Source organism: Streptomyces sp. NPDC026538 (genome assembly GCF_055567535.1).
The window spans coordinates 115344-335849 of the sequence record NZ_JBVHQG010000012.1; the positions used below are offsets into that span (position 1 = coordinate 115344).

Consider the following 220506-nt stretch of genomic DNA (forward strand, 5'->3'; position numbering starts at 1 on the left):
ACCGACACCTCCTGGCTGTGGGACGTGGACTACACCCGCCTCACCGGCCACCCGATCTTCGTGCTCGGCGACCGCAAGCTGGACCTCGCGGTGCGTCTCGAGGTCGCGAACCAGCACTTCCAGGTCTGCGACTCCCTCGACCAGGCCGTGCAGACGGCCCCGCCCGGCCGGATCGAGGTCATCGCGAACTACACCGCCTTCCAGGACCTGCGCCGCCGCGTCGGCAACTGACTGACCCCGAAGGACGATCATTGATGAGCGACAACCAACTGCGGCTGGTGTGGATCTACCCGGACCTGCTCAGCACCTACGGCGACCAGGGCAACGCGCTCGTCGTGGAGCGCCGGGCGCGGCAGCGCGGTCTCGACGTGGCCCGGCTGGACGTGCGCAGCGACCAGCCGATCCCGACCTCCGGCGACATCTACCTGATCGGCGGCGGCGAGGACCGTCCGCAGCGGCTCGCCGCCGAGCGGCTGCGCCGCGACGGGCACCTGTACCGGGCCGTGGAGAACGGCGCGATCGTGTTCTCGGTGTGCGCCGGCTACCAGATCCTCGGGCACGAGTTCATCAACGACCTGGGCCAGCGCGAGCCGGGCCTCGGCCTGCTCGACGTGACGACCGTGCGCGGTACCGGGGAGCGGTGCGTCGGGGACGTCCTCGCCGACATCGACCCGCGCCTGGGACTGCCCCAGCTCACCGGGTTCGAGAACCACCAGGGCGTCACCCAGCTCGGCCCCACCGCCCGTCCCCTCGCCCGCGTCCAGCTGGGCCGGGGCAACGGCACCGGGGACGGCACGGAGGGCGCGTACAACGACACCGTCTTCGGCACGTACATGCACGGGCCGGTCCTCGCCCGCAACCCGCTCATCGCCGACCTGCTGCTGAAGCTCGCACTCGACGTGAACGCGCTGCCGCCGATCGACGACCGGTGGTACGAGGCCCTGCGCAGCGAGCGGATCGCGTCGGCGCAGCAGCCCGCCTGACCGGACCGGAGTGGTCGATCCCGGGCCCGCCTGACAGGGTGTCCGCTCACATGTGCGGGCGCGTCCAGCAGGCGGACGCCCGGTACGGCCAGACCCCCTCCCGCCGGTAGGGTGACGGCGATGTCAGCCGGACAGCGTGGTCCGGTCTTCGGCCCACGTGGAGAAGGTTGTTTCGGGCTATGCGCATTGGTGTCCTCACGTCCGGCGGCGACTGCCCCGGCCTGAACGCCGTCATCCGGTCCGTCGTGCACCGTGCCGTCGCCGACCACGGCGACGAGGTCATCGGCTTCCGGGACGGCTGGAAGGGCCTCCTGGAATGCGACTATCTCAAGCTCGACCTCGACGCCGTGGCCGGCATCCTGGCCCGTGGCGGCACGATCCTCGGCTCCTCCCGGGTCCAGCCCTCGCACCTGCGGGACGGCGTGGAGCGGGCCAGGGGCCATGTGGCCGAGCTCGGCCTCGACGCGATCATCCCGATCGGCGGTGAGGGCACGCTGAAGGCGGCCCGGCTGATGTCCGACGCCGGCCTGCCGATCGTCGGCGTGCCGAAGACCATCGACAACGACATCGCTGTCACCGACGTCACCTTCGGCTTCGACACGGCCGTGGGTGTGGCCACCGAGGCCCTCGACCGGCTGAAGACCACCGCCGAGTCCCACCAGCGGGTCCTCGTCGTCGAGGTCATGGGCCGGCACACCGGCTGGATCGCCCTGCACTCCGGCATGGCGGCCGGCGCCCACGCCGTCGTCGTACCGGAACGGCCCTTCGACATCGAGGAGTTGGCCCGGCGGGTCGGCGAGCGGTTCGAGGCCGGGAAGCGGTTCGCGATCGTCGTCGCGGCGGAGGGGGCCAAGCCGAAGGCGGGCACGATGGCCTTCGACGAGGGCGGCAAGGACATCTACGGCCACGAGCGGTTCGCCGGTATCGCCCGGCAGCTCTCCATCGAGCTGGAGCAGCGGCTCGGCAAGGAGGCGCGGCCGGTCATCCTCGGGCATGTGCAGCGGGGTGGCACGCCGACGGCGTACGACCGCGTCCTGGCGACGCGGTTCGGGTGGCATGCGGTGGAGGCCGCGCATCGCGGGGAGTTCGGTCACATGACTGCGTTGCGGGGCACGGACATCGTGATGGTGCCGCTCGCCGAGGCGGTGGAGACGTTGAAGACGGTTCCCGCGGAGCGGTACGAGGAAGCGGAGACCGTGCTGTAAGGGGTCTCCGCCGCAGGAGGTTCTGATCCGTTGCCGAGTGCGGGTCGTGTGTGGTTGCTCGCGCAGTTCCCCGCGCCCCTGAGGGGGCGCTCCAGTGCCCCCGGTCGCAGCGGCGCCCGGGGACAGCTCTACTCTGGGGACCGAAGAAACCGCACAACCCCCCACGAATCAGGAGCCGCCGGATGGATCACAGCGGGCACGGCATGACCATGGACTTGCCGCCGTTCACGCTGGGGCGGGGGCTGGAGTGGTCGGCGGATCCCTTCTTTCTCGTGGCCTGCGTCGCGGGGCTCGCGCTGTACGGGTGGGGTGTGGTGCGGCTGCGGCGGCGCGGGGACGCGTGGTCCGTCGGACGCACGGTGTCGTTCGTCATCGGTGTCCTCACCATCATGCTGGTGATGTGCACCAGGCTGAACGACTACGGGATGGTCATGTTCAGCGTGCACATGGTGCAGCACATGGTCATCAGCATGCTGTCGCCCATCTTCATCCTGCTGGGCGCCCCGGTCACGCTCGCGCTGCGTGCGCTGCCCGTCGCCGGGAAGGGCCGCAAGGGCCCCCGCGAGCTGTTGCTGGCCCTGCTGCACAGCCGGTACATGCGGATCATCACCCATCCCGCCTTCACGATCCCGCTGTTCATCGCGAGCCTCTACGCGCTCTACTTCACCCCGCTGTTCGACTTCCTGATGGGGTCGAAGGCCGGGCACGTCGCGATGATGGTGCACTTCCTGGCCGTCGGTGTCGTCTTCTTCTGGCCGATCATCGGTGTCGATCCGGGACCCCACCGGCCGGGGTACCTGATGCGGATGCTGGAGCTGTTCGCGGGCATGCCGTTCCACGCGTTCTTCGGTATCGCGTTGATGATGGCGTCGGAGCCGATGGTCGAGACGTTCAAGAACCCGCCCGCCTCGCTCGGCATCGACGCGCTCTCCGACCAGACCGCGGCCGGTGGTATCGCCTGGGCGTTCAGCGAAGTCCCCTCCGTGCTGGTGCTGATCGCCCTGCTGTTCCAGTGGTACGGCTCCGAGCAGCGGCAGGCCCGGCGCACGGACCGGGCCGCGGACCGGGACGGCGACAAGGAGCTCGAGGCGTACAACGCCTATCTGGCCTCACTGAACGCACGCAAGGGCTGAAGGGCCTTCCTGTCGGCAGCAGCCGTCCGGGGAACCGTCGCGCCGGCTCCCGTGGTACACGCGCCGCGTACGGGCGCGAGCCCGGGCGGCCGCCCGGTCACCGCCGGCCGCCTCTCCCCCGGCGGTACGGATTCGATCCTTTTGGCTACCGGGCGGCCTCCTGGGCCGGTGAGGGGATGTGGAAGACAGGGGCTCATTTCGTCGTGTGCGCCGTACGGAGGCAGAACGGGGGCACCATGGAGGGAGTCGGACCATGAGGAGGGTGTCGCGATGCCCGGTTCTACGAACGGTTCCACCAAGGCGATGGGGGTCCTCACCGTAGGCGGACTCGTGGTGGTGACGGCCTACACGGTGGCACTCGGCAGCAACGGCTGGCTCTGGTTCGGGTGGGTGGTGCTGGGGCTGCTGACCCTCGCGATGGTGGTCACCCAGAGCAACTGACACACCGGCCGCGCACACCGCCCCAAAGGGGGCGCGGGGCTGTATTGAATGTGCGGGTGCCGCCGCGTGGGCGCGAACAGCCACAACGGCGCCGCAGCCGACCACGGCACACCGCCGACGGCTAGTGCACCCCGGGCTGGTACTTGGGCAGCCGGGCGGTGATCTTCATGCCCGCGCCGGGGGCGGTCTCGATGACGAGGCCGTGGTCGTCGCCGTAGACCTGGCGGAGCCGGTCGTCGACGTTGGACAGCCCGATGCCACCGGACGGGCTGGTCTCGCCGGCGAGGATGCGGCGCAGCAGGCCGGGGTCCATGCCGGTGCCGTCGTCCTCGATGACGACCAGGGCCTCGGCACCCTCGTCCTGCGCGGTGATCTGGATGTGACAGGTGCCGGTCTTGCCCTCCAGGCCGTGCTTCACGGCGTTCTCGACCAGGGGCTGGAGGCAGAGGAAGGGCAGGGTGACCGGCAGCACCTCCGGGGCTATCTGGAGGGTGACCGTGAGGCGGTCGCCGAAGCGGGCCCGGACGAGCGCCAGGTAGTGGTCGATGGCGTGCAGCTCGTCCGCGAGGGTGGTGAAGTCACCGTGCCTGCGGAACGAGTAGCGGGTGAAGTCGGCGAACTCCAGGAGGAGTTCACGGGCCCGCTCGGGATCGGTGCGCACGAAGGAGGCGATCACCGCGAGCGAGTTGAAGATGAAGTGCGGGGAGATCTGGGCGCGCAGGGCACGGATCTCGGCCTCGATGAGCCGGGTGCGGGAGCGGTCCAGGTCGGCCAGTTCCAGCTGGACGCTCACCCAGCGGGCGACCTCGCCGGCCGCCCGGACCAGGACGGCGGACTCGCGCGGGGCGCAGGCGACTAGGGTGCCGTGGACGCGGTCGTCGACGGTGAGCGGCGCGACCACCGCCCAGCGGACCGGACAGTCGGGATGCTCGCAGTGCAGGCGGAAGGCCTCGCCGCGGCCGGACTCCAGGGGTCCGGCGAGGCGCTCCATGATCTCGGTGCGGTGGTGGTCGCCGACGCCGTCCCAGACCAGCAGGTTCTCGTGGTCGGTGAGGCAGAGGGCGTCGGTGCCGAGCAGGGTGCGCAGCCGGCGGGCCGACCGGCGGGCGGTCTCCTCGGTCAGGCCCGCGCGCAGCGGGGGTGCGGCGAGGGAGGCGGTGTGCAGGGTCTCGAAGGTGGCGTGTTCGACGGCGGTGCCGAGACCGCCGAGGCTCTCGGGGCGTGCGGTGCGGCGGCCCAGCCAGAAGCCGGCGGCCAGCAGTGGGAGTACCGCCACCAGGAGACCGGCCAGGAATCCGGTCACGCCTTCACCTCCGCGCGCAGCTCCTCGGGGAGGTGGAAGCGGGCCAGGATCGCGGCCGTGCCCGGCGGAACCCGGCCCGGCGTCGCCAGGGACACCAGGATCATGGTGAGGAAGCCCAGCGGCACCGACCAGAGGGCGGGCCAGGCGAGCAGGGCGTGCAGGTTCCCGGTGCCCGGGAAGTCGGCCATCGTCGCGGCCACCGCGCAGAACGCCGAGCCGCCCCCGACCAGCATCCCGGCGGCCGCGCCGGGCGGGGTCAGCCGGCGCCACCAGATACCGAGGACCAGCAGCGGGCAGAAGGAGGAGGCGGACACCGCGAAGGCGAGCCCCACGGCGTCCGCGGCCGGCAGCCCGCCGACGAGCACGCTGGCGACCAGCGGTACGGCCATGGCCAGTACGGTCCCCAGTCTGAAGTGCCGTACCCCGCGTGCCGGGAGGACGTCCTGGGTGAGGACGCCGGCGACCGCCATGGTCAGTCCGGAGGCGGTGGAGAGGAACGCGGCGAAGGCGCCGCCCGCCACCAGGGCGCCGAGGAGATCGCCGCCGAGGCCGCCGATGACCCGGTCGGGCAGCAGCAGGACGGCCGCGTCCGCGTTGCCGGTGAGGGTGAGTTCGGGGGTGTAGAGCCGGCCGAGGGCGCCGTAGACGGGCGGCAGCAGGTAGAAGAGGCCGATCAGGGCGAGGACGGCGACCGTGGTGCGGCGGGCGGCGACGCCGTGCGGGCTGGTGTAGAAGCGGACGACGACGTGCGGCAGGCCCATGGTGCCGAGGAAGGTGGCGAGGATCAGCCCGTACGTGGCGTACAGCGGGCGTTCCTCGCGGCTCTCGGCGAGCGAGGTGGACATGCCGCCGTTGGTGCCCCGGTCGGTGGCGGGCACCCGGGTGCCCTTGGCGAAGGTCAGACGGGTGCCGGCGGTGATGCGGTGGATTCCCTCGGGGAGGGTGACCCTGGCGTCCTGGTGCGGGCGGCCGTCGACGGTACCGGTGACGGTGACCGTGAGGGGGCGGTCCAGCCTGAGGTCGAGGGTGTCCTGGACGGCGACGGTGCGCTGCTCGCGGAAGGCAGCCGGTTCGTCGAAGGCGTGGGTGGGGGCGCCGGCGCCCTGCCAGGCGAGGATCAGGAAGAGGGCGGGGACCAGCAGGGCGGTGAGTTTCAGCCAGTACTGGAAGGCCTGTACGAAGGTGATGCTGCGCATGCCGCCGGCGGCGACGGTGGCCACCACGACCACGGCCACGATCAGCCCGCCCAGTGCGTCCGGGGCGCCGGTGAGCACCGCCAAGGTCAGTCCGGCGCCCTGGAGCTGGGGCAGCAGGTAGAGCCAGCCGACGCCGACGACGAACGCCCCGGCCAGCCGTCGTACCGGCTGCGAGGCGAGCCGGGCCTCGGCGAAGTCGGGCAGGGTGTAGGCGCCGGACCGGCGCAGCGGAGCGGCGACGAAGAGCAGCAGGACCAGATAGCCGGCGGTGTAGCCGACCGGGTACCAGAGCATGTCCGGGCCCTGCACCAGGACCAGTCCGGCGATGCCCAGGAAGGAGGCGGCGGAGAGGTACTCGCCGCTGATCGCGGCCGCGTTGAGGCGCGGGCCCACGGTGCGCGAGGCGACGTAGAAGTCGGACGTGGTCCGGGAGATGCGCAGGCCGAAGGCGCCGACCAGGACGGTCGCGACGACCACGAGGGCGACGGCCGGGACGGCGTAACCGGAGTTCATCCGACCTCGTCCCGACGGGGGTTCATCGGTCCTCGACGAGTCGGACGAAGTCCTGCTCGTTGCGTTCGGCGCGGCGCACGTACCAGCGGGCCAGCAGGATCAGCGGGGCGTACAGGCAGAAGCCGAGCACCAGCCACTCCAGGCGGCGGGCCTGCGGGGCGGCCGCGAACACCAGCGGGAGCGGGCCGACGAGCAGCACGAGCACGGCGAACACGACGATGGCGACGCGGAGTTGGGAGCGCATGAGGGAGCGGACGTAGGTGTGGCCGAGGGTGGTCTGCTCGTCGATCTCGGTGCGCGGCCGGTAGTAGCCGGAGCCACGGCGGCTGCGGCGGGGCGGGCCGGTGACGGTGACCCGGCGTTCGGCGGGGTCGGTGGGCACCGTCAGACCCTCCTCATCAGCAGGTCCCGCAGCTCGCGCGCGTGGCGTCGGCTGACCTGGAGTTCCTCGCCGCCGACCAGGACGCTCACCGTGCCCGCGTCCAGGCGGAGTTCGCCGATGTGGCGGAGGGCGACCAGGTGGCGGCGGTGGATGCGGACGAAGCCGCGGGAACGCCAGCGGTCCTCCAGGGTGGAGAGCGGGATGCGCACGAGGTGGCTGCCGCGCTCGGTGTGCAGGCGGGCGTAGTCGCCCTGGGCCTCCACATGGGTGATGTCCTCGACGGCCACGAACCGTGTGACACCGCCGAGTTCGACCGGCAGGTGGTCCGGGTCGGGTTCGTGCACGGGTATGTGCGGTGCGGTGCCGCGCAGTTCGGCGACCCGTCGTACCGCCTCCGCCAGGCGCTCCTTGCGTACCGGCTTGAGGACGTAGTCGACCGCCTTGAGATCGAAGGCCCTTACGGCGAAGTCCTCGTGGGCGGTGACGAACACGACCAGCGGGGGCCGGGCGAAGCCGGTGAGCAGCCGGGCCATCTCCAGTCCGTCCAGGCCGGGCATCTGGACGTCCAGGAAGACGACGTCGACGGCCTCGGGGCCCAGGGGTCCGGACTCCAGGGCGCGGGTGATGCGGCGCAGCGCCTCGGTGGCGTCCCCGGCGCCCTCGACGCTGCCGATGCGCGGATCGGCGTTCAGCAGGTAGAGGAGCTCCTCCAGCGAGGGGCGTTCGTCGTCGACGGCGAGGGCGCGCAGCATGAACGGAGTGTAGGCGGCGGACCGGGGCGCTGGACATGTACCGGACGCGGACGTTCGCGCCGGACGAACCGTGTGAAGTGGCGTGGCCTGAAGTGTCTTTCCCCGTGGATACAGTGCGGACATGAACAGCGGCACCGCCCCCTTCGACGATCTCGACCGGAAGATCACCACCGCCCTGATGGCGAACGCGCGGACCAGTTTCGCCGAGATCGGCGCGGCCGTCGGGCTCTCCGCGACGGCCGTGAAGCGGCGGGTCGACCGGTTGCGCGAGACCGGGGTGATCACCGGGTTCACGGCCACCGTGAAGCCGTCGGCCCTCGGCTGGCGCACCGAGGCGTATGTCGAGGTGTACTGCGAGGGCGCGGCCCCGCCCAGGCGGCTCGCGGAGGTGGTCCGCAACCATCCGGAGATCACCGCGGCCATGACGGTGACCGGCGGCGCGGACGCCCTGCTGCACGTCCGCGCCCGGGACGTGGACCACTTCGAGGAGGTGCTGGAACGGATCCGGGTGGAGCCCTTCATCCGGAAGACGATCAGCGTGATGGTGCTGTCGCATCTGCTGCCGGAGAGCCCGGAGGCCGGCGCGACACACCCGGCACCGCAGTAGAGGAGGGGCAGGCAGGGAGTAAACGCACAGATGCTGCGTTTGTGTGATCGGAGACGCAGCAATCCTGCGCAGACACGCAACATCCGTTGCTTGTCGCCCGTATCCGACGCTTTCTACCTTGGTGTAACCCTCGTCGACACCGCAGGAAAGCGGAGGAACACCTCTGTGCCCGAAAGCCGTGTGCCGCGTGTCCGGCGCTTCCTCGTCTGCGAACCCAGACACTTCGCCGTGCAGTACGCGATCAATCCCTGGATGAACCCCGACACCAGGGTCGACGTCGACCTGGCCCATGAGCAGTGGACCGCGCTCATCAGCGCCTACCGTGCCCACGGCCACAGCGTCGACCACCTGGAGCCGGTCCCCGGCCTGCCCGACATGGTCTTCGCCGCGAACTCGGCCGTCGTCGTCGGCGGCCGTGTCTTCGGCTCCCTGTTCCACGCGCCGGAGCGGCGCCCCGAGTCCTCCCACTACGACCTCTGGTTCAAGACCGCCGGCTACGACGTGTACCGCCCCGGCTCGGTGGTCGAGGGCGAGGGCGATCTGGTCTGGACGGGCCGGTACCTGCTCGCCGGCACCGGCTTCCGCACCACCCGGGAGGCGCACCGGGAGGCACAGGAGTTCTTCGGCCATCCGGTGATCAGCCTGACCCTGGTGGACCCGTACTTCTACCACCTGGACACCGCCCTGTTCGTCCTCGACGACGAGAACATCGTGTACTACCCGGAGGCCTTCTCCAGCGGCAGCCGCGAGGTGCTGCGCCGCCTGTACCCGGAGGCGGTGCTCGCCACCCGCGACGACGCCATGGCATGGGGGCTGAACTCCGTCTCCGACGGCCGCCGGGTCTTCATCGCGCCGCAGGCCGAGGCGCTCGCCGCCCGGCTCGCCGACCAGGGCTACGAACCGGTCCCCGTCGACCTGTCGGAGTTCCACAAGGCCGGCGGCGGCATCAAGTGCTGCACCCAGGAAATCCGCTGAGGTCCGAGGAGAGTCATCGATGACCGCACCCGCGCACACCCGTACCTCCGCCGAGCTGATCGAGGCCGAGGAGCCGGTCCTCGCGCACAACTACCATCCGCTGCCCGTGGTCGTCGCCGGTGCCGAGGGCGCCTGGGTGGAGGACGTCGAGGGCCGCCGCTATCTCGACATGCTGGCCGGCTACTCGGCCCTCAACTTCGGCCACCGCCACCCGGCCCTGATCGAGGCCGCACACCGCCAGCTGGACCGGCTGACCCTCACCTCCCGGGCCTTCCACAACGACCGGCTCGCCGAGTTCGCCGAACGGCTGGCCGCGCTGACCGGCCTGGACATGGTGCTGCCGATGAACACCGGCGCCGAGGCGGTGGAGAGCGGCATCAAGGTGGCCCGCAAGTGGGCCTACGACGTGAAGGGCGTCCCCGCCGACCGGGCCACGATCGTCGTCGCGGCGGACAACTTCCACGGCCGTACGACCACGATCGTCAGCTTCTCCACGGACGAGACCGCCCGCGCGGGCTTCGGACCGTTCACGCCGGGCTTCCGGATCGTGCCGTACAACGACCTGGCGGCGCTGGAGGCGGCGGTCGACGAGACGACGGCGGCCGTGCTGATCGAGCCGATCCAGGGCGAGGCCGGGGTCATGATCCCCGACGACGGCTACCTGACCGGGGTCCGCGAACTGACCCGGCGCAAGGGCTGCCTCTTCGTGGCCGACGAGATCCAGTCCGGCCTCGGCCGCACCGGGCGTACCCTCGCCGTCGACCACGAGGACGTCGTCCCGGACGTGCTGCTGCTCGGCAAGGCGCTGGGCGGCGGGATCGTGCCGGTGTCGGCGGTGGTGGCCCGGCGCGAGGTGATGAGTGTGCTGCGGCCGGGCGAGCACGGCTCGACGTTCGGCGGCAACCCGCTCGCCGCCGCGGTCGGCACGGCCGTGGTCGAGCTGCTGGAGAGCGGCGAGTTCCAGCGCCGGGCGGCCGAGTTGGGCGTGGTCCTGCGGGACGGTCTGGCGGAGCTGGTCGGCAGGGGCGTGGTCGGCTTCCGCGCGCGCGGGCTGTGGGCGGGCGTCGACGTGGACCCGGCGATCGGCACCGGGCGCGAGATCAGCGAACGCCTGATGCGCGAGGGCATCCTCGTCAAGGACACGCACGGCTCGACGATCCGGCTGGCCCCGCCGCTGACCGTCACGGCGGAGGAACTGCGGTCGGCGCTGGGGGCGTTGGAGAAGGTGCTGGCGGCCTGAGCGAGGAGGCGGCCGCGCCCACCGGGCGCGGCCGCCCCTCCCCCGGTCAGCCCTTGCCGAGGAGCTGCCTCATCTCCTTGATCTCGGCGTTCTGGGCGGTGACGATGTCACCGGCCAGGCCGGTGGCCGGGGCGTAGGCGCCCTGGGACCGCTCGGTGGTGGCCATCTCGACGGCGCCCCGGTGGTGTTCGACCATCATGGTCAGGAACATCGTGTCGAAGTCCGTCCCCTCGGCCTTCTTCAGCGCGGTCATGTCCGTGTCGTCCATCATCCCGGCCATGCCGCTGTGGCCGCTGTGGTCCATGCCCGCCATGGGCACGTCCTCGCCCCAGGCCTTGAGCCACCCGGACATGGTCTTGATCTCCGGGTCCTGGGCCTTCTCGATCCGGGCGGCGAGGTCCTTCACCCGGGCCGAGGAGGCCCGGCCGGCGGCGAGCTCCGCCATCTCCAGGGCCTGCCGGTGGTGGGGGATCATGCGCTGCGCGAAGGTTACGTCCTGCGCGTTGTGCGCGCCGGCGGCCATGCCCGACGCGGACGCTCCGGCGTGTGCGGTGGCGGGTGTGCCGCTGTGGGCGGTGCTGTCGCCGCCGCCGCACGCGGTGAGGGCGAGGGCGGCGGTCGCGGTCAGCGCGACGAGGACGGCACGGGTACGGGTACGGGTGGTGCTCATGCTGGATCTCCTGCGGTGGATGTGAGAGGGGCACGCGGGAGCACGACCGCGGCGCGGTACGCGCACGGCCGGCTCGGGTGCCTCTAGATCCGCAGGAGCTGGAGTTCGGCCAGGTCGGGGGGTGCGCGGGCGCCGTCCGGTGGGACGGCCGTGCGGGAGCCGGCCAGGAGGGCGGCCGCGGGGACGGGTACCGGGTCCGGCACCAGGGCCGGCAGCGCCGGTCCGCCGCTCACCGCACCCGAGGCGCAGGTCGCGTCGGCGTGGTGCGCGTGGTTGCCGCCGCAGTGGCCGTCGTCGCCGGAGCAGCCGTCGTACGCGGTGACCATGGCGGTCATGGCGGTCATGGGCGCGACCCGGTCATGACCGCGGTGCCCGCCGGATCCCAGGGCACCGCCGGGTGCCAGCGCGTGCATGGCGAGCAGTCCGGCCAGCAGGCCCAGCACGAGCAGGGCTCGCCATCGCCGGTGCGGCGGGGGCGGGGTGGGCTGCTCGGTGGGGCGCATCGGGGTCATCCTATGCCCGTCCTGAGCGCGGACCGGGACGGACACGTCCCCGACCGCCGCTCACGCGAACAGGGCTGTGATCAAGGCGACGTCGTCGTCCTAGGTCTGCCCGCAACGAGCGAGCAGCACCACTCGGCGCCCATCAGCCGGGCGGCGACGATGGTCTTGAGCAGATGCTGGGCGACCTGGGTGTCCACAACGGGAACCCAGGTCAGCCCTCCAGTGCTTCGCGCACCGTCGGGCGGCAGGGGATGAGGGCGTCGATGCCGACGAGTTCCAGTACCCGCTGGACGGTCGGTTGCGCACCGGCCACCCGCAGCCAGCCCTGGGCGTCCGCGGCCGCGCGGTGAGCGGCGATGAGCGCGTTGATGCCGGCCGAGTCCATGAAGGTCAGCCGGGTGAGATCGACGACGGTCCGCGGGAAGGCGTCGGTGACGGGCGGGTTCAGCGCCTGCCCGGCGAGGTCGCGTGTGGTGTGGTCCAGCTCGCCGCGCAGGGCGACGACCCTGACGCCGTCGAGGACGGCTTCGCTGACTGTCAGTTGGCCACGCTGGTCCGGCTGGGCGTCTGTCACCGAGTCCTCGACTGCGTTCGCTGGAGCGGCTGGGCCGCCAACTCCTGTGCGAGGAGTCATCGCTGATACTACGGGGAACAGCGCTCGTAGGAGTGGGCACTTGGAGTAAGAAGAAACAGGAGGCGCAGCGCACGGGTCAGGTGCCGACGGACGACGGGAACGAAGGTGACGAAGCGTGGAGTCTGCCGGCAGTGAAGGCGAAGGAGAGCCGAGTCCTCGTCCGATAGCCACCGCCGCCCCGTTGGACGGCGACGATGCCTGTATAGGCGAAGCTCGCCATCTCGCCGCGGACTTCCTCGGCCGCGCCCGGACGGACCACGGTGTGGCCGTGTCGGCGCGGGCCGTGGACCTCACCCGCCTGGTGGTCAGCGAACTGGTCACCAACGCCCGCAAGTACGCCCCCGGGCCGCTGTGGATGGAACTGCGCATCGCGGACGAGGCAGTGGAGGTGACCGTACGGGACAGTGCGCGCGCACAGCCCGCCGCCCGGCGGGGAGATCCCGGAAGGGTCGGTCAGCACGGGCTGGAGATCGTCATGGCCGTCGTCCAGGCCTTCCACGTCCGCCTGGAACCCTCCGGCAAGAGTGTCACCGCTCGGATCGCTCTGGCCGACGGCCCGGTCGGCGGTGCCCGCCGGGCCGACTCGCCGTCAGGCCCCCGCTGAGCGCCGCGGGCTCGTTCCCGGACGTCATGACGCCGTCCACACCCCCGGATCGGGAACCGGTACGGCCGTGACCCGGATGAGACGTTTGTTCGGGCGCGATCGGTGCACACGATGAGCTGACACAACCTTTATCCGAGGAAGCGGAGACGCACCATGGGCATCATCGCGTGGATCATCATCGGCCTGCTCGCCGGCGCCATCGCCAAGGCCCTGATGCCGGGCAAGGACCCCGGCGGCATCATCGTCACCATGCTCATCGGCATCGTCGGCGGTCTGCTGGGCGGCTGGCTCGGCAAGGTGATCTTCGGCGTCGACTCCATCGACGGGTTCTTCGACCTGTCCACCTGGATCGCCGCGATCGTCGGCTCCCTCATCCTGCTCCTCCTCTACCGCCTCGTCACCGGAAACCGGCGCTCGCACCGGCACGCGTGACCCGCTGAAGCCACCCGCCCGCACCACCCGAACGGCTCCCTCCCTGGTTTCCGGGACGGGAGCCGTCGGCGTCAGGACCGGCAGGTGCGGCGGACGCGAACGGCCGGGACGCCGTGTTCGTGGAGGGGACCGACCTGCCAGCCGCGCGCCTGGCAGGCGTCGAGGATGCGGGGCAGCGCTCCGAGGGTGGTGCGCCAGGAGCCGGTGGCGGAGGTGCAGTCGGAGTCGTGCAGCAGGATGGTGCCGCCGCCGCGCAGGTCGCGCAGGACGGTGTCCTGGACGGACCGCGGGCTGGCCCGCCTGCGCCAGTCCTCGCCCCAGCAGGTCCACAGGACCGGGGTCAGACCGAGGCGGCGGCAGGCCAGATGGGTGGCCGTGGTCATCACCCCGTACGGCGGCCGGAAGAGCGTCGGCGGCTTTCCGGTGAGGTCGCCCACGGCATCGCGGGCCCGGGCGAGGTCGTCGTAGGTGGTACGGGGACCGCGGAGCAGCAGGGGGCGGTGGTGCCAGCCGTGCACGGCGATCTCGTGCCCGGCGGCGGCCATTTCCTTCGCCAACCCGGGTGAGCGGACCAGCATCGAGCCGAGCAGGAAGAAGGTGGCCCGCACCCCGTGCGCGTCGAGGAGACCGAGAAAGTGCGGGGTGGAGAGGTGGTCGGGGCCGTCGTCGAAGGTGAGGGCCACGTGGTCGGGCCGGCCCTGACCGGCCAGGCGGGGCATGGCCGCGTTCCGCAGCGGGCCGAGCGTGGAGATCCCGGGCGCGGCGTTCAGGGCGGCGAGCGCGGGCAGTGCCACGGCCGAGGCGAGCGCGGTGGCACGGGCCAGGCCGGCCGGGGTCATCGTCCGTCTCCGTCCAGGTAGTGGGCGACGGCGTTGAAGCGGGCGGGCGTTTCGTTGTAGGCATAGGCGAGTGAGGCGGCCACGCCCAGGAAGGCCGTGGCCGTCACGGTGACGGCTGTCAGGGCGATCCGTCGCCTCGCGGGGAAACGCTGCGGTGAGGTCGGGGTGCCCGGCGTGGACCGCGGCCCGGTTCTGGCGGTGATGGCGGATATCGGCCCGAGGGCTGAGCGGTGCAGTGCAAGTCCTGCCGCGCGCTGGTCCTCGCCGCGCGGTCCGTGCAGGAGTGCGGCCAGCATCGGGCCGAGGGCTGCCGGATCGCGGATCCAGGCCGCCAGGCCCGCCTCGTCGAGGGCTGCGGCATTGGTGTGGCCGTGACCGGGGATGCAGCGGTAGCTGACCACCGGCAGCCCGGCGGCGAACGCCTCCAGTGACGTCAGCCCGCCGGCGTTCTGGACCAGGACGTCGCAGGCGTGCATCAGGCCCGGCATGTCGTCCACCCAGCCGAAGGCGTGCTCGATGCCGTCCCGGCGCAACTGGTCCGCGAGGGCCTGATTGCGCCCGCACACCACCACGGGTACCGCGACTCCGGTCTCCTGTATCTCGGCGGCGGCACGTCGCACCGGGCCCACGCCCCACGATCCGGCGACGAGCAGGGCGAGGGGCCCGTGCCCGGGCAGGGCGAACCGGTCGCGGGCGGCGGCCCGTTGTCCGGCGGTGGCGGGGGTGAAGCGCCGATCGGTGACGGGGCCGGCGACGGTGACGGCGGCCGCGCCCCGCGCATGGGCCTGGGCCGCCGGGACGGGGTGTACGGCGAGATGGGCGTCGATGCCGGAGGCCACCCACAGGGCGTGGACGGAGAAGTCGGTCAGGTAGGTGAAGGCCGGAACGGTCAGCAGGCCGCGCCGGCGGAGCGCGCCGAGGACCTGGCTGGCTCCCGGGTAGGTGGAGACGACCGCGCGGGTATCCGGCGCGAGCGCCCGCAGTGTGCGCCGCTCGGCGGCACGGAACAGGGCCCGCCACACCGCACCGGGGCGTGCGGCCCGGTCGGTGGCCGCGTACAGGCGCTGATAGCCCTCCGGCATCAAGGTCAGCATCCGGTGGTAGGTACCGCACAGCAGGCGGCCGGCCTGAGCGGGCAGCAGGTCGAGGAAGTCGTGCCGGTCCACCCGGAATCCGTGCTCGGTGAGCCTCTGGGCCAGCCCCGCGGCCGCGCCGTCGTGTCCCGCGCCGACGCCGGCGGAGATGATCGCGATCCGCCCGGTGCCCGAGTTCTGCGGCGGTGCGGCGGACGGCGAAGGCGCCGGCTCCGGCACCAGGTCGTCGCGGTAGGGCACGGTCGATCAGCCTCCTGACGGGATACGGGGCGCGGCCGGGCCTGCTCCGGCCCGGACGGCACCGCGGGCAGGCCGAGGCCGCGCCTGCGCGCGGACCAGGGCCACGACTCGATCGCGGTGGCACCCGGCACCGAAACTACTACATGATGTAGAACTTAGGGAACGGCCACCGGGCGCGAGACCTTCGAGCGCCCCGGGCCAGGCACCCTCGGGCGAGCGCAAGTGAACCTACTACAAGACGTAGAGGATGATGCTCGAGCGGCTCCGCACTCGTCGCACCGACGGGACGACGACCGTGTCCGGCCGCGGCACCCACGCGGTGGAGGCTCGAACCCGGTCCGCATCGGGCCCCGGACGCGCGAGGCGCCGCCGACCGGCGGACTCCGGCCGGCCCGCGGACACTTCCGCCGCCCGACGGACCGGCACGCGCGACCCGCCTCGACCAGTCGGCCGCCTACAAGATGTAGTAGTTTTACCGGGCAGCCATCTTCGCATCAGTGCAATGTCACCCAGGCGCCATCGCGCAGGCGGGAGCCGTTCGGCTGCGCGGCCCCGAGCCACGTCGTCTCGTGCTCGTCCCGTCCTCTGTCGGCGTACTCATACGGAGGGACGTCCCGTTATGGCCGCGGCCACCACCGCGCAGCTGGCGTTCGACGGATCCGGCATCGACGGATCGCTGTTCGCCTCGGTCACCGACCTCGCCCGCGCCACGACGTGGCTCAACACGCCGATGGAAGTGTGGACCAACTTCGGACTGGGCGTCTTCGCGGTCCTCATGATCGCGGGCTGGTGGACCGCCCGGCGCCGCGGCGCACAGGCGATGACCCTCGCGCTGGCCGCGCCGGTGGCCGTCGTGATCGCCTTCGCCGCCGCCGAGATCGTCAAGAGGATCGTGGCCGAGGTGCGGCCCTGCCGGTCGATGCCGCACGCCTATCTCGTCGACACCTGTCCCGCGCCCTCGGACTACGCCTTCCCCAGCGGGCACAGCACAGTGGCCGCCGCCTCGGTCGCCGCACTGTTCCTGCTGGACCGCCGGCTGAGCGCGATCGCCGCCGTGTTCGCCGTGGTGGAGGGCTTCAGCCGGGTCTACGTCGGTGCCCACTACCCCCACGACGTCCTCGGTTCCGCGGTCCTGGCGCTGCCCGTCGCCTTCCTCATCAGCCTGGCGTCGCGCCGCTGGGCCACCCCGCTGATCGACTCCCTGAGCCATGGGGCGCTACGCCCGTTCCTGACGGCCACACCGGCCCTCGGCACCCGGTCCGCCCTGTGACTTCGACGGGCGGCCCGTGCCGGCCACGCCGGTGACATCGCCGCTGCCCGCCCGGGGCGGGCGGGTACGGCCCGGACTTCCGTGACCGCGGCGTGGTGCGGCGGCCCGATGCGCCGGTGACGCGGCGGGACCAGCAGGACGCAAGGGTCCAGCGGCAACCGGTCGCGGTCGGCGACGGCCAGGTGGTCCGCAGGGCGGTGATCTCCGACAGCGTGCACGGACCCGGGCAGCGCGTCGGCGGCCTGGGCCAGGCGGCACAGGGCAGGTTCACCCTGCTGCTCCCGGTTGGCCCCCGATGACCGCGAGGTCATTACTCCGTCGGGCTGGTGAGGGCACGTTGCGAACCGTTCGGAAACGTCATTCCCCGTGCTCCGCACGGTCGGGGCCGTCACAACAGGCGTCCGGCCGATGCCCGTGGTCCGAAGGCGCCGTGGCGACGTCACCGCCGGGTTTCGCACCGGCCGTGGCGACGCTCCCGCCCGCCTTCCCGCACAGTGCCCACTGTGCGCCGTCGAGCATCCGGTCGCTGTCGGACGCGGCGTTGGCCAGGCTCGCGCAGCAGACGGCCAGGAGCAGTCCGCCGGCCAGCAGGGGAAGGCTGCGGCGAGCGGGCGGCGGGGCCAGCAGAGCCCGCACCCGCTGCGGCACCACCCCGCCGGTCACGGCCAGCGCCGCGGGACGGGACACACCGGCGGAAGCCAGGGCGGCCCGCCCGACAGCGTGGGCGACGACCCTGCGGTCACCGACGCGCTCAGCGGCCTCCTCGTCGGCCCAGCGCTCCAGGACGAACTCACCCGCGACGGTCACCGGCCGCAGCAGCGGATTCAGCGCGGCCGTGAGCCGCCACAGGCTCTGGAAGACATGGTGGCGCCCCCGCAGATGTGCCCGTTCGTGCGCGAGCAGCGCCTCACGCTCGTCGTCGCCGAGGCAGCACAGCATCCCCCGTGAGACCACGATCCGCCCCGGCGCCCCGGGCAGCGCGAAGGCCAGCGGGACGTCGTCGTCGATCACCGCCAGTTCCGTCCGCCCCGGCAGCTGGGCGCACTCCCGCCGCGCCCGGACCAGGTGGCGCGCCTGTCGTACGGCGGCCACGACCAGCGAGACCACGCAGGTGACCAGCACCAGGGCGCTGCCGGCCGCGACGACCAGGTACACCGGGTCCTCGGCGCGCAGCGCCGCCACCGACCAACGGCCCTCCTCGGCGATCTCCGGGACCTGCGCCACGCCGGAGAAGGCCAGCAGAGCGAGCGATCCCGCCCAGCCGACCGCCGTCACCAGCGCGGCGCAGGCCAGGGCCCAGGCCGCCCGGCGCGGAGGAAGCCGACGTGCCACGGGGGCGGCGAGGACCGCGAGAGCGGCGGTGACGAGGAACGGGATGTAGACGCTGATCAGCACCGGTTCACCGCTTCCCGCGGGGGCGCTTGCTCTCGGCGGGTGGGGTGCCGTTCCCGGACAGGATCTGGTGCAGCAGGTGCTCGTCCTGCTCGGACAATTCCGAGACGAAGCGGGCCAGCACCGCCTCACGGTCGGAACCGCCCGCCAGCAGGGAGTGCATGCGCTGGGCGGTGTGGGACGCCTCGTCGCGGGCCGGTTCGTAGGCGTAGCCGCGGCCCTCGCGGTGCCGCACGAGCATGCCCTTTTCGTACAACCGGGACAGGATGGTCAGGACGGTCGTGTAGGCGAGATCGCCAGGCAGCCGTTCGCGGACCTCCCGCGCGGTCTGCGGACCCGCGGCGGCCCAGAGCGCGGCGAGCACATTGCTCTCCAACTCGCCTCGCGCCCGCCTGCCGGATCCTTCGCGGGCTTCCTCGTCGTCTCGATCCGCCACCGTTCGCCTTCCCTCACCGTCGTGCGCCCAGCGTACCCGGACACCCCTACGAGTTGTAGGAGGTGCGTTCCGGGCAGTGACGTCACACCTCGCGAGGCCACGCCGCGCCGAGCGGCCGCCGACGGCGGCGGTCCGGGAGACGTGAAGGGGCGCTTGCCGGAGCCGCTGCCGCTCCTCGCCGCGGCCTTCACCTGGGCGTCGGCGCATCTCAGGCCGCCGTCGCGCCGGATGTGTCCCGGCGGGAGACGGCGAGGTAGCCGACGAAGCAGACGATGGCGGCGGTCCAGGCGAGGGTGACCGGTGCCAGCCCGAGCCCCAGGCCGCCCCGCGTGTGCCCGAGCGCCATCCAGTCGGCGAGGGAGGCGCCGAGGGGTCGGGTGATGACGTACGCCGTCCAGAACGCGGGGACGGCGTTCAGGGCGCCGAAGCGGTGGGCAAGCCCGGGAAGACAGATCGCTACGGCGAAGAGTACGACCGAGCCGAGATAGCCGAATCCGATGGTCGCGGTGAGATCGCCGGCGGCCGTGCCGAGGGCGAAGGTGGCCAGGACGGTTGCCCAGTAGAAGAACTCGCGGCTTCGGGTGTCGATGCCGTGGATGGACAGGGTGCGCTCGACGGCGTACCAGAGGACGAAGATCGCGGCCAGTGTGATGAGGAAGAGCGGTGTCGAGACGGTGTAGGGCACACCAAGACCGACGTGCAGCACGTCGGCGGCCATCGTGCCGAACACGCTGACCATGACGACCGCGGTCCAGTACACCCAGGCGATGTACCGGCGGACCGCGAACTGCACGGTCAGGGAGACCGCCAGGGCGAGGGCCCCGAGCCCGACCGCCGGCACCGGTCCCAGCACCCGGGCCAGCAGGTCGGACGCGGTCTCGCCCATCCCGGTGGTGAGCACCTTGATGATCCAGAAGTAGACGGTCACTTCCGGCACCTTGTTCGCCATGGTGCGCAGGGGGTTGAGGCGGCGGTCGTCGAGGAGACGCTCTGTGGTCATGGCCCGCACGATGGCACGATCAACTCCTGGTGCCACAGATGCCTTTGCCATTGTTTTGAGGCTTCTGGTGCATGAGTTTCACAACGCCACCGCCAACCTGACAGCAACCTGAACGCCTCGGCAGAGCCCCTGGTCAGGATGGCCTGAGCGATGATAAGAGGGCGCTTTCGCCTGCTCGGTGAGGGCGTGTCGCCGTCCGCCCGTTCACCGAGCCGAGGGCGCGTCCGCCGGCACCCGGGCTGTCGTGATCGTCATGGGGGTGCCGGTGACCGCGACGGGACAGGTCCGTGGGGTCGGCCGGCCTTTCGGCTCCGCCGGCTACGGGGTGGCAGCCCTGCGCTCCTGGACCTGCGCGTAGGTCATGAGGCCGAGCAGAACGGCCAGCAGGACGGCCGAGGAGCCGGCGGTACCGAGGTTCAGACCGCCCTTGGCGACCGGCTTGGTCAGGAGATCGCCCGCGGTCGCGCCGAGCGGGCGGGTGAGGACGAACGCGATCCAGAACAGCAGGACGTTCGGCACCGCCGGCACCTTCATCAGTACGGCCAGTAGGGCGAGGGCCCCGGTCACCAGCAGCGCGCCACCGGCGTAGCCGAGCCCGGAACTGTCGGACAGGAAGTCGCCCATGGAGGTGCCGAGGGTGTTGGAGACGAGGATCGCCGACCAGAACAGGGCCTCCCCGCGGAAGGTGACGATGTCTCGGATCTGGAAGGTCATCCCGCTCAGCCGCCACACCGCGAAGATGACCAGCAGGATCGAGATGAGGATCGCCGCGCCGACCGGGTAGCCGAGGCCGAGGCCCTGCGGTCCCCAGCCGAGTGAAGTGACACCGTCGGAGAGGTACTTGGTGCTGGCGTCGCGGTTCATGAAGTCGGACATGGTGGTGCCGGCCATGCTGGTCGACAGGATGACCGTCCAGTAGAAGAACGGGTTGTACCGGTGGGAGCGGAGCTGGACGACGAGCGTCACCACGAAGATCAGGAACAGCGCGATCGTGGTGAGGAAGTAACCGAGCTTCAGGGTCTGCGCGAAGAGGTCCCCGGCGGTCTCGCCCAGCGTCGTCGCCGCGATCTTCATGATCCAGAAGGCGAGGGTTACTTCGGGCAGTTTCTTCATCACCGATTTCGTCGTGCTCGCGACGTCGAGGTCGGTGAGGGCTTCCGGCTGCTGCAAGGTGGGGGGCTCCTTGTGTGGTCGGACGGCGGCAGGCGCACCTCGCGATGGGGGCGAGCGCCCTGCCGGACGGGCGACCGCGACGGCGCGATCGCAACCACCGACCCTGACAGCGTCGGCCTGAACACTTCCTGAACACCCGTCACATGCCTGGTCAGACCGCGTGGCGTGCCGTCTGCTGAGGCTGCGCCACGTCCTTGCGGGTCACCGCCAGGTACACCACCAGGCCGAGGATGACCGCGAGGAAGAGGGCGCTGGTGACAACGGTTCCCAGGCCCAGGCCGCCGTCGCCGGTGGGCTGGGAGAGGTAGTCACCGATGGAGGCTCCGAGCGGGCGGGTGAGGACGTAGGCGATCCAGAAGCTCCACACGGCGTCGAGCCCGAGCGCGAAGTGGGCCAGCGCGACGGCGGCGATGGCCAGGGCGAACAGGACCGCGGTGAGCCAGTAGCCGAGGTTCATCCGCTCGGAGACCAGGTCGCCGGCGGCGGTGCCGAGGGCGAAGGTGAACAGTACGGCGAGCCAGTAATAGGACTCGCGGCCGGTTGTGTCGATGTGATGGATGGACAGCGTCCGCTCGCGCCGGTACCAGACCACGAAGACCACCGCGAGGACGATCGCGAAGACGGTGGTGCTGGTCTCCAGCGGGACGCCCATGTCGTCGGTCAGGTTGTCGCTGATCAGTGTGCCCACGATGCTGATCAGAGCGACGGCCGGCCAGTACACGCCCGCCCGGTAGGCACTGGTACGGAACTGGACCACCAGGACGACCGCCAGCAGGACGCTCATCAGCACCGACACACCGGTCAGGCCGAGCCCTGCCTTCTCGTTGAGCAGGTCGGCCGCGGTCTCCCCGACCGTCGTGCAGAGCACCTTGATGATCCAGAAATAGACGGTGACCTCGGGCACCTTGTTCCAGTGCGACCGGCGGCCCGCGCCCGCCTCGGCGCAGGCTGCCGAGGGCACCGGGGCATGTGACGTCTCGTGTGTCATGGGGCCCGACCGTGCCACGGACTACCTGAACGCATCCTGACCGCCGTACCGCGTCGGCCGAGCGCCGGGTGGACGGCGAACCGGACTCTCGACGGTACTCCTGGGCGCATGTCCCAGGTAGATTGAAGATCCCTCGGACAGGCCCGCACCCGATGGCGGGCACGGACGACGACAGCCGTCGCCAGAGCCCCGCCCACTGCCCAGCCACGCCGCAAGGATGAGGGAGCCATGTGCACCACGAGGCGGAGCGGCGGCCTGCCGACCTGCGCCACACTGACCAGGTGCCTGACCAACCGTCAGGTGAGCCGGCGAAGGGTCGGCATGAGACCGACTGGGCATCGCACCGGATGACCACGGGCGCACCTGGGCCGACTGCCGTGTAACACATACTGACCTGGGGTAACACCAGCTCGCAGGGGAGCTGGCAAAGTGAGGGGCGAGCCGTGTTCTACTACCTGCTCAAGTACGTGCTGCTGGGGCCGCTGCTGCGGCTGGCGTTCCGGCCCCGGATCGAAGGCCTGGAACATGTGCCCGCCTCGGGCCCGGCCATCGTGGCCGGCAACCATCTCTCCTTCGCCGACCACTTCCTGATGCCGGCCGTCCTCAGGCGGCGGATCACCTTCCTCGCCAAGGCCGAGTACTTCACGGGGCCGGGCGTACGGGGCCGGCTGACCGCGTTCTTCTTCCGCAGCGCCGGACAGATCCCGGTGGACCGCTCCGGCAAGGAGGCGGGCCAGGCCGCGATCCGGGAGGGGCTCGGGGTGCTGAGCAGGGGCGAACTGCTGGGCATCTATCCGGAGGGCACCCGCTCGCACGACGGTCGGCTCTACAAGGGCAAGGTCGGCGTGGCCGTGATGGCGCTGCGGGCCGGTGTCCCGGTGATCCCCTGCGCGATGATCGGCACGTTCGAGGCGCAGCCGCCGGGCAAGGTCATCCCGAACATCCACCCCGTGGTGATCCGCTTCGGCAAGCCCCTCGAATTCTCCCGCTACGCCGGGATGGAGAACGAGAAGGCCGTCCTACGGGCGATCACCGACGAGATCATGTACGCCATCCTGACCCTCTCCGAGCAGGAGTACGTCGACGAGTACGCGGCCGTCGTCAAGGCCGGCCAGGCGGCGACGAAGGGCACCAGGGAGCGCAAGTTTCCCCGGCCACCGTTGAGTTGACCACGCGCAACGAGGGGCGGCGGAGTGGTTCCCGCCGCCCCTCGGCGCCGTTCCGGACGGATTACGGCTGCGGTGTCGCGTGCGGCGTGCAGGTGACGTCCGCGCCGTCCAGCTTCCCGGTGAGCAGGTAGGTGTCGACACGGCTGTTGATGCACGGGTTGACCAGGCCGGTCACTCCGTGCGAGCCGGCGCCCTGTTCGGTGATGAGGCGGGAGCCCTTGAAGCGCTTGTGCAGGTCGACGGCGCCCGGGTACGGGGTGGCGGCGTCACGGGTGGACTGCACGATCAGCACCGGCGGCAGGCCCTTGTGAGTGGTGACGTGCACCGGGGTCTGCTGCTTGACCGGCCAGGTGGCGCAGGGCAGGTTCATCCATGCGTTGGCCCAGGTCATGAAGGGGTACTGCTTGTTGAGCTCGGTGTTGTCGCGGTCCCACTTCTGCCAGCTGGTGGGCCACTTGGCGTCGGTGCACTCGACGGCGGTGTAGACGGCGTTGCCGTTCTCCGAGGTGATGTTGCCGGCGGTGTCGGTGGGGTCCGGGGCGGCCGCGTCGACCAGGGCCTGGGTGTCACCGGCGAAGTACTTGCCGAACACCGTGGCGACCGGGACCCACGAGGAGTCGTAGTACGGCGCGCTCTGGAAGAAGCCGATCAGCTCGGCCGGACCGACGACCCCGCCGATCGGGTTCGCCTTGGCGGTGGCGCGCAGCTGGAGCCACTTGGCCTGGACGGCGTCCCGCGTGGTCCCCAGGTGGAAGGCGGAGTCGTGCGCGGCGACCCAGTCCTCCCAGTCCTTCCAGCGGCCCTCGAAGGCGACGTCCTGGCCCAGGTTGGCCTGGTACCAGATGTTCTTCCGCGACGGGTCGACGACGCTGTCGACGATCATCCGGCGGACGTGTCCCGGGAACAGCGTCCCGTACACGGCACCGAGGTAGGTGCCGTAGGAGACACCGAGGTAGTTGAGCTTCTTCTCACCGAGCGCGGCCCGGATGACGTCCAGGTCGCGGGCGGTGTTGGCGGTGGTCATCTGCTGGAGCATCGCCCGGCCGGTGCGCTCGGCACAGCCCTTCGCGTACTCCTTGGCGAGCTTGCGCTGCGCGGTCTTGTCCGCCTCGGTGTCCGGCACCGGGTCGGCCTTGGGAGCCTTCACGAACTCCTGCGGGTCCCCGCAGGAGATGGGCGCCGAGTGGCCGACACCGCGCGGGTCGAAGCCCACGAAGTCGTACGCCTTCGAGGTGTTGGCCCACAGGGGGTTCTTGGTGGTGACCCGAAGCGGGAAGCGCATTCCCGAGCCGCCCGGGCCGCCGGGGTTGTAGACGAGCGCGCCCTGGCGCTCCGCCTTCGTCCCCGTGTTGCCTATGCGGTCGACGGCGAGCCTGATCTGCTTGCCGTACGGCTTCGCGTAGTCCAGCGGCACGCTGACCCAGCCGCACTGGACGGGCTTCGTCAGGGCCCAGTCGGCCGGGCAGTCGGCCCAGTCGATCCCGGCCTTGGCGGCATGCGCGGCGGCCACGGCCGCCCCCCACTGCTCACGGTCCTGCCCGTGCCGGGCCTCGGCACCGGACGCGGGAGCCGCGAGCGCACCGGTGATCAGGCTCGCGGTGACGAGCGCCCCGGCCGTACCGAACGCGAGTACCCGGCTCCTCGATCTGAAGTTGTCCCTCAAGTGGGCCCCTCCCCGTACGTGGTCACGAATAGTCAGGGGGGATCCTTCCGGCTGTGAACCTCCTGAGAACAGGGTGTGACAGCCGTCTTTACCAATCCGATAACCGGACGATCACGTCCCGCTGAGCGGTTCAGCCACCGAGGTGCTCCAACGCTTCGTCCAACACCCGCCGGAGCAGCAGCGCATCGGCCGCCACCGCACTCACGAGCACGGCGGGCCCGGCGAGCGGAGTGAGCGCCGCGCACTCCCCCAGCATCCGGGCCACCACCGGCTTCTCCGCGAACTCGGGTCGGACGACGACGAGTTGCCCCACCGCGCGCCGTCCCGCCAGTACCGCCGGCCCGTCCCAGCCGCCGGGTGCCCCGGGTCCGCAGGCCAACTCCTGGTCGAGGAGCGCTCTTCCGGCGACGCGCACCGTGAGCCGGCTGGTGAGCCGCCCCGGCTCCTCCCCCGCCCGCCCGAGCACCTGCTCCTCCCGCAGCACCAGCCGGCCGTACGCCCCGATGTCGACACGGGTGGAGACGTACAGGTCGCTCCCTTTCGCTGAGATCAACTGCTCGGGCAGCCAGCGCAGTTCACCACCGTCGGCGACATCGAGCCGCACGTCGTACCGGGCCTCGCCCTTCAGCTGCCCCGGCAGCGCGATGGTCGCCGCGGCCGAGCCCACACGCAGCCGGGCCCCGTCCTCCACCCGGGCCTCGATCCCGAACCGGTCTCCGCCGAGCGGCCCGCTCATCGCACCGACGACCATCACCCGGGCCTCGGCCCCGCTCCCCCGGGTGCGCCGCAGCGCGAGCGGCCCCTCCCCCTCCAGCACGGGAAGCGCGGTACCGCCCCGGCCGTCGCCCCGGGCGACGATCCGCGCGTCGGCACGCACCCCGGTGACGGTCATGCCGTCCACGCGCCGAGCCGCTCCCGCACCCACCGGGCCACGTCCGCGACACCGGTGTCGCCGCGCAACGACTGGAACACGACGGGCAGTTCGGCCCGCTGTGCCTTCGCGTCGGCGGCCATCCGGGCGAGGTCGGAACCCACGTAGGGAGCGAGGTCGGTCTTGTTGACGATGAGCAGGTCGGCGGTGGTGACACCGGGGCCGCCCTTCCGCGGGATGTCGTCGCCACCGGCCACGTCGATCACGAAGATCTGCGCGTCCACGAGTCCCTTGGAGAAGGTGGCCGTGAGGTTGTCCCCGCCCGACTCGACGAGGATGAGATCCAGTGGCCCGACCTCGTCCTCCAGGTCCTCCACGGCTTCGAGGTTGGCCGAGATGTCGTCCCGGATCGCGGTGTGCGGACAGGCTCCGGTCTCGACGGCGGTGATCCGCTCGGGCGGCAGCACGGCCTCGCGCAGCAGGAACTCCGCGTCCTCACGGGTGTAGATGTCGTTGGTGACGACGGCGAGGGACAACTCGTCGCGCAGGGCCCGGCACAGAGCGGCGACGGTGGCCGTCTTGCCGGATCCGACGGGCCCACCGAGCCCGATACGAAGGGCACGCCGTGATCCGTCGGGACGCCGGGCGTCGGCGCTGACGGCGGCAGGACCGTGGTGGTGGTCGTGGTCGAGATGCATGTACGGCTCCTTCATCGGATTGGCCCACTTCGCAGCCCGTCCGGCGGTTGCGGACGAGGCGGATGCGTTCAGGCAGAGGCGGGGGTCTGGGGACGGCGGGGTTCCGGGGATGGCAGCGTTTCGGGGATGGCAGCGTTCCGGGCACGGCGGGGTTCCGGGCACGGCGGGGGCACGTGCCGGCTAGGACGCGAACAGCCGCACCGCCCACCCGGCATGCCACTCCGCCCCGATCTCCAGCAACGGCGCGGAGCTCGCGGGCAGTTCGTCCACCCCGCCCCCCGCGGCCCCCCGCCGCGCCGCCCCCACCGCCCGGTCCACCACCCGGTCCACCTCGGCCGCCAACCGAGCCAGCACGCCCGTCGCCTCGAAGGGGTCCAGACTCAGCAACCGCACGACCGCGGTGGCCGGCCCGCTCACGCACTCGTACGCGGCGCAGTAGGCCGCGTCCTCGGCCGAGAGCCCCGCCGCCCGGGCCACCACTCCCAACACCACCGGCTGATGAGCACCCTTGGGGAACTCCTGTGCCAGGTCGTCGAGTTCGGCCGCCGGCCAGGTGGCCCGCGCGGCCCGCAGCAGCTGCCGTCCGAGCCTGCGAGCCGTGCTCCGGAGCGCGGGGGACGGCGTCCGTGCGTCCGCCGCCGCGTCCAACTCCCGGACCCCGACACCGAGTACCGCGGCCGCGGCGAGCGCACCCGCCACCAGTCCCGCCGTGTGCAACCGCCCCCGGCAGAACTCCTCCAGACCCGCCGCCCCGGTGATCCGCCCGGCCTTGACGGCCGCCTCCGCCCCGCCGGAGTGCGCATGCCCTCCGGCGGGAAAGCGGCCGTCGGCCAGTACCAGCAACGCTGCCCGAGACATCACAGACACCGGCTCTCAGAACAGGAAGTAGCGCTGGGCCATGGGCAGTTCGGCGGCCGGCGTCGCCTCGACCAGCTCCCCGTCGATGTACACGGCGAAGCTGTCGGGGTCGACCCGCACCGTCGGACGCGCGTCGTTCTCGCGCATGTCCGCCTTGGTCACCCCACGGGTCGACTCGATGGCGACGAACCGCTTCCCGAGCTGCAACCGCTCCGGCAACCCGTCCTCGATGGCCAGCGGGGCGACGAAGTTGAAGGAGTTGGCGGCCGGCGCCCGCCCGATCGCCCCGTACATGGGGCGCGGCAGAATCGGCTGGGGGGTGGGGATCGACGCGTTGGCGTCGCCCATCTGCGCATAGGCGATCTGGCCGCCCTTGAGGACGAGGTGCGGCTTGACCCCGAAGAACGCGGGCTCCCACAGCACGAGGTCGGCGAGCTTGCCGCTCTCGACGGACCCGATCTCGCGGGCGAGCCCCTGGGCGAGCGCCGGGTTGATCGTGTACTTGGCGACATAGCGCCGTACCCGGTGGTTGTCGGCCCGTCCGTCGCCCGGCAGTGCGCCGCGCCGCCGCTTCATCACATGGGCGGTCTGCCAGGTCCGCAGTATCACCTCGCCCACGCGCCCCATGGCCTGCGCGTCCGAGGAGATGATGGAGATCGCCCCCAGGTCGTGCAGGATGTCCTCCGCCCCGATGGTCGAGGGCCGGATCCGTGACTCGGCGAAGGCCAGGTCCTCCGGCACCGCCGGGTTCAGGTGGTGGCACACCATCAGCATGTCGAGGTGTTCCTCGGCGGTGTTCACCGTGTACGGCCGCGTCGGATTCGTCGAACTCGGCAGTACGTGCGGCTCGGAGACGACCGTCATGATGTCCGGCGCGTGCCCGCCGCCCGCACCCTCGGTGTGGTAGGCGTGGATGCCGCGGCCGCCGATCGCCGCGAGGGTGTCGCCGACGAACCCGGCCTCGTTCAACGTGTCCGTGTGGATGGCCACCTGGATGCCGGTGCGGTCGGCGACGGTGAGGGCCGCGTCGATGACCGCCGGGGTGGACCCCCAGTCCTCGTGCAGCTTCAGCCCGAGTGCCCCGCCCCGGATCTGCGAGACCATCGCCTCGTGCGAGACGGTGTTGCCCTTGCCGAGGAAGCCGATGTTGAGCGGGTACTGCTCCATCGCCTCCAGCATCCGGGCGAGGTGCCACGGACCCGGGGTCACGGTGGTGGCCTTGGAGCCCTCGGCCGGTCCCGTACCCCCGCCCACCAGCGTGGTGATCCCCGCGGCCAGTGCCTCGTCGGCGATCTGCGGGCAGATGAAGTGGACGTGCGCGTCGACACCGCCGGCGGTCAGGATCCGCCCGTTGCCGGCGACGACCTCGGTCTCGGGCCCTATCACCAGCTCCGGGTGGACCCCGTCCATGGTGTCGGGGTTGCCCGCCTTGCCGATGCCGGTGATCCGGCCGTCGCGGATGCCGACGTCGGCTTTGACGATGCCCCAGTGGTCGATGATCACGGCGCCGGTGATGATCGTGTCGGGGGTGCCTTCTGCGCGCGTGGCACGCGACTGGCCCATGGATTCACGGATGACCTTGCCCCCGCCGAAGACGGCCTCGTCCCCGGCGAGCCCGGGGCCGCCGGAACGGTCCTCCTCGATCTCCACGATCAGGTCGGTGTCGGCGAGCCGGATCCGGTCGCCGGTCGTCGGTCCGAACAGGTCGGCGTAGGCGGCGCGGGAGATCTCAGGCATCGAGGGCACCTCCGGTCTCCCCGCGCAGCCCGGGGACGACACGGGCCCCGGCCAGGGGGACGAGTTCGACGTCGACGGGGATGCCGGGCTCGAAGCGGACGGCGGTGCCGGCGGCGACGTTCAGCCGCTTTCCGTGTGCGGCACCCCGGTCGAACTCCAGTCCGGGGTTGGCCTCGGCGAAGTGGTAGTGGGAGCCGACCTGGACGGGCCGGTCGGCGGCGTTGAGGACGGTCATCCGGGTGACGTCGCGGCCCTCGTTGTACACGATGGGCTCGTCGGCGAAGAGGATCTCTCCGGGAATCATCGGCGGCCTCCTCAGACGATCGGGTCGTGGACGGTGACGAGCTTGGTGCCGTCCGGGAAGGTCGCCTCCACCTGGACGTCGTGGATCATCTCGGGGATGCCCTCCATGACGTCGTCCCTGGTGAGGAGCTTGCGCCCGGAGGCCATGAGTTCGGCGACGGTACGGCCGTCACGAGCGCCTTCGAGGATGTGCGACGTGATGAGAGCGATCGCCTCGGGGTGGTTCAGCCGCAGTCCGCGGGCCCGGCGCTTCTCGGCCACGTCGGCCGCCACGTGGATCAGCAGCCTCTCTTGCTCGTGCGGGGTCAGTTGCACGTCCCACCTCACAGTCCTCGCTCCGGACCGTGCGGGGCCCGGTTTCCGCAGCCACCGCGACAGATCGGGCTCAGGAACCCGATCCGGATACGAAAACCCCTGGTGGCGTGGATCGGCAGGCTAGTTCGCCGGAGTTTCGACGACGTTAACCGGACCTTGATCATCTGATGACCGGTGCACGGGGGGCGCGTCCCGGCGCACGGCGCGCACCACCCGCGCCGGCGGCTGCCACTCCACCGCCGCCCTCACGCCCGTACGGGTGAACACCGGGTCGCCGGGGGCCGTCGGCACACGCGTCGGCCCTCCCCCGACGCCCGGGGGAGGGCCGATGTCACGACAGGGGGAGGGTCAGGAGCCCGCGGCGCCCCGGTGTTCGGCCGTGATGCCGAAGCGGCCGCGCTCCGGGCGTACGGCGGCGGTCTCGCGGACCGTGGAGACCGCGCTGACCACCTGGCCCTCGGCGGCTTCAGAGAGCGCATCGAGGCGCTCGAGGTCGGCGGCGGAGACGAGGGCGACGAGAGGCTTGCCGTGCCGCGTCACGACAACGCGCTCACCGCCGTACACCACCCGGTTGATCAGTTCGGCGAGCTCAGCCCTGGCTTGCGTCACCGGAATCTCGTAGGCCATGCCCCCAGCTTACGGGGCACCTCGGACAACACATCTTGTTCGGCGACAGCGGAATCCCCGCAGCGCACCCTCCCGAGGTTCTGTACGTCCTGTACATTTCTGACGGAGAGTCCGGCCGCTGAGACAGCTCAGCCGCGAGGAGGGGTACGCCATGACCCGACCGTCCGCCCGCTATGTCCTGCCCGAGTTCACCGAACGCACCGGCTCCGGGCAGCGCACCCTGGACCCGTACTCGAAGCTGCTGGAGGAGCGGATCGTCTTCCTCGGCGCGCCCGTCGACGAGACCTCGGCCAACGATGTGATGGCCCAGTTCATGTACCTGGAGCACGCGGCGCCGGAGCGGGACATCTCGCTGTACATCAACTCTCCGGGCGGCTCGTTCAGCGCGATGGCCGCGATCTACGACACCGTCCGGTACGTCACCTGTGACGTGGAGACGATCTGCCTGGGGCAGGCCGGGGCGTCGGCCGCGGTGCTGCTCGCGGCGGGCACCCCGGGCAAGCGTTCCGTGCTGCCGGGTGCGCGCGTCGTGCTCCAGCAGCCGTCGCTGCCGGAACCGGTACAGGGCCAGCCGAGTGATCTGGCCATCCGGGCGGCGGAGTTGGACCGGACCCGCGCGCTGCTGGAAGAGATGCTCGTCCGGCACACCGGGCGCACACCGGCCCAGGTACACCAGGACCTGGAGCGCGATCTGGTGCTGGACGCGCCCGCGGCGCTGGCGTACGGACTGGTGGACCGGATCGTGCCGGGCCGGCGGACCTCGCTCGGTCTTCCGGACGCGGGGTGAGCGCGATGCTGCCACCGGAGCTGCCGCCGCTGCCCGCGCTGACCCGCGCCGAGGGCGAGTTGATCGACCGTTATCTGGACGTGGTCGACCTGCTGGGCCGAATCAACCCGGCGCAGAACGAGGACACCTATCGTGGGCTGCGCGCCGCGCAGGCGCTGGTGCGCGCGGCGGCCGAGTTGCGCGACGCCCTCGCCCTGATGCATCGCCGGGGCGAGACGGAGCTTCACGGGGACACGCTGGCACGCGCGTTGCGGGTGCTCGACGGCGAGCGCCGGACCGCGCGCGTCGCACTCCCGCCCGACTGCGTACCGTGACGCCGGGGGAAGTCCGGAGCGACGCGTCCACCGGCCGACCGGGCCCGAGTTGAAACGACCCAAAGGGGTTACCGCCGTTCGGCGGAGGATGGCACGGTTTTACCTGAGCGACGGACCCGCTCAAGGTGCGTGCTCCAAGGTGTCCGCGGAGGGCTTCGGTGCAGGTCCGGAGCTACGTCGGGCAGTTGACGACTAATCGAACACAGTGCTGTCCACCCGAACGGGTGGGTGGTGAGTAACACCACAAATCCACGGTTCCGTTGGGATTTTCGGACACGGGTGCGTGAAGATCCCTGTCTGACGACAAGCCCCCGCCACAGCGGCGGGGCGATCCGGGCGGACGCCGAATCCTGCCGCCGTCCGGATGCCCGGTCGACGGAAGTGCATCGGCAGGAGTGGAGGACCCAAGCACGACGGGTCGCCGGAACGGTCGCACCATGACCGGTCCGCGCAGCCCTTGGGGTGAAGCCGTGGCAACACGGCCGGGCAACTTCGCCAGCCCGAATCCGACAGGTCATCCTTCACAGGCGGCTGACGAAGGGTTGCGCATGACTGCGCTCAATCGTGTCCCGTCGCTGATGGCGCGGGCCGGAACGGCCTCGGCGCTCACCATCGCCGCCGTGGGCGGCTCCATCGTGATCCCGGGGGTCGCCTCCGACGCCTCGGCCGCCACGATAGGGACGAAAGCACTTCAGATCGCGGCCTCGAAGAAGGGCTCGCCCTACAGGTGGGGTGCCACCGGACCGAACCGGTTCGACTGCTCCGGGCTCACGCTGTACTCGTTCAAGAAGGCGGGCAAGAAGCTCCCGCGAACGGCGGCCCAGCAGTACAACAAGACCCGTCACATCTCGGCCGGCAACCGCAAGGCCGGGGACCTGGTCTTCTTCCACTCGGGTTCCAGCGTGTACCACGTCGGCATCTACGCCGGGAAGGGAAGGATCTGGCACGCCCCTAGGACCGGGGACGTGGTGAAGCTCCAGAAGATCTGGACGCGAAGCGTCTGGTACGGCCGGGTCAGCTGACCCACCCAGCGGCCGGCCGGCGGGAACTCGGGGCTACGGTTCCTGCTGGCCGGCGGCGGTGACCGTACCGGCCGGGACTGCCCAGGGCAGTTCGATGAAGACGGTCTTGCCGCCCTCCCGGGTGGGGCGCACCCGGAGCTTGCCGCCGCACTCCGCGGTGAGCCAGCGGATGATGACCATGCCGCGCCCGTTGTCCTGCTGGACCGCGGCTGGGAGTCTCTTGGGGAACCGCGGATGGCTGTCCGTGACACCGATGCGCAGCTGTTCGTCACGGTCCAGGACGAGGGCCACCGTGAAGGTGGGTGACTGCCCGAAGGTGTGCTGCACCGCGTTGGTGGCGAGTTCGGAGACGATGAGGCGGATGGTGTCCGCGGCCTCCGTCTCCGGTGGCAGCCCCCATTCCGCGAGGGTGCTCAGCACGTAGGAGCGGGCCGCGTAGACCGAGGCGGGATCGCTCGGCAGAGTGACGGATGCTTCCAGGTGGTCTGCCATGGCGACGTCGTCCCTTTCCCACGGGACCGGAGTCCGACACGGTGCGTGTGGTTCGAGTACGGTCCCGGACTGGTGCTTCTTCGTCAGACTGCCATTACCAGGGCGGTCAGGGGAGCGATCCACCAAGATATGCATATATCTGTCGCTCGATGCGGTGAACTCTGCTACCCCAGAGCGTATTTGGGCGGCTCGGAAGGAGTAAGGAGTAGCCCATGCAGAACGGTCCCGCGGTACGCCGCCGCAAACTGGGCGCCGAACTGCGCACCCTGCGCACCGGCGCCGGCCTCACGAGCGGTGAAGCCGCCCGTCTGGTGGGCTGGCATCAGTCGAAAGTGAGCCGGATCGAGACCGGCGCCAGCGGTGTGAAACCGGCCGATGTGCGGTTACTCCTGGACGCCTACGGCGTGGTCCAGGGGCAACTGCGCGAGTTACTGCTGGTGTTGGCGGGGTCGGAGGACACGGCCGGGCGGCACCACTGGTGGCACGCCTATCGTGGGGTGCTGCCGCCCACCTACCGGGATTTCATCAGCCTGGAGTCGCAGGCCAGTGCGATGCGCACGCTGGAGACCTCGGTCGTACCGGGACTGCTGCAGACCCCCGAGTACGCGCGTGCCGTGACCCGGGTGGCCGCCGACGGGCTCGACGACGATGCGCTGGACGCTCTCGTGCAGGTACGTATGGCCAGGCAGGACGTACTGCGCAACCGTCCGCCGCTGGAGCTGAGCGCGGTGCTGGACGAGGCGGTGCTGCGCCGGGAGGTCGGCGGTCCGGGCGTGATGGCCAGACAGCTGGAGCGGCTGGTGGAGTCGGCCCGGCTGCCCCAGGTACGGCTCCAGGTGCTGCCGTTCTCGGCCGGAGCGCATATCGGCATCACCGGGCCTTTCGTAATCTTCTCATTTCCGAGCACTTCTGATCTGGACGTGGTTGTTCTCGACCAGTTGACGAGTAGCCTCTACCTCGAGCGGAAAGAAGACCTCCAGGCCTACACGGAGGCCTTCAACACCCTTCAGATTCACGCCCTTTCGCCCGAGGACTCGTTGGATTACATCGCCGGGATAGGTGACGGCGCGTAAGGAGGCACCATGACTGCACTGCCTCGGAACGTTCCTTCAAGTGCTGATCTGCACGGACTGCGGTGGCTGCGCAGCAGCTACAGCACCGGAGCGAACAACTGTGTGGAGACGGCACGGCCGCGCTCCGGTCGGCTGGCCGGACTGCTCGCCGTGCGCGACTCCAAGGATCCGGCCGGACCCGCGCTGCTCTTCTCCCCCGGGAGCTGGGCGGGTTTCGTGTCGGCGCTCACCGGCTGATCAGACCGTAACCGACTCCGTATCCGCATTCGGTCAGGACCCGGCCCTGTCACGCCGACTCATGGTCGTGTCCCACCGATCACCTGTACAGCGCGTTCGATCTCGGCCCCGGAGAGGTCCGCACGGGCGGTGAGCCTGAGCCGTGAGATGCCGTCCGGCACGGACGGCGGACGGAAACAGCCCACGGCCAGGCCTGCCGTACGGCAGTCGGCCGCCCACCGCACGGCCCCCTCCGGGGACGGGGCCCGCACGGAGACCACGGCGGCGTCCGGACGCACCGCTTCCAGACCCGCGGCGGTCAGCCGTGCGTGCAGTTCCGCGGCGACCTCACGGGCCCGCTCCGCGCGTTCGGGCTCACGGCGCAGCAGCCGTAGCGCCGCCAGGGCCGCCCCCGCCGCGGCGGGGGCCAGGCCGGTGTCGAAGATGAAGGTCCGGGCCGCGTTCACCAGATGGTCGATGACCCGGGCCGGGCCGAGCACGGCCCCGCCCTGACTGCCCAGCGACTTGGACAGGGTCGCCGTGACCACCACGTCGTCGGCACCGGAGAGCCCGGCCGCGTAGGGCGCGCCCCGCCCGCCGTCCCCGAGCACCCCGAGCCCGTGGGCGTCGTCCACGAGCAGCCCGGCGCCGCGCTCCCGGCAGGCCCCGGCCAGGGCGGCCAGCGGTGCCGCGTCGCCGTCCACCGAGAACACCGTGTCGGAGACGACGACCGCGGGCCCCTCATGGGTACCGAGCGCCTTGCGTACGGCGTCCGGGTCGGCGTGTCCGACGACCTGGGTGGTGCCCCGGGCCAGCCGGCAGCCGTCGATCAGCGAGGCGTGGTTGAGGGCGTCGGAGACGATCAGGGAGCCGTGCGGGCCGAGGGTGGTGACGGCGGCGAGGTTGGCGGCGTAGCCGGAGGAGAAGACCAGGGCCGCCTCGAACCCGCAGAATTCGGCCAGCTCGCGCTCCAGCTCGGTGTGGAGCTCGGTGGTGCCGGTGACCAGCCGGGAGCCCGTGGAGCCGCCGCCCCAGGTCCGGGCCGCCCCGGCCGCGCCCTCGGCGACCTCCGGGTGGTGGGCGAGGCCCAGGTAGTCGTTGCTCGCCAGGTCCAGCAGCGGGGAGTCGGCGGCGCGGGGGCGCAGGGTCCGTACCAGTCCGGCGCGGCGGCGGAGTTCCGCCTGTTCGTCGATCCAGCCGAACGCCATGGCTCCTCCGGTGAATTTGTAGGCAGTGAACAGACCCTAGCGGGACCACCAGCCACCCACTGTGTGGCAATACCCACACGTCGAACTGACAGGGTTGTGCAAACTCTCCTTGGCCCGGAGCAGCCTCGTAGTAGAGGATCGGCTCTCATGGACCTGCTGAACACGCTGGTGGACAAGGGGCTTCGGCGCGAGCTGCCGACCCGCGAGGAAGCGCTCGCCGTACTGGCGACCTCCGACGACGACGTGCTCGATGTGGTGGCCGCGGCCGGCAAGGTGCGCCGGCACTGGTTCGGCCGGCGCGTGAAACTCAACTACCTGGTCAACCTCAAGTCGGGCCTGTGTCCTGAGGACTGCTCCTACTGCTCGCAGCGCCTCGGCTCCTCGACGGGGATCCTCAAGTACAGCTGGCTGAAACCCGACGAGGCCTCGAAGGCGGCCGCCGCCGGTCTGGCCGGGGGTGCCAAGCGGGTCTGCCTGGTGGCGAGCGGGCGCGGCCCGACCGACCGGGACGTCGACCGGGTGGCCGGCACCATCAAGGCGATCAAGGAGCAGAACGAGGGCGTCGAGGTGTGCGCCTGCCTCGGTCTGCTCTCCGACGGCCAGGCCGAGCGGCTGCGCGAGGCGGGCGCGGACGCCTACAACCACAACCTCAACACGTCCGAGGGGACGTACGGGGACATCACGACCACGCACACGTACGCCGACCGGGTGGACACCGTCAACAAGGCGCACGCGGCCGGCCTGTCCGCCTGCTCCGGTCTGATCGCCGGCATGGGCGAGACCGACGAGGACCTGGTCGACGTGGTCTTCTCGCTGCGCGAGCTGGACCCGGACTCGGTGCCGGTCAACTTCCTGATCCCGGTCGAGGGCACCCCGCTGGCCAAGGAGTGGAACCTCACCCCGCAGCGCTGTCTGCGGATCCTGGCCATGGTGCGGTTCGTCTGCCCGGACGTCGAGGTCCGTATCGCGGGCGGCCGCGAGGTCCATCTGCGCACCATGCAGCCGCTCGCGCTGCACCTCGCCAACTCGATCTTCCTCGGCGACTACCTCACCACGGAGGGCCAGGCCGGCCAGGCCGACCTGGAGATGATCGCGGACGCCGGGTTCGTGGTCGAGGGCGCCGGCGAGGTGACCCTGCCGCAGCACCGGGCGGAGGTCGCGGCCGGCGGCTGCGGGTCGCACGCCGAGGCCGGGTGCGGGTCGCACGCCGAGGCCGGGAGCGGGTCGGGCTGTGGCGGGCACGACGGCGCCGACCTCTGCGGTACGGCCGCCGCCCAGGCAGGCGAGCCGCGCACCGATCTGGTCGCCGTCCGCCGCCGGGGCGCCGGAACGGATCTCGCGCCCAATGCCTGACCTGGGCGTCCCCGAACTGCTGGAGCTGGACCGGCGGCACGTCTGGCATCCGTACGGACCGATGCCGGGCCGGGCCGAACCGCTCGTCGTGGAGTCGGCGAGCGGGGTCCGGCTGCGGCTCGCGGACGGCTCGGGGGAACTGATCGACGGGATGTCGTCCTGGTGGTCGGCGATCCACGGCTACAACCACCCGGTGCTCAACGAGGCCGCGCGTGACCAGCTCGGCCGGATGAGCCATGTGATGTTCGGCGGGCTCACCCACGAGCCCGCGGTGCGTCTGGCGAAGCTCCTTGTCGACATGTCGCCGGCCGGTCTCGAGCATGTCTTCCTCGCCGACTCCGGCTCGGTCTCGGTCGAGGTCGCGGTCAAGATGTGCCTGCAGTACTGGCGTTCCCTCGGCCGCCCCGCGAAACAGCGCCTGCTGACCTGGCGGGGCGGCTATCACGGCGACACCTGGCAGCCGATGTCGGTGTGCGACCCCGAGGGCGGGATGCACGAGCTGTGGTCCGGGGTGCTGCCCCGCCAGGTCTTCGCGGACGCGCCGCCGGCCGAGTACGAGGAGTCGTACGCCGACCGGCTGCGCTCGCTGATCGAGCGGCACGCGCACGAACTGGCCGCGGTGATCGTGGAGCCGGTGGTGCAGGGCGCGGGCGGGATGCGGTTCCACTCCCCCGGCTATCTGCGGGTCCTGCGCGAGGCCTGCGACGCGCACGACGTGCTGTTGGTGTTCGACGAGATCGCGACCGGCTTCGGCCGTACGGGTGCGCTGTTCGCGGCGGACCACGCGGCCGTCACCCCCGATGTGATGTGCGTGGGCAAGGCGCTGACCGGCGGCTATCTGACGATGGCGGCGACCCTGTGCACGCCCCGGGTGGCCGAGGGCATCTCGCGGGGCGAGGTGCCGGTGCTGGCGCACGGACCGACGTTCATGGGCAACCCGCTGGCGGCCTCCGTGGCCTGTGCCTCGCTCGGGCTGCTGCTGGGCCAGGACTGGCAGGCGGAGGTCAAGCGGATCGAGACGGGACTGCGGGACGGCCTGGCGCCGGCCCGGGAGATCCCCGGCGTACGGGACGTCCGGGTGCTCGGCGCCATCGGGGTCGTACAACTCGACCACGAGGTGGACATGAAGGCCGCCACCGCGGCCGCCGTACGCGAGGGTGTGTGGCTGCGGCCGTTCCGCGACCTGGTCTACACGATGCCCCCGTACGTCACGGGCGACGCGGACGTGGCACGGATCGCGCGCGCGGTGTGTGCCGCCGCGCGGGAGGGATGAACATGCCGATCCTGATCATCACGGGGACGGGCACCGAGGTCGGCAAGACGGTCACCACGGCCGCGGTCGCCGCCGCGGCACTCGCGGCGGGCCGCTCGGTGGCGGTCCTCAAGGCCGCGCAGACCGGGGTACGGCCGGACGAGCGCGGGGACGCCGACGAGGTCGCGCGGCTCGCCGGTCCGGTGACGACGGCCGAACTCGCCCGTTTCCCCGAGCCGCTGGCGCCCGGCACGGCGTCCCGGCGGGCCGGGATGACCCCCGTGCGTCCGCACGAGGTGGCGGAGGCCGCCGCCAAGCTGGCCACCGAGCACGAACTGGTGCTGGTCGAGGGCGCGGGCGGGCTGCTCGTACGGTTCGACGCGGCGGGCGGCACACTGGCGGACGCGGCCCGGCTGCTGAACGCCCCGGTGCTGGTGGTGGCGTCGGCCGGACTCGGCACCCTCAACACCACCGAGCTGACGGCCCGTGAACTGCGGGCCCGTGAGCTGGAGTTGCTGGGCGTGGTGATCGGCAGCTGGCCCAGGTCCCCGGATCTGGCGTCACGTTGCAATGTGGCCGATCTTCCGGAGGTGGCCGGGGCGCCGCTGCTCGGCGCACTGCCGGCGGGGGCCGGAGCGCTGGCGCCCGCCGACTTCCGTGCGGCGGCGCCGGGTTGGCTCTCCGCGCGGCTGGACGGCGGCTGGGACGCGGAGGCGTTCCGGGTGCGGGAAGCGCCTGAGGACTGGTAACCAAGTGAGTTTGTGGCCGGGGGCGGGAGTGACGACGTGTCAGTTCTCGTTGATGCTGCCCCGGGGGAAGGGGGTGGTATCGCCGCCATCCTGCCCGCGTGAGCCGGTCGAACTTCTCTTCCCGCCGCCGAGGCTCCGTCGCCGGTTTCCCGCAGGCGTCCCTGCGCAGTGACCGGGCGTCGGTGCGGCCGGGTACCGTGCCGCACTCCCGCGGGCTGAAGTGACAGTTCGGCAGGACGGCGTTTCGGCCGCCTTCCGATCCTGTCCGACGTCTAGGCTCGGCCCGTGGGACAGCCTGAGGAGCGCGCCGAGGGCGCGGGACCGTTCACCACCCGGCTCACCTGGCACCTTCCCGGCGGCGGCACCGCCGTGTGGGAGTCCCGGCTCGCGCGGCGGCGCGGAGTACTCGCCATCGGTCCCCCCGGTGCGGTGGCCACTCGGCACACCCGTGCGGACGCCGTTGCCCTCACCCGGCTGCGCCGACTCAACGCCATCGCCGCGATCGCCTTCGTCATCGGCGGGGCCCTCTTCGCGGTCGGCGGGGCCGTCGCCCAGTTCGGCTCCGGCGACGCCACCGAGTGCGCCTCGATCTACTTCGCGGGCGGCCTGTTCTTCAACACCGGCGGGTACGTCTCGCTGCTCCAGGTGATCAACGCGCCCCGCCACGTCGGCGGCGGCGAAGGCCGGCTGGTCACTCGCCGCTGGCGGTGGTGGAGTTACGAGCCGATGCGGGTGGACTGGCTGGGCGCGTTCGCCCTCTTCGCGGGCACCCTCGTCTTCGCCGTCAACCTGCTGGACTCCTTCCTGCACGGCCTGAACGTCCGGCAGGTCAACCGGCTGATCTGGGCGCCCGACGTGATCGGCTGCGTCCTCTTCCTGGTCTCCGGCCACCTGGGCTTCGTCGAGGTGTGCCACGGCCGGCCCTGCGCCCGCCCGCACAACCTCGGCTGGTGGATCGTCGTCGTCAACCAGCTCGGCTCCGTCCTGTTCATGGTCTCCGCGCTCGCCGCCTTCACCCGCCCCGCCACCGGCAGCCTGGTGAATGCCGACATCGCCAACTGGGGCACCCTCACCGGCGCCCTGTGCTTCTCCGTCGCCGGCCTCCTCCAACTCGGTGAACATCCATAGGCAGGCGCGGCTTCTTCCGGGACGATCGGGTCCAGGCGAGGAAGGCGGCGGGCGTCAGGGCTGAGCTGCACTAGAGGGATGGTCGGGCGCCGCCGTCGGCGCGCTGGTCGTCGCGGTACTGATCTGGCCGGTGCTGCTGACCTCGGTGGTGCGGCACTGGCGGCGGCGCTGTCGCCGACGCCACGGCCGTCGGCCGGTTTACGGACGCCGGGTCAGGTACTGCTCTGGATCGCCGTCGTCGCCTGGGTGATCACGCTGGTCGGGCTGGTCCGCACTTGACGCGTAGACCGAATCCGCGATCACGACTCCGACCTGTTGCTTAGAGTCTCAAGAGGTGGCTCCTGCGGCTTACTCCACCGTCCATCCACCGGAACGCGGGCTTTCGTGCGGCTGGTGGGCGTCCTCAACCATTCGGGAAGGTAGGCCGTTCGCGTGCATCCCGAGCCGCATCCACAGGTCCTCGGAATGGCTCCCACTCCGGACGTGGTTGAGTCGCCGGTATGACCAAGAGTGACGCCGCGGCTCTGTTCGGCAACCGTTTCCTGACCGCGCCTGCTCCCTCGGAGGAATTCCCCGAGGAGGGCATGACGGCGACGGACGCCATGAGACTGCTGGATGCGGACCTCGCCATGGAGGGCGACCCGCAGCGCAACCTCGCCACGTTCGTCACCACCTGGATGGAGCCGGAGGCGCAACGGATCATCGCGGAGAACCTCCACCGCAACTTCATCGACCACGCGGAGTACCCCATCTCCGCCGAGATCGAGCAGCGCTGCGTGCGCATGCTCGCCGACCTCTTCCACGCACCGGGCAGGACCACCGGATGCCGGACCCAGGGCTCGTCAGAGGCGATCATGCTCGGCGCGCTGTCGCTGAGGTGGAAGTGGCGGGAGCGCCGCCAGGCGGCCAACCTCTCGGTCGACCGGCCCAACCTGGTCTTCGGCGGCGACGTCCACGTCGTGTGGGAGAAGTTCTGCCGCTACTTCGACGTGGAGCCGCGGATCGTGCCGCTCGCGGAGGACAAGTACACGATCGGCCCGGAGGACGTGGAGCCTCACCTCGACGAGAACACGATCGGTGTCGTCGCCGTCCTCGGCACCACGTTCACCGGCCACAAGGACGATGTCGTCGGGATCGACAAGCTCCTGCGGGAGGTCCGCAAGAAGCGGGACCTCGACATCCCGATCCACGTCGACGGCGCCAGCGGCGGCTTCGTGTGGCCCTTCCTCTACCCGGACTCGAAATGGGACTTCCGGCTTGAGCAGGTCCGCTCGATCAACGTATCGGGACACAAGTACGGCCTGGTCTACCCCGGTATCGGCTGGCTGGTCTTCCGCGAGGAGTCCGACCTGGCCAAGGACCTCGTGTTCCACGAGAACTACCTGGGCAAGACCGACGCGACGTTCACACTGAACTTCTCGACCGGAGCGGCGATGGTGCTCGCCCAGTACTACAACTTCGTGCGGCTGGGTCGCCAGGGCTACACCTACGTCATGGAGACGATGCAGAAGAACGCCCACGCGTTGGCGGACAACCTGCGGAGCAGCGGCCGCTTCGAAGTGATCGGCAGCGGCCTCGAGCAGCTGCCGCTGGTCGCCTTCCGCCTTGCCGGCAAGCACACCTACGACGAGTCCGACGTCGCCTGGCAGCTCTCGGCCGAGCGCGGCTGGATGGTGCCGGCGTACACGCTCCCGCCCAACGCGGAGCGGGTGAAGATCCTGCGTGCACTGGTCAAGGAGACCCTGAGCCGCGAGCAGATCGAGCGTCTGACCCAGGACATGGCCGACGCGTGCAGCACCTTGGACCACAAGGGTGCGACCACCGACATCGAGCGGGCCCAGGTCAAGCGCGGCACCGGCTACTGACGCCCGCACCCCCCGGCAGGGGACGGGCGACGAAGTCGCGGCCAAGAACGTGGACCTACGGGTCATCCGACTGCGTGACGCTCTTGTGAGGGCGGCCGTGCGAGGCAGCAAGCGCAGTTCTCCGCGCCCCTTCAGGGGCGCGGGTGGAACGCCCCTCTAGGGGCGCGGGGAACTGCGCGACCAGCCACGATGGCGCCGCACCCGACCGGCGGACCTAGGGCGACTCGCCGAGCAGCCGTACCAGTTCGATCCGGGATCGGATCCCCAACCGGCTGAAGACCCCCCGCAGATGGTGGTCGATGGTGCGTGGGCTCAGATTGAGGCGGTCGGCTATCTCGCGGTTGGTGGCGCCCTCGGCGGCCATCCGGGCGACCATGAGCTGCTGGGCGGTGAGGACGGCGGCCGGGTCGGGCGCCCCGGTGGTGGCAGGTGTCAACGCCGTGCCCAGTGCGCGTAGTTCGGCACGGGCCTGGGCGGCGCAGTGCGGGGCGCCGAAGGACTCGAAGGCGGCCAGCGCGCTGTGCAGCCGGTCGCGGGCCTCGGGGCGCTGCCGCAGCCGGCGCAGGGCCCCGGCGAAGAGCAGCTCGGTACGGGCGCGTTCGAAGTCCCGAGTGCCCCGGGCGTGCAGGTCGAGGGCGGCGCGGTAGTGCTGGACGGCTTCGGCGCCGGGGGCGAGCAGGGCCCGGCAGCGGGCGCTGAGCGCGAGGTCGTCGGTGCTGCGGACGGCGGTGGCCCAGCGGTGGTAGTCGGCGTACGCGGCACGGGCGACCCGGGTGTCCCCGGTGCGCACGGCGGCCTCGACGTAGTGCGGGGTGGCCAGGTGCCGGATGGCCCGGTGGCCGTGTCCGGGGCCGAACCCGGCGAGGGCGCGCAGCCGGGCGGCCGCAGCGGGGAAGCGGCCCCCCGCCAGGTCGAGAAAGGCGAGCGCCCACTGGGCGAGGGCGGCGGGCAGGCCGAGCCCGTGCGCCAGGGCGTAGGCGCGGGCGGCGGCGGCGCGCTCGCGACAGGCCTCCTCGTCGCCCCGGACCGCGGCGAACATGGCGAGCGCGGCCTGGAGATGACAGGCCCCGTTGTCCTGCCCGGTGGCGTGGGCCTGGTCCAGGGCCTCCTGGACGGCGGCCTCGGCGGCCCGGGTACGGCCGGTCCAGAAGTCGGCGTAGGCCCGGAACTCCATGGCCTGAGCGGCCGTCGCCGGGGTGCCGAGGGCGCGGGCCGACGCGGCGGCCCGGAGGGTGGCGGTGGCGGCGCGGGTGTGGTCGCCGAGCATCAGCGCCGCCATGCCGGAGTGGATCAGCAGACCGGGGTCGCCGCCGGGCCCGCAGCGGCCGACGGGGCCCTTGAGGAGGATCCGGGCGTCGTCGTAGCGGCCCTCGACGGCGGCGGCGAGTCCGGCGAGGATGCCGGGCGGGGAGACGCCCAGCCACCGGGCGATGTCCCGGGCCTCGCGGCAGCGTCCGAGGTCGCCGGTGTAGACGGCGGCCTCGGTGGCGAGGGCGAGGAGTTCGGCGGAGTCGACGGAACGTTCCTGCCGGACGGCGGCGGTGAGCAGGGCGTCGAAGGCCTCCGAGGCGTTGCCGGCTCTGAGGGCGAGCACGCCGTCGAGGGCGGAGTCGTCTGTACGGGCGGCGAGCCGTCTCGCCCGGTCGGGCTCTCCGGAGCGCCAGGCATCGGCGGCGGCCAGGGCGAGCAGCCGGGCCTCCGCGACCGGGTCCGGGCAGAGGTCGGCGGCGCGTTCGGCGAGGGCGCGGGCGAGCGCGGGTCTGCCCTCGGCGCGGGCGCGGTCGGCGGCGACCCGGAGTTCCGACGCGAGCCGGGCGCTGGGGCCGAGCGCGGCGGCGCCGCGGTGCCAGGAGCGGCGGGCCGTCTCGTCCTTGCCGCCCAGCACCCGGGCGAGCAGTTGGTGGGCTTCGCGCCGGTCGGCCGGTGAGGCGGTGCCGTAGGCGGCGATCCGGGTCCAGGCGTCCCGGAAGAACACCCCGCCGGCACCGGCGTGGGCGACCCCGGCGGTCTCGGCGGCGTCCAGCGGACGGGTGTCGAGCCGGCCGGCCGTGACCGCGCGCAGGAAGGCGTGGGTGGCGACCGGGTACTGGTCGGCCGCGGCCAGGAGCAGCAGCCGACGGGTGTCGTCGGGCAGGGCACGGATCTCCCGGCGCAGGGCATGGAGCAACCGTGGGGCGAGTTCGGCCGGTTCGGCCGGCAGCGGGTCGAGTCCCGCCGTCTGCCGTGCGGTGAGGCGCGGCACGAGTTCGGCCACGGCGCGCTGATCTTCGTATACGACGCGTCGCACCCGGGCGCGTACGCCCTCGGGGAGCGCCGAAGCCGGGCATGGCCCCGCTTCGGACGTCTGCGGTGGCGAAGTGCGGTCAAGAGGTGGGGGATTCACCGGTATCACCACGCGAAAGACGTTACTGGCGAGTTAGTTGACTCGTAAAGACTGGCGACTTCACCGATGCGGCGCGCGTAGACCCGTCCCGACACTCCTGAACAACCCCACCCGTTTCAGGAGGCATCATGGGACGCGCCAAGCGTCGCATCGCAACCGCTCTGACGGCGATAGCCGGTTCGCTCCTTCTGTCACTCCCCCTGGCCACCACTCCCGCGCAGGCGGCGAGCCACGACCCGGTCGTCTTCGTGCACGGTCTCAGCAGCGACTCCAGCAGCTGGGACAGCTGGATCGCGGACTTCAAGGCCGACGGGTACACCTCGTCGGAGCTGTGGGCCTGGTCGTACGACTGGACGAAGTCGAACGTCACCACCGCGTCGCAGCTGTCGAGCTACATCCAGACCGTGCTCTCGCGGACCGGCGCCTCGAAGGTGGACCTGGTGGTCCACTCCATGGGCGCGCTGAACAGCCGCTACTACCTCAAGAACCTCGGCGGGACCGCGTACGTGGACGACTTCGTGTCGGTCGCCGGGGTGAACCACGGGACGAGCGTCGCCTCGCTGTGCGGATGGCTGTACACGTCCTGCAAGGAGATGACGACCGGCAGCTCCTTCCTGACCGCCCTGAACTCCGGTGACGAGACGCCCGGCAGCGTCTCGTACGCGGCGTACTGGTCGAACTGCGACGCGGCGATCGACCCGGACTCCTCGGCGCTGCTGAGCGGGGCGACCGACGTCGGTGTCGGCTGCATCTCGCACACCGACATGAACGACGACTACGGCGTGTACCAGCAGGTGCGGGACTTCATCGGCTGATCCGGCGGCGGAGGGTGCGACGGGCCTTCGCGGGGGACAATCACCGTAGACCCGCTCCCGTCGGGAGGTATCGTCATGCGGCTGATGTCCACCACTGCCGGGAAACCGGTGCGCGATCCCGTCCACCACCCGCTGTTCGCCCGCTACTACGCCCGCATCAGCGTGACCGCCGAGACCAGGCTCGGGATGGCCGCCGTCCGGGAGCGGCTGCTCTCCGGACTGTCCGGGCGCGTGATCGAGATCGGCGCGGGCAACGGTCTCAATTTCGCGCGGTACCCCAGGGCGGTGGCGGAGGTCGTCGCGATCGAACCGGAGCGCACCCTGCGGCAGTTGGCGGCTCAGGCCGCGGTCCGCGCCGAGGTCCCGGTGGACGTGGTGCCGGGCGCGGCGGAGGCGCTGCCGGTGAAGAGCGAGGCGTACGACGCGGCGGTGCTCTCCCTGGTGCTGTGCAGTGTGCGGGATGTGCCACGGGCGCTCGCGGAGGTACGGCGGGTGCTGCGGCCGGGCGGTGAGCTGCGGTTCTTCGAGCACGGGCGGGGCGGTGGCCCGGCGATGCGGTTCACCCAGCGGGCGCTGGACCGGACGGTGTGGCCGCTGCTGAGCGGCGGCTGCCGGCTGTCCCGGGACCCGATCGCCGAGTTGCGCGCGGCCGGGTTCGAACTCGGCCCGTACCGGCGGGTGTTCCTGCCGGAGAACGGCCTGCGGCTGCCGACCTCGTACTGTGTGCTGGGCGTCGCGCGCAAACCCCCGGGGTCCTGAGCGGCACCCGGTTCACAGGCTCCAGCGGCGCAGTTCCTCCGCGATGTCGGACACGCTCGCCTCTCCGGTCTTCACCAGCCGGGCCAGATCACGGACCTGTTCGGGCGAGGTGGCGACCTTGAGGCCGCTGGCGACCAGGTAGGCGTAGGCGACCGAGGACGCGAAGAGGGCGTTCGAGCGCTCGAGTGCCGGGACGTGGATGAGGAGTTGGAGCAGGGCGGCGGCGCGGGCCTGCGGGGTGTCGTAGACGGGGACGTCGAATATCTCGGCCTGGTGCCTGGCGACGGCGGCGATCAGCGCACCCCAGTCGGTGACCTGGGGGTCACCCGGGGTCTTCTGTTCGGCGAGCATGAGGAGCCAGGCGAGATCGATGGTCAGGTCGTTCAAGGGATCAGTGACGGCCTTCGGTCTTGTCAGACGTATCGGGACCCTGCGCTTCGCCGAATTCCTCCGCGAAGACGGACTCGTACTGCTTCATGAAGTCGGCGGCGGCCTCGACGAACGTACGGCCCGCTTCACCTGTGTCCTGCATGACCAGTTCCTCTATGTAGCGGTTGACGCTCATGCCGCGCGCGAGGGCACGCTCACGGGCCGCCTTGGCGGTGCCCTCGTCCACGCGCACGTTCAGCTGGGTCTTCGCCATACCTAAAAGCTAGCGCGATGACGCTAGCACCGGCAAGCGCGCATCGGAACCGAAAAGTGATACCGCCTGTGGGACGCGTCACACTACGCTCGACCCGGACAAAGAGGCCGCGCGAGCTAGGAGGCAGTCTTGGCCACACCTGCTGCGGAGGCGCCCGCCGCCGAGGGGACAGCAGCCCGGGCACGGGGGCTGACCAAGGCGTACGGCGCGGGCGAGACAGCCGTGCTCGCACTCGACTCGGTGGACGTGGACATCGCACGCGGCCGCTTCACCGCGGTCATGGGCCCGTCGGGCTCCGGCAAGTCCACGCTGATGCACTGTCTGGCGGGACTGGACACCGTGTCGGCCGGCCAGGTCTGGCTCGGCGGCACCGAGATAACGGGGCTGCGGGAGCGCGAGCTGACGCGGCTGCGCCGGGACCGGATCGGGTTCATGTTCCAGTCGTTCAACCTGATCCCGACGTTGAACGCGGTCGAGAACATCACCCTGCCCATGGACATCGCGGGCAAGAAGCCCGACGGGAAGTGGCTGGACCAGGTCGTCGACACGCTGGGGCTGCGGGACCGGCTCAAGCACCGGCCGGCCCAGCTGTCCGGCGGCCAGCAGCAGCGGGTGGCCTGCGCGCGGGCGCTGGCCTCCCGGCCGGAGCTGATCTTCGCCGACGAGCCGACCGGCAACCTGGACTCGCGGGCCGGTCTGGAGGTGCTGGGCTTTCTGCGGGACGCGGTCGACCAGCTCGGTCAGACGGTCGTCATGGTGACACACGACCCGGGCGCTGCCGCCCACTCCGACCTGGTCCTCTTCCTCGCTGACGGCCGGGTGGTGGACCGGATGGAAGGTCCGACGGCGAACGCCGTACTGGAACGCATGCGCCTTTTCCCCGGGGGCCCTGACACGAGCGGTTCCGCCGCGCGGCCAAAGACCCCCGGATCCGACGTGGGACGCGGGCCCGCGGGGCCCGAGGAGGACTGACCCGGTGCTCAAGGCAACCCTGCGGAGCTTCCTGGCCCACAAGGGACGGCTGTTGCTGTCCGCGCTGGCCATCGTCCTGTCCGTGGCGTTCGTCGCGGGCAGCCTGATCTTCTCCGACACCGTCACCCGTACCTTCGACCGGCTGTTCGCCTCCACCTCCGCCGACGTGACGGTTCAACCGAAGGAGGACCTCAAGTCGTCGGTGCCGACCGGCGCCGTGCAGACCGTGCCGGCCGCGTTGAAGGACCAGGTCGCCAAGGTCGACGGGGTCGCGGGCAGCCACGCGGACGTGTCCGTGCAGAACATCGTGGTGGTCGACAGCCACAACAAGTCGGTCGGCCCGACCACCGGCGCCCCGACCATCGCCACCGACTGGTACCTCACCCGTCGCAGCCCCGTGAAGCTCACCTCGGGGCACGCCCCGCAGGGCGCGGGCCAGGCGCTGCTCGACGCCGACACCGCCGACAAGAAGCACGTGCGCATCGGCGACACCCTGACCGTGCAGGCGCAGCCCGGCACCTTCGCGGTGGAGATCGTCGGCATCGCCACCTTCACCACCACCAACCCCGGCGCGGCCCTGGTCTTCCTCGACCCTTCGGTGGCCGCGAAGGAACTGCTGGGCTCCGCCGACCGGGCGACCAGCATCTCGGTGGACGCGGCGCGGGGCGTCCCGGACGCCGAGCTGAAGCGCCGGGTCGGCGAGGCGATCGGCACCGGGACGTACGACGTGAAGACCGCCGACGAGCAGGCCAAGTCCTCGGCCGCGGACCTGGGCGGATTCCTCGACGTCATCAAGTACGTGATGCTCGGGTTCGCCGGCATCGCGACGCTCGTGGGCGTCTTCCTGATCGTCAACACCTTCTCCATGCTGATCGCCCAACGCACCCGTGAGCTGGGCCTGTTGCGCGCGCTGGGCGCCGACCGGCGTCAGGTTCGGCGGTCCGTGCTCACCGAGGCGGTGCTGCTCGGGCTGGTCGGCTCGACGCTGGGACTGGGCGCCGGCATCGGGCTGGCGCTCGGGCTGATCAAGCTGATGACCGCGTTCGGGATGAACCTCAAGACCACCGAGATGGTCATCGGCTGGGGCACCCCCGTCGCCGCCTACGTCGTGGGCGTCGGCGTCACCTTCGTCGCCGCCTACCTGCCCGCCCGGCGTGCCGCCACGGTGTCGCCGATGGCGGCGCTCGCGGACGCCGAGATCGCCGGGGTGGGCAAGCCGCTGAAGACGCGGGCGATCGTCGGCGCCGTCGTCGGGGCACTCGGGGCGGCGGCCCTCGCGGGCTGTGCGACGGCCACGAAGACCGCCTCGGCCGCCACACTGCTGGGCCTCGGGGTGGTGCTGACACTGCTCGCGACCGTCATCGCGGGCCCGCTGCTGGTACGTCCGGTGATCCGTGTCCTCGGCGCGGCCTTCCCCGCCCTGTTCGGCTCGGTCGGCCGGATGAGCCAGCGCAACGCCCTGCGCAACCCGCGCCGCACCGGCGCCACCGCCGCAGCGCTCATGGTGGGGCTCGCCCTGGTCGGCGGGATGTCGGTGGCGAGCGCCTCCATGTCCAAGTCCTTCGACCAGCAGATCGACAAGACGCTGGGCGCCGACTTCGTCATCCAGAACGGCAACTTCCTGCCGTTCACCCGGGCGGTCACCGACAAGGTGCGCGGCACCGAGGGCGTCGGTCTCGTCGTACGGCAGCGGTTCGCGCCGGTGGCGGTACGGCTGCCGGACGGCAAGCGGGTCACCACGACCGCCGCCGGGTACGACCCACAGGTCGACGAGGTCGCCCATGTCTCCTACAAGGGCGGGAACACCGCGGCCGCGCTGGCCGACGGCGGCATCGGCATGGACGCCACCTTCGCCGCGGACCACAAGGTGCGCCTCGGCAGCGTGCTCCCGGTCGAGTTCCAGGGCGGCAAGAGCGCCGAGATGAAGGTGGGCGCCCTCACCGACCAGGACAGCGGCAGTGGCTTCGGCACCCAGGGCGGGCTGTTCTTCGGCATCGCGACCGTGGAGAAGTACGTCCCCGGCGGCCAGGACTCGTCGTTGTACGTCAACCACGCCTCGGGCACCGGCGTGGACCGGCTCCGCGCGAACCTGGAGCGGACCCTGGCCCCGTATCCGCAGGTGCAGGTCCGCGACCAGGCCGACTACAAGAAGCTGGTCCACGACCAGATCGCCGTGCTGCTCTACCTGGTGTACGCGCTGCTGGGCCTGGCGATCGTGATCGCCGTGCTCGGCGTCGTCAACACCCTTGCCCTGTCGGTCGTGGAGCGCACCCGCGAGATCGGGCTGCTGCGCGCGATCGGGCTGGGCCAGCGGCAGCTGCGCCGGATGATCCGGCTGGAGTCGGTGGTGATCGCGGTGTTCGGCGCGGTGCTGGGGCTCGCGCTCGGCCTGGTGTGGGGCGTGTGCACCCAGCAGGTGCTGGCCCTCCAGGGCATGAAGGCGCTGGCGATCCCCTGGGGCACGATCGTCGCGGTGGTGATCGGTTCGGCGGTCGTGGGCATCGTGGCGGCGCTGCTGCCGGCGTTGCGTGCGTCGCGCATGAACGTGCTGGCGGCCATCGCGCACGAGTGATGACATCGTGACGCCCAAGTCGCCTATCGCTGAGGAGAGTTCATGCCGCGTCCGTTCCGCTTCGGGGTCAACCTGCTCACGCCCGCGTCGGCCGACGAGTGGCGCGCGAAGTGCCGGCGCGCCGAGGAGTTCGGGTACGACGTACTCCTCGTCCCCGATCACCTGGGGATGCCGGCGCCCTTCCCGGCACTGGTCGCGGCGGCCGGGGCGACCGAACGGCCACGCCTGGGCACCTTCGTCCTCAACGCGGGTTTCTTCAATCCGGTGCTGCTGGCCCGCGAGGTGGCGACGACCGCCGCGCTGACCGGCGGCCGTCTCGAACTCGGTCTCGGTACCGGCTATGTGCAGGCGGAGCACGAGCAGGCCGGGCTGCCGTTCGGCTCGCCGCGCGAGCGGGTGGACCATCTGCGGCGCACGGTCGAGGAGTTGCTGAAGTCGGACGGCTGCCGGGTGCCGTTGCTGATCGGCGGCAACGGCGACCGGATGCTGCGGTTGACCGCCGAGCACGCCGACATCGCGGCCTTCGCCGGGGCCCGTCTGGCGCCGGGCAGTACGGAGGGCCGCCTGGAGCCGGTCCCGGCGGAGGAGCTCGACGAACGGGTCGCCCGTTACGCGAAGTTGGCGGCGGGCCGCACGGAACCGGCTGAACGGAACCTGCTCATCCAGATCGTCGCGATCACCGACGACCCACGGTCCGCACTCGGCCCACTGCTGGCGCGACGGCCCGAACTGACCCTGGCCCGGGCCCTCGCCCTGCCCACGGTCCTGGTCGGCACCCTGGAGGAGGTCGTCGGCCGGGTGCGGGGGCTGCGCGAGCGGTACGGGTTCTCGTATCTGACCGTCCTGGAGCCGTACATGGAGGTCTTCGCGCCGGTGCTGGCGGAGCTGTCCGCGTAGCGGAACACGGCGACCGCGCCCTACGGGCCCAGGGCGATCGCGCCGGCGCCGATCCGGATCACCCGCCGGCCCCGCCGGTCTTGAGCAGCGACGCGCTCCCGGAGTCCGGCATGGGCTGCGCCTTCGATGCCCAACGCGACCGGGCACGGGCGCTACAGCCGTGCGGCGAGGTCACTCTGCCGGGAAGGTCCTCGTCTCACTGGCGGAGGGCTGCGCGCTGTCGTGACGGCCTTCGTCGATGTCCAGGGCCGCAAGCAGGCGAAGCCGGTCTTCGCTGTCGCTGCCGGGGCGGGCATGGTAGGTGACGATGGTCTGGCCTGGAGCACTCGGGACCAGGAGTTTCTCGTAGTGCAGTTCGAGAGGGCCGACCTGGGGATGGCGCATCAGGCTGGTGCCGGTCGACTTGTGCCTGACGTCCTGGCGGGCCCAGAGCCGACGGAATCGCTCGCTGCGCAGGGACAGCTCGCCGATGATCTCTATCAGGCGCGGTTCCTGGATGTCGGCACCGGCCACCGAGCGCAGATAGGGGACGATCCTGGCGGTCATGGCTTCCCAGTCCTGGTGCAGTTCGCGCAGCTCCGGACTGAGGAAGGCGTCGAGGATGCCGTTGTGGCCCGGTGTGTTGGCCGGTGACAGCGCGGTCGCCAGGCGGTTGGCGGCGAGAACGTCCATGTACCGGCCGTGCACGTAGGCGGGGGTGAGTGGCCACGCGTCGATGAGCGTGCGGACGGAGTCGCTGACCTTCTCGGGGCGGGACGCGCGGGCCCGGCGGGGGCGCTGGGGTGCGGCGGCCAGTTGGAGCATGTAGGCGGTGGACTCCTCGTCCAGCTGGAGGGCGCGGGCGATGCTGAGCAGCACCTGCTCGGAGGGGCGTCGGTCGCGTCCCTGCTCCAGACGGACGTAGTAGTCGGAGCTCACGCCGGCGAGGAAGGCGACCTCCTCCCGGCGCAGCCCGGCCACCCGACGGTTTCCCGCATCGGGAATGCCCGCGTCCTGGGGAGTGACGAGCTCTCTGCGGGCGCGCAGGTAGGCGGCCAGAGCACCCGGATCACCGGAATTTGCCATACCGCCAGGTTAGGTCGCCCGCACGCCGTCTGGGTGGCCCTGCCGGTCCCGGTCTCCAGGGGGCCTGGCCGCCCTCTCTTCGCAGCCGCACAGTGGCGACCAGGTTCCCGTGCAGTGGTCCGGCCGGCGCCCCGTCGAAGGCCGTGCGCCGCCGTCACACCACTCGTTCCCGGACCGCGCCCACCACTGCGCGGACCCAATGGAGGAGACATCCATGTCCGATCTGTTTCACAGTCGGTTCGATCGCCGTTCGACTGCCGACGAGGTGATCGAGGGAGTCGACCTGGCCGGCAAGCGCGCCGTCGTGACCGGCGCCGGATCCGGCATCGGGGTCGAGACCGCCCGGGCCCTGGCGGCAGCCGGCGCCGAGGTGACCCTCGCCGTGCGCCGCCTTCGCGCAGGTGAGCAGGTCGCCGCCGGCCTGCGCGAGGCGACCGGCAACCAGGCGATCCGCGCCTGGCACCTCGACATCGCCGATCTGGCGTCCGTCGCCGCCTTCACCGACAGGTGGCAGGGCCCTCTCCACATCCTGGTCAACAACGCCGGGATCATGATGCTCCCGGAACTCGAGCGCGGTACCGCCGGGCACGAGCAGCAGTTCGCCACGAACTACCTGGGCCACTTCGCACTCACCCTGGGACTGCATCACGCGCTGGCCGCCGCCGGCGGCGCCCGCGTCGTCACCGTTTCCTCCAGCGGGCATCTCTTCTCGCCGGTCGTCTTCGACGACCTCGCCTTCCGCTTCCGCCCCTACGACCCGCTGGCCGCCTACGGCCAGTCCAAGACCGCCGAAGTCCTCATGGCCGTGGAAGCCGACCGCCGCTGGGCCGGTGCGGGCATCAGGGCCAACGCCCTGCACCCCGGCGCGATCGCGACCAACCTGCAGCGGCACACCGGCGGCCTGAAGACCCCTGAGCCCTACCGCAAGACGGTGGAGCAGGGCGCCGCGACGTCGGTGTTCCTGGCCGCGTCCCCGTTGGCGGAGGGCTTGGGCGGACGCTACTTCGAGGACGTGAACGAAGCCCCGCGCGTCTCCCAGCGGCCCGCTGAGCTCGGCGTACCCGGTGTGGCTCCCTATGCCCTGGACCCGGCGCATGCCGAACGCCTGTGGACCGCGGCGGCCGGCCTCCTGCGCTGATCCGCTCTCGAACGCGGGCGCCGCCACCGCGGGTTGGGCACGCCGAAGCCGACCACCGCTCGATGGCCCCGTGGCTCGGATTTGTCCGGCGCGAGTTCAGGCGTGGGGCGCGACCGGAGGCCGCACGCCGAACCACTGCTCGGCGCCGTACGCCTCGAAGCGCTCCACCTCGGTGAACCCCAGCTTCGCCGCGAGGCGCATCGAACGGACGTTGGCGGTCTGGGTGTAGAGCACCACCGGCTCACCGGGCAGCGCGCCGGCGAACCAGTCGAGGGCCGCCGCGCACGCCTCGGTGGCATAGCCGTGCCCCCACGCCTCCGGCAGGAACAAGTAGCCGAGATCGGTCCCCCCGGCCTCCCGGCGGTGCTTGCTGCCCGGCAGCTCGGGGGCGTGCGGTTTGAGCTGGATCGTGCCGATCATCGCTCCGTCGAGCTCGACCACGAACCAGCCAGGGCGCCGCCCGGGCACCTCGGGCACCGTGCGTTCGAGCTCGGCACGCGGTCGAGGGCCACCGAGGTAGGTGCTCACCTCCGGCGAGGCGTCCAGCTCGATGACCACCGCACGGTCCCGTGCCTCGGACTCGCGGAGCACGAGGCGCTCGGTCTTGATCGGGGCAGGCGGCCAGACGAGGGCTCTGGAGTCGGTCATGCCGGCCAACCTAGCCAGCGGACTCGGAGGCGATCAAGACCCGCCGACCACGGGACGGCACGTGGTGGGACGCCGAAGGGGCCACCCCACAAGTCCGGCACCGTCGCAAACCGGCCAGGCTCTCCTTCCCCCCCAACATCCCCATGGGTAACCCGAGTTGCAGCTGTTACTTTCCCTTTCAAGATCCCTGGATCTCCCGCCGCATCTCCCCCACTCACACACCTGCGCCGAGGCCCCCATGCCGAACTCCTCGTCCGTCGACCGCTCGGGCGGACGCCACCGCAAGAGCAGAGCGATCAATCCGGCGCTCCGCCGCTGGGCGTAGGGCGGCACAGCGCCCCGACCGGCTTTGCGACGTGGTGGTACGTGGAGGCGGCGGCGGGGGGACGGGGTGCCTGTGCACACCGGGCGGTCACCCCGACGGGTCATGGGTCACATGGTTCCCATCCCGCCTCCGCCTGATTCCCCGGTATGGATAACTCGTTCGCCAGACAGGCGAGCGCCCTGCTTGGCTCGGCTCATGAGCGATCTTCGCATCCGCTGCGCCACCTTCTCGGACATCGACACCGTGCTGCGGTTCTGGCGCGACGCCGCGGAAGGAACGAGCATCAGCGACGACCACGACGGCGTGGCCCGACTCATCGCACGAGACCCCGAAGCGCTGCTCCTCGCGACGCGGGACGACCTTCTCGCCGGGACCCTCATAGCCGGCTTCGACGGCTGGCGATGCTCCGCCTACCGGCTCGCCGTACACCCCGACCACCGCCGCCAGGGCATCGCCACCGCCCTGCTGCAGGCCGCGGAACAGCGCTTCGCCGCCCTGGGCGGCCGCCGCGTCGACGCGATGGTCCTGGAGGCCAACGAACAGGCCCACCACACGTGGGCCGCCGCCGGCTACCGCCGCGAGGACCACTGGCGACGCTGGGTCAAACCGCTGTAGCCGACGCCAGCGAGCCGACATCGGCGAGGCGTCATCGGCGAAGCGCCATCGGCGAGGTGACATCGGCGGGCAAGCAGGCCTCGGCGGCCGACGCCACCGGCGGCCGCCGAGGAATCGGTCACGGAGGCCGCCGGTAGCTCCCTTTGCCGATCCTTTACCATTGAGGGATCGTCCCCGTTCCTCGATGAAAGGTGTGTGAGCGTCCGCCCATGGGCGAGCCTCCCGGTCCTCGGTTCCGGCAATACCGCGCGGTCCCGTCCGCCCTGTCCGATCATGGGACGGAGGTGACCCGATGACCGAAGTGCTCCTCCTGCTGGTGGCGATCCTGCTCTCGCTCGCCTGCGGTGCCTTCGTCGCGGCCGAGTTCTCGCTGACCACGGTGGGTCGCGGCGAACTCGAGCGCGCCGTGGAGCGCGGCGAGCGCGGGGCGGCGGGCGCCCTCAAGGCCGTACGGCACCTGACCTTCCAGCTCTCGGGGGCGCAGCTCGGCATCACGGTCACCAATCTGGTGGTCGGCATGCTCGCCGAGCCGTCGATCGCCAAGCTGCTGGCCGGTCCGCTGGAGGCGATGGGCATCGCGCGGTCGGCGGCGAGCTCGCTCGCCCTGGTGATCGGCACCGTGCTGTCCACGGTGTTCCTGATGGTCGTCGGCGAGCTGGTGCCCAAGAACTGGGCGATCTCCTCGCCGTTGGCCGTGGCCAAGCGGGTGGGCAACGCCCAGCGCTGGTTCAGCGCGGCCTTCCGGCCCTTCATCACGCACCTGAACAACACCGCGAACCGGGTGGTACGACGGTTCGGCGTGGAGCCCGCCGAGGAGCTGGCCTCCGCCCGCGGGCCCCAGGAGCTGGCCGCGCTGGCCCGGCACTCCGCCAAGGAGGGCGCGCTGGAGGCGGACACCGCCGAGCTGTTCGTGCGCACCCTGAACCTCGCCGACCTCACCGCGGAGAACGTGATGACCCCGCGCGTCCAGGTCGTCGCCCTGGAGGTCAGGGCGACCTGCGAGGACGTGGCGAACGCGACCCGGGCGACCGGGCTGTCCCGCTTCCCGGTCTACCGCGAAAGCCTGGACTCGGTCGTCGGCACCGCCCACATCAAGGACATCGTGGCCCTGCCCGTGGCGGAGCGGGCGCGCGTCCGGGTGGCCCAGGTGATGCGCGAGCCGCTGCTGGTCCCCGAGTCCCTCACCGTCGACCGCCTCCTGGACCGCCTCGGCGGCCGGCGCACCATGGCCGTCGTCATCGACGAGTACGGCGGTACGGCCGGGGTCGCCACCCTGGAGGACATCGTCGAGGAGGTCGTCGGCGAGGTCCGTGACGAGCACGACCCGCACGAGACGCCCGACCTCGCCCCCGCGGGCGCCGACGAGGAGGGCCGCGCGCTCTACTCGGCGGACGGCGCGGCCCGTATGGACCAGCTCGCGCGCGTCGGTCTGAGGGCCCCCGAGGGGCCGTACGAGACGCTGGCCGGGCTGGTCGCGGCCGAGCTGGGGCGGATACCCGAGACCGGGGACAGCGTCGAGGTCGCCGGGTGGCGGCTGGACGTGGTGGACGCGTCGGGACGGCGGGCGGCCCGGGTGCTGCTGCACGCGCCGCTCGCCGACGAGCAGGAGCGGAAGCAGGAGGGGCGTCGGTGACCGCCGTACAGCTGCTGATCGGTTTCGCGACGCTGGTCGTCAACGCCTTCTTCGTGGGCGCGGAGTTCGCGCTGATCTCCGTGCGCCGCTCCCAGATCGAGCCGCACGCCGAGGCGGGCGACCGGCGGGCCAAGATCGTGCTGTGGGGGTTGGAGCACGTGTCGGCGCTGCTGGCCGCCGCCCAGCTCGGCATCACTCTGTGCACGCTGGTGCTGGGTGTGGTCGCCGAGCCGGCCATCGCGCATCTGCTGGAGCCGGTGTTCCACGCGGTCGGCGTGCCCAAGAGCGCCGGCCATGCCGTGTCCTTCGTGATCGCGCTGGCTCTGGCGACCTACCTGCACATGCTGCTCGGCGAGATGGTGCCGAAGAACGTGGCGCTCGCCGAGCCCGTGCGCAGCGCGCTGCTGCTCGGGCCGCCCCTGGTGGCGCTGTCCCGGGCGCTGCGTCCGGTGATCTTCACGGTGAACGCCTTCGCGAACGGCCTGCTCAAGCTGTTGCGGGTGGAGACCAGGGACGAGGTCGCGGCGACCTTCACGGACACCGAGCTGGCCGAGATCGTCAAGGACGCCACTGAGGCGGGTCTGATCGACGACCGGGCGCAGGAACGGCTGCACGACGCCCTGGAGCTGGGCCGGCGCCCGGTGCGCGACGTGGTGGTTCCGCTGGAACGTGTCGTCTACGCGCGCGTGGGCGTCACCCCGGAGGAGCTGGAGCGGCTGTCGGCGGAGTCCGGTTTCTCGCGGTTCCCCGTGGTCGACGAGGGGCGGCGGATCGTCGGCTACCTGCACGTCAAGGACGCGCTGGACGCCTCGCCCAGGGACGAGGCGTTCCGGCTGCGGGACATGCGGCCCATCGCGCGAGTGCGGGAGAGCACCCCGCTGGACGACGTTCTCACCGCGATGCGCGGCAGCCGCACCCATCTGGCGGGCGTGCTCGGCGACGACGGACGGCTGGGGGGGCTGGTGACGATGGAGGACGTGCTGCGGGAGCTGTTCGGGCAGCACGCGTAGGCCACCTCCGAGGAGGGACCGACCGACGGGTATGCGCCTCGGGATACCATCTCTGTCGCCATGCAGAAGAACCCTGTGCACCCCGCGCTTCCCACCCACTCCAGCCTGGTCGCGGTCGGCGACTCCTTCACCGAGGGCATGTCGGACCTGCAACCCGACGGCTCGTACCGGGGCTGGGCCGATGTCCTCGCCGCCCGGATGGCCGCCCGCACCCCCGGTTTCCGCTACGCCAACCTCGCGGTGCGCGGCAAGCTGATCGGGCAGATCGTCGAGGAGCAGGTGGACGTGGCGGTGGCGATGCGGCCCGACGTGATCACCCTGGTCGGCGGCCTCAACGACACCCTGCGTCCCAAGTGCGACATGGTCCGGGTCCGGGACCTGCTGACCGAGGCGGTGGAGCGGCTGGCGCCGGCCTGCGAGCAGCTGGTGCTGATGCGCAGCCCCGGCCGCCAGGGCCCGGTGCTGGAGCGGTTCCGCCCGCGCATGGAGGAGCTGTTCGACTGCGTCGAGGAGCTCGCCGGAAAGCACGGCGCCGTCGTGGTCGACCTGTACGGCGCCCGCTCGCTCTCCGACCCCCGGATGTGGGACGTGGACCGGCTGCACCTGACGGCCGAGGGGCACCGCCGGGTCGCCGAGGCGGTCTGGCAGACCCTCGGGTACGACGCCGAGGACAGCGAGTGGCACACGCCGATGCCGGCCACACCGCCGCCCGGCTGGGCCGCGCGGCGGGTCGCGGACGCCCGCTTCGCCAGGCAGCACCTGCTGCCGTGGATAGGCCGCCGCCTGACCGGCCGCTCCTCGGGCGACGGCCGCGCGCCGAAGCGGCCGGAACTGCTGCCGTTCGAGGCATAGCCGGGGCATACCCTGGATGCCGTGGCCACGCGGGTGATCAATGTCAGGGGCCGGATCCACGAGTTCGGCCCCCGGCTGGAACATGCTCCCGAGGACGTCGTCTACGTCGGCCGCCGCTGGACCATGGGCGGCTGGGACCTGCCCCGCCACCCGCTCCGCAACCCCTTCGCCTACGACACCCCGAGGAAGAAGCGGGACGGCACCCGGGCCGAGGTGATGGCCATGTACCGGGCGTATCTGCTGGAACACCCCGAGCTGCTGGAGCTGGTGGCCGAGCTGCGGGGGAGGACCCTGGCGTGCTGGTGCGCGCCCGAGCCGTGCCACGCGGACGTTCTGGCGGAGCTGGCCGAGGCCTCCTGACGCCCGTGCGCCGGACCGGGCCGATCCGCCCCACCACCGCACGGCTCTCGTAGCTTCGCACGAGCGGACCTGCGGCGCTGGACTGCAGAAACCGCCAGTAGAATCCGTACACGTGACTTCTGCCGCCCCCGCCAAGCCCCGCATCCCGAACGTCCTCGCCGGACGTTACGCCTCCGCCGAGCTCGCCACGCTCTGGTCGCCCGAGCAGAAGGTGAAGCTGGAGCGGCAGCTCTGGCTCGCCGTGCTGCGGGCCCAGAAGGACCTCGGTATCGAGGTGCCGGACGCGGTGATCGCCGACTACGAGCGGGTCCTCGACACCGTCGACCTGGCCTCCATCGCCGAGCGCGAGAAGGTCACGCGGCACGACGTGAAGGCGCGGATCGAGGAGTTCAACGACCTCGCCGGGCATGAGCACGTGCACAAGGGCATGACCTCCCGTGACCTGACGGAGAACGTCGAGCAGCTTCAGATCCGGCTCTCGCTGGAGCTGGTGCGTGACCGTACGGTGGCCGTCCTGGCGCGCCTGGGCAAGCTGGCCGGCGAGTACGCGGAGCTGGTCATGGCCGGCCGCTCGCACAACGTGGCCGCACAGGCCACCACCCTCGGCAAGCGCTTCGCGACCGCCGCCGACGAGCTGCTGGTGGCCCACGGCCGGGTCGAGGAACTACTCGGCCGCTACCCGCTGCGTGGCATCAAGGGCCCGGTCGGCACGGCCCAGGACATGCTGGACCTGCTGGGCGGGGACGCGGCGAAGCTGGCCGACCTGGAGAACCGGATCGCGCGGCACCTGGGCTTCTCGCAGGCGTTCACGTCGGTCGGCCAGGTGTACCCGCGCTCCCTGGACTACGAGGTCGTGACCGCGCTGGTGCAGCTGGCGGCCGCGCCGTCGTCGCTGGCCAAGACGATCCGGCTGATGGCCGGGCACGAGCTGGTCACCGAGGGCTTCAAGCCGGGCCAGGTGGGCTCCTCGGCCATGCCGCACAAGATGAACACGCGGTCCTGCGAGCGCGTCAACGGCCTCATGGTGATCCTGCGCGGCTACGCCTCGATGACCGGTGAGCTGGCGGGCGACCAGTGGAACGAGGGCGACGTGTCCTGCTCGGTGGTGCGCCGGGTGGCCCTGCCCGACGCGTTCTTCGCGCTGGACGGTCTGCTGGAGACCTTCCTGACCGTGCTCGACGAGTTCGGCGCCTTCCCCGCCGTCGTCGCCCGCGAGCTGGACCGCTACCTGCCGTTCCTCGCCACCACCAAGGTGCTGATGGGCGCGGTGCGCGCGGGCGTCGGCCGTGAGGTCGCGCACGAGGCGATCAAGGAGAACGCCGTCGCCACCGCGCTCGCGATGCGTGAGCAGGGCGCCGAGCGCAACGACCTGCTCGACAAGCTCGCCGCCGACGAGCGGCTGCCGCTCGACCGTGCGCAGCTCACCGCCCTGATGGCCGACAAGCTGTCCTTCACGGGCGCGGCCGCCGACCAGGTCGCGGCTGTGGTCGGCCGGATCGAGGAGATCCTCAAGCAGCACCCCGAAGCCGCCGCCTACGCCCCCGGAGCGATCCTCTGAGCCGCCCTGCCGGCTCGCCCCCGTCACCCCGCTTCACCCAGGCGGAGCTGGAGGCCGCCCGCGACCGTCTCGTCCCGGACGTGATCGCGGACGGCCTGCACGTCCTGTTCTGTGGCATCAACCCCGGTCTGATGACGGCGGCCACGGGCCATCACTTCGCCCGTCCGGGCAACCGCTTCTGGCCGGTGCTGCACCTGTCCGGGTTCACCCCGAGGCTGCTGAAGCCCGCGGAACAGGGCGAGTTGCTGTCCTACGGGCTCGGCATCACGAACGTGGTGGCGCGGGCGACCGCGCGCGCCGACGAGCTGACGGCCGCGGAGTACACCGAGGGCGGGCGGCTGCTGACGGCGAAGGTGACCCGGACGCGGCCGAGATGGCTGGCGGTGGTGGGCGTCACGGCCTACCGGGCCGCCTTCGCCGACCGCACGGCCCGGGTGGGGCCGCAGGAGCGGTCGATCGGGGACACCCGGGTGTGGGTGCTGCCGAACCCGAGCGGACTGAACGCGCACTGGACGACGGCGACGATGGCGCAGGAGTTCGGACGGCTGCGGGAGGCGGCGGGCTAGCCGCTCGCCGATGGGAGGCGTGCGGGCCGTCAGGCGTCCCGTCGGCGCACGCTGCGGGCTCCGGCGAGCAGCGCGCCCGCCGTCCACAGCGCGGCCACCGCCAGCCCGGTCCACGGGCCCAGGGCCCCGTCCCAGGCGCTGTGCAGGACGACTTGACCGGCCCGGTCGGGCAACACGTCCGCCAGGCCGGCGTCCAGGTCGCCGACCACGAAGGACACGATCAGCAGGACTCCATCGGGCACGCCCTGACGGTGGCGGAGGTGCGCAATCCGCTCACCGCGGCGATACCCGGGCCCGGGCGGGGCAGCGGGCTGCGGGCTGCGGGCTGCGGGCTGCGGGCTGCGGGCTGCGGGCTGCGGGCTGCGGGCTGCGGGCTGCGCGGGATACGCGAGCGCGTGGCCCTCCTCGGGGGCGGCGCGCGCACCGGACCGGACCGGGGCGACTGGCAGGTGCACGCCGAGCTGCCGGCGCGCTGATCTACCCTGGCCGGATGCCGGTCACCGTTCTCCTCGTCGACGACGAACCGTACGCAGGCGGTGATCGCGGCGTACGAGTCCGGGTTCGTCGTGCCCCACTGATCGCGGATCTTCGGCAGGTCGGGGGCGCCGGACTCTCGCCGGGGTCGTCCGTACCGAAGTACGATCCGGCCAACACGCAGGGCTAGCTGGGAGGACGGACGTTGGCGGGGCTGACCGGCGGTGATCCGTCGCTGCTGCGGAGGATCAACTCCGCGGTGGTGCTGCACGCGTTGCGTGCCACGGACTGCGCGACCCTGACCGAGATCACCCGGGTGACCGGACTGTCCCGGCCGACCGTCGAGGGGGTCGTCGAGGGGCTCATCGAGGCCGGTCTGGTCGTCGAGAAGGCGGCCGAGGAGGGCGCCACCCGGCGGCAGGGGCGGCCCGCACGGCGGTTCCGGTTCCGGGCCGAGGCCGGGCATCTGCTGGGCCTGGAGATCGGGCCGCACCGCGTCGCCGCGCTGCTGGCCGATCTGGACGGCCGGGTGCTGGGGGCGCAGGCCAAGGACGTGGACGAGACGGCCGACGCGGACGAGCGGCTGGAGCGGCTGCGCATCGCGGTCGCCGAGCTGCTGCGCCGGGCCGGGGTGCCGCGCAGTTCGCTGCGGGCCGTCGGGGTCGGCACGCCGGGCATCGTCGAGGCGGACGGCCGGGTGCGGCTGGGCACCGCGCTCCCCCAGTGGACGGGACTGCGGCTGGGCGAGCGGCTCAGCCGTTCCTTCAAGTGCCCGGTGCTGGTGGAGAACGACGCCAACGCGGCGGCCGTCGCCGAGCACTGGAAGGGCGCCGCCACCGAGTCCGACGACGTGGTGATGGTGATGGCCGGGCTCAGTCCGGGCGCCGGTTCGCTGATCGGCGGACGGCTGCACCGGGGCTACGGCGGGGCGGCCGGGGAGATCGGCGCGCTGCATCTGCTGGGCCGCGAGGTGACCCCGGAGACGCTGCTGTCCACCACCGACGAACCGCTGCATCCGCTGGACGAGCAGGCGGTCGCCGAGGTGTTCGCGCTGGCCCGGAAGGGGGACACACGGGCGCGGGCCGCGGTCGACCGGTTCATCCAGCGGCTGGTCCACGACGTGGCCGCGCTGGCGCTGGCCCTCGACCCCGAGCTGGTGGTGATCGGCGGCTGGGCGGCGGGGCTCGACGGCGTCCTGGAGCCGCTGCGCCGCGAACTCGCCCGCTACTGTCTGCGGCCGCCGAGGGTGACCCTCTCCCTCCTCGGCGAGGCCGCGGTGGCGACCGGCGCGCTGCGGCTCGCCCTCGACCATGTGGAGGAGCAGCTGTTCGCGGTGGAGGGAACGGTCACCGCACGCCGCTGAGCAGCTGCCCGGCTGTCGTGACGACGCGACGCGCCCCGGAGGAGTTCCGGGGCGCGTCCTGTTCGGCACGGCGGCTGCTCGGGCCTGCGGCTGCTTCGGATCGACGGCCGCTTGGGGCGGTGGCCGCCCAGCTCGACGGCCGCTTGGGTCGGTGGCTGCTTCGGGCCTGCGACTGCTTCGGCTCAGCCGCTGCTTCGGGCCTGCGACTGCTTCGGCTCAGCCGCTGCTTCGGGCCTGCGACTGCTTCGGATCGGCCGCTGCCTCGGCCGTGCGGTTACGAGGCCTGCCGCTCGGGTCCGTGGTGGATCTCCACGCCGCCGGAGTCGCCGAAGGTCAGCCGGCAGGTGTCCGCACGGTACGTGGCGACGGAGAGCGCGGCGGTGCGGCCGGCGGCCAGGAAGCGGGTGGTGACGACGAGGACCGGGGCGCCCGGGAGGCGGTCCAGCTCCTTGGCGTCGTCGGCGCGGGCCGAGCCCAGCTCCACGGCGCGGTCCTGCCCCTCCAGCTCCAGGCGCTGCAGCTCGCGCAGTACCGCACGCGCGCGTGCCGACCCGGACGGCGCGTCGATCGCCGTCAGGTCCGGGACCGAGGACGCCGGGATGTAGAGCAGCTCGGCGGCGACGGGCTGGCCGTGGAAGACGCGGGAGCGGCGCACCATGTGCACCGGCTCCTCCGCGCCGGTCTCCAGGGCGGTCGCCACGGCGGCGGGCGGCACCGCGAGGGTGCACTCGACCGGCTGCCAGGCGTCGCCGGGGGCGCCCGGCCAGGCGTCCTCGTCGGTACCGACGGCCACGCCCACGCGCGGGGGCGCCACCGTCGTACCGACCCCGCGGCGGCGCTGGAGGCGACCCTCCAGTTCGAGTTGCTCGAGGGCCTGACGGAGGGTGGCGCGGGCCACGCCGAAGCGGGCGGCGAGGTCGCGCTCGTTGGGCAGGATCTCGCCGACCGAGAACTCCGAGTCGAGTGCCTCACTGAGCACGGTCTTGAGATGCCAGTACTTCGGTTCCGGCACCGATTCCAGCTGCGTGGTCCCCACCCTGTCCTCCGCAATCGCCGTGGTCCGGCGGCGTTTTAGCGCCCTTGTTTATTAAAGGTTGTTTTACTTATCTGCGACGATAGGGCGGCGCGCACCCTTGGTCAAGACCAATCCTCGATCCCGTGGGCAGCACAGAGAAAGCGGTGCCACGCAGCGTTCATGAGGCGTTCGCACGGGGGCGTTTTCGTGACATGACGGTAAAGCTCCCGTCGCACGACGGAAGACGTGGGGCGAGTGGGGCCGGAGGGCGACGAGGGGCACCCGTTGCCGGTATTACGGATGATATGGACGGTGCGGGCGGGACCGCGGGGACGCCGACCGGACCCTCCCCAGCCCGACACGTTCCTGCGCGTCCCGGCGGAATCGCCCCCTCCCGCGCACGCCCGGCCCAGAATGATCCCGGACCGTCGGCGACCGGCCGCTCCGCGGGCCGCGGAACCGCGGCCGACACTCCGGCGGCGCCCCCCGCGCCCCGTCTCCAACCTGGAGCCACCCAGGGCGTGTTGCGCAGGTCCGTCCGCCGCGGCACGACACACCGCCCCGGGGACTACCCGCCAGTAGCAATTGCTGACAAGCTGTCTACCGCGTCAGCCGATGTCACAGACGAGGAGCCCCCATGTCCGCCACCGTCTCCGTCAGAGTCCCGGCCGCGCACGGCCGGCAGGACGTGACCGTCTCCTACGCGCGCGTGGGCCGAGGCGAGCCGCTGGTCCTGATCCACGGCATAGGGCATCACCGGCAGGCCTGGGACCCGGTGGTGGACATCCTCGCGACCGAGCGGGACGTGATCGCCGTGGACCTGCCCGGCTTCGGCGCCTCCCCCGGCCTTCCGGCGGGCCTCGCCTACGACCTGCCCACGACCAACACCGTGCTCGCCGCCCTGTTCGAGGCGCTCGAGCTGGACCGGCCGCATGTGGCCGGCAACTCGCTCGGCGGGCTGCTGGCCCTGGAGCTGGGCCGCGAGAAGCTCGTACGGACCGTCACCGCCCTCTCCCCCGCCGGATTCTGGACGCAGGCCGAGCGGCGCTACGCCTTCGGTGTGCTCATCGCCATGCGGCGGATCGCGGAACGGCTGCCGCTCCCGCTGGTCGAGCGGCTGTCCCGGACTGCCGCCGGGCGGACGGCCCTGACCAGCACCATCTACGCCCGTCCGGCGCGCCGTTCACCCGAGGCCGTGGTCGCCGAGACGCTCGCGCTCGCGCGGGCCACCGGGTTCGCCGAGACCCTGCGGGCGGGCTCCGCCGTCCAGTTCACGGACGACGTCCCCGGCATCCCGGTCACGGTGGGCTGGGGCACCCGGGACATGCTGCTGGTACGCCGTCAGGGGGTGCGGGCCAAGCAGATCATCCCCAAGGCCCGCCTGGTCCGGCTGCCCGGCTGCGGCCACTGCCCGATGAACGACGACCCGGCCCTGGTCGCACGGGTCATCCTGGACGGCAGCCGCTGAGCCGCGCCGGGCGCGGGGTGCGGCGGCGGTCCCCGGCCGCCGGCTCGCACCGGGCCTGGCCGCGGCGGCCGCCGCCCGCCGACCGATGCGGGGCAGGGCACCGGAGCCCAGGGCGACCCCCGCGCCCACCAGAACGCCGCCGACGGCCTGGGCGGGGCCGTAGGCACCCGTTCCGACGAGCGGGGCGGTGGCGACGGCGGTGAGGGGGACGAGGCCCGTGAGGAGCGTCGCGCGCTCCGTGCCGATCCGCTGCACGCCCATGTACCAGCACACGAAACCGACGACGGTGACGACCGCCGCCTGCCACAGCAGCGCGGCCGTCTCCGTGGCGTCGGGCCGGCGCAGCCACGCCCCGCCGTCGAGCACGACCCCGGCCACCGCCGCCTCGGCCGCGGCGAGGGCGCACACCGTGGCGGTCAGCAGCCGCGGCCCGAGCGCCCGCAGCACCGGCCCCGCGAGCACCGCGAACCCGACCTCACCGGCCAGCGCGCACACCGAGAAGGCGATCCCGCTCGCGTCGGTACGTCCCCAGCCCTGGACGGCGAAGGCGCCGACGGCGACCAGCGACGCCCCCTGAAGGACCCGGCGTTGCGGCCCGCGCCCGTCGAGGAGCGGGACCAGGACCGCGACGACCACCGGAGCGCAGCCCACGAAGACACCGGGAACCGCCGGTTCCGCGGTGCGTTCGGCAGCGAGGATCACCAGATTGAAGCCGACCATCCCGACGGCGGCGAGCAGGGCCAGCCGCAGCCACGCGCGCGCCCCGAGCCCGCGCAGCCGTTCCACCGCGCCCGAGCCGACGAAGGGCACGAGCAGCAGACAGGCCACCCCGTAGCGCAGGAACTGGCCGCCCGCGTAGGGGTAGTGGCCCAGCACGCTGTTGGCGGTGAAGGAGGCCCCGACGAGCGTATAGGCGAACGCCGTCAGGAGGGCGCCGCGGGTGGTGGTCGCGTTCATGAGGACGACGCTAGGAACCTGGGCGGCCCGGATTAAGGTCCACTTCCATGACGTCATCGGGGACCAATCCGGGCGGCCTGCCGGGATCCGCCGCCTGGGAGCTGTTGCTGCCGGCCGCGTCGGCACCGGCACGCGCGCGTGGCCGTTCCCTCCAGGCGGCCCTGCGCGAGGCGATCCGTACCGGACGGCTCGCGCCCGGCACCCGGCTGCCGTCGAGCCGGGAGCTGGCCAAGGACCTCGGTGTGTCGCGCGGGCTGGTCACCGAGGCGTACGAGCAGCTGACGGCGGAGGGCTATCTGCGCAGCGGACGGGGTGCGGGGACCTGGGTGGGCGGCGCGGTACGGGCGGCGTCGGCACGCGCGCGTGATCTGGCGCCGCGCTCGCCGGGCGTGCGGGTGGACTTCGTGCCGGGGTCACCGGATCTGGCGCTGTTCCCGCGCGCCGCCTGGGCCGCCGCGCAGCGCGAGGTGCTGGCGGAGCTCCCGCACCGCGACCTCGGCTACCCGGACCCGCGCGGGCTGCCCCGGCTGCGCTCGGCCCTCGCCGAACTGCTGGCCCGGCGCCGGGGCGTGGTCGCCGACCCGGAGCGGATCGTGGTCGTGTCCGGGGTGGCACAGGCGACGACGCTGCTCGGATCCGTGCTGCACGCGCGCGGGCTGCGCGAGATCGGTGTGGAGGACCCCGGCAGCCCCCAGCACGACGGCCTGTACAGGGCGGCCGGACTGCGCACCGTGCCGCTGCCCCTGGACGCCGAGGGCCTGGCTTTGGGCCCGCTCCGCGACTCGGGGGTACGCGCGACGATGACGACGCCCGCCCACCAGTACCCGACCGGGATCGCCTACTCCGCGGGGCGCCGGACCCGGCTGCTGGACTGGGCCCGTGCGGTGGACGGTCTGCTGCTGGAGGACGACTACGACGGCGACTTCCGCTACGACCGCGCCCCGGTCGGCGCGCTCCAGGGTCTCGACCCGGAACGCGTGGCGTACATGGGATCGGTCAGCAAGTCCCTCGCCCCCGGGCTGCGGCTGGGCTGGCTGCTGGTGCCGGAGTACTTGGCGTACGACGTCGTCGAGCGGAAGCGGACCATGGACCTGGGGCATCCCTCCCTCGACCAGGCGGTGTTCGCCCGGTTCCTGGAACGCGGCGACTACGACCGGCAGCTGCGCCGCTGCCAGCGCGCCTACCGGGAACGCCGGGACGTTTTGGTGGCCTCGCTGGCCGAACACTTCCCGCACGCGCGCGTGTCGGGGATCGCGGCGGGGCTGCACGCGATCGCGGAACTGCCCCGGTCCTGCGGGCCGGAGAGCCGTTTCGTGGCGCGGGTGACGGCGGCCGGGGTCGCGGTGCGTCCGCTGGGCGCGTGTACGCACGCACCGGCCGACGACTCCGTCGTACGGCTGGTGCTGGGGTACGCGCAGCTGCCGCCGGCGCGGATCCGGGAAGGGGTGCGGGTGATGGCGGAGGCGCTCGACGGGTGACCGCGCGGGGCCGGTCAGTTGTTCACTTGTGGTTTCCGTGAGCGCTGCGGCGCACCAGTAGTTGTGGCTGTGCACAACTGGCCGGATCTCGCCCTGGAGGCCCTTCATGTCCCTTTCGTTCCCAGGCCGCCGCAGCGTGCTGCGCGGCTCCCTCGCCGCGTCGGCGGCCCTGACCCTGCCCACGGCGCTCAGTGCGGCTCCGGCGTTCGCGCTCTCCGGGCGGCCCCGGGCCGACTGGGGTGTGCAGGCGGGCGACGTGACCGCCGACTCCGGCCTGGTGTGGGTCCGTTCGGACCGGCCGGCCCGGATGATCGTGGAGACCTCGGCCACCGAGTCGTTCCGCGACCCGCGCAGATGGCGGGGACCGCTGCTCGGCGCGGACAGCGACTTCACCGGCACCACACGGCTGCACGGGCTGCCGGCCGGCGAGCAGATCCACTACCGCGTGCTGCTCGCCGACCCCGACGACCCGCGCCGCACCGGCGAGCCGGTCACCGGCACCTTCCGCACCGCGTCCACCCGCCGGCGCCAGGGCGTGAAGTTCCTGTGGTCCGGCGACCTGGCCGGGCAGGGCTGGGGCATCAACGAGTCCATCGGCGGCTACCGCATCTTCGACGCGATGGCGAAGCTGGACCCTGACTTCTTCCTGTGCAGCGGTGACAACATCTACGCCGACGGCGTGATCTCGGCGACGCAGGCACTGCCCGACGGCAGCCTGTACCGCAATGTCACCAGCGAGGCGAAGTCGCACGTCGCGGTCACCCTGGACGACTTCCGCGGCAACTTCCGCTACAACCTCCTGGACGAGGCGCTGCGCCGGTTCAACGCCCAGGTGCCGAACGTCATCCAGTGGGACGACCACGAGGTCCGCAACAACTGGTACCCGGGCGAGGTCATCGGCGCCGGCACCCCCTACCCGGCCGGCACCCGGCTCGACGACATGGCGGTGCGCTCCCGGCGGGCGTTCTCCGAGTACTTCCCCATCTCCACCGTCAGCGGCCGCCCGGACGGCCGGATCTACCGCGTCCACCACCACGGCCCGCTCCTCGACGTCTTCGTCCTGGACATGCGGACCTACCGGAACGCGAACTCGCCCGACGACCAGACCACCGACCCGCAGGGCATCCTCGGCGCCGAGCAGTTGGAGTGGCTCAAGCGCGAGCTGTCCCGGTCGCGCGCGGTGTGGAAGGTCATCGCCGCGGACATGCCGCTCGGTCTGGTGGTGCCCGACCCGGTCGAGGGCCTGGCGAACTTCGAGGCCGTCGCCCAGGGCGACCCGGGCGCGCCGCTCGGCCGTGAGCTGCAGATCGCGGAGCTGCTGCGCTACATCAAGCACCGCGGGATCACCGGCACGGTGTGGCTGACGGCCGACGTCCACCACACCTCGGCCCAGCACTACGACCCGTCGCGGGCCGCGTTCAAGGACTTCGCACCCTTCTGGGAGTTCGTCTCGGGACCGCTCAACGCCGGCGCCTTCCCGGCCAGCGCGCTGGACGGCACGTTCGGACCCGACCGGGTGTTCGTCAAGGCACCGACCGCCTCGAACGTGTCGCCCGCGGCGGGCTACCAGTTCTTCGGCGAGGTCGACATCGACGGCGACAGCGGTGAGCTGACGGTCCGTCTGCGCGAGTACGACGGCACGGTGCTGTTCACCCAGACCCTGCAGCCGGGCCGGGTCGGCCAGTAACTCCCGTACGCTTTTCCCAGGGCCGCGCACCGGCGTCATCCCCCGGTGCGCGGCCCTGTCTCACGTCCGGCACGAAGCCCGCCCCACGTCCGGCACGAAGCCCGCCCCACGTCCGGCACGAAGCCCGCCGCACACCCGGCACGACGCCCGCCGCACACCCGGCACGACGCCCGCCGCACACCCGGCACGAAGCCCGCCGCACACCCGGTACAGGTCCCGAAACAGGCCCGCGCAGGTCCCGCCGCATCCCTCGGCACGGATCCTGCCGCATCCCTCGGCACGGATCCCACCGCATCTCCCTTCGCTGGCCCCACCGCATCCCCGAACTCCCCCGCCAACAGGGCGTTTTCGCAGGTCAGGGCCGATTGTCAGTGGTCGCCTCTACGGTTTTTCCATGACGCGATCTTCACAGGCCGTGGCCTATCGCCAACCCTCCGTGCTGCGCTCCGCCGCCGATGGACGCCAGCTAGGGCTGGAGACCTCCCGGGGTGCGACGCCCACCGGGATCGAGGACCATCCGCGGTTCTTCGCGGGCTTCCTGACCTCGCCTCAGGTGGCTGCCGCCGGGCTGCTCGCGGTAGCCGACGTGGCGGCCGCGCGGTACTACCAGCCGCTGCTGCGCGCCTCGCTCGACCCGGTGGTGACGGGCAACGGCGACCGGCTGCGCTTCGAGTCCTTCTCCGGCTGCGGAGGGGTGTACGCCCGGCTGGACGTGCTCGGCCCGGGCCTGGACGGCGGCGAGGTGGGCCACGGCAGGACGAACGTCGACGTCAACAACCCGCTGCGGGAGGCCCTTTCGCGGATCGGCACTGACGATCCGCTCCATCTGCGCGTCGGTCCGGAGGAGTTGGCGGTGACCACGCTCGACGGGCCCGTGGTGGAGAAGAAGGTCCCGCTGCCGGACCGCTGGCTGCGCGGCTTCGCGGAGGCGCAGGTCATGGCGGCCGGGTTCGATCTGCGGGCGGAGCTGCCGGCGGACGAGGCGGTGCGGTTCCTGCGCTCGCTCCCCCGCGGCGGCACGGCCCGCCGGGGCTCGGCCGGGCCCCGCTGGGTGGTGCCCGCGGGCCGGGGGCTGCGCCCGACGACCCGCCCGGTGCCGGGCGCGGTGTGCCTGCCGGGACCGGAGCGGCTGGCCGCGCTCCAGCGGGTGCTGCGCCATGCGACGGCGCTGCGGGTCTACGGTCCGCAGGGCGCCCTCTCGGTCTCCGGTACGGCCGCCGCCTGGGAGGTCGTGCTGCCGGGCATGCGGCTGACACTGACCCTGTCACCCGACGCGGCCCGCGGGTTCTCCGGCGAGGGCGGCGTGCTGGACGCGCTCGCCACCGACGCGGCCGCCGAGGACGCGGAGCTGATCGCGGTGCTGCTGGCCTGGGAGCCCCGGGTCGACGTCGCCGACCTGGCCGCCTCCGCCGGGCTCACCCCGGAGCGGGTGCGCGCGGCCCTGGTCCGCCTCGGCACCTCGGGACGCGTCGGTTACGACACGGCGGAGGCCGCCTACTTCCACCGTGAACTGCCGTACGACGCGGGCCGCGTCGAGCGGCACAACCCCCGGCTGCGCTCGGCGCGGGCGCTGGTGGCCGCGGGCGCGGTGACCGTGGCCGGCACCGTCGGCACGGTGACGGCCGAGGACGGTCATGTGCACCGGGTGCGGGATGCGGCGGGGGTGTTGAGCTGCAGTTGTCTGTGGTGGGCGAAGTACCGGGGTGGGCGCGGGCCGTGCAAGCACGCGCTGGCGGTGCGGATGGTGCGGCGCGGTGGAGCGATGGAGCAGGACATGGCGGAGATCGACGGGGGTACGCGATGAGTGCGGTGCTGGAAGCGGTGCGGATGGGGCGCGCGGGCGAGACCGAGCTCCTGCTGAGGAACATGCCGGACACCGAACGGCGGGTGCTGTTGCCGGAGTTGAAGAGGCTGCGCAAGGAGGTGCGGGCACTGCCGTGGGAGCAGCGGAACGGGCTTGAGCGCATGTATCCGGCGCTGCAGGTGGCCGGGGCGATGTGCCACTCGGGGGCCGCGGCGGCCGCGACCTGGATCGCCGGGGCGGACATGCGCTGGCGGCAGGCGCCGACGGAGACGCTGTTGCGGGCGCTGGCAGGCCGGGACACCGGCTGGCAGGCCGATGTGGCCCGGCGCCTCGCCGGCCGGCCGGTCTCCGCGGACGTGCCCTTCCCGTTGATGGCCGGGCTGGTGCGCCGCTCGGGATGCGAGGTCCCGGTGACGGACGCCTATGTGGTCGGCTGGGTCCGGCACATCGGTCACGGCTGGGGGCGCGTGCCCCTGATCGACCGGCTGCGGGCCGAGCCGGACCTGGCGCCGCTGGTGAACGGCCTGTTCGAGTTCTCCGAGGTGAGCGAGGTGCGCTGGCTGTTCGGTGACGGTCCCGGTTCCTGGCAGAGCGCGATCGCGGAGCTGACCCGGACGGGCGAACTGGACCGCGGGGCCGTGGCCGACGCCTGTGTCGCCCGTCTGCTGCGCGGCGGCGGCCCGACCGACCACCGGATCTTCCTGCCGCTGCTGGTCCAGCTCGCTCTCACCCGGGAGGAGGAGCGGTCCCGCGTCGCCGACTGGACGGCCCTCGCCCGGGACGCCGTCTCCCCCGTCGCCGCCCACGCCCAGGCGATACTCGCCGCCCTGGCACTCGACGGCGAACTGTCCGCACGGCAGCTGGCGGAGGCCTCCGAAGGGCTGTTGTTCCGCACTGAGAAGAAGCTGGTGCGCGCCCAGCTGGTGCTGCTCGGCAAGGTGCTCGCCGGTGAGCCGGCCTCGGTGGCGGAGCTGCTGCCGGCCGTGGCCCAGGCGTTCGGGCACGAGGACACCCAGGTGCAGGAGCGCGCGCTCAAGCTGGTGGAGCGGCACGCGAAGAGGCTGCACGACCCGGCGGTCCGGTCCGGCATCGCCGGGGCGGCCGAGCAGCTGAGTCCCGTCCTGCGGAACCGGGCGGCCGACGCCCTGGGGATCCCGGCGGTACCGGCGGCCGAGGGGTACGCGGAGATGCTGCCGCCGGTTCCGGAGCCGTTCCGGCCGGCACCGGCGCCGGAGTCCGCCGTGGAGCTCGCCGAGGAGGTCGGCGCCCTGCTGGCGTCCGACGGGGACGTGGCGGCGTTCGAGCGGGTGCTGGACGGGCTGGCCCGCCACGCCCACCGGGACCGGGACGCACTGCGGGCGGCGCTCGAACCGGTGGCCGCCACCCGCTGGTGGAAGCAGCCCGACGCACGCCGCTGGTGGCACACCGACGAGTACTTCGGCAACACCCGCTACGGCCTCCTGGGTGCCCAGGACGGCCTGGAGCTGCTGCTGGCCACGCTGTTCGGAGCCGTCGGCACGGACACCCTGTTCGCCGCCCAGCAGCGCGGGCCGGCCGATCACGAGTGCGCGCACACCGGGTTCTCCCGGGTGTTCGACGGCCGGCTGCGCGAACTGGCCTACCGGATACGGACGGACCCGCAGCCGCTGCTGCTGGCCACACCGTCATGGAGCACCGGGCTCCTGGAACCGGACGAACTGGTCGACCGGCTCGCGGTCTACGGTCGGCTGGGTGCCCGGGTCGGTGCCGCCGACTTCGCGCAGGCGCTGCTGCGGGTGCGCCGCGAGGACCGGGCGGCGGCCCTGGCGGCGGCCGAGCGGGCGACGGCGCTCGGCACACCGGAGGGCCGGCGGCTGGCACACCGGCTGTCCACCGGGGGACCCGCCCTGCCCACGTCCCGGCGCCGGACCTCGGGGGCGCGGATCCTGGTCGAGTCGGGTGAGGTCCTGGAACTCCAGGCGGACTTCCCCGAGGCGTTCCGGCGGCTGGGCCGGCCGGTCACGGCCGACGAGGAGCGACGGTACTGCCACCACTGGGGCCGGGAGAACCACCGGCACTGGCTGGCCACGCTCCCGGAACAGCGCGAGCTGGTCGCCGTGCGGCTGGTGCATGATCTGTCCCAGGCCGCCGTGGACGACCAGCGGGGCATGGCCGCCGCTCTTCCGCTGCTCGCCGAGTCCGGCGGCGCCGCAGGCGAGGGCACCCATCTGTGTGTCGCCTACGGGCTGGGCGCCCGGCATCCGGAGGACCGGCTCGCCGCGGTGGACGCGCTGCTGGTGCTCGCCGCCCGTGGGCAGCTCGACGCGGAGCGGCTGGGCGCCGACCTGGGCCAGCTGGTCCGGCGTGGCGCGGTGAAGCCGTCGCGGCTGGCCGAGTCGGCTCGGACGGCGGCGGCCACCGGGGCCAACACGACGATATGGGAGATGCTCCGGCACACCCTTCCCGTGCTGCTCGCCGACCTCGCGACGGCGGGGGCGGGCACACCGGGTTCGGTCCGTGGGCTCGGGGAGCTGCTCTCGGTCGCGGCCGAGTGCGCCGAGCGGTCCGGGGCCCGTGGTGCGCTGCCGCACCTGTCACAGACGGCGGCCCGGCGTGGCTCGTCCCGGCTGGTGGTGCAGGCCCGTCGGCTGCGGGACGCGCTGGGTGTGGAGGTGGCCGCTTGACCGGGGGCCAGAACCAGTCATTTCCGAGACCTCGGCAATGGTAAAAACCATCACAAAAACAACATAAGCACGCTTTACCCGTCGGTCACAGCGCGTTCGTGATCACGCAACACCCTTCCTTCACAGTGGATGCATGAATCGAGACATGTCTGATGTGAGGCGCACACGAAACGGACGCCCCGTGCACCACTGGCGACGGGACGTCGTCGAACTCGCCGCCCTGTTCACGGCCGTCGCCGTGGCGGACGCGGTGGCGAACCTGATCGGGCACGGGCCCGGCGGCCCGGCGCTGCTGGTGACCTCGGCCGTGGTGCTGGCGGCGACGGCCGGCTTCCACGTGTGGTGGGCCAGGCGCCCAGGTCACGCACCTCCGGTGACCGATACCGATACCGGCGCCCGGCCGGCCGTCACCGAGACGCGGCAGGCCGGGCCCGGTCCAAAGGCCCCGGCGGCCGATGGCGCGCACAGCACACTGTGGCGACTGCGCACGACCGTGCGGGACGAGCCCGGTTCGCTGGCCGCGCTGTGCACCGCGCTCGCCGGGCACGCGGTCGACATCCTGAACCTGCAGACGCATCCGCTGGCCGACGGCACGGTCGACGAGTTCCTGCTGCGGGCCCCGGGCCTGCTGACGGCCGGTGAGATCACCCGGGCGGTCGCGCTGGCCGGGGGCACGGAGACCTGGATCGAGCGGGCCGACGCGCACGATCTGGTGGACGCTCCGACCCGGGTGCTCGGTCTGGCGACCCGAACCGCGCTGGACGCGGCGGAACTTCCGCTGGCCCTCCGGCAGTTGTTGGGGAGGTGCACGATCCGCTCGCTCCCCGCCCATCCGGTCGGCGGGGCCCGGAGCCCCGAGACGGTTCCCGTCGAAGGGGTGCTGGAGGACACCGTGATGCGGCTGCGCGCACCGGAGGGTGGAGTGATCACCGTGGAGCGGCCGTATCTGCCGTTCACGCCGACCGAGTTCGCGCGGGCGCGCGCGCTGGTGGAACTGGACGCCCGGCTCGGGCCGCGTATCCCGCACAGTCAGGACGTGCTCACCCTGTCCGAGGGCAGGGAGATCACCGTACGCCGGGCCGACACCGGTGACGTGGAGGCCGCGAAGGCCATGCACGAGCGCTGCTCGGCACGGACCCTCGGGTTGCGCTATCACGGGCCGGTCGGGGACGCGGACCGCTATCTGAACCACCTGCTCAGCCCTCGCTTCGGCCGGACGCTGGCCGTGCAGACCGCGTCGGGCCGGATCGTCGCGCTCGGGCATCTGCTGTGGGACGGGGACGAGACGGAGGTCGCGCTGCTCGTCGAGGACGACTGGCAGCGGCGCGGAATCGGCAGCGAGTTGCTGGGCCGGCTGGTGGGCATGGCCGTCGAGGCGGGCTGCGAGAGCGTGTACGCGGTGACGCAGGCGTCCAACACCGCGATGGTGGCGGCGATGCGGGGGCTGGAGTTGCCGTTGGACTATCAGATCGAGGAGGGGACGCTGGTCATCACGGCCCGGCTGGCGGCGGTTCCGGCGGAGCCGGGGGATGCCGTGCCTGCCATGGGGTGGCTTTCCGGTGCGGGTGAGGCTGGGAAGGCCGAAGCGCCGTAGGGCTCAGGGGCGTCTCACGACTGCGGGTGCGTGGGAGCTGGTTGCGCAGTTCCCCGCGCCCCTTTCGGGGCGCTCAGATGTCCCCCAGTGCCCGGTCCAGGTCCGCCCACAGGTCGTCCACGTCCTCCAGGCCCACCGACAGCCGCAGCAGTCGGTCGCTCACCCCGGCGCCCCGGCGGTCCTCGGCGTCGACCACGCGGTGGCTGATGGAGGCCGGGTGCTGGATGAGGGAGTCGACGCTGCCGAGGCTGACGGCCGGGGTGACCAGCCGTACCCGGGAGACGACCTCGTGCGGGTCGCCGTGCACCTCGAAGGCGATCATCGCGCCGCCCAGGCGCGGGTAGTGGGTACGGGCGATGCGCGGGTCGGCGGTGAGACGGCGGGCGAGTTCGGCGGCGGTGGCGGAGGCGGCCCGGACCCGGACCGGGAGGGTCGACAGGCCGCGCAGCAGCAGGTAGCCGGCCAGCGGGTGCAGGACGCCCCCGGTCGCGAAACGTATCTTCCTGAGCTGCCCGGCGAACTCCTCGTCGCAGGCGACCACCCCGGCCAGCACGTCGCCGTGGCCGCCGAGGTACTTGGTGGCGCTGTGCAGCACCAGCCGGGCGCCGTGTTCGGCGGGCCGCTGGAGGACGGGGGTGGCGAAGGTGTTGTCGGCGAGCAACGGGACCGTGCCGCAGGCGTGGGCGACGGCCCGCAGGTCGAGTTCGGCGAGGGTCGGGTTGGCCGGGGACTCGACCAGCACCAGGCCGGTGTCGGGGCGCAGCGCGTCGGTGATGCCCGCCGGGTCGGTCCAGGTGACCTCGGTGCCCAGGAGACCGGCGGTGAGCAGGTGGTCGCTGCACCCGTACAAAGGCCGTACGGCGACGACATGGCGCAGGCCGGTCGCCGCGCGGGCGAGCAGCACGGCGCTCAGGGCGGCCATGCCGCTGGCGAAGGCGACGGCCGACTCGGTGCCCTCCAGACGGGCCAGGGCGGTCTCGAAGCGGGCGACCGTCGGATTGCCGAGCCGCCCGTAGACCGGCGGTCCGGTCGGGTCCGCGCCGTCGGTGGCGAAGGCGTCAATGCGGGCGGCCTCGGCACGGCTGTCGTAGGACGGGTAGGTGGTGGACAGGTCGATCGGCGGGGCGTGCAGGCCCTGGCGGGCGAGGTCGTCGCGGCCGGCGTGCACGGCCTCGGTGGCCAGGGCGCGCGAGGCGCCGGACAGTCGCGTCGCGCCGGCGCGGAGGTTCACCGAGTCGTCGTAGGCGCGCACTGAATCGTCATAGGTGCTCGTCGAGTCCATGCCCGAAGGGTGAACATCGAGCGGGGTACGGGAAGCGAACACCGTGTTACGTTCGCCGTGTGGCCGAATCTGTCGTACTGGATCCGGTCGATCTGCATCTGCTTCGGCTGCTGCAGAACGACGCCCGGACCACCTACCGCGATCTCGCCGCCCGGGTGGGCGTGGCGCCGTCGACCTGTCTGGACCGGGTGACCCGGCTGCGGCGCTCGGGAGTGATCCTCGGGCATCGGCTGGAGCTCGATCCGGCCAAGCTCGGGCGTGGCCTGGAGGCGTTGCTCTCGGTGCAGGTGAGGCCGCACCGGCGGGAGTTGGTGGGGCCGTTCGTGGAGCGGATCAGGGCGCTGCCGGAATCGCGGACGGTGTTCCATCTGACCGGTCCCGACGACTACCTCGTGCATGTGGCGGTGGCCGACATGACGGACCTGCAGCGGCTGGTCCTGGACGAGTTCACGTCCCAGCGCGAAGTGGCCCGGGTGGAGACCCGGTTGATCTTCCAGCAGTGGGAGTGCGGACCGCTGCTCCCGCCTACGCCGTCAGCTCAATCCCAGTGACGTGCGGCGGCCCGCCGTACGAGGATGGACCGCATGTCACAGACCAACAGCCCGCTGCCCCGCCAGGTCGCCGACACCTTCGTCGACGAGCTCATTGCCCTCGATCCGATCACCGGTACGTTCCTCGGCGTCAAAGAGAGTTCGAGCCGTCTGCCGGACACCTCGCCGGCCGGCGCCGAGGCGCTCGCCCGGCTCCAGCGTGACACGCTCGCCAAGCTCGACGAGGCCGAACGGCAGCCCGGCGCGGACAGTGACATCGAGCGTCGCTGCGCGCGTCTGCTGCGCGAGCGGCTCACCGCCTCCCTCGCCGTGCACGAGGCGGACGAGAGCCTGCGTTCCGTGAGCAACCTGAGCTCGGCCGCGCACGCGGTGCGTCAGGTGTTCACCGTGACGCCCACGGCCACCGAGGAGGACTGGGCGGCCGTCGCCGAGCGGCTGCGCGCCGTGCCGGCCGCGCTGGAGGGCTACCGGCAGTCCCTGGAACTCGGTCTGGAGCGGAAGCTGCACGCGGGGCCGCGCGCCACCGCCACCTTCGTCGGACAGCTCGGCGAATGGACCGACACGGGCGACGGCCGGGGCTGGTTCGAGCAGTTCGCCGCCTCCGGGCCCGAGGCGCTGCGCGCCGAGCTGGACGAGGCCGCCCGCGCCGCCACCCAGGGTGTCGCGGCGCTGCGCGCGTGGATGCGGGACGTGTACGCGCCGGCCATCGAGGGTGCCCCGGACGTGGTGGGCCGCGAGCGTTACGCCCGCTGGGTCCGCTACTACAACGGCACCGACCTCGACCTGGACGAGGCGTACGCGTACGGCTGGGCCGAGTACCACCGGCTGCTCGGCGAGATGAGGACCGAGGCCGAGAAGATCCTGCCCGGCGCGGCCACGCCGTGGGTGGCGCTGGCGCACCTGGACGAGCACGGCAGTCACATCGAGGGCGTCGACGAGGTCCAGCGCTGGCTGCAGTCCGTGATGGACGAGGCCATCGAAGAGCTGGACGGCACCCACTTCGACCTGGCCGAGCGGGTCCGCCGCGTGGAGTCCCGGATCGCTCCCCCCGGCAGCGCGGCGGCGCCGTACTACACACCGCCGTCGGACGACTTCTCGCGCCCCGGCTGCACCTGGCTGCCGACCATGGGCCAGGCCCGGTTCCCGGTCTACGACCTGGTCTCGACCTGGTACCACGAGGGTGTACCCGGCCACCACCTCCAGCTGGCGCAGTGGAAGCACATCGCCGACAACCTCTCCCGCTACCAGGCCAGCGTGGGCATGGTCAGCGCCAACGCCGAGGGCTGGGCGCTGTACGCGGAGCGGCTGATGGACGAGCTGGGCTTCCTGACCGACCCGGAGCGCCGGCTCGGTTACCTGGACGCGCAGATGATGCGCGCCGCGCGGGTCATCATCGACATCGGCATGCACCTGGAGCTGACGATCCCTGACGACTCCCCCTTCCACCCCGGGGAGCGCTGGACGCCGGAGCTGGCGCAGGAGTTCTTCGGCGCGCACAGCAGCCGCCCGGCGGACTTCGTGGAGAGCGAGCTGACCCGCTATCTGTCCATGCCGGGGCAGGCCATCGGCTACAAGCTGGGCGAGCGGGCCTGGCTGCTGGGCCGGGAGCAGGCCCGCGAGCGGCGCGGCGACGCCTTCGACCTCAAGGCCTGGCACATGGCGGCCCTGTCCCAGGGGTCACTGGGTCTGGACGACCTGGTGGACGAACTGTCGCAGCTCTGACGGCACGTCCGTGGCGGTGGCCGCCTCGGAGCCGACGACCTGCCCGGTGACCCGGCGTGCCTCGTGCGACGAGCCGCGCCGAGTCGTCGGGGCCGGCCCCGGTGTCCGGCCGGGAACCGTGCGGCCACGGCCGCGCCGAACTGGCCGGACCCGCGCCCGGCAACGCACCGCGGACGGCGGCCGGGAGGGCGCCGTCTGCCGTTCGGGTGTGCTCCGGTGGCGGTGGACGGGCGCAGGCGGCTTGCTGGTGCGGGGGGCCATCGCACAGGAAGCGAGCCGCGCATGCAGACCTCCACGCCCCGGCGGCAGTCGCTGGAGGCCCCCCGTGCCGCCGGTGTGGCCGGCATCGTCTTCGCTCTGCTGCTGGCCGCCGCGATCGTGCTGATCCGGCTGGGTGTCCCGCAGGGCGCGGACGCGGTCAACGCCCAGGCACCGGACCCCGCTCAGCGCAGCGCCGTCCACGCGGCCCTCCTGCTGGTGCCGTTCGCCGGCATCTTCTTCCTCTGGTTCGCCGGCGCGGTGCGCGCCCATGTCGGCGACAACGAGGACCGGTTCATCGCCACCGTGTTCCTCGGCAGCGGGCTGGTCTTCACGGCCACGATGTTCGGCGCCGCCGCGGCGGCCGCGGCCCTGCTGGACACCGCGCACCCGGCGGGTACCTCGCCCTCCCGGCCCACCTGGGACTTCGGCCAGCACTTCGCGTACACGCTGATGACCGGCTACGCCATGCGGATGGCGGCCGTCTTCGTCTGTTCCACCTCGGTGATCGGGCACCGACTGGGCATCCTGCCGCGCTGGCTCACGGTGCTGGGTTTCCTCTGCACCCTGGTCCTGCTGTTCGTGTCGTCGGTCGTGCCGTGGGCCGAGCTGGTGTTCCCGGCCTGGTCGCTGCTGCTCAGCTCCTACATCGTCGTGGCGGGTTTCCGGCGTTCCGCCCCGGCCCCGGCGTCCTGAGGACTCACCCGATCGGAAGTCCCCGGCGCGCGGTGGCACACGCGGGCGCCCATGCTGACGTGCGGGGAGTTCTCGGCGGTCCGAGACTGAAGCCACGGACTGGCGGTACGCACGACACCTGGCCACCGGAAGGGCGGAGCCATGATGCGCCTTGTCGTCGATCTCAACAGATGTCAGGGATACGCGCAGTGCGCGTTCCTCGCCCCTGACGTCTTCGCCATGCACGGCGAGGAGTCGCTCGTCTACAGCCCACACGCCGAGGAGGAGCAGCGGGAGCGGCTGGCCCGTGCCGTCGCCGCCTGCCCGGTGCAGGCGATCACCGCCGACGGCCTGGACGGGGCTGTGGGAGGGACGTCCGATGGCGCCCGCTGACTATCTCGACTGGCTCCGGCGGGAGGGCCGGATCGTGATCGTGGGTGCCTCGCTGGCCGGGCTTCGGGGCGCCGAGACGCTGCGCGCCGAGGGCTTCACCGGGGAACTCACCATGATCGGCGACGAGCCCTACGAGCCGTACGACCGGCCGCCGCTGTCCAAGGGGGTGCTGCTCGGCAAGGCGTCCCCGAACCACACCGAACTGCCCCGCCGCCGGGAGATCGACGCGAAGTGGCGGCTGGGGGTCGCGGCGACCGGTCTCGACATCGAGGCCAGGCGGGTCCGGCTGGCCGACGGCGACGAGGTCGAGTACGACCGTCTGCTGATCGCGACCGGAGTGAGCGCCCGGCCCTGGCCAAGGGAGGACGAGGCCCGGCTGGAGGGCGTGTTCACCCTGCGCACCCGGGACGACGCGGCCGCGCTGCTGCGGCGGCTGAAGGCCGGCCCGCGCCGGGTGTTCGTGATCGGCGCCGGGTTCACCGGTTCGGAGATCGCCTCGGCCTGCCGGGAGCACGGGATCGAGGTCACCGTGGCGGAACGCGCGGGCGCGCCGCTGGTGGGCGCCCTGGGCGGGGTGATCGGCGCGGTCGCGGCCGACATGCACCGCGAGAACGGGGTGGACCTGCGCACCGGGGTCATGGTCACCGCGCTGGAGGGCGACTCGGCCGGCCGGGTGCGCGCCGTCCATCTGTCCGACGAGAGCATCGTCGAGGCGGACGTCGTGATCGTGTCGCTCGGCGCGATCCGCAACACCGGCTGGCTCGCCGGATCCGGTCTCGGCGCGGGCCCCCGGGGCATCGCCTGCGACGCGGGCTGCCGTGCCTTCGACTTCCGGGGCATCGTCACCGACGACATCTTCGTCGCCGGCGATGTCGCCCGGTCCCCGCACGCCCTGTTCGGCTATCAGTTCCTCTCCCTGGAGCACTGGGGCAACGCGGTCGCGCAGGCCGAGATCGCCGCGCACAACATGATCAGCCCGAGCGCGGAGCGCAGGCCGCATCTGTGGGTGCCGGCGTTCTGGTCGTCCCAGTTCGGCGTGAACATCAAGTCCGTCGGGGTGCCGCCGATGGGCGAGCAGATCATGATCACGCAGGGCTCGCTGGCCGAACGCCGGTTCGTCGGGGTGTACGGCTACAAGGGCCGGACGATCGCCGCGGTGAGCTTCGACAACACCCGGTGGCTGGAGTTCTACCAGCGGCAGATCGAGAAGGGCGCGCCGTTCCCGGTGGAGTTCCCGACGGTGGACCGCCGTCCCGAGGGCCGGGTGCCGGTCGACGCCGACTTCCCGGACCCCGCGCTGCCTACGCACGGTCCCATGGTGACCCTCAGCGGCTACTCGCCGACCGACCAGCAGCTGGTCTTCCACCCCGCCCGCCACTGACCGCGCCCCGGCCCCGACGCTCGAAGGACCTGTCATGACGACGCAGACCTCGATGTTGCGCCAGATCACCGACTTCGCGAACCGCGCCAACCCGTACCCGGTGTACGAGGAACTCCGCAAGACGCCGGTGCTCCACGAGGAGGACGACGGTCCCTACATCATCAGCTCCTACCACGACATCGAGGCCCTGCTGCACGATCCGCGGATCAGCTCCGACGAGTCGAACGTGACCGCCGGCGGCCACGACGACCTGTCCGGTCCGGAGGCGACGGGACTGCCGCCGAGCTTCATCCGGCTCGACCCGCCGGAGCACGACCGGCTGCGCAGGATCGCCAACAGCTCCTTCGGGCCACCGCACCGGCCGCGCCGGATCGACGACATGCGGGGCCAGCTGGAGGAGATCATCACCGGTCTCGTCGACGGCCTCGGAGACGCCCGGGAGTTCGACCTCGTCGACCAGGTCGCGTACCCCTTCCCGGTCACCGCGATCTGCCGGCTGCTCGGTGTGCCGCGCGAGGACGAGCCCCGTTTCCGGGCCTGGGTCGACCCGATCGTCGCAGGCCTGGACCCCGACAGCCGTACGGCGGCCGACTCCCAGCGCACCGCGCAGGAGGCCCGGCTGCAGCTCGGCATGTACCTGAACGGGCTGGTGGAGCAGCGAACCAGGGAACCCCGTGACGACATGCTGTCCGACCTGGTGCACAGCAGTGGTCCGGACGGCTCCATGACGACCATTGAGGTGCTGAGCACCGCGGTGCTGCTGCTCATCGCCGGCCATGAGACGACCGTCAACCTGATCACCAACGGCATGCTGACGCTGCTGCGGCACCCGGAGGTCCTGGAGCGGCTGCGCAACGACCCGGGCCTGTCGGTGCGGATCGTGGAGGAACTGCTGCGTTACGAGCCGCCGGTGCAGCTCGTGCCGCAGCGCACCTGCATCGCCGACATCGAGGTGCGCGGGGTGACCATCCCCAAGGGTTCGCGCATCTGGCTCGTCCTGGCCGCGGGCAACCGGGACCCGGAGCGGTTCCCGGACCCCGACCGGTTCGACCCGGACCGCCAGGACATCCAGCACCTCGGGTTCGGCAGCGGCATCCACAGTTGTTTCGGCGCCCCGCTGGCCCGTATCGAAGCCCAGCTCGCGCTCGCCCAGCTGGCCCGCCGGCTCGACAACCCGCGACTCGTCGAGGACCCGCCGCCCTACCGGCCGAATGCGGTGCTGCGCGGTCCGCGCCACCTCAACATCGCGATCGACGGGCTCAAGTGACGAACGGTCAGTTGTCGACCTTGCGCAACCGCACGAGGCCCAGCCAGGTTTCCGGGCCGGGCCTGGTGTAGGCGGCGTGCACCTCGTAGGTGCCGGGCTCCAGCGGGACCCGCAGACGGTCCCCGCCCGCCGCCTCGCCGCCCGGCCAGGCGGAGTCGAACAGGACGACGGGGCCCGGCACCTGCCAGCGGATCTCGTTCTCCCACACCGCGCTGTCGAGTGCGGCCGGGACCTGGGCCAGCAGCTCGTCCTCGGAGTCGGCGGCGGACCAGCGTATGAACGTGCCGTGGTCCGGCAGGAAGGACGTCGAGGCGGGTTCGTCGCCGAGGACCAGGGCCGCGCTGTCCCCGACCGGGAGCAGTCCGACGTAGCCGTCGACCTCGCAGGCCCGGTCGTAGTCGGTGGCCAGTTCCTCGCTGTCGGCTCCGGCCCAGAACGGCAGGACCGTCTCCGGGACCGCCACGAGCGGGCCGCCGCCCGACTCCACCCACTCCACCGCGCCTGGATCCGCATAACGAGTCATGGGGTGAACCTACACGTACAGCGACAGCACGAGTTCGCCACCGGGAATCAGCAACCGCAGTCGCCCTCGACGGGTGCGGTCAGCGGGTCCGGAGCCCGGCGGGTACGGCCCTGCCAGGTCTCGAACTCGAAGCCCTCACGCACCCAGTACTCGAACCCGCCGAGCAACTCCTTGACTCGGTAACCGAGTTCGGCCAGGGCCAGGGCGGCGCGGGTCGCGCCGTTGCAGCCGGGACCCCAGCAGTACGTCACCACGGGCACGTCCCTGTCGAGGAGCCGGGCCGCCTGCTCGGGGATCAGCGCGGTGGGCAGGTGGACGGCGCCGGGGATGTGGCCCTGGTCCCAGGACTCGGTGGAGCGGGAGTCCAGGACGACGAAGCCGGGGTCGCCGTCGGCGGCGAGGGCGGCGGCCACGTCGGAGACGTCGGCGTGGAAGACGAGGCTCGCCCGGAAGTGGGCGGCGGCCTCGGCGGGCGCGGCGGGGGCGACGCGCAGGACGGGGTTCACGGTGGTGGCGGTCATCTGGGGCCTTTCACTGGCCGCCGTGCGGCGGATCTCCATGCCCCGAAATCTACGGCCGGTGACCGATCGTCCTGAAGGTACGATCCCCGGCCCTGGCCTTGTCCGGCCGGGGATTCCCTGTTATCCATCCGTCATGACCGTGTTTTCCCCGGACGCCACCGACTGGCGCATCCTCGATGTCCTCCAGCGCGAGGGCCGGGCCAGCTTTGCCGAGCTGGCGCGTGCCGTCGCGATGTCCCCGAGCGCGGTGACCGAGCGGGTGCGCCGCCTCGAGGAGGCGGGCGTGATCCAGGGGTACGCGGCCGTGGTCGACCCGGAGCGGCTGGGCCTGCCGATCCTGGCCTTCGTCCGGCTGCGCTATCCGAACGGCAACTACCGGCCGTTCCACGACCTGGTCGCCGCCACCCCCGAGATCCTGGAGGCGCACCACGTCACGGGGGACGACTGCTTCGTCATCAAGGTCACCGCCCGCTCGATGCGTCACCTGGAGGAGATCTCCGGCAGGATCGGCACCCTGGGCTCGGTGACGACGAGCGTCGTCTACTCCTCGCCCCTCCCCCGCCGCGCCATCGGTACCTAGACCCCGCGCCGGTGCAGCGTCGAGCCCGATCTGCCCTTCGCCACCTCCAGTTGGGCGTGGATACGGCGGCGCAGGTCCGGGACGTGGCTGACGATGCCCACGCTGCGGTCGCGTTCGCGCAGCGAGTCGAGGACGTCGAGGACCTCGTCCAGGGTCTGGTCGTCGAGGCTTCCGAAGCCCTCGTCGATGAAGAGGGTGTCGAGCCGGACCCCGCCGGCCTCGTCGGTGACGACATCGGCGAGGCCGAGGGCGAGCGCGAGGGAGGCGAAGAAGGTCTCGCCGCCGGACAGGGTGGCGGTGTCCCGCTCGCGTCCGGTCCAGGCGTCGACGACGTGCAGCCCGAGACCGCTGCGGCCGCGTCCGGTGCGGTCGTCGGAGTGGACGAGGGTGTAGCGGCCGGAGGACATGCGGTGCAGGCGTACGGTCGCGGCGGCGGCGACCTGTTCCAGGCGGGCCGCCAGGACGTACGACTCCAGCCGCATCCGGCGCTCGTTGTCGGCGGAGGTGCCGGCGGTGAGGGCGGCGAGCCGGGCGACCCGCTCGTACTCCTCGCGCAGCGGCCCGAGCCGGCGCACGCCCTCGGTCGCGCGGGCGGACAGACGGTCGAGTTCGGCGCGGCAGCGGTCGGCCCGGTCCCGGGCGGAGGCGGCCTCGCGCAGCCGCCGGGCCGCCGTGGCGGCGTCGCGCTCCGCCGCGTCGAGGTCGGCGGGCGGCTGCTGGGCGGCCGCCGCGGTGTCGGCCTCCGCCAGCACCGCGCGCACCGCGGTCTCCTCGGACTGCCAGTCGTCCAGGCGCCGTTGGAGCTCTCGGTGGGCGGTGGCGTCGAGGAGGGCGGCGGCCGCGTCCTGCGGGGTGTCGAAGCCGGCCCGGAAGGCGGCGTCGGCGAGCCGTGCGTCGGCGTCCTTCAGATGCCGGGCGGTGTCGTCGGCGGCGCGGGCGGCGTCGGCGGCGTCGGTGAGGAGTGTCACCTGCCGCTCCAGCTGCGCGGCCCGGGCGGCGACACTGACCGCACCGCCCCGGGCCGCGGCCAGCTCCTCCTCCAGAGAGGCCAGTTCCGTGTCGAGGCCGTCCCGCCGGGTCAGCCGGGCGGCGGCCCGGACCTCGGCCTGCTGCCGGCCGGCCAGCCGGCGCTCGCGCTCCTGCTCGGCGAGCCGCAGCTCCTCCTGCGCCGCGTGCAGGTCGGAGGCCGCGCGCCGGGCCCGCGCGTACTCCTGCTCCAACTCATCGGCCTCGGCGGCGAGTTGACTGGTAGGTGTGTCGGTCGCCTCGGCGGTGGCGGCGGCCAGTGCCTCACGGACGGTGCCGAGGCGCCGCTCATCCTCGGCGCGCTGCTCGTCGGCGCGCTGGTAGGCGGCGAGAGCCCGCTCCTCCGCCTCCCGGTCGACATGCCCCGCGAACTTCCGCGCGGGCGCCGGATGCTGAGTGGACCCGCATACCGCACAGGGTGCGCCGTCGGTGAGATCGGCGGCCAGTTCTGCGGCGATGCCGTTCAGGCGCTGTTCCTTGAGGTCGAGCCAGTGGGCCCGCGCGTCGACGGCCTGCCGCGCGGAGGCCAGGGCCGCGCGCTGGGCCTCGTCCGTGTCCCGACCCAGCTCGTCCCGCAGCCGCGCCGCCGCCAGCCGCCGGCGGGCCGGATCGCGCTGGACGGCGAGCTGCTCGGCGCGGGTCGCGGCCTCCTGGGCGGAGTCGATCCGGGTCCCCAGTCCCGCGCGTACGGTGTCCCAGTCGGCGAGCCAGCCCGCGGCCTCGCGCAGGGCGTCCTCGTCGTCCCGCTCCTGCCGGTCCAGACGCCCGCGCTCGTCCACGACCTCGGCGAGCCGCCGCTCGGCCCGGCGCGCGGACTCCAGCCCGCCCAGCTCCTCGGCCGCCCGGCGGGCAGCGGTGGCGAGTCCCGCCGCACCGGCTCCCGCGAAGGTCTCCGGCAGCAGCGCACGCGTGCGCGCCTCGGCGGCGGCCGCCTCCCGGTGCCCGGCCTCGGCGGCGTCCCGCAGCTCCAGCGTCGGCGCCACCGCCGCCGCCTGCCGCCCCCGCTCCATCCGCGCCTGCGCCGCACGGCGGTCCCCGGCCCGCTCCTCCAGCCGTACGGCCCGCTCCCGGGCCTCGGCGAACCGGCCCTGCAGCCGGGCCAGTTCGCGGACGCCGGCCAGTGCGCGGTCGGCGGCGAACTGGGCGGACTCGGCCGCGGAGAGGCGGCAGTGGGCGACGGTGAGGTGCTCGCGGGCGGTGCTGCGGGCGACCGCGGCGGCGGTGAGGACGGCCTCGGCGAGGCCGGGCTCGCCCGGGGACAGCTCCGGCAGCTCCATCGCGTCGCCGGCTTCCTGCTGCATGCGGTGTGCGTCGGCCAGCAGCGCGGAGTCGCCGTCCCGTACCCGGGCCTCGGTCGCCTTCCGGCGCTCGGCGAGGCGCTTCTCGACGTCGGCGAAGCGCTGGGTGTCGAAGAGGCGGCCGAGCAGCTGGCCGCGGGCGCCGGCGTCGGCGCGCAGGAAGCGGGCGAAGTCGCCCTGGGGCAGCAGGACGACCTGGCAGAACTGCTCGCGGCTCATGCCGAGCAGCTGGCTGATCTCCTCGCCGATCTCCTGGTGGGAGCGGCTGAGGTCCTTCCAGGCGCCCCCCGTGGCGTCGTACTCGCGCAGCCAGGTCTGGGCCTTGTCGAGGGTGGTGCCCGAGCCGCGTTTCTTGGGGCGCTCCCAGGGCGGCTGCCGGGTGATCTCCAACCGGCGTCCGCCGACGGTGAGTTCGAGGCGGATCTCGGTGCGGGTGGCCGGGTCGGCGTGGTCGCTGCGCAGGGATGTGCCCTGGCCGCTCTGGCGGGCGCCCGGGACGGTGCCGTAGAGCGCGTAGCAGACGGCGTCCAGGACGGAGGTCTTTCCGGCGCCGGTCGGGCCGTGCAGCAGGAAGAGCCCGGCGGCGGAGAGCGCGTCGAAGTCGACGCGCTGGGTGGCACCGAAGGGGCCGAAGGCGGTGATGTCGAGCCGGTGGAGCCTCACTCGGCGGCCTCCGTGATCCGTCGCGGGTACGTCCTCACCGCGCCACCTCCCGCACCGCGAGGTCAGCGTGCACGGCGTCGAAGGCGTCGCCCAGCACGGTCAGTTCCCGCTGGTCGGGGCCCGCGCCGCGGACATGGGCGACGAAGTCCTCGGCGATCTGGCGGTCGGTGCGGCCGGCCAGGCGGCGGGCGTAGGTCACGTCGGGGTCGTCCGGGGCGCGGTCGGGGGCGAAGACCAGGCTGAGGGCGTGCGGGAAGCGGTCGGTGAGCCGGGCCATCGGGTCGGCGGGGCGGACCGGGTCGGTGAGGGTGGCCTCGATCCAGGCGGACTCGTGCCGGGTCAGGGCGGGGTCGGCGAGCAGGTCGTCGAGCGTGCCGCGGACGCGCGCCAGGTGGCGCGGGACCGGGCAGTCCAGGCGCTCGGCGGTGACGGCACCGTCGGCGGCCAGGTCGACGAGCCACATGCTCTTGCGGTGGTCGGCCTCGGAGAAGGAGTACGCCAGCGGAGACCCGGAGTAGCGGACGCGCTCGGTGATGGTCTGGCAGCCGTGCAGGTGGCCCAGCGCGACGTAGTCGACGCCGTCGAAGACTCCGGCCGGGACGGCGGCCACCCCGCCGACGGTGATGTCCCGCTCGCTGTCGCTGGCCTCGCCGCCGGTGACGAAGGCGTGCGCGAGGACGACGGAACGCGTGCCCGGAGGGCGGGCGGCGAGGTCGGCGCGGACCCGGTCCATGGCCGCGGCCAGCACCGGCTCGTGCCCGGCCTTCTCGACGGCGAACTCGTCCTTCACCAGGGCGGGTTCGAGATACGGCAGGCCGAAGAAGGCGACGTCGCCGAATGCGTCGGTGAGCACGACGGGCGTGCCGCAGGCCGACGGCTCGGTGCGCAGATGAATGCCCGCGCGGTCGATGAGACCGGCGCCGACGCCCAGCCGGCGGGCCGAGTCGTGGTTGCCGGAGATCATGACCGTGGGCACGCCCAGGTCGGCCAGCCGGTGCAGGGCGTCGTCGAACAGCTCGACCGCGGCCAGCGGCGGGACCGCGCGGTCGTACACGTCTCCCGACACGACCACGGCGTCGACGGCGTGCTCACGCACGGTCGTCACGAGGTGACCGATGAACTCGGCCTGGGCGCCGAGCATGTTCACCCGGTGGAACGCCCGGCCGAGGTGCCAGTCGGAAGTGTGCAGGAGTCTCATGATCCCCGAGGTTAACGGCCGGGTCTGACATCACGGGCGCTTACTCCCGTATCAGCCCGTCATGAGCCGAATGAATTACGGGGGTTATGTCCGGTTGGCACTGATCGTCACGCGTCTCCGTAGGCTTCCCCGCCCAGTTCGAGGCTCGCCGTTCCCGCGGTCGCGTCGGCGAGCCAGGCGCGGAAGGTGTCCACCTCGGCGTCCGGCAGCCCGATCTCGATGGTGACCGCCTCGCCGTAGCGGACGTCACGGACCTCGCGGCCGGTGGCGCGCAGGTCGTTCTGGACCTTTCCGGCCCGCTGGTGGTCGACGGTCACCGTGGCCAGCCGGAAGCGGCGGCGGGTGATCGCGCCGAGGCTGTCCAGGGCCTCGCCGACGGCGCCGCCGTACGCGCGGATGAGTCCGCCGGCGCCGAGCTTGACCCCGCCGTAGTAGCGGGTGACGACGGCGACGACGTACCGCATGTCGCGGCGCAGCAGCATCTGGAGCATGGGGACACCGGCGGTGCCGCCCGGTTCGCCGTCGTCACTTGCCTTCTGGGTGGCGGCGTCGGCGCCGATGACGTAGGCCCAGCAGTTGTGGCTGGCGTCGGCGTGCTCCTTGCGGACCCGCGCGACGAAGTCCTGGGCCTCCTGCTCGGTGGCCGCCGGGGCGAGGGCGCACAGGAAACGGGAGCGGTTGACCTCGGTCTCGTGGGTGCCCGGGCGGGCGACTGTGCGGTACTCGTCCTGCATCCGCCCAGCCTATGCGGAGTCGCGGGCGCACCCGGCCCGAGGCTGAGCCGCTCCGTGGCGGGGCGGGGCGGGGCGGGGCGGGGCGGGGCGGGGCGGCAGGGGGCCTACCCGTGGCCGCCCCGCGCCACCCTCACCTCCGTCAGCAGTGCCGTCCCCGGGCCCAGCGCCGCCCATGCCGTCCCGTGCCAGGCCAGGACGGCTATCGCGGACGTCGGGAACTTCTTCCGCACCTGCTCCATGGTGTCGTCCAAGCCGTCCCCGGCCAGTTCCAGGACCAGCTCCTCCAGTCCCGGGTTGTGCCCGACCAGCAGCAGCGTCTCCACCTCGGGCGAGGTCTCGCGCACCACTTCCAGGAGCTCGGGGACGCCCGCCGCGTACACCCGCGGGTCGTGGCGCACCGGCGGGGGCGTGCCCCACTGGCCGGAGGCCAGCTCCCAGGTCTGCCGGGCGCGCACCGCGGTGGAGCAGACCGCGAGGTCGGGCAGACAGTCGGACTCGGCGAGGGCGCGGCCGGCGGCGGGGGCGTCACGGCGCCCCCGGGCCGCGAGCGGGCGCAGCTCGTCGGGCACACCCTCGGGCCAGGCCGACTTGGCGTGCCGCAGGACGACCAGACGGCGCAGCGGTCCCGCACCCGGGCGGGCGGTCATGCCGTGCTCCCGAGGTCACGGGTGAGGTCGAGGGCGAGCAGCCGGTCGGCGTAGGCGCAGGTCTCGAAGCGGGCGCCGTCGGGGATCTCGGGCTGGTTCTCCATCCAGCGCAGGACGCCGAGCACCCCGGGTACGTCGAGGTCGTCCTCCCAGGCGTCCCGCAGCCGCCCCCGCACCTTCTCGGGCACCGGCCGCGAGGGACTGCGCGCCCACTGGGCCACCGCCTGCCGGAGCCGTCCGAGCCTGCGGCCTGCCGCGTCGAGGGCGCCGGCGCCGAGGTGGACGGCCGTGCCGCGCGGGGCGTCGAGAAGGGCGAGCCGGAGTGCGGCGGGGTCGGCGAGCCCGTTGAGGACGCCGGCACCGGGGCCGCCTGCGGGGGCGACGGTGACGGTCACCCCGGCGCCGGGTACGGTCACGCCCTCCGCCGTCACATGGACGACCTGGGCCTCGCCCAGTCCCGACGCGAGGTCGCGGCCGTCCTCGAAGGGACGGATGCCGAGGGTGGTGGCGGCGGCGTGCAGCTCGGCCTGGTGGTGGTCGGCGGTGAGCAGGGGCAGGACCGGGGTGCCGCCGATCTCCAGGGCGCGCAGGAGCAGGTCGGTGGTGAGCAGCACCCGCAGCGCCGTCAGGTCGTACCCGGAGGCATGGGCCTCGACCCGGGTCAGGGCGCGGCGGGCGGGGGCGGCGGGGACGGTCTCACCGGTCGTGGCGTCGAGGATGCGGAGCACGGGCTGAGCGTAGGCGGCTGGAAGGCCGTATGCAGGCACCTTGCTCCGATTCCGGTCACCGTGGCGGGACATGCGGGGCATGGCACACCTTCTGCCACTGTTTCTGCCACTGCTGCTGCCGCGAAGAGTGCCCCGACGGCACTGCGCGGGTCCGGCCCGGGCCCGGGAATCAGGGTCCGGGCGGGCGCTGTTGGCACGACAGATGTTCCCCCGAGCGAGGAGGCCGACGATGTACGGCGACGAAGCGACGATCCGCAGGATCCTGACCGAGACGGGTGACACCTGGGCGGTGGTCGGCCTGTCGTCCAACCAGGGACGCGCGGCATACGGAGTGGCACAGGTGCTGCAGCGGTTCGGCAAGCGGGTCGTACCGGTCCATCCCAAGGCGGAGACGGTGCACGGGGAGCAGGGCTACGCCTCGCTCGCGGACATCCCCTTCGACGTGGACGTGGTGGACGTCTTCGTCAACAGCGAACTGGCCGGTGCGGTCGCGGACGAGGCGGTGGCGAGGGGCGCGAAGGCGGTGTGGTTCCAGCTCGGGGTGGCCGACGAGCCGGCGTACGAGCGGGTGCGGGCCGCGGGTCTGGACATGGTCATGGACCGCTGCCCGGCCATCGAAATTCCCCGGCTGGACCGGAACCGAGCCGGAACTGAGCCGGATTTGAGGAAGATCTGAGCCTTCCTGTCTTACCTTCTTCTCACTTATCGCAGCTGAATACGGACATTCTGTGTCCCTCGCTGACCTGTGCAAAGGCTTTGACCAAGACAGGAAAGATCGAGGGTCAAATTTTGGAAAACACTCTTCAACCGGAGCGGCGTGCGCCCGTAGCTTGTGGCCCCTTACTCGTTAAATCTGCGTTCAGAAACTGAGAGGCCACTTGACATGGTGAGTGTCGAGAAAGCCGCCACGGAGGACATGACATCCTCGGGCGGCCTGAGGCGGGACGTCGGGCTGATCGGCCTGATGTGGGCCTCCGTGGGGTCGATCATCGGCTCCGGCTGGCTGTACGGCGCACACGACGCGGTCATGCAGGCCGGTCCCTCGGCGATCATCTCGTGGGTGATCGGCGCGGTCGCGATCGTGCTCCTGGCACTGGTGCACGCCGAGCTCGGCGGCATGTTCCCGGTGGCGGGCGGTACGGCCCGCTACCCGCACTACGCGTTCGGCGGCCTGGCCGGCATGTCCTTCGGCTGGTTCTCCTGGCTCCAGGCCGCGACCGTGGCCCCGATCGAGGTCGAGGCCATGATCGGCTACGCCGGTCACTGGTCGTGGGCCCAGCACTTCCAGCACGCCGACAAGACCCTGACGGCCAGCGGTCTGCTGGTGGCGATCGTGCTGATGGCGCTCTTCGTCGGCGTGAACTTCTTCGGCGTGCGCGTGTTGGCGCACACCAACAGCGCCGCGACCTGGTGGAAGATCGCCGTTCCGCTGGCCGCGATCTTCATCATCGCGATCGGCAACTTCCACCCCGCCAACTTCCACTCGGAGGGCTTCGCTCCCTTCGGCGCCAAGGGCGTACTCGCCGCGATCAGCACCAGCGGCATCATCTTCGCGCTGCTCGGCTTCGAGCAGGCGATCCAGCTGGCAGGCGAGAGCCGCAACCCGAAGAAGGACCTGCCGCGGGCCACGCTCGGCTCGGTCGCGATCGGTGCCGTCATCTATGTCCTGCTCCAGGTCGTGTTCATCGGCGCGCTGTCGCACAACTCCTTCGCGCACGGCTGGGCCCACCTCGCGTACGAGGGCGACAGCGGTCCGTGGGCAGGCGTCGCCACCATGGTGGGCCTCGGCTGGCTGGCCTGGGTCCTCTACCTGGACGCGATCATCTCCCCCGGCGGCACCGGCCTGATCTACACCACCGCCACCTCACGGGTCTCCTACGGCCTGGCGAAGAACGGCTACGCTCCGAAGATCTTCACAAAGACGGACGCGCGCGGGGTGCCGTGGTTCGGGCTCGTCATGTCCTTCGTGACCGGCGTGATCTGCTTCCTGCCGTTCCCGAGCTGGCACCAGCTGGTCGGCTTCATCACCTCCGCGAGCGTGCTGATGTACGCGGGCGCTCCGCTGGCGTACGGCGTCTTCGCGGACAAGCTGCCGGGCCATGAGCGCCCGTACCGGCTGCCCGGCGGCAAGGTGATCTCGCCGGTGGCGTTCGTAGTCGCCAACCTGATCATCTACTGGGCCGGCTGGGGCACCTTGTGGCGGCTCGGCCTTGCGATCGTGCTCGGTTATCTGCTGCTCGGCGGCTACGCCTGGTACGCCCACAGCAAGAACCTGCCGGACGCGCCCCGGCTGGACTTCCGGGCCGCGCAGTGGCTGCCCGTCTATCTGATCGGCATGGGCCTGATCTCCTGGCAGGGCGGCTTCGGCGGCCAGGGGAACATCCCGCTGTGGTGGGACATCGTGGTCATCGCCGCCTTCTCGATGGTCATCTACTACTGGGCCAAGGCAAGCTCGTCCCCGGCCGAGGAGATCGAGCGCAGCATCGACGAGGTCGTGGTCACGGACGCGCCGGCGCACTGACCCGCCCCGACTCCCGTGTCCCGTCAGCCACGGCGGCCCTGCCGTGGCTGACGGGACACCGTCATAATGCGGGGGTGACTCACCCCTCCCCCCACACCAACTCCCCCTCCGAAGAACGCCGTACGGTCGTCATCGTCGGCGCCGGGCCCGCCGGGCTGACCGTCGGGAACATCCTGCGGGCCGCCGACGTCGACTGCGTGGTCCTGGAGACCGAGAGCAGGCGGTTCATCGAGACCCGGCCCCGGGCCGGGGTGATCGAGGAATGGGCGGTCCGCGGCCTCCGGCAACGCGGTCTGGCCGACGCCCTGCTGGCCCGGGCGCAGGTGCACAGCGAGTGCGAGTTCCGCTTCGGCGGCGAGCGCTTCCGGTTCGACTACGGCGGGCTGACGGACCAGCATCACTACGTCTGTCCGCAACCGTTGCTGGTGACGGACCTGGTGCGGGAGTACGCGGACGTGCGCGGCGGCGACATCAGGTTCGGGGTGCAGGACGTCCGGCTGCACGACCTGGAGTCGGACCGGCCGGCGGTGTCGTACGCCGACCCCGGGACCGGCCGGCGGCACGTCCTGCGCTGTGAATTCGTCGCGGGGTGCGACGGGGCGCGCGGGGTGACCCGGGACGCGATACCCGACGGGCGGGTGCGGATCTCCCGGCAGGACTACGGCATCGGGTGGCTGGCGCTGCTCGCCGAGGCGCCCCCGTCCTCGGACTGCGTGCTGTTCGGCGTCCATCCGAACGGTTTCGCCGGGCACATGGCGCGCAGCCCCGAGGTCACCCGCTACTACCTGCAGTGCCCGCCGGGCGACGACCCGGAAAGCTGGTCCCACGAGCGGGTCTGGGCCGAACTGCGTGAACGGCTCGGCGCGGAAGGGGCGCCGCCGCTCAACGAGGGGCGGCTGCTGGAGAAGCGCGTGCTGGACATGCACAACTACGTGGTCGAGCCCCTGGTGTTCCGCCGCCTCTTCCTGGCCGGCGACGCCGGCCACCTGACCGCGCCGATCGCCGCGAAGGGCATGAACCTCGCCCTGCACGACGCCTTCCTGCTGGGCGACGCGCTCGCCGCGCACGTCATCAAGGGCGACGACGCCGGCCTGGACGGGTACTCCCACGCCTGTCTGCGCCGGGTCTGGGACTACCAGGAGTTCTCCGGGTTCCTGTCCGGCATCTACCACGGGACGGCCTCCGGCGATCCGTTCCTCGCGGGCACCAGCCTGGCCCGGCTGCGCAGGCTGTTCACCTCACCCGCGGCGGCAACGGCCTTCGCCGAGCTGTACCTCGGTTCGGCCGCCGCTTTCTGAACACCAGCTGGGCGGGGACGGCCGCCGGCTGTCCCGCGCGGGTCGCGCAGAGTGCCGCCCTGCCGGAGAAGATCAACCCCCTTCTTCGGTGGGCGCCTCGGCGGCCGTCTCGGTGAGCCGGTGGTCCGCCACCTTCAGCGCCTCCTCGACCAGCCGGCGCAGATGACCGTGGCGCAGCGAGTACACGACCCGGCGCCCCTCCTTGCGCGTGCCCACCAGACCCGCGAGCCGGAGCCGGGCCAGGTGCTGGCTGACGGCGGGCCGCGCGGCACCGCAGACCTCGGTGAGCGTGGTGACGTCGGCCTCCCCCGCCGTCAGGGCGTGCAGCAGGGTCAGCCGGGTGCGGTCGCCGAGCAGGGCGAGGACTTCGGCGGCGAGCGCGAACTGCTCCTCGCCCGGGCTGCGCGGATGCGCATGGTGCGCAGGTGATAGGTGCATGCGTGCGCTCATACGCACATAATGGCCTCGGGGGCGTCGCGTGTCCACGTCCCGCGCACCGGAGAGGGGAGCCGCATGAGCGACCGGCACCACCACGAACACGCACCCGCGGGCGACCGGCACCACCACGAGCACCCGCCCGCGCACGACGGGCACCACCACGAGCACCGGCCCGCGCACGACGGGCACCACCACGAGTACCCGCCCACGGACCACCGGCACCACCACGAGCACGCTCGTGTCCGGGACCGGCACGGCGAACACGTTCACGGCCACGATCACGACCACGGCCACCCCTCCCCCGGCGGCCTCCGCCATCGCCTCGGTCACCGGCTCGGTCATCTGCTCACCCCCCACTCCCACGAGACGGCCGACAAGCTCGACTCCGCCCTGGAGACCTCGGTGCGCGGGATGCGGGCGCTCTGGGTGTCGCTGGCCGTGCTCGGGGCGACGGCGCTCGCGCAGGCGGTCGTCGTGGTCCTGTCCGGCTCCGTCGCCCTGCTCGGCGACACCGTGCACAACGCCGCCGACGCGCTGACCGCCGTACCGCTCGGCATCGCCTTCGTACTGGGGCGCCGCGCGGCGAACCGCCGCTTCACCTACGGCTACGGGCGGGCCGAGGACCTGGCGGGGATCGCGATCGTGCTGACGATCACCGCGTCGGCCGCGTTCGCCGCCTGGACCGCGGTCGAACGGCTGCTGGATCCCCGGCCGGTCACGCATCTCCCGGCGGTCGCGGTGGCCGCGCTGGTCGGCTTCGCCGGGAACGAGTGGGTGGCCCGGTACCGGATCCGGGTGGGCCGCGAGATCGGCTCGGCGGCACTGGTGGCCGACGGGCTGCACGCCCGGACCGACGGATTCGCCTCGCTGGCCGTGCTGCTGGGGGCCGGCGGCGCGGCCCTGGGCTGGCAACTGGCCGACCCGCTGGTGGGGTTGGCGATCACCGCGGCGATCGCGCTGGTGCTGCGGGACGCGGCCCGGGAGGTGTTCCGGCGGGTGATGGACGCCGTGGACCCGGAGCTGGTGGACCGGGCCGAGCGGACGCTGTGCGAGGTGCCGGGGGTGCGGGCGGTGGGTGAGCTGCGGCTGCGGTGGATCGGGCACCGGCTGCGGGCCGAGGTCGCGGTCGTGGTCGACGGCGAGGCGACCGTACGGCAGGCGCACGCGGTCGCGGTGGCGGCGGAACACGCGCTGCTGCACGCCGTACCCCGGCTGACGGCGGCCCTGGTGCACGCCGATCCGGCGCCCGCGCCCGGCGAGCAGGACCCGCACCTGCCGCTGGCCCACCACGCGACGCTCTAGACGCCCAGGCCCTCCAGCACGACCGCGCCCGGCAGCTCGGCGAACGCCTTGCCGGGGACCAGGAGTTTGCCGCGCCGACGGCCGCTGCCGACCAGGACATAGGGCAGGTCGACGACGGCCGAGTCCACCAGCAGGGGCCACGCACGCGGGAGTCCGACGGGGGTGATGCCGCCGTACTCCATGCCGGTCTCGCCGGTCGCGGTGTCCATCGAGGCGAACGAGACCTTGCGGGCGCCGAGTTGGCGGCGTACGACACCGTTGACATCGACCTTGGTGGTGGACAGGGCCAGGCAGGCCGCCAGTGTCGTCTCGCCGCCGCGCTTGCCCGCCACCACCACACAGTTGGCCGACCGCTCCAGCAGGTCGCGCCCGTAGTGCTCGACGAAGACGGCGGTGTCCGCCCACTGCGGGTCGGTCTCGACGTAGATGATCTGCTCGGCGGGGACGGCACCGCTCCAGTGCCGTACGGCGTCGGCGACCGGCGCGGTCAGCTCGTCGAGGCAGTCGGGGGCGGGGGTGGCGGTGTCGAAGTCTCCGATGGGTGCGCGCATGTCCGCACGCTAACAGCCCGGCCGCGGGCGGTTCAGGGCACGGGCGGGACGGAGACCGTCATGACCATCTCCATCGGCACGTCCCCGGTGTTGCCGTACACATGGGCCGTGTTCGCCTCGAAGGAGGCGCTGGCGCCCGTCGGCACGCGGTACTCGGTTCCGTCGACGGTGAGGGTCAGTTCACCGGCGGTGACATGGACGATCTCCACGGTGCCGGTGGGATGGGGTTCCGACGGGCTGCTCTCGCCCGGCATCAGACGCCAGTCCCACATCTCCAGCGGGCCGGGCGCCTCGGTGCCGGCGAGGAGGCGGTTGTAGCTGCCGGCGTCGGTGTGCCACAGCCGTACGGCCTTGTCGACGGGGACGATCTGGACCTTGGGGCCCTGCTCGTAGTCGAGCAGCGTGGTGATGCTGATGCCGAGCGCGTCGCCGATCTTGACGACCGTGCCGATGCTCGGGTTGGTGCGGGCCTGCTCGATCTGGATGAGCATGCCACGGCTGACCCCGGCCCGGGCCGCGAGCACGTCGAGGGTGAAGCCGCGCACCGCGCGCCAGTGCTTGACGTTGCGGGCCAGGGACTGGGTCAGCAGGTCGAGGTCCGACACGTTCCGTCCATCGTCGAGAGCATCGCGGTCCAATATTCTGAATGACAGAGTTCAACTGCGTGAACTACGGTGGGGTGTACCTGATCGTTCACCGAACTGTACTGCGAGGCGGGCCGTGACAGCATTCTTCGCCCTGACCACCAGTCTCCTGTGGGGGCTGGCCGACTTCGGCGGCGGGCTGCTCACACGACGCACCCCGGCGCTCACCGTGGTCGTGCTCTCGCAGGGCATCGCGGCGGCGGTCCTCGGCGTGATCGTGGTCGCCACCGGCGGCTGGAGCGAGGCCGGGCCCCGGCTCTGGTTCGCGTTCGCGGCGGGCCTGGTCGGGCCGGTCGCGCTGTTCTGCTTCTACAAGGCCCTCGCCCTCGGCCCGATGGGCGTGGTCTCCCCGCTGGCCACGCTGAGCGTCGCCGTCCCGGTCGGAGTCGGGCTGGTACTCGGCGAGCGCCCGGGGCTGCTCCAGTTCGCGGGGATCACGGTCGCCGTCACCGGGGTCGTCCTGGCGGGCGGCCCGCAACTGCGCGGTGCACCCGTCGAGCGCCGGACGATCCTGGTCACGCTGGTCGCGGCGGTCGGCTTCGGCACGGTGTTCGCCCTGATCACGGAGGCGTCCACCACTGTCACCGGCCTGTTCCTGGCCCTCTTCGTCCAGCGGCTGACCAGCGTCGTGACAGGCGGCGCGGCCCTGTGGCTGTCGGTGCGGCAGGGCGGGTCCGCGCTGCCGGAGGGCGGCTTCGACTGGTCCACGGTCCCGGCGCTGGGCTTCGTCGGTCTCGCCGACGTCGCCGCCAACGGCACCTACACGGTCGCCGCCCAGCACGGCCCGGTCACCGTCGCCGCGGTGCTCGCCTCGCTCTACCCGGTGGTCACCGCGCTGGCGGCCCGCGGCTTCCTCAGTGAGCGGCTGCGCGCCGTCCAGGCGGCGGGGGCGGGGCTGGCGCTGGTGGGGACGCTGCTGCTGGCCACCGGCTGAGTCAGTTCTCGCTCTCCAGGGCGGCGAGCCGCGTCAGGCCCTCCTCGTCCAGCTCCGCCAGCGCGCGCAGCTGCTCCGGGGTCATGCCCTCCGGTATCGGCACCGGTGCGGGCGTGCGCAGCGGCGGCTGCCAGCCGGTCTCGGAGGTCCAGCGTCGTACCACCCGGGCGGGCGCGCCGGCCACCACGGCGTGGTCGGGGACCGTGCCCCGGACCACCGCGCCGGCGGCCACCACCACGTTCCGGCCGATCCGCGCGCCCGGCAGGATCACCGCGCCGGTCCCGATCCAGCAGCCCGGGCCGATCTCGACGGGCTCCATGCGGGGCCACTGCCTGCCGATGGGCTGGTGCGGGTCGTCGTAGGAGTGGTTGGTGGAGGTGACGTAGACGTACGGGCCGAAGTAGCAGTCGCTGCCGATGGTGACGGTCGTGTCGGCGATGACGTGGCTGCCGCGGCCCAGGACCACGCCGTCGCCGATCCGCAGGATCGGCTCGGGGCCGAGGTCGAGGTCGGGCATCAGGCCCGCGGTGAGGGTGACCTGTTCGCCGACGATGCAGTGGGAGCCGAGGTGGATCCAGGGTTCGCCGAAGACCGTGCCCAGCGGGAAGGCGAGGCGGGTGGCCTCGCCGATCGCGCCGAACCGGAAACGGCCGGGGCGGTCGGCGGTGACGGAACCCGTGCGCTGGGCCCAGGCCCAGCCCGCGTGCACCGCGCGCTGGGCGAGGCGGCGGCACCAGGACGAGAACGTGTTCTTGGGCTTCGGCACGGGGTCACGCTACGCGGAGGGGACCGCCGACGAGAGGGTGGGCTGCTGTGATCTTCGCCCCAGGGGGTGAGCTAGGTTGCCGTGGACGTCGATGGCGATGGCGATGGCGATGGGAGACCGTGATGACGCAGAAGGCGCTGATCGTGGGGATCGGCGGGCGCGAGCCGAAGATCGAGGACGACGTGTTCGTGGCGCCGACCGCCTCGGTGATCGGGGACGTGACGCTGAAGGCGGGGGCGAGCGTCTGGTACGGCGCGGTGGTGCGGGGGGACGTCGAGAAGATCACCGTGGGGGCACAGGCGAATGTGCAGGACAACGTGACGCTGCACGCCGATCCGGGGTTCCCGGTGAGTGTGGGTGAGCGGGTGTCCATCGGGCACAACGCGGTGGTGCACGGGGCGACGGTCGGGGACGACTGCCTCATCGGGATGGGGGCGACGGTGCTGAACGGGGCCGTGATCGGGGCGGGATCGCTGGTCGCCGCGCAGGCGTTGGTGCCGCAGGGGATGGTGGTGCCGGCGGGGTCGCTGGTCGCCGGGGTGCCGGCGAAGGTGAAGCGGAGTCTGTCGGAGGAGGAGCTTCAGGGCGTGACCCTCAACGGGACCCTGTATGCGGAGTTGGCGAAGGCGCATCGCGGGGTGCACGAGTAGGTCATGCGGCAGGTGCGGCGTTGTGGGGGCTGGTCGCGCCCACGCGGCGGAGCCGCACATGGGCACAGCCCCGCGCCCCTTCACGTACGTCTACTCCCCGGCGTCCACAAGCTCTGGTTCCTTCTCCTGCATCCTGCTCGCCCTGCGCTTGACGATCAGCATCGACGCCACGCCCACCAGCACCGCCAGCGCGAGGCCCACGTACGAGAACCTCTTCAGCCAGTCCTCCGCGACGATGCCGACGTAGTAGACCACCGCGGTCGTGCCGCCCGCCCAGCAGATACCGCCGAGCAGGTTCGCCGTCAGGAACTTCCAGTACGGCATCTGCAGGACGCCCGCCAGCGGGCCCGCGAAGATGCGCAGGAGGGCGATGAAGCGGCCGAAGAAGACCGCCCACATGCCCCACTTCTCGAAGGAGCGCTCGGCGGTGGCGACATGGCCCTCGCCGAAGTGTCTCGGGAACTTCCGGCCCAGCCAGGCCAGCAGCGGGCGGCCGCCCTTGCGGCCGATCGCGTAGCCGATGGAGTCGCCGATCACGGCGCCCGCGGTGGCACAGGCGCCGAGGACGATGGGGTTGATGCCCGAGTGCTGGGAGGACAGCAGCGCGGCGGAGACCAGCACGATCTCGCCCGGCAGCGGGATGCCCAGGCTCTCCAGCCCGATGACCAGCGCCACCACTGCGTAGACGGCGACCGCCGGTACCGAGTCGAGCCATTCCTGGACGTGCACGCCGGATCCTCCCCTGTCGCGTCCTCCGTACCCCTGGAAGGCTACCCGGTCGGCCGGGTACGGCCGTGCCCGCGGCACCGGCCCGCCCCCCGGCCTTCGGTTTTCGGACATCCGGGTGTCACACGGGACGGGAAGGCTCCCCAGCGGTCCCGCACGCCCGCGGTCCCGCTCGCCTGCGGCTCCCCACCGCGGCCCGCCGTGGAAGGACAACGTCCCCGTGTCCTCACTGTCGTCACTGTCCTCGTCCTGCTCCGACGCGCCCGTGCGTGCCCTGTCCACGCCCTCGACGGCGGGCCGGCCACTCCGGCTCGCCCTGTGTCTGTCCCCGCTGCTCATCGCGGCCATCTGGGGGCTGACCAACCAGTCCCTGCTGTACGAGGGGGCCGGCCGGCTCGCCCGCGCCGAACCCGCGTGGCTGCTGGCCGCGGGCGGTCTCACCTGCCTGACCTGGGTGGTGGCCGCCTGTATGCGGCAGGGTGCCTTGCCCGACCGGCTGCCGCCGGGGCTGCTGCTGGCCTCGCAGTTCGCCGCCGGCGCCGCCAACCACGCGCTGCCCGCCGGCCTGGGCGCACACGCCGTCACCGTCCGCTTCCTCCGCACCCGCGGCGTTCCCCTGGAGCGGGCCACCTCCTCGATCGCGCTGTACTCGGTGGCCAAGTCGGGTGCGAAGACGGCCGTGCTGATCGTGTTCCTGCTGTCCTCGTCCGCCTGGCGGCGGCTGGGTGAGCTGGTCCCGGACGGCGTGGTGCTGGTCCCGGTCGCCGCCGTCCTCACCCTGGTGACCATCGCGATGGCCGTCGTACGACCGCTGCGGCGGCCGATCACCGGGCTGGTGCGGAGTGCGCTCGCCGACGCCCGGACGGTGCACGCCCGGCCCTCCCGGGTGCTGGCTCTGTGGGGCGGCGCGACGGCGATGCCGCTGGTGCAGGCCGGCGTGCTGGCCTGCACCGGGGAGGCGCTCGGGCTCGGGCTGTCGTGGGGCACCGTGATCTTCGCGTACCTGGCGGCGGGCACCGCGGGAGGTGCCGTACCGGTACCCGGCGGGGTCGCGGTGGACGCGGCGCTGGTGATCACGCTGGCCGCGTTCGGCTCCCCGGTCGCGGTGGCCACCGCGACCGTGATCGGCTACCGGGTGCTGACCGACTGGGTGCCGCTGCTGCCCGGCGCCCTGGTGCTGTCGGCGATGATCCGCGCCAAGGTGCTCTGAGGGCTCAGTCGCGGCGGGCCACGATCCGGTAGGCGTTGGAGACGCGCAGCCGGTGCGAGAACGGCCGTACGGCGAAGCGGTCCGCGAGCGTGCCCGCGATCAGGGCCGGGATCCCGGCGAGGAGCAGGGCGGCGCGTGCCGTCTTCCGCAGGGCGCCCGGCGGACGGGGCAGCCAGGGGGCGTCCTCGCGCGGGGCGGTGTGGTCCAGGGCGAGCCAGACGGCGGCCAGCAGGTCGACGGGGTCGTGTGCCTCGGCGTGCTGTTCGGCGACCACCGTGAAGCCCAGTTCGGTGAGGCGGGCGCGGAGGTTGGCGACGGGGACGAAGTGCAGGTGCTGCGGCTGGAGCCAGGGCAGCCACCAGCGGCCGAGCAGCCGGGCGTAGCGGCTCTCCGGGTCGGGTACCTCGATGAGGAGGTGGCCGCCGGGGCGTACCGCCTGGTGGGCGGCGCGGAGTTCGCTGTCGGGGTCGGTGCTGTGCTCCAGGTAGTGGAACATGCTGACCACGTCGTAGCCGGCCGCGAGGTCGGGGGCCAGCTCGGGGAAGTCGCCCCGGTAGGCGCGCTCCACGCGGCCCTCGCGGGCGGCCAGTTCGACGCCGTCGGTGAAGTCGAGGCCGTCGAAGGCGGTGCCGGGCAGCACCTCGCGGGCGGCCTCGCAGAAGTGGCCGTGGCCGGTGCCGACGTCGAGCCAGTTCTTGGGGGTGGCGTCGTGCGGGAGCATGGACTCGGCACGGCCCCGGTACATCTTGGTGCGCGCGCCAAAGGTGCCGCTCATCTTCTGTTCGCCGAGGCCGTCGTAGAAGTCGCGGTAGTAGAACTCCAGGCCGGTGCTGTTCAGGCGTGGGTTCTGGAAGGTGTGCCCGCACGCCTGGCAGCGGTCCAGGAGGAAGCGGCCGGGCTTGTGCTGGAGCAGGTCGGTGGTGCGCAGCCGGGTGGTCAGCCGGTCGGAGGCGCACCAGGGGCAGGTGGTGCGGCGGGGTACGAAGAAGCGGTCGGCGCCGTCGGCCAGGTCCCGCTGGTAGGCGGAGCGCCGCGCCTCGATCTCACTCTGCTTGCTCATCGGGTCTCCTGAGGTGCGAGTCGACTGCCAGGTCTTCCAAATGGGTCGCGGCGACCGGTGCGCCGCCCGCGGCTCGGAACGCGGTGCGGATCCGGGCCGCCGCGGTGCGCGGGCCGGGCTCGTACAGGACGGTGTCGAGGGCCTCCCCCAGCCGCTGTGCGGTGACCCGGCCGAATCTGACCCGGACGCCCGCGCCCGCGTCCACGACCTGCCCGGCGATCACCGGCTGGTCGTCCCGGATGGGGGCGACGACCAGCGGGACGCCGTGCCAGAGGGCCTCGCACACGGTGTTGTGCCCGGCGTGGCAGACGACCGCGTCGACCCTCTCCAGCAGCGGGAGCTGGGGCAGCGAGGGCAGGATCAGGATGTCCTTGTCGTCGGTGGCGGGGGGCAGGGTGCCTCCGGGATCGGCCACCAACGCCTGCACCCGGTGGGCGCGTTCGCGCACGGCGGCCACGCACTCGGCCAGGAACCGGCCGCCGACGTCGGCGTTGGCGGTGCCGAGCGAGACGAGGACCCGCTCCCGGCTGGGGTCCAGCCACTCCCAGGGGAAGCCGTCGGCCACCGGCCGCTGTGAGATCGAAGGCCCGACGTGACGGCTCGTCATGTGAGGTGTGCTGCCAGCCAGTTCGGGAGTGGTGAAGGCGAGCGTCAGATACGGCGAGAAGCGCGGGTCGGTGGTGCCCGCCGGGTCGCCGACGCGGTCCCGGAGCTCCGCGAGCCGGGCCCGGAGCCACTCGGCGACCTTGGGGATGCCGTCGTAGGCGCCGCCGAACTCGGCGGAGGTGGTCGCGGAGGTCGCCCAGGGCAGGCCGAGCCGCTCGGCCACCAGGGCGCCGGCGAAGGCCTGTTGGTCGGCGACCACCACATCGGGGCGGAAGTCGTCGACGGCCGCCCGGACCCCGGGCGCCATCGCCTCGGCGAGCGGCACCAGGAACCACTCCCACAGGAACTTCAGCGCCTCCGCGCCGCGCAGGTCGGCGGGCCGTTCACCCTCGGCCGTCCCCGCGCACGGGTACACCCGCGCCTGGGCTCCCGCCAGCCGGCGCAGCAGCCCGGGGTCGGGGCAGACCCAGGCCACCCGGTGCCCGCGCGCGCCGAGTTCGGCGGCCACGCCGACGGCCGGGTTGATGTGCCCGACCAGGGGAGGCACGACGAAGAGGTAGCCGCTCACCGGACGCCGGCCGCCCGCGCCCCGCTGACCGAGTGGATCAGCTCCATGATGTGACCGCCGACCGTGCCGGCCGCCTCGACCAGCACGGAGTGCTCGTGTCCGGGCAGCACCACCGAGCGGTAGTCCGCCAGCAGGGCCTCCTTCAGCGGGACCACCTCCACCAGGTCCGAGTCGCCGCCGTACACCCCGAGGACCGGGCAGCGGACGGCGCTGATCTGCTCCTCGGTCAGGACCCGGCTGGCCGGGATGTCCCGGCCGAGGGAGGTCTCGCGGGCCAGCCGGGCCGCGCCCCTGGCCAGGCGGGCGGTGTTGTGGCTGCGGTTCGCGGTGATCCAGGCGATGGCGTCCGGCTCGTTGTGGGCGAGTTCGGTGACCACCCGGCGCAGGATGCCGCCGAGCTTGTCCGCCCAGGCGGCGGTGGCGGGCTCGGACTCGATGAGAGTGAGACTGGCGGCGCGTCCGGGATGGCGGGCCGCGTAGCCGAAGGCGATGGTGCCGCCGTAGGAGTTGCCGACGAGGTGGACCGGGCCGGTGATCGACAACTGGTCGAGCAGGGCCTCCAGGTCGTCGATGTTGTGGTCGAGGGTGTAGCCGCCGGACGGCCGGCCGCTGCGGCCGTGGCCGCGCAGGTCGTACATGACCACGTCCAGGCCGGAGGCGGCGAAGGCGGGCGCCACGGTGAAGTAGTAGCTGGCGAGGCTGTCGGTGAGCAGCCCGTGGACCAGGACCACGGTGGCGACCGGGGTACGGCCCTGACCCGGGCCCATTCTCTGCACGTGCAGCCGGATGTCTCCGGTGTCGACGATCGCCATGGCTCAGCCCGCCTCCGTGGCCTTCAGGCTCCACACGACGAACTCCACCAGCCGGCCGACGGTCAGCCCGATGATCTCGTCGAACTCCATCCCGGCCAGGAACTCGGCGAAGTTGACCCGTTTTCCGTACCGCTCCTCCAGGAGTCCGGCGAGGGTGACCAGGTCGATGCTCTCCAGCTCCAGGTCGCGGTTGAAGGTGGTGCCCATGCCGATCTCGGCGTCGTCGTCGCCGTACTCCTCCAGGAGGGTGCGGAGCATCCGGGTGAGGTCGGCGAGCACCGCCTCCTCGTCGGCGCGGACTTCGGGCTCGGTCGGATTCATCGCGGGTCCTCCTCTGGGTCTGCGGCTGCCGGTCCGGTCGTCCAGGCCACGACGTAGTCGCGGTGCGGCAGTGCGGGGGGGTTGCGGACCGGCGCGCAGTGCACCGGGTAGGCGCGTTCCAGCCGGCCCGAGACCAGCAGCCGGCTGCCGTCCGGGGCCGCCTCCAGGACGGCGAAGTCCCTCGGGCGGCCGTCGAATCCGGTGCCCTCCGCCTTGGCGACGGCTTCTTTGGCGGCCCAGAACCGGGTGAACCACAGCGCTGTGGAGCCGGTTCCGGAGAGTTCGCGCAGCAGGCTCAGTTCGTCCGCGCCGAGGGCGGCCGCAAGGGCGGCCGGGTCCCGTTCGGTGACCTCTTCGAGGTCGATGCCCGGGCCGGGCCCGGGCCGGTGCGGTCGTACGATCGCCACCGCCGCCTCGGCCCGGTGGGCGAGCGAGACGTCCAGCGCGGGCAGCGTGCGGCCGTGCACACCGGACACGTACGGTCGGCCCAACTCGTCGTTGTGCACCCGGAGTTCGGCCGGGAAGACGGGGCCCTCGCCGTGCTGCCAGAGCCACTGCCGGACCGCGTCCTTGGCGGCGATCCGGCCGAGCAGCCACTGCCTGCGGCCGCGCGGCGGGTGCGCGGCGTACTGCGAACGCTCCACTCCGCCCAGGGAGTTGCGCATGATCAGCTCACGGGAGGCGAGGTCCGGCCAGCGCTCGTGGACGAGTGCCCAGCCGCCCGGCCGCACCTCGGAGAGGGTGTTGCGGTCGGGGAAGCGCTCGACGGGGCGGGTCTGCGGGTCGTTGTCGAAGCGCCGGTCCTGCCAGCCCCCGATCCGGGCCCACACCCGGTCCTCGACGGTCAGCTCCACGTCCGCCTCCAGGACGGTGTCGGTGAGCGAGGTGATCCGCACCAGGCAGCCGACCTCGGTGCCGGGCGCGGGATGCGGGCCGTGGAAGCGGGTCTCCCGCATCCCCACCGGGAAGACGACGGTCCGTTCGGTGCGGGTGGCCATGATCCAGTAGCCGAGGATCTGGCCGACATTGTCCAGCAGGGCGCCCGGGGCGGCGGGCGTGGTGATCACCCCGCGGACGTGCCGGTCGCCGATCGCGGTGAGTTCGGTGACGCCCTGGAAAGCCGGGCCGTGGAACATCCAGCGCTCGGAGTAGAGCTGGGCGGCGGTGTGGTCGGGGGTGCGTTCGGGGGTCGGCGGGGCGGTGGGGGCGGCGGACGGCGGCGCGTGGCCGGGGGCGAGTTCGACGACCGCTCGGGCGGTGGGTCCGAAGGTGACCGAGACGCGGCCGGGGCTCTCGGGGGTGACGGTGACCGGGACGTCGACGGGGGGCGTGGCGGTGAGCCAGCGGTCGAAGCGGGCGCCGTGCACGGCCACCGCCCGCAGTCCGGTGGCCTCCTCGGCGGCGTCCATCATGTGCCGGACGATGGTGGTGGCCGGGACCACCGGCCAACGGTCCTCGATGTCGGGCCAGTCGGCGCGTTGCGGGTAGAAGCAGTGGTCGAGCAGGTGGGGCATGGTGTCCCGGGACACCCGGACGGTGGTGGTGCGCGCCGCGGGGGCCGACGGGACCGGTGCGGCCGGCCGAACCGGTGTGGGCTGTGGGGCCGGCGGGGCTTGCGGGACCGGTGGGGCCTGCCGAACCGGTGTGGGCTGTGGGGCCGGCGGGGCTTGCGGGACCGGTGGGGCCTGCCGGGACGGAAGGGCCGGTGGGGCCTGCGGGGCTGGAAGGGCCGGTGGGGCCTGCGGGGCTGGAAGGGCTTGCGGGACCTGCGGGGCCGGTGTCCGGCGTGCGGTGAGGACGGTCACCGCGGTCTCCGCCGTGTCGCGCAACAGCGCGCTGAGTTCGGCGGCGGCCGGGACGCGGACGGCGAGGTCGTCGAGCGGGGACGGGCCGGTGGGCGCGGTCGGCCGCCCCAGCTCGGCGCGGAGCCGGTGCAGGACCGGGCCGTCCAGGGAGACCAGGGCGCCGTCCAGGTCGAGACGGACGGGCGGGAGGTGCCGTACCGGCGTACTCGCGCCCCGCGCGCCGCCCGTGCCGGGGGTGGCCGGTGCCACGGCCGGTGCCACGGCCGCGCCGGCCGTCCACAACGCCGTTGCCACCCGCCGGAGCTGGCCGAGGCCGGAGCGGTGCGGGGAGTTGGCGGCGACGGCCAGGTGGTCGCGGTCGCCGAGGGTGTCGGCGATGAGGGAGGCCAGCTGGCCGGGGCCGGTCTGGACGAAGGTGCGGTGCCCCGCGGCGTACAGGGCCTCGACCAGCTGCCGGAACCGGACCGGCTCCAACAGGTGCCGGAGGAACAGCTCGCGCACCTCCGCCTCGGTCTGCGGGAAGGGGGCCGCGGTGGTGCCGGACCAGACCGGGACGGTGGGCCGGTGCAGCCGGAAGCGCTCGGCGGCCTCCTTGATGGGCGTCAGGTACGGCTCCAGCATCGGCGTGTGGAAGCCGGACCGGAACGGCAGCACCTGGCACAGCACGCCGTCGGCGCGGAAGGCGCGGACGAAGCCGGCCACGGCCCGGTCCGGACCGCAGACCATCGACTGGCCGGGTGCGTTGTCGTGGGAGAGGACGATCCCGGCGTCCGCCCAGTCGTCGTCCAGGGCGGCCAGGACCCGCTCGGCGGGGGCACCGACGGCGGCGAAGGCGAGGCCCGGAACGGTGACCGCGTCGGGGTCGAACCCGGCCATGAACGCGTCGACCTGGTCGCCGGAGTAGAGACCGGCGGCCACCATCGCCGTCCACTCGCCGACGCTGTGCCCGGCGACCGCGTCCGGGACCACGCCCATCCGGCGCAGCGCGCTGTCCAGGAGCCGCCCCACGCCGACGACACCGAACCCGTGACGGCCCACGTCACCGACCCGTACGTGCCGATCGGCGGAGCCCTTGACGGTGGGGAGGCCGAAATGCGTGGCGATGTCGTCGACGCGGGGAGTGAACTCGCCTTCCAGGCCGGGGAAGACGAAGGCCAGCTTGCCGGTGCCGAGGAGCGGGGTGGGCCGGAACCACACGTCGTTGCGGCCCTGCCAGGCCCGGCCCCTGGCAACCGCGCGGCGAGCGAGGGCGAGCCGTTTGGCGGTGGGGTCGACGATGCCCAGACGGGCCGGACCGGCCTCCGGGTGGGCACGGTCGGGGGCGAGGCCGGCGACGAGGACGGCGGAGTCGTCCGCGTCGAGGGCGACGGCGAGCTGCTCGGGGGTGGGGGCGGCGAGGAGGAGGACGCGCTCGGGCTCGGTGACCGTCGTGACGGGCGCGACGGCGGTGGCAGGCCTGCCGGGTGCCTCCTCCAGCACCACGTGTGCGTTGATCCCGCCGAACCCGAAGGCGTTCACGCCGGCTCTGCGGACCGGCTGGTCGGGGGTGGTCTCCCAGGGCTCGGCCCGGTCCAGGGTGCGGAAGCGGGTGGCCGCGAGGGAGGGGTGCGGGTCGTCGCAGTGCAGGGTGGGCAGCAGGGTGGCGTGGTGCAGGGCGAGGGCGGCCTTGACCAGCCCCGCGACTCCGGCGGCCGGCATGGTGTGGCCGATCATCGACTTCACGGAGCCCAGCACGGCCCGCTCGTCGCCGCCGCTCGGCCCGAACACCTCGGCGAGGGTGGTGAGTTCGGCCCCGTCGCCGGCCGGGGTCGCGGTGCCGTGCGCCTCCAGCAGCCCGACGGAGTGCGGGGCGGCGGGGTCGAGACCGGCGGCCCGCCAGGCCTGGCGTACGGCATGGGTCTGGCCGCCCGGGTCGGGGTTGACGAGTCCGGCGGTACGACCGTCGCTGGCCACGCCGGTGCCGCGGATCACGGCGTAGACGCGGTCGCCGTCGCGTTCGGCGTCGGCGAGACGCTTGAGGACGACGACACCGGTGCCCTCGCCGATGAGGATGCCGTCGGCCTCGCGGTGGAAGGGGCGGATGCGCTGGCTCGGGGAGAGCGCGCGCAGCTGGGAGAAGACGCTCCACAGGGTGATGTCGTGGCAGTGGTGCACTCCCCCGGCGAGCATCAGGTCGCAGCGGCCGGCGGTGAGTTCGGTGACCGCCTGGTCGACGGCGACCAGCGAGGAGGCGCAGGCCGCGTCCACCGTGTAGGCGGGGCCGCGCAGGTCGAGGCGGTTGGCGATCCGGGAGGCGGCGAGGTTGGGGACCAGGCCGATCGCCGACTCGGGGCTGGCGGGCCCGAGCCGTTCGGTGAACGCCGTCCGCACCCGGGCCAGTTGGCCGGGCGTGAGGTCGGGCACCAACTCCCCCAGGGTGCGCACGAGCTGCCCGGCCGTCCGGACCCGCTGGTCGAGCCGGACCAGACCGGGCGTGAGATAGCCGCCCCGGCCCAGGACCACGCCGACCCGGTGCCGGTCGGGCAGCCGGTCCGCGCCGCCGGCGTCGGCGATCGCGGCGGCGGCCACGTCGAGGGCGATCAGCTGGTCGGGTTCGGTGCCGTCGACGGAGTTCGGCATGATGCCGTACCGGGTGACCTCCACCTCGGCGAGGCCGTCCACGAAGCCGCCGCGCCGGCAGTACACCTGGTCGGGGACGGCGGGGCCGGCCGCCGAGCCGGGCCGGTAGTAGTCCGCGTCCCAGCGCCCTGCCGGCACCTCGCCGATCGCGTCCACGCCGTCGCGCAGGTTTCTCCAGTACGCGTCGAGCCCTGCGGCGCCGGGCAGCAGCACCGCCATGCCCACGATCGCGACCGGCGGTCGTCGGTCGTCGGTCATGTCACCAGCCCGACGCGGTGTAGACGACGGCACGGACGGACTCCGCGCCCCAGGCGAGTTCGCGCAGCAGCGCGGCGGCGCCCTCGTCGGGGTCGATCAGCCTGACCCCGCGCCGGGCGTACTCGCGCCCCAGCTCCGGGCTGACCATGCCGGTGTGGCGGCCGGTCGGCGCCCACGGCCCCCAGTGCACGGTCAGCGCCCGGTTGCCGGTGCGGTCCGCCCAGTCGGCGCCGAGGCTCTCCAGGGCGTCGTTGGCGGCGGCGTAGTCGACCTGGCCGCGATTGCCGAGGACGGCGGAGATGCTGCCGAACAGCACCGCGAAACCCGGCCCGTTGGGCAGCTCCTCGAGGGCGGCGAGCAGGGTGGTGGCGCCGTTCGTCTTCGTGCCGTAGACCCGCTGGAAGGACTCCGGGGTCTTCTCGGCGATCAGCCGGTCCTCGATCACCCCGGCCGCGAAGACGACGCCGTCCAGGCGGCCGTGGTCGGCGTGGATCTCCTTGACGGCCTGGAGTGCGGCGTCCCGGTCGCGGAAGTCCACGGCCCGGTAACGCGCCTCGCCGCCGAGCGCGGCGAGTTCGTCCAGGGTGGCGGTGATCTCCCGCTGGGCGAGGATCAGTTCGGTCTCCCGGTTGACCTCGGCGGGCTTGAGTCCGCCCCGGGCCGCGAGGGCCGCGCGGAGTTCGGCGGGGGTACCGGCGACGGCGGTGTCCGGCGCCTCGGGGCCGGTGGGCGCGGGGGTCCGGCCGAGCAGTTCGACACGGCAGCGGCAGGCGGCGGCGAGCCCGGCCGCGAACTTCGCGGTGATGCCCCGGGCCCCGCCGACCAGCAGCACCACGGAGTCCCGGTCCAGACCGAGCGCGGCGGCCTCGGCGGCGCCCTCCCCGGCCGGTCCGGCGCCGGTGCTGCCGAGCGGGCCCAGCGGTACCTCGGTCAGCTCCAGCCCCTGCCGGCCGGCGGCGGTGCGCAGGACCACGGGGGCCGGGTCCGGTGCGAGCAGTTCGGCGAGCAGCGCTTCGGCGACGGCGGCCGGTCCGGTGTCCGCGAGGGTCACGACGCGGGCGACCGTGTCCGGATACTCCCGGGCGACCGTTCGGAACAGACCGTGCAGCCCGGCCGAGCGGGCCGCGTCCTCGCCCTCGGCGGCCCGGGCGGCCAGCAGCCAGCGCGGGCCGTGCGCCAGGGCAGCCCGCAGCACGGGGAAGGCGTCCGGCAGCACGGGCGTGTCACTGCCGGGCAGCGCGCCCAGGTAGAGCACGCCGTCCACGGTTCCGTCCGCCTCGCCGAGCCGGTGGTCCGAGCCGACGGTCAGGCACTCGGCGCCGTACCCGGAGAGCCGTTCCGCCAGCTGGGCGCCGTGCGCGGAGTGCTGGTCCGCCAGTCGGGCGCCGTCCCCGATGATCACGAAACGCCTGCCGGACAGCAGGGCGGCCGGGTCGGCCGTGGCGGCCGGCTCCGCCAGCGCGACAGGGCGCATCTCGAACCGCTTCGGCGCCTCGCCCGGGGGAACCTCCTCGGCGGTGGCGGGCCGGTGTGCGGACGCCGGTACGCGCGGGCCGGGTGCGGGCTCCGAGGTGCCAGCCGCGACAGCCGCCGCCGTCGGCTCGGCCGGGGCGCCCGTCGGCTCGGTGGTGCCGCCGGTGGTGGCCGTGGCCGTCTCCTCCTGCCGGCCGCCGGTGTCGACCCGGGCCCGCAGCCATCCGGTGACGGCCGCGGCGGTCCGCGCCTTGGCCAGTTCCTCCAGCTCGGCGTCGTCCAGGGTCTCCGCCCCGCCCGCGATGCCGAGCCGCTTCGCCAGCTCCCCCGCGATCTCGGCCCGTTTGATGGAGTCGATGCTCAGGTCCGCCTCCAGATCGAGGTCGGGCTCGATCATGTCGACGGGGTAGCCGGTGCGCTCGCTGATGATCTCCAGGACGACCCGCTCGACGTCGGTCCGCGCGGCCGGCTCCACGGCGGGCGCGGCCGGCCCGGCCACCGGCTCCGGCCCGGGTACGACGATGCCGGCGGGGGCGAGAGCGGGCGCAAGGGCGGGGGCGAGCTGCTGCGGTGACACCGGCGCGGCGGGCACCGCCCCCGGTGTCGCTCCGAAGTAGGTGAGCAGCACATCGCGCTGGGCGGCGATCATCTCCCGGCTGGTGCGCAGGAATTCGGAGATCAGCGCGTCCCGGTCGGCCGGGTCACCGTGCGGCTGGTTCGTCGTCACAGTCGTCTCCACGACTCGTCGGGCCGGTGCGAGGGCACCGGGCAGGAGGTCTCCGGCGGCGGTGCGCACGAGGTGTCCGTCGACCGTCCAGCCGGGCCGCCGGGGCACCGGGGTGCGGACCGCGTCCACGGCGTCACGGCCGCGCAGCAGCCAGGCGGTGCGTACCGGTGCCCCGGCCACGGCCAGCCGGGCGAGAGCGTCGAGCCAGCCGCGCAGTCCGCTGTCGGCACGGGGTTCGCAGGCCACGGTGGTGTGCGGGCGGTCGCCGAGGATCTGCCCGACGAGCCGGGTGAGGACGGTGCCGGGCCCGGCCTCGACGAAGACCCGGGCCCCGGCCTCGTACATCGCCTCGATCTGGGCGGCGAAGGCGACGGGGGAGCCGATCTGGGCGGCGAGTTCGGCGCGTACGGCAGCGGGCTCGGGCGGGTAGGGGGCCGCCGTGCGGTTGGACCACACCGGGAACTCGGGCGGTCGTACGGCCGTCTCCGCGAGCACCTCCGCGAACCGGTCCCCGGCACCTGCGACCACCGGGCTGTGGAAGGCGCAGGCCACCGGGATCCGCTTGGCGCCGAGCCCGCCCTCGCGCAACCGCCTCACGGCTTCGGTCACTTCTGCCGTCGGGCCGGAAATCACGCTCTGCTTGGGCGAGTTGCGGTTGGCGACCACGACCGAGTCCGGGACGCCGGCGGTACGCAGCGCGCGCTCGACGTCCTCGGCCGGGCCGGACACGGCGGCCATGGTGCCCGGTTCGTCGCCCGCGGCGGCCAGGATCGCGGCGGCGCGTTCGGCGCTGAGCTCCAGGAGGGTCTCGGGGGTGAGGGCGCCGGCCGCGCTGAGGGCGACGAGTTCGCCGTAGCTGTGTCCGGCGGCCATGTCGGGGCGGACCCCGGCCGCCGTCAGCAGGGCGTGGGCGGCGAGGCCGGTGATGCCGAGGGCGGGCTGGGCGGCCCGGGTGTCGGTGAGGGCGGCCCGCTGGCGCTCACGGGTGGCGTCGTCGAAGGCGGTCGGCGGGTAGAGGGGGCCGGCGTGGGCGCGGCCGAGCTGGAGGTAGTGCTGCAACTCGGGGAAGGCGACCAGGAGGTCGGCGAGCATGCCGGGGCGCTGGCTGCCCTGGCCGGGGAAGAGGAACGCGACCTTGGCGTCGGTGTCGGCCGTCGGGTCGACCAGGTGGATGCCGGCGGCCGGATCGTGCTCCCCCGCGAGGATCCGCCGCAGCTGCCCGGCCAGTTCGTCCGGGTCACGCGCCACCACCGCGGCCCGCACCGGCTCGTGCGAGGCGTCCGAGCGGCGGGCGGCGGCGAGCGCCAGGTCACGCAGCCGCCACGACCCCGTCTCGGCGGCCCGCAGGATCTCCTCGGCACCCCGGTGGGCGGCCTTCTCGTCCCGTCCGCGGAACAGGAACAGCTCGGCGGGCCAGAGGTCCAGCCCCTGCTCCGGCGGTACGACGCTGTCGTAGGCACTCAGCACCACGTGGAAGTTGGTGCCGCCGAAGCCGAAAGCGCTGACTCCGGCGAGCCGTTCGGCGGCGGGAGTGGCCCACGGCCGGGCCTCGGTGTGGAAGGCGAACGGGCTGTCCTCCTCCTTCCAAGCGGGGTTGGGCCGGTCCAGATGCAGGGTGGGCGGCTTGACCCCGGTGTGCAGGGCGAGGGTGGTCTTGATCAGCCCGGCGAGTCCGGCGGCGCACTTGGTGTGCCCGATCTGGGACTTGACCGAGCCGAGCGCACAACCGCCGTTCTCCGCGCCGGCCTCCGCGAACACCTCGCTGAGGATGGTGAGTTCGGTGCGGTCGCCGACGACGGTGCCGGTGCCGTGCGCCTCCACCAGGCCGACCTGCGCCGGGGAGACACCGGCGTTGCGGTAGGCGCGGAGCAGCGCGGCTCGTTGCCCCTCGGGTCGTGGTGCGGTCAGGCCCAGGGAGCGGCCGTCGCTCGACGAGCCGAGTCCCTTGATCACACCGTAGATGCGGTCCCCGTCGCGCTCGGCGTCGGCCAGCCGCTTGAGGACGACGCAGGCCACGCCCTCGCCGAGCGCGATGCCGTCGGCGGAGCCGTCGAAGGCACGGGAACGGCCGGTCGGCGAGAGGGCGTGCACCGAGGAGAACAGGACGTAGTCGTTGATGCCGTTGTGCAGGTCGGCGCCGCCGCACAGGACGACGTCGCTGGTGCCGGCGGTGAGTTCCTTGCAGGCGACGTCGACGGCGGCAAGTGAGGAGGCGCAGGCGGCGTCCACGGTGTAGTTGGCGCCGCCCAGGTCGAGGCGGTTGGCGATCCGCCCGGAGATGACGTTGGCGAGCATGCCCGGGAAGGAGTCCTCGGTGAGCCGCGGCAGCTGCTCTTCGAGGCCGTCGGGGACCTTGCCGTGGTACGAGGGCAGTACGGCGCGCAGGGTGGCCGCGTTGGAGAGGTCGCTGCCGGCCTCGGCGCCGAAGACCACGGAGGTGCGCGAGCGGTCGAACTCGCGTCCCCGGGTGCCGTATCCGGCGTCGTCCAGGGCGCGTCGGGCGGCCTCCAGGGCGAGCAGCTGGACCGGTTCGATGTGGCCGAGGGAGGCGGGCGGGATGCCGTAGCTCAACGGGTCGAAGGGGATGGCGGGCAGGAAGCCGCCCCACTTGGAGGTGGTGGTGCCGTCGGCGTGGTGGACGGCCGGGTCCCAGCGCTCGGGCGGGACCTCGGTGACCGCGTCGTGTCCGGCGACCACGTTGGCCCAGAAGGTGGCCAGGTCGGGGGCGTGCGGGAACATCCCGGCCATGCCGACGATCGCGACGTCGAGCGGGGCGGGGGCGGGCGGCTCCGGGCGCTGTTCGGGTGCCGGCCGCCGCCGGGCCAGGAAGTCGGCGGCGCCGTCGGTCACGGCGTGGTGCAGGGCGGCCACGGTGGTCGTCGCCGAGCGCAGTACGGCGACCTCCCCGGCCATGAACATCCCCTCGTTGAGTTGCCGTTGCTCGTCCACCGGGGCCAGCTCGCCGCCGTCCGCGCGGTCGACGCCCTTGCTGGCGATGCGCAGCCGGCCGACGTTGAGCCGCTCCAGCTCCTCCCACAGCTGCCGGTCCGGCACCCCGTTCGCCAGCAGTTCCGCCTCGCGCCGGTGGTAGTCGAGGGTGAAGGGGCTGGGCACGCAGCGGGTGGCGTGGCCGGGTGCGGTCTCCAGGAGGGCGGTCGAGGCGGCGGCCCTGACCTGACGCTGGAAGAGGGGCTGGATCGCGCCCCGGTCCACGGCCTCCTCGGTGAAGAGGTAGGCGGTGCCCATCAGCAGGCCGACGGCGGCGCCCCGGGCGGTCAGTGGCGCGGCGAGCGCGGCGACCATCGCCGCGGAGCGTTCGTCGTGGATGCCACCCGCGAAGAGCACCTCCAGGCCCTCGGCCTGCGGGAAGTCCTCCAGCACGGCGAGTTGGGCCTCCCAGAGCGGGAAGCTCGCGCGCGGTCCGACGTGGCCGCCGCACTCGGAGCCCTCGAACACGAACCTGCGGGCCCCGGCCTCCAGGAACTGCCGGAGCAGCCCGGGCGAGGGCACATGGAGGAAGGTGCTGATCCCGGCCCGCTCCAGTGCCTCCGCCTGGGCGGGTCGGCCGCCCGCGATGATCGCATGGCTGGGCCGCAACTCCCGTACGGCGTCGAGCTGGGCGTTCCTGAGTTCCTCGGGGGCGAAGCCGAGCACGCCGACGCCCCAGGGCCGGCCGTCCAGGGCGGCCTTGGCCTCGGTGAGCATCTCCCGGGTGCGGGCACCGTCGGCGAGGGCCAGCGCCAGGAAGGGCAGCGCCCCGTCGGCGGCGACGGCCGCGGCGAAGGCGGCCCGGTCACTGACCCGGGTCATCGGGCCCTGGGCGACGGGCAGCCGGGTGCCCAGGGCGCGGCTCATGGCGGAGGTGACGGGGCGTAACGCGTCCGGGGCAACGGCGCCGCCCGCCCGGATCGCCGCCGTCAGCTCCCGTACGGTCCGCCGCGCATCGCCCCAGCGCTCGGCGAACCGGGCGGCGAGGAAGCCGTCCTGTCCCACCGGCAGCAGCTGGGTGCGCAGGTCCTCGGCGCCCAGCAGCGCGCCGACCGCGGCCGGGTCGTCGGCGGGCGGGCGCACGGCGTCCGGACCGCGCCGGTGCAGTACCCGGTGGCCGGAGACGACGGCCGTCTCGGAGCCGTCCAGGGAGCGCAGTACGGCCGCCGTCGCCTCGGGCAGCCGGGACTCGGCGAGCAGCGCCAGCTGGCTGTCCAGGACGACTCCGGCCGCGCCGCCGGCCACCGCGGCCGCCGCGGTACGCGGCCCGATGCCTCCGCAGGCCCACACCGGTACTTCCAACTCGGGGGTGTCGAGCAGCTGTTGGAGCAGGACGAAGGTACTGAGACCGCCGGTCCGGCCGCCGCTCTCGGCGCCCCGGGCGATCAGCCCGTGCACTCCGGACGCGACTGCCTCGCGGGCCCCGGTCAGATCGGTCACCTCGGCCAACACCCGGCTGCGGGAGTTGAGTTGATCGACGGTCCAGGGTGCGCCGACGGCCAGGACCACCGTGTCGGGAGTCTGGTCGAGATCCTCCGGGGTGAGCGCGCAGCCGGGGGCGACCCGCACGCCGTAGGGGGCCGGCGCCGCCCGTCTCAGCCGGGCCAGCGCCTCCCGGGTTCTTCGGTCACCGCGCCCCAGGTCCAGCACGCCGAGTCCACCGGCGGCACAGACCGCTGCGGCGAGCCGGGCGTCGGGTTCTCCGAAAGGGGTGATGCACATGATCAGGTCGACGGCACGCACAGGGGACGTCATGATGCTCCGAATAATCGGGAGGACAGCACGGTGGGGGATGTGTGCGGCGGAAAGCTCGGGGTGAGGCCCCCGGAAACTAGCGAGTTCATTACTCGCGGGTCAATAACGGAACGGCCCTATCACGAGCGGTGGCATTGATTCGGCCAGTCGGGGGAATTCACCGCAAGAGCCGAAAATCCGAGCAATCCACTGCGCCGGAACGGCCTCCGAACCGGTGGAGCACCGGCGTCACACCGTCACAAGACCGTCAAAGCACCCGGGCCATTCACCCGGCACTCACCCCGGCGCAACACCCCGTGCGGCCGCGCCGAGCTCTGTAAATTCCGGATGACTTCGGTCCGCTGGCTCGATCGTGGCACACCGGAAACGCGTGTCGACCACCCCTGCACGAAGCCTGCACCAACCCTGACCCAAGCCTGACAAAAACCTGCCGTCAAGCGTATTGCTTCACATGAAACACGCGACGGGGAAAATCCTTGTAAACCCTTGAAGTAAAGCGGCCGGAGAGCCTTCGCTCGCCGACCGCCCATTGACATGGATTCAGTGATCTCAGCCGCTCACCCGCGTGCTGGTGCGCAGCTTCAGGTCGCCCGACGAGGCACCCACCCAGACGCTGCGCCGCCCGGTGCCGAGGGTCCAGCGACGGCGACGCGCGTCCCACGACGACAGGGTGCGCGCGGCGACCCGCACGGTGACCCGCCGCCGCTCCCCCGCCCGCAGGAACAGCCGCCGGAATCCGCCCAACACCCGTACCGCCTGGTCGAGTCGGAGGTCGGGCGAGCGTCCGACGTACACCTGTGGCACCTCCACCCCCGTCCTGCGCCCGGTGTTGCGCACGCTGAACGTCACCTCCAGACCGCCGCGCGTCCAGCGCGCGTGCGCGTCGGAGTAGGCGAAGGAGGTGTACGACAGCCCGTGCCCGAAGGGGAAGAGGGGCCGCACGTCCTGCGCGTCGTACCAGCGGTAGCCGACGTGGATGCCCTCCGAGTACTCCTCGATGCCGCCGACGCCGGGGTAGCGGCGCGGATTCCCCGCGACCGGGTGGTGTTCGTCGTCGACCGGGAAGGACTGGGTGAGGCGCCCGCCGGGGTCACTGTCACCGAAGAGGACGGCGGCGGTCGCGGCCGCGCCCTCCTGGCCTGGGTAGTACATCTGGAGCACGGCTCCGGTGCCCGCGAGCCATGGCATGGAGGTGGACGACGAGGTGTTGAGGACGACGGTGGTGCGCGGGTTGGCCGCCGTCACCGCCCGGATCAGCTGCTCCTGATGGCCGGGCAGGGCGAGGGTCGTGCGGTCGAGGCCCTCGGTCGCGTCCTCGTAGGCGAACAGCACGGCATGGCGTGCGGCGCGGGCCGCGCTCACGGCCTCGGCGACGTCCTGGGCCCGGGTGGCTCCGGTGATCCGGCGCAGCCGGAACAGCAGACCCAAGTCGCCTCCGACCGCCGTGATCTTCAACTTGTGCACGCCCTTGGCGAGTCGGAGCGTGGCACGGCGGACGCCGAGGCCGTCGGGGGCGACGGCCACCAGCCCGCCGGAGAAGTACTCGCCGTAGCCGGGCGCGATGGGGAACAGGTCCTCGCCGTCCAGCAGGACCGTGGGGCGGGCGGCGGCCGCGGACGAGAAGTGCAGGACGAGAGTCCACTCGTCGGTCTCGGCCACGGTGAGCGTGCCGTCGTACTCCCAGCTCTTCCCGGCGGCGACCCGCTGCCCCTCGCTGTCGAAGGCGGGGCTGAGGGAGGCCGCGGTCAGCGCCTTGCCGAAGAGGTCCTCGCCGAGCGAGTAGGTGACCGTGCCGTGCGCGCGGGCCCTGATGGCGTCGAGCGGGCTGTCGGCGTGGTCGGGAATGACGTGGGCGCTGCCGCCGCCGCTGACGAAGGGCAGGCTGCCGGTCGGTCCGATCACCGCGATGCCGCCGGCGTCCAGCGGCAGCGTGCGGCGCTCGTTGCGCAGCAGGGTCGCGCCCGCCTCGGCGACCTCCCGGGCCACGGCCGCGCCCGCCGCCGCGTCGCGGCCGGGGCGCGGCGGTGCGCTGCCGTCGAGGAGGCCGAAGCGGTCCATCACCGAGAGGATCCGCCGTACCGCCCGGTCGACGTACTTCTCGGCCACGCTCGCGTTCTTCACCGCCGACTTGAGGGCCGTCCCGAAGTGCGTCCCGTCGGGCATCTCCATGTCGAGGCCGGCGGTGATGGCGGCGACCGTGCTGTGCGCGGCGAACCAGTCGGTCATCACCCAGCCGCCAAAGCCCCACCGGTCGCGCAGGATGTCGGTGAGAAGCTCCTTGTTCTCGCAGGCGAAGGTGGAGTTGACCTTGTTGTAGGCACCCATGACGGCGCCGGTACCGGCCTCCACCGCGGCCTCGAAGCCGCGCAGTTCCATCTCGTGCATGGTCTGTTCGCCGGCGTGCACGTCGATCGTGTTGCGGTCCTTTTCCTGGTTGTTGAGGGCGAAATGCTTGACGGTCGCGATCAGGCCCTCGCCCTGGATACCGCCGATCTCGGCGGCGACCAGGTCGGAGGCGAGCAGCGGGTCCTCGCTGAAGGTCTCGAAGTTGCGGCCCGCGTAGGGAGTGCGGATGAGGTTGACCATCGGGGAGAGCAGCACGTCCTGGCCGAGGGCGCGGCCCTCGCGGCCGATCACCTGGCCGTAGCGGCGGGCCAGTTCGGGGTCGAAGGCGGAGGCGAGCAGCACGGGGGCGGGCAGCGCGGTGGCGTGTGCGGTGATACGGACGCCGGCCGGCCCGTCGGCGAGTCTGAGGGGCGGGATGCCCAGCCGGGGGACGCCGGGTACATAGCCGGCCTGGCCGAGCGAGCCGGGGTCGGTGGTCCCGTGCAGCAGGGAGATCTTCTCGTCCAGCGTGAGTCTGGCGATCAGCCGCTCGACCCGGGGGCCGGCCCCGGCCTCGGGCCTCCCGGCCGCCGCGGCGGCCGGGAGCGGGACGAGTCCGCCGGTGGCCGCGGCGGCGACCGTGATGGCGCCGGCCGTCAGGCGCAGGGCGGATCGTCGGGAGACGGTTTCGGACATGAGCCGTCACTCCTTCGGTGTGCGGGCACGACGGTGTGAACCACGCAGGAGCGCTCGGTTGACCGGTCCGCCTTCGGCATGTGAACCCACCTCGCCTCACACGACCTTGACGACCCGTCAGCCGCACCATCGGCGCCACGGAAACCTAGATCCGGTGGTGACTCGTGTCAACGACCTGAACAGAAAACGGCCCGGCGCCGACAGGAACCGAAAACGGAGGGCCACGCCACACCGTGACCCTCCGCCGCTCCACACGCGGGAACCGGACCTCCACCGCTTCAGCGTGTGGTCCCCACCGGCCGGCTAGCCGAGCAGGCTTCCCACCCCGCTCACCACACCCGTCACCGTGGCCGGTACGGCCTCCAGGACGTCGCCGACGGTTCCGGCGAGCGTTGCGACGGGCTCGGGCTGCTCCTGCGGGCCGGGCGGCACGGCCGGGGCGGGACCGTCATGGGTGCCGACCTGCGCGATCCGTGTGCTGTACGGGTCCTGCGGACTCCCGGGCGCCTGCGGCGGAGTCTCCGGATCCGGCGGGGGCGCGGGGAGCTCCGACCCCTCGCCCTTCTTCGGTCCGGGTGACGCGGAGTGTGTGGCGTCCCGCGTCACCGGTTCGCCCCCGCCGCCCGACGCCAGCTCCCAGCGCTGCTGGAACGATCCGCTGCGCCGGGCCACGACCACGTTCGTGCCGTTCACGGCCAGCGCGAGGTCCTTGTCCCAGCGCAGCAGGAGCTCACCGCGCACCGTCAGGTCGTACGACACCTCGCCCGCGTGCACCAGACACCCGGCGACCACGACACTGTGCGCGTCCGGGTCGGCGGCGAGGCAGAGGCTGGGGTCGAGTGCGCTGCGCAGCATGCCGTCGTCCTGGTACGACCACTGCTGCGACCCGGCGTCCGCGCACTTGCCGAGCCGCAGGTCGGCGCCCACCCGCACCCGGCCGCCGCGCACGTCCAGGCAGAGCCCGGAGCCGAGGCTGCGCAGTCTGCCGTGGGCGATCTCGACGGGCTCGCCCAAGGACGCCGGGGACGGGGAGGTGGCGGTGGGCGGTTTCCCGTCCGGGCCGGGCCGGCTGGTGCTGGAGCCGGGGGCGCCCCAGGTGGTGGTGCCGGGGTGCGGGACACCGTTGTCGTCGGACCAGCTCTTGGCCACGAGCACGGTGGCGAGCAGCGCGAGGGAGACCAGACCGGCGCCGGCCAGCAGGGCCTTGCGCCTGCCGCCCTCGGACACCGTGCGGTGCCGGCCGCCGGGCACCGCGGTGGGCGCGGGTTCGGTGTCGGTCGGTCCGGCCTCGACAGCGCCGTGGCCGGACCGCGCGTCGAGATAGCGGCGGGCGCCCCAGCCGAGCACGGTCTCGGCGAGCAGGACCTCGAGGCCGCCGTCGAAATGGCTGAGCTGTTCGGCCGCGTGCCTGCAGAACCGGCACACCGTGAGGTGCTGTTGCACATCGGGGAGCAGAGAGCCGCCCCGGCGAATGGGGACGTCGAGGAGTCGGTTGTAGAAACGGCATTCGTTCGAAGGCGCGAGTTCCCGGTGGGCGCGTACCAGGCCGACCCGGAATTGTTCACGGGCCTGGTCGAGGGCGGCCGTGGCGGTCGAGGTGTCGACACCCAACAGACCGGCGGGTATGTTTATGGGTTCGGCTTCGACCTCGGTGTGCCAGAGGAGGCACTGCGAGGCGGCGGGAAGAGCCTGGAAAGCGCGTTCTGCGAGTTGCCGTCTTTCGGGGGTGCCCGGTCTCGCGGCACTGAGTCCGCGACCGCCGGTGGTTTTGCGCAGTTCCGGTACGACCACGGAAATGGCCTCGTCGGCGGCCCAGGCGCGGACCGTCTCCCGTACGGCCACGAGGAGCCGCGGACGCAGGGCGCCGCCGACCGCGCCGCCGGCCAGCCGGCCGAGCACCCGCTCGAAGGCGGCGCTGGCAACCAACTGCGCGGCGGGCGTGGCGGAGGCGAGGCAGACGGCCGCGTAGTCGCAGGTGGCGCGCCAGTGGCGGGTGAGCAGCAGGGCGACGGCATGGTGCCTGGCCGCAGGGGTTCCGGTGAGCTCGGCGATGAGATTGCGGTCGGACTCCCCTGGGGTCGAACCGGGGTGCGGCGGGTAAGGCGGGCGTGGGGGGTGGGGGGATTGCACTGAACCATTTCCTTCCGAGCCGCAGGACGGCATGCGAAATGGCGCCCTGACGGAATGCAGTGCCTGATTGGTGCGTACCTTTTGGAGACCATAAGGACCGGACTAACGGCCATACCGGCCTCTGGACCCTCCCGCGGGGAGGCTCACCTTCGCACACGGGCCTCATAGGAAACAAGAAGTTGAGATGACCCAAGTTCAAAGTTCGGCGAATTCAGATAAGTTACCGGCGGTATCCATGACCGGCCCGCATTCAGCGGGCGCACAGGTTCGACTTGTGTGTGCCGCGGGTCCGGCGGCACACGAAACCTTCAACTACCGCACGGCTGAAGTCACGGAGGGCGGAACGCGGCCTTCCACAGCCGTCTCCCACGTTTCTCTCGGCCCGCTCTCATCCCGGTGCGCCAGCATGTGCCGCATGACCGCCCCCCACACCCCAGCCGCCGACACGTCCCCCCGGTCGGTGCGCAAGGCCGTCGTCCCGGCCGCCGGACTCGGCACCCGGTTCCTGCCCGCCACCAAGGCGACCCCGAAGGAGATGCTGCCGGTCGTCGACAAGCCGGCGATCCAGTACGTCGTCGAGGAGGCGGCCAAGGCCGGACTCGACGACATCCTCATGGTGACCGGCCGGCACAAGCGGGCCATCGAGGACCACTTCGACAACGCCTTCGAGCTGGAGCAGGCGCTGGCCGCCAAGGGCGACACCGTGCGCCTGGACGCCGTACGCGATCCCGCACGGCTCGCCGACATCCACCACATCCGTCAGGGCGACCCGCTCGGCCTCGGCCACGCGGTGCTGTGCGCCAAGCACCACGTGGGCGACCAGCCGTTCGCGGTGCTCCTCGGTGACGACCTGATCGATGCGCGCGAGACCCTGCTCAGCCGGATGCTCGAGGTCCGCGACCGCTTCGAGGGCAGTGTGGTGGCGCTGATGGAGGTCGACCCGTCACAGGTTCACCTCTACGGGTGCGCCGCCGTCGAGCACACCGGCGAGGCGGGCCTGGTGCGGGTGACCGGTCTGGTGGAGAAGCCGTCCCCGGAGAACGCGCCCAGCAACTACGCGGTCATCGGCCGCTATGTCCTGGCCCCTGAGGTGTTCGGCGTCCTGGAGCGGACCGCGCCCGGCCGGGGCGGTGAGATCCAGCTGACCGACGCGCTGCAGGAGCTGGCCGCGGGCGGCACGGTGCACGGAGTCGTCTTCGACGGACTGCGCTACGACACCGGAGACAAGGCCGACTATCTGCGTACTGTGGTCCGGCTCTCCTGCCAACGCCCGGATCTGGGCCCCGAGTTCACGGCGTGGTTGCAGGAGTTCGTGGCGGGCCTGACAGCCGAGGAGACCGCACGGCACTCCGACCGGGCCGCCTGAGCGGGCCACGCGAGAGGGGGGAAGCCGACGCGCACGGTCCCCGAGGGCGACTTCAGTGGCCCCCGCTTCACCGCCGAGGCGATCCTCGACGTCATCGACGCAGGGGGCATCCCGACCGGCAGCTGATCCGAGGAGACCTCTCCGGCGCTCCGGCCCGGGCGTTCCGGTCCCAGGTGCTGATGCGACGGCATGGCGCTACCGTCTTGTGGAGAGCCAGGGGCGTGTCCCTCGGTGCCGCGGGCTTGTTCCCTGATCCGCGTGCCCGGCCCTTCCTTCCTGTCCGGACGCGTTCCCTCCGGTGAAGCTGGAACAAGGAGGCTTCCGATGGCGTCCACCGCACGGCGGCGGAATCTCCCGATGACTCTGACGGCCGTCACGATCGCCGTCACCAGCATGGTCGCCGCGGCCCCACCGGGCGGTACGGCGAGCACCGGCCCCACGGCCGGCAGGCAGACGAAACCCACGATCGTCCTCGTGCACGGCGCGTGGGCGGACACGTCGAGCTGGAGCGGCGAGGTCACTCTCCTGCGCCGCGCGGGCTACCCGGTGCGCGCCATCGGCAACCCGCTGGAGAACCTGACGACCGACGCGCAGACCGTCAAGTACTTCCTCAGGAGCATCAAGGGCCCGATCGTCCTGGTGGGGCACTCCTACGGCGGCTCGGTGATCACCAACGCCGCCCAAGGAGTCGCCAACGTCAAGGCCCTCGTCTACGTCGACGCCGCCGCACCGGCGGTCGGGGAGACCACGGCGCGGCTCAGCGGCCCGACCTCCGTCCTGACCAAGGGGAAGCCGGCCGATCTGTACGACGCCGTGCCGTATCCGAACGCACCGTCCAAGGCGTCCGCGCTGTACCTCAAGGAGAACGTGTTCGTCAGCAAGTTCGCGAACGGTCTGCCCCACGACCAGGCGGTCAACCTGTGGGCCACTCAGCGTGCCGCGACCACGGTGGCCTTCAACACCCCGTCCAAGTACCAGGCGTGGAAGACGATCCCCTCCTGGTACTTCATCAGCACCGGCGACCAGATCATCACGCCCGACTCGGAGAAGATGATGGCGCGCCGCGCGAAGGCCAACGTGACCGTCTACAACGGCGGTTCGCACCTCACGCTGGTGTCGGACCCGGCAGCCGTGACGAAAGTGATCCAGTCGGCAGCCTCGTCCCTGCGATGAGGCGGCGGGCGGCCAACGCATCTCGGAACCGGCGCATGTCTCTCGGCCGCGGGATCCGCGCCCACCCAGGAGCGTCCGATCCGGCCGGTCCGGCCGGCCTCACGTAAGGATGAGCAATGAGCACGGTCACCACATCCGACGGCACCACCATCTTCTACAAGGACTGGGGCCCCCGCGACGGCAAGCCCATCGTCTTCCACCACGGCTGGCCGCTGAGCGCCGACGACTGGGACAACCAGTTGCTGTACTTCCTGTCCAAGGGGTACCGCGTCATCGCCCATGACCGACGCGGCCACGGCCGTTCGAGCCAGACCGCCACCGGTCACGACATGGACACCTACGCGGCCGACGTCGTCGCGCTGACCGACGCCCTCGACCTGAAGGACGCGGTGCACATCGGCCACTCCACCGGTGGCGGCGAGGTCGCTCGCTACGTCGCGCGGGCCAAGCCGGGGCGGGTCTCCAAGGCGGTCCTCGTCGCGGCCGTCCCCCCGGTCATGATCAAGAAGGAGAGCAACCCCGAGGGCCTGCCCATCGAGGTGTTCGACGGGTTCCGCGCCGCGCTGGCCGCCAACCGCGCCCAGTTCTACATCGACGTGCCGTCGGGGCCGTTCTACAACTTCGACCAGCCCGGGGTCGAGAAGTCGCAGGCCCTGATCGACCGTTGGTGGCTCCAGGGCATGACAGGCGCCGCCAACGCGCACTACGAGTGCATCAAGGCCTTCTCCGAGACCGACTTCACCGAGGACCTTCAGAAGATCGAGGTCCCGGTGCTCGTGATGCACGGCACCGGCGACCAGGTCGTGCCGTACGCCGACGCCGGCCCGAAGTCCGCCGAGCTGCTCAAGAACGGCCGGCTCAAGAGCTACGACGGTTACCCGCACGGCATGTTGTCGACGCACCCGGACGTCCTCAACCCCGACATCCTCGCCTTCATCGAGGAGTAGCCGGCCGCGACCGCCGGGCGGCCCGCCCGCTCCGCCCCGGTCTCGGCGGAGCGGGCGTCCGCGATCGCTCAGGCGTTGGGGCGGAGGGTCCAGACAACGGTCATCTCGCCGGTCACCGCGCCGTCCTCGCGCTGGATGGCGACGGCGACCGGGAACTCGGGACGCTTGCCCTCGTCGAGTTCGGCGACGACGTCGGCGATCGGGCGGCCCAGGGTCGCGGTCGCCCTGACCGGTCCGAGAGCCACCTTCTTGTAGGCGATCTCGGCGCTGACGGCGAGCGGCACGGCCCGGGAGAGCTGGTCGCCGAAGGCGGCGAGGACGATCGCGCCGCTGGCCGACTCGGCGAGGGTGAACATCGCGCCCGCGTGCGGCCCGCCGATGTGGTTGTGGAAGTCGCCCTGGTCCGGAAGGGACAGCACGGCCCGCTCCGGAGTGGTCTCCAGGTACTCCAGGTTGAGGGTCCGCACCATCGGGACCGTGGCGGCGAGCATCTCGCCGATCGACATCTGGTCTGTGCTCATGACAGCCATGTTACTCACGGGTAGCAGAGTCTGAACAGTGCCGGTGCGCAGATCGTCGTCATGGTGGCGGCGACCTGCCGGCGTGGCGTTCGCCGACGCCAGGGGTGTACGACGTCCCGGGCGGCACTAGGGTTACGAGCCATGTGGCCAGAACAGCAGCCGCCAGGGGGCGAGCAGTACCCGCAGAACAACCCGTATCAGCAACCGGGTTACCAGCAGCCGAATCCGTACCAGCAGCCCGGATACCAGCAGTATCCGCCGCCGGGCGGCCACGGGCAGCAGCCGCAGTGGGGTCCGCCGGGACCGGCCGGCGGCCCGCAGGCACCGCAGGGCGGGGGCGGGGGCGGAGGCAACCGGACGAAACTGGTCGCGATCATCGCGGCCGCGGCCGTCGTGGTGGCGGCCGGGGTGACCGGGTTCCTGGTGCTCGGCGGCAAGAAGGACGACAAGGCGGACAACGGGAAGGACCAGCGGGCGACCCAGTCGCCGACACCGTCGCCGACCGTCTCCGCGTCCGCCTCGACGGACGACAACCCGCGCGGTGACGAGACCGAGAAGCCGACGGTCGCGGGCTGGAAGACCGTCGTGAACCCCAAGTGGGGCACCGCCTTCGACGTGCCGGCCGACTGGGAGGTGCTGACCCCCGGTACGTCCATCGGCTTCGAGGACAAGGACGGCAAGCCGATCATCACCATGTCGGGGGCCGCCCAGTACAAGTCGAAGTGGTGCACGAGCGACGACGACAAGGACGGCAGGACCGAGGACACCTCCCTGGCGGGGGTCGGCACCAAGGGCGAGAGCGGCGCGAAGAGCGGCGGCGACGCGGCCGTCCGGGAAGTCCCCTGGTGGGTCTACGGCGGCTACACCCAGCCGGACAAGAAGACCATCGGCTACGACAAGAAGGCCACCGCCTACACCACCGCGTCCGGCCTCAAGGGCGCCTACGCCTGGGCGCGTTCGGCGGACACCCCGCAGAAGGGCAAGTGCGCGAGCGACGGCAAGGCGATCACGTTCGGCTTCGAGAACTCGGCCGGCGACCTGGTGTCCTGGGACTTCTACGGCGCCAAGGGCGTCAAGGGCGAGGTCCCCACGGCCACGATCATGAAGATCCTCAGCACGGTACGGCTGCACGGCACCCCGACCGCGAGCTGACCAGGTCAGGGGGCCGGACGCCCACCAGGCGGTTTGGCAAGCCGGACCCCAGGCAGGGATAGTCAGGCGGTGAACTCCGCCTCCGACACCCCCGGCGCCCCCGCCCGCCTGCGCAGACCCGGCTGGGCGGGCCGCAACTACAGTCTGCTGACCGCGGCGGCGGTCGTGACGAGTCTGGGCGCCAACGGCTCGCTGATCGCCGCCGCGTTCGCGGTGCTGGACGCGGGCGGCGACGGCGGGGACGTCGGCCTGGTGGCCGCCGCCCGGACCCTTCCGCTGGTGCTGTTCCTGCTCATCGGCGGCGCGGTGGCGGACCGGTTCCCCCGCCACCGGGTGATGGTCGCGGCCAACGCCCTCAACTTCCTCTCCCAGGGCACCTTCGCCGTCCTGGTGCTCGCGGGTGACCCCCGGCTGTGGCAGATGATGCTGCTCACGGCGCTGGGCGGTACCGGCCAGGCGTTCTTCAGCCCGGCGGCCGAGGGCATGCTGATGTCCTCGGTGAGCGGGGAGCAGGCGGGCCGCGCCTTCGCCGTGTTCCGGATCGCGATGCAGGGCGCGGCCCTGGGCGGCGCGGCGCTCGGCGGTGCCCTGGTGGCGGCGGTGGGCCCGGGCTGGGTACTGGCGGTGGACGCGGCCGCGTTCGCGGTCGCCGGCGCGCTGCGTTCGCTCCTCGACGTCGGCCATATCCCGCCGCGCGCGCCCGGCGAGGGGCTGCTGGCCGACCTCAGGGAAGGCTGGCAGGAGGTCAAAGGGCGTCCCTGGCTGTGGGGCATCGTCGTCCAGTTCTCGATCGCGAACGCGGTGGTGGGCGCCGCCGACGCCGTCTACGGCCCGCTCGTCGCCCGCGACAGCCTGGGCGGACCGGGCCCGTGGGGCCTGGCACTGGGCGCCTTCGGCGCGGGCACGGTGGCCGGCGCCCTGCTGATGACCCGTTGGAAACCCCGCCGGCCGCTGTTCGTCGGCACCCTCTGCATCTTCCCGCTGGCCCTGCCCTCGGCGGCGCTGGCGGTGCCCGTCCCGGTGGGGATCCTCTACGTGGTGATGTTCGTCTCCGGGACCATGGTCGAGGTCTTCGGCGTCTCCTGGATGACGGTGCTGCACCAGGAGATACCCGAGGACAAGCTGTCCCGGGTCTCGGCGTACGACTGGTTCGGGTCCGTCTCCCTGCTGCCGCTGGCGACCGCGCTGGCGGGCCCGGCGGAGGACGCCTTCGGCCGGAGTCCGGCGCTGTGGGGCTGCGCGGGCCTGGTCGTCGCCGTCACCGCCGCGGTCCTGCTGGTGCCGGACGTCCGCAGCCTCACCCGCCGCACGGTCCCGGTCACCGCCCGCTCGATGCCGGCCTCACCCGATGCCGAACGTTCCGCCGGGGGGCTCGGGTGAGGGCACCGCGTCCGCGTCGCCGACCGGTCCGGCACCGCCGAGGAACCGCCGCAACGCGGGCCCGTGTTCGACGCGTGCGGGAAAGACGTCGGCGGCCGTGCGCCGGGCCAGCACGGCGGTGTCGACGGGCCGGTGCGAGGCGATGAGCACCGCGTTCCCGAACCGCCGCCCGCGCAGCACCCCCGGCTCGGCGATGACCGCCAGCTCCTCGAACACGGCCGCGAACGTGGCGAGTTGGGAGCGCAGGAAGTCGAAGGGCGCGGAGTCCGCGAGGTTGGCCAGGTAGACCCCGTCGTCCCGCAGTACCCGCTCGGCCTCCCGCGCATAGCCCAGCGAGGTCAGATGCGCGGGGATCCGGGACCCCCCGAAGACATCGGCGATCAGCACGTCGGCCGAGTCGCCGGGAGCGCCCTCCAGCCAGCCGCGTGCGTCGGCGGCGTGCAGGGCGATCCCGGTGCGGTCCGGCAGCGGCAGATGTTCGGTGACCAGGTCCAGCAGACCCCCGTCGGCGTCCACGACGTCCTGCCGGGACCCCGGCCGGGTCGCCGCCACGTACCGAGGCAGTGTGAGGGCGCCCCCGCCGAGATGCAGCACGTCCAGGGGCGCCCCGGTCTCCGCCACGGCGTCCAGCACGTACCCGAGCCGCCGGGCGTACTCGAACTCCAGATGCGTCGGGGCGTCGAGATCGACGTACGACTGGGGCGCCCCGTCGACCGTCAGCAGCCAGGCCCGCTCCCGGTCGACGTCGGGCATGAGCTTGGCGGTGCCGTGATCGGTGACCCGGACGACGGGTATGGCTTCGTTCACGCCATCATTGTCCCGCCTGCGACCGGCCCCCACCGGCCCGCGGTCCCCCACCCGCCTCGGCCTCACTCCACCGAGGTCACGGTCCCCGCCCCCACGGTCCGGCCACCCTCACGGATCGCGAACCCCAACCCCGCCTCCAGCGGCACCTCCCGCCCCAGCTCCACGGTCATCTCCACCGTGTCCCCGGGCCGGGCGACCGCCGCCTCACCGAGGTCGACGTCCCCGACCACGTCCGCCGTACGGATGTAGAACTGCGGGCGGTACCCCGTCGAGACAGGGGTCGTACGTCCCCCTTCGCGCCCCGACAGCACGTACACCCGCGCCGAGAACCGCCGCGCCGGCACCACACTCCCCGGCGCCGCCACCACGTGCCCGCGCCGCACCGCGTCCCGCGGCACCCCGCGCAACAGCAACGCCACGTTGTCCCCGGCCTGCGCCTCGTCCATCGGCTTGCCGAAGGTCTCCAGGCCGGTGACGACGGTCTCGACGTCCGCGCCGAGCACCTCGATCCGGTCGCCGACCCGCACGGTCCCCCGCTCCACGGCACCGGTCACGACGGTCCCGCGCCCGGTGATGGTGAGCACGTTCTCCACCGGCAGCAGGAACGGCGCGTCCAGATACCGCTCCGGCATCGGCACGTACGTGTCCACCGCGTCGAGCAGCGCCTCGATCGACGCCGTCCATCGCGGGTCCCCCTCCAGGGCCTTGAGCCCGGAGACCCGTACGACGGGCACCGCGTCGCCGCCGTACCCCTGCGCGGTGAGCAGTTCACGGACCTCCAGCTCCACGAGGTCGGTCAGTTCCTCGTCGCCCGCGTCGGCCTTGTTGAGCGCGACCACGATGTGGTCGACGCCCACCTGCCGGGCGAGCAGCACGTGTTCGGCGGTCTGCGGCATGATCCCGTCGAGCGCGGAGACCACGAGGATCGCGCCGTCCAGCTGGGCGGCCCCGGTGACCATGTTCTTGACGTAGTCGGCATGGCCCGGCATGTCCACGTGGGCGTAATGCCGGGTGTCGGTCTCGTACTCGACGTGCGCGATGTTGATGGTGATGCCGCGGGCCGCCTCCTCCGGGGCTCGGTCGATGCGGTCGAACGGCACGAAGGTGCCGGTGCCGCGCTCGGCGAGGACCTTGGTGATGGCGGCGGTCAGGGTGGTCTTGCCGTGGTCGACGTGGCCCATCGTGCCGATGTTGAGATGCGGTTTGGTGCGGACGTATGCCGTCTTGGGCATGGCTCTACCTCGAAGCCTGAACTGCGGTGAAGCGTCTCGTGAGCGCGAGACGCGGGGACCCCGGAGAACCGCCGACCCTCCCCCTACGGGGTCCGCCGGACGATCCGGGGAGGGTCAGCTTCGGGCGCCGTCGGCGGCGGCCAACAGAACGGGCACGGCAGCCTTCGGCGCATCCGCGGCTGCGGATGCTGCGAGGAGGAAGGCGTACCGGAACATGACGCAGATCATTGCCGATGCGTCGCCGCACGTCGAACGGTTTTCCGCGGCGCCGGTTCCGCCCAAGGGGCGGGAACCATACGGCGATCACACATCCGCTTCGGCTAGTGTCACCGAATGCTCGATGCCAACCGCTCTGGCACCGCCACGGCCGTTCCCCCGGCCGCCGCCAAGGAGCTGACCATTGCCCTGTCCGGTCCGGTGAGCTTCACCGCGCGCTGCACGAGAGTGCTGCTGTCGCCGTGGACCCGGCTGTCCCTGCTCGTCGCCCTGCTGGCCGCGGCCGCGTCGTCGGTGCTGCTCTTCGAGCCGCAGAAGCTGATGCAGCAGGGCTGGCCGCCCCAGGTCGAGGGCGCCACCGCGGTGGTGATCTTCGCCGTGGCGTACGGCCTGATCACGGTGGCGTTCGTACCGCGGCCGATCCTGAACCTGGCGGCCGGCGCGCTGTTCGGCTCGGCGCTCGGCATGGGCGCGGCCATGGCGGGCACTCTGCTCGGGGCCTGGATCTCCTTCGCGCTCGGCCGCATCCTCGGCCAGGACGCGCTGCGCCCGCTGCTGCGCGGCCGGCTGCTGAAGGCGGCGGACAACCAGTTCAGCAAGCACGGCTTCCGCTCGATGCTGGCGGTACGGCTGTTCCCGGGCGTCCCGTTCTGGGCCGCGAACTACGCGGCATCCGTCTCCCGGATGCGCTACGCGCCGTTCCTGCTGGCGACGGGGCTGGGCTCGATCCCGAACGTCGCCGCGTACGTGGTGGCCGGCGCCCGGGCCTCGACGCCGACGTCCCCGGTGTTCCTGATCTCGGTGGCGGCCATCGTCGTACCGGCGGTGGCAGGAGCAGTGGTGGCCTGGAGGAAGCGCCACCACCTACGCCCCAAGCCTTAGCGCCCCGTAACTCCAGACGTCCGGCAACTACAGCGCCCGGTAAGGGGCGCGGGAGCCGCGCGCCAAGCCCCCACGGCGCCGCAGCCGCCCATTGACTCCACGCGGCACCCCATTGGGCGCACAGTCCCTACCGCACCGCTTCCAGAATCATCGCGTTGGCCAGCCCACCCGCCTCGCACATGGTCTGGAGGCCGAAGCGAGCGCCGCGCTCCCGCATGGCATGCACCAGCGTCGTGGTCAGCCGCGTCCCGCTCGCCCCCAGCGGATGCCCCAGCGCGATGGCCCCACCGTGCACGTTGACCTTGGCCAGATCCGCCCCGGTCTCCTGACGCCAGGCCAGCACCACGCTGGAGAACGCCTCGTTCACCTCGAAGAGGTCGATGTCGCCGAGCTCCAGCCCGGCCCTGCGCAGCACCTTCTCGGTGGCCGGGATGACGCCGGTCAGCATCAGCAACGGGTCGGAGCCGGTCACGGCGAACGCGTGCAGGCGGGCCAGCGGCCGCAGCCCGAGCCGCTCGGCGGTCTCGCCGGCCATGATCAGCACGGCGGAGGCGCCGTCGTTGATCGGGCTGGCGTTGCCCGCCGTGACGCTCCAGTCGATCGCCGGGAAGCGCTCGGCGAACCCGGGGTCGTAGTAGGCGGGCTTGAGCCCGGCGAGGATCTCGGCGGTGGTGCCGGGCCGCACGGACTCGTCCCGGCCGACCCCCTCCAGCGCCGCCACCTCGGCGTCGAACAGCCCCGCCTCCCAGGCGGCCGCGGCCTTCTGGTGCGAGGAGACGGCGAACGCGTCCATCTCCGCCCGGCTGATCGACCACTTCGCCGCGATCAGCTCCGCGCTGATGCCCTGCGGGACCAGGCCCTCCGGGTAGCGGGCGGCGACTCCGGGACCGAAGGGGTCCTTGCCGGGCGGCACGTTGGACCACATCGGCACCCGGCTCATCGACTCGACGCCGCAGGCCACGACGATGTCGTAGGCCCCCGACATGACCCCCTGCGCCGCGAAGTGCACGGCCTGCTGCGAGGAGCCGCACTGGCGGTCGACGGTGGTCGCGGGGACGGTCTCCGGGAAGCCCGCCGAGAGCACGGCGTACCGGGTGGTGTTCATGGCCTGCTCACCGACCTGGTCGACGGTGCCGCCGATCACGTCGTCGATGAGGGCCGGGTCGACGCCGGAGCGCTCGACGAGGGTGCGCAGGGTGTGGGCGAGGAGCTCGACGGGGTGGACGTGCGCCAGGGACCCGTTCGGCTTGCCCTTCCCGACGGGGGTACGTACGGCTTCGACGATGACTGCGTCACGCATCACGGGGACCTCGATTGAACGTCTCGATTACCGGTGAGTAGGAAATCCAAACTCACCATAACTCCGTGAGTAGGAAATTCCAACCATCTCCTGGAGCGGCGATCCCGAGCGCGTCCGCCCACAGCTGAGGGGCGGACGGTCGCCCGACCGTCCGCCCCTCCTTCGGCTCTGCGGCGCTACCGACCCTGCCGGTACACGTCCAGCCGGCCACACATCCCGAACCGCCCCTGCTCACAGGGCTGTTCTGCCTGTACGACGGCGTCGGCCAGGTGGCCGGCATCGCCCCGTTCGAGGCGGTCGAGCTGCTCCCCCGTGGCCGCGGCGGCCGCCCGGGCGCCGCGCTCCCAGCGGGCGCGCCAGTCGGCGAGCCGGGGTCGTACGAGGGCGGCGGCGGCCCGGTGGAAGGCGGCCAGCGGCTCCGGACCGGTCGCCTCGCGCAGCGCGCGGTAGCCCTCCAGGGCCAGGTCACGGCGGGCACGGGCGATCCGCTCCCGCTCGGCCTCCGGCGCGTCCGCGGGGACGGTGGTCACCGAGGCGTAGGTCTCCGGGTCGGCCAGGTAGCGCGGCGGCAGCGTCAGCACCGCGTCGCCGGCCTCCGGGAGGCCGCTGTTCTGCATCAGCACGGTGATGCGCAGGTCGTCCTCGTTGACGAGGCGGTGCACGGTGCCCGGCGTGAACCAGGCGACCGTGCCGGGCGTGAGAGGGGTGACCTGGTACCCGGAGGCGGTGAGTGTCTGTACCGCACCCCGGCCGCCGGTGACGACGTACCCCTCCGAACAGACCAGGTGCAGATGGGGAGTCCCGCCGCGCACACCGTCGGCGGCGGGCCAGTCGTACACGCACAGGCGCGAGACCGCCACCCCGCCCGGCAGCCCCGCGAACCCGGAGTCCCCGCCGCTCACCACGGATGCGCCTCCAGGTACTTGGCGATGTCCGCGCGTTCCCAGGCGCCGTTCGCGATCACGACCCGGTAGCGGCGCCGGAGGGTGTCCCCCGGGGCCAGTTCGAGTTCGTCGTGGAAGGCCCAGGAGGGGGCGATGCCGGCGAACGGGTCGTTGCGCACGAACCAGTGCGCGGGGTGGCTGCCGCCCGCGCCCGAGTGGTCGTTCTCCGGGGCGTGTTGGAAGACGACGGTGGCGTGGCCGTCGGTGCCGTCGTGCTCGCCGGACAGGGCCAGCCAGGACGACTGGGACCCCATCAGCTCCGGGCCTTCGCCCTCGGGGCCGATGATCCGGCCGTCCCGGAAGGCGCGCGGACCGCGCCAGAACAGGCCGGTGTAGCCGGCCTGTTCGCGTCCTGCGGTGGTCGGGCTGCCGAACCGGAGCGGCTCGTCACGGACGTTGGTGACGGCACTGGACCAGGTCAGCGCCCAGGCACCGGATGCGGGATCGACGTCATGGACCTCGATGCGCCGCGTCTCCCGCGCCCACAGCGTCCCGTCGTACGGGTGCCAGGTCAGCCGCTCCGCGACGACCAGCCGGCCGTCCACCGAGGACAGCTCGTCGAAGCCGACGTGCCGCATCGAACCGACGCGCTCCGGGAGGACGAGGTAGCCCTCGCCGTGGACATAGGAGTTGCCGCCCCACAGGTTCGCGCCGGACAGGTGCGAGGCGGTCAGGGAGAGGCCCTTGTGCCAGCGGTGGTCGTTGGGCCGGTAGTCGGTGACGACGTCCCCGGCGAGGGTGCGGATCGGGTGCAGATAGGGCTTGGGTGCCTCCCAGGCCGCCTCGGGCCGGTAGACGTACGCGAAGAGCTGCACCCCGGTGACCGGCTCGGTCACGGAGATCCGGTCGCCGTGGGTGTGCGTGATCCGCAGTTCGCCGCTCACGCGGACACCTCCTCGTGCTCGACCGGAGCCCAGCCCTGGGCGCCTCCGTGCAGGGCCGTGTAATAAGGATCACCGGGACCGATCTCGCCCGCACGCACGGTGGTGTCGGTGAACGCCGACTTGTACAGCGCGGTGATCAGCTCCAGGCTGGTGCGCCCGTCCGCGCCGCTGCTGCGCGGCCGCTCCCCCGCACGCATGCTGGCGATCAGCTCGCGCAGCTGGGCCAGGTGTGAGCTGGGCACGTCCGGGCCGAAGTCCTGCCAGGCCGCCGCCTCGTCGGCGGGGACGCCCGGTGCGGGGGTGATACGCCAGTTCTCGTTGGAGTGGCCGTAGAGGTGGGTCAGTTCCACGGTGGCGCGCTCGCAGTCGATGCGGATACGGCTGACCTCGTCGGGGCTGAGCACGCTGTTGACGACGGTCGCCAGGGCGCCGTTCGCGAACCGGACCAGGGCGGTGGAGACGTCCTCGGTCTCCACGTCGTGCACGAGGCGGCCGGCCATGCCCCGCACCTCGCGCCACGGCCCGAGCAGGTCGAGGAGCAGGTCCATCTGGTGGATGCCGTGGCCCATCGCCGGGCCACCGCCCTCGGTCGCCCAGCGGCCGCGCCAGGGCACGGCGTAGTAGGCGGTGTCCCGGTACCAGGTGGTCTGGCAGTGGGCGACCAGCGGGCGTCCCAGCGCCCCCTCGGCCAGCAGCCTGCGCACATGGGTGGAGGCGGAGCCGAACCGGTGCTGGAAGACGATGGACGCGTACGGCCCGCCGTCGGTGCCCTCCTCGGCCTCGACCGCGTCGAAGTCGGCGAGCGACGGCACCGGCGGCTTCTCGCACCACACCCAGGCCCCGGCCCGCAGCGCGGCCACCGTCTGGTCCCGGTGCAGGGTCGGCGGGGTGCCGATGGTGACCAGGTCGGGCCGCTGCTCGGCGAGCATCCGGTCCAGGTCGGTGTAGGCGTGCGGGATGCCGGCCTCGGCGCGGAACGCCTCGACGGCCGTGGCATCGATGTCAACGGCGGCGACGACCTCCGTCTCGCCCTCCGCGGCCAGCTGGGCGAGCGCGGGCAGGTGGGAGCCGCGCCCGATGGCGCCGGCGCCGACGACGGCGGCGCGGATGCGGCGACCGGCGAAGGGGGCTGCGGGAGGGGAGGCAAGGGGCGTGCGGGGCATGGACGTGATCAGCACTCCTCGGGGGCGGGGACCGACGATGGGCGCGAACCGTCGCCCGACGTGCGCCGCACACGCACCCCGATGTGCGGCAGCAAGCGCTTTCTCATGGGGAAACGTAAGCGGCGGTGCCCAGGCCGGTCAACACCCCCTCGCCCCTGTCCGCCCGCCGAACCCCTGTGTCCGCGTCGTTGACGAGGCCCGCTACGCTGCCGTTGCATCCGCATGATCACGCGCGCCCGCGCACCCGCCAGCCCTCTCTCACCCCTGGGACGCCGTACCTTCATGTCTTGGTTCGAATCGCTGATCCTCGGACTCGTCCAGGGGCTGACCGAGTTCCTGCCCGTCTCCTCCAGTGCGCATCTGCGGCTGACCGCGGCCTTCTCCGGCTGGAAGGACCCGGGCGCGGCCTTCACCGCGATCACCCAGATCGGCACGGAGACCGCGGTGCTGATCTACTTCCGCAAGGACATCGGGCGGATCATCTCGGCCTGGTTCCGGTCGCTGTCCGACAAGGCGATGCGCCGGGACCACAACGCCCAGATGGGCTGGCTGGTGATCGTCGGCTCGATCCCGATCGGCCTGCTGGGTGTGACGCTCAAGGACCAGATCGAGGGCCCGTTCCGCGATCTGCGGATCACGGCCACCATGCTCATCGTCGTCGGCATCGTCATCGGCATCGCCGACCGGCTCGCCGCCCGCGACGAGACGGGCGGCCGGCACCGGGCGCCGAAGCAGCGCAAGACGCTGGAGAACCTGAGCGTGAGGGACGGCCTGATCTACGGCCTCTGCCAGGCCTGCGCCCTGATCCCGGGCGTCTCCCGCTCCGGCGCCACCATCAGCGGCGGCCTGTTCATGGGCTACAAGCGCGAGGCGGCGGCCCGGTACTCCTTCCTGCTCGCCATCCCGGCGGTGCTGGCCTCCGGCGCCTTCGAGGTCAAGGACTCGGTGAGCGAGGGGCATGTGGCCTGGGGCCCGACCCTGTTCGCGACGGTGATCGCGTTCGCCTCCGGGTACGCGGTGATCGCGTGGTTCATGAAGTGGATCTCCAACAAGAGCTTCATGCCGTTCGTCTGGTACCGCATCGCCCTCGGCATCGTGATCATCGCCCTGGTCTCGGCGGACGTGCTGAGCCCGCACGCGGCGGAGTCGGCGGGCTAGCACGCCGGGCGGCTCTCGTCAGGCGGTTCGCGGCGGGCGGCTCTCGGTGGGCGGTTCCCAGCGGACGGCTCTCGGTGGGCGGCTCCCGGAGGGCGGTTCTCGGAGGGCGGCGTTCGTCCGGCCCATCTCGACCGGCGGTTCTCGACCGGCGGTTCTCGACCGGCGATTCTCGACCGGCGATTCTCGACCGGCGGTTCTCGACCGGCGGTTCGGCGGGCGCCTCGTCAGGCGGCGAGTGTGCCCTGGTGGAAGTACATCCGCCAGCCGGTCTCCGTCAGCCGCCACAGGGAGCTGCGCCAGGCCCGGCGTCCCTGGTTGTCCGCGAAGTACGTCAGATGGACGACGCCCGGTGCGAGCACGGTTCCCGACATCTCGCTCACCTGGACCGGCGAGTCAGGGGACACCGATCCGCCGCTGGTCACCGTGAGGACCGACACGATGTCCCAGCGGCGGCCGGACGCCCCGATCTCCGCGAACTCCGGGTCGAGAAGCTCCAGGACGAGGTCCGGGGAGGCGCGCACCTCGGGATCGAGAAGCCGCAGCTCCCCGTCGATGGCCGCCTGTACCGCGCGCTCGTCCTGGTCCGTCATGCGGGGAGGTTACGGCCTCGCACCGCCCCCGGCACAGCGCGTTTCCCCCTGGGATCAGCCGAGCTTGAGCAGGAGTTCCGCGAGTTCCGCCGGCATGGTGATCATGCAGTCGTGGCCGGTGGGCAGTCGCCACACCTGCTCTGTCGCGGGGACCGGACGGCGGACGATGCCTTCCGGTACGTCGGCCACGCAGTGGATGTGGGTCCGGGGGACGGTCCCTGCGGCCGGGTTGTCCAGCCGCACCGGCTGCTGGAGGCAGCGCACCGACTCGTCGGTCAGCATCGTGCGCAGCCAGGCCACATCCGCGGCATCGGTCACCCCGAACAGACCGTGCGGCGGCGGCAGTTCGGGCAGCGGCGGGACCCGCCAGCCGCTGTCGGAGGCCAGAGCGCGGTCGATCAGGACCTGGCTCACGGGCTGGACGTCGGCGGCGCTCTCACCGTCCTGCGGAACCATCGCGTCGAGGTACACCAGGTGCCCGACGCGGTCGGGGACCTGGTTGGCGACGGACGAGACGACCAGTCCCGCGTAGCTGTGTCCCACGAGTACGACATCGCTCAGGTCCTGGTCCGTGATCAGCCCGACGACGTCGTCGACGTGGGTGTCGAGGCCGACGTCGGGGCCGAGCAGATGCGCTTTCCCGCCGTGTCCGGTCAGCGACGGCGCGAACACCCGGTGTCCGGCCGCCGTCAGCTCGGGAACGACCCGCTGCCAGCACTCTCCGCTGTGCCAGGCCCCGTGCACCAGTAGATACGTCGACATGATCCCGCTCCTCACTGTGGCCGTGACGGTCGCCGATCACGCTTCCGCGCGCGCTCCGGCCGGGGCAGAGCCCCGCTGATCCTGGGGGTGACAGGACCAGGCAGGGTCACGCGGTCCGCATTACCGTGGCGGGATGACGGACGAACCGAACCTGCTCGGCGCGTACGTACGTGCCCGCCGTGAGCTCGTCACGCCCGAGCAGGCCGGCATCCCCGTGCTCGGGACGCGGCGGGTGCCGGGCCTGCGCCGGGAGGAGGTGGCGATGCTGGCCGGGATCAGCGCCGACTACTACCTGCGCCTGGAACAGGGCCGCGACCGCAACCCCTCGGTACAGGTCCTGGAGTCCCTCGCCCGGGTGCTGCGCCTCGACGAGGCCGCGACGGCCTATCTGCTGAGCCTGGGCGCCGGAAAGCCCCGCCGGCACCGGCGCCGCCGTCGCAAGGAGACGGTTCCGCCCGGCATCGCCCAACTGGTCGCCGCCCTCCCGCTGCCCGCGCTCGTCGAGGGCCGCTACTTCGACGTGCTCGCCGTGAACGCCCTGGCGACCGCGCTGTCACCGCGGCTCACGGTCGGCGCCAACCGGCTGCGGGACACCTTCCTCGACCCCGCCGAACAGGCTCTCCATCCGGACTGGGCGAACGCGGGCGCCGGCATGATCGCCGGTTTCCGCGGCTCCGTCGGGACCGACGCGGACGATCCCCGCGTCATCGACCTCGTCGGCGAACTCTCCCTCGCGAGCCCCGACTTCAGCCGGCTCTGGGCCCGCCACGACGTGGCCGCCTGCGAGGGTGCGACCAAACGCATCGACCACCCCCAGGTCGGCCGCCTGCACCTGAACCGCGAACGCCTGACCGTCACCGGCACGACCGGCCAGACCCTCGTCATCTACCACCCGGCCCCGGACACCGACAGCGCCGAGAGACTGGGGTTGCTTGCGTCGGCGACGGCCATGGCATGAGCGCCCAGGGACGACTGCGACGGTGGCGCGGAACACGACGACCACGGCGGGGCGCGAGAGCGGCCCCACGGCCCGAGCACGAGCGGGCGACACCCACGGGCGGGAGCCGCGGGGAGGAGGCCGACGACGGCTCGGGTGTCGGGGCGATGGCTACGCCGCAGGCGCGGGCGCGGGGAGGGCGATGGCCACGCCACAGGCGCGAGCGTGAGGGCGATCGCCGCGCCGCAGGGCGCGGGCGCGGGGAGGGCGATGGTTACCGCGCGAGCGCGCCGGCTCGGTTCCTGCGGCATGCGCGCGGGGCGGTCGTTCGTGGGGTGGGCGCGGGTGGTGGCTTATCTCGGCCAACCCCCAACGCCCGCCGCCTTTCCGGGGTTTGGGAACGCTGTACCGGCTTTGGTGAGGGCGAAGGCCAGGGCAGGGGCGTATCGCCGTGTCCGTGTCGCGACCACCCGCCCGGCAAATGCCAAGGCGTGGCGCCCCGCCCGCCGTATCGCCCGTGACCAACCCCATACGGTCTGCGTAGCCGCCTGGTAGCGCACGGTCAGTTCTTGCCCCTACGCTGTTCGGTATGTCCCCCGATTCCCGAACCCCTGGTTCCGCGCGGTCTGCTGCCGAGGTCAACGAGCGCATCCGGGCCCTGTGGCTGCGTGCGGGCGGAACCCTGTCGGCACAGGAACGGGCGGAGTACGAGCTGTTGGTGGTCGAGTGGGCCGAGGCGATCCGCGGGCGGATCATCGAGGCGGCCTGACCGGGGACCGGGTTCAGCGTCCGCCGGAGACCCGCAGCACCGCACCCGTCGTGTAGGAGGCCTCCGGCGACAGCAGCCAGGCGATGGCGGCGGCGATCTCCTCCGGCCGGCCAGGCCGCCCCAACGGCACCGCGGCGCCGATCCGTCGGGCCCGGCCGGGGTCGCCCATCGCCGCGTGCATGTCGGTGTCGACGGCGCCGGGCGCGACCGCGTTGACCCGCACCCCGTCCGGTCCCAGCTCCTTGGCGAGACCCACCGTCAGAGCGTCGACGGCCGCCTTCGTCGCCGCGTAGTGGACGTACTCGCCGGGACTGCCGAGCGTGGCCGCCGCCGAGGACACGTTCACGATCGCCCCGTTCCCCCGCGCCGCCATCAGCCGGGCCGCCCGGCGTGAACACAGCAGCGCACCCAGCAGATTGACCTCGACGACCCGCCGCAGGTCGGCGCTCTCCGTATCCGCGAGCCGCCCCAACGGCCCGGTCACGGCAGCGTTGTTGACCAGCCCGGTGACAGCACCGAGTTCCCGTTCCGCCGTGTCGAACAGCCGCTCCACATCGGCTTCCACGGCCGTGTCCACCGCTACGACGGCACAGCGCGCCCCGCCCTTGCGCACCCCCTCCGCGACCGCCTCGGCGGCGCCCGCGTCCCGGACGTACCCGATCACGAGATCATGCCCATCGGCCGCGAGCCGCAGGCAGGTCGCGGCGCCGATACCGCGGCTCCCGCCGGTGACGACCGTGACGGGACGTGCCATACGAGCCTCCTGAGACCGACCGAGCGATGATCTTACGGCGGCTCAAGACACACAGGTGCCCGGCCGGCCGCCGGGCGCGGCCACTCCTCGGGCGACAGCGGGTCCGCGGAGCCGGCTCCGCCGACCGCACCCAAGGGAATCGGTACGGGCCGACGGTGTTCGATGCGAGGTCGTCCGCTGTGCTCCGCGGGAATGGCCGGGGAGTTAGTCGAACTCGCGTTCCCGTCGGGTCCGCTGGTCGTGCAGGTGGCCGAGGCCGGGACCGGTTCGGTTCGAACATCGCCGAATATCACCCGCATATCGCGCGCACCCCTTGGCTGTGGTCGCCCCGTGCCCAACACTGAGCCGATGACGCAGCGCGTGGAGCTCGCGACCGTGATGGACCGGCTGGCCGTGGACGGACTGGTCACCGACTACGCGGTGGCCGTCGACGACGGGGACTGGACGGCGTACCGCAGACTGTTCACCGCGGACGGGCGGGCCGACTACCGGTCGGCCGGCGGGATCGAGGGGGACGCCGGGCAGGTGGCCGGGTGGCTCTCGGAGAGCCTCACACTGTTCTCGATGCGGCAGCATCTGATCGTCAACCGTCAGGTGCGGTTCGGCATCCTGGAGCACGACGCCGGGGACACCGCCCACCTCCAGGCCGACTACATCAACCCCATGCGGTTCGCCGGCGGCGACGGCGCCTCCACGGCCCCGGACTTCGTGTGCGGCGGGCGCTACGCCTTCGCCTTCCTGCGCACCCGGGACGGCTGGCGGCTGCGTCAGGTGGTCGTCGAGGAGAAGTGGCGCAGGATGAGCGACCAGCGCGCGGCGGTCGTACCGGACTGACCTCGCGCCCATGCCCCCTGTCGGAGATCCCCGCCGGTCCCGCACACTGGAAGGCCCCGACAGGCAGGAGGCGACGCATGAGGACCGTCGAGCGCTGGCTCACCTCCCCTTGGCGGCGTTCCTGCGTGGCGGCGCTCACGGGCGCGCTGCCGGTACTGGCCTTTCCCGCACCGTCGTTGTGGTGGTTCGCCTATGTCGCCCTGATCCCCTGGCTGCTCCTGGCGCGCTCGGCACCGACCGGGCGGCGGGCGGCGTACGACGGCTGGTGCGGCGGGTTCGGGTTCATGGTCGCCGTGCACCACTGGCTGCTGCCGAGCCTGCACGTCTTCATCTTCCTGATCGCCGGCCTGCTGAGCGTGCTCTGGGCGCCCTGGGGCCTGGTGACGCGCCGGCTGCTGGGCGGGACACCGTCACCGGGGCGGGCCGCGATCGCGGTGCTGGTGCTGCCGTCGGGCTGGCTGATGGTGGAACTGGTGCGGTCCTGGCAGGGGCTGGGCGGCCCGTGGGGCATGCTCGGCGCCACCCAGTGGCAGGTGACGCCCGCGCTGCGGCTGGCCTCCGTGGGCGGGGTGTGGCTGCTGAGCTTCCTGGTGGTGGCCGTCAACGTGGCGCTGACGGTGCTGGTCTCCGTGCGCGAGGCGCGGATGCCGGCGGTGGCCTCGCTGGTGGCCACGGCCGCGGCGACCTCCGCCGCCTGGGTCTGGTCACCGCGCCCGGACGTCGACGGTCACGTCCGTATCGCCCTCGTGCAGCCCGGCATCGTCGACGGCACCGACAGCGGCGACCGGCGTTTCGCCCGCGAGGAGCAGCTGACCCGGCAACTGGCCGGGCAGCGCCCCGACCTGATCGTCTGGGGTGAGAGCAGCGTCGGGTACGACCTCGGTGACCGGCCCGATCTCGCCCGGCGGATCGCCGCCCTCTCCCGGGAGACCGGCGCGGACATCCTGGTCAACGTGGACGCCCGGCGCTCCGACCGGCCCGGTATATACAAGAGTTCCCTCCTGGTGGGCGCGGACGGCCCGACCGGGGACCGGTACGACAAGATGCGACTGGTCCCCTTCGGCGAGTACATACCGGCCCGTTCGCTGCTCGGCTGGGCCACCTCGGTCGGCAAGGCGGCCGGCGAGGACCGGCGCCGCGGCACCGAGCAGGTGGTGATGAACGTCGGCCACGGGCTGCGGGTCGGGCCCATGGTCTGTTTCGAGACCGCGTTCCCCGACATGAGCCGGCATCTCGCCCAGGACGGCGCCGAGGTGCTGATAGGCCAGACGTCGACCTCGTCGTTCCAGCACAGCTGGGCCCCCGAACAGCATGCCTCGCTGGCCGCCCTGCGGGCCGCCGAGACCGGCCGCACCATGGTCCACGCCACACTGACCGGCGTCTCCGCGGTGTACGGCCCGGGCGGGGAGCGGCTGGGCCCGTGGCTGGGCACGGACGCCGGCACGGCGCGGGTCTACGAGGTGCCGATCGCCCGCGGTGTCACGCCGTTCGTGCGGTACGGCGACTGGACGGTGGACGGCGCGCTGCTGGTGCTGGCCGGCTTCTGTGTGAGCGAGGCCCTGCGGCTGCGGGCGGTCAGGCTGCGCCGGGGTACCGCTGGACCTCTCGTACCACCTGCTCGCACAGCTCATGAGTCGCCAGTGCGTCCCGGGCGCTGAGCACCTTGCCGGCACGGACGGCGTCGAGGAAGCCGAGCACGGCCTGTTCGATGCCGCGCTGCCGGGCGACCGGCACCCAGTCGCCGCGCCGCCGGACCGTCGGCTGCCCCTTGTGGTCGATGACCTCGGCGAGGTTGAGGACCTGGCGCTTGGTGTCCTGACCGGAGACCTCCAGGATCTCCTCCGCCGAGCCGCTGAGCCGGTTCATCACACCGAGCGCGGTGAAGCCGTCCCCGGACAGTTGCAGGACCACGTGGTGCAGCAGGCCCTCGGCGACCCGGGCGCGGACGGTGACGTCGTCGACCGGGCCGGGGACCAGGAAGCGCAGGGTGTCGACGACATGGATGAAGTCGTCGAGGATCATCACGCGGGGTTCCTCGGGCAGCCCGACGCGGTTCTTCTGCATCAGGATCAGCTCGCGCGGGTGGTCGGCGCACTGGACGTAACCGGGGGCGTGGCGCCGGTTGAAGCCGACGGACAGCGACACGTTCCGCGCCTCGGCGAGCGTCACAAGGCGCGCGGAGTCGTCGAGTCGGTAGGCGAGGGGCTTGTCGACGTACGTCGGTACGCCCGCCTCCAGGAGCCGGGAGACGATCTCGGGGTGGGCGACCGTGGCCGCGTGCACGAAGGCGGCGTCGAGATCCTGGGCGAGGAGGTCCTCGATGGTCGCGTGCCGGCGGTCGGCGGGCAGCCGCAGGCTGTCGGCGACCTCGGTGAGGGTGGCCGGGTTACGGGTCTGGAGATGGAGTTCGAGGCCCGGCTGGGCGCCCAGCACCGGCAGATACGCCTTCCGCGCGATGTCGCCGAGTCCGATGCAGCCGACCTTCACTGACGCTCCCTCTCGCGGTTGCCTACGTGCCTGTCGGGAAGCATACGGGCCGATAATCCGTGGTGGGATCGGGCCCGGGTGGGCGAGGATGCCCGGCATGACGACCGAACGCCGTTCACCCGCCTTCGACGCCGACGAACGCACCATGCTGGAGGGCTGGTTGGAGTTCCACCGGCAGACCCTCGCGATGAAGTGCGCGGGTCTGACCGACGCCCAGCTCGCCATCGCCTCGGTGGAGCCGTCCCCGCTGTCCCTCATGGGGCTGGTGCGGCACATGGCCGACGTGGAGCGGTCCTGGTACCGCAGGGTGCTCGCCGGCGAGGCGGCGCCCCCGCTCTACTGGAGCGACGAGGAGCCGGACGGCGAGTTCCACTTCGGCGCGGCGGACACCTGGCAGGAGGCGTACGCGAGCTGGCAGGCCGAGATCGAGGCCGCCCGGCGCAACGCGGCCGACTTCGGCCTGGACGACCTCTCCAAGGGCCGCCACCGCCGCACCGGGAAGCAGCCCAGCCTGCGCTGGATCCACACCCACATGATCGAGGAGTACGCCCGGCACAACGGCCACGCCGACCTGATCCGGGAGCGCCTCGACGGCGTGACGGCGCCTGACGTCAGCCTCGCATCCGCCGGTCCCCCGTACGGGGCACGAGATCACCCGTGCGGGGCACCAAACTCCTGTCGGCGGTGTCAACCTCCGCGCGGACCCAGCAGAGTTGCGCGGGTGCATCGAACGACCACCACCGCAGCGCTTCTGGTCACCGTGACCGTCTCGGCCCTCGCGGGCTGCGTGACGGTCCAGCGTCCGGCGGCGCCCGGCGCGGCGCCCTCGCAGCCGTCGGTGCCCCGCCCGGACGGCACCGCCGAGCCCCGGGTGGTGCAGGCGCCGGTCAAGGAGGCCCTGGAGATGGTCGGCCCGTCCCGCCCGGCCCCCCGGGCCACACCGAGCGCCGCCCACAGCCCGGCGCCCCAGCCACCGGCCCACCACCGGTCCCCCGCCCCGCGGGCGGCCGCCCCGCATCCCCGCCCACCACGGGCCCGCACCCCACAGCCCGACCTCCCCGGCCTCTCCGGGCCCGTGCCGAAGACCCCGGACGTGTGCGCCCTCGGCAGACAGTACGGCGGCTGGCCCTCGGACAGCCCCCAGGCACAGATCTGCGAGCAGACGTACGGGCGTTGAGGAGGCGCCGGCAAGGGCGCGGTGAACGGCGATCGAACGGACCGCCGCTAGTTCGGCCGCTGCCGTGGTGGGCCCCAGGAGTCGCCGTCCGGTGTGTCGTCCTCGCCCAGCCGCAGCTCCAGGCGGCTGATCGCGGCCCGCACCCCGTCGCCGTAACCGTCATCGCCGAGGGCGGCGGCGGCCGCGCCGCGGGCCCGGCGCAGATGGGTGCGGGCGGCCTCGGCGCGGCCGAGCTTGACGTAGTCGGCGGCGAGGTTGAGATGCAGCGAGGGGTAGAAGCCGCGCAGCCCCTCCGCTCCCTCGGCCTCGTCCGCCGCCGACAACGCCCTCAGGTCCCAGGCGAGTTCGTCGGACGGGTCGTCCTGGGTGTCGGCCAGATAGTGGGCCAGGGTGCAGCGGTGCAACGGCTCGCCGTGTTCGCCCAGCTCGGCCCACAGGTCGAGCAGGCGACGGCGGGCCTCCTCACGGTCCCCGGCGTGGTGCAGCATCACGACCTGCCCGATCCGTGTGAGCACGGCATCGGGTGCCGTGCGCTCCTGTCGCTCCGCCACCGCGTCCTCCGAGCTCGCCGGCTGTCTCCGACGACGCTAACCGCCACCGGGGCCCCGCAGAGCCATCCGACCCACCCCGAACCCAACGTGTCCCCACCCGCCGGCGCACCGGCCGCCCCACGCGGCCCCCGCCCCGTCGGCCCGATGCTCCCCTGGCTCCGACGCCCCCGCCGACCGGCACCCGCATAGGACCGACACCCGGCCGCGCGTGTTCAGCCCAGGTTCGGGATGCGCCAGTCGATCGGCTCGTGGCCCTGCGCCGCGACGGCCTCGTTGATCTGGGTGAAGGGACGGGAGCCGAGGAACTTCTTCACCGAGAGCGGGGACGGGTGGGCGCCCTGGACCACCACGTGCCGGGTCTCGTCGATCAGGCGGAGCTTCTTCCGCGCGTAACCGCCCCAGAGGACGAAGACCGCAGGGTCGGGCCGCTCGGCGACCGCGCGGATCACCGCGTCCGTGAACTTCTCCCAGCCCTTGTTCTTGTGGGAGTTGGCCTCACCGGCACGGACCGTGAGCACCGCGTTGAGCAGCAGCACGCCCTGCTGGGCCCACGGCATCAGATAGCCGTTGTCCGGGGTCTCCTCCCAGCCCAGCTCCTCCTTCATCTCCTTGTAGATGTTCCGCAGGGACGGCGGGATCTTCACCCCGGGGCGGACCGAGAAGCACAGGCCATGGCCCTGGCCCTCGCCGTGGTACGGGTCCTGACCGAGGACGAACACCTTGACCTGGTCGAACGGCGTCGCCTCCAGCGCGGCGAAGACCTCCTCGCGCGGTGGGTAGACGGGGCCCTTCGCCCGCTCCTCCTCGACGAACTCGGTCAGCTCCTTGAAGTAGGGCTGCTGCAGTTCGTCGCCCAGCACCCCGCGCCAGGACTCGGGCAGCATGGCGATGTCGGTCACGTCAACGTCCTCACGATGTTCGGTCACTTGCAGTTCCTGCCGATGCCCAAGAACCTACAGGCGGCCACTGACAATCGCCCTCGCACGCCGGTTCACCAGCTGGTCTTGCGGTGCAGCTCCCACATCATCATGATCGTCGACGGGTCGAGCGCCTGCTCGCCGCCGGAGATGTCGTCGCTGGCCGCGACGTACTGCCGCCCCTGCCACAGCGGGATCAGCCAGGCGTCGTTCACGAGGATCTGCTGGGCCTCCTCGAACTCCTTGATGACCTCGCCGCGGTCGCTCTCGGTGCGCGACTCGGGCAGCAGCCTGCCGGTGATCACGGGCGACGGGTACGGCGTCCCGAGGGCGTTCTGCTCGCCGACGAACGGGGCGATGAAGTTGTCCGCGTCGGGGAAGTCCGGGAACCAGCCGCGCCCGAACACCGGGTACTCGCCCTTCTGGTAGCCGACGACGTAGGTCTTCCAGGGACGGCTTCTGAGGGTGATGGTGAACAGCCCGGAGTCGTCCAGCTGTTGCTTGAGCTCCTGGAACATCCGGCCGGTCTCGGAGCCGTAGCGGTCGGTGGTGTACCAGAAGGTGAGCGGGACCTTCTGGGTGATGCCGGCGTCGGCGAGGATCTTGCGGGCCTTGGAGGTGCTGGGGTCGCCGTAGTCGTCGAAGAAGCCGGTGGTGTGGCCGGTCAGCCCCGCCGGGACCATGGAGTAGAGCGGGTCGACGGTGTCCTTGTAGACGGTGTGGGCGATCGCGGCACGGTCGACGAGCTGGGCGACGGCCTTGCGCACGGCGGGCACCTTCGCCCAGGGGTCCTTGGGGTTGAACACCAGGTAGCTGATGTCGGTGCCGGTGCCGTCGACCAGTTGCAGGTCGGTGTCGGTGTGCGCCTCCAGGGCGACGATGTCGGCGGCGGCGAGGCCGCGGTAGGTGACGTCGATGTCCCCGGACCGCAGGGCCTTGACCATGGTGGCCGAGTCCTGGAAGTAGCGGATGGTCACCGCGTCGTTCTGCGGGTCGGCGAAGCCCTGGTAGCGGTCGTTGCGGACGAGTTCGGCCCGCTTGCCGTCGTCGTACGACTTGAGGGTGTACGGCCCGGAGCCGTGCACCGAGTCGTCCTGGCGCAGCGACTTGGCGGGGTAGTCGTCGGGGTCGACGATCGACATGGCCGGGGTGGCGAGCACGAACGGGAAGGTGGCGTCGGCCTTGTCGAGGTGGAAGACCACCTCACGGTCGCCGAGCGCCTGCACCCGGTCGAGGCTGCCGAGCAGTCCGGCGGGTCCGCTGGGCGCGTTGATGGTCCGGATCCGGTCGATGGAGTACTTCACGGCTTCGGCGTCGAGCGGGTCGCCGTCGGCGAACTTCAGGCCGGAGCGCAGTTCGCAGCGGTAGGTGCGGTTGCCGGAGTCCGTGAAGGCGCACTTCTCGGCGGCGTCGGGCTGCGGGGTGGTGGCGCCGTCGGGGTAGGCGAGCAGGGTCTGGTAGATGTTCCGGAACAGTTCCCAGGAGCCGTCCCAGGAGCCGGCGGGGTCGAGGGTGCTGGGGGCACTGGTGGTCCCGACGACGATCGGCCCGCTGTCACCCGTACCGGTGCTGGAGAACACTCCGCAGCCGGCCACCAGGGCTATGGACGCGACAGCGGCCACTCTTCGAAGGCCTCGGTTCCGGTTGAACACGCGCTCGCTCCTCGATCCGCCATACCAGGGGTCGGCGGCAGACCATACCGCAGCGTTGTCCTCCTTGAACCGCCCCGGAAACACGGGCGTTGATCGAATGTGCTATGACGACGTTGTCATTCAGCTGTGCGGATCTTGTACGGCGGTCCGGGCGTCGTTTCCGTCATTTCTGGGACGAAATGTCTGTGACGAAGACGACGCCCGGAGGCGGCCCGGACGGCCTGTGGTGCCGTCAGGCCACGCCGGCGTTGAGGAAGATGCCGCCGTCGACGACGAGGGTCTGGCCCGTGACCCAGTCGGACTGTTCCGACGTCAGGAACGCGGCGGCGCCGCCGATGTCGGAGGGCACGCCGAGCCGCTGGAGCGGGTAGCCCGCCGCGGCCTCCGCCTCCCGGCCCTCGTAGAGAGCCTCCGCGAACTTGGTCTTCACGACCGCGGGGGCGATCGCGTTGACCCGGACGCCCGGTGCGAACTCGTGCGCCAGCTGCTGGGTCAGGTTGATCATCGCGGCCTTGCTGATGCCGTACACGCCGATGAACGGCGAGGCCGAAAGACCGGCGACGGAGGCGATGTTGACGATGGCGCCGCCGTTCTCCTTCTGCCAGGCGTGCCAGGTCTTCTGGGCGAAGCCGAGGGCCGAGACCACGTTGGTCTCGAACACCTTGCGGGCCACGTCCAGGTCGACGTCGGCGATCGGGCCGAACACCGGGTTGGTGCCGGCGTTGTTGACCAGGAAGTCGACCCGGCCGAAGGCCTCCATGGTGCGGTCGACGACCTCGCTCTGGTGGGCCAGGTCGTGGGCCTTGCCGGCGATGCCGATGACGCGCTCGGAGCCCAGGCTCTCCACGGCCTCCTTGAGCGCGTCCTCGTTGCGGCCGGTGATGGCGACCCGGTCACCTCGGGCGATCAGCGCCTCGGCGACGCCGTAGCCGATACCGCGGCTGGCGCCGGTGATGATGGCGACCTTGCCGGAAAGCTCGGGCAGTTCAGTCATGTCCGTGATCCTCGATAGTCCCTGGAGAGTCCCTGGTGCCCGCTAGTCCAGCGGTCCGCCGGCCACGTACAGCACCTGGCCGGAGACGAACCCGGCTGCCTCGTTCGTGAAGAAGGCGATGGCGTTGGCGATGTCCTCGGGCTCGCCGACGCGCTGTACCGGGATCTGGGTGGCGGCGGCGGCCTTGAACTCCTCGAAGCCCATCTTCACGCGCTCGGCGGTGGCCTTGGTCATCTCGGTGGCGATGAAGCCGGGGGCGACGGCGTTGGCGGTGATGCCGAACTTGCCGAGCTCGATGGCGAGGGTCTTGGTGAAGCCCTGCAGACCGGCCTTGGCGGCGGAGTAGTTGGCCTGGCCGCGGTTGCCGAGCGCGGAGGAGGAGGACAGGTTGACGACCCGGCCCCAGCCGGCCTCGACCATGTGCTGCTGGACGGCCTTGGTCATCAGGAAGGAACCGCGCAGGTGCACGTTCAGAACCGTGTCCCAGTCGGACGCGGACATCTTGAACAGCAGGTTGTCGCGGAGTACGCCGGCGTTGTTGACCAGGATGGTAGGGGCGCCCAGCTCCTCGACGACCCGGGTGATCGCGGCGGCGACCTGGGCCTCGTCGGAGACGTCGGCGCCGACCGCGATCGCCTTGCCGCCGGCCGCGGTGATCTTCTCCACGGTGTCCTTGCAGGCGGCCTCGTCGAGGTCGATCACGGCGACCGCGCGGCCCTCGGCGGCCAGTCGTACGGCGGTGGCGGCGCCGATCCCGCGTGCCGCACCGGTGACGACCGCGACCCGCTGCTCTGTGGTGGACATTCCTGTGTCTCCTCGCCCTTGAGAGAACCTGATCGAGTGAGCCCGCTCACGGAGCCCGCCCTGCGGTGAGCGACCGCTTAGTACCTTCAGTAGACGTGACGCTAGAAGCCCTGGCACGCGGTGTCAACGTCACACCGCGCGGGTGTGATCCATTACCTCACCAGGAGGTCGAGCAACCGCTCGGTCTCGGCCGCCGCGTCGAGGGTGAGTCCGGTGTGTACGGGTCCGGGCTGCACGACCGTCGAGCGGGGCGCCACGAGCCAGCGGAAGCGCCGCCCCGGATCGTCGGCCGCCGCGTGCCCGGCCGCCTCCCCGCCCGCGCAGACGGCCTCGACGGCCCCGAGCGCGGCCCGTACCCCGGCGAGGTCCGCGTCCGGGTCCAGGGCCAGCAGCCGGGCCTCGTCGAGATGGGTGCGGGCGCCGACGTAGGCCTTGGCCCGGCAGTAGACGATCACGCCCGCGTTGATGCACTCGCCGCGCTCCACGCGGGGTACCACACGCAGCAGGGCGTACTCGAAGACATCCCGGTCGCCGCCCTGGCCGGACCGGGTGATGTGGCGCTCGACCACATGTCCGGCCACGTGGATGTGGGTCTGGCTCACTTTGCTCCCTTGGTGCGAAGCTCGACGCCGGTGATGCGCTCATGGATGACGGCGGCCCGGGCGAGCAGCGGCCGGGCGTAGGTCCGCCGCAGGTCGTCGGGGGTGTCGAAGCCGGGTTCGTCGGCCAGCCAGACGTCGGGGACCTCGGCGGTGACCTCGGCGAGCAGGTCCTCGGTGACCCGGGGCGCCAACTCGGCGGCGGCGGCCCGGACATCGGGGGCGAAGCCGCTCAGCGCGTGGTCGGCGGCGTCGTAGGCGCGGGCGGCGGAGGCCTCGGCGGCGGGCCAGTTGTGCTGCCAGATCATGGTGGCGCCGTGGTCGATGAGCCACAGGTCGCCACGGTGCACCAGCAGGTTGGGGTTGCGCCAGGAGCGGTCGACGTTGTTGATCAGCGCGTCGAACCAGACGATCCGCCCGGCCTCCTCGGGGCTCACCGCGAAGGCGAGCGGGTCGAAGCCGAGGGCGCCGGACAGGAAGTCCATGCCGAGGTTGGTGCCGCCGCTCCCCCGCAGCAGGTCCTGCACCTGCTGCTCGGGTTCGCCGAGCCCCAGCACCGGGTCCAGTTCGACGGTGACCAGACGGGGCATCCGGAACCCGAGCCGGCGGGCGAGTTCACCGCAGACCACCTCGGCGACCAGTGTCTTGCGGCCCTGCCCCGCGCCGGTGAACTTCATGACGTACGTCCCGAAGTCGTCGGCCTCGATGAGCCCCGGCAGTGAGCCACCCTCACGCAAGGGCGTGACATAGCGGGTCGCGATGACCTCTCTCAACACTGTCCCAGGCCACCCGTCTCTTCAACTGCGCGATCCGCCGCCGGCCTCGGTGTGCCGCTGGGCCCCGGCCTCCGGCATGAAGTGAGCATAGTAACCGAGGGTGATCGCAGGAGACCGCCCCGGAAAAGAGTCAGTCTCCCTGGTCCGCGGCGCCGTCGGCCGGGGGCTCCTGACCGGACCGCCGGCCTCCGGCCACCGGGGGTGGTTCGAAGCCCTGACCGCGGCGCCACTCCCCGATCAGATCGGCCGCCCTCTCGGCGATCATGATCGTGGGAGCGTCGGTGTTTCCGCTGACGACGGTCGGCATCACCGAGGCGTCGACCACACGGAGTCCTTCGACTCCGGTACGGTCCCGTTCGGGCCACGGGGCTTCCCGTGACCGGTCGTCGAGCGCGGTCGGCGACACCGTCGCGGAGCGGGCTCAGTACGGCCCGTGGGTCCAGCGGCCGTCGGTCATCGTGGCGTGCACCGGCATCGCCCGCAGGGTGTCCGGGTCCGCCGTCAGCGGATCCGCGTCCACGACCACCAGGTCGGCGGGGTCCGCGACCCTGATGAGGCGGCGTCCGCGCGCCGCCGCGGCCAGCGCGTCCGGTACCGGCAGGCGCTGTTCCGGATGCCAGGCGGGGCGGCCGTCGTCGGTGCGGCTGACGGCCGACGCGACGGCGAGCCAGGGGTCGAGCGGTGAGACGGGGGCGTCCGAGCCGAACTCCAGCCGCGCCCCGGCGGCCAGCAGGTCGGCGTAGGCGAAGGCGCGTTCGGTGCGGCCGGCCCAGTAGCGGTCGGCCACGTCCCGGTCGTCCGTGGCGTGCCGGGGCTGCACCCCCGCGACGACGTCCAGCTCCGCGAAGCGCGGCAGGTCTTCGGGGCTCAGCAGCTGGGCGTGTTCGATCCGGCCACGGCAGCGGACGGCTTCGAAGGCGTTGAGGGCCGCGGTGTTGGCACGGTCGCCGATGGCGTGCACCGCGGGTTCGATGCCGTGGGCGGCGGCCCGCCGCATGAGCCGCACCAGCTCGTCCGGTGGCGTCTGCTCGATGCCGTGCGCGCCGTCGGTACCTTCCAGGCCGGGGTAGGGGTCGCGGCAGAGCGCGGTACGGGTGTTGAGCGAGCCGTCCGTGAAGAGCTTGAGCGGGCCGACCCGCACCAACTCCCCGTGCGCGCCGATCCGGGACCCGGTGCGCAGTCCGCGCGCCAGCGCCGCGTCCAGGTGGCCCGGGTAGACGGCCGCGGCCACCCGCACGGCCGGCGGGACGTCCGCCGAGCGCCGCTCCCAGGCGCCCACGGTGTCGCCGAACTGGAAGTCGATGACGCCGGTGACCCCGCGGGCGGCGGCGGCCCGGCAGGCGTCGGCGACCCAGCCGTCCACCGTCTCGGCCGGTGCCTCGGGAAGGCCCGAGAGGACCACGTGTCCTTCGTGCTCCCGGACCAGGCCGGTCGGGTGGTCGCCCCGCCCGGCGAGGGCCAGGCAGGCGGAGTTCAGCCACACGGTGTGCAGGTCGGCGCTGACCAGGGCGACCGGACGGTCCGGCAGGACCGCGTCGAGCAGCTCCTTGTGCGGGGCGTCGCTCCAGAGCCCGTCCCGGAAGCCGTATCCGAACAGCACCGACCCGCCGGGGGCCGCACGGCCGTGGTCGCGCACCCGGTCGGCCACCTCCCGCGCGGAGGAGGTGCCGGACAGATCGAGCCGGCGGCGCGCGCTGGCCCACTCGGCGAGATGGACGTGGGCGTCCCACAGACCGGGCAGGAGGACCCGCCCGTCCAGATCGAGGACCCGGTCGCCCGCGACGAGCCCGGCGGACGCCAGGAACCTGTCCCCCGCGACGAACCCCGGGGACGCCGGGGCCTCCTGCTCCGCGGCCACATGGGTGATCCTGCCGTCCGCCACCCGCACGCGGACGAGCGGTCCGCCCGCTCCGAGTCGCACCCGGGCGAGCGTCAACGCCGTTGCCCGGGGCGGTGTCTGCGCCACCGGCCCACGCGACGTGCCTGCGAAGTCCGTCATCGAGCCTCCCTCTGCGGCGGCAGCCGGCCTCGGCCGGGACGCCGCGGCCGTGGCCGCCCGCCGGGACCAGCGGTGGGCCGTCACGGCATGATCCCCCGGCGAAGGCACGCGACGCCGCCGCCCGACAGCGACAGCCACAGCCACAGCCACAGCCACAGCCAAACAAACTTAGGGTGCCTTACCCATCTGCCGCGGCCCGACCCGTACCCGGCATCTGACGCTCCCTCGGGGCGACACGGTCCGTCTCGTCCTGAATCGGGCGCCGGCCCGCGGACGCCGACAGGGAACCGACAGCGCTCTTTCACCGGGCGCTCATGTCCGGGTGGTCACTATCGGGGATGCCGTCTGAACAGGCGCGGCCCGAAGACCGTACCCCTGGACGGATCAACGAGAAGCTCCGCGGAAGGGAACCCCTCACATGACCAGCGCATCGTTCAACCCCTCGGCCAAACCGGCCCGCCGTACGATCGTGGCGGCGGCCGGAGCGGCGGGGCTCGCCGCCGCGCTGACCGCCTGCGGGTCGTCCGACGACTCGTCGGGCTCGACGACCACCAGCAACGCGGGCGGTGGCTCCACCACCCAGGACAGCAACGGCTCGGGCGGCTCGACCGACACCTCCACGGCGGCGGCCGGTGGTGCCGCGCTCGCCAAGACCACGGACATACCCGAGGGCGGCGGCACGATCTACAAGGACCAGGCCGTGGTCGTGACCCAGCCGACGTCGGGCACCTACAAGGCGTTCTCGACGAAGTGCCCGCACGCCGGCTGCGCGGTGTCCAGCGTGGCCGACGGCGCGATCGTGTGCCCGTGCCACGGCAGCCAGTTCGCCATCGCCGACGGCAGCGTGAAGAAGGGCCCGGCGACGACGGGTCTGACGGCCGCGAACATCACCGTCTCCGGTGACCAGATCACGCTGGCCTGACCCTCGGCTCAGGTCCGCCCGCGTGGGTTCTTGAGGCAGCCCAGCACCTCGTCGGTGGTCGCGACCGTGGCGACCAGCGCGAGGGTGTTGCGGACCATCGCGGGGGTGTACTCGGAGGGCACTCCCGCGATGGCGTCGGCCGGGACGACGGCCGTGTAGCCCCGGTTCACCGCGTCGAACACGGCGTTGGGGACGGCCACGTTGGCCGAGACCCCGGTGACGATCAGGGTGCGGCAGCCGAGGTTGCGCAGCAGCGGGTCGACGTCGGTCCCCTGGATCGGCGACAGGCCGTGCAGCCGCCGTACCACCAGGTCCTCCTCCGAGACCTCGATGGGGGGCGCCACGCGGACCGCCGCGGTGCCGGAGAGCTGCTGGACGGGCAGCCGCTCGGCGGCCCGGAACAGACGGGCGTTGCGGTTCGCGCCCCGGCCGTCGGGACGGCGTTCGGCGAGCGCGTGGATCACCTGGACGCCGGTGTCGTGCGCGGCGGCGACCAGCCGGGCGATGTTGGCGAGGGCGCCCGACGCCCGGGCCTCGTGGGCGAGTTCGGGCAGCGCGCTCTGCGGGCCGACCACGCCCTGCTGGCACTCCACGGTGAGCAGGACGGTGCTCACGGGATCGATGAGCTCCGCGAGCCGTTCGTACGACGGCATATGACGCCCCCTTCCGCCTTGGTGCGGGGCGGGCGAGACTAACCAGCATTGCGCGGGAACGGAAGAAGAGGGGCCGCATGACCGACACGCAGCGCCGGGGCCGGAAGATCATGATGACGCCCGGTGAGCTGGACGAGTTCCTCACCACACAGCGCACCTGCCGGGTGGCGACCGTGTCGGCGTCCGGCGCCCCGCATGTGAGCGCCCTGTGGTTCGCCTGGGACGGCAAGTCGCTGTGGCTGTACTCGGTGGTGCGCAGTCAGCGCTGGAAGGACCTGAGCCGCGACCCACGGGTGGCGGTCGTGGTCGACTCCGGTGAGGAGTACGACCAGTTGCGCGGCGTGGAGCTGAGAGGGACCGTCGAGTTCGTGGGCGAGGTGCCGCGCACCGGGGAGCTGGTGGCCGAACTCGACTACGTCGAGACGCTGTTCGCCCGCAAGAACTTCGGCCTGGACGAGATGCCGCACGACGGCCGGCACGCCTGGGCCCGGCTGACCCCGGTGAAGATCGCCTCCTGGGACTTCCGCAAGCTGGGGAGCTGAGGAACTTCGTGCCTACTCGGTGGCGACGGCCGCGGCGGACAGCAGGGTGCCCGCAGCCAGAGTGCCCCAGAGCGCGGCCGGGCCGCGCGCCGCGAGCGTGGTGATGACCGCCGGGGAGACCGCGAGGCCGAACCCGGTGGAGAGCTGGAAGCGGGCCAGGGCCCGGCCCAGGCCTTCGCGGAACGGCTGCCGGCGGAACCGGCCGCGGTGCGGGCCCGGTTGCGCGACACTCTCGAACAATGTGCCGAAGGGTTCTTCGACGCCGCCTTTACGGGTAGCGCGGTGCGGCTCGCCGCCGATCTGCGGCTGAAGAACGACGTGCTGAGACGCCAGGGCGTCGGCGCGGCGCTCGCCTCGGTCTCCGGGGCGGTCACCCTGGCACCGGACGGCGACTGCATCATCGTGGACAAGCTGCAGGACAAGTCGACCACGGCCCATGGCACCGGGGTCACCTTCATTCCGAGGGTCTTCGGCCGCCCGCATCTGGTGGCGGTCCACACCCCCGGCCGGCAGCCGGTGGTGCAGTACCCCGTGGCCGAGCCGGGCCCGACGGAGCCGGTGCCGCTGGAGACGGTCACCCTACGGCTGGAGGCACTCGCGCATCCGGTACGGCTGCGGCTGCTGCGCACGCTGGCCCGGGGCCCGCACACCACCCGCGAACTGGCCCACGCCTGGGACCTCTCGCCCCCCGAGGTCTCCCGTCACCTCGCCGTCCTGCGCCGCGCCGGCCTGCTCACGACCCGGCGCCACGGCCGGTACGTCCGCTACACGCTCAGCCTGCCCGACCTGACGGCACTGGGCACCGACCTGCCGGCGGCCGTACTGCGCTGAACGGCCGAGGTCCGCCCCCGGATGATCGGCCGACCCTCGGCGGGGGTGTGGTTCAGGAGATCGTCTCGGCGGCGCCCCGCAGGGCCTGTACCGCCGCCCGGATCGAGGGGCGGCGGTCGGCGTCGGCCCGCCAGACGACGTACACGTGGCGGCGCACCCGCTGCTTCAGCGGCACCGTCAGGATGCCCTCGGGCACCGGGTGGCGGCCCAGCAGCGGGGCGATGCACACCCCCAACCCGGCGGCCACCAGGTTGAGTTGGGTGTGGGTCTCGGCCGCGCGGTGCCCGATGAGCGGCTCGATGCCGCGGGAGCGGAGCGTGAACATCAGCCACTCGTGACAGAACTCGCCCTCGCCCCAGGTGATCCACTCGTCGTCGGTGAACTCCCCCAGGTCCACCTCGTCCCGCCCGGCCAGCCGGTGCCCGACCGGCAGGGCCACCTCGGCGGGGTCGTCCATCAGCGGCGCCTTGACCAGCCCGTCGGGCAGCGGCATCGGCTTGTTGTACCAGTCCAGGACGACGGCGAGGTCGAGGTCGCCGCGCACCACCCCGGCGACGCCGATCTCCGGTTCGAGTTCGCTGGAACGTACGCGCAGCGCCGGGTGCTCGGCGCGCAGGGCGGCCAGTGCGGTCGGGAACAGGCCGCGGGCGGCCGTCGGGAACGCCGCCACCCTGAGCTCGCCGACGACCTGACCGCGGTGCGCCTCCAGGTCGGACTCGGCCAGTTCCACCTGGGAGAGGATCCGGGTCGCGTGTTCGGCGAGCAGCCGTCCGGCGTCGGTGAGCCGCACCCCCCGGCCGTTCCTGGCGAGCAGTTGCTGGTCCACCTCCCGCTCCAGCTTGCCCATCTGCTGCGACACCGCCGACGTGGTGACATGCAGGGCCTCGGCGGCCCCGCTCACCGAGCCGTACCGGGCGAGGGCGTCAAGGGTGCGCAGGCGCTCCAGGTTCAACATGTAAGCGATCCTAAGAGGTGCCGACCGGGAAGCCGCAATTGTGCTACGACGTCGGCACCAGCACCACCTGCACCTGCACCTGCACCGCGACCTTGCCGCCGTGAGGGAGAGGCCCGCCTAGGCCTGGATGCGCCCCCTCGCCGGTGTGACCGCCGCCGCCACGGCCGACGCCAGCGGACCGGTCTCCTCGGGGGTCAGTGTCGAGACCGTGATCCGGATACCGGGCGGGGAGGCCAGGCGGTACACCGCCCCCGGGGACACCGCCCATCCTTCGTGCAGCAGACGGGACACCGCGCCCGTCTCGTCCGGGACCGGGACCCACACGTTCATGCCGCTGCGGCCGTGGGCCTCGATGCCGTGGTCCGCGAGCGCGTCGACGAGCAGCTCGCGGCGGGCCCGGTAGGCCGCCGCCACCTCCGGGCCGTGCACCGCGCCGTCCGCCCGCATCCGGACCACCGTGCGCTGGAGCAGGTGGCTCACCCAGCCCGGTCCCAGTCGCTGCCGGCCCCGCACCCGGTCGACGGTGACCTCGTCGCCGGTCATGACGGCCAGCCGCAGGTCCGGGCCGTAGGCCTTGGCGACCGAGCGGACGAAGGCCCAGTGCCTGGTGGTGCCCGCCAGAGGATGCAGCGGGAGGTCGACGATGCCGTGGCCGTGGTCGTCCTCGATCAGCAGGGTGTGCGGGTGGTCGCGCAGCACGGCGCGCAGCGCACGCGCGCGTGCGGCGCTCACCGCGGCGCCGGTGGGGTTGTGCGCCCGGGCGGTGACGATCAGGGCGTGCGCCCCGGACTCCAGTGCCCGGCGCAGGCTGTCGGCGCGCGGTCCGTCGTCGTCGACGGCCACCGGGACGGTGCGCAGCCCCAGCGCGGGGACGAGATCGAGGGTGCGGCCCCAGCCGGGGTCCTCGACGGCGACCGGGTCGCCCGGCCTGAGGTGTGCCAGCAGGACCCGTTCGACGGCGTCGAGGGAGCCGGAGGTGACGGTGAGCGGCCCGTCGGGCACTCCGTCGGCGGCGAGTTCGGCGCGCGAGATCCGCTCCAGCTCCGGCTCGACGGGGTCGGCGCCGTAGAGGACCGGCGCGCGGTGGCCCTCGTCGGCCGCCATCGCCGCCAGGGCCGGTGCGAGGGCGGGGAGCAGCGTGGGGTCGGGGTTGCCCGAGGACAGGTCGCGCACGCCGGCCGGGACGTCGACCCGGATCTGATCCCGCCCGGTGGTGGCCGGTTTGGACCGGACACGGCTGCCCCGCCGGCCGGCGGTCTCGATGACCCCGCGCTCACGCAGGGTGCGGTAGGCGGCCGCGACCGTATTGGGATTCACCCCGAGCCGGCTCGCCAACTCCCGCATCGGCGGCAGCAGTCGGCCCGGTTCCAGCTCGCCCGCACCCACCGCGCGTTCGACGCTGGCGGCGATCTCCGCTGCACCCCGGCCTTCGATCCGATATTCTCCTAGCACAAAGCAGATTATGCACTAGTGCAATGGAGATGCGCAATGGAGACCGCCGAGCCCGCCGTGCAGGGGACCGTACCGACGCAGCCCGCCGCCTACACCCCCTCCGACCGCACCGTCCCGACACGCTCCGCCGAGCGGGCGTCGTACGACAAGGACGTGGTGCACTCGATCCTCGACGAGGGGTACGTCTGCCACCTCGGCTTCGTGCGCGACGGCGCGCCGGTGGTGCTGCCGACGCTGTTCGCCCGGGTCGGCGAGGTGCTGTACCTGCACGGCTCGACGGGCTCGCGCCCGCTGCGGATGACCGGCCAGGCCGACCCCGGGCTCCCGGTGTGCGTGACGGTCACCCATGTCGACGGCCTGGTGCTGGCCCGCTCCGCCTTCCACCACTCGATCAACTACCGCTCGGTCGTGGTGCACGGCGTCGCCCACCAGGTCACCGACCCCGAGGAGAAGCGGCTCGCGCTGGACGCCCTGGTCGACCACGTGGTCCCGGGCCGCTCGGCCGACTCCCGCCCGGCGGACAAGAAGGAACTGGCCGCGACGGCGGTGATCCGCATGGACCTGACCGAGGTCTCGGCCAAGTCCCGCACGGGCGGCGCCCACGACGAGCCCGAGGACCTGGACCTGCCGTACTGGGCGGGCGTGGTGCCGCTGCGGAAGGGCTACGGCACTCCGATCGCCAACGGCGACCTGGCGGCGGACGTCCCGGTGCCGTCGTATGTGAAGCACGCCTGACGCACGTTCCGGCGAGGGCCGACGCGCCCCTTCCTCAGGGGCGCGGGGCCCCGGCGTGGCAAGCCCCCGCCGCACCCGCCGACGGGCGGGTCACCCCGCGGACGTCGGGGCGACCCGCCCCTCCACCGCGCTCCGGTCCACCACCGACTCCTTCGCCGGAGCCGACGACTGCGCGATGAACGCGCCCAGCAACACGACGGCCCCGCCCAGCATCTGCGGCGCCGCCAGCCGCTCCCCCAGCAGCACCCAGGCCAGCACGGTCGCCACGACCGCCTCGAGACAGGCCACCACGCCGGCGACCTGCGGAGACAGCCGTCGCACCGACACCACACCGGTGACGTAGGCGACGACCGTCGCGACCAGCACGATCCACACCAGCAGGGCGGCCGCCGGCACCGTCGCCCCGTTCATCCGCGCGGAGCCGGCCAGTACCGACCAGTCCATCGCCCACGGCCGCGCCACGACCGTCAGGGCCCCGGCCCCCACCAGCAGCCCGTACGCGATGACCCCCAGGGGATCCACGCCGTCTCCGCCACCGTGATCGGCGAGCACGAAGTACCCCACCTGGCAGCACGCCGCCGCCAGGGCCAGCGCCAGCCCCAGCGCGTCGAAACTCAGCCCCGCCCACACCTCCACGACACATGCGAGGCCGCCGGCCGCGAGGACGACACCGAGCGCGGCGGCACGGGTGACCGGCCGGCGCTGGACGAAGCGGACCCAGCCGAGCACCAGCGCGGGGGCGAGGTACTCCACGAGCAGCGCCACCCCCACGGGTATGCGGGAGATCGCGGCGAAGTAGCAGGCCTGGACACCCGCGACGGCGAGCAGGCCGAACCCGGCGAGCAGCGCGGGCCGGCGGCGCGGCAGGTCACGGTGGCGGACGGCGAGCGGCAGCATCACCAGGGCGGCACCCGCCACCCGCAGCCACACCACGTGCAGCGGGTCGAGCCCGGCCTCGATCAGCGGCTTGGCCGCGACGCCGGAGCCGCCGAAGGCGAGCGCCGATCCGAGGGCGAGGGTGAGCCCGAGGCCCCTGCCATGGCTGCTGTCAGTGATACGCACCGGCACATGATGCCAGCAGGCGACATGAGCGTCACGCCCTTTGACCCCTGTCTCAACGGCCGGACGTGCGGCTTTCCGCCTCGGCGTCCCACACTCCGCCGTCCCCGTCGACCCGCACGGCCAGGGCACGGGCGGGCACACCGGCCCGCTCCAGCACCTCCACGGCCCGGGACTCCGGGTCCACCACGAGGCCGGCCAGCAGATCGGTGCCGTCGGCCTGGTCCGCGGTGCGGCGCCGGGCGCGGCTGCGGGCGTACTCCAGGGCGGTCGCGGCCACCGGCGACCAGGCCCGGTCACCCTTCGCCCCGGCCTGCGGAACGGCCGGCAGCGCGCCGGAGTCCTCGATCCCGCTCTGCCAGCGCAGGCCGTAGCCGATGCTGCGCTGCACGAGGTAGCCGAGCAGCCTGGCGAGTTGCGGGGGGTCGCCGATGACGGCACGGACCTCGGGGTCGTACTCGATCAGCGAGTGCAGCAGATGTGCGGTGTCGACCTGCCGGTCCCCATCCCGTACCGCCCTCCGGCGGGCACCGGCGACCACCGCTGCCAGCTCGGCACCGAGCCCGGCATCGTCGTCCGCGTGGATGCCGCCCTGGTCCTGGTCGGGCTGGCGGGGAATACGGGGTTGCACATCCCCTACCTCATCAACCGCAAGCGCTTGAGTCATCGCCGGGGGGAAGCATCTTCGCGTCCCACGCAGAGTGGACGGCGACGGCCGGAATCTCCTCCTTACGGATGAGATCAGGCCGATTCCCCCGCAGGGGCGCGCACCGTCGTGCCGTGCGCCCCGTGCGCAACCGCCGCGCACCGGGCGCACGTCTCTCGTCGTCATGGAGAGCGGGTGCGGTTGCTGGCTGGTCGCGCTGCCTGCGGTCGACGGCAGGCAGTACGTGTACCGGGTGTACGCGCCCGAGAACGCGCTGCCCGCGGACTTGTTCTGGGACGCGTGGCACTGCCACGACGAAAGCGCGTTCCCACGGGCCTGGGACCTGTTCGACGCGGCGGAGATACGGCGGGTGGACTGAGTTCCGGGCGCGGCCGGGATCCGCACAATTCCTGACGGTTCATCAGTATTGAATGTTCACGGCCCTACGGCTACGTTCCGCGACACCGTAGCCCGACACGAAGGGGTGGTCGCATGGCCGAAGTCAGCGCGGAGGCACGCATCCAGGCACCGGCCGAGAAGGTGTGGGCGCAGCTCACCGACTGGCCGGCGTACGGGGAGTGGAACGCGACCCACACCAGCTTCCCCAAGGGCGGCCCGGAGAACCTGGCGGTGGGCGGCACCTTCCAGGAGAACATGAAGCTGATGGGCTTCCCGGCGGAGGTCGAGTGGACCATCGAGGAGCTGGAGCCGGCGCGGGTGCTGGCGATCCGCGGCAAGGGCCCGATGGCGGTGACCGTCGCGACCCGCTACACGCTGACCCCGGAGGGGGACGCCACCGGGGTGCGGATCGACGGCGAGTTCACGGGCGCGGCGGTGTCACTGATGGCGGGCAAGCTCAAGGACTCGGCGACGGCGGCCCTGAACGAGTCGCTGCGCAAGCTGGGCGGACTGGTGGCCTGACCCCCGCCCCGAGAGGACGCGAGGGCGCCCCGCGGATCACTCCACGGGGCGCCCTGTTCGCCGTGACCACGCGGGTCAGTCCTCGTCGGCGAGGATGAGGTACAGCTTCTTGCGGGTCTCGTTGATGACGGCCAGCGCCTTCTCGCGCTGCTCCTTGGTGCCGGTCTTCCAGACCTGCCCGAAGGCCTCCATCAGACCGAAGCCGGCCTGCCGGATCTCACCGAGTGCTTCGAAGTCGACCCCGCGGGAGGCCTCTTCCCAGGGGGCGTCCGGGCCCTCGTCGGCGGCCGTACGACCACTGTCGGTGAGGGAGAACAGCTTCTTGCCGCCCTCGCTCTCGCTGGTGATCAGGCCCTCGTCCTCCAGCAGCTGGAGGGTGGGGTAGACCGAGCCGGGGCTGGGCTTCCACGCACCACCGCTGCGCTCGGCGATCTCCTGGATCATCTCGTAGCCGTGCATCGGGCGATCCTTGAGCAGGGCCAGGATCGAGGCCCGGACGTCACCGCGCCGCGCCCTGCCCCTGGGACCTCCACGCCCTCGTGGCCCCCAGTGCCCCGGACCGAAGCCGGGCCCGCCGGGGCCGAAGCCGGGACCACCCGGACCGAAGGGCCCGAACGCCGCGCGGCGTCCCTGTCGCTGTCCATGTCCACGCTCGTGTCCGTGGGAACGCATGGCAATCACTCCATTCCATCGTTGATCTGTCGCGTATCGTTCGCGATACCTCAACGATATATCGGGAGTGTTCGGATGACAACCCTCTTCCGGCAACCCCTTCGGCCGCGAACTGCGGCGTTGCATGAACATGCGTTGTGATGCATACTCTTCCTATGTCCAAGGTCCTCACCTCCCTTCCCGCCGGCGAGCGCGTCGGCATCGCCTTCTCCGGCGGGCTCGACACCTCCGTCGCGGTCGCGTGGATGCGCGACAAGGGCGCCGTCCCGTGCACCTACACCGCCGACATCGGCCAGTACGACGAGCCCGACATCGCCTCGGTGCCCGGCCGCGCACACACCTACGGTGCCGAGATCGCGCGCCTGGTCGACTGCCGGGCCGCGCTGGTCGAGGAGGGCCTGGCCGCGCTGACCTGCGGCGCCTTCCACATCCGCTCGGGCGGGCGGGCGTACTTCAACACCACCCCGCTGGGCCGTGCCGTCACCGGCACCCTGCTGGTGCGGGCCATGCTGGAGGACGACGTCCAGATCTGGGGCGACGGCTCGACCTTCAAGGGCAACGACATCGAGCGGTTCTACCGGTACGGCCTGCTCGCCAACCCGCACCTGCGGATCTACAAGCCCTGGCTGGACGCGGACTTCGTCACCGAACTCGGCGGCCGCAAGGAGATGTCCGAGTGGCTGCTCGCACACGGGCTGCCGTACCGGGACAGCACCGAGAAGGCGTACTCCACGGACGCCAACATCTGGGGCGCCACGCACGAGGCGAAGACCCTGGAGCACCTGGACAACGGCATCGAGACCGTCGACCCGATCATGGGCGTGCGGTTCTGGGACCCCGCGGTCGAGATCCTCCCCGAGGACGTGACGATCGGCTTCGACCAGGGCCGTCCCGTGACGATCAACGGCAAGGAGTTCGGGACCGCCGTCGAGCTGGTCATGGAGGCCAACGCCATCGGCGGCCGGCACGGACTCGGCATGTCCGACCAGATCGAGAACCGGATCATCGAGGCCAAGAGCCGCGGGATCTACGAGGCGCCGGGCATGGCGCTGCTGCACGCCGCGTACGAGCGGCTGGTCAACGCGATCCACAACGAGGACACGGTCGCCCAGTACCACAACGAGGGGCGGCGGCTCGGCCGGCTGATGTACGAGGGCCGGTGGCTGGACCCGCAGGCGCTGATGATCCGCGAGTCGCTGCAGCGGTGGGTCGGCGCGGCCGTCACCGGTGAGGTGACGCTGCGGCTGCGGCGGGGCGAGGACTACTCGATCCTCGACACCACAGGGCCGGCGTTCAGCTACCACCCCGACAAGCTGTCGATGGAGCGCACCGAGGACGCGGCGTTCGGTCCGGTGGACCGGATCGGCCAGCTCACCATGCGCAACCTCGACATCGCCGACTCCCGCGCGAAGCTGGAGCAGTACGCGGGCCTCGGGCTGATCGGCTCCGCCAACCCCGCGATCGGTGCGGCGCAGGCCGCGGCGACGGGCCTGATCGGCACCATGCCGGAGGGCGGCGCCGAGGCGATCGCGTCCCGCGGGGAGGCCGCGGCCGACGCCGACGAACTCCTGGACCGGGCGGCCATGGAAATGGGCACGGACTGAGCGTGCCGCTCAGGAGGGCCGGCCCGGTGACGGGTCGGCCCTTCTCGTCACCGGGACATGGCCCGGGCATCGCGCCGTGCGAACCGACGGCGGCGGTCCGACGGCCGGTGCGGCGCCATCGTGGTCGCTCGCGCAGTTCCCCGCGCCCCTGACGGGACGCTGTTGGCCTCACCGCTGCGCCTGGATTCACGGCCCCTTCGGGTCGGCGGCCGGGGCCCACCCGGTGGAAATCGGGCCAGGGTTCCGGGATTGGCCTTGGGTGGGCGGGGTGCGGGAGCGCTAGCGTGCGGGGCATGCGGATCCGAATCGTCGATGCCTTTGCCGAGCGGCCGTTCGCCGGTAATCCCGCCGGTGTCGTGCTGCTCGACGCCTTTCCCGATGACGGGTGGATGCAGAACGTCGCCATGGAGGTGAACCACGCCGAGACCGCGTTCGCGCACCCCCTGCCCGAAGGCGGTGACTCCGACTGGGCGTTGCGGTGGTTCACGCCGGTCACCGAGGTGGCCATGTGCGGACACGCCACGCTGGCCACGGCCCATGTGCTGCACACCACCGGAGCGCACACCGGCCCCGTGCGGTTCGCCACCCGGAGCGGGGTGCTGATCGCGACGCCCGGCGCGGACGGGGCGATCACCCTCGACTTCCCCACCGCCCCGCTCACCCGCGTCGACGTCCCCGCCGGTGTCGCCGGCGCGCTCGGCGCCGAACCCGTCGCGGGCTTCGACACCGGCCCGGACGTCGGCGACCTGCTGCTCGAACTCGCCGACGAGAAGACCGTGCTCGGCCTCTCCCCCGACCTCAGGGCCCTCGGCGCCTACTCCACGCGCGGGATCATCGCCACCGCACGTGCCGAGGACGCGGCGAACGGGTACGACTACGTCTCCCGCTGTTTCTTCCCCAACGTCGGTATCGACGAGGACCCGGTGACCGGCAGCGCGCACACCGCCCTCGCCCCGCACTGGTCCGCCCGGCTCGGCAGGCCCGATCTGACCGGCCTCCAGGCCTCCCGACGTACCGGTTTCGTCCGCACCTCGCTGCGCGGCGACCGCACCCTGCTCACCGGCCGGGCCGTCACCGTGATCGACGGGGAACTGCTCACGCCGTAGGCAGCCAGCCCACCTTGCCCGCCAGCAGCGCATAGCCGACGAACGCGCCGATGTCGAGCAGGGAGTGCGCCACCACCAGGGGACCGACCCGGCCCCACCGCCGGTAGAGGTAGACGAAGACCACGCCCATCACCATGTTGCCGACGAAGCCGCCGATCCCCTGGTACAGGTGGTACGACCCGCGCAGTACGGAACTGGCCACCAGGGCCGTGCCCGCGCTCCACCCCAACTGGTCCAGCCGGCGCAGCAGATAGCCGACGACGACGACCTCTTCGAGGATCGCGTTCTGCATCGCGGAGAGGATCAGCACGGGGTACTTCCACCACACGTCCGGCAGCGCCTCGGGCACCACCGTGAGGTTGAAGCCGAGGCCGCGCGCGGCCAGGTAGAAGGCGATTCCGGTGCTGCCGATCACCGCCGCGATCCCCGCACCGCGCCCGAGGTCGGGCCAGGGGCGGGTGCGGTCGAAGCCGAGCGTGCGCAGGCTCGCGCCCTCGCGCAGGAGGAGGTGGGCGACCAGGAGGACGGGGACCAGCGCGCTCGCGATGCCGAACAGCTGCCAGGCGAGATCCAGCCAGGGGCGGCCCGGCGCGGCGGACGCGTTGAGGGTGGCCGCCTGGTCCTTGAGGCCGCCCGGTTTGGTGACCGATCCGACAAAGCTGATCAGGGCGGACACCCCACTCGCGCCGAGCGAAAGCCCCAGAACGAGCAGCGTCTCATCCCTGAACATGCGCTGCGAGGGCCGCTCCAGCGGGTAAGCACCGGCCACCTGATCCGCCTCCACCTGCACTCCTGCCTTCGGTTGAGCAAGACAGTGCGTGCCGGGTTGTCGGGGGACAGGGCAGGCACCACCGTCTGGGAGGTCACAGCTTGCCCGATCAACCCCGGTCGGGCACGGCCGACCCCCGTCCCCGGCCCGCCGCACAAACGGGTACGGCCTCTCCCGCCGGGGAGTCCCACCGGGTCACCGGCACCCTCCGCGCGGGCCCGGAAAATGTGGCCTCGGACCGTGAGCGGCCGAACTGCGGGCGATCGTGAAGCGCCCCGTGAGGGGCGCGGGGAACTGCGCGACCAGCCCGGACTGCGCCGAGCCCGGCACGCACCGCACAGCGCACCGCGCTCCCCCTCACCCCATCAGCAGCCGAAGCGCCCCATAAGGGGCGCGGGGAACTGCGCGACCAGCCCCGACGGCACCGCACCCGGCAACGCACCGCACCGCACCGCGCACCGCGCTCCCCCTCAGCCCATCAGCACCGGCTCCAATAACCCGACCGGCCAGGTGTGCACCGGCTCCCCCTGATTCATCAGCTCCGCATAGCGCCGCGTCATCGCGGCCAGCGCCTCGTCCCGCGGCAGCCCCCGCTCCACCGCCCGGTGGAACGTCGCCGCCTGCCAGGACGCCCCGTTCACCCGTCGCCGGCACCGCTCCTCGATCACGCCCAGGTAGAAGTCCCGGTCGGCGGCCTCCACCCCCCACCCGTCGAGCCCCGCCGCCGCCAGCGGCAGCAGTTCGTCGCGGACCAGGGTGACCGCGTCCACCTCGGCCGTACCGCCGCCGTACCGGCCCTTCCTCGGCCACACCAGCCGCGCGTCGATGCCGTGACGGCACGCCGCGTCGAAGTTCGCCTCGGCCGCGGCGAACGGCAGCCGGGTCCACACCGGCCGTGACTCCTCCGCGAGGGCGCGCACCAGGCCGTAGTAGAACGCCGCGTTGGCGATGACGTCGGTGATGGTCGGCCCGGCCGGCAGGACCCGGTTCTCGACGCGCAGGTGCGGGACACCGTCGGCGATGCCGTACACCGGCCGGTTCCAGCGGTACACCGTGCCGTTGTGCAGGACGAGTTCGGCGAGCTTCGGCACCCCGCCCGCGTCCAGCACGGCCAGCGGGTCCTCGTCGTCGCAGATCGGCAGCAACGCCGGGAAGAAACGCAGGTTCTCCTCGAAGAGTTCGTACGCGGAGCTGATCCAGCGCTCACCGAACCAGGTGCGCGGCCGTACGCCCTGCGCCTGGAGCTCGGGGGGCCGGGTGTCCGTGGCCTGGAGGAACAGCGGGGGCCGGGACTCCCGCCACAGTTCACGGCCGAAGAGGAAGGGGGAGTTCGCGCCCACGGCGATCTGCGCGGCGCACGCCGCCTGCGCCGCGTTCCACACGTCGGCGAAGCGGGCCGGGGTGACCTGGAGGTGCAGCTGCACGGAGGTGCAGGCGGCCTCCGGGACGATCGACTTCGACGTGCACCTGAGATGCTCGACGCCGTCGATGTCGAGCACGAAGTCCTCACCCCGGGCGGCCACGATCTGGTCGTTGAGCAGGGTGTACCGGTCGACCTCGGAGAGGTTCGCGGAGACCAGGTCGTCCCGCTCCAGCGTGGGCAGGATGCCGATCATCACGATCCCGGAGTCCACCTCGCCCGCCTTGCGGTCGGCGTACGCCAGCGAGGTCCGGAGTTCCTCGTCGAGCCGGTCGAATACCCGGCCGCCGAGGCGGTGTGGAGCTATGTTCACTTCCAGATTGAACATGGCGAGTTCTGTTTGGAAATCTCGGCTCGCGATGCGTTCCAGTACCTGTCCGTTCAACATTCTCGGCATGCCGTCCGCACCGGCGAGATTCAATTCGATCTCGACGCCCATGAGGTTCTTGGGGCGGTCGAACCGCTTCTCCACCAGCAGTCGCTCCAGCCCCGACAGGCAGTCGCGGAGCTTTTCACGGTAGCGCCGGCGATCGGACAGGTCGAACCGGCCCGCCACGACCTTCTCCCCCATCGAAGCGTCCCTCCTCGAATGGGCGGACCGAGGTTCCGGCCGCCGGTGGTCCCGGGTCAGGTGGGATGATGCCCACCGGAAGCGATCGATAACGTCGCGCGCGGCACCGGTAGCCGCTAGTCTGTTGGAATGTGTCCTCCGGCACATTCACGGGGCATGGGGCATCATGCAACTTCGGGTTCCCCGATGTCCTCGTGAAAAACGCCGACGACATTCGGCCGACCGCGAGAACCCCGTATTCCGAGGTCAGCGCGGTCATGGCAGGCCGGAAATCGGGAGGATTCCGTACGTATCAACGGCTGAATTGCGCCTTGTTCTGTTCTGTGGAACGACGCGGTGAAACACCGCCTGAACAGGCGTCGTATAAACTCCGCGAACAAGGCAGAAGGCTGGCGCCCACGGTCTGGTTCCTGCCCTCTGAATGACGTGCGGCAGACAACGCCCGCACCTCTCTTCACCGAGCCGGGCCCCCGCCTCTCTGACCCCCCTGTGAGCTGACAGCGCCGTCCGCCCCTGCCCTCGCGCCGCCGCGCCTGTCGAACGAGAGGCGACCCACCATGCCGCTGCACTTCCCTCCTGCCCCCGCGCCCGCCCTGCGTTCCGTCCTCACCGCCCTCGGTTCCCCCACTGCGGTCCGCGAGGCCCGTACCCCTTCCCTGCGCACCGCCCAGGGACCCGCAACCCCCGAACTCCCCCTGCCTGTGCACGTCATGGACCGCATCACCCCGGAGGGCGTGTCCGCCACCCGGCTGGCCGGCTGGCGCTTCCTGATCCGCTGCGGCGACCGCGCGGTGGCCGCGGCCGAGACGATGCTCACCCCGGACGGCTGGGCCTTCTCGCACTTCTTCGAGGGGCCCTACATCTCCTCCACCGAGCGGGCCCTGCACCAGGCCGAGGCCCTGCAACAGACCTACCAACCACGCCTGTTGTCGCTGCCCGGCCTCTACATGCTCAACCTGTGGCTGCACGGCGACCGCACGGCGGACGGCGCCGAGGGCCACCCGGCCGCCGACGACCTGCTCGTCCCGCTCGCCCCGGCCCCGCCCGGCATCGCCGCCCACCGGCCGCACCAGGTGGCCGAACTGCTCCCCGTGCTGACCCACCGGGTCACCACGGCACCCCTGCTGATCACACCCGCCTGAGACCGTCACCCGCCGTACCCCGTCACCCTTGTACGAGTGACGGGGTACGGTCGTATTTCCACAAGTCAATCCGTGGGACGTCGGAAGTCGCTCGTACGAGCAATTCACCGCTCCTTAGAGCCCGATAACCCTCCTCCGTCGACCTGACTAGCTCCATCCGGCCATGCGAAACCATCCGAATTGGCAGCCCGGTCGAGATGAACCGTCCGCGCGAGTGACGCGTCTCCAATCTGTGAGAAGCGGTGCGGCTAAATCCCTGCGGAACACCGCCCGGAGGGCAACACTGGTTTCCGACCGACTCATCACCACGGGGGACCGAGATGACCACGACAGAGCGAGAGACCCCACCCATGTGCCAGCACCAGCCACCGTGCCCGACAGCAGAGTCCGCCGACCGGGAGTCCGCCCGCCTGACGGCACACCACCCGGAGCAGGGGTGGAGCCTGCTGTGCAACGGCGTCCTGCTCTTCGAGGACACCGGTGAGCTTCTGCCCGACGGTCAGATCATCGCGCCGCACCGCCCGCTCGGCGCCGGCCGCGTGGTGACCGCCGCCTGACAGCCGACGCACCACCCCCGGGCGGCCCCGCCGCTCCGCCCGGTGACCAGCAGGGGCCGGACGCACACGCATGGTGCGCACCGGCCCCGATGTGCGTCCAGGGGTGATCACACCCTGTAGCCAAGCGCTTGGCGCAGCGCGAAGTAGGCCGGTTTGGGTGCGAGTTGCTCGTCCCAGGGCAGGGCCGCCCCCTCACCCGGGAAGAACGCCGGGATCCACGAGTACTTGTCCGTGTAGTCCCAGACCGTGATGCCCACGCAGTGCCGGACCGCCAGGCAGGCCTTGGTCAGATCGGCGTACCAGGTGGCCTGCTCGGCCAGCTTCTCGTCGGTGGCCGGCAGCTGCATCCGGACGTCCACCTCGGTGAGCGCGGTGTCCAGGCCGAGCCTGGAGAAGCGGCGGAGGTTCTCCTCCAGGGTGGCCGGATAGCCGTACTGGAGGGCGAGATGGGCCTGGAAGCCGATGCCGTCCAGCGGCACGTGCGCCGCCTTCAGCTCCTGGGCGAGCGCGTAGTAGGCGTCGCTCTTCGGGCCGGTGGCCTCGATGTTGTAGTCGTTGAGGTAGAGCCTGGCGTGCGGGTCGGCCTGATGGGCCCAGCGCAGCGCGTCGGCGATGTAGCCGGGGCCGAGTGTCTTGTACCAGAGGGTGTCGCGGTAGCTGCCGTCCTCGTTGAAGGCCTCGTTGACGACGTCCCAGGAGTAGACCTTGCCCCGGTAGTGCCGTACCTCGGTCTGGATGTGCTTCTTCAGCACCGCCCGCAGTTCGCCGGCCGTCCACGCGCGGGAGGTGAGCCAGTCGGGCAGCTGGCTGTGCCAGACCAGGGTGTGGGCGCGTACCCGCTGGTGGTTCCTGCGGGCCGAGTTGACGATCTGGTCGCCGTTGGTCCAGTCGAAGACGCCCTGTTGGGGCTCGGTGGCGTACCACTTCATGCCGTTGCCGGGGGTGATCATGTCGAACTCGGTGCCGAGGATCTTCGTGTAGGCGGTGTCGGTGAGTTCGGGGTTGTCGGTGGCGCTGCCGAAGTAGCGGCCGTGGCGCTGGGCCAGTTCGGCGAGGGTGGGCGGCCGGCCGTGGGCCTGGGCGGCGGGGCCGGTGGCCACCCCCGCCGCCACCAGCACGGCCGCGAGGGCACCGGCGAGTCTGAGACGTGTGCGGGACATCGTGCGACTCCGATCAGTAGGGAGTGCGGATTCAGCCCTTGGTGGCGCCGGCTGTGAGGCCGCCGACGAGCTGGCGCTCGGCGACCGAGTAGAAGGCCAGGGCCGGGACCATGGCGAGGACCAGATAGGCGAAGACCCGGGCGTACTCGGCGGAGTACTGGCCCTGGAACTGCTGGACGCCGATGGGGATGGTCCACCAGGTGGAGTCGGTGAAGACCAGCAGCGGCAGGAAGAAGTTGTTCCAGCTGGTGACCACCGCGAGCACGGAGACCGTGCCGAGCGCGGGCCGGGCCATGGGCAGCAGGATCCGCCAGAAGAAGGCGAAAGGACCGCAGCCGTCCAGGGTGGCCGCCTCCTCCAGCTCACCCGGGATCTCCCGGAAGAAGCCGCGCAGGATGATGATGGTCATCGGCAGTCCGAACGCGGCCTGCGGGAGGATCACGCCCAGCGGGTTGTCCAGCAGGTTCATCGAGCGCAGCAGCAGGAACAACGGCAGCGCCGCCACCGCGAACGGGAACATCAGCCCCATCGTGAACACCGTGAACAGCACCTCACGGCCCCGGAAGGCGAACCGCGCGAAGGAGAAGGCCGCGAGCGCCGACACCGCGACCACCAGCACGGTGGTACCCACCGCGATCAGCGTGCTGTTGCCGACCAGCCGCCAGAACCCGCCGGATCCTAGGATGTCGGTGTAGTTGGAGACGATCCAGGAGTCCGGCAGCCCGACCGGGTTGCGGGACAGCTCGTCGGTGGACTTGAACCCGGACAGCACCGCGTACAGCAGGGGTACGACCATGACCGCGCCGACCACGACGAGGACCAGGTGCAGGGGCAGGTTCCGGACGGTCGTCCTACGGCCGCTCATGCGCCGTCTCCCCTCATGTTCGTGGTCGCGCCCGCCAGGTCGCGGCGGAGCACGAAGCGCTGGTAGGCAAGGGCGAAGACGAGGCTGATGGCGAACATGACCACGCTGATCGCGCTGGCGTAGCCGACCTGGTAGCGCTTGAAGCCGTACTGGAACATGGTCACGGCCATGGTCTCGGAGTGGTGGTCGGGGCCGCCGGCGGTGATCACCCAGACCAGGTCGAAGAGCTGGATGGAGCCGATGACCGACAGGAAGACGCTGATCCGCAGGGTCGGGGCCAGTAGCGGCAGGGTGACATGGCGGAAGCGCTGCCAGGGGTTCGCGCCGTCGACGGTCGCCGCCTCGGTCAACTCGGCCGGGATGGACTGGAGTCCGGCCAGGTAGAGCATCATGTGGAAGCCGAAGTACTTCCAGGTCATGACCAGGAAGAGGGTGGCCATCACGGTGGAGGGGTCGGAGAACCACTCCCCGCCGAGAGCGCCGAGCCCGATGGCGCCCAGCACATGGTCGGCGAGCCCCTGGTCGGGCGCGAAGATCATGCCGAACAGCACACCGGTGATCGCCTCGGACAGCACGTAGGGCGCGAAGAACAGCATCCGGTAGACGGCCCGGCCCCGGATCCGCTGGTTGAGCAGGACCGCCATGGCGAGCGCGAACGGCAGTTGCAGCGCCAGTGAGAGCAGCACCAGGAGCAGACAGCGCCAGAGGTCGCCCAGGAAGACGTCGTCCTGGAAGAGCCGGGTGAAGTTGTCGGTGCCGGTGTAGTCGGACGGCATGCCGAAGCCGCCCCAGCGGAAGAACGAGGCGTAGACCGCGAACAGGATCGGGAGCAGGACGAGCACGCCGAACAGCACCAGGGCGGGCAGCTGGAAGCCCATCGCGGTGAGCCAGTGCAGCAGCCGGCGCCGGGATCGGCTCCGGTCGGCGGACGGCGGCGGCTGGGGCGGGGCGTCCGGTCCCGACCGCATGTCGGACAGGTAGGTCGAGGTCATCGGCCGGCCTACTGCTCTTCCTTCGCGGTCTTGGTGATCGCCTGGGTGACGTCCCCGGGCGACTTGGACCCGGCGATCAGACCGGCGACGCTGTCGTTGACCTGCTGGCCGACGGCGGGCGCGTACGCCTGGTCGAGGTAGAGCTGGAAGCCGGTGGCGGCCTTCAACTGGGTCTGTACGAGCTTCAGGTTGGCGTCGGTCAGCGCGCTCTCGGCGGCGGGGACGACGGGCAGCACGCCGGTCTTCTTCACCAGTTCGGCGTCCGTGGTCTCGGAGGCGAAGAACTTCAGGAAGTCGACGGCCGCCTGCGGGGCGTCGGCGCGCAGCGCGTGTCCGCCGCCGCCTCCGAACACCTCGGTGATGGTGCCCTCGCCGCCCTCCACGGCCGGGAACGGGAAGAAGCCCAGGTTCGCGCCGACGCCCTTGCCGGCGTCGGCCTCGACGACCGGGGCCCACTGGCCCATCAGCTCCATCGCGGCCTTGCCGTTGCCGACGGTGGCTGCCTGGCCGGTCGGGCTGGAGTAGGCGGCGCCCAGGAAGCCCTTCTGGAAGGGCTCCAGGGCGACCAGGTCCTTCAGGTGCTGCCCGGCCTGGACGAACCCGTCGCCGGTGAAGTCCTTGTCGTCGTCGGCCTTCTTGAGGGCCGCGATCCCGGCGGTGCGCATCGCCAGGTAGGCCCAGTAGTACATGCCGGTCCAGCTCTCCTTGCCGGCCAGCGCGAGCGGGGTGACACCGGCGGCCTTCAGCTTCTTCACGGCGTCGAGGAAGGCACTCCAGGTGGTGGGGGGTGCGCTGATGCCGGCCTTCTTGAAGAGCGCCTTGTTGTACCAGAAGCCGATCATGCCGATGTCGAAGGGGATGCCGTACGTCTTGTTGTCGAGGAGGTACGGCTCCTTGGCGACCGGGAGCAGGCCCGAGGCCCAGGACTTGGTGGGGTCGGTGAGATCCTTGACGAGCCCGGCGTCGACCTGCTGCTGAAGGACTCCGCCGCCCCAGGTGTGGAAGATGTCGGGGAGCTTCCCGGAGGCGGTCAGGGCCGTCATCTTCGACTTGTAGGCGTCGTTCTCCAACTGCACGATCTTTACCTTGACCTTGGGGTTCTGCGCCTCGAACTTCTTGGCGAGGGCGGCCCACACGCCCTTGGTCGGGCTGGTCGTGGAGATGTTCCACCACTCGATGGTGGTCTTCCCCCCCGACGAGCCTCCGTCCGAGTCGCCGCCGCAGCCGCTGAGGGCGGTCATGCCCAGTCCGGCGGCCGCGGTGGCCGCCAGGAAACCGCGTCGGGACAGTGCCGGGTCGCCCATGATGCGCTCCTTGGGGTACGGGACGACCGACGCCGTCCTGGTTCGGTGGTGCTCTCGGGTCGCCGTTTTCGAAACATTCGGTATTTTCACCGAACGTTCCGAACGGCGACTCTAGAAAGGCGCATCAGGAGCGTCAAGGTGTCGCGCATCAGCTCGTGGGCGCGTATGCGAACCAGTCGAAGGCGGCCCGGCCCTCGGTGACGTACATACCGATGACCCGGCCGGTGAACCCGCCCGCCACCTGCGTGGAGAGATACCGCCCGTCGAGTTCGGCCAGCCGAACGACACCGTCGGACGTTTCGACCGAGAGGGTCACGGCATCGGGCCCTCCGCGACCGACCCCGGTCGTGTGGGTCTCGACGACCAGGGTCACCGGCCCTGCTGGTACGGGGTGTTCGGAAATCGTCTGCCGCAGCGGCCCGATCCGGGCGACCGCACGCACCGTGCCCCCGTTCACCTCCAGGTCGTAGTGGTGGGCCTCGTCGATACGGACCGAGAGACCCGCGCGTGCCGAGCCCGGGTCGAGGAGCGCGGCGGCACGGCAGTCCGGGTGCTGCTGGCGGCGGCCTACGAAGGTGTGCCCGGCCCGGTCGAGGCTGTCCCCGGTGGCCGTGAGCGTCAGCCAGCCGGGCCGTTCGGACAGCGACCAGCAATCGTCCGGCCGGCTGCGCGGGGAGATCCAGTGCGGCGCGAGGACGGCGGCCGTGAAGTCGTCCCGTACCGGCGGCTGTTCGACCGGGTGCCAGACCGCCGGGGCCTGTTCCCGCTCCCGCACCCGCCCCATGCGCGGCCAGCCGTCCACCCACTCCACCGGAGCCAGGAAGGTCTCCCGGCCGAGGACGTGGAACTCCGGGAACCAGCCGCGTGGCCGGGTGCCGAGCAGCACCGCCCACCAACTGCCGTCGGCGGCCCGCACCAGGTCGGCGTGGCCGGTGCACTGGATCGGCTCCCGGGTGCCCCGATGGGAGACCAGCGGATTGTCCGGCGCCGGCTCCCAGGGCCCGCGAGGCGAGCGGGCCCGCGCCACGGACACCCCGTGTCCGAGCGCGGTGCCGCCCTCGGCGAGCAGCAAGTACCACCACTCGCCGACCCGGTACAGGTGCGGCGCCTCGGGGTCGCGCAGCCCGGTCCCGGACCACATCGGCAGCGGCCCCTCCAGCACCTTCCCGGTCCGGGTGTCGATCCGGGCCACCGCCACCCCCGCGACGGCACACCAGCAGTCGCCGTTCTCGTCCCAGGCCAGGTCGGGGTCGATGCCGGGGACGTCGATCCACACCGGGTCGGACCAGGGCCCCTCCGGCCGCTCGGCGGTGACCAGGAGGTTGCCGCCCGCACTGACATTGGTCGTGACGACGTGGAAGAGCCCGTCGTGGTGCCGGATCGTCGGGGCGTACACACCGCCGGAGGCCGGCGTCCCGTCCGGCGGCGCCAACTGGCCGGGCCGGTCCAGCACGTTGCCGAGCTGCCGCCAGTGCACCAGGTCCCGGCTGTGGAAGAGCGGAACGCCGGGGAAGTACTCGAAGCTGGAACAGACCAGGTAGTAGTCCTCCCCTACCCGGCACACGCTCGGGTCGGGGTGGAAGCCGGGGATGACCGGGTTGTCGTACGTCCGCATGTGCGTGCCCCTCCGCAGCCGTCGCCGAAAGTTTCGGCAAGGTCGGCGAACATTACGAAGCGCACTGTAAGGGGGTGTCCGAGGCCCGACAAGGCGGGTGGGCTACAGCTTCAGGCGGTACGGGAGCAGGCAGACCACGACGTCGGTGCGGGCCCGCAGGACGGTGGCGAGGAGCAGGCCGCGCTGGTTCTGGAGGATTTCGTAGCGGCGGTGGATCGGCTCCACCTCGGGGATGAGGACGGCGACCTGACGACCGCCCTCGGCCGCCCGCTGCACGTAGTCGACGATCGGCTGCACCAGCGAGCGGTGCGGGCTGTCGACGATGTCGAGACGCACTCCGGGATTCCACCGCTCCCAGGCCTCCTCCAGCGCACGGGACCTGGCCGGGTCCGCGTGCACCGCGACGGCGACCACCTCGTCGCCGAGGGCGAGGGCGGCGCCCAGGGCGTGCCGGGCGAGTTTGCTGACCTCGCCGATCGGCACGATCACCAGGCTGCCGGTGTGCCGGGGCGGGGGCTGCGGGGTGCGGCCGAGGCCCAGTTCCTGGCCCACGGCGGTGTAGTAGCGCTCGATGCGGGCGAACAGCAGCATCAGCAGCGGTACGGCGATCACGACCACCCAGGCGCCGCCGAGGAACTTGGTGAGCAGCAGGATGACCCCGGCCAGGGTGGTGAGCAGGGCGCCGGTGCCGTTGATCAGCGCCCGGCGTTTCCAGCCGGGCGGCCGCTGGGTCGCCCAGTGCCGGACCAGGCCGGTCTGGCTCAGGGTGAAGCCGATGAAGACGCCGATGGCGAAGAGCGGCAGCAACCGGTGGGTGTCGGCGTCGGTGGCGATCAGCAGCAGCGCGGCCAGCAGGGCGAGGGCCACCACGCCGTAACGGTAGACCGGGCGTTCGGCGCGCAGGCCGAAGAGGTGGGGCAGCCGGTGGTCGCGGGCGAGCAGGCTCAGCAGCACCGGGAGCCCGCCGAAGCTGGTGTTGGCGGCCAGGCCCAGGACCAGGGTGACGACGAGGTTGGTGACGTAGTAGGGCCAGCCGGTGCCGTAGGCGCCCGCGGTGAGCTGGGCGAGGACGGTCACCCCGCCGCGCGGGGCCACATGATCGCGGCGGATGAGGATCGCCAGGCCGATCAGCATGATCCCGAGCAGGCCGCCCAGCATCAGTTCGGTGCGCTGGGCGCGCTTGACGCTGGGGGGCCGGAAGGTCGGTACGGCGTTGGCGATGGCCTCCACGCCGGTCAGGGCCGAGCAGCCGGACGAGAACGCCTTGAGGATCACCAGCGCGCCCAGCGCCTCGGTGGCGTGCACGGGCCGGCCGGTGCCGACGACGGCGACCGGGTGCGAGCGCAGCAGGCCGAGCAGGATCACCCCGAGGATCGCCACGATGAACAGGAGGGTCGGCAGCATCAGCACCCGGGCGCTCTCGGCGATGCCCCGCAGGTTCACGGCCGTCAGCAGGACCAGGCCGATCAGGCAGACGAGCAGCTTGTCGTGGCCCAGGGACGGGAAGGCCGAGGCGAGCGCGTCGGCGCCGGCCGCGAGGCTGACGGCGACGGTGAGGACGTAGTCGACGACCAGGCTGGCGGCGGCGAGCAGGCTCGCGGTGCGGCCGAGATCCGTCTTGGCGACGGCGTAGGCGCCACCGCCGTCCGGGTGAACGGCGATGACCTGGCCGTACGACACGACCAGCGCGGCGAGCAGAAAGGTGATCGCCAGGGTGATGGGCAGGGTGGCGGTGAGCGCCCCGGTGCCGGCGACCACCAGGGCCAGCACGATCGCCTCGGGGCCGTACGCCACCGAGCTGAGCGCGTCCAAAGAGAGCGCGGCCAGCCCCTCCAAGCTGGTCAGGCCGTGCCTGTCGCCCTCGCCCGGGCGCAACGGAACCCTCGGTCTCAGTTCACGACGTGCCAGGCCATACGCCATCGGGACCCCATCACGGCCGGTGGGACGGTCGGCAACAGTGTCCGCCCTGCCCGGCCGGCCCGCCCCGTGAAGGGCCCGGACGGGCCGGCCGGCGTGAGTGAGGGATGGCCGGCCCCGTCCGGGAGTCTCTGGAGGAGCCCCTCCGCCAACGGGCCGAGGGACAGTGCGGGCAGGAAGTCGAGCAGCGCCCCCGCATCTCCGGGAACCCGATCCGCCTGCGCAGGTACTCGGGGGTCCGGCCGACCATCAGTCCGCCGACGAAGACGGCGATCAGCACCGCCATGATCAGGCCGTACAGTCCGCTGCCGGTGCCGCCGGGCGCGATCTCGCCGAGCATCATGGCCGACAGGAGCACCCCGCCGCCGAGGCTGGAGAAGCTGTCGTACGACGCGTTCGCCGCGCCGTCGGCGGAGCCGGTGGCGGCGATGCCGAAGAGGGGCGAGCCAGGGACGCCGAAGCGGGTCTCGGTGCCCTCGTACGGCCCGCCGACGGCCTCGGTGACCGTGCCGGTGCGAGGTCACCGCGTCGCAACTCGCCCGCGCCGACGCTCTCTTCGGCGTACGGACCGTCCGCCGGGCCGGTGAGCCGGCGGCCGACGGTCTGGCGCCGCATGCCCCGAAGGGTGTCGGCCTGGGCGCGGCCCCGGCTCTCGGCGACCGCCTCGGCCAGGTTGGCGAAGACGACGGTCAGCCACAGCCAGACGGTGATCAGCCAGCCGAACCCGGACGGGTGGGCGATGGCGAGCCCCGTGGTCAGGGCCGCGCCGATCTCGGTGACGAACATGACCGGGTTGCGGGCCAGGGTCACCGGGTTCAGCTTGCGCAGGGCGGCCGGGAGGGGCCGCCACAGCTGCTGGGGATCGAGCAGTCCGGCGCCTATCCGGCGGCCGGTTTCCGCGTCGGGCGGTCGTACCGTGCCGGCGGGTTTCTCACGTACGGGTGCGGGCGCGGTCATCAGAAGCGCTCCGGCTTGATCAGGGCCACCACGAGGTAGGCCAGCAGGCCGACCGCGACGATCAGCCCGACGATGTTCTCGATCGTCACAGGGACCTTTTCTTCAAGGGCACGCGTTGTAGGGGGACTTGGGACAGGACACCTCCGGGCGAGGGCCGGGCCGTCGCTCGCCCGGAGGTGGATCGGGGGGGACGGGCCGGATTACAGCCCGACGTCCCGGCGGCGGATGTCCTCCAGGGACTCCCGGCGGACCAGCAGCCGGGCGTGGCCGTCCCGGACCGCGGTGACCGGCGGCCGGCCGACCAGGTTGTAGCCGGAGGCCATGGAGAGGTGGTATGCACCGGCCACCGGGACCGCGAGCAGGTCGCCCGGGCGCAGGTCGGAGGGGAGTTCCACGTCGGCGGCCAGGATGTCCCCGGCCTCGCAGTGCCGCCCCACGACGGTCACCGGCGCCGGCGCCGCGTCGCTCGTGCGGCCGACCAGCCGGGGCGCGTACCGGACGCCGTACAGAGCGGGCCGCGGGTTGTCGCTCATCCCGCCGTCGACGGCGACGAACGTGTGGTCACCGGTCTTCTTGACCGCGAGGACGCGGTACACGGCGATCCCGGCCGGCCCGACGATGGCCCGGCCCGGCTCGATGATCAGGCGGGGCACCGGCAGCCCGGCCGCCGCGCACGCCTCCGTCAGCTCGGCGCGTACCTTACGGGCCAGGGCGGTGAGGTCGAGGGCCTCCTCGCCGGGCCGGTAGGCGATGCCGTGGCCGCCGCCGAGGTCCAGCTCGGGCAGCACCAGTCCGTGCTGCTCGTGCAGGCGGGCCATGAGGCCGACCATCCGGCGCACCGCGGCGAGATACGGCTTGACGCTGGTGATCTGGGAGCCCAGGTGGCAGTGCAGTCCGGTGAGTTCCAGCTGCGGCTGGTCCAGTATCCGGGCGATGGCGTGCTGCGCGTACCCGTCGGCGATGGACAGCCCGAACTTCTGGTCGTCCGTGCCGGTGCGGATCTTCTCGTGGCCGCCCGCGCTGATCCCGGGCACCACCCGCACCATCACCTTCTGGTGCCCGTCGGGCCCGACTGCGGCGGCCAGCCGGGCGATCTCCGACGGACTGTCGATCACGATCCGTCCCACGCCCAGCCGCAGCGCGGTCTCCAGGTCCCGCGGGGACTTGGCGTTGCCGTGCAGCACGATCCGCTCCGGCGGGAACCCGGTGGTGACCGCCAGTTCCAGCTCACCGGCCGAGCAGACGTCCAGGCCGAGGCCCTCCTCCTCGGTCCAGTGGACCATCGCCCGGCACAGGAACGCCTTGGCGGCGTACAGGACTTCGGCGTCGGGGAAGGCATGGCGGTAGGTACGGCAGCGCTCGCGTACCTCGTCCTCGTCCAGGACGTAGACGGGCGTGCCGAAGCGGTCGGCGACCTCGGCGAGCGGGACACCTCCCACGGCCAGGTCGCCGGGCCTGGGCTCGGTGGTGGAGGCCGGCCACACCGACAGATCGGCGGGCGTGGTGGTGAGGACGGGTTCGTGCAGGGTGGTCATCGACCGCTCCCCTCTCAGACGGTTCAGGCGGTTCGGACGATCCGCAGAGGCACGGCGACGGGCGCGAGCGGTCGTACCGGCGTCGGGGCCGGTGCGGACAACTGGGGGTCGACCGTGACGGTGGTGACGCCGAGCGGTGCGGTCAGAGCACGCAGCGCGGGCTCGGCGAGCCGGATCCAGGCCTGGTCGGGGCCGAGCGTTCCGGCGAGTGCGCGGGCCGAGGTGAAACCGACGGCGGTGCGCTCGCCCAGCGGAGTGCGGAACAGACGGGCCGCACATCCCGCGGGTCCCGGCCGGACCGGTACGAACAGGGGTCCGGCCGGGGAACGATCGGAAGGCTCCGGATCGTCACCGCACAAGAGTTCTGGCATGGGATGCCTCCTGGTACAGGAAAGAGGTGGTGCCCCGGAGGCGGGGAGGCCGACCGGGGCTCACCCAAGAAGCTATGCCCGCCCCCGGCGGTCCTCGGATGCCTCATGACGGGACGCTGACGGTGATCGCGGTGACGTTGACGGGACGCTGACGGAGGGGCCGTCGATGCTGGTCGCGGGCGTCAGAGGCGTGCCAAGAAGCGGCTGCCGGGCTGGCCCGCGCGCGGCTCCGGGGAGTGTCATGGAGGCGGTCCGTCCCCGGGACACGCCCGGGGTCCGCTGCGGAAGTACGGTGGATACATGTCCGGTTACGACACCTGCACATCCGGTCGGGTCGTCGTCGGTGTGAGCGGTTCGCTGGGCAGTGTCACCGCCCTGCGCCGCGCGGCGGCGGAAGCCCGAAGGCGCGAAGCCGAGCTGTGGCCGGTGCTGGCCTGGGAGCCGCCGGGCGGTGAGCTGGCGGCGCGTCACTCCCCCACCCCGCCGGCGCTGGTCGAGGAGTGGCAGCGGCTGGCCCGGGAGCGGCTGCTGGTCGTGCTCGGCGAGGTCTTCGGCGAGGCGACGCCGGCCGGCGTCCCGCTGCACGGTCTCGTCGTCCGCGCCACCCCCGGCCTGGCCCTGGTGGAGACGGCGGACCGGGACGACGACGTCCTGGTCGTCGGCGCGGGCCGGCGCGGCTGGCACCGGGCCTTCTCGGGCCGCGTCACCCGCTACTGCCTGACCCACGCGCACTGCCCGGTCCTCGCGATACCGCCGTCCCCGCTGGAGGACATGCTGGCGTCGGCACACCGCCGCAACAGCTGGCATCTGCCGATGAACGTACGGCAGTTGTCGTCCTGACACGTGAGGACGTCAGTGCGGCGGACCAGACCCCGCGAGGTCAGCGGCGGACCGGGCGGCACGACGTCACCGCGGCGGACCAGACCCTACGACGTCACCGCGGCCGAGAGATCCGGCCGCCCCGGTCTCCGCCCCGGCGCCGGCGGCAGGCCCAGCACCATCGTGAGCCCCCCGCCCGGCGTGTCCTCGGCCGTCAGCGTGCCGCCCATCGCCTCGGCGAACCCCCGGGCCACGGCCAGACCGAGACCGACCCCGGCACCGCGCGGCGAGTCGCCGTACCGCTGGAACGGCTCGAAGATGCGCTCCTTGGCCTCGTCCGGGACGCCGGGCCCACGGTCGACGACCCGCACCTCCACCCGGTCGGCCATGGAACTGGCCTTCACCAGCACGGGGGTGTCCGCGGGGCTGTACTTCACCGCGTTCTCGACCACGTTGGCGACGACCCGCTCCAGGAGCCCCTTGTCGACATGGACCATGGGCAGCGTTTCCGGAATGTCCAGCTCGACGCTGTCCTCGGGGACCCCGCCGAGCGCCATCGGCACCACCTCGTCCAGGTCGGCCTCGCGGACGATGGGCGTGACGGTGCCGGTCTGCAGACGGGTGATGTCCAGGAGGTTCCCCACGAGGTGGTCGAGCCGGTCGGCACCCGCCTCTATCGCCTCCAGCAGCTCCGCCCGGTCCTGCTCGGACCACTCGACGTCGTCCGAACGCAGCGACGACACCGACGCCTTGATACCGGCCAGCGGGGTGCGCAGATCGTGGCTGACGGCGGCCAGCAGCGCCGTACGGATGCGGTTGCCCTCCGCCAGCTCCTTCGCCTGGTCCGCCTCCTGCTGGAGCCGTTGCCGGTCGAGTACGACGACCGCCTGCGCGGCGAACGCGGCCAGCACGCGCCGGTCGGAGGCCGGCAGCACCCGCCCGGACAGGGCGAGGGTCATATGGTCGCCGACCGGCATGTCGACGTCCGCGTTCTCCGGCGACTGACAGGGCCGCGGGCCGACGCTGCCGGCGCAGGTCCACGGTGCCACGTCGTCCGCCCGCTCCAGCAGCGCCACCGACTCCATGCCGAACGTCTCGCGCACCCGTTCCAGGAGCGCCTCCAGGCTGGTCTCCCCTCTCAGCACGCTGCCGGCGAGGAAGGACAGGATCTCCGACTCGGCGCGCAGCCGGGTCGCCTGCTGGGTGCGCCGGGCCGCCAGGTCCACCACCGACGCCACCGACACCGCGACCCCGACGAAGATCGCTATGGCGACGATGTTCTCGGGGTCGGCGATCGTGAAGGTGTGCACGGGCGGGGTGAAGAACCAGTTGATCAGAAGGGAGCCGACGACCGCCGAGGTGAGCGCCGGGAGCAGTCCGCCGAGCAGGGCCGCGGCGACCGTCAGGGCGAGGTACAGCAGCATGTCGTTGGCCAGACCCACCTGCGGTGCGACGCCGGTCAGCAGCCAGGTCAGCAGGACCGGTCCGAGCACGCCGGCCAGCCAGCCCCAGATGATCCGGGACCGGCCGAGCCGCGCCGAACGCGCCAGCGGGAGCCGCCCCTTGCCCGCCTCGGCGTGCGTGATGAGGTGGACGTCGAGGTCCGGCCCGGACTCCCGGGCGACCGTGGCCCCGACGCCCGGCCCGAAGACGTACTGCCAGCTGCTGCGCCGGGAGACGCCGAGGACGATCTGGGTGGCGTTGACCCCGCGGGCGAAGTCGAGCAGGGCGTTCGGGACGTCGTCGCCGAGGACATGGTGGAAGGTGCCGCCGAGGTCCTCGACCAGGGTGCGCTGGACGGCGAGTTCCTTCGGGGAGGCGGAGGTGAGGCCGTCGCTGCGCGCTATGTAGACCGCCAGCACCTCGCCGCCGGCGCCCTTCTCGGCCAGCCGGGCGGCCCGCCGGATCAGGGTCCGCCCCTCCGGGCCGCCGGTCAGGCCGACCACGATCCGCTCCCGCGAGCCCCAGATCTTCGAGACCTGGTGCTCGCTGCGGTACTCGTTGAGATACTCGTCGACCCGGTCCGCGACCCAGAGCAGCGCGAGTTCGCGCAGGGCGGTGAGGTTGCCGGGCCGGAAGTAGTTGGACAGGGCCGCGTCGACCTTGTCCGGCTGGTAGATGTTGCCGTGTGCCATCCGGCGGCGCAGCGCCTGCGGGGACATGTCGACCAGCTCGATCTGGTCGGCGCGGCGCACCATTTCGTCGGGCACGGTCTCCTGCTGCCGTACGCCGGTGATGGACTCCACGACGTCGCCCAGCGACTCCAGGTGCTGGATGTTGACGGTGGAGATGACGTCGATCCCGGCGGCCAGCAGCTCCTCGACGTCCTGCCAGCGCTTGGCGTTGCGGGAGCCCGGGATGTTGGTGTGCGGGAGTTCGTCGACCAGGGCGACCTGGGGGCGGCGCGCGAGGACGGCGTCGACGTCCATCTCGGTGAACACCGTGTCCCGGTACTCCAGTTCCCTGCGCGGGATCTCCTCCAGGCCGTGCAGCATCACCTCGGTGCGCGGCCGCCCGTGGTGCTCGACGAACGCGACGACACAGTCGGTGCCCCGTTCGATCCTGCGGTGGGCCTCGGAGAGCATGGCGTAGGTCTTGCCCACGCCGGGTGCCGCGCCGAGGTAGATCCGAAGCCTGCCGCGTGCCATGTCATCCTTCGAAGCGGTAGCCCATGCCGGGCTCGGTGATCAGGTATCGGGGGTGGGACGGATCCGCCTCGAGCTTGCGGCGGAGCTGGGCCATGTAGACCCGCAGGTAGTTGGTCTTGTTGCTCTGGGTGACCCCCCACACCTCGAGCAGCAGGTGCTTCTGCGTGACGAGCCGGCCGGGGTTGGTGACCAGGATCTCCAGCAGATGCCACTCGGTGGGGGTGAGCCGTACGTCGCGGCCGGCACGTACGGCCTTCTTGGCGAGCAGGTCGATGGTGAAGTCGGCCGTCTCCACCAGGGTGGTCTCGGGGGCGAGCGGCACGTCCCCGGTACGGCGGACCGCCGCCCGCAGCCGGGCGAGGAGTTCGTCCATGCTGAACGGCTTGGTGATGTAGTCGTCGGCGCCCGCGTCCAGCGCGGCGACCTTCTCGTCGGAGGCCTGCCGTGCCGACAGCACCAGGATCGGTACACGGGTCCAGCCGCGCAGCGCCTTGATGACGTCGACCCCGTCCATGTCGGGCAGTCCGAGGTCGAGCATCACCACGTCCGGCTGACGCGCGGCCGCCAGCCGGAGGGCCGTGGCGCCGTCGGGGGCCGCGTCCACTCCGTACTGGCGTGCCTGCATGTTGATCACGAGTGCCCGTACGAGCTGTGGGTCGTCTTCCACGACCAGCACTCGGGTCATCAGCTGCCCTTGATCAGTTCCTTCAGCGCGATGTTGAGTTCGAGGACGTTCACCCGGGGCTCACCGATGAAGCCGAGGGTACGGCCCGTGGTGTGGTCCTTCACCAGCTTCTCCACCTGGTCGACGGAGAGGTTGTTCTTCGCCGCGACGCGGTGGACCTGGAGCTCGGCGTAGACCGGGGAGATGTCCGGGTCCAGGCCGGAGCCCGAGGAGGTGACGGCGTCGGCCGGCACCTGGGCCGGCGTGACCGTATAACCGGGCACCGAGTTGTCCTTGACGACCGCGGCCTTGGCGTCCTTCACCTGCTGGATCAGCACCTTGTTGTCGGCGGCGAGGTTGGTCGCACCCGAAAGGATCAACGTGTACTTGGTGTTGATGCTGTTGCTGCCGAGCCCGTTGGCCGGGCGGCCCTGGAACCACTGCAGGGCCGCGTCCGGGGTTTCCTGACCCTTCTTCAGCGGCAGGTTGTACGACTGGCCGATCAGGGACGAGCCGACGACCTTGCCGTCCGCCTTGACCTCGGAGCCGTTCGCCTTGTCGCTGAACGCGGCCTGGGCGATGCCGGTGACGACCAGCGGGTAGATCACGCCCGTCACCAGGGTCAGCACGAGGAGGGCGCGCAGGCCCGCCCAGAGCAACCGGGCTGTGTTGCTTACGGAGTTGTTCATGGCCTTCAGCCGATTCCGGGGATGAGGGAGATGAGCAGGTCGATGATCTTGATGCCGATGAAGGGCGCGATCAGGCCGCCGAGGCCGTAGATCCCGAGGTTGCGGCGGAGCATCTTGTCGGCGCTGACCGGCTTGTACTGGACGCCTCGCAGCGAGAGCGGCACCAGCGCGATGATGATCAGCGCGTTGAAGATGACCGCGGACAGGATCGCGGAGCTGGGCGAGGACAGGTGCATGATGTTGAGCTTGTCCAGGCCCGGGTAGACCACGGCGAACATGGCCGGGATGATCGCGAAGTACTTCGCGACGTCGTTGGCGATGGAGAACGTGGTCAGCGCACCGCGCGTGATCAGCAGCTGCTTGCCGATCTCGACGATCTCGATGAGCTTGGTCGGGTTCGAGTCGAGGTCGACCATGTTGCCGGCCTCCTTCGCGGCCGACGTACCCGTGTTCATCGCCACGCCGACGTCCGCCTGCGCGAGCGCGGGCGCGTCGTTGGTGCCGTCGCCGGTCATCGCGACCAGCTTGCCGCCCGCCTGCTCCCGCTTGATGAGGGCCATCTTGTCCTCGGGGGTGGCCTCGGCGAGGAAGTCGTCCACGCCCGCCTCGTCGGCGATCGCCTTGGCGGTCAGCGGGTTGTCACCCGTGATCATGACGGTCTTGATGCCCATGCGGCGCAGTTCCTCGAACCGCTCGCGCATGCCGTCCTTGACGACGTCCTTGAGGTGGATGACGCCCAGGATCCGGGCGCCCTCGGCGTCCTCGACCGCGACGAGGAGCGGGGTGCCGCCGGCCTCGGAGATGCGGTTCGCGAGGGTGTCCGCGTCCTCGGCGACGGTGCCGCCCTGTTCGCGGACCCAGGCGATGACCGAACCGGCCGCGCCCTTGCGGATCTTCCTGCCGTCGACGTCCACACCCGACATGCGGGTCTGGGCGGTGAAGGCGATCCACTCGGCGTGCGCCAGCTCGCCCTGGTGCCGCTCGCGCAGCCCGTACTTCTCCTTCGCCAGGACGACGATGGAGCGGCCCTCGGGGGTCTCGTCGGCCAGCGACGACAGCTGGGCCGCGTCGGCCACCTCGGCCTCGGTCGCCCCGCGCACCGGCAGGAACTCGGAGGCCTGGCGGTTGCCGAGGGTGATGGTGCCGGTCTTGTCGAGCAGCAGGGTGGAGACGTCACCGGCGGCCTCGACGGCGCGGCCCGACATGGCGAGCACGTTGCGCTGCACCAGCCGGTCCATGCCGGCGATGCCGATCGCGGAGAGCAGCGCGCCGATGGTGGTCGGGATGAGGCAGACCAGGAGGGCGACCAGCACGACCATCGTCAGGTGGGTGCCCGCGTAGTCCGCGAAGGGCGGGAGGGTGGCGACGGCCAGCAGGAAGACGATCGTCAGCGAGGCGAGCAGGATGTTGAGCGCGATCTCGTTGGGCGTCTTCTGCCGGGCCGCGCCCTCGACGAGGCTGATCATCCGGTCGATGAAGGTCTCGCCCGGCTTCGTCGTGATCTTGATGACGATCCGGTCGGACAGCACCTTGGTACCGCCCGTGACCGCGGACCGGTCACCGCCGGACTCGCGGATGACCGGGGCCGACTCACCGGTGATCGCCGACTCGTCGACCGACGCGACACCCTCGATGACGTCACCGTCACCGGGGATGATGTCGCCGGCCTCGCAGACCACCAGGTCACCGATCTTCAGCTCGGTGCCGGGCACCTGCTCCTCGGTGTCGCCGACCAGCCGCCGGGCCACCGTGTCGGTCTTGGCCTTGCGCAGGGTGTCGGCCTGGGCCTTGCCGCGGCCCTCGGCGACCGCCTCCGCGAGGTTGGCGAAGATCACGGTCAGCCACAGCCAGGCGCTGATGGTCCAGCCGAACCAGTCGCCCGGGTCCTTGAAGGAGAAGACCGTGGTCAGGATCGAGCCGACCCACACCACGAACATCACGGGCGACTTGATCATGACCCGCGGATCGAGCTTGCGGCAGGCCTCGGGGAGGGACTTGATCAGCTGCTTGGGGTCGAACAGGCCCGCGCCGACGCGGCCTTCGGCGGGCTTGTGCCCGGTCGGCGCGTCCTGGTGGGGCGCAAGGGTGGGTGTGGACATGGTGTCCTCGTGGGCTTCCGTTCGGGTGGTCACGACGCCAGCCCCTCGGCCAGCGGGCCCAGCGCCAGGGCCGGGAAGTAGGTCAGACCGGTGATGATCAGGATCGCGCCGACGAGCAGGCCGGTGAAGAGCGGCTTCTCGGTGCGCAGGGTGCCGGCCGTGGCCGGGACGGGTTTCTGCTCGGCGAGCGAGCCGGCCAGCGCGAGCACGAACACCATCGGCAGGAAGCGGCCGAACAGCATCGCGAGTCCGGTCATGGTGTTGTACCAGTCGGTGTTCGCGTTCAGGCCGGCGAAGGCCGAGCCGTTGTTGTTGGCCGCCGAGGTGAAGGCGTACAGCACCTCGGAGAAGCCGTGCGCTCCCGGGTTGAGCATGGAGTGCGGCGGGGTCGGCAGGGCCATGGAGGCCGCGGCGAAGACGAGCGCCAGCGCCGGGGTGATCAGGATGTAGATCGCCGACAGCTTGATCTCGCGGGCGCCGATCTTCTTGCCCAGGTACTCGGGCGTGCGGCCGACCATCAGACCGGCGATGAACACCGCGATGATCGCCATGATCAGGATGCCGTAGAGGCCGGAGCCGGTACCACCGGGGGCGATCTCGCCCAGCATCATGCTGAGCAGGGTGATACCGCCGCCCAGGCCGGTGAACGAGGAATGGAAGGAGTCCACCGCGCCGGTCGAGGTCAGGGTGGTCGACACCGCGAAGATCGACGAGGAGCCGACTCCGAAGCGGACCTCCTTGCCCTCGTAGGCACCGCCCGCGAGCTGGAGCGCGGGGCCGTGGTGGGCGAATTCGGTCCACATCATCAGCGCGGTGAAGCCGAGCCAGATGGTGCCCATGGTGGCGAGGATCGCGTAACCCTGCTTGACCGAGCCGACCATCACACCGAAGGTGCGGGTCAGCGCGAACGGGATCAGCAGGATCAGGAAGATCTCGAAGAGGTTGGTGAAGGGCGTCGGGTTTTCGAAGGGATGGGCGGAGTTGGCGTTGAAGTAGCCACCGCCGTTGGTGCCCAGCTCCTTGATGGCCTCCTGGGAGGCGACCGCGCCGCCGTTCCACTGCTGCGAGCCGCCCATGAACTGGCCGACCTCGTGGATGCCGGAGAAGTTCTGGATGGCACCGCAGGCGACCAGGATGATCGCGGCGAGCACGGAGAACGGCACGAGGATGCGGATGACGCCGCGCACCAGGTCGGACCAGAAGTTGCCGATCTCACCGGTGCGCGACCGGGCGAAACCGCGCACCAGAGCCACCGCGACCGCGATGCCGACCGCCGCGGACACGAAGTTCTGCACGGCCAGACCGGCCGTCTGCACGACGTGGCCCATGGTCTGCTCGCCGTAGTAAGACTGCCAGTTCGTGTTGGTCACGAAGGAGACGGCCGTGTTGAACGACTGGGCCGGGTTGACCGAGGAGAAGCCGAGCGAGCCGGGCAGGATGCCCTGGAGCCGCTGCAGCAGGTAGAGGAAGAGGACGCCGACCAGGGAGAAGGCGAGGACCCCGCGCAGGTAGGCGGGCCAGCGCATCTCGGTGTCGGGGTTGGCACCGACGCCCTTGTAGATCCACTTCTCGACGCGCCAGTGCTTGTCGGAGGAGTAGACCTTGGCCATGTAGTTGCCGAAGGGGATGTAGCAGAGCGCCAGCGCGCCTATGAGCGCGGCGAGCTGGAGCACGGCGGCGGTTACGGGACCCATGTCTGTCTCAGAACCTCTCCGGGAAGATCAGGGCGAGGACGAGATAGCCCAGCAGGGCGACGGCCACGACGAGGCCGACGATGTTCTCGGCGGTCACAGCTTGGTCACCCCCTTGGCGATGAGGGCCACCAGCGCGAAACCCGCGAGCACGGTGACGACGAAGGCCAGATCGGCCATCGTGAACTCCTGGATGAGGTGCGGAACGGACTCGGACTGTTAGAGGAAAGCGTCTTTCTGGCCGGATTCAGCCGCCGTTGACGGGTCCCTTACGGTGGTGTTCGCGCCTTTGACGGGACTCTTACGCGGCCTCGACCAACCCGCGACCGGAAGCCACCGTTCAGCCTCAGAAACCCCCTGAACAGGGGGAACGCGAGTCTCAGACGCAGCAGACGCAGCAGGGCAGCACGAGCTGCGGACGCGGCAGAACGGCGTCAGGGCACGCGTAAGGACGGACGTCGGGACAGCCCACCAGGGCAGGCGTCAGGAGAGCCGGAACCGCAGCCGGCAGATCACCGCGTCGGTCTCCCGGCGCACGGCGTGCGCGACGACCGCACCGCGCTGGTTCTGCAGCAGCCGCTGCCACAGCCGCTCCGGCTCGGTCTCCGGGATCAGCACGGTCACCTGGGTGGCCGGCTCGGCCGCGGTCACCTCACGGACGTAGGCGGCGATGGGACGGCCCAGCGTGCGCCGCTCGCAGTTCAGCCGGACGAGCTCCACGCCGGGGTCCCACTCGGCCCACGCGCGCTCCAGGGCGTGCAGCTGGGCCCGGTCCTCGGGGTCGGGGTGGCAGACGGTCACGGCACGGACCTCGTCGCCGAGGGAGGCGGCCGCGGAGAGCGCCTGGGAGGTGAGCCGGGACAGGGACGACACCGGCACGATCACGACCGACCGCTCGCGGTACGGCGCCTGCGGGATCCGCCCGAGCCCGAGCCGCTCCCCGATCCGCCTGTAGGCGCGATGCACGGCCCCGAAAGCTGCGACGAGCAGCGGCAGCATCACGACGACGAGCCAGGCGCCCTCGGCGAACTTGCCGGCGGTGACGACGACGGACGCGACACCGGTCAGGACCGCCCCGAAGCCGTTGAGCAGCGCCTTCCCCCGCCAGCCGGGCCCGCGCTCCAGTCTCCAGTGCTTCACCATGCCCACCTGGGCGATCGTGAAGCCGACGAAGACACCGATGGCGAACAGCGGCACCAGCGTGTTGGTGTCGCCGCCGGAGAACACCAGCAGCGCCGCCGAGACCAGGGCCAGGGCGAGCACCCCGTGCCGGTGCACCTGCCGGTCGGCCTTGAGCGCGAAGACATGCGGCAGGTAGTTGTCCCGGGCGAGCAGCTTGAGCAGCACCGGAAGCCCGCCGAACGACGTGTTGGCGGACAACGCCAGCAGGATCATCGTGGCGAACTGGATGACGTAGAAGCCCCAGTTGTGCCCGAGCGAGGCGTCGGCGAGCTGCGCGAGGACGGTCACGCCCGCGACCGGCTGGAGGTGGAACCGGGAGATCAGCACCGACAGCCCGATCAGCATCACGCCGAGCACGGCGCCGAGGGCGATCTCCGCGCGCTGGGCCCGCCTGACGCGCGGCGCCCGGAAGGAGGGCACGGCGTTGGCGATGGCCTCGACACCGGTGAGCGCGGCACAACCGGAGGCGAAGGCCTTCAGCAGGAGCAGGGCGCCGACGCCGGAGGCATTGTCGGCGAGCACCGAGGCGTGTCCGGCGGCGGTGGCGGTGCTGGCCGGTGCGGACCGGAAGAGCCCCACGACGATCAGCACGAAGATGGACCCCACGAACACCACGGTCGGCACGATGAACGCCTTGGCCGACTCCACGATGCCCCGCAGGTTCACACCGGTGATCAGCACCAGCACGGCCAGACACAGCCACAGCCGGTCCGGGTAGAGCGACGGGAAGGCGGAGGTGAGGGCGGCGACACCGGCGGTCACGGCGACGGCGACGTTCAGGACGTAGTCGAGCACCAGGGACGCGGCGGCCACGAGACCGGTCCGGGCACCGAGATGCCTCCGGGCCACGGCGTACGACCCTCCTCCGTCCGGGAAGGCCGCGATGACCTGCCGGTACGAGGCGACGAGCACCGCCAGCAGGGCCGCGATGGCCAGGGTGACCGGCAGCGTGAAACCGAGCCCGTGCGCACCGGCGGCGGCCAGCACCAGCACGATGGCCTCCGGCCCGTACGCCACCGACGCCATGGCGTCCAGCGACAGCGCGGCGAGGCCGGTGACGGCGGTGAGCCGGTGTCGCTCGTCGGTATCGGGCGGCTCCTCACCGGCGGGCACGGCGCCCGGTTCGGCGGTCAGTACGGACATGGAGGGTGCTCCTTAACGAACGGGATATGCCTTCGCGCGCGGGAGTACCGCGCGCGATGCGACTAGGTTCTGTCCCGTACCGGCCAGGTCCGCCAATCCCTTGCGCGTTCTTCGCGCGGGAGGGTTCGACTTTGACGCCTTCTTGACAAGGCTGACTGCAGCGCGCCCCAAAGGGGCACGGGGCTGTATCGATGTGCGGCTACCGCCGCGTGGGCGCGGCGGTACCCACCGGCCGCACGGACCCACGACCGTCAGATTCCCATCAAAGACATGCCGCACCTGCTGACGCCGTGCCCCACCGCTCCCTACCTTCACCCCATGCAGCACGGCGAAGAAGCCCGCCCCGCCGAGGACCACCGCTGGTCCAAGGACCTCCACGCATCGGCCCGTTGCGCCGGAGCGCTCCTCGTCCTTCTCCTCCTGGTCGACTGGGTGGCGGCCTCCTCCACCTGGTGGCGCGCCGCCCTGTGGACCGCGCTCGCCCTGCTCCTCTTCGCCGCCCTCTGCCCCGCCAGGGTCCGCGCCGGCGACGGCTGGGTCACCTCCCGTCGGCTGCTGCGCACCCGCAGGGTCCGCACGGACCTCCTGGTCTCCGTCCGCTGCCTCGACGGCATCTCTCCCCGGCTGCTGCTGCGGGACTCGTCCGGCGACCGGCTGCGCATCGACCCACAGGTCCTGATCGACAACCCGGGCCTGTGGCGTCACGTCGACGAGGGCGCCCGCAGGTCGGCCGCGGCCGGCACCCTGCTGTGCGGCGCGACCGCGCTGAGCCGCCTCGCCGAACGCGTCGAACACGAGAACGCCCTGGGTGTCTTCAAGGCCTCGGGGCTCGAATAACCCCGGTCAGCCCCCGCGGACCGGCCCCGCCGTGTCCAGCGCCGCCCCGATCCGGTCGGCCAGCGTCACCGCGACCAGCCGCGCCTGCGACGGAGGCACCGGCCCGGATCCCGGGGTGAGCATGAACCGGCCGAGGTAGTGCCCGTTGCCGTACGCGCGCAGCTCGATCTCCCCCTCCGGCCAGCCGCCGCGCTCCACGTCCCAGGCCCGGAGTCCGGCGGTGATCCCGCCGTCCTTGCCCAGCCGGGCCGGCCGGCCCAGCAGGGTGCCGTACTCGAAGCGGCACCCGGCCAGACCGAGCAGGCCGGTCAGTTCGCCGCGCACGAACCAGGCCGCCAAGGTTGGGCCCGATCGGCCAGGGGCAGCGAGACGACCATGGTCAGGCCGCCACCCGGGGTTTCCTCGGGGGTCAGGGTGCCGTCCATCGCCTCGGTCAGCCCGCGGGCGAGGGCGAGGCCGAGGCCGAGGCCGGTGGTGTTGTCGGTGTCGCCGAGTCGCTGGAAGGGCTCGAAGAGGCGGTCACGGCCGCCTGCGGGCAGACCGGGGCCCCGGTCGATGATCCGGAGTTCGGCGCGCCCGGCCAGCGCGCTCGCCGTCACCAGCGCCCGCTTGCCGGGCGGGCTGTAGCGGGCCGCGTTGCCGACCAGGTTGGCGATCACACGCTCCAGCAGCGGCGGGTCGGCCAGCAGCGGTGGCATGTTCTCCGGCTCGCCGTGCACGTCGACCGTCGGCGTGTCCGCGAGGGCCGCCGGGAGCACCTCCTCCAGGGCGGTGGCCCGGAGGTTGAGGGTGAGGACGCCGGCCTCCAGGCGGCTGAGGTCGAGGAGGTTGTCGATGAGCCGGCTCAGCCGGGCCATGGACTCCTCGGCGGTGGCGAGGAGTTCGTCGCGGTCCTCCGGGGAGAACTCCACCTCGCGGCTGCGCAGCGAGGTGACCGCCGCCCAGCCGGCCGCCAGCGGGGTGCGCAGGTCGTGGCCGACGGCCCGCAGCAGCGCGGTGCGCATGCGGTCCGCGGCGCGTACCGGTTCGACCTCGGCCGCGGCCTGCGCGAGCCGGGCCCTCTCCACCGCCGAGCCGACGTGCGCGGCGAAGGCGCCGAGCACCCGCCGCTCGGAGGCGGAGGGGGTACGGCCGCGCAGGATCAGGTAGTTGCCGGGTCCGGCCGGCACGGTGGTGACGTCGGCACCGTCGGGCGGCTCGTCCACGAGTACGGCGGAATCCATGCCGAAGGTCTCGCGGGTGCGTTCCAGCAGGGCCGGGATGGTCTGGCCGCCGCGCACGATGCTGCCGGCCAGCGACGACATGGTCTCGGCCTCCGCGGCGGCCCGGGCCGCGCGCCGGGACAGCCGCAGCGAGCGGTCGACGACCCCGGCGACGGTGGCGGCCACGACCGCGAACACCCCGAGCGCCAGCAGGGCGTTGGGATCGTCGAGGGTGAACTGGCCGACGGGCGGTATGAACCAGTAGTTCAGCAGCAGGGACGCGGTGACGGAGGCGATCACGGCGGAGGTGACCCCGCCTATGCAGGCCACGCCGACCACCGCGAGCAGGAAGAGCAGGGCCTCGCTGGTCAGGTTGACGGTGCCGCGGACCTGGGCGAGGGCGACGGTCAGCAGCACCGGGAGCACCAGCCCCGCCACCGGTCCCGCGATCAGGCGGCGCGGGGAGAGGGTGCGGCGGCGGGAGGGCAGCAGCGTGCCGCGGCCGGCGCGCTCATGGGTGACCCGGTGGACGTCGATGTCGCCGGAGAGCGCGGTGACGACTTCCCCTGTCCCCGGTCCGGTGAGGAAGCGTTCGAGTCGGCCTCGGCGGCTGGTGCCGAGGACGAGCTGGGTGGCGTTCTCGGCGCGGGCGAACTCGACCAGGGCGGTGGCCACGTCGTCGCCGACGACCGAGTGGTAACTGCCGCCGAGGTCCTCGACCAGCCGGCGCTGCCGGGCCAGCGAGGCGTGCGATACACCGGCGGCCAGGCCGTCGCTGCGGGCCACGTGCACGGCGAGCAGGTCGCCGCCCGCCGACCGGTCGGCGATGCGGGCGGCCCGTCGTACCAGCGTGTCGCCCTCCGGACCGCCGGTCAGCGCGACCACGACCCGCTCCCGGGTCTCCCACACCCCGCCGATGGCGTGCTCGGCGCGGTACGACTGGAGCGCCTCGTCGACGCGGTCGGCGACCCAGAGGAGGGCCAGCTGGCGCAGGGCGGTGAGGTTGCCGGGGCGGAAGTAGTTGGCGAGGGCCGCGTCGACCTTCTCGGGGGCGTAGATGTTGCCGTGCGCCATGCGACGGCGCAGGCCCTCCGGCGGGATGTCCACGAACTCGATCTGCTCGGCCCGCCGGACGACCTCGTCGGGCACCGTCTCGTGCTGCGGCACCCCGGTGATCTTCTCGACGACGTCCTTGAGGGATTCCAGATGCTGGATGTTGACGGCGGTGATCACGTCGATGCCGGCGGCGAGCAGGTCCTCGACGTCCTGCCAGCGTTTGGGGTGCCGGCCGCCGCCCGGGATGTTGGTGTGGGCGAACTCGTCGACGATCGCCACCTTCGGGCGGCGCGCCAGCACGGCCGCGACGTCCATCTCCTCGAACTCGCCGCCCCGGTAGTCGCAGCGCAGGCGTGCCACCACCTCCAGGCCGTCGATCATGTCCTCGGTCCGGGGGCGCCCGTGGAACTCCACGAACCCCACGGCCACGTCCGCGCCCCGGGACGCGCGGCGCTGAGCCTCGTCGAGCATGCGGTAGGTCTTGCCGACCCCAGGGGCGGCACCGAGGTAGACCTTGAGTCGTCCGCGCGGTACGTCGTTCATCACCTCAAAGACAAGCGCGCCGGACGGCCCGGGGAGCGGCGTCTTGACGTGTCTCTGGCGCCGCTGACGAGGACGTTGACACTGTCTTGACGGTCATTGGCCGGATAGGGTGAAGGCGGTGTGCCGGGAAGTCTGGTCGGCGGGGAGTCACCGTGGCTCCTGTACAGCCCCAGGGGGACGGCATGCGCAGTGTGGGTACGGTTCTTTCACTCGTGGTACTGGCCACGGTGGTGGCGACCTTCGCCCGCCGGTGGCGGATACCCGCCCCCTCCCTCCTGGTGGTCGCGGGCCTTGCCGTGGCCCTGCTGCCGGGCACCCCGACGATCCAGATCAGCCCGGACGTCATCGGCCTGGTCGTCCTGCCGCCGCTGCTCTACGCCAGCGCGGAGGAATTGCCCTGGCGCGAGCTGCGTGCGGTCTGGAAGCCGGTCGGGGTGCTCGCGGTGGGCCTGGTGCTGGCCTCCGCCGCGGCCGTCGGCATGGTCGCCTCCATGGTCACCCCGCTGTCCTGGCAGATGGCGCTGGTCCTCGGCGCGATCCTGGCCAGCACCGACCCGGTCGCGGTGACGGCGCTCGGCCGCCGGCTCGCGCTGCCGCCGAAGGTGCAGATGCTGGTCCAGGCGGAGAGCCTCTTCAACGACGCGACCTCCCTGGTGCTCTACCGGGTCGCGGTGAGCGTCGCGGTGGCGTCGGCGGCGGCGAACTGGGGGGCGGCGGGCGGCGAGTTCCTGGTGCTGGCGGGCGGTGGCACCCTGATCGGCGCGGTCCTGGCCGGTGTCGTCGCACTGATCCGGCGGCGCACCGAGGACCCGGTCCTGGAGACGGTGATCTCCCTGGTCACGCCCTACGCGGCCTACGTCCTCGCGGAGGCGGCCCACACCTCCGGGGTGACCTCGGTAGTGGTGGCGGGGGTGGTCCTGGGCGGCCGAGGCGACCGGCTCACCAACGCCCGGATCAGGCTCCAGCTGCACGCCGTCTACGGCACGGTGGTCTTCCTGCTGGAGAGCGTGGTGTTCAGCCTGATAGGGCTGGCGCTGCCCGCCCAGGTACGGGCACTGTCCGACGGCGACCGGGCGTGGCCGCTGTACGCGCTGGCGGTGGCCGGCACGCTGATCGCGGTACGGCTGCTGTGGCTGGCGCCGCTCTCGGCGGTGGTGCAGCGCAAGGGCGGCATCCAGCGGCCGAACTGGCGGGTGCCGGTGGTGCTGACCTGGGCCGGCACCCGGGGTGTGGTGCCGCTGGCGGCGGCGCTGTCGATCCCGGTGGTGGCGAAGGACGGCTCGCCCCTCACCGAGCGCCCGCTGGTCCTGGTCCTGACCACCTCGGTCGTCGTGGTCACCCTCGTCGTGCAGGGCTTCTCCCTTGCCTCCGTCGTGCGCCGCTCCGGCATAGCCCTGGAGCCCGACCACACCGAGCGCGAGGAGGCCGCCGCCCGCTGCCGGCTGGCCGACGCGGGCATCCGGCGCCTGGACGAGCTGTCCGAGCTGGAGGCCGTGCCCGAGGTGGTCCTCGACCGGCTCCGGCGCGGTCTCCACGCCCGCCTCGACGACGCGCGGGACCGCCTCGCCGAGAGCACGGCCGAGTCCGCCGACCTGGTCTACCGGCAGCTGCGCCGTGACCTGATAGCGGTCGAGTCGGCGGAGCTACGACGGCTGTACGACGAGCACACGATAAGCGACACGACCCGAAGGCGACTCCAGCGGTCCCTGGATCTGGAGGAGGCCCGGCTGGCGGACGCGTGACGTCCCATCACCGGAACTCCGCCAGCCTGGGCCGCAGCCCCAGTCCGGTCAGTCCCACGGCCAGCATCAGCAGGGCGCAGGCCCAGGGAAGCCGGCCGGTCAGCTCGGCACGGCCCGCCGCCACGGACGAGGTGAAATGGGCGCGGTTGATGTCGGTCACCTGGTCCAGCGCCGGGGCGGTCGTTCTCCAGGGCCCGGCCGATGAGTTCCTGGTACTCGGCGAAGCCGTCGGTGAGGGACTCCACGGTCTTCTCGTCGGACCGGTCTCCCTGCGCGGCGGCCGCGAGCATGCGCAGGTCGTGGCCGATCTCCCGGCGGGCGTCGCCGTACAGACCGACGGCCTTGGTGTGCGGGGTCGCCAGCCCGCCCGTCCCGCCGTCCCCGCTGGACAGCAGGATGTTGGCGGCCTGGGCGTCCATGTCGTTGAGGGCCAGGTCGAGGTCGGCCGCGCTGGTGGTGCGGGGTGCGTCACGGCCGGCCACGGCGTCCACGACGCGCCCGCGCTTGCCCAGGCCGATGTGGGCGTGGCCATGAACACGGGTACGTCGGCCGCCAAGGAGGCCGGCAACATGGTCGACCTCGACTCCAACCCGACCAAGCTCATCGAGATCGTCGAGATCGGCAAGCAGCTCCTCATCACCCGGGGCGCGCTGACCACGTTCTCCATCACCAACGACGTGGCGAAGTACTTCGCGATCATCCCGGCGATGTTCGCGGGCGCGTATCCCGGTTTGAAGTCCCTCAACGTGATGGGCCTGCACAGCCCCACCTCCGCGATCACCTCGGCGATCATCTTCAACGCGCTGATCATCGTGGCGCTGATCCCGCTCGCGCTGCGCGGAGTCCGCTACACGCCCTCGTCGGCGCACGACCTGCTGCGTCGCAACCTGCTGCTGTACGGGCTCGGCGGGCTGGTGCTGCCGTTCGCGGGCATCAAGCTGATCGACCTTGTGATCTCGGCGGTGCCCGGCCTCGGCTGAGCCTCGCCCGTTCGGCCGAACGGTCCGTCAAAGGCCCGTATGCGCACGTCAGAGGCGTGTCAGAGAACGGGACGCCGGCTTGTCCGGGGTCCGCCGAACCGCTTCCATGGAACCTGTGAACAGCGCCTGGCTCCTCTTCGACCGGCCGCCGAGTACCGCTCGGCCGTCGCGTCGGCTGCCGCGCTGCCCGGAAGCCCCCGCGTCCCGCTGACGCGGCTTCCGTGCCCCACGGGGCGCCGGCCCTCGCCCTCTCGCCAAGGGACCTGACCCGGTCCGGCGCCCCTCTTTCTTTCCTTACCCCCTGCACGCCCGCCGCCGCCCCCGCCGGGGACCGTGCCGCGTGCCCGCACCCCCGGATGGAACCATGCCCGAGTCCACCCTTTCGTCCCGTACCGTCCTGGTCACCGGAGCCACCTCCGGCATCGGCCTGGAGACCGCCCGCCAGCTCGCCGAGCGGTCCAAGCGGGCCCGCGAGAAGAGGGCCCGTCGCAGGAAGAAGGCCGGCCAGGGCTAGCGCCGCTGCCGGTACGGCCGGGGACAGGGAAAAGCCCCTGTCCCCGGCCTCCGTGCATCAGGCCCCTCCCCCACTCCAACGGGATAACGCTCGGTGTCCGGCCCCCCGCACCCACCCGTCGACCCCCGTACAGCCGAACGCCTTGCTCTGGCCTACAGGCCCCCTCTTCTTGATGCCGCACCACCCCCTGCCTGGCGATTCTTAACGCAAGCTTGACGCCCAGCACCCGCCGATCCGTGGGCCCACGCGTCACTCTCTGCATACGCTGGTGCCGCCGTCCGCGTGATGGCCGGAATCGAACTGCCCCGCATTCAGCGCGCCGGACACCAGGAGCCCGACCGATGGCCACGACCGAACACCCCCCTCCCAGTCGCCTGCGCGCCTGGATGCTGGAGGGGCTGTCCGACATGGGCAAGAGCGGCGGCCACACCGGGCCCCACGCGCAGCCGGAGCCCGCGCACAAGGGCCAGCGCTGGTGGCGGGTGATGTGCCTGACCGGTGTGGACTACTTCTCGACCCTCGGCTACCAGCCCGGCATCGCGGCCCTCGCGGCCGGCCTGCTGTCGCCGATCGCGACCATCGTGCTGGTCATCGTCACCCTGGCCGGCGCCCTGCCGGTCTACCGGCGCGTCGCCGCGGAGAGCCCGCACGGCGAGGGCTCCATCGCCATGCTGGAGCGGCTGCTCTCCTTCTGGCAGGGCAAGCTCTTCGTGCTCACCCTGCTGGGCTTCGCCGCCACCGACTTCCTCATCACCATCACCCTGTCGGCCGCCGACGCCTCCACCCACCTGGTCGAAAACCCGCATCTGACCGCCGCCCTGCAGGGCAAGCAGATGATCATCACGCTGATCCTGGTGGCGCTGCTGGGCGCGGTCTTCCTCAAGGGCTTCCTGGAGGCCATCGGCGTCGCGGTAGCCCTCGTCGGCATCTACCTCGCGCTGAACGTCGTCGTCGTGATCGTCGGCATCTACCACGTCATCACCGCCGAGCACGTCATCACCGACTGGACCAGCGCCCTCACCACGGAACACGGCAACGTCTTCGTCATGATCGGCGTGGCCCTGATCGTCTTCCCCAAGCTGGCGCTGGGCCTCTCCGGCTTCGAGACCGGCGTCGCGGTCATGCCGCACGTCCAGGGCGACCCGGGCGACACCGAGGAGCGGCCCACCGGCCGGATCCGGGACACCAGGAAGCTGCTCACCACGGCCGCCCTGATCATGAGCTGCTTCCTGATCGCGACCAGCTTCATCACCACGCTGCTGATCCCGGAGCAGGAGTTCAAGTCCGGCGGCGACGCCAACGGCCGTGCGCTGGCCTATCTGGCACACGAGTACCTCGGCAACGCCTTCGGCACCGTGTACGACGTCTCGACCATCTGCATCCTGTGGTTCGCCGGCGCCTCCGCGATGGCCGGCCTGCTCAACCTGATGCCGCGCTACCTGCCCCGCTACGGCATGGCCCCGCACTGGGCCCGCGCGGTGCGCCCGATGGTCATCGTCTTCACCCTGATCGCCTTCCTGGTCACCTGGATCTTCGACGCGGACGTCGACGCGCAGGGCGGCGCCTACGCCACCGGTGTGCTGGTGCTGATCAGCTCCGCCGCCGTCGCGGTGACCATCGCCGCCCGCAAGGCCGGGCAGCGCAAGTGGACGATCGGGTTCGGGGTCATCTCGGCGGTGTTCCTCTATACGACCGTCGTGAACGTCATCGAGCGGCCCGACGGTGTGAAGATCGGTGCCTGCTTCATCGTCGGCATCATCCTCGTATCGCTGCTCTCCCGCCTCGCCCGCGCCTTCGAACTGCGCGTGACGAGCGTGAGCCTCGACCCGATGGCGGAACGGTTCATCCGGGACATGGCGAGCCGCAGGATGCGGTTCATCGCCAATGAGCCGGACCGGCGCGACAAGGCCGAGTACCGCGACAAGATCGAGCAGATCCGGGCCGACAACGACATGCCCGAGCAGGAGGACTTCGTCTTCGTCGAGGTCACGGTCACCGACCCCTCCGAGTTCGAGGCGGGCCTGACCGTGCGCGGCGAGGTGCTGCACAACCGCTACCGCGTCCTGACCCTGGAGTCGGCCTCCATCCCCAACGCGCTGGCCGCGCTGCTGCTGCACGTCCGTGACGACACCGGCTGCATCCCGCACATCTACTTCGAGTGGACCGAGGGCAACCCGTTCGCCAACTTCCTGCGCTTCTTCCTCTTCGGCCAGGGCGAGGTCGCCCCGGTCACCCGGGAGGTACTGCGTGAGGCGGAGCCGGACCGCTCCCGCCGACCGCGCGTCCACACGGGCTGACCGCCCACCCGAAACGACCCGGTCGTAAGAATCCCGTCAATAACCGCTCGGTCCGCATAAGAACCCCGTCAGCAGCCATCCCCGAGCCGCCACCGGCCCCTAGCGTCGGCCTCATGGAGGACAGAGGACGCAGGGGCCGGGCAGCCGGCGACCGCACCTGGCGCGGCAGCGCACGGCTGGCCGTCGGCTGTACCCTGGGCTTCGGCGGCCTGACGCTAGCGGTGGACTGGGACGCCGGCACCCTCACCCCGGTCCGCGCCCTGCTCTGGGTCACCCTGTCGGCGGCCATCCTCGTCATGCTGCTGCCGGCCCGGGTCACGGCAGGCCCCGGCTGGCTGGCCGTCCGCGGGCCCCTGCGCCGGCGTACCGTCCGTACCGACTCCCTCGTCTACGTCGGCCGGTACGGTGACGTCTGCGCCCATCTGGTGCTCCGTGACACCGCCGGCAACCGGCTGGAACTCGACCCGAACGTCCTGCACGCGAATCCGCTGCTCTGGCACGAACTGGACACCGGCGTCCGCCGCTCCCTGGCCCGCGGCACCCTGCGCCGGGGCGCCGAGGTGCTCACCCAGCTCGGCCGGCAGATCGACGACACCAACGCGCTCGCGGTCCTCAGGGCATCCGGCCTGACCTGAGCGCCGCGCCGTTCACTCCTTGGGCAGGGCGCGCAGCCTGCCGCTCCAGCGCTCACCGCCGGCGGTGGCGGGGTCGGTCAGGCCGATGCCGAACGCGTTCTCCAGGAGCGCCAGGACACTGTGCGGCGGCGCCATCTCGCCGCGGACCAGCCCCAGCGGCCGCATGGTGTCGTCGAGCCGTGCCGGGTCGTATCCGATCGGGTCGATCGCGTGGAGGGTGTGGAAGTCCACGAGGACGTCGCCGCCGACCGCGTACTTGAACCAGTGCATCGGCTTCTCGTTGTAGTGGACCACGACGGCCTCGGTCCCCGCCGAGACGGTACCGAGGATCCCCTCGTCGAGCCCGTGCAGGCCGCCCAGCTCCCAGGCCCACGTCCAGGGGCCGTCGACACCGGTCATGACGACCGGTTCGTCCCCGTCGTAGAGGTCGTCACCGAGGTCGTCCGAGAGATCGACGGCGGCACCGCGCAGCGCGAGGGTCCCGGGGTCGACTCCCATCCGGGTCAGCAGTTCCTCGGGGGCCACGTCCCGCACGAAGGTGAGCGTGTAGATCGGGATGTCCTGGTACCGGAACAGGTCCAGGCCCCGGCTTGCTCCTGTGGTCGTCATGCGCCGGATGCTGCCACATCCGACCGACATCCCCGACCGATGGATGCCGGGTCCGCGGGCCCGCCGACCGGCCCTATCGTGACCCCATGCAGTCCTACACGATCGGCCAGGCGGCGCGGCTGCTCGGCGTCAGCCCGGACACCGCCCGCCGCTGGGCCGACGCCGGCCGGGTGACCACCCATCGCGACGAGGGCGGCCGGCGGCTCATCGACGGCAAGGACCTCGCCGCCTTCTCCGTCGAACTGGCCAGGGCCGGCACCGTCGAGGAGGGCGCCTCCTACACCTCGGTCCGCAACGCCTTCCCCGGCATCGTCACCGCGATCAAGCTCGGTGACGTCGCCGCCCAGGTCGAGATCCAGGCCGGACCGCACCGCCTGGTCTCCCTGCTGACCCGCGAGGCCGTCGAGGAACTGGGCCTGGAGGTGGGCATGGAGGCCACCGCCCGGGTGAAGTCGACGAACGTGCACATCGACCGCGTCTGACCCCGTCTCTACCGGCTCCCGCAGTACGCGGACCCCGCTGGGCGCCAAGTCGATGAGCGAGAGCCCGTTCAACCCGGTCGCCCCGGCGCTGGCCAGCGCCCTGCGGGACGCGACCGGTGTGCGGTTCACGGAGTTGCCGCTGACGCGCGGCCGGGTGTGGCGGGCGCTGGACGCCGGCCGCCGTACGCCCCGTCCACCCGGATCGCCCTGATGCCGCTGATGTGCCGGGCTCCGCAGCGGTCCTGAGGCAGGACCAGTTGCGGGCCCGCCAGGTCCAGCGGGGTGTCGTCGATGGCGACGGCGAGCAGGACGGGGGCGTGGCCGAAATCCGGGTCGATCTCCGCCCAGGAGAGCAGCGCGTGGTGTCCGTCGGCGCCGGTGACCGCGATGAGGAAGCGCAGGCGGTCCTTGCGCCGGGCGGGGTCGAAACCGGGGCCCGCGTCGCTGAGGACGTCATACAGCAGGGGTCCGGTGAAGCCGTGGCGCTGCACGCCGCTGGTGGCGCAGTCGAAGCTGACCCGCACCCGGTGCTGGGGCCAGCGCAGGAGGTCGGACACGGTGAGCCGGGCCGGCCGTGCCAGGTCCCCGGTGAGGTCGAGTTCGGCGAGCGTCATGTGCGGCCTCCTCCTGGATGACGGTACCCGCGGCGCACCTCCGTACAAACGCACATGCCAGGCTCAAGTCATAAGTGTGCAGCTCATGCGATGTGACAGAAGACTTACGCCTGGCAAGTGCGGCAGTATCATCGCGTGGCGGCCGATGGACGGGTCGCGACAGGGCGCGACAGCTTTTCATCTGGATCCAGAGGAGTTCACTCGTGATGACCCGTTCCGCGCGCCGGACCCGGCGGACGCTTCAGGTGGCCGGTACCGCGGTCGCGGCCCTGCTGGCCCTGAGCGCCTGCTCCTCCTCGGACGACGACTCGTCCGCGAAACCGCAGTCGGACACCTCGTCCTCGGCGTCGCCCAAGCTGTCGGGCTCGATCACCGTGTTCGCGGCGGCCTCCCTCAAGGAGAGCTTCACGACGCTGAAGGCGGATTTCGAGAAGTCCCACCCGGGGACGAAGGTCAACTTCAGCTTCGGTGGCAGTGACACCCTCGCCGCGCAGATCACCAGCGGCGCCCCCGCCGACGTCTTCGCCGCCGCCAGCCCCAAGACGATGGCGATCGTGACGGACAAGAAGGACACCGCCACCACGCCGGCCACCTTCGTCCGCAACCAGTTGGAGATCGCCACCCTGCCGGGCAACCCCGACAAGGTCGCCTCGCTCAAGGACCTCACCAAGTCCTCGTTGAAGGTGGTCCTCTGCGACAAGACGGTGCCGTGCGGCGCCGCCGCGCAGAAGGCCCTGGACGCCGGCAAGCTCAAGCTGACCCCGGTCTCCTACGAGGAGGACGTGAAGTCCGCCCTCAACAAGGTGGTGCTCAAGGAGGCCGACGCCGCGGTCGTCTACAAGACCGATGTGAAGGCCGCGGGTGACAAGGTGCAGGGCGTGGAGTTCCCCGAGTCCGCCGACGCCATCAATGACTACCCGATCGCCCTGCTGAAGAACGCCCCGAACCCGGCGCTGGCCAAGGCGTTCATCGCACTGGTGCAGTCCGCCGAGGGCCAGCAGGTCCTGAACCAGGCCGGATTCCTCAAGCCGTGACGAAGGTCGACGAGCCGGACGCCGGGTCCGTCGCCGTCCCGGGCGGCCCACGGCGCCGGCGCGTCCGGTCCACCGTGCCGCTACCGCTCCTCCTCCCCGGAGCGGTAGCCCTGGCCTTCCTCCTCCTTCCTCTGGTCGCCTTGCTCCTGCGCGCCCCGTGGGGCAGCCTCCCGTCGCTGCTGACCAGCACGGAGGTGTGGCAGGCCCTCCAGCTCTCGCTGCTCAGCGCGACCGCGGCGACGGCCGTGAGCCTGGTCCTCGGCGTTCCGCTGGCCTGGCTGCTGGCCCGCACGGAGTTCCCCGGCCGGGGCCTGGTACGAGCACTGGTGACACTCCCGCTGGTCCTCCCCCCGGTGGTCGGCGGTGTGGCCCTGCTCCTCGCCCTGGGCCGCAACGGGGTGGTCGGGCAGTGGCTTGACTCCTGGTTCGGGATCACGCTCCCGTTCACGACGACCGCGGTGGTGATCGCCGAGTCCTTCGTGGCCATGCCCTTCCTGGTGATCAGCGTCGAGGGCACGCTGCGCGCCGCCGACCCGCGCTACGAGGAGGCGGCGACGACCCTGGGCGCCTCCCGTTTCACGGCGTTCCGCAGGGTCACGCTCCCCCTCATCGCCCCGGGCATCGCGGCCGGCTCGGTACTGGCCTGGGCCCGCGCGCTCGGCGAGTTCGGCGCGACGATCACTTTCGCCGGCAACTTCCCGGGCCGCACCCAGACCATGCCGCTCGCGGTCTACCTGGCCCTCCAGAACGACCCCGACGCGGCGATCGCCCTCAGCCTGGTCCTGCTGACCGTCTCGATCGCCGTACTGGCAGGCCTCCGCGACCGCTGGATGACCGCCTCATGACCCACCACGATCCCGCGCGGCGATCCCACACACCACCCGCGGCCGCCGACGGCGCACAGCCCCCGCAGGGGCCGCCCGCACCTGACACCGATACCCGCACGGGTGGTGCGGGTGGGAAAAACAACCCGGCCGGAGGCCGGGCGGCCCCCACGCACCCGCGCCCGCACCCGCACCCGCACCGCACGGACGGCCTCGACGCCCACCTCGTCGTCACCCGTCCCGCCTTCCACCTGGACATCGCCCTCACGGCCGCCCCCGGCGAGGTCGTCGCCCTCCTCGGCCCCAACGGCGCCGGCAAGACCACCGCCCTCCGGGCCCTGGCCGGCCTCGCCCCCCTCAGCGCCGGCCATCTCCGACTGGACGGCACGGAGCTGGACCGTACGCCCCCCGAATCCCGCCCGGTGGGCGTCGTCTTCCAGGACTACCTCCTCTTCCCCCACCTCACGGCCCTCGACAATGTCGCCTTCGGCCCCCGCTGCCACGGCGCGACAAAGGCCGAGGCCCGCGCCCAGGCAGCCGCCTGGCTGGACCGCATGGGCCTCGCGGACCACACCGGCGCCAAACCCCGCCGTCTCTCCGGCGGCCAGGCCCAGCGCGTCGCACTGGCCCGCGCCCTGGCCACCCACCCCCGCCTGCTGCTTCTGGACGAACCCCTCGCCGCCCTGGACGCCCGCACCCGCCTGGACGTACGTTCCCAACTCCGCCGCCACCTCGCCGAGTTCGAGGCCGTGGCCGTACTGGTCACGCACGACCCGCTGGACGCCATGGTGCTGGCCGACCGCCTGATCGTCATCGAGCACGGCAGGATCGTCCAGCAGGGCACCCCCGCCGACATCGCCCGCCACCCGCGCACCGACTACATCGCCCACCTGGTCGGCCTCAACCTCTACCGCGGCCGGGCCGAGGCAGGGGACCACGTGGTCAGGCTGGACACCGGCCCCGCCGTCGCCACCACGGAGGACCTCTCCGGCGACGTGTTCGTCGCGTTCCCGCCGAGCGCCGTCACCCTCTTCCGGGACCGCCCCACCGGCACCAGCGCCCGCAACCTGTGGCGCTGCGAGGTCGCCGGCCTGGAGATCCACGGCGACCGGATCCGCGCCGACCTGACCGGCGAACTTCCCCTCGCCGCCGACCTCACCACGGTCTCCGCCGCCGAACTGGACCTGCACCCGGGCACCCCGGTCTGGGCGACGGTGAAGGCGACACAGACCCACGCGTACCCGGCGTAAAGCCACACACCAGAGACCACACACCAGAGACCACACGGGAGGCCACACGCGAGAGGCCACACGCGAGAGGCCCCGCCGAAGCGGGGCCTCTGCCACTCACATCCGTACTGCGGCGGATCAGTCCTCGTACGCGTCCAGCGGCGGGCAGGAGCACACCAGGTTCCGGTCACCGAAGGCCTGGTCGATCCGGCGCACCGGCGGCCAGTACTTGTCGGCGGCGGACACCCCGGCCGGGAAGACCGCCTCCGCACGCGAGTACGCGTGCTCCCACTCCCCGCCGAGCGCGGCGGCCGTGTGCGGGGCACCCCGCAGCGGGTTGTCCTCGGCCGGCCACTCCCCCGCCCCGACCTTTTCGATCTCCGCCCGGATGGCGATCATCGCCTCGCAGAACCGGTCCAGCTCACCGAGGTCCTCGGACTCGGTCGGCTCGATCATCAGCGTGCCGGCCACCGGGAAGGACATCGTCGGCGCGTGGAACCCGTAGTCGATGAGCCGCTTGGCGACGTCGTCGACGCTCACCCCGGTCGCCTTGGTCAGCGGCCGCAGGTCGATGATGCACTCGTGGGCGACCAGCCCGCCGGGGCCGGTGTAGAGCACGGGGTAGTGCGGCTCCAGCCGCTTGGCGACGTAGTTGGCGCTGAGCACGGCCACCTGGGTGGCGCGCTTCAGCCCCTCGCCACCCATCAGGCGGACGTACGCCCACGAGATCGGCAGGATCCCCGCGGAGCCCCACGGCGCGGCCGAGATCGGTCCGACACCGGTCGCCGGGCCGGCGGCCGGCTGGAGCGGGTGGTTCGGCAGGTACGGCGCGAGGTGAGCCCGGACGGCCACCGGACCGACACCCGGACCGCCGCCGCCGTGCGGGATGCAGAACGTCTTGTGCAGGTTCAGGTGCGAGACGTCGCCGCCGAAGTGCCCCGGCTTGGCGACCCCGACCAGGGCGTTGAGGTTGGCGCCGTCGACGTACACCTGGCCGCCGGCCTCGTGGACCTGACCGCAGATGTCCGCGACATGCTCCTCGAACACGCCGTGCGTGGACGGGTACGTGATCATCAGCACGGCGAGCTGTTCGCGGTGCTGCTCGATCTTCGCCCGCAGGTCCTCGACGTCGATCTCGCCGTCCTCGGCGGTCTTCACGACGACGACCTTCATCCCGGCCATGACGGCGCTGGCGGCGTTGGTGCCGTGCGCGGAGGAGGGGATCAGGCAGACGGTGCGCTGCTCGTCGCCGTTGGCGCGGTGGTAGGCGCGTACGGCGAGCAGCCCGGCCAGTTCGCCCTGCGACCCGGCGTTGGGCTGGAGCGACACCTTGTCGTAGCCCGTGACCTCGGCGAGCCGCTCCTCCAGCTCACGGATGAGCGTCAGATAGCCCTGCGCCTGCTCGGCGGGCGCGAAGGGGTGCAGCTGGCCGAACTCGGGCCAGGTGACCGGCTCCATCTCGGTGGTCGCGTTGAGCTTCATGGTGCAGGAGCCCAGCGGGATCATGCCCCGGTCCAGCGCGTAGTCCCGGTCGGCGAGCCGGCGCAGGTAGCGCAGCATCGCGGTCTCGGACCGGTGGTCGTGGAAGACGGGGTGGCCCAGGTAGCCGTCCTCGCGCAGCAGCGCCTCGGGCAGCGTGTCCGCGGCGACCGCGTCCAGCGCCTCGACGTCGCCCTCGACCCCGAACGCCGTCCACACGGCACCCAGCTGGGCCCGCGTGGTGGTCTCGTCGCAGGCCATGGAGACGTGGTCGGTGTCCACGAGCCGCAGGTTGACACCGCTCCGCCGGGCGGCCGCGACGACCTCGGCGGCCTTGCCGGGCACTCGCGCGGTGAGGGTGTCGAAGTAGGCGCCGTGCACGACCTCGACCCCGCCGGCGGTGAGCCCCGCGGCCAGGATCGTGGCGTAGCGGTGGGTCCGCTGGGCGATGGCCCGCAGCCCCTCGGGTCCGTGGTAGACGGCGTACATGCCGGCCATCACGGCGAGCAGCACCTGTGCGGTGCAGATGTTGCTGGTGGCCTTCTCCCGGCGGATGTGCTGTTCGCGCGTCTGCAGCGCGAGCCGGTAGGCCCGGTGCCCGTCGGCGTCCACGGACACGCCCACGAGCCGGCCGGGCAGGCTGCGCGCGAACTTCTCGCGTACCGCCATGTAGCCCGCGTGCGGCCCGCCGAAGCCCATCGGCACACCGAACCGCTGGGTCGTACCGACGGCGATGTCGGCGCCCAGCTCGCCCGGCGAGGTCAGCAGGGTCAGCGCGAGCAGGTCCGCGGCGACGGTGACCAGCGCGCCCAGCTCGTGCGCCTGGTCGACGAGCGGCTTGATGTCGCGTACGGCACCGGAGGCGCCGGGGTACTGGACGAGCACGCCGTTGATCTCGCGCGCGGCGAGGTCGGCCGGGATGCCGTCGCTGAGGTCCGCGACGACGACCTCGACCCCCGTCGGCTCGGCCCGGGTCTGGATCACGGCGATGGTCTGCGGCAGGGCGTCCGCGTCGATGACGAAGACACCCTTCTTGTTCTTGCCCATGCGGAGCGACAGGGCCACGGCCTCGGCGGCGGCGGTGCCCTCGTCGAGCAGCGAGGCACCGGAGGTGGGCAGTCCGGTGAGGTCGGCGACCACGGTCTGGAAGTTCAGCAGCGCTTCCAGCCGGCCCTGGGAGATCTCCGGCTGGTACGGGGTGTAGGCCGTGTACCAGGCGGGGTTCTCCATCACGTTGCGCAGGATGACGGGCGGCGTGAAGGTGCCGTAGTAGCCCAGTCCGATCATCGAGTCGAGCACCTGGTTCCGGTCGGCCAGCGACCGCAGCTCGGCCAGCACCTCGGCCTCGGTGCGCGCGCCCGGCAGTTCCAGGGCGTCGGCGTTCTTGATGACGTCCGGCACGGCGGCGGCGGTCAGCTCGTCGAGCGAGCCGTACCCGACCTGGGCGAGCATCTTGGCCCGGGCCTCGTGGTCGGGCCCGATATGGCGCTGCTCGAAGGGGATTCCCTGCTCTAGCTCGGAGAGCGGAACACGCTGGGCGGTCATTGCGGAGGCCTCCTGGTCTGACGCGACCTTCGAGGGGTACCCCGGCACGGGCACCCCGACGGCCTCCCCCTCTGTCATCTCAACCTGAGAGCTTCGCCGGATGCCCAGGGGATCCGGCTTTCACCGTCGGTGAGAGCGGACGCCGTGGACGCCCGCCCTGCTTTCCAGAGTGACCTCGTCCGTGCGGTACGTGAGCCTGAGAGATTCCGGGGAGGATTTGCTCCTTCGGCGCCTCCGGTCTGTCCGGAGGACTCTCCCGCACGGGGTCAGCAGCCGCTTGCCAGCCTACCAGCGAGGGCAACGCACGGGTCTTCGAGTGGCCGCCTCCTTCAATGTGCTCTTTTGTAGTGCTTACGGATGAGTTGCGACCAAGTGGAGGGCCCGTGCAGACCGACATCGATCCGCGCAACCTGATCGGCCGCAAGGCGTTCGACCGCAACGGCACGAAGATCGGCACGATCGACGAGGTCTACCTCGACGACGCGACCGGGGTGCCGGAGTGGGCGGCCATACGCACCGGCCTGTTCTCCCGGGACGCGTTCGTGCCCCTGGAGCCGAGTGAGCTGGTCGAGGGCACCCTCCAGGTCCCCTTCGAGCGCACCCTGATCAAGGACGCCCCCGACTTCGGGGTAGGCCGCCATCTCTCCCCTGAGCAGGAACTCCAGCTCTATCACCACTACGGCCTGGACACGACCGCCCCACCCCCCGACCACCCTGACCACGACTTCGGCAAACTGGCGGGGACGGAGGACACGGGCACCTGACCGTGGGTCGCGGTGGGGTCACTCACGGGCGTCGGCAGGGTGCCGCTGCCGAGAAGGAGCGGCGGCCTCGGCGGCCCGTCAGGGGCGCGGAGAACTGCGCGATCAGCAAGCCCCCACCGGCCCGCACACACCGTCGGCCGTCACCCCCGCACACACCGTCGGCCGTCACCCCGGCACCAGCGGCAACGGATCCACCGGCTCCAGCTCAGGGTCGTTCACCCGAAAGGTCCGCACTCTCCCCGGCTCCACCGCCCCGGGCGTCTCGAACCGCACTGTCACCCTCCCCAGCCCGCTCCCCTGCACCCATCCGTGTCCGTACTCGGCATGCCGGACGTCATGCCCCGCGGGCCATCTCCGCTCGGCGGCCACCACCACCTGCTCGGCGACCGGCTCGGCCGCGTCCTCCTCCGCAAGGATCTCCGCCGCCTCCCCCGCCGCCTGCGCGAACAGATCCTCCTGGGTGTAGTCGGCAAGCCCCGACACACCCACACCCAGCAACCGCACACCCCCCGTCGTGTCCACCGAGTCCAGCAGCCGCGCGGCCGCCTCCCGCACCACCGCCGGATCGTCGGTCGGCCCCCTGAGCGTCTCCGACCGGGTGAGCGTCGAGAAGTCGTAGCGCCGTACCTTCAGCACGATGGTCCGCCCCGACAGCCCGGCCGCCCGCAGTCTGCGCACGCACCGGTCGGCCAGCCGCTGCACCTCCATCCCCACCCGCATCCGGTCATGGATGTCCACGTCATAGGTGTCCTCGACGGAGACCGACTTGGCCCCCCGCTCGGCGACCACGGGCCGTTCGTCGTGCGCGAGCGCCATCGCGTACAGCGCGTGCCCGTGGGCCTTGCCGAGCAGCCGTACCAGCTCGTCCTCCCCCGCCTCGGCGATCTCGTCGACCGTGGTGATCCCGGCCCGCCGCAGATGGTCCCCGGTCGCCGGCCCCACGCCCGGCAGGGTCCGCACCGGCATCGGCCCGAGCATCGCCCGCTCCGTGCCCGGTTCGATCAGCACCAGCCCGTCCGGCTTGGCCTGCTCGGAGGCGATCTTCGCGAGCATCTTGGAGGCGGCAAGCCCGACCGACCCGGAGAGCCCCGTGGCGCTCCGTATGTCCGCGCGCAGCTTCTCCCCCACCAGCCGCGCCGACCGGTCGTCCCAGGCCACCTCACCCGCCTCCAGGTCCACGAACGCCTCGTCCAGGCTCAGTGGCTCCACCAGCGGCGACAGCTCGTGCAGCAGCGCCATCACCTGCTCGCTGATCGACCGGTACAGCCCGAAGCGCGGCACGAGATACGCGGCGTTCGGCGCCAGCCTGCGCGCCTGTGCCATCGGCATCGCCGAGTGCACCCCGAACACCCTGGCCTCGTACGACGCGGTGGCCACCACACCGCGTGGTCCGAGCCCGCCCACGACCACGGCCTTCCCGCGCAGACTCGGCTTGGATGCCTGCTCCACCGAGGCGTAGAAGGCATCCATGTCGAGATGCAGGATCGTGGGCGCGTTTCTCACATCTCCGATGCTGCACCACACCACTGACAATGCCCCGGCACGCGTGCCGGGGCATTGTCAGTGGGCTCAGGAGATTCGAGGGAGGTCGGGCCGGGACCTCAGACCGCCTTGTTGCGGCGTCGGGCCAGTTCGTCGGCGGGGTTGGGCCCGATCAGGGTCTCGCCGGTGTCGACGCGCTCGCCGTGCAGCTGGGAGAGCGCGCTCTCCACGTCCCGCCAGACCACGCCGACCGCGATCCCGAAGATGCCCTGACCGCCCTGGAGCAGCGCGTGGACCTCGTCGGGCGAGGTGCACTCGTAGACCGTGGCGCCGTCGCTCATGAGGGTCATGCGCTCCAGGTCGCGGAAACCGCGTTCTCTCAGGTGCTGGACGGCGGTGCGGATGTTCTGGAGGGAGACCCCGGTGTCCAGGAACCGCTTGACGATCTTCAGGACGACGACGTCCCTGAAGCTGTACAGGCGCTGGGTGCCCGACCCGTAGGCGGCCCGCACGCTGGGCTCGACCAGGCCGGTGCGGGCCCAGTAGTCGAGTTGCCGGTAGGTGATGCCGGCCGCCGCACAGGCCGTGGGCCCCCGGTAGCCGATCTCCTCGGTCGTCATGGACGCCGCCCCTCCGCCGCTCGGCACTGCCGTCGGCCGCTGCGGAGCGTGACCGGCAGTGCTGCCGTGCTGGGGGTCCCCCCAACTCGAACGAAGTCGAGAGCTCGAGTGAGGGTACGGACCGCTCTCCCCGAGACCGCGTCCCGGGGCACCCCCAGCCATACCGTCGCCGCTGCTTCTCACGCCGACCTCCGTCCTTGACCTGCCTTCTCGACGGTAGGCAGTCACCAGGGGTGCGTCAACGATCGCCACACTCGGCACGCCGAGTGATAATCACCCTAGGAGTGGTTTCCCGTGCCCCACCGCGGGGAAAGGCTAGCCGAATGCTCTGGCGGGAAGGCGTAGGACGCTCTCAGTGGCCGCTGGCAATTGCCCATGAGTTTCGACCGTGACCAGCAGTGAACCGGCCCGCCACCGCCCTCTGGTGGGCGCCTGACGGGCCGCTTCGGTCTCTCACTGGCTACTGGTGCCGAAGTCCTCGGGCGAGATCTGGTCGAGGAACTCGCGGAACTTCTCCACCTCGTCCTCCTGCTCGTCCGGGATCGCGATGCCGGCGTCGTCCAGCACCGTGTCGCTCCCGTAGATGGGCGTCCCGGTGCGCAGCGCCAGCGCTATGGCGTCGGACGGACGGGCGCTCACCTCGACGCCGCTGGCGAACACCAGCTCCGCGTAGAAGACGCCCTCACGCAGGTCGGTGATGCGTACTTCGGTGAGCTCCTGCCCGACGGCCTCCAGCACGTCCTTGAACAGGTCGTGGGTCAGCGGTCGCGCGGGGGCCATGCCCTGCTGGGCGAACGCGATCGCCGTCGCCTCCCCCGGCCCGATCCAGATGGGGAGGTAACGGTCGCCTCCCACTTCGCGCAGGAGCACGATCGGTTGGTTGGAGGGCATTTCCACCCGGACACCTACGACATCGAGCTCGTTCACACAGCAACCCTAGGCCGTGCCCGGGACGTTTGGGTAGTCGGGCCCGGAACGCGCGCCCGATCCGGCCTCCGCCCGGGTCCTGTCACGATGGTCACGGCAGCCGCACCCCGAGCGCGGTCTGCACCAGTGCGGCATGCAGCTTCACCGTGAGCGCCGCCAGCTCCTTCGTACGGGCCTCGGCGTGGGCCCTGGTCTGCGGGTTGCGGTGCCGCTTGAGCGGGGCCACCACCTGGTCCACCAGGCCGGCCTCACGGTCGGCGGCGGCCTTCATCACCCGCAGGTGGCGCGGCTCGATCCCGAACCTGCCCAGCTCGGTCACGAGCGCGGCCACGGTGACCGCCTCGGCGTCGTACACGCCGTCCTCCAGGGGAGCGAGCAGCCCGTACGACTCCCACTCCGCCAGGCAGTTCTCGTCGATCTCGGCGGCGGCGAGCAGCTCGTCCCGGCCGATCCGTGCCACCGGGGGAGCCTCGGGCATCATCGGCACCGCCTCGCCGTCCCGCTGCCGCCCCAGCACGGGCAGCTGTACGGCCTCGCCGCGCTCCATGGCGTCCAGGTACTCCCGGATGACCTTCAGCGGCAGGTAGTGGTCCCGCTGCATCCTCAGGACGTGTCCGAGACGCTCCACGTCCCCGGCGCTGAACTTGCGGTACCCGGACGGGGTCCGGCGGGGCTCGATGAGCCCCTCCGACTCCAGGAAGCGGATCTTGGAGATGGTGACTTCGGGGAACTCGTCGCGCAGCACGTTCAGTACCGTGCCGATGCTCATCAGCCCGGTTTCCGTGGCGGCGGTGCCGTGACCGGTACCGCCGCTCGGTGTGTGCAGCATGGACCTTCTTCCCTGGGGTCCCCGGACGAGCTCCGGAGGGTCAGATGCCGTGCCGGCTCGCGTAGAAGACCAGCCGGTACTTGCCGATCTGGACCTCGTCACCGTTCGACAGAGCGACCTGGTCGATGCGCTCCCGGTTGACGTAGGTGCCGTTGAGGCTGCCCACGTCGGCCACGGTGAACGAGCCGTCCGGCTGGCGGCGGAACTCCACATGGCGGCGCGAGACCGTGACGTCGTCCAGGAAGATGTCGCTCTGCGGATGACGGCCGGCCGTGGTCAGGTCGCTGTCCAGCAGGAAGCGGCTGCCCGAGTTCGGGCCACGACGCACGACCAGGAGCGCCGAACCCAGCGGCAGCGCGTCGACGGCCGCCTGCGCCTCGGGGGAGAGCGCCGGCACCTGGGTCTGGCCGGTGACCTCGGCGTCGTAGGCCTCCAGGCCGGAGATCGAGATCGTGGACGTCGTCTCCGCCGCCCGCTCGGGGACGGCGCCCGCGCGCAGCGGAGCGCCGCAGTTGGAACAGAAGCGGGCGTTCTCCGCGTTGCGGTTACCGCACCTCGTACAAACCAGGGCCGACATGGACGGATCCTCCTGCCGCGGCTGCCCCGCCGGGGCGTTGGACGCGTACGGGCCGGAGGTAAACCCTCCACCCGCACCTGAGGTTGACGGTTGCCCGAAACCTATGCCGCCGGACTGCGACGGGTCAACTGACGGCGCGCCCTGACCTCCCGAAATGTCACCCCCCGGGCCAGCCACCTGGTCCCGGAACAGCGGGCGCTGACCGTCCGCGTCGGGCTGTGCGCGATGGCGAGCGGTCGCGTTGTCGCTGCCCTCTCGCGCGCTCTTGCCGAACAACTTCGAAAACAACTTCACGGGCGATTCCCCTTGACCGAAACAGACCCGCCCGTGGGGCAGGACGAACCCTGACTGAATAAACCGGCCGACCCGGACAACCACACAACGTCCGTATCCACCAGACAGTTTCCACCACACACCGGTTTCCCGGTGCGCCGACCCCCCGCAACCTCATGCCCTCGCCGGACGTCCCGCATGCACCGCCGGTTCACTGTGAGGACGACCGAGCGTAGTCAGGCTGCTTCGCCGGTCGCAAGGCATCCACGACGATCTTGGTCGATCGTTCGACGGTCACAGTCGCCTGTTCCTTCTCCAGGGTCTGCACCACGCCTCCGGGGATGTTGAGAGCCGGTTCGAGGTCCTGCGGCTTGCCGATCACCTTGAAAACGTAGGGCTGGGTGATCTTGTTCCCGTCGACGCTCACACTCTTGCCGGAGTCGGTGAGGTAGGTGCCGGAGATCACTCGCACCCCGTTGACCTGGATCGCCTCGGCGCCGGCCGCGCGCAACTCCTGGATCGCGTCGAGCAGCATGTCCGCCTGCACCGTCCCCTTCGGGTCGTCGACCGTCATCGTGATGCCAGGACCCTGCGCCGCCACGGTGCCCGCCAGAATGCCGAGTTGCCTCTCCTTCTCGGCCGTCTGCTTGCGAGCCTCCGCCGCCTGGTCGGAGCTGCTCTGCAACTCCTGACGCTGCTTTTCGAGTCCTGTCCTCTCGTCCTCAAGACGCTGAGTACGGTCGTCCAGTTCATCGAGGATGCGAACAAGATCCTCCTGGCGGGCCCCGCGCAACGCGCTGTCACTGTCGCTGTTCGACGCCACCTGCACGGCGAGCCCGAATCCGAGTCCGAACAGCAGCACCGCGACGATCAGTTGGGCCCGGCTCGCCCGCGGCGGCCACAGCCCCTGCACCAGCCGCCGGCGGCCGCTCGGCCCGGCCCCCGGCTTCGGCTCGGCGGCGGATCCGGTCTCCGGTGCCGTGACCGGCACCTCGGCGGGCAGTTCCTTGCGCAACCGGTGCTCAGGCTGTTTCTCGTGCTCGCTCATGCCGCTCACGCCCGGAAGACATGCCGGCGGATCGCCGCGGCGTTGGAGAAGATGCGGATTCCGAGGACCACGACGACACCCGTGGACAGCTGCGAGCCCACGCCCAACTTGTCGCCCAGGAACACGATCAGAGCGGCCACCACCACGTTGGACAGGAACGACACCACGAAGACCTTGTCGTCGAAGATCCCGTCGAGCATGGCCCGCAGACCGCCGAAGACGGCGTCGAGCGCCGCGACGACGGCGATCGGCAGATACGGCTCGACGACCGCCGGAACCTCCGGACGGACCAACAGTCCGGCCACGACGCCCACGACGAGGCCAAGTACGGCGATCACGATGTGCCCTTCTCAGTCTTCTCGGTGTACGGCTGGGCCGTACGTACGATCACGCTGGGTGCGGCGGGCAGCCGGACGTCACTCTCCGTGGAGATCGTCGCCCGGATGTCGAAGTTCTCCTCCAGGGCATGCAGATACAGCCCGTCGGGGCTGTCCTGGAACCTGGAGCTGAGCCTCTCCCCGTCCCCCACCGCCAGCACCGTGTACGGCGGTACCAGCGGCCTGTTGTCGACCAGTATCGCGTCTCCCGCGGCCCTGATCGCGGACAGGGCGGTCAGCCGCTGCCCGTTGATGGAGATCGCCTCGGCGCCCGAGCCCCACAGCCCGTTCACGACGCGCTGCATGTCGTGGTCTCGCACCCGGCCGGTGTCGGAGAACCCGGAGGTCTCCCGCGGGTTGCTGCCGTCGCCACCCGAGGAGGCCTCCTTGGCGTCGTTCACGGCCAGCTTCACACCGGGACCGTGCACCGCGGTGGCACCCGACAGGATGCCCACCAGGTCCGCCTGCCCGCTGCCGCCGCTCTCCTTCAGAGCCGCACGCTGGCGGGCGCTGACGTCGTCGCGCAGCTCGTCGACATTGCTCTCCAGCTTGTCGGCGGTCGCCGTCTCACGGTCGATGCGGTCGATGAGCTCCTGGCGCTCCTTGGCCACGACCGGGGCGGTCACCCGCGCCTGCGCCGCGCCCACGGTCACCACCAGGGCCGCGAGCACCAGACCGCCGGCGAGGCCCAGCCTGGCCCGGAGGGTCTTCGGCATGCCGCCGCCCTCTCCCCGCGCCCGCTTACGGGCCGCCGCCTCGGCGTACCCGTCGTCGAGGCTGTGGTCCATGACGTTGGTGATCAACGACATGGAGGCGTCCGGACGCTGCGGCCGGGTGGCGCTGCTCCGAACGGGGGGTTGCTGCGGCATGCCGCACATCGTCGCACGTTGCGACCGGTACCTCCGAATGGCCCCACCGGCGTGCCGGACAGGCCCCCTCGGGGACACTTGTCCGGCACGCGCGCGTGCGGTGCGGCTACCGTCCGGCGCTGTCCACGATCGCCGCCCATTCGTCCAACAGAGCCTGCGCGGAGGCGTCGTCGGGGCCCTCGGCCCACAGATGGGTGACCGCCTCGGCCGGGTCGGGCAGCACCATCACCCAGCGCCCGTCGGTCTCCACGACCCGCACCCCGTCGGTCGTGTCCACGAACCGATCACCGGCCGCCTCGACGACACGCCGCATGACCAGGCCCTTGACAGCCCATGGGGTCGCCAGGTCCCGCTTGAGGACATGCGCCCGCGGGATCCGGGCGTCGATCTGGCTGAGAGTGAGCTGTGTGCGCGCCACCAGGCCGATCAGGCGCACGAAGGCCGCCGTACCGTCGTAGACGCTGCTGAACTCGGGGACGATGAATCCGCCCTTGCCGTCACCACCGAAGATGGTGCCTTCCTCACGCCCCACCCGGGTGAGGTCGTCGGGCGAGGTGGTCGTCCACTCGACCTGGGTGCCGTGGTACGCGGCCACCTGCTCGGCGATCCGGGTCGTGGTGACCGGAAGCGCCACACGGCCGCTACGCCGCTCTGCGGCGACCAGGTCGAGCATCACCAGCAGCGCCCGGTCGTCCTCGATGATGCGGCCCTTCTCGTCCACCAGGGACAGCCGCTCACCCACCGGGTCGAACCGCACACCGAACGCGGCCCCGGAGGACGCCACGATCTCGCCGAGGCGCACCAGCCCCGACCGACGCTGATCCGCCGTCTCCGTGGGCCTGGCCTCGTTGAGACCGGGGTTGACGGTCAACGAGTCCACGCCGAGCTTCCCGAGCAGGCTGGGCAGAACGAGCCCGGCGCTGCCGTTGGAGGCGTCCACGACGACCTTCAGGCCGGCCTCGGCGATCCCGGTCGTGTCGACGTTCCGCAGCAACGAACCCGTGTACGAGTCGAAGACGCTGGCCGGGAAGTACAGGTCGCCGATCTCACCGGGGAACGCACGCCGGTATTCCTGCCGAGCGAAGATCCGGTCCAGCTTGCGCTGGCTGGCCTGCGAGAGGTCCGCGCCCTGCCCGTCGAAGAACATGATGTCGACGGAGTCGGGCACCCCGGGCGAGGTCCGGATCATGATGCCGCCTGCGCTGCCCCGCGCGGTCTGCTGCCGCGCCACCGGCAGGGGCACGTTCTCCAGGTCGCGTACGTCGATGGCACTGGCCTGGAGGGCGGAGATGACCGCCCGCTTGAGCGCACGGGCACCCCGGGAGTGGTCTCGGGCCGTGGTGACCGTGGAGCCCTTCTTCAGGGTGGTCGCGTACGCGCCGGCCAGCCGTACGGCCAGCTCCGGCGTGATCTCCACGTTCAGGATTCCGGAGACACCGCGGGCGCCGAACAGATGCGCCTGTCCGCGGGACTCCCAGATCACGGACGTGTTGACGAACGCACCGGCCTCGATGGTCTTGAACGGATAGACCCGGACGTTGCCCTGCACGATCGATTCTTCGCCGATCAGGCACTCGTCACCGATGACCGCTCCGTCCTCGATCCGGGCGGCCCGCATGATGTCGGTGTTCTTCCCGACGACACAGCCCCGCAGATTGCTGTGCTGCCCGACGTAGACGTTGTCATGGACCACCGCCCGGTGCAGGAAGGCACCGCTCTTCACGACGACGTTGGATCCCACGACGGTGTGCTCGCGGATTTCCGTGCCGGCCTCGACCTTGGCGTAGTCACCGATGTACAGCGGTCCGCGCAGCACGGCATCGGCGTGCACCTCGGCGCCCTCGGCCACCCAGACACCCGGCGATATCTCGAAGCCGTCGATGTCTACGTCGACCTTGCCCTCCAGGACGTCGGCCTGCGCCTTGACGTACGACTCGTGGGTGCCGACGTCCTCCCAGTAGCCCTCGGCGATGTAGCCGTAGATCGGCTTGCCTTCCTTCATCAATTGCGGGAAGACATCGCCGGACCAGTCGACCGGAACGTCGGCCTCGACATAGTCGAATACCTCGGGCTCCATGACATAGATGCCCGTGTTCACCGTGTCGGAGAAGACCTGCCCCCAGGTCGGCTTCTCAAGGAACCGCTCGACCTTCCCCTCTTCGTCGACGATGGTGATGCCGAATTCCAGCGGATTGGGCACACGGGTCAGGCAGACCGTGACCAGCGCGCCCTTTGCCTTGTGGAAGTTGATGAGTTCGGTGAGGTCGAAGTCGGTCAGCGCATCGCCGGAGATGACGAGGAAAGCATCGTCCTTCAACGCCTCTTCGGCGTTCTTGACGCTTCCGGCGGTACCGAGTGGCTTCTCCTCATTGGCATAGGTGAGCTCCATACCGAGCTCTTCGCCGTCCCCGAAGTAGTTCTTGACGAGCGATGCCAGGAACTGCACAGTGACGACGGTCTCGGTGAGCCCATGCTTTTTGAGCAGCCGTAGCACATGCTCCATGATCGGGCGGTTCACCACCGGAAGGAGCGGCTTGGGCATGCTCGAGGTCATGGGGCGAAGGCGTGTGCCTTCACCACCGGCCATCACGACGGCCTTCATGTCGGAAGCGTCCTCCTCTAAAAGATGACGGTCTAGCCGACTTCACCCGTCCAGATTGTCCCGCACTTTTCCGCCGCGGGCCATCGCGAGGCACTACGTCCGGACAATCGCCGAGCTCAATCGGCTGTGGCGTCCGCACGAACGAGACGACGGACCTGCACCACGTAGAGCACTCCTGCCCACCAATAGAGCGTTGTACCCCATCCGGCGAACGCCCATCCGAAAATTGCAGCGAGTGACGAGAGCCAGCCGCTTCCGTCACTGAGCAGCAGGAGCGGGAACGCGTACATCAGATTGAACGTGGCGGCCTTGCCAAGGAAGTTCACCTGCGGCGGCGGATAGCCGTGCCGGCGCAGGATCCCCACCATCACCAACAGCACCAGTTCGCGCAGCAGTAGTACGGCGGTCAACCAGAGAGGCAGGATCTCGCGCCAGGTGAGTCCGACGAGTGTCGACAGGATGTAGAGCCGGTCCGCGGCGGGGTCCAGGAGCCGGCCGAGGCTGCTGATCTGGTTCCAGCGCCGGGCGAGCTTGCCGTCCAGGTAGTCACTGATGCCGCTGAAAGCGAGCACCAGCAGCGCCCAGCCGTCGCTCTTGGGCCCGCCGAACTCGGGCCTGAGGATCAACCACAGGAAGACGGGTACGCCGACGAGACGCGCCATGCTGAGGATGTTCGGGATGGTGAGGACCCGGTTCGTCTGGACACGGGTCTCCTGGACCTCCACCCGGGGGCCTCCTGTGATGGGAAACGAGCCAACTTTGCCCCCTGACCTTACCTCAACGCAAAAAAGCTCTGGCTCTCGGGCTTGATGCCCAAGAGCCAGAGCTCTAAAAGGAGTTCGGCGGTGTCCTACTCTCCCACAGGGTCCCCCCTGCAGTACCATCGGCGCTGTAAGGCTTAGCTTCCGGGTTCGGAATGTAACCGGGCGTTT

General features: G+C 72.0%; 199 protein-coding genes, 1 rRNA gene, 8 pseudogenes and 2 riboswitches (1 of these 210 cut by a window edge). Of the genes and pseudogenes, 92 read left to right on the forward strand and 116 right to left on the reverse strand.

Annotated features, from left to right (window positions below; all coding sequences use genetic code 11):
* The 5 genes from ACZ4N4_RS37265 to ACZ4N4_RS37285 form a co-directional block, all read left to right on the forward strand.
* Positions 1–231: the end of a MurT ligase domain-containing protein gene (locus ACZ4N4_RS37265; RefSeq protein ID WP_453563740.1), read on the forward strand. It extends 1008 nt beyond the left edge of the window; 231 of the gene's 1239 nt are visible here — the last part of the coding sequence; its start codon lies beyond the left edge, outside the window; it ends in the stop codon at positions 229–231.
* 23 nt (positions 232–254) lie between these two features.
* Positions 255–983, forward strand: coding sequence for a type 1 glutamine amidotransferase (locus ACZ4N4_RS37270; RefSeq protein WP_365805204.1), 729 nt, complete (start codon positions 255–257; stop codon positions 981–983).
* A gap of 179 nt (positions 984–1162) precedes the next feature.
* Entirely contained in the window at positions 1163–2188 is a 1026-nt protein-coding gene (locus ACZ4N4_RS37275; RefSeq protein WP_453563737.1) for a 6-phosphofructokinase, read from the forward strand.
* 182 nt (positions 2189–2370) lie between these two features.
* Positions 2371–3321, forward strand: coding sequence for a cytochrome c oxidase assembly protein (locus ACZ4N4_RS37280; protein ID WP_467597264.1), 951 nt, complete (start codon positions 2371–2373; stop codon positions 3319–3321).
* A 270-nt stretch (positions 3322–3591) separates the two neighbouring features.
* Complete coding sequence (locus ACZ4N4_RS37285) at positions 3592–3762, forward strand: hypothetical protein (RefSeq protein ID WP_351698366.1); 171 nt, start codon at positions 3592–3594, stop codon at positions 3760–3762.
* A gap of 121 nt (positions 3763–3883) precedes the next feature.
* On the opposite strand, the gene ACZ4N4_RS37290 is transcribed toward ACZ4N4_RS37285, so the two are convergent.
* Genes ACZ4N4_RS37290 through ACZ4N4_RS37305 form a run of 4 tightly spaced genes read right to left on the reverse strand, consistent with a single transcriptional unit; the run spans position 3884 to position 7908 of the window.
* Positions 3884–5065: a sensor histidine kinase gene (locus ACZ4N4_RS37290; protein ID WP_453563732.1), complete on the reverse strand. Its 1182-nt coding sequence runs from the start codon at positions 5063–5065 to the stop codon at positions 3884–3886.
* Positions 5062–6774 (reverse strand): sodium/solute symporter, encoded by a 1713-nt coding sequence (locus ACZ4N4_RS37295; RefSeq protein WP_467597268.1) that lies wholly within the window; start codon positions 6772–6774, stop codon positions 5062–5064. Before ACZ4N4_RS37295 ends, ACZ4N4_RS37290 begins: the two co-directional genes overlap by 4 nt.
* A 22-nt stretch (positions 6775–6796) precedes the next feature.
* Entirely contained in the window at positions 6797–7156 is a 360-nt protein-coding gene (locus ACZ4N4_RS37300) for a hypothetical protein (protein WP_467597271.1), read from the reverse strand.
* 2 nt (positions 7157–7158) lie between these two features.
* Entirely contained in the window at positions 7159–7908 is a 750-nt protein-coding gene (locus ACZ4N4_RS37305) for a LytR/AlgR family response regulator transcription factor (protein ID WP_467597274.1), read from the reverse strand.
* Positions 7909–8029: 121 nt separating this feature from the next.
* Between ACZ4N4_RS37305 and ACZ4N4_RS37310 the strand changes: the two genes are divergently transcribed.
* The 3 genes from ACZ4N4_RS37310 (at position 8030) to rocD (ending at position 10730) form a co-directional block, all read left to right on the forward strand.
* Positions 8030–8515, forward strand: coding sequence for an Lrp/AsnC family transcriptional regulator (locus tag ACZ4N4_RS37310; protein WP_365285287.1), 486 nt, complete (start codon positions 8030–8032; stop codon positions 8513–8515).
* Positions 8516–8680: 165 nt separating this feature from the next.
* Positions 8681–9490 carry a dimethylargininase gene (ddaH, locus tag ACZ4N4_RS37315; protein ID WP_467597277.1) on the forward strand — a complete coding sequence of 270 codons (810 nt, stop codon included), beginning with the start codon at positions 8681–8683 and terminating at the stop codon, positions 9488–9490.
* Positions 9491–9509: 19 nt separating this feature from the next.
* Complete coding sequence (gene rocD / locus ACZ4N4_RS37320; protein ID WP_453563723.1) at positions 9510–10730, forward strand: ornithine--oxo-acid transaminase; 1221 nt, start codon at positions 9510–9512, stop codon at positions 10728–10730.
* A gap of 46 nt (positions 10731–10776) precedes the next feature.
* Here rocD and ACZ4N4_RS37325 read toward each other — a convergent pair whose 3' ends face one another.
* The 4 genes and pseudogenes from ACZ4N4_RS37325 to ACZ4N4_RS37340 all read right to left on the reverse strand — a co-directional run bounded on the left by ACZ4N4_RS37325 (position 10777) and on the right by ACZ4N4_RS37340 (position 12477).
* Complete coding sequence (locus ACZ4N4_RS37325) at positions 10777–11400, reverse strand: DUF305 domain-containing protein (protein WP_467597281.1); 624 nt, start codon at positions 11398–11400, stop codon at positions 10777–10779.
* Between the two features lie 83 nt (positions 11401–11483).
* A complete protein-coding gene (locus ACZ4N4_RS37330) occupies positions 11484–11903 on the reverse strand; it encodes a DUF6153 family protein (RefSeq protein WP_453563719.1) in 420 nt (139 codons plus the stop codon).
* A gap of 98 nt (positions 11904–12001) precedes the next feature.
* Positions 12002–12118, reverse strand: a pseudogene (locus tag ACZ4N4_RS37335) (anti-anti-sigma factor); the annotation flags it as partial.
* Entirely contained in the window at positions 12115–12477 is a 363-nt protein-coding gene (locus ACZ4N4_RS37340) for an STAS domain-containing protein (RefSeq protein WP_467597284.1), read from the reverse strand. The gene ACZ4N4_RS37340 and the pseudogene ACZ4N4_RS37335, both read right to left, overlap by 4 nt.
* 241 nt (positions 12478–12718) lie before the next feature.
* On the opposite strand from ACZ4N4_RS37340, the gene ACZ4N4_RS37345 reads away from it, so the two are divergent.
* Both ACZ4N4_RS37345 and ACZ4N4_RS37350 read left to right on the forward strand, forming a co-directional pair.
* Entirely contained in the window at positions 12719–13141 is a 423-nt protein-coding gene (locus ACZ4N4_RS37345) for an ATP-binding protein (protein WP_467597287.1), read from the forward strand.
* Positions 13142–13294: 153 nt separating this feature from the next.
* Entirely contained in the window at positions 13295–13573 is a 279-nt protein-coding gene (locus tag ACZ4N4_RS37350) for a GlsB/YeaQ/YmgE family stress response membrane protein (protein ID WP_360494825.1), read from the forward strand.
* A gap of 71 nt (positions 13574–13644) precedes the next feature.
* On the opposite strand, the gene ACZ4N4_RS37355 is transcribed toward ACZ4N4_RS37350, so the two are convergent.
* Together ACZ4N4_RS37355 and ACZ4N4_RS37360 are read right to left on the reverse strand one after the other, a co-directional pair.
* Entirely contained in the window at positions 13645–14412 is a 768-nt protein-coding gene (locus ACZ4N4_RS37355; protein ID WP_467597291.1) for a polysaccharide deacetylase family protein, read from the reverse strand.
* The gene (locus tag ACZ4N4_RS37360; RefSeq protein ID WP_467597294.1) at positions 14409–15746 is read right to left on the reverse strand and encodes an MGDG synthase family glycosyltransferase; all 1338 of its coding nucleotides are present in this window, start codon (positions 15744–15746) and stop codon (positions 14409–14411) included. Before ACZ4N4_RS37360 ends, ACZ4N4_RS37355 begins: the two co-directional genes overlap by 4 nt.
* A gap of 619 nt (positions 15747–16365) precedes the next feature.
* Here ACZ4N4_RS37360 and ACZ4N4_RS37365 point away from each other — a divergent pair.
* Positions 16366–17016 carry a phosphatase PAP2 family protein gene (locus tag ACZ4N4_RS37365; RefSeq protein WP_467597297.1) on the forward strand — a complete coding sequence of 217 codons (651 nt, stop codon included), beginning with the start codon at positions 16366–16368 and terminating at the stop codon, positions 17014–17016.
* A 116-nt stretch (positions 17017–17132) separates the two neighbouring features.
* Positions 17133–17315, forward strand: a complete 183-nt coding sequence (locus ACZ4N4_RS37370) for a hypothetical protein (protein WP_467597300.1) — start codon at positions 17133–17135, stop codon at positions 17313–17315.
* 58 nt (positions 17316–17373) lie between these two features.
* Here ACZ4N4_RS37370 and ACZ4N4_RS37375 read toward each other — a convergent pair whose 3' ends face one another.
* The 5 genes from ACZ4N4_RS37375 to ACZ4N4_RS37395 form a co-directional block, all read right to left on the reverse strand.
* A complete protein-coding gene (locus ACZ4N4_RS37375) occupies positions 17374–18411 on the reverse strand; it encodes a M56 family metallopeptidase (protein WP_467597303.1) in 1038 nt (345 codons plus the stop codon).
* Positions 18412–18415: 4 nt separating this feature from the next.
* Positions 18416–18844, reverse strand: a complete 429-nt coding sequence (locus tag ACZ4N4_RS37380; RefSeq protein ID WP_453563698.1) for a BlaI/MecI/CopY family transcriptional regulator — start codon at positions 18842–18844, stop codon at positions 18416–18418.
* A gap of 208 nt (positions 18845–19052) precedes the next feature.
* Positions 19053–19844: a COG4705 family protein gene (locus ACZ4N4_RS37385; protein WP_467597306.1), complete on the reverse strand. Its 792-nt coding sequence runs from the start codon at positions 19842–19844 to the stop codon at positions 19053–19055.
* A 318-nt stretch (positions 19845–20162) separates the two neighbouring features.
* Positions 20163–21014: a COG4705 family protein gene (locus tag ACZ4N4_RS37390; RefSeq protein WP_467597309.1), complete on the reverse strand. Its 852-nt coding sequence runs from the start codon at positions 21012–21014 to the stop codon at positions 20163–20165.
* A 154-nt stretch (positions 21015–21168) separates the two neighbouring features.
* Complete coding sequence (locus ACZ4N4_RS37395; protein ID WP_467597312.1) at positions 21169–22005, reverse strand: COG4705 family protein; 837 nt, start codon at positions 22003–22005, stop codon at positions 21169–21171.
* 443 nt (positions 22006–22448) lie between these two features.
* Between ACZ4N4_RS37395 and ACZ4N4_RS37400 the strand changes: the two genes are divergently transcribed.
* A complete protein-coding gene (locus tag ACZ4N4_RS37400; RefSeq protein WP_453563687.1) occupies positions 22449–23174 on the forward strand; it encodes a lysophospholipid acyltransferase family protein in 726 nt (241 codons plus the stop codon).
* Positions 23175–23235: 61 nt separating this feature from the next.
* Here ACZ4N4_RS37400 and ACZ4N4_RS37405 read toward each other — a convergent pair whose 3' ends face one another.
* The 8 genes from ACZ4N4_RS37405 to ACZ4N4_RS37440 all read right to left on the reverse strand — a co-directional run bounded on the left by ACZ4N4_RS37405 (position 23236) and on the right by ACZ4N4_RS37440 (position 30246).
* Complete coding sequence (locus tag ACZ4N4_RS37405; protein WP_467597315.1) at positions 23236–24837, reverse strand: alpha/beta hydrolase; 1602 nt, start codon at positions 24835–24837, stop codon at positions 23236–23238.
* Between the two features lie 130 nt (positions 24838–24967).
* Complete coding sequence (locus ACZ4N4_RS37410; RefSeq protein WP_467597640.1) at positions 24968–25729, reverse strand: urease accessory protein UreD; 762 nt, start codon at positions 25727–25729, stop codon at positions 24968–24970.
* The gene (ureG, locus tag ACZ4N4_RS37415) at positions 25726–26406 is read right to left on the reverse strand and encodes an urease accessory protein UreG (protein WP_360494873.1); all 681 of its coding nucleotides are present in this window, start codon (positions 26404–26406) and stop codon (positions 25726–25728) included. Before ureG ends, ACZ4N4_RS37410 begins: the two co-directional genes overlap by 4 nt.
* 180 nt (positions 26407–26586) lie before the next feature.
* Entirely contained in the window at positions 26587–27264 is a 678-nt protein-coding gene (locus tag ACZ4N4_RS37420) for an urease accessory protein UreF (protein WP_467597318.1), read from the reverse strand.
* 15 nt (positions 27265–27279) lie between these two features.
* Complete coding sequence (locus ACZ4N4_RS37425) at positions 27280–29001, reverse strand: urease subunit alpha (RefSeq protein WP_453563680.1); 1722 nt, start codon at positions 28999–29001, stop codon at positions 27280–27282.
* Positions 28994–29305, reverse strand: a complete 312-nt coding sequence (locus ACZ4N4_RS37430) for an urease subunit beta (RefSeq protein WP_453563678.1) — start codon at positions 29303–29305, stop codon at positions 28994–28996. Before ACZ4N4_RS37430 ends, ACZ4N4_RS37425 begins: the two co-directional genes overlap by 8 nt.
* Positions 29306–29316: 11 nt before the next feature.
* Entirely contained in the window at positions 29317–29619 is a 303-nt protein-coding gene (locus tag ACZ4N4_RS37435; RefSeq protein WP_037672587.1) for an urease subunit gamma, read from the reverse strand.
* 348 nt (positions 29620–29967) lie between these two features.
* Positions 29968–30246, reverse strand: a complete 279-nt coding sequence (locus ACZ4N4_RS37440) for a type II toxin-antitoxin system Phd/YefM family antitoxin (RefSeq protein ID WP_453563675.1) — start codon at positions 30244–30246, stop codon at positions 29968–29970.
* Positions 30247–30397: 151 nt separating this feature from the next.
* Here ACZ4N4_RS37440 and ACZ4N4_RS37445 point away from each other — a divergent pair, with 151 nt between their 5' ends.
* From ACZ4N4_RS37445 to ACZ4N4_RS37455, 3 genes are all read left to right on the forward strand, one after another.
* Positions 30398–31033, forward strand: a complete 636-nt coding sequence (locus ACZ4N4_RS37445) for an ATP-dependent Clp protease proteolytic subunit (RefSeq protein ID WP_467597322.1) — start codon at positions 30398–30400, stop codon at positions 31031–31033.
* A gap of 5 nt (positions 31034–31038) precedes the next feature.
* Positions 31039–31347, forward strand: coding sequence for a hypothetical protein (locus tag ACZ4N4_RS37450; protein WP_351326565.1), 309 nt, complete (start codon positions 31039–31041; stop codon positions 31345–31347).
* 355 nt (positions 31348–31702) lie between these two features.
* A riboswitch (cyclic di-AMP (ydaO/yuaA leader) is annotated at positions 31703–31892 on the forward strand.
* A gap of 3 nt (positions 31893–31895) precedes the next feature.
* Positions 31896–32369, forward strand: a complete 474-nt coding sequence (locus ACZ4N4_RS37455) for a C40 family peptidase (protein WP_453563672.1) — start codon at positions 31896–31898, stop codon at positions 32367–32369.
* A 33-nt stretch (positions 32370–32402) separates the two neighbouring features.
* Here ACZ4N4_RS37455 and ACZ4N4_RS37460 read toward each other — a convergent pair whose 3' ends face one another.
* Complete coding sequence (locus tag ACZ4N4_RS37460; protein ID WP_453563670.1) at positions 32403–32861, reverse strand: ATP-binding protein; 459 nt, start codon at positions 32859–32861, stop codon at positions 32403–32405.
* A 212-nt stretch (positions 32862–33073) separates the two neighbouring features.
* Here ACZ4N4_RS37460 and ACZ4N4_RS37465 point away from each other — a divergent pair, with 212 nt between their 5' ends.
* Both ACZ4N4_RS37465 and ACZ4N4_RS37470 read left to right on the forward strand, forming a co-directional pair.
* Positions 33074–33934: a helix-turn-helix domain-containing protein gene (locus tag ACZ4N4_RS37465; RefSeq protein ID WP_467597325.1), complete on the forward strand. Its 861-nt coding sequence runs from the start codon at positions 33074–33076 to the stop codon at positions 33932–33934.
* A gap of 9 nt (positions 33935–33943) precedes the next feature.
* Entirely contained in the window at positions 33944–34171 is a 228-nt protein-coding gene (locus ACZ4N4_RS37470; protein ID WP_467597328.1) for a DUF397 domain-containing protein, read from the forward strand.
* Between the two features lie 59 nt (positions 34172–34230).
* Here the strand turns inward: ACZ4N4_RS37470 and ACZ4N4_RS37475 are convergent, their stop codons facing one another.
* On the reverse strand, positions 34231–35358 hold the full coding sequence (locus ACZ4N4_RS37475; RefSeq protein ID WP_450763504.1) for an 8-amino-7-oxononanoate synthase: 1128 nt from the start codon (positions 35356–35358) through the stop codon (positions 34231–34233).
* A 147-nt stretch (positions 35359–35505) separates the two neighbouring features.
* Between ACZ4N4_RS37475 and bioB the strand changes: the two genes are divergently transcribed.
* The 5 genes from bioB to ACZ4N4_RS37500 all read left to right on the forward strand — a co-directional run bounded on the left by bioB (position 35506) and on the right by ACZ4N4_RS37500 (position 41705).
* The gene (gene bioB / locus ACZ4N4_RS37480; RefSeq protein WP_467597331.1) at positions 35506–36711 is read left to right on the forward strand and encodes a biotin synthase BioB; all 1206 of its coding nucleotides are present in this window, start codon (positions 35506–35508) and stop codon (positions 36709–36711) included.
* The gene (locus ACZ4N4_RS37485) at positions 36704–37984 is read left to right on the forward strand and encodes an adenosylmethionine--8-amino-7-oxononanoate transaminase (protein ID WP_453563663.1); all 1281 of its coding nucleotides are present in this window, start codon (positions 36704–36706) and stop codon (positions 37982–37984) included. The genes bioB and ACZ4N4_RS37485 overlap by 8 nt, the downstream gene beginning before the upstream one ends.
* Before the next feature lie 2 nt (positions 37985–37986).
* Positions 37987–38712 (forward strand): dethiobiotin synthase, encoded by a 726-nt coding sequence (bioD, locus tag ACZ4N4_RS37490; protein WP_467597334.1) that lies wholly within the window; start codon positions 37987–37989, stop codon positions 38710–38712.
* 285 nt (positions 38713–38997) lie between these two features.
* The gene (locus tag ACZ4N4_RS37495; RefSeq protein WP_467597337.1) at positions 38998–39840 is read left to right on the forward strand and encodes a hypothetical protein; all 843 of its coding nucleotides are present in this window, start codon (positions 38998–39000) and stop codon (positions 39838–39840) included.
* A 500-nt stretch (positions 39841–40340) separates the two neighbouring features.
* The gene (locus ACZ4N4_RS37500) at positions 40341–41705 is read left to right on the forward strand and encodes a glutamate decarboxylase (protein ID WP_467597340.1); all 1365 of its coding nucleotides are present in this window, start codon (positions 40341–40343) and stop codon (positions 41703–41705) included.
* Positions 41706–41919: 214 nt separating this feature from the next.
* Here the strand turns inward: ACZ4N4_RS37500 and ACZ4N4_RS37505 are convergent, their stop codons facing one another.
* Positions 41920–44100 carry a helix-turn-helix transcriptional regulator gene (locus tag ACZ4N4_RS37505; RefSeq protein WP_467597343.1) on the reverse strand — a complete coding sequence of 727 codons (2181 nt, stop codon included), beginning with the start codon at positions 44098–44100 and terminating at the stop codon, positions 41920–41922.
* A 116-nt stretch (positions 44101–44216) separates the two neighbouring features.
* Here ACZ4N4_RS37505 and ACZ4N4_RS37510 point away from each other — a divergent pair, with 116 nt between their 5' ends.
* A complete protein-coding gene (locus ACZ4N4_RS37510; protein ID WP_453563656.1) occupies positions 44217–44903 on the forward strand; it encodes an esterase/lipase family protein in 687 nt (228 codons plus the stop codon).
* 75 nt (positions 44904–44978) lie between these two features.
* A complete protein-coding gene (locus ACZ4N4_RS37515) occupies positions 44979–45662 on the forward strand; it encodes a class I SAM-dependent methyltransferase (protein WP_467597346.1) in 684 nt (227 codons plus the stop codon).
* Positions 45663–45674: 12 nt separating this feature from the next.
* Here ACZ4N4_RS37515 and ACZ4N4_RS37520 read toward each other — a convergent pair whose 3' ends face one another.
* Both ACZ4N4_RS37520 and ACZ4N4_RS37525 read right to left on the reverse strand, forming a co-directional pair.
* On the reverse strand, positions 45675–46049 hold the full coding sequence (locus tag ACZ4N4_RS37520; RefSeq protein ID WP_450763491.1) for a fic family toxin-antitoxin system, toxin component: 375 nt from the start codon (positions 46047–46049) through the stop codon (positions 45675–45677).
* 4 nt (positions 46050–46053) lie between these two features.
* Positions 46054–46305: a toxin-antitoxin system HicB family antitoxin gene (locus ACZ4N4_RS37525; RefSeq protein WP_351698264.1), complete on the reverse strand. Its 252-nt coding sequence runs from the start codon at positions 46303–46305 to the stop codon at positions 46054–46056.
* A 129-nt stretch (positions 46306–46434) separates the two neighbouring features.
* Here ACZ4N4_RS37525 and ACZ4N4_RS37530 point away from each other — a divergent pair, with 129 nt between their 5' ends.
* Genes ACZ4N4_RS37530 through ACZ4N4_RS37540 form a run of 3 tightly spaced genes read left to right on the forward strand, consistent with a single transcriptional unit; the run spans position 46435 to position 50746 of the window.
* Positions 46435–47277 (forward strand): ABC transporter ATP-binding protein, encoded by an 843-nt coding sequence (locus ACZ4N4_RS37530; protein WP_453563652.1) that lies wholly within the window; start codon positions 46435–46437, stop codon positions 47275–47277.
* Between the two features lie 4 nt (positions 47278–47281).
* On the forward strand, positions 47282–49849 hold the full coding sequence (locus ACZ4N4_RS37535; protein ID WP_467597350.1) for an ABC transporter permease: 2568 nt from the start codon (positions 47282–47284) through the stop codon (positions 49847–49849).
* A gap of 42 nt (positions 49850–49891) precedes the next feature.
* Positions 49892–50746 carry a TIGR03621 family F420-dependent LLM class oxidoreductase gene (locus ACZ4N4_RS37540; RefSeq protein WP_467597353.1) on the forward strand — a complete coding sequence of 285 codons (855 nt, stop codon included), beginning with the start codon at positions 49892–49894 and terminating at the stop codon, positions 50744–50746.
* A gap of 171 nt (positions 50747–50917) precedes the next feature.
* Here ACZ4N4_RS37540 and ACZ4N4_RS37545 read toward each other — a convergent pair whose 3' ends face one another.
* Positions 50918–51811 (reverse strand): helix-turn-helix transcriptional regulator, encoded by an 894-nt coding sequence (locus tag ACZ4N4_RS37545; RefSeq protein WP_467597356.1) that lies wholly within the window; start codon positions 51809–51811, stop codon positions 50918–50920.
* A 214-nt stretch (positions 51812–52025) separates the two neighbouring features.
* Here ACZ4N4_RS37545 and ACZ4N4_RS37550 point away from each other — a divergent pair, with 214 nt between their 5' ends.
* Positions 52026–52949: an SDR family NAD(P)-dependent oxidoreductase gene (locus ACZ4N4_RS37550; RefSeq protein ID WP_467597357.1), complete on the forward strand. Its 924-nt coding sequence runs from the start codon at positions 52026–52028 to the stop codon at positions 52947–52949.
* 96 nt (positions 52950–53045) lie between these two features.
* Here the strand turns inward: ACZ4N4_RS37550 and ACZ4N4_RS37555 are convergent, their stop codons facing one another.
* Complete coding sequence (locus ACZ4N4_RS37555) at positions 53046–53597, reverse strand: GNAT family N-acetyltransferase (protein WP_467597360.1); 552 nt, start codon at positions 53595–53597, stop codon at positions 53046–53048.
* A 520-nt stretch (positions 53598–54117) separates the two neighbouring features.
* Between ACZ4N4_RS37555 and ACZ4N4_RS37560 the strand changes: the two genes are divergently transcribed.
* The 7 genes from ACZ4N4_RS37560 (at position 54118) to mug (ending at position 60516) form a co-directional block, all read left to right on the forward strand.
* Positions 54118–54537, forward strand: a complete 420-nt coding sequence (locus tag ACZ4N4_RS37560; protein ID WP_467597363.1) for a GNAT family N-acetyltransferase — start codon at positions 54118–54120, stop codon at positions 54535–54537.
* Between the two features lie 292 nt (positions 54538–54829).
* The gene (locus ACZ4N4_RS37565) at positions 54830–56170 is read left to right on the forward strand and encodes a hemolysin family protein (RefSeq protein WP_467597366.1); all 1341 of its coding nucleotides are present in this window, start codon (positions 54830–54832) and stop codon (positions 56168–56170) included.
* The gene (locus ACZ4N4_RS37570; RefSeq protein ID WP_453563635.1) at positions 56167–57180 is read left to right on the forward strand and encodes a hemolysin family protein; all 1014 of its coding nucleotides are present in this window, start codon (positions 56167–56169) and stop codon (positions 57178–57180) included. Before ACZ4N4_RS37565 ends, ACZ4N4_RS37570 begins: the two co-directional genes overlap by 4 nt.
* 60 nt (positions 57181–57240) lie before the next feature.
* Positions 57241–58032 (forward strand): SGNH/GDSL hydrolase family protein, encoded by a 792-nt coding sequence (locus ACZ4N4_RS37575; RefSeq protein ID WP_467597368.1) that lies wholly within the window; start codon positions 57241–57243, stop codon positions 58030–58032.
* A gap of 21 nt (positions 58033–58053) precedes the next feature.
* A complete protein-coding gene (locus tag ACZ4N4_RS37580; protein WP_467597371.1) occupies positions 58054–58392 on the forward strand; it encodes a DUF4326 domain-containing protein in 339 nt (112 codons plus the stop codon).
* Positions 58393–58504: 112 nt separating this feature from the next.
* Positions 58505–59950: an adenylosuccinate lyase gene (gene purB, locus ACZ4N4_RS37585; protein WP_467597373.1), complete on the forward strand. Its 1446-nt coding sequence runs from the start codon at positions 58505–58507 to the stop codon at positions 59948–59950.
* A gap of 80 nt (positions 59951–60030) precedes the next feature.
* Positions 60031–60516 carry a G/U mismatch-specific DNA glycosylase gene (gene mug / locus ACZ4N4_RS37590; protein WP_467597376.1) on the forward strand — a complete coding sequence of 162 codons (486 nt, stop codon included), beginning with the start codon at positions 60031–60033 and terminating at the stop codon, positions 60514–60516.
* Between the two features lie 29 nt (positions 60517–60545).
* Here mug and ACZ4N4_RS37595 read toward each other — a convergent pair.
* Positions 60546–60743: pseudogene (locus ACZ4N4_RS37595) on the reverse strand (ABC transporter permease); the annotation flags it as partial.
* 33 nt (positions 60744–60776) lie between these two features.
* Here ACZ4N4_RS37595 and ACZ4N4_RS37600 point away from each other — a divergent pair.
* Positions 60777–60992: a hypothetical protein gene (locus tag ACZ4N4_RS37600; protein WP_467597378.1), complete on the forward strand. Its 216-nt coding sequence runs from the start codon at positions 60777–60779 to the stop codon at positions 60990–60992.
* A gap of 203 nt (positions 60993–61195) precedes the next feature.
* On the forward strand, positions 61196–62353 hold the full coding sequence (locus ACZ4N4_RS37605) for an ROK family transcriptional regulator (RefSeq protein ID WP_453563626.1): 1158 nt from the start codon (positions 61196–61198) through the stop codon (positions 62351–62353).
* Positions 62354–62627: 274 nt separating this feature from the next.
* Here the strand turns inward: ACZ4N4_RS37605 and ACZ4N4_RS37610 are convergent, their stop codons facing one another.
* Positions 62628–63389 carry a GntR family transcriptional regulator gene (locus tag ACZ4N4_RS37610; RefSeq protein ID WP_453563624.1) on the reverse strand — a complete coding sequence of 254 codons (762 nt, stop codon included), beginning with the start codon at positions 63387–63389 and terminating at the stop codon, positions 62628–62630.
* 616 nt (positions 63390–64005) lie between these two features.
* Between ACZ4N4_RS37610 and ACZ4N4_RS37615 the strand changes: the two genes are divergently transcribed.
* The 6 genes from ACZ4N4_RS37615 to ACZ4N4_RS37640 all read left to right on the forward strand — a co-directional run bounded on the left by ACZ4N4_RS37615 (position 64006) and on the right by ACZ4N4_RS37640 (position 75019).
* A complete protein-coding gene (locus ACZ4N4_RS37615; RefSeq protein ID WP_453563621.1) occupies positions 64006–64836 on the forward strand; it encodes an alpha/beta fold hydrolase in 831 nt (276 codons plus the stop codon).
* Positions 64837–65840: 1004 nt separating this feature from the next.
* On the forward strand, positions 65841–67271 hold the full coding sequence (gene pdxR, locus ACZ4N4_RS37620) for a MocR-like pyridoxine biosynthesis transcription factor PdxR (RefSeq protein ID WP_467597382.1): 1431 nt from the start codon (positions 65841–65843) through the stop codon (positions 67269–67271).
* Positions 67272–67377: 106 nt separating this feature from the next.
* Entirely contained in the window at positions 67378–68958 is a 1581-nt protein-coding gene (locus ACZ4N4_RS37625) for an alkaline phosphatase D family protein (protein WP_467597385.1), read from the forward strand.
* A 394-nt stretch (positions 68959–69352) separates the two neighbouring features.
* A complete protein-coding gene (locus tag ACZ4N4_RS37630) occupies positions 69353–70762 on the forward strand; it encodes an SWIM zinc finger family protein (RefSeq protein ID WP_467597388.1) in 1410 nt (469 codons plus the stop codon).
* On the forward strand, positions 70759–73425 hold the full coding sequence (locus ACZ4N4_RS37635; protein WP_467597391.1) for a DUF7825 domain-containing protein: 2667 nt from the start codon (positions 70759–70761) through the stop codon (positions 73423–73425). The genes ACZ4N4_RS37630 and ACZ4N4_RS37635 overlap by 4 nt, the downstream gene beginning before the upstream one ends.
* Before the next feature lie 145 nt (positions 73426–73570).
* On the forward strand, positions 73571–75019 hold the full coding sequence (locus ACZ4N4_RS37640; RefSeq protein ID WP_467597394.1) for a GNAT family N-acetyltransferase: 1449 nt from the start codon (positions 73571–73573) through the stop codon (positions 75017–75019).
* A 73-nt stretch (positions 75020–75092) separates the two neighbouring features.
* Here the strand turns inward: ACZ4N4_RS37640 and ACZ4N4_RS37645 are convergent, their stop codons facing one another.
* Positions 75093–76301 carry a trans-sulfuration enzyme family protein gene (locus ACZ4N4_RS37645; protein ID WP_467597397.1) on the reverse strand — a complete coding sequence of 403 codons (1209 nt, stop codon included), beginning with the start codon at positions 76299–76301 and terminating at the stop codon, positions 75093–75095.
* A 59-nt stretch (positions 76302–76360) separates the two neighbouring features.
* On the opposite strand from ACZ4N4_RS37645, the gene ACZ4N4_RS37650 reads away from it, so the two are divergent.
* From ACZ4N4_RS37650 to ACZ4N4_RS37675, 6 genes are all read left to right on the forward strand, one after another.
* A complete protein-coding gene (locus ACZ4N4_RS37650; RefSeq protein ID WP_362561907.1) occupies positions 76361–76852 on the forward strand; it encodes an Lrp/AsnC family transcriptional regulator in 492 nt (163 codons plus the stop codon).
* Positions 76853–76885: 33 nt separating this feature from the next.
* Complete coding sequence (locus ACZ4N4_RS37655) at positions 76886–78574, forward strand: DUF885 domain-containing protein (RefSeq protein ID WP_467597402.1); 1689 nt, start codon at positions 76886–76888, stop codon at positions 78572–78574.
* 282 nt (positions 78575–78856) lie between these two features.
* On the forward strand, positions 78857–79528 hold the full coding sequence (locus ACZ4N4_RS37660) for a hypothetical protein (protein WP_453563604.1): 672 nt from the start codon (positions 78857–78859) through the stop codon (positions 79526–79528).
* A 144-nt stretch (positions 79529–79672) separates the two neighbouring features.
* The gene (locus ACZ4N4_RS37665) at positions 79673–79900 is read left to right on the forward strand and encodes a ferredoxin (protein ID WP_450763766.1); all 228 of its coding nucleotides are present in this window, start codon (positions 79673–79675) and stop codon (positions 79898–79900) included.
* Positions 79887–81281 (forward strand): NAD(P)/FAD-dependent oxidoreductase, encoded by a 1395-nt coding sequence (locus tag ACZ4N4_RS37670; RefSeq protein ID WP_467597405.1) that lies wholly within the window; start codon positions 79887–79889, stop codon positions 81279–81281. Before ACZ4N4_RS37665 ends, ACZ4N4_RS37670 begins: the two co-directional genes overlap by 14 nt.
* Positions 81282–81315: 34 nt before the next feature.
* Positions 81316–82548: a cytochrome P450 gene (locus tag ACZ4N4_RS37675; RefSeq protein ID WP_467597407.1), complete on the forward strand. Its 1233-nt coding sequence runs from the start codon at positions 81316–81318 to the stop codon at positions 82546–82548.
* A gap of 7 nt (positions 82549–82555) precedes the next feature.
* On the opposite strand, the gene ACZ4N4_RS37680 is transcribed toward ACZ4N4_RS37675, so the two are convergent.
* Positions 82556–83071 (reverse strand): immunity 21 family protein, encoded by a 516-nt coding sequence (locus tag ACZ4N4_RS37680; RefSeq protein WP_467597410.1) that lies wholly within the window; start codon positions 83069–83071, stop codon positions 82556–82558.
* A 47-nt stretch (positions 83072–83118) separates the two neighbouring features.
* Positions 83119–83592, reverse strand: coding sequence for a rhodanese-like domain-containing protein (locus ACZ4N4_RS37685; RefSeq protein ID WP_450763431.1), 474 nt, complete (start codon positions 83590–83592; stop codon positions 83119–83121).
* 133 nt (positions 83593–83725) lie between these two features.
* Here ACZ4N4_RS37685 and ACZ4N4_RS37690 point away from each other — a divergent pair, with 133 nt between their 5' ends.
* Positions 83726–84172, forward strand: a complete 447-nt coding sequence (locus ACZ4N4_RS37690; protein ID WP_360495034.1) for an Lrp/AsnC family transcriptional regulator — start codon at positions 83726–83728, stop codon at positions 84170–84172.
* Here ACZ4N4_RS37690 and ACZ4N4_RS37695 read toward each other — a convergent pair.
* From ACZ4N4_RS37695 to ACZ4N4_RS37715, 5 genes are all read right to left on the reverse strand, one after another.
* Positions 84169–87159 carry an AAA family ATPase gene (locus ACZ4N4_RS37695; RefSeq protein ID WP_467597413.1) on the reverse strand — a complete coding sequence of 997 codons (2991 nt, stop codon included), beginning with the start codon at positions 87157–87159 and terminating at the stop codon, positions 84169–84171. The two genes, ACZ4N4_RS37690 and ACZ4N4_RS37695, sit on opposite strands and share 4 nt — an antisense overlap.
* Positions 87160–87193: 34 nt before the next feature.
* Positions 87194–88357, reverse strand: coding sequence for an exonuclease SbcCD subunit D (locus ACZ4N4_RS37700; RefSeq protein ID WP_467597416.1), 1164 nt, complete (start codon positions 88355–88357; stop codon positions 87194–87196).
* A gap of 107 nt (positions 88358–88464) precedes the next feature.
* On the reverse strand, positions 88465–89091 hold the full coding sequence (locus tag ACZ4N4_RS37705; RefSeq protein ID WP_467597419.1) for a YigZ family protein: 627 nt from the start codon (positions 89089–89091) through the stop codon (positions 88465–88467).
* A 104-nt stretch (positions 89092–89195) separates the two neighbouring features.
* Positions 89196–89738 carry a SixA phosphatase family protein gene (locus ACZ4N4_RS37710; RefSeq protein WP_467597422.1) on the reverse strand — a complete coding sequence of 181 codons (543 nt, stop codon included), beginning with the start codon at positions 89736–89738 and terminating at the stop codon, positions 89196–89198.
* Positions 89735–90466 (reverse strand): hypothetical protein, encoded by a 732-nt coding sequence (locus tag ACZ4N4_RS37715; RefSeq protein WP_467597424.1) that lies wholly within the window; start codon positions 90464–90466, stop codon positions 89735–89737. The genes ACZ4N4_RS37710 and ACZ4N4_RS37715 overlap by 4 nt, the downstream gene beginning before the upstream one ends.
* A 229-nt stretch (positions 90467–90695) precedes the next feature.
* Here ACZ4N4_RS37715 and ACZ4N4_RS37720 point away from each other — a divergent pair, with 229 nt between their 5' ends.
* From ACZ4N4_RS37720 to ACZ4N4_RS37730, 3 genes are all read left to right on the forward strand, one after another.
* Positions 90696–91142 carry a CoA-binding protein gene (locus ACZ4N4_RS37720; RefSeq protein WP_467597427.1) on the forward strand — a complete coding sequence of 149 codons (447 nt, stop codon included), beginning with the start codon at positions 90696–90698 and terminating at the stop codon, positions 91140–91142.
* Positions 91143–91382: 240 nt separating this feature from the next.
* A complete protein-coding gene (locus ACZ4N4_RS37725) occupies positions 91383–92987 on the forward strand; it encodes an APC family permease (protein ID WP_467597430.1) in 1605 nt (534 codons plus the stop codon).
* A 74-nt stretch (positions 92988–93061) separates the two neighbouring features.
* Positions 93062–94285 (forward strand): 4-hydroxybenzoate 3-monooxygenase, encoded by a 1224-nt coding sequence (locus ACZ4N4_RS37730; protein ID WP_467597433.1) that lies wholly within the window; start codon positions 93062–93064, stop codon positions 94283–94285.
* Between the two features lie 72 nt (positions 94286–94357).
* Here the strand turns inward: ACZ4N4_RS37730 and ACZ4N4_RS37735 are convergent, their stop codons facing one another.
* The gene (locus ACZ4N4_RS37735; RefSeq protein ID WP_453563581.1) at positions 94358–94723 is read right to left on the reverse strand and encodes an ArsR/SmtB family transcription factor; all 366 of its coding nucleotides are present in this window, start codon (positions 94721–94723) and stop codon (positions 94358–94360) included.
* 75 nt (positions 94724–94798) lie between these two features.
* Here ACZ4N4_RS37735 and ACZ4N4_RS37740 point away from each other — a divergent pair, with 75 nt between their 5' ends.
* A complete protein-coding gene (locus tag ACZ4N4_RS37740) occupies positions 94799–96025 on the forward strand; it encodes a cation diffusion facilitator family transporter (RefSeq protein WP_467597436.1) in 1227 nt (408 codons plus the stop codon).
* Here ACZ4N4_RS37740 and ACZ4N4_RS37745 read toward each other — a convergent pair.
* Positions 96022–96576, reverse strand: a complete 555-nt coding sequence (locus tag ACZ4N4_RS37745) for a YbaK/EbsC family protein (RefSeq protein WP_453563575.1) — start codon at positions 96574–96576, stop codon at positions 96022–96024. The two genes, ACZ4N4_RS37740 and ACZ4N4_RS37745, sit on opposite strands and share 4 nt — an antisense overlap.
* A 32-nt stretch (positions 96577–96608) precedes the next feature.
* Positions 96609–97181: a helix-turn-helix domain-containing protein gene (locus ACZ4N4_RS37750; protein ID WP_453563572.1), complete on the reverse strand. Its 573-nt coding sequence runs from the start codon at positions 97179–97181 to the stop codon at positions 96609–96611.
* Positions 97182–97296: 115 nt separating this feature from the next.
* On the opposite strand from ACZ4N4_RS37750, the gene ACZ4N4_RS37755 reads away from it, so the two are divergent.
* The gene (locus ACZ4N4_RS37755; RefSeq protein WP_450763406.1) at positions 97297–98154 is read left to right on the forward strand and encodes an EamA family transporter; all 858 of its coding nucleotides are present in this window, start codon (positions 97297–97299) and stop codon (positions 98152–98154) included.
* A gap of 1 nt (position 98155) precedes the next feature.
* Here ACZ4N4_RS37755 and ACZ4N4_RS37760 read toward each other — a convergent pair whose 3' ends face one another.
* On the reverse strand, positions 98156–98920 hold the full coding sequence (locus ACZ4N4_RS37760) for an acyltransferase (protein ID WP_467597440.1): 765 nt from the start codon (positions 98918–98920) through the stop codon (positions 98156–98158).
* Positions 98921–99042: 122 nt separating this feature from the next.
* Here ACZ4N4_RS37760 and ACZ4N4_RS37765 point away from each other — a divergent pair, with 122 nt between their 5' ends.
* Positions 99043–99570, forward strand: coding sequence for a gamma carbonic anhydrase family protein (locus ACZ4N4_RS37765; protein WP_453563566.1), 528 nt, complete (start codon positions 99043–99045; stop codon positions 99568–99570).
* Positions 99571–99660: 90 nt separating this feature from the next.
* On the opposite strand, the gene ACZ4N4_RS37770 is transcribed toward ACZ4N4_RS37765, so the two are convergent.
* Positions 99661–100299, reverse strand: coding sequence for a DedA family protein (locus tag ACZ4N4_RS37770; protein ID WP_467597443.1), 639 nt, complete (start codon positions 100297–100299; stop codon positions 99661–99663).
* 217 nt (positions 100300–100516) lie between these two features.
* On the opposite strand from ACZ4N4_RS37770, the gene ACZ4N4_RS37775 reads away from it, so the two are divergent.
* Positions 100517–101506 (forward strand): lysylphosphatidylglycerol synthase transmembrane domain-containing protein, encoded by a 990-nt coding sequence (locus ACZ4N4_RS37775; protein WP_467597445.1) that lies wholly within the window; start codon positions 100517–100519, stop codon positions 101504–101506.
* 4 nt (positions 101507–101510) lie between these two features.
* Here the strand turns inward: ACZ4N4_RS37775 and ACZ4N4_RS37780 are convergent, their stop codons facing one another.
* From ACZ4N4_RS37780 to ACZ4N4_RS37815, 8 genes are all read right to left on the reverse strand, one after another.
* Positions 101511–102566: a class I SAM-dependent methyltransferase gene (locus tag ACZ4N4_RS37780; protein WP_467597448.1), complete on the reverse strand. Its 1056-nt coding sequence runs from the start codon at positions 102564–102566 to the stop codon at positions 101511–101513.
* Complete coding sequence (locus tag ACZ4N4_RS37785; RefSeq protein WP_467597451.1) at positions 102550–103740, reverse strand: glycosyltransferase; 1191 nt, start codon at positions 103738–103740, stop codon at positions 102550–102552. The genes ACZ4N4_RS37780 and ACZ4N4_RS37785 overlap by 17 nt, the downstream gene beginning before the upstream one ends.
* Positions 103737–104552, reverse strand: coding sequence for an alpha/beta fold hydrolase (locus tag ACZ4N4_RS37790; RefSeq protein ID WP_453563554.1), 816 nt, complete (start codon positions 104550–104552; stop codon positions 103737–103739). Before ACZ4N4_RS37790 ends, ACZ4N4_RS37785 begins: the two co-directional genes overlap by 4 nt.
* Before the next feature lie 3 nt (positions 104553–104555).
* Complete coding sequence (locus tag ACZ4N4_RS37795; protein WP_467597455.1) at positions 104556–104873, reverse strand: acyl carrier protein; 318 nt, start codon at positions 104871–104873, stop codon at positions 104556–104558.
* Complete coding sequence (locus ACZ4N4_RS37800) at positions 104870–109555, reverse strand: beta-ketoacyl synthase N-terminal-like domain-containing protein (RefSeq protein ID WP_467597457.1); 4686 nt, start codon at positions 109553–109555, stop codon at positions 104870–104872. The genes ACZ4N4_RS37795 and ACZ4N4_RS37800 overlap by 4 nt, the downstream gene beginning before the upstream one ends.
* Position 109556: 1 nt before the next feature.
* Positions 109557–116498 (reverse strand): SDR family NAD(P)-dependent oxidoreductase, encoded by a 6942-nt coding sequence (locus tag ACZ4N4_RS37805; protein ID WP_467597460.1) that lies wholly within the window; start codon positions 116496–116498, stop codon positions 109557–109559.
* Between the two features lie 549 nt (positions 116499–117047).
* Entirely contained in the window at positions 117048–119519 is a 2472-nt protein-coding gene (locus ACZ4N4_RS37810; protein WP_467597463.1) for a beta-glucosidase, read from the reverse strand.
* 303 nt (positions 119520–119822) lie between these two features.
* Positions 119823–121649 carry an RICIN domain-containing protein gene (locus ACZ4N4_RS37815; protein WP_467597466.1) on the reverse strand — a complete coding sequence of 609 codons (1827 nt, stop codon included), beginning with the start codon at positions 121647–121649 and terminating at the stop codon, positions 119823–119825.
* A 415-nt stretch (positions 121650–122064) separates the two neighbouring features.
* Here ACZ4N4_RS37815 and galU point away from each other — a divergent pair, with 415 nt between their 5' ends.
* The 3 genes from galU to ACZ4N4_RS37830 all read left to right on the forward strand — a co-directional run bounded on the left by galU (position 122065) and on the right by ACZ4N4_RS37830 (position 125135).
* On the forward strand, positions 122065–123015 hold the full coding sequence (gene galU, locus ACZ4N4_RS37820) for a UTP--glucose-1-phosphate uridylyltransferase GalU (protein WP_467597469.1): 951 nt from the start codon (positions 122065–122067) through the stop codon (positions 123013–123015).
* Positions 123016–123339: 324 nt separating this feature from the next.
* Entirely contained in the window at positions 123340–124188 is an 849-nt protein-coding gene (locus ACZ4N4_RS37825) for an alpha/beta hydrolase (RefSeq protein WP_467597472.1), read from the forward strand.
* Between the two features lie 116 nt (positions 124189–124304).
* On the forward strand, positions 124305–125135 hold the full coding sequence (locus ACZ4N4_RS37830) for an alpha/beta fold hydrolase (RefSeq protein WP_467597475.1): 831 nt from the start codon (positions 124305–124307) through the stop codon (positions 125133–125135).
* 68 nt (positions 125136–125203) lie between these two features.
* On the opposite strand, the gene ACZ4N4_RS37835 is transcribed toward ACZ4N4_RS37830, so the two are convergent.
* Positions 125204–125641 carry a DUF4442 domain-containing protein gene (locus ACZ4N4_RS37835; protein WP_453564496.1) on the reverse strand — a complete coding sequence of 146 codons (438 nt, stop codon included), beginning with the start codon at positions 125639–125641 and terminating at the stop codon, positions 125204–125206.
* Positions 125642–125797: 156 nt separating this feature from the next.
* Between ACZ4N4_RS37835 and ACZ4N4_RS37840 the strand changes: the two genes are divergently transcribed.
* Positions 125798–126808, forward strand: a complete 1011-nt coding sequence (locus tag ACZ4N4_RS37840) for a DUF8017 domain-containing protein (RefSeq protein ID WP_467597477.1) — start codon at positions 125798–125800, stop codon at positions 126806–126808.
* A 69-nt stretch (positions 126809–126877) separates the two neighbouring features.
* On the forward strand, positions 126878–128188 hold the full coding sequence (locus ACZ4N4_RS37845; protein ID WP_467597480.1) for an MFS transporter: 1311 nt from the start codon (positions 126878–126880) through the stop codon (positions 128186–128188).
* Here the strand turns inward: ACZ4N4_RS37845 and ACZ4N4_RS37850 are convergent.
* Together ACZ4N4_RS37850 and tuf are read right to left on the reverse strand one after the other, a co-directional pair.
* The gene (locus ACZ4N4_RS37850) at positions 128150–128995 is read right to left on the reverse strand and encodes a spermidine synthase (RefSeq protein ID WP_453563532.1); all 846 of its coding nucleotides are present in this window, start codon (positions 128993–128995) and stop codon (positions 128150–128152) included. The two genes, ACZ4N4_RS37845 and ACZ4N4_RS37850, sit on opposite strands and share 39 nt — an antisense overlap.
* A gap of 62 nt (positions 128996–129057) precedes the next feature.
* A complete protein-coding gene (gene tuf, locus ACZ4N4_RS37855; RefSeq protein ID WP_453563529.1) occupies positions 129058–130227 on the reverse strand; it encodes an elongation factor Tu in 1170 nt (389 codons plus the stop codon).
* A gap of 333 nt (positions 130228–130560) precedes the next feature.
* Between tuf and ACZ4N4_RS37860 the strand changes: the two genes are divergently transcribed.
* The gene (locus ACZ4N4_RS37860) at positions 130561–131325 is read left to right on the forward strand and encodes a TVP38/TMEM64 family protein (protein ID WP_453563527.1); all 765 of its coding nucleotides are present in this window, start codon (positions 130561–130563) and stop codon (positions 131323–131325) included.
* Positions 131326–131452: 127 nt separating this feature from the next.
* Here ACZ4N4_RS37860 and ACZ4N4_RS37865 read toward each other — a convergent pair whose 3' ends face one another.
* The 4 genes from ACZ4N4_RS37865 to ACZ4N4_RS37880 all read right to left on the reverse strand — a co-directional run bounded on the left by ACZ4N4_RS37865 (position 131453) and on the right by ACZ4N4_RS37880 (position 135616).
* On the reverse strand, positions 131453–132625 hold the full coding sequence (locus tag ACZ4N4_RS37865; protein WP_467597484.1) for a thiolase family protein: 1173 nt from the start codon (positions 132623–132625) through the stop codon (positions 131453–131455).
* Between the two features lie 176 nt (positions 132626–132801).
* On the reverse strand, positions 132802–133527 hold the full coding sequence (locus tag ACZ4N4_RS37870; RefSeq protein ID WP_467597486.1) for a cupin domain-containing protein: 726 nt from the start codon (positions 133525–133527) through the stop codon (positions 132802–132804).
* Positions 133524–134453: a DUF6807 domain-containing protein gene (locus tag ACZ4N4_RS37875; RefSeq protein WP_467597489.1), complete on the reverse strand. Its 930-nt coding sequence runs from the start codon at positions 134451–134453 to the stop codon at positions 133524–133526. The genes ACZ4N4_RS37870 and ACZ4N4_RS37875 overlap by 4 nt, the downstream gene beginning before the upstream one ends.
* A complete protein-coding gene (locus ACZ4N4_RS37880; protein ID WP_467597492.1) occupies positions 134450–135616 on the reverse strand; it encodes a Gfo/Idh/MocA family protein in 1167 nt (388 codons plus the stop codon). Before ACZ4N4_RS37880 ends, ACZ4N4_RS37875 begins: the two co-directional genes overlap by 4 nt.
* A 282-nt stretch (positions 135617–135898) precedes the next feature.
* Here ACZ4N4_RS37880 and ACZ4N4_RS37885 point away from each other — a divergent pair, with 282 nt between their 5' ends.
* Positions 135899–136774 (forward strand): undecaprenyl-diphosphate phosphatase, encoded by an 876-nt coding sequence (locus ACZ4N4_RS37885; protein WP_467597495.1) that lies wholly within the window; start codon positions 135899–135901, stop codon positions 136772–136774.
* A 224-nt stretch (positions 136775–136998) separates the two neighbouring features.
* On the opposite strand, the gene ACZ4N4_RS37890 is transcribed toward ACZ4N4_RS37885, so the two are convergent.
* Both ACZ4N4_RS37890 and ACZ4N4_RS37895 read right to left on the reverse strand, forming a co-directional pair.
* Complete coding sequence (locus tag ACZ4N4_RS37890; RefSeq protein WP_467597498.1) at positions 136999–137364, reverse strand: nuclear transport factor 2 family protein; 366 nt, start codon at positions 137362–137364, stop codon at positions 136999–137001.
* 54 nt (positions 137365–137418) lie between these two features.
* Complete coding sequence (locus tag ACZ4N4_RS37895) at positions 137419–138126, reverse strand: alpha/beta fold hydrolase (protein WP_453563511.1); 708 nt, start codon at positions 138124–138126, stop codon at positions 137419–137421.
* A 133-nt stretch (positions 138127–138259) separates the two neighbouring features.
* On the opposite strand from ACZ4N4_RS37895, the gene ACZ4N4_RS37900 reads away from it, so the two are divergent.
* Together ACZ4N4_RS37900 and ACZ4N4_RS37905 are read left to right on the forward strand one after the other, a co-directional pair.
* Positions 138260–139084, forward strand: coding sequence for a helix-turn-helix domain-containing protein (locus ACZ4N4_RS37900; protein ID WP_467597502.1), 825 nt, complete (start codon positions 138260–138262; stop codon positions 139082–139084).
* A gap of 568 nt (positions 139085–139652) precedes the next feature.
* Positions 139653–139832, forward strand: a complete 180-nt coding sequence (locus ACZ4N4_RS37905; RefSeq protein ID WP_467597505.1) for a hypothetical protein — start codon at positions 139653–139655, stop codon at positions 139830–139832.
* Between the two features lie 13 nt (positions 139833–139845).
* On the opposite strand, the gene ACZ4N4_RS37910 is transcribed toward ACZ4N4_RS37905, so the two are convergent.
* Positions 139846–140586, reverse strand: a complete 741-nt coding sequence (locus ACZ4N4_RS37910) for an SDR family oxidoreductase (protein WP_467597508.1) — start codon at positions 140584–140586, stop codon at positions 139846–139848.
* Positions 140587–140934: 348 nt separating this feature from the next.
* On the opposite strand from ACZ4N4_RS37910, the gene ACZ4N4_RS37915 reads away from it, so the two are divergent.
* Both ACZ4N4_RS37915 and lnt read left to right on the forward strand, forming a co-directional pair.
* Positions 140935–141420 carry a nuclear transport factor 2 family protein gene (locus tag ACZ4N4_RS37915; protein ID WP_467597511.1) on the forward strand — a complete coding sequence of 162 codons (486 nt, stop codon included), beginning with the start codon at positions 140935–140937 and terminating at the stop codon, positions 141418–141420.
* A gap of 77 nt (positions 141421–141497) precedes the next feature.
* Complete coding sequence (gene lnt / locus ACZ4N4_RS37920; RefSeq protein ID WP_467597514.1) at positions 141498–143078, forward strand: apolipoprotein N-acyltransferase; 1581 nt, start codon at positions 141498–141500, stop codon at positions 143076–143078.
* Here lnt and ACZ4N4_RS37925 read toward each other — a convergent pair.
* Complete coding sequence (locus ACZ4N4_RS37925) at positions 142996–143907, reverse strand: Gfo/Idh/MocA family protein (protein WP_467597517.1); 912 nt, start codon at positions 143905–143907, stop codon at positions 142996–142998. The two genes, lnt and ACZ4N4_RS37925, sit on opposite strands and share 83 nt — an antisense overlap.
* Before the next feature lie 97 nt (positions 143908–144004).
* On the opposite strand from ACZ4N4_RS37925, the pseudogene ACZ4N4_RS37930 reads away from it, so the two are divergent.
* Positions 144005–144508: pseudogene (locus ACZ4N4_RS37930) on the forward strand (DinB family protein); the annotation flags it as partial.
* 623 nt (positions 144509–145131) lie between these two features.
* Here ACZ4N4_RS37930 and ACZ4N4_RS37935 read toward each other — a convergent pair.
* From ACZ4N4_RS37935 to ACZ4N4_RS37975, 9 genes and pseudogenes are all read right to left on the reverse strand, one after another.
* Positions 145132–145635, reverse strand: coding sequence for a hypothetical protein (locus tag ACZ4N4_RS37935; protein ID WP_453563493.1), 504 nt, complete (start codon positions 145633–145635; stop codon positions 145132–145134).
* A 212-nt stretch (positions 145636–145847) separates the two neighbouring features.
* Positions 145848–146534: a uracil-DNA glycosylase gene (gene ung, locus ACZ4N4_RS37940; protein WP_453564494.1), complete on the reverse strand. Its 687-nt coding sequence runs from the start codon at positions 146532–146534 to the stop codon at positions 145848–145850.
* 92 nt (positions 146535–146626) lie between these two features.
* The gene (locus ACZ4N4_RS37945) at positions 146627–148204 is read right to left on the reverse strand and encodes an ABC transporter substrate-binding protein (protein ID WP_467597519.1); all 1578 of its coding nucleotides are present in this window, start codon (positions 148202–148204) and stop codon (positions 146627–146629) included.
* A 232-nt stretch (positions 148205–148436) separates the two neighbouring features.
* Positions 148437–149198 carry an SDR family oxidoreductase gene (locus ACZ4N4_RS37950; RefSeq protein WP_467597522.1) on the reverse strand — a complete coding sequence of 254 codons (762 nt, stop codon included), beginning with the start codon at positions 149196–149198 and terminating at the stop codon, positions 148437–148439.
* 42 nt (positions 149199–149240) lie between these two features.
* Positions 149241–150002, reverse strand: coding sequence for a 3-oxoacyl-ACP reductase FabG (fabG, locus tag ACZ4N4_RS37955; RefSeq protein WP_351706229.1), 762 nt, complete (start codon positions 150000–150002; stop codon positions 149241–149243).
* 152 nt (positions 150003–150154) lie between these two features.
* Complete coding sequence (locus ACZ4N4_RS37960; protein WP_450763328.1) at positions 150155–150604, reverse strand: DUF3037 domain-containing protein; 450 nt, start codon at positions 150602–150604, stop codon at positions 150155–150157.
* On the reverse strand, positions 150601–151377 hold the full coding sequence (locus ACZ4N4_RS37965) for a HipA family kinase (RefSeq protein ID WP_467597525.1): 777 nt from the start codon (positions 151375–151377) through the stop codon (positions 150601–150603). Before ACZ4N4_RS37965 ends, ACZ4N4_RS37960 begins: the two co-directional genes overlap by 4 nt.
* Before the next feature lie 130 nt (positions 151378–151507).
* Positions 151508–151720 (reverse strand): annotated as a pseudogene (locus ACZ4N4_RS37970) (GMC oxidoreductase); the annotation flags it as partial.
* Positions 151721–151798: 78 nt separating this feature from the next.
* Complete coding sequence (locus tag ACZ4N4_RS37975; RefSeq protein ID WP_467597528.1) at positions 151799–153376, reverse strand: amidohydrolase; 1578 nt, start codon at positions 153374–153376, stop codon at positions 151799–151801.
* 418 nt (positions 153377–153794) lie between these two features.
* Between ACZ4N4_RS37975 and ACZ4N4_RS37980 the strand changes: the two genes are divergently transcribed.
* A complete protein-coding gene (locus ACZ4N4_RS37980) occupies positions 153795–154298 on the forward strand; it encodes a Rieske (2Fe-2S) protein (RefSeq protein ID WP_467597531.1) in 504 nt (167 codons plus the stop codon).
* An 8-nt stretch (positions 154299–154306) separates the two neighbouring features.
* Here the strand turns inward: ACZ4N4_RS37980 and ACZ4N4_RS37985 are convergent, their stop codons facing one another.
* Positions 154307–154951 (reverse strand): cysteine hydrolase family protein, encoded by a 645-nt coding sequence (locus tag ACZ4N4_RS37985; RefSeq protein ID WP_453563478.1) that lies wholly within the window; start codon positions 154949–154951, stop codon positions 154307–154309.
* A 77-nt stretch (positions 154952–155028) separates the two neighbouring features.
* Here ACZ4N4_RS37985 and ACZ4N4_RS37990 point away from each other — a divergent pair, with 77 nt between their 5' ends.
* Entirely contained in the window at positions 155029–155493 is a 465-nt protein-coding gene (locus ACZ4N4_RS37990) for a pyridoxamine 5'-phosphate oxidase family protein (RefSeq protein ID WP_453563476.1), read from the forward strand.
* Positions 155494–155574: 81 nt separating this feature from the next.
* Positions 155575–156324 (forward strand): annotated as a pseudogene (locus tag ACZ4N4_RS37995) (ArsR/SmtB family transcription factor); the annotation flags it as partial.
* 52 nt (positions 156325–156376) lie between these two features.
* On the opposite strand, the gene ACZ4N4_RS38000 reads toward ACZ4N4_RS37995, so the two are convergent.
* Together ACZ4N4_RS38000 and ACZ4N4_RS38005 are read right to left on the reverse strand one after the other, a co-directional pair.
* Positions 156377–157279 carry a LysR family transcriptional regulator gene (locus ACZ4N4_RS38000; RefSeq protein ID WP_453563473.1) on the reverse strand — a complete coding sequence of 301 codons (903 nt, stop codon included), beginning with the start codon at positions 157277–157279 and terminating at the stop codon, positions 156377–156379.
* 117 nt (positions 157280–157396) lie between these two features.
* On the reverse strand, positions 157397–158731 hold the full coding sequence (locus ACZ4N4_RS38005) for an aminotransferase class I/II-fold pyridoxal phosphate-dependent enzyme (RefSeq protein ID WP_467597537.1): 1335 nt from the start codon (positions 158729–158731) through the stop codon (positions 157397–157399).
* Positions 158732–158767: 36 nt separating this feature from the next.
* Between ACZ4N4_RS38005 and ACZ4N4_RS38010 the strand changes: the two genes are divergently transcribed.
* On the forward strand, positions 158768–159466 hold the full coding sequence (locus ACZ4N4_RS38010) for a pyridoxamine 5'-phosphate oxidase family protein (protein WP_467597540.1): 699 nt from the start codon (positions 158768–158770) through the stop codon (positions 159464–159466).
* A 90-nt stretch (positions 159467–159556) separates the two neighbouring features.
* Here the strand turns inward: ACZ4N4_RS38010 and ACZ4N4_RS38015 are convergent, their stop codons facing one another.
* Positions 159557–160522 carry an EamA family transporter gene (locus tag ACZ4N4_RS38015; protein WP_467597646.1) on the reverse strand — a complete coding sequence of 322 codons (966 nt, stop codon included), beginning with the start codon at positions 160520–160522 and terminating at the stop codon, positions 159557–159559.
* Positions 160523–160580: 58 nt separating this feature from the next.
* Positions 160581–161156 (reverse strand): hypothetical protein, encoded by a 576-nt coding sequence (locus ACZ4N4_RS38020; RefSeq protein ID WP_467597543.1) that lies wholly within the window; start codon positions 161154–161156, stop codon positions 160581–160583.
* A gap of 199 nt (positions 161157–161355) precedes the next feature.
* Here ACZ4N4_RS38020 and ACZ4N4_RS38025 point away from each other — a divergent pair, with 199 nt between their 5' ends.
* Together ACZ4N4_RS38025 and ACZ4N4_RS38030 are read left to right on the forward strand one after the other, a co-directional pair.
* Positions 161356–161550, forward strand: a complete 195-nt coding sequence (locus tag ACZ4N4_RS38025; RefSeq protein WP_467597546.1) for a hypothetical protein — start codon at positions 161356–161358, stop codon at positions 161548–161550.
* A gap of 113 nt (positions 161551–161663) precedes the next feature.
* Positions 161664–162092 carry a type II toxin-antitoxin system Rv0910 family toxin gene (locus tag ACZ4N4_RS38030; RefSeq protein WP_450763296.1) on the forward strand — a complete coding sequence of 143 codons (429 nt, stop codon included), beginning with the start codon at positions 161664–161666 and terminating at the stop codon, positions 162090–162092.
* A 75-nt stretch (positions 162093–162167) separates the two neighbouring features.
* Here ACZ4N4_RS38030 and ACZ4N4_RS38035 read toward each other — a convergent pair whose 3' ends face one another.
* Positions 162168–162764 (reverse strand): PadR family transcriptional regulator, encoded by a 597-nt coding sequence (locus ACZ4N4_RS38035; protein WP_360493184.1) that lies wholly within the window; start codon positions 162762–162764, stop codon positions 162168–162170.
* Between the two features lie 155 nt (positions 162765–162919).
* Here ACZ4N4_RS38035 and argG point away from each other — a divergent pair, with 155 nt between their 5' ends.
* Positions 162920–164368 carry an argininosuccinate synthase gene (gene argG / locus ACZ4N4_RS38040; protein WP_453563459.1) on the forward strand — a complete coding sequence of 483 codons (1449 nt, stop codon included), beginning with the start codon at positions 162920–162922 and terminating at the stop codon, positions 164366–164368.
* Positions 164369–164661: 293 nt separating this feature from the next.
* The gene (locus ACZ4N4_RS38045; RefSeq protein WP_467597550.1) at positions 164662–165474 is read left to right on the forward strand and encodes a PhzF family phenazine biosynthesis protein; all 813 of its coding nucleotides are present in this window, start codon (positions 164662–164664) and stop codon (positions 165472–165474) included.
* Here the strand turns inward: ACZ4N4_RS38045 and ACZ4N4_RS38050 are convergent.
* Positions 165464–166204: a CPBP family intramembrane glutamic endopeptidase gene (locus ACZ4N4_RS38050; RefSeq protein ID WP_467597649.1), complete on the reverse strand. Its 741-nt coding sequence runs from the start codon at positions 166202–166204 to the stop codon at positions 165464–165466. The two genes, ACZ4N4_RS38045 and ACZ4N4_RS38050, sit on opposite strands and share 11 nt — an antisense overlap.
* 509 nt (positions 166205–166713) lie before the next feature.
* On the reverse strand, positions 166714–168234 hold the full coding sequence (locus tag ACZ4N4_RS38055) for a glutamate-cysteine ligase family protein (protein WP_467597553.1): 1521 nt from the start codon (positions 168232–168234) through the stop codon (positions 166714–166716).
* 557 nt (positions 168235–168791) lie between these two features.
* Here ACZ4N4_RS38055 and ACZ4N4_RS38060 point away from each other — a divergent pair.
* A complete protein-coding gene (locus tag ACZ4N4_RS38060) occupies positions 168792–169376 on the forward strand; it encodes a hypothetical protein (protein WP_467597555.1) in 585 nt (194 codons plus the stop codon).
* A gap of 350 nt (positions 169377–169726) precedes the next feature.
* A complete protein-coding gene (locus ACZ4N4_RS38065; protein ID WP_089105610.1) occupies positions 169727–169933 on the forward strand; it encodes a DUF5999 family protein in 207 nt (68 codons plus the stop codon).
* A gap of 107 nt (positions 169934–170040) precedes the next feature.
* Here ACZ4N4_RS38065 and ACZ4N4_RS38070 read toward each other — a convergent pair whose 3' ends face one another.
* From ACZ4N4_RS38070 to ACZ4N4_RS38120, 11 genes and pseudogenes are all read right to left on the reverse strand, one after another.
* A complete protein-coding gene (locus tag ACZ4N4_RS38070) occupies positions 170041–171093 on the reverse strand; it encodes an endo-1,4-beta-xylanase (RefSeq protein WP_453563448.1) in 1053 nt (350 codons plus the stop codon).
* Between the two features lie 31 nt (positions 171094–171124).
* Positions 171125–171958 carry a carbohydrate ABC transporter permease gene (locus ACZ4N4_RS38075; RefSeq protein WP_453563445.1) on the reverse strand — a complete coding sequence of 278 codons (834 nt, stop codon included), beginning with the start codon at positions 171956–171958 and terminating at the stop codon, positions 171125–171127.
* Positions 171955–172950: a carbohydrate ABC transporter permease gene (locus ACZ4N4_RS38080; RefSeq protein ID WP_453563444.1), complete on the reverse strand. Its 996-nt coding sequence runs from the start codon at positions 172948–172950 to the stop codon at positions 171955–171957. The genes ACZ4N4_RS38075 and ACZ4N4_RS38080 overlap by 4 nt, the downstream gene beginning before the upstream one ends.
* An 8-nt stretch (positions 172951–172958) precedes the next feature.
* Entirely contained in the window at positions 172959–174254 is a 1296-nt protein-coding gene (locus ACZ4N4_RS38085) for an extracellular solute-binding protein (protein ID WP_467597559.1), read from the reverse strand.
* A gap of 148 nt (positions 174255–174402) precedes the next feature.
* Positions 174403–175869, reverse strand: a complete 1467-nt coding sequence (locus ACZ4N4_RS38090) for a glycoside hydrolase family 43 protein (RefSeq protein WP_467597562.1) — start codon at positions 175867–175869, stop codon at positions 174403–174405.
* A 102-nt stretch (positions 175870–175971) separates the two neighbouring features.
* Positions 175972–177789, reverse strand: coding sequence for an APC family permease (locus ACZ4N4_RS38095; RefSeq protein ID WP_453563436.1), 1818 nt, complete (start codon positions 177787–177789; stop codon positions 175972–175974).
* 10 nt (positions 177790–177799) lie between these two features.
* Positions 177800–178231, reverse strand: a pseudogene (locus ACZ4N4_RS38100) (potassium-transporting ATPase subunit KdpA); the annotation flags it as partial.
* On the reverse strand, positions 178126–178743 hold the full coding sequence (locus ACZ4N4_RS38105; RefSeq protein ID WP_467597565.1) for a hypothetical protein: 618 nt from the start codon (positions 178741–178743) through the stop codon (positions 178126–178128). The gene ACZ4N4_RS38105 and the pseudogene ACZ4N4_RS38100, both read right to left, overlap by 106 nt.
* Entirely contained in the window at positions 178743–178832 is a 90-nt protein-coding gene (gene kdpF / locus ACZ4N4_RS38110) for a K(+)-transporting ATPase subunit F (protein WP_360493140.1), read from the reverse strand. Before kdpF (ACZ4N4_RS38110) ends, ACZ4N4_RS38105 begins: the two co-directional genes overlap by 1 nt.
* A gap of 111 nt (positions 178833–178943) precedes the next feature.
* The gene (gene lysA / locus ACZ4N4_RS38115; RefSeq protein ID WP_467597568.1) at positions 178944–180278 is read right to left on the reverse strand and encodes a diaminopimelate decarboxylase; all 1335 of its coding nucleotides are present in this window, start codon (positions 180276–180278) and stop codon (positions 178944–178946) included.
* 23 nt (positions 180279–180301) lie between these two features.
* Positions 180302–180649, reverse strand: coding sequence for an SAV_915 family protein (locus ACZ4N4_RS38120; RefSeq protein ID WP_453563430.1), 348 nt, complete (start codon positions 180647–180649; stop codon positions 180302–180304).
* Positions 180650–180949: 300 nt separating this feature from the next.
* On the opposite strand from ACZ4N4_RS38120, the gene ACZ4N4_RS38125 reads away from it, so the two are divergent.
* Positions 180950–181489 carry a universal stress protein gene (locus ACZ4N4_RS38125; RefSeq protein WP_453563428.1) on the forward strand — a complete coding sequence of 180 codons (540 nt, stop codon included), beginning with the start codon at positions 180950–180952 and terminating at the stop codon, positions 181487–181489.
* An 86-nt stretch (positions 181490–181575) separates the two neighbouring features.
* Here the strand turns inward: ACZ4N4_RS38125 and ACZ4N4_RS38130 are convergent, their stop codons facing one another.
* From ACZ4N4_RS38130 to ACZ4N4_RS38160, 7 genes are all read right to left on the reverse strand, one after another.
* A complete protein-coding gene (locus ACZ4N4_RS38130) occupies positions 181576–184116 on the reverse strand; it encodes a sensor histidine kinase (protein WP_453563425.1) in 2541 nt (846 codons plus the stop codon).
* 1 nt (position 184117) lies between these two features.
* Positions 184118–184801, reverse strand: a complete 684-nt coding sequence (locus ACZ4N4_RS38135) for a response regulator (RefSeq protein ID WP_467597572.1) — start codon at positions 184799–184801, stop codon at positions 184118–184120.
* Positions 184801–185469 carry a potassium-transporting ATPase subunit C gene (locus ACZ4N4_RS38140; RefSeq protein ID WP_453563422.1) on the reverse strand — a complete coding sequence of 223 codons (669 nt, stop codon included), beginning with the start codon at positions 185467–185469 and terminating at the stop codon, positions 184801–184803. The genes ACZ4N4_RS38135 and ACZ4N4_RS38140 overlap by 1 nt, the downstream gene beginning before the upstream one ends.
* Before the next feature lie 5 nt (positions 185470–185474).
* Positions 185475–187568, reverse strand: coding sequence for a potassium-transporting ATPase subunit KdpB (gene kdpB, locus ACZ4N4_RS38145; RefSeq protein ID WP_453564484.1), 2094 nt, complete (start codon positions 187566–187568; stop codon positions 185475–185477).
* Between the two features lie 29 nt (positions 187569–187597).
* Positions 187598–189262, reverse strand: coding sequence for a potassium-transporting ATPase subunit KdpA (gene kdpA / locus ACZ4N4_RS38150; RefSeq protein WP_467597575.1), 1665 nt, complete (start codon positions 189260–189262; stop codon positions 187598–187600).
* Positions 189263–189269: 7 nt separating this feature from the next.
* Entirely contained in the window at positions 189270–189359 is a 90-nt protein-coding gene (gene kdpF, locus ACZ4N4_RS38155; RefSeq protein WP_016434100.1) for a K(+)-transporting ATPase subunit F, read from the reverse strand.
* Between the two features lie 383 nt (positions 189360–189742).
* Positions 189743–191584, reverse strand: a complete 1842-nt coding sequence (locus ACZ4N4_RS38160; protein ID WP_467597578.1) for an APC family permease — start codon at positions 191582–191584, stop codon at positions 189743–189745.
* 318 nt (positions 191585–191902) lie between these two features.
* Between ACZ4N4_RS38160 and ACZ4N4_RS38165 the strand changes: the two genes are divergently transcribed.
* Complete coding sequence (locus ACZ4N4_RS38165; RefSeq protein ID WP_467597581.1) at positions 191903–192421, forward strand: hypothetical protein; 519 nt, start codon at positions 191903–191905, stop codon at positions 192419–192421.
* A gap of 6 nt (positions 192422–192427) precedes the next feature.
* Here ACZ4N4_RS38165 and ACZ4N4_RS38170 read toward each other — a convergent pair whose 3' ends face one another.
* Entirely contained in the window at positions 192428–192745 is a 318-nt protein-coding gene (locus ACZ4N4_RS38170; RefSeq protein WP_467597584.1) for a hypothetical protein, read from the reverse strand.
* A complete protein-coding gene (locus tag ACZ4N4_RS38175; RefSeq protein ID WP_467597587.1) occupies positions 192730–195222 on the reverse strand; it encodes an ATP-binding protein in 2493 nt (830 codons plus the stop codon). Before ACZ4N4_RS38175 ends, ACZ4N4_RS38170 begins: the two co-directional genes overlap by 16 nt.
* A gap of 182 nt (positions 195223–195404) precedes the next feature.
* Between ACZ4N4_RS38175 and ACZ4N4_RS38180 the strand changes: the two genes are divergently transcribed.
* Positions 195405–196964 carry a Na+/H+ antiporter gene (locus ACZ4N4_RS38180; RefSeq protein ID WP_467597652.1) on the forward strand — a complete coding sequence of 520 codons (1560 nt, stop codon included), beginning with the start codon at positions 195405–195407 and terminating at the stop codon, positions 196962–196964.
* A gap of 7 nt (positions 196965–196971) precedes the next feature.
* Here ACZ4N4_RS38180 and ACZ4N4_RS38185 read toward each other — a convergent pair whose 3' ends face one another.
* The gene (locus ACZ4N4_RS38185; RefSeq protein WP_453563406.1) at positions 196972–197124 is read right to left on the reverse strand and encodes a hypothetical protein; all 153 of its coding nucleotides are present in this window, start codon (positions 197122–197124) and stop codon (positions 196972–196974) included.
* A 322-nt stretch (positions 197125–197446) separates the two neighbouring features.
* Here ACZ4N4_RS38185 and ACZ4N4_RS38190 point away from each other — a divergent pair.
* The 4 genes and pseudogenes from ACZ4N4_RS38190 to ACZ4N4_RS38205 all read left to right on the forward strand — a co-directional run.
* Positions 197447–197944: pseudogene (locus ACZ4N4_RS38190) on the forward strand (potassium-transporting ATPase subunit B); the annotation flags it as partial.
* A gap of 364 nt (positions 197945–198308) precedes the next feature.
* Positions 198309–198401: pseudogene (locus ACZ4N4_RS38195) on the forward strand (SDR family NAD(P)-dependent oxidoreductase); the annotation flags it as partial.
* A 398-nt stretch (positions 198402–198799) separates the two neighbouring features.
* Positions 198800–200755, forward strand: a complete 1956-nt coding sequence (locus ACZ4N4_RS38200) for an APC family permease (RefSeq protein WP_467597590.1) — start codon at positions 198800–198802, stop codon at positions 200753–200755.
* 113 nt (positions 200756–200868) lie between these two features.
* Positions 200869–201390, forward strand: a complete 522-nt coding sequence (locus ACZ4N4_RS38205) for a hypothetical protein (RefSeq protein WP_467597593.1) — start codon at positions 200869–200871, stop codon at positions 201388–201390.
* A 12-nt stretch (positions 201391–201402) separates the two neighbouring features.
* On the opposite strand, the gene ACZ4N4_RS38210 is transcribed toward ACZ4N4_RS38205, so the two are convergent.
* Positions 201403–201999 carry a DUF6461 domain-containing protein gene (locus tag ACZ4N4_RS38210; RefSeq protein ID WP_467597596.1) on the reverse strand — a complete coding sequence of 199 codons (597 nt, stop codon included), beginning with the start codon at positions 201997–201999 and terminating at the stop codon, positions 201403–201405.
* Between the two features lie 86 nt (positions 202000–202085).
* Here ACZ4N4_RS38210 and ACZ4N4_RS38215 point away from each other — a divergent pair, with 86 nt between their 5' ends.
* Positions 202086–202481 carry a TOBE domain-containing protein gene (locus tag ACZ4N4_RS38215; RefSeq protein WP_453563396.1) on the forward strand — a complete coding sequence of 132 codons (396 nt, stop codon included), beginning with the start codon at positions 202086–202088 and terminating at the stop codon, positions 202479–202481.
* 125 nt (positions 202482–202606) lie between these two features.
* Here ACZ4N4_RS38215 and ACZ4N4_RS38220 read toward each other — a convergent pair whose 3' ends face one another.
* A complete protein-coding gene (locus ACZ4N4_RS38220; RefSeq protein ID WP_467597599.1) occupies positions 202607–203095 on the reverse strand; it encodes a molybdopterin-dependent oxidoreductase in 489 nt (162 codons plus the stop codon).
* A gap of 206 nt (positions 203096–203301) precedes the next feature.
* Between ACZ4N4_RS38220 and modA the strand changes: the two genes are divergently transcribed.
* Genes modA through ACZ4N4_RS38235 form a run of 3 tightly spaced genes read left to right on the forward strand, consistent with a single transcriptional unit; the run spans position 203302 to position 206203 of the window.
* Positions 203302–204129 carry a molybdate ABC transporter substrate-binding protein gene (gene modA / locus ACZ4N4_RS38225; RefSeq protein ID WP_467597602.1) on the forward strand — a complete coding sequence of 276 codons (828 nt, stop codon included), beginning with the start codon at positions 203302–203304 and terminating at the stop codon, positions 204127–204129.
* Positions 204126–204974 (forward strand): molybdate ABC transporter permease subunit, encoded by an 849-nt coding sequence (gene modB, locus ACZ4N4_RS38230; protein WP_453563390.1) that lies wholly within the window; start codon positions 204126–204128, stop codon positions 204972–204974. Before modA ends, modB begins: the two co-directional genes overlap by 4 nt.
* Entirely contained in the window at positions 204971–206203 is a 1233-nt protein-coding gene (locus ACZ4N4_RS38235) for an ABC transporter ATP-binding protein (RefSeq protein ID WP_467597605.1), read from the forward strand. The genes modB and ACZ4N4_RS38235 overlap by 4 nt, the downstream gene beginning before the upstream one ends.
* Before the next feature lie 117 nt (positions 206204–206320).
* Here ACZ4N4_RS38235 and gcvP read toward each other — a convergent pair whose 3' ends face one another.
* Positions 206321–209206 carry an aminomethyl-transferring glycine dehydrogenase gene (gene gcvP, locus ACZ4N4_RS38240; RefSeq protein WP_467597607.1) on the reverse strand — a complete coding sequence of 962 codons (2886 nt, stop codon included), beginning with the start codon at positions 209204–209206 and terminating at the stop codon, positions 206321–206323.
* 174 nt (positions 209207–209380) lie between these two features.
* A riboswitch (glycine riboswitch) is annotated at positions 209381–209475 on the reverse strand.
* Between the two features lie 114 nt (positions 209476–209589).
* Here gcvP and ACZ4N4_RS38245 point away from each other — a divergent pair.
* The gene (locus tag ACZ4N4_RS38245) at positions 209590–209970 is read left to right on the forward strand and encodes a PRC-barrel domain-containing protein (RefSeq protein WP_450763230.1); all 381 of its coding nucleotides are present in this window, start codon (positions 209590–209592) and stop codon (positions 209968–209970) included.
* A 165-nt stretch (positions 209971–210135) separates the two neighbouring features.
* Here ACZ4N4_RS38245 and ACZ4N4_RS38250 read toward each other — a convergent pair whose 3' ends face one another.
* From ACZ4N4_RS38250 to rrf, 11 genes are all read right to left on the reverse strand, one after another.
* Positions 210136–211473, reverse strand: coding sequence for a DNA polymerase IV (locus ACZ4N4_RS38250; protein ID WP_467597611.1), 1338 nt, complete (start codon positions 211471–211473; stop codon positions 210136–210138).
* 98 nt (positions 211474–211571) lie between these two features.
* Entirely contained in the window at positions 211572–212255 is a 684-nt protein-coding gene (locus tag ACZ4N4_RS38255) for a MerR family transcriptional regulator (protein ID WP_453563378.1), read from the reverse strand.
* A 270-nt stretch (positions 212256–212525) separates the two neighbouring features.
* Positions 212526–212999, reverse strand: a complete 474-nt coding sequence (locus tag ACZ4N4_RS38260) for a bifunctional nuclease family protein (RefSeq protein WP_026253112.1) — start codon at positions 212997–212999, stop codon at positions 212526–212528.
* A 91-nt stretch (positions 213000–213090) separates the two neighbouring features.
* The gene (gene ftsR / locus ACZ4N4_RS38265; RefSeq protein WP_453563376.1) at positions 213091–213828 is read right to left on the reverse strand and encodes a transcriptional regulator FtsR; all 738 of its coding nucleotides are present in this window, start codon (positions 213826–213828) and stop codon (positions 213091–213093) included.
* Between the two features lie 40 nt (positions 213829–213868).
* Positions 213869–214699, reverse strand: a complete 831-nt coding sequence (locus ACZ4N4_RS38270) for an FHA domain-containing protein (RefSeq protein WP_450763226.1) — start codon at positions 214697–214699, stop codon at positions 213869–213871.
* 190 nt (positions 214700–214889) lie between these two features.
* Positions 214890–215726, reverse strand: a complete 837-nt coding sequence (locus ACZ4N4_RS38275) for a DUF881 domain-containing protein (RefSeq protein WP_467597616.1) — start codon at positions 215724–215726, stop codon at positions 214890–214892.
* A 5-nt stretch (positions 215727–215731) separates the two neighbouring features.
* A complete protein-coding gene (locus ACZ4N4_RS38280) occupies positions 215732–216064 on the reverse strand; it encodes a small basic family protein (protein ID WP_046727248.1) in 333 nt (110 codons plus the stop codon).
* Positions 216061–216972 (reverse strand): DUF881 domain-containing protein, encoded by a 912-nt coding sequence (locus ACZ4N4_RS38285; RefSeq protein ID WP_467597619.1) that lies wholly within the window; start codon positions 216970–216972, stop codon positions 216061–216063. The genes ACZ4N4_RS38280 and ACZ4N4_RS38285 overlap by 4 nt, the downstream gene beginning before the upstream one ends.
* Positions 216973–217078: 106 nt before the next feature.
* Entirely contained in the window at positions 217079–219574 is a 2496-nt protein-coding gene (locus ACZ4N4_RS38290; RefSeq protein WP_453563367.1) for a sugar phosphate nucleotidyltransferase, read from the reverse strand.
* Positions 219575–219690: 116 nt separating this feature from the next.
* Positions 219691–220299, reverse strand: a complete 609-nt coding sequence (locus tag ACZ4N4_RS38295; protein WP_467597621.1) for a CDP-alcohol phosphatidyltransferase family protein — start codon at positions 220297–220299, stop codon at positions 219691–219693.
* Positions 220300–220411: 112 nt separating this feature from the next.
* A 5S ribosomal RNA gene (gene rrf, locus ACZ4N4_RS38300) occupies positions 220412–220506 on the reverse strand; the annotation flags it as partial.

Coding starts and splice junctions, on each gene's coding strand:
- rocD (WP_453563723.1), top strand. CDS start 9,510: ATGACCGCACCCGCGCACACCCGTACCTCCGCCGAGCTGATCGAGGCC.
- ACZ4N4_RS37795 (WP_467597455.1), bottom strand. CDS start 104,873: ATGAATCCGACCGAGCCCGAAGTCCGCGCCGACGAGGAGGCGGTGCTC.
- ACZ4N4_RS37840 (WP_467597477.1), top strand. CDS start 125,798: ATGTGGCCAGAACAGCAGCCGCCAGGGGGCGAGCAGTACCCGCAGAAC.
- ACZ4N4_RS38210 (WP_467597596.1), bottom strand. CDS start 201,999: ATGACGACCACAGGAGCAAGCCGGGGCCTGGACCTGTTCCGGTACCAG.
- ACZ4N4_RS38085 (WP_467597559.1), bottom strand. CDS start 174,254: ATGGGCGACCCGGCACTGTCCCGACGCGGTTTCCTGGCGGCCACCGCG.
- ACZ4N4_RS37890 (WP_467597498.1), bottom strand. CDS start 137,364: ATGACGGACCAGGACGAGCGCGCGGTACAGGCGGCCATCGACGGGGAG.
- ACZ4N4_RS37895 (WP_453563511.1), bottom strand. CDS start 138,126: ATGTCGACGTATCTACTGGTGCACGGGGCCTGGCACAGCGGAGAGTGC.
- ACZ4N4_RS37430 (WP_453563678.1), bottom strand. CDS start 29,305: ATGATTCCCGGAGAGATCCTCTTCGCCGACGAGCCCATCGTGTACAAC.
- ACZ4N4_RS37350 (WP_360494825.1), top strand. CDS start 13,295: ATGGGCATCATCGCGTGGATCATCATCGGCCTGCTCGCCGGCGCCATC.
- ACZ4N4_RS37475 (WP_450763504.1), bottom strand. CDS start 35,358: ATGGCGTTCGGCTGGATCGACGAACAGGCGGAACTCCGCCGCCGCGCC.
- ACZ4N4_RS37465 (WP_467597325.1), top strand. CDS start 33,074: ATGCAGAACGGTCCCGCGGTACGCCGCCGCAAACTGGGCGCCGAACTG.
- ACZ4N4_RS37450 (WP_351326565.1), top strand. CDS start 31,039: ATGCTGCCACCGGAGCTGCCGCCGCTGCCCGCGCTGACCCGCGCCGAG.
- ACZ4N4_RS38055 (WP_467597553.1), bottom strand. CDS start 168,234: ATGGGGGAGAAGGTCGTGGCGGGCCGGTTCGACCTGTCCGATCGCCGG.
- ACZ4N4_RS37735 (WP_453563581.1), bottom strand. CDS start 94,723: ATGCACCTATCACCTGCGCACCATGCGCATCCGCGCAGCCCGGGCGAG.
- bioB (WP_467597331.1), top strand. CDS start 35,506: ATGGACCTGCTGAACACGCTGGTGGACAAGGGGCTTCGGCGCGAGCTG.
- ACZ4N4_RS37395 (WP_467597312.1), bottom strand. CDS start 22,005: ATGACACACGAGACGTCACATGCCCCGGTGCCCTCGGCAGCCTGCGCC.
- ACZ4N4_RS37805 (WP_467597460.1), bottom strand. CDS start 116,498: ATGACGTCCCCTGTGCGTGCCGTCGACCTGATCATGTGCATCACCCCT.
- ACZ4N4_RS38140 (WP_453563422.1), bottom strand. CDS start 185,469: ATGAACAACTCCGTAAGCAACACAGCCCGGTTGCTCTGGGCGGGCCTG.
- ACZ4N4_RS38060 (WP_467597555.1), top strand. CDS start 168,792: ATGCCGCTGCACTTCCCTCCTGCCCCCGCGCCCGCCCTGCGTTCCGTC.
- ACZ4N4_RS37685 (WP_450763431.1), bottom strand. CDS start 83,592: ATGACCGCCACCACCGTGAACCCCGTCCTGCGCGTCGCCCCCGCCGCG.
- modA (WP_467597602.1), top strand. CDS start 203,302: ATGACCCGTTCCGCGCGCCGGACCCGGCGGACGCTTCAGGTGGCCGGT.
- ACZ4N4_RS38000 (WP_453563473.1), bottom strand. CDS start 157,279: ATGTTGAACCTGGAGCGCCTGCGCACCCTTGACGCCCTCGCCCGGTAC.
- ACZ4N4_RS37470 (WP_467597328.1), top strand. CDS start 33,944: ATGACTGCACTGCCTCGGAACGTTCCTTCAAGTGCTGATCTGCACGGA.
- lnt (WP_467597514.1), top strand. CDS start 141,498: ATGAGGACCGTCGAGCGCTGGCTCACCTCCCCTTGGCGGCGTTCCTGC.
- ACZ4N4_RS37745 (WP_453563575.1), bottom strand. CDS start 96,576: ATGCGCGCACCCATCGGAGACTTCGACACCGCCACCCCCGCCCCCGAC.
- ACZ4N4_RS37325 (WP_467597281.1), bottom strand. CDS start 11,400: ATGAGCACCACCCGTACCCGTACCCGTGCCGTCCTCGTCGCGCTGACC.
- ACZ4N4_RS37510 (WP_453563656.1), top strand. CDS start 44,217: ATGGGACGCGCCAAGCGTCGCATCGCAACCGCTCTGACGGCGATAGCC.
- ACZ4N4_RS37565 (WP_467597366.1), top strand. CDS start 54,830: ATGACCGAAGTGCTCCTCCTGCTGGTGGCGATCCTGCTCTCGCTCGCC.
- ACZ4N4_RS37710 (WP_467597422.1), bottom strand. CDS start 89,738: ATGACCGCCCGCCCGGGTGCGGGACCGCTGCGCCGTCTGGTCGTCCTG.
- ACZ4N4_RS38220 (WP_467597599.1), bottom strand. CDS start 203,095: ATGACGCTCGCCGAACTCGACCTCACCGGGGACCTGGCACGGCCGGCC.
- ACZ4N4_RS37485 (WP_453563663.1), top strand. CDS start 36,704: ATGCCTGACCTGGGCGTCCCCGAACTGCTGGAGCTGGACCGGCGGCAC.
- ACZ4N4_RS37460 (WP_453563670.1), bottom strand. CDS start 32,861: ATGGCAGACCACCTGGAAGCATCCGTCACTCTGCCGAGCGATCCCGCC.
- ACZ4N4_RS37690 (WP_360495034.1), top strand. CDS start 83,726: ATGACCGTGTTTTCCCCGGACGCCACCGACTGGCGCATCCTCGATGTC.
- ACZ4N4_RS37700 (WP_467597416.1), bottom strand. CDS start 88,357: ATGAGACTCCTGCACACTTCCGACTGGCACCTCGGCCGGGCGTTCCAC.
- ACZ4N4_RS37575 (WP_467597368.1), top strand. CDS start 57,241: ATGCAGAAGAACCCTGTGCACCCCGCGCTTCCCACCCACTCCAGCCTG.
- ACZ4N4_RS37630 (WP_467597388.1), top strand. CDS start 69,353: ATGACGCGATCTTCACAGGCCGTGGCCTATCGCCAACCCTCCGTGCTG.
- fabG (WP_351706229.1), bottom strand. CDS start 150,002: ATGTCCACCACAGAGCAGCGGGTCGCGGTCGTCACCGGTGCGGCACGC.
- ACZ4N4_RS37330 (WP_453563719.1), bottom strand. CDS start 11,903: ATGCGCCCCACCGAGCAGCCCACCCCGCCCCCGCCGCACCGGCGATGG.
- ACZ4N4_RS38050 (WP_467597649.1), bottom strand. CDS start 166,204: ATGTTCAGGGATGAGACGCTGCTCGTTCTGGGGCTTTCGCTCGGCGCG.
- ACZ4N4_RS38035 (WP_360493184.1), bottom strand. CDS start 162,764: ATGCGTTCCCACGGACACGAGCGTGGACATGGACAGCGACAGGGACGC.
- ACZ4N4_RS37950 (WP_467597522.1), bottom strand. CDS start 149,198: ATGACTGAACTGCCCGAGCTTTCCGGCAAGGTCGCCATCATCACCGGC.
- ACZ4N4_RS37790 (WP_453563554.1), bottom strand. CDS start 104,552: ATGGCGATCGTCGACACCGGAGACATCCGGCTGCACGTGCAGAGAATG.
- ACZ4N4_RS38290 (WP_453563367.1), bottom strand. CDS start 219,574: ATGAAGGCCGTCGTGATGGCCGGTGGTGAAGGCACACGCCTTCGCCCC.
- ACZ4N4_RS38275 (WP_467597616.1), bottom strand. CDS start 215,726: ATGAGCGAGCACGAGAAACAGCCTGAGCACCGGTTGCGCAAGGAACTG.
- ACZ4N4_RS37525 (WP_351698264.1), bottom strand. CDS start 46,305: ATGGCGAAGACCCAGCTGAACGTGCGCGTGGACGAGGGCACCGCCAAG.
- ureG (WP_360494873.1), bottom strand. CDS start 26,406: ATGCATCTCGACCACGACCACCACCACGGTCCTGCCGCCGTCAGCGCC.
- tuf (WP_453563529.1), bottom strand. CDS start 130,227: ATGCCCAAGACGGCATACGTCCGCACCAAACCGCATCTCAACATCGGC.
- ACZ4N4_RS37900 (WP_467597502.1), top strand. CDS start 138,260: ATGACGGACGAACCGAACCTGCTCGGCGCGTACGTACGTGCCCGCCGT.
- ACZ4N4_RS38030 (WP_450763296.1), top strand. CDS start 161,664: ATGGCCGAAGTCAGCGCGGAGGCACGCATCCAGGCACCGGCCGAGAAG.
- ACZ4N4_RS38165 (WP_467597581.1), top strand. CDS start 191,903: ATGCAGCACGGCGAAGAAGCCCGCCCCGCCGAGGACCACCGCTGGTCC.
- ACZ4N4_RS38130 (WP_453563425.1), bottom strand. CDS start 184,116: ATGGCACGCGGCAGGCTTCGGATCTACCTCGGCGCGGCACCCGGCGTG.
- ACZ4N4_RS37410 (WP_467597640.1), bottom strand. CDS start 25,729: ATGACCGTCACCGGGGTGCGTGCCGACGCGCGGATCGTCGCCCGGGGC.
- ACZ4N4_RS37980 (WP_467597531.1), top strand. CDS start 153,795: ATGACCAGCGCATCGTTCAACCCCTCGGCCAAACCGGCCCGCCGTACG.
- ACZ4N4_RS37305 (WP_467597274.1), bottom strand. CDS start 7,908: ATGCTGCGCGCCCTCGCCGTCGACGACGAACGCCCCTCGCTGGAGGAG.
- ACZ4N4_RS37990 (WP_453563476.1), top strand. CDS start 155,029: ATGACCGACACGCAGCGCCGGGGCCGGAAGATCATGATGACGCCCGGT.
- ACZ4N4_RS37860 (WP_453563527.1), top strand. CDS start 130,561: ATGCTCGATGCCAACCGCTCTGGCACCGCCACGGCCGTTCCCCCGGCC.
- ACZ4N4_RS38070 (WP_453563448.1), bottom strand. CDS start 171,093: ATGTCCCGCACACGTCTCAGACTCGCCGGTGCCCTCGCGGCCGTGCTG.
- ACZ4N4_RS37885 (WP_467597495.1), top strand. CDS start 135,899: ATGTCTTGGTTCGAATCGCTGATCCTCGGACTCGTCCAGGGGCTGACC.
- ACZ4N4_RS37905 (WP_467597505.1), top strand. CDS start 139,653: ATGTCCCCCGATTCCCGAACCCCTGGTTCCGCGCGGTCTGCTGCCGAG.
- ACZ4N4_RS37825 (WP_467597472.1), top strand. CDS start 123,340: ATGGCGTCCACCGCACGGCGGCGGAATCTCCCGATGACTCTGACGGCC.
- ACZ4N4_RS38120 (WP_453563430.1), bottom strand. CDS start 180,649: ATGCCAGAACTCTTGTGCGGTGACGATCCGGAGCCTTCCGATCGTTCC.
- ACZ4N4_RS37445 (WP_467597322.1), top strand. CDS start 30,398: ATGACCCGACCGTCCGCCCGCTATGTCCTGCCCGAGTTCACCGAACGC.
- ACZ4N4_RS38090 (WP_467597562.1), bottom strand. CDS start 175,869: ATGCGGACGTACGACAACCCGGTCATCCCCGGCTTCCACCCCGACCCG.
- ACZ4N4_RS37560 (WP_467597363.1), top strand. CDS start 54,118: ATGAGCGATCTTCGCATCCGCTGCGCCACCTTCTCGGACATCGACACC.
- galU (WP_467597469.1), top strand. CDS start 122,065: ATGACCGCCCCCCACACCCCAGCCGCCGACACGTCCCCCCGGTCGGTG.
- ACZ4N4_RS38285 (WP_467597619.1), bottom strand. CDS start 216,972: ATGCCGCAGCAACCCCCCGTTCGGAGCAGCGCCACCCGGCCGCAGCGT.
- ACZ4N4_RS37680 (WP_467597410.1), bottom strand. CDS start 83,071: ATGACTCGTTATGCGGATCCAGGCGCGGTGGAGTGGGTGGAGTCGGGC.
- kdpA (WP_467597575.1), bottom strand. CDS start 189,262: ATGGGTCCCGTAACCGCCGCCGTGCTCCAGCTCGCCGCGCTCATAGGC.
- ACZ4N4_RS37975 (WP_467597528.1), bottom strand. CDS start 153,376: ATGACGGACTTCGCAGGCACGTCGCGTGGGCCGGTGGCGCAGACACCG.
- ACZ4N4_RS38175 (WP_467597587.1), bottom strand. CDS start 195,222: ATGAACGACGTACCGCGCGGACGACTCAAGGTCTACCTCGGTGCCGCC.
- ACZ4N4_RS38135 (WP_467597572.1), bottom strand. CDS start 184,801: ATGACCCGAGTGCTGGTCGTGGAAGACGACCCACAGCTCGTACGGGCA.
- ACZ4N4_RS37675 (WP_467597407.1), top strand. CDS start 81,316: ATGACGACGCAGACCTCGATGTTGCGCCAGATCACCGACTTCGCGAAC.
- ACZ4N4_RS38105 (WP_467597565.1), bottom strand. CDS start 178,743: ATGACCGCGCCCGCACCCGTACGTGAGAAACCCGCCGGCACGGTACGA.
- ACZ4N4_RS38025 (WP_467597546.1), top strand. CDS start 161,356: ATGGAGAGCGGGTGCGGTTGCTGGCTGGTCGCGCTGCCTGCGGTCGAC.
- ACZ4N4_RS37830 (WP_467597475.1), top strand. CDS start 124,305: ATGAGCACGGTCACCACATCCGACGGCACCACCATCTTCTACAAGGAC.
- ACZ4N4_RS38125 (WP_453563428.1), top strand. CDS start 180,950: ATGTCCGGTTACGACACCTGCACATCCGGTCGGGTCGTCGTCGGTGTG.
- pdxR (WP_467597382.1), top strand. CDS start 65,841: ATGACGTCATCGGGGACCAATCCGGGCGGCCTGCCGGGATCCGCCGCC.
- ACZ4N4_RS37275 (WP_453563737.1), top strand. CDS start 1,163: ATGCGCATTGGTGTCCTCACGTCCGGCGGCGACTGCCCCGGCCTGAAC.
- ACZ4N4_RS38080 (WP_453563444.1), bottom strand. CDS start 172,950: ATGACCTCGACCTACCTGTCCGACATGCGGTCGGGACCGGACGCCCCG.
- ACZ4N4_RS37500 (WP_467597340.1), top strand. CDS start 40,341: ATGACCAAGAGTGACGCCGCGGCTCTGTTCGGCAACCGTTTCCTGACC.
- gcvP (WP_467597607.1), bottom strand. CDS start 209,206: ATGACCGCCCAGCGTGTTCCGCTCTCCGAGCTAGAGCAGGGAATCCCC.
- ACZ4N4_RS37635 (WP_467597391.1), top strand. CDS start 70,759: ATGAGTGCGGTGCTGGAAGCGGTGCGGATGGGGCGCGCGGGCGAGACC.
- ACZ4N4_RS37545 (WP_467597356.1), bottom strand. CDS start 51,811: ATGGCAAATTCCGGTGATCCGGGTGCTCTGGCCGCCTACCTGCGCGCC.
- ACZ4N4_RS37655 (WP_467597402.1), top strand. CDS start 76,886: ATGTCACAGACCAACAGCCCGCTGCCCCGCCAGGTCGCCGACACCTTC.
- ACZ4N4_RS37385 (WP_467597306.1), bottom strand. CDS start 19,844: ATGACCACAGAGCGTCTCCTCGACGACCGCCGCCTCAACCCCCTGCGC.
- ACZ4N4_RS37865 (WP_467597484.1), bottom strand. CDS start 132,625: ATGCGTGACGCAGTCATCGTCGAAGCCGTACGTACCCCCGTCGGGAAG.
- bioD (WP_467597334.1), top strand. CDS start 37,987: ATGCCGATCCTGATCATCACGGGGACGGGCACCGAGGTCGGCAAGACG.
- ACZ4N4_RS37555 (WP_467597360.1), bottom strand. CDS start 53,597: ATGACCGACTCCAGAGCCCTCGTCTGGCCGCCTGCCCCGATCAAGACC.
- ACZ4N4_RS37670 (WP_467597405.1), top strand. CDS start 79,887: ATGGCGCCCGCTGACTATCTCGACTGGCTCCGGCGGGAGGGCCGGATC.
- ACZ4N4_RS37910 (WP_467597508.1), bottom strand. CDS start 140,586: ATGGCACGTCCCGTCACGGTCGTCACCGGCGGGAGCCGCGGTATCGGC.
- ACZ4N4_RS37660 (WP_453563604.1), top strand. CDS start 78,857: ATGCAGACCTCCACGCCCCGGCGGCAGTCGCTGGAGGCCCCCCGTGCC.
- ACZ4N4_RS38075 (WP_453563445.1), bottom strand. CDS start 171,958: ATGAGCGGCCGTAGGACGACCGTCCGGAACCTGCCCCTGCACCTGGTC.
- ACZ4N4_RS37355 (WP_467597291.1), bottom strand. CDS start 14,412: ATGACCCCGGCCGGCCTGGCCCGTGCCACCGCGCTCGCCTCGGCCGTG.
- ACZ4N4_RS37665 (WP_450763766.1), top strand. CDS start 79,673: ATGCGCCTTGTCGTCGATCTCAACAGATGTCAGGGATACGCGCAGTGC.
- ACZ4N4_RS37640 (WP_467597394.1), top strand. CDS start 73,571: ATGTCTGATGTGAGGCGCACACGAAACGGACGCCCCGTGCACCACTGG.
- ACZ4N4_RS38045 (WP_467597550.1), top strand. CDS start 164,662: ATGCGGATCCGAATCGTCGATGCCTTTGCCGAGCGGCCGTTCGCCGGT.
- argG (WP_453563459.1), top strand. CDS start 162,920: ATGTCCAAGGTCCTCACCTCCCTTCCCGCCGGCGAGCGCGTCGGCATC.
- ACZ4N4_RS38235 (WP_467597605.1), top strand. CDS start 204,971: ATGACCCACCACGATCCCGCGCGGCGATCCCACACACCACCCGCGGCC.
- ACZ4N4_RS37425 (WP_453563680.1), bottom strand. CDS start 29,001: ATGCCTGAGATCTCCCGCGCCGCCTACGCCGACCTGTTCGGACCGACG.
- ACZ4N4_RS37985 (WP_453563478.1), bottom strand. CDS start 154,951: ATGCCGTCGTACGAACGGCTCGCGGAGCTCATCGATCCCGTGAGCACC.
- ACZ4N4_RS37810 (WP_467597463.1), bottom strand. CDS start 119,519: ATGTCCGAAACCGTCTCCCGACGATCCGCCCTGCGCCTGACGGCCGGC.
- ACZ4N4_RS37705 (WP_467597419.1), bottom strand. CDS start 89,091: ATGCAGGACGAGTACCGCACAGTCGCCCGCCCGGGCACCCACGAGACC.
- ACZ4N4_RS37645 (WP_467597397.1), bottom strand. CDS start 76,301: ATGGACTCGACGAGCACCTATGACGATTCAGTGCGCGCCTACGACGAC.
- ACZ4N4_RS37365 (WP_467597297.1), top strand. CDS start 16,366: ATGGCCGCGGCCACCACCGCGCAGCTGGCGTTCGACGGATCCGGCATC.
- ACZ4N4_RS37615 (WP_453563621.1), top strand. CDS start 64,006: ATGTCCGCCACCGTCTCCGTCAGAGTCCCGGCCGCGCACGGCCGGCAG.
- ACZ4N4_RS38095 (WP_453563436.1), bottom strand. CDS start 177,789: ATGGCGTATGGCCTGGCACGTCGTGAACTGAGACCGAGGGTTCCGTTG.
- ACZ4N4_RS37295 (WP_467597268.1), bottom strand. CDS start 6,774: ATGAACTCCGGTTACGCCGTCCCGGCCGTCGCCCTCGTGGTCGTCGCG.
- ACZ4N4_RS38215 (WP_453563396.1), top strand. CDS start 202,086: ATGCAGTCCTACACGATCGGCCAGGCGGCGCGGCTGCTCGGCGTCAGC.
- ACZ4N4_RS38205 (WP_467597593.1), top strand. CDS start 200,869: ATGGAGGACAGAGGACGCAGGGGCCGGGCAGCCGGCGACCGCACCTGG.
- ACZ4N4_RS38065 (WP_089105610.1), top strand. CDS start 169,727: ATGTGCCAGCACCAGCCACCGTGCCCGACAGCAGAGTCCGCCGACCGG.
- ftsR (WP_453563376.1), bottom strand. CDS start 213,828: ATGCTGCACACACCGAGCGGCGGTACCGGTCACGGCACCGCCGCCACG.
- ACZ4N4_RS37440 (WP_453563675.1), bottom strand. CDS start 30,246: ATGGCCTACGAGATTCCGGTGACGCAAGCCAGGGCTGAGCTCGCCGAA.
- ACZ4N4_RS37780 (WP_467597448.1), bottom strand. CDS start 102,566: ATGAGCAAGCAGAGTGAGATCGAGGCGCGGCGCTCCGCCTACCAGCGG.
- ACZ4N4_RS37800 (WP_467597457.1), bottom strand. CDS start 109,555: ATGACCGACGACCGACGACCGCCGGTCGCGATCGTGGGCATGGCGGTG.
- ACZ4N4_RS37270 (WP_365805204.1), top strand. CDS start 255: ATGAGCGACAACCAACTGCGGCTGGTGTGGATCTACCCGGACCTGCTC.
- ACZ4N4_RS37515 (WP_467597346.1), top strand. CDS start 44,979: ATGCGGCTGATGTCCACCACTGCCGGGAAACCGGTGCGCGATCCCGTC.
- ACZ4N4_RS37540 (WP_467597353.1), top strand. CDS start 49,892: ATGCCGCGTCCGTTCCGCTTCGGGGTCAACCTGCTCACGCCCGCGTCG.
- lysA (WP_467597568.1), bottom strand. CDS start 180,278: ATGACCACCCTGCACGAACCCGTCCTCACCACCACGCCCGCCGATCTG.
- ACZ4N4_RS37310 (WP_365285287.1), top strand. CDS start 8,030: ATGAACAGCGGCACCGCCCCCTTCGACGATCTCGACCGGAAGATCACC.
- ACZ4N4_RS37455 (WP_453563672.1), top strand. CDS start 31,896: ATGACTGCGCTCAATCGTGTCCCGTCGCTGATGGCGCGGGCCGGAACG.
- kdpB (WP_453564484.1), bottom strand. CDS start 187,568: ATGTCCACACCCACCCTTGCGCCCCACCAGGACGCGCCGACCGGGCAC.
- ACZ4N4_RS37765 (WP_453563566.1), top strand. CDS start 99,043: ATGACGCAGAAGGCGCTGATCGTGGGGATCGGCGGGCGCGAGCCGAAG.
- ACZ4N4_RS38010 (WP_467597540.1), top strand. CDS start 158,768: ATGGAGACCGCCGAGCCCGCCGTGCAGGGGACCGTACCGACGCAGCCC.
- ACZ4N4_RS37720 (WP_467597427.1), top strand. CDS start 90,696: ATGTACGGCGACGAAGCGACGATCCGCAGGATCCTGACCGAGACGGGT.
- ACZ4N4_RS37285 (WP_351698366.1), top strand. CDS start 3,592: ATGCCCGGTTCTACGAACGGTTCCACCAAGGCGATGGGGGTCCTCACC.
- ACZ4N4_RS37625 (WP_467597385.1), top strand. CDS start 67,378: ATGTCCCTTTCGTTCCCAGGCCGCCGCAGCGTGCTGCGCGGCTCCCTC.
- ACZ4N4_RS37835 (WP_453564496.1), bottom strand. CDS start 125,641: ATGTCGATCGGCGAGATGCTCGCCGCCACGGTCCCGATGGTGCGGACC.
- ACZ4N4_RS38200 (WP_467597590.1), top strand. CDS start 198,800: ATGGCCACGACCGAACACCCCCCTCCCAGTCGCCTGCGCGCCTGGATG.
- ACZ4N4_RS37280 (WP_467597264.1), top strand. CDS start 2,371: ATGGATCACAGCGGGCACGGCATGACCATGGACTTGCCGCCGTTCACG.
- ACZ4N4_RS37725 (WP_467597430.1), top strand. CDS start 91,383: ATGACATCCTCGGGCGGCCTGAGGCGGGACGTCGGGCTGATCGGCCTG.
- ACZ4N4_RS37420 (WP_467597318.1), bottom strand. CDS start 27,264: ATGTCTCGGGCAGCGTTGCTGGTACTGGCCGACGGCCGCTTTCCCGCC.
- ACZ4N4_RS38180 (WP_467597652.1), top strand. CDS start 195,405: ATGCGCAGTGTGGGTACGGTTCTTTCACTCGTGGTACTGGCCACGGTG.
- ACZ4N4_RS38160 (WP_467597578.1), bottom strand. CDS start 191,584: ATGTCCGTACTGACCGCCGAACCGGGCGCCGTGCCCGCCGGTGAGGAG.
- ACZ4N4_RS37550 (WP_467597357.1), top strand. CDS start 52,026: ATGTCCGATCTGTTTCACAGTCGGTTCGATCGCCGTTCGACTGCCGAC.
- ACZ4N4_RS37880 (WP_467597492.1), bottom strand. CDS start 135,616: ATGCCCCGCACGCCCCTTGCCTCCCCTCCCGCAGCCCCCTTCGCCGGT.
- ACZ4N4_RS37915 (WP_467597511.1), top strand. CDS start 140,935: ATGACGCAGCGCGTGGAGCTCGCGACCGTGATGGACCGGCTGGCCGTG.
- ACZ4N4_RS37740 (WP_467597436.1), top strand. CDS start 94,799: ATGAGCGACCGGCACCACCACGAACACGCACCCGCGGGCGACCGGCAC.